The 230,686-nt window shown below is 36.2% G+C and carries 212 protein-coding genes, 4 pseudogenes and 1 riboswitch (2 of these 217 cut by a window edge); of the genes and pseudogenes, 86 read left to right on the top strand and 130 right to left on the bottom strand.

Translation table 11 applies throughout. From position 1 onward, the window contains the following. The 12 genes from WFN33_RS01965 to WFN33_RS01910 all read right to left on the bottom strand — a co-directional run. Nucleotides 1–645: the 5' end (the start) of an esterase/lipase family protein gene (locus tag WFN33_RS01965; RefSeq protein ID WP_336951086.1), read on the bottom strand. Its footprint begins 1,263 nt before the window's first position; the window shows 645 of its 1,908 coding nt (coding positions 1–645); it begins with the start codon at nt 643–645; its stop codon lies off the left edge, out of view. Nucleotides 646–647: 2 nt separating this feature from the next. After that, a complete protein-coding gene (locus tag WFN33_RS01960) occupies nt 648–1,655 on the bottom strand; it encodes a T6SS immunity protein Tli4 family protein (protein WP_336951085.1) in 1,008 nt (335 codons plus the stop codon). A gap of 55 nt (nt 1,656–1,710) precedes the next feature. Then, nucleotides 1,711–2,718 (bottom strand): T6SS immunity protein Tli4 family protein, encoded by a 1,008-nt coding sequence (locus WFN33_RS01955; RefSeq protein ID WP_336951084.1) that lies wholly within the window; start codon nt 2,716–2,718, stop codon nt 1,711–1,713. Next, entirely contained in the window at nt 2,711–5,452 is a 2,742-nt protein-coding gene (locus tag WFN33_RS01950) for a type VI secretion system Vgr family protein (RefSeq protein ID WP_336951082.1), read from the bottom strand. Before WFN33_RS01950 ends, WFN33_RS01955 begins: the two co-directional genes overlap by 8 nt. Nucleotides 5,453–5,637: 185 nt before the next feature. Next, nucleotides 5,638–7,842 (bottom strand): OsmC domain/YcaO domain-containing protein, encoded by a 2,205-nt coding sequence (locus WFN33_RS01945; protein ID WP_336951081.1) that lies wholly within the window; start codon nt 7,840–7,842, stop codon nt 5,638–5,640. 248 nt (nt 7,843–8,090) lie between these two features. Continuing rightward, complete coding sequence (locus tag WFN33_RS01940; RefSeq protein WP_004720371.1) at nt 8,091–8,681, bottom strand: TerD family protein; 591 nt, start codon at nt 8,679–8,681, stop codon at nt 8,091–8,093. Between the two features lie 17 nt (nt 8,682–8,698). Further along, entirely contained in the window at nt 8,699–9,415 is a 717-nt protein-coding gene (locus tag WFN33_RS01935; protein WP_336951080.1) for a TIGR00266 family protein, read from the bottom strand. 14 nt (nt 9,416–9,429) lie between these two features. Further along, the gene (locus WFN33_RS01930) at nt 9,430–10,737 is read right to left on the bottom strand and encodes a VWA domain-containing protein (RefSeq protein ID WP_336951079.1); all 1,308 of its coding nucleotides are present in this window, start codon (nt 10,735–10,737) and stop codon (nt 9,430–9,432) included. A gap of 116 nt (nt 10,738–10,853) precedes the next feature. Next, entirely contained in the window at nt 10,854–11,432 is a 579-nt protein-coding gene (locus WFN33_RS01925) for a TerD family protein (protein WP_336951078.1), read from the bottom strand. A 2-nt stretch (nt 11,433–11,434) separates the two neighbouring features. Continuing rightward, the gene (locus tag WFN33_RS01920) at nt 11,435–12,541 is read right to left on the bottom strand and encodes a DUF475 domain-containing protein (RefSeq protein ID WP_336951077.1); all 1,107 of its coding nucleotides are present in this window, start codon (nt 12,539–12,541) and stop codon (nt 11,435–11,437) included. 16 nt (nt 12,542–12,557) lie between these two features. Further along, nucleotides 12,558–13,133: a TerD family protein gene (locus tag WFN33_RS01915; RefSeq protein ID WP_004720366.1), complete on the bottom strand. Its 576-nt coding sequence runs from the start codon at nt 13,131–13,133 to the stop codon at nt 12,558–12,560. Between the two features lie 57 nt (nt 13,134–13,190). Continuing rightward, nucleotides 13,191–14,429, bottom strand: coding sequence for a TerD family protein (locus WFN33_RS01910; RefSeq protein ID WP_336951076.1), 1,239 nt, complete (start codon nt 14,427–14,429; stop codon nt 13,191–13,193). A 363-nt stretch (nt 14,430–14,792) separates the two neighbouring features. On the opposite strand from WFN33_RS01910, the gene WFN33_RS01905 reads away from it, so the two are divergent. Genes WFN33_RS01905 through WFN33_RS01885 form a run of 5 tightly spaced genes read left to right on the top strand, consistent with a single transcriptional unit; the run spans nt 14,793 to nt 19,726 of the window. Further along, complete coding sequence (locus WFN33_RS01905; protein ID WP_336951075.1) at nt 14,793–15,749, top strand: ATP-grasp domain-containing protein; 957 nt, start codon at nt 14,793–14,795, stop codon at nt 15,747–15,749. A 4-nt stretch (nt 15,750–15,753) separates the two neighbouring features. Beyond that, nucleotides 15,754–16,875 (top strand): phosphoribosyltransferase domain-containing protein, encoded by a 1,122-nt coding sequence (locus tag WFN33_RS01900; RefSeq protein ID WP_336951074.1) that lies wholly within the window; start codon nt 15,754–15,756, stop codon nt 16,873–16,875. Then, entirely contained in the window at nt 16,865–17,644 is a 780-nt protein-coding gene (locus tag WFN33_RS01895) for an HAD family hydrolase (protein WP_336951073.1), read from the top strand. Before WFN33_RS01900 ends, WFN33_RS01895 begins: the two co-directional genes overlap by 11 nt. Then, nucleotides 17,637–18,803 (top strand): cysteine protease StiP family protein, encoded by a 1,167-nt coding sequence (locus tag WFN33_RS01890; RefSeq protein WP_336951072.1) that lies wholly within the window; start codon nt 17,637–17,639, stop codon nt 18,801–18,803. The genes WFN33_RS01895 and WFN33_RS01890 overlap by 8 nt, the downstream gene beginning before the upstream one ends. Further along, nucleotides 18,800–19,726, top strand: coding sequence for an HpcH/HpaI aldolase/citrate lyase family protein (locus WFN33_RS01885; protein WP_336951071.1), 927 nt, complete (start codon nt 18,800–18,802; stop codon nt 19,724–19,726). The genes WFN33_RS01890 and WFN33_RS01885 overlap by 4 nt, the downstream gene beginning before the upstream one ends. Nucleotides 19,727–19,753: 27 nt before the next feature. Here WFN33_RS01885 and WFN33_RS01880 read toward each other — a convergent pair whose 3' ends face one another. From WFN33_RS01880 to WFN33_RS01855, 6 genes are all read right to left on the bottom strand, one after another. Continuing rightward, the gene (locus tag WFN33_RS01880) at nt 19,754–21,283 is read right to left on the bottom strand and encodes a helix-hairpin-helix domain-containing protein (RefSeq protein ID WP_336951070.1); all 1,530 of its coding nucleotides are present in this window, start codon (nt 21,281–21,283) and stop codon (nt 19,754–19,756) included. Between the two features lie 43 nt (nt 21,284–21,326). After that, nucleotides 21,327–23,204 carry a protein phosphatase 2C domain-containing protein gene (locus WFN33_RS01875; protein ID WP_336951069.1) on the bottom strand — a complete coding sequence of 626 codons (1,878 nt, stop codon included), beginning with the start codon at nt 23,202–23,204 and terminating at the stop codon, nt 21,327–21,329. Nucleotides 23,205–23,350: 146 nt separating this feature from the next. Continuing rightward, nucleotides 23,351–24,403, bottom strand: a complete 1,053-nt coding sequence (locus WFN33_RS01870; protein ID WP_336951068.1) for a TerY-C metal binding domain-containing protein — start codon at nt 24,401–24,403, stop codon at nt 23,351–23,353. Nucleotides 24,404–24,506: 103 nt separating this feature from the next. Further along, on the bottom strand, nt 24,507–25,142 hold the full coding sequence (locus WFN33_RS01865) for a vWA domain-containing protein (protein WP_336951067.1): 636 nt from the start codon (nt 25,140–25,142) through the stop codon (nt 24,507–24,509). Nucleotides 25,143–25,156: 14 nt separating this feature from the next. Beyond that, entirely contained in the window at nt 25,157–25,801 is a 645-nt protein-coding gene (locus tag WFN33_RS01860; RefSeq protein ID WP_336951066.1) for a TerD family protein, read from the bottom strand. Between the two features lie 16 nt (nt 25,802–25,817). Then, nucleotides 25,818–26,456, bottom strand: coding sequence for a vWA domain-containing protein (locus WFN33_RS01855; RefSeq protein ID WP_336951065.1), 639 nt, complete (start codon nt 26,454–26,456; stop codon nt 25,818–25,820). 275 nt (nt 26,457–26,731) lie between these two features. On the opposite strand from WFN33_RS01855, the gene yddG reads away from it, so the two are divergent. Then, the gene (yddG, locus tag WFN33_RS01850; protein ID WP_336951064.1) at nt 26,732–27,676 is read left to right on the top strand and encodes an aromatic amino acid DMT transporter YddG; all 945 of its coding nucleotides are present in this window, start codon (nt 26,732–26,734) and stop codon (nt 27,674–27,676) included. Nucleotides 27,677–27,785: 109 nt separating this feature from the next. On the opposite strand, the gene WFN33_RS01845 is transcribed toward yddG, so the two are convergent. Beyond that, nucleotides 27,786–28,841 carry an aromatic ring-hydroxylating dioxygenase subunit alpha gene (locus WFN33_RS01845; protein WP_336951063.1) on the bottom strand — a complete coding sequence of 352 codons (1,056 nt, stop codon included), beginning with the start codon at nt 28,839–28,841 and terminating at the stop codon, nt 27,786–27,788. A gap of 296 nt (nt 28,842–29,137) precedes the next feature. Between WFN33_RS01845 and WFN33_RS01840 the strand changes: the two genes are divergently transcribed. Beyond that, nucleotides 29,138–30,070 (top strand): LysR family transcriptional regulator, encoded by a 933-nt coding sequence (locus WFN33_RS01840; protein ID WP_336951062.1) that lies wholly within the window; start codon nt 29,138–29,140, stop codon nt 30,068–30,070. A 196-nt stretch (nt 30,071–30,266) separates the two neighbouring features. On the opposite strand, the gene hpxO is transcribed toward WFN33_RS01840, so the two are convergent. After that, on the bottom strand, nt 30,267–31,424 hold the full coding sequence (gene hpxO, locus WFN33_RS01835; protein WP_336951061.1) for an FAD-dependent urate hydroxylase HpxO: 1,158 nt from the start codon (nt 31,422–31,424) through the stop codon (nt 30,267–30,269). A 213-nt stretch (nt 31,425–31,637) separates the two neighbouring features. On the opposite strand from hpxO, the gene alc reads away from it, so the two are divergent. Both alc and WFN33_RS01825 read left to right on the top strand, forming a co-directional pair. After that, on the top strand, nt 31,638–32,645 hold the full coding sequence (gene alc / locus WFN33_RS01830) for an allantoicase (protein ID WP_336951059.1): 1,008 nt from the start codon (nt 31,638–31,640) through the stop codon (nt 32,643–32,645). Between the two features lie 4 nt (nt 32,646–32,649). After that, nucleotides 32,650–33,144, top strand: a complete 495-nt coding sequence (locus tag WFN33_RS01825; RefSeq protein WP_336951058.1) for an ureidoglycolate lyase — start codon at nt 32,650–32,652, stop codon at nt 33,142–33,144. 190 nt (nt 33,145–33,334) lie between these two features. On the opposite strand, the gene WFN33_RS01820 is transcribed toward WFN33_RS01825, so the two are convergent. From WFN33_RS01820 to ureE, 15 genes are all read right to left on the bottom strand, one after another. Further along, nucleotides 33,335–34,057 (bottom strand): outer membrane protein OmpK, encoded by a 723-nt coding sequence (locus WFN33_RS01820; protein ID WP_336951057.1) that lies wholly within the window; start codon nt 34,055–34,057, stop codon nt 33,335–33,337. A 145-nt stretch (nt 34,058–34,202) separates the two neighbouring features. Further along, nucleotides 34,203–34,523 carry a hydroxyisourate hydrolase gene (gene uraH / locus WFN33_RS01815; RefSeq protein WP_105712584.1) on the bottom strand — a complete coding sequence of 107 codons (321 nt, stop codon included), beginning with the start codon at nt 34,521–34,523 and terminating at the stop codon, nt 34,203–34,205. A 33-nt stretch (nt 34,524–34,556) separates the two neighbouring features. Beyond that, the gene (uraD, locus tag WFN33_RS01810) at nt 34,557–35,078 is read right to left on the bottom strand and encodes a 2-oxo-4-hydroxy-4-carboxy-5-ureidoimidazoline decarboxylase (protein ID WP_336951056.1); all 522 of its coding nucleotides are present in this window, start codon (nt 35,076–35,078) and stop codon (nt 34,557–34,559) included. Between the two features lie 126 nt (nt 35,079–35,204). Continuing rightward, complete coding sequence (gene puuE, locus WFN33_RS01805; RefSeq protein ID WP_056511287.1) at nt 35,205–36,170, bottom strand: allantoinase PuuE; 966 nt, start codon at nt 36,168–36,170, stop codon at nt 35,205–35,207. Nucleotides 36,171–36,249: 79 nt separating this feature from the next. Beyond that, a complete protein-coding gene (locus WFN33_RS01800; RefSeq protein WP_336951054.1) occupies nt 36,250–37,308 on the bottom strand; it encodes a hypothetical protein in 1,059 nt (352 codons plus the stop codon). A gap of 15 nt (nt 37,309–37,323) precedes the next feature. Next, complete coding sequence (locus WFN33_RS01795; RefSeq protein WP_336951053.1) at nt 37,324–37,905, bottom strand: histidine phosphatase family protein; 582 nt, start codon at nt 37,903–37,905, stop codon at nt 37,324–37,326. Nucleotides 37,906–38,020: 115 nt separating this feature from the next. Then, entirely contained in the window at nt 38,021–38,638 is a 618-nt protein-coding gene (locus WFN33_RS01790; protein ID WP_336951052.1) for a lysozyme, read from the bottom strand. Between the two features lie 181 nt (nt 38,639–38,819). Continuing rightward, nucleotides 38,820–40,520, bottom strand: a complete 1,701-nt coding sequence (ureC, locus tag WFN33_RS01785) for an urease subunit alpha (protein ID WP_336951051.1) — start codon at nt 40,518–40,520, stop codon at nt 38,820–38,822. Nucleotides 40,521–40,533: 13 nt separating this feature from the next. Next, entirely contained in the window at nt 40,534–40,842 is a 309-nt protein-coding gene (locus tag WFN33_RS01780) for an urease subunit beta (protein WP_336951050.1), read from the bottom strand. A 29-nt stretch (nt 40,843–40,871) separates the two neighbouring features. Continuing rightward, nucleotides 40,872–41,174 carry an urease subunit gamma gene (ureA, locus tag WFN33_RS01775; RefSeq protein WP_336951049.1) on the bottom strand — a complete coding sequence of 101 codons (303 nt, stop codon included), beginning with the start codon at nt 41,172–41,174 and terminating at the stop codon, nt 40,872–40,874. A gap of 99 nt (nt 41,175–41,273) precedes the next feature. Continuing rightward, nucleotides 41,274–42,143: an urease accessory protein UreD gene (locus WFN33_RS01770; protein ID WP_336951048.1), complete on the bottom strand. Its 870-nt coding sequence runs from the start codon at nt 42,141–42,143 to the stop codon at nt 41,274–41,276. A 43-nt stretch (nt 42,144–42,186) separates the two neighbouring features. Continuing rightward, nucleotides 42,187–42,753, bottom strand: a complete 567-nt coding sequence (locus WFN33_RS01765) for a HupE/UreJ family protein (protein WP_336951047.1) — start codon at nt 42,751–42,753, stop codon at nt 42,187–42,189. 60 nt (nt 42,754–42,813) lie between these two features. Next, complete coding sequence (ureG, locus tag WFN33_RS01760; RefSeq protein ID WP_336951046.1) at nt 42,814–43,428, bottom strand: urease accessory protein UreG; 615 nt, start codon at nt 43,426–43,428, stop codon at nt 42,814–42,816. Nucleotides 43,429–43,485: 57 nt separating this feature from the next. Beyond that, on the bottom strand, nt 43,486–44,151 hold the full coding sequence (locus WFN33_RS01755) for an urease accessory protein UreF (RefSeq protein WP_336951045.1): 666 nt from the start codon (nt 44,149–44,151) through the stop codon (nt 43,486–43,488). Continuing rightward, the gene (gene ureE / locus WFN33_RS01750; protein ID WP_336951044.1) at nt 44,138–44,620 is read right to left on the bottom strand and encodes an urease accessory protein UreE; all 483 of its coding nucleotides are present in this window, start codon (nt 44,618–44,620) and stop codon (nt 44,138–44,140) included. Before ureE ends, WFN33_RS01755 begins: the two co-directional genes overlap by 14 nt. 636 nt (nt 44,621–45,256) lie before the next feature. Between ureE and WFN33_RS01745 the strand changes: the two genes are divergently transcribed. Together WFN33_RS01745 and WFN33_RS01740 are read left to right on the top strand one after the other, a co-directional pair. Next, a complete protein-coding gene (locus tag WFN33_RS01745) occupies nt 45,257–45,718 on the top strand; it encodes a universal stress protein (protein ID WP_336951043.1) in 462 nt (153 codons plus the stop codon). 35 nt (nt 45,719–45,753) lie between these two features. Beyond that, on the top strand, nt 45,754–46,197 hold the full coding sequence (locus WFN33_RS01740) for a universal stress protein (RefSeq protein WP_336951042.1): 444 nt from the start codon (nt 45,754–45,756) through the stop codon (nt 46,195–46,197). Between the two features lie 86 nt (nt 46,198–46,283). Here WFN33_RS01740 and WFN33_RS01735 read toward each other — a convergent pair whose 3' ends face one another. Beyond that, nucleotides 46,284–46,514, bottom strand: a complete 231-nt coding sequence (locus WFN33_RS01735; protein WP_336951041.1) for a hypothetical protein — start codon at nt 46,512–46,514, stop codon at nt 46,284–46,286. Between the two features lie 454 nt (nt 46,515–46,968). On the opposite strand from WFN33_RS01735, the gene WFN33_RS01730 reads away from it, so the two are divergent. Both WFN33_RS01730 and WFN33_RS01725 read left to right on the top strand, forming a co-directional pair. Beyond that, on the top strand, nt 46,969–47,448 hold the full coding sequence (locus WFN33_RS01730) for a CinA family protein (RefSeq protein WP_336951040.1): 480 nt from the start codon (nt 46,969–46,971) through the stop codon (nt 47,446–47,448). Nucleotides 47,449–47,577: 129 nt separating this feature from the next. Next, the gene (locus WFN33_RS01725; RefSeq protein WP_004821699.1) at nt 47,578–48,051 is read left to right on the top strand and encodes a hypothetical protein; all 474 of its coding nucleotides are present in this window, start codon (nt 47,578–47,580) and stop codon (nt 48,049–48,051) included. Nucleotides 48,052–48,243: 192 nt separating this feature from the next. Here the strand turns inward: WFN33_RS01725 and aroC are convergent, their stop codons facing one another. The 3 genes from aroC to WFN33_RS01710 form a co-directional block, all read right to left on the bottom strand. Beyond that, nucleotides 48,244–49,338: a chorismate synthase gene (aroC, locus tag WFN33_RS01720; protein ID WP_336951039.1), complete on the bottom strand. Its 1,095-nt coding sequence runs from the start codon at nt 49,336–49,338 to the stop codon at nt 48,244–48,246. A 12-nt stretch (nt 49,339–49,350) separates the two neighbouring features. Next, the gene (gene prmB / locus WFN33_RS01715; RefSeq protein WP_336951038.1) at nt 49,351–50,361 is read right to left on the bottom strand and encodes a 50S ribosomal protein L3 N(5)-glutamine methyltransferase; all 1,011 of its coding nucleotides are present in this window, start codon (nt 50,359–50,361) and stop codon (nt 49,351–49,353) included. A gap of 114 nt (nt 50,362–50,475) precedes the next feature. After that, on the bottom strand, nt 50,476–50,769 hold the full coding sequence (locus WFN33_RS01710; RefSeq protein ID WP_336951037.1) for a lysozyme inhibitor LprI family protein: 294 nt from the start codon (nt 50,767–50,769) through the stop codon (nt 50,476–50,478). Between the two features lie 454 nt (nt 50,770–51,223). On the opposite strand from WFN33_RS01710, the gene WFN33_RS01705 reads away from it, so the two are divergent. From WFN33_RS01705 to gcvH, 8 genes are all read left to right on the top strand, one after another. After that, complete coding sequence (locus tag WFN33_RS01705) at nt 51,224–51,529, top strand: hypothetical protein (RefSeq protein ID WP_336951036.1); 306 nt, start codon at nt 51,224–51,226, stop codon at nt 51,527–51,529. Between the two features lie 151 nt (nt 51,530–51,680). After that, nucleotides 51,681–53,054, top strand: a complete 1,374-nt coding sequence (locus WFN33_RS01700; RefSeq protein ID WP_336951034.1) for an ABC1 kinase family protein — start codon at nt 51,681–51,683, stop codon at nt 53,052–53,054. Nucleotides 53,055–53,312: 258 nt separating this feature from the next. Next, the gene (locus WFN33_RS01695) at nt 53,313–54,599 is read left to right on the top strand and encodes an acyl-CoA dehydrogenase family protein (protein ID WP_336951468.1); all 1,287 of its coding nucleotides are present in this window, start codon (nt 53,313–53,315) and stop codon (nt 54,597–54,599) included. A 24-nt stretch (nt 54,600–54,623) separates the two neighbouring features. Continuing rightward, the gene (locus tag WFN33_RS01690; RefSeq protein ID WP_336951033.1) at nt 54,624–55,823 is read left to right on the top strand and encodes an acyl-CoA dehydrogenase family protein; all 1,200 of its coding nucleotides are present in this window, start codon (nt 54,624–54,626) and stop codon (nt 55,821–55,823) included. Between the two features lie 180 nt (nt 55,824–56,003). Next, the gene (locus tag WFN33_RS01685) at nt 56,004–56,492 is read left to right on the top strand and encodes a GNAT family N-acetyltransferase (protein ID WP_336951032.1); all 489 of its coding nucleotides are present in this window, start codon (nt 56,004–56,006) and stop codon (nt 56,490–56,492) included. 256 nt (nt 56,493–56,748) lie between these two features. Continuing rightward, nucleotides 56,749–57,198 (top strand): MaoC family dehydratase, encoded by a 450-nt coding sequence (locus WFN33_RS01680; protein WP_336951031.1) that lies wholly within the window; start codon nt 56,749–56,751, stop codon nt 57,196–57,198. A 93-nt stretch (nt 57,199–57,291) separates the two neighbouring features. Continuing rightward, nucleotides 57,292–58,323, top strand: coding sequence for an AraC family transcriptional regulator (locus WFN33_RS01675; protein WP_004720255.1), 1,032 nt, complete (start codon nt 57,292–57,294; stop codon nt 58,321–58,323). Nucleotides 58,324–58,440: 117 nt separating this feature from the next. After that, the gene (gcvH, locus tag WFN33_RS01670; RefSeq protein ID WP_336951029.1) at nt 58,441–58,815 is read left to right on the top strand and encodes a glycine cleavage system protein GcvH; all 375 of its coding nucleotides are present in this window, start codon (nt 58,441–58,443) and stop codon (nt 58,813–58,815) included. A gap of 96 nt (nt 58,816–58,911) precedes the next feature. Here the strand turns inward: gcvH and WFN33_RS01665 are convergent, their stop codons facing one another. Continuing rightward, on the bottom strand, nt 58,912–59,238 hold the full coding sequence (locus WFN33_RS01665) for a hypothetical protein (protein WP_336951028.1): 327 nt from the start codon (nt 59,236–59,238) through the stop codon (nt 58,912–58,914). A gap of 99 nt (nt 59,239–59,337) precedes the next feature. Here WFN33_RS01665 and WFN33_RS01660 point away from each other — a divergent pair, with 99 nt between their 5' ends. Next, the gene (locus WFN33_RS01660; RefSeq protein ID WP_336951027.1) at nt 59,338–59,934 is read left to right on the top strand and encodes a DUF4291 domain-containing protein; all 597 of its coding nucleotides are present in this window, start codon (nt 59,338–59,340) and stop codon (nt 59,932–59,934) included. Here the strand turns inward: WFN33_RS01660 and WFN33_RS01655 are convergent. Genes WFN33_RS01655 through WFN33_RS01640 form a run of 4 tightly spaced genes read right to left on the bottom strand, consistent with a single transcriptional unit; the run spans nt 59,924 to nt 66,921 of the window. Continuing rightward, entirely contained in the window at nt 59,924–60,448 is a 525-nt protein-coding gene (locus WFN33_RS01655) for a hypothetical protein (RefSeq protein ID WP_336951025.1), read from the bottom strand. The genes WFN33_RS01660 and WFN33_RS01655 overlap by 11 nt on opposite strands. A gap of 16 nt (nt 60,449–60,464) precedes the next feature. Next, a complete protein-coding gene (locus tag WFN33_RS01650; protein ID WP_336951024.1) occupies nt 60,465–61,532 on the bottom strand; it encodes an RHS repeat domain-containing protein in 1,068 nt (355 codons plus the stop codon). 11 nt (nt 61,533–61,543) lie between these two features. Then, nucleotides 61,544–66,538: an RHS repeat protein gene (locus WFN33_RS01645; RefSeq protein WP_336951023.1), complete on the bottom strand. Its 4,995-nt coding sequence runs from the start codon at nt 66,536–66,538 to the stop codon at nt 61,544–61,546. A gap of 35 nt (nt 66,539–66,573) precedes the next feature. Continuing rightward, nucleotides 66,574–66,921 carry a hypothetical protein gene (locus WFN33_RS01640; RefSeq protein ID WP_336951022.1) on the bottom strand — a complete coding sequence of 116 codons (348 nt, stop codon included), beginning with the start codon at nt 66,919–66,921 and terminating at the stop codon, nt 66,574–66,576. Between the two features lie 112 nt (nt 66,922–67,033). Between WFN33_RS01640 and WFN33_RS01635 the strand changes: the two genes are divergently transcribed. The 4 genes from WFN33_RS01635 (at nt 67,034) to WFN33_RS01620 (ending at nt 68,488) form a co-directional block, all read left to right on the top strand. Next, nucleotides 67,034–67,369 carry a hypothetical protein gene (locus WFN33_RS01635; protein ID WP_336951021.1) on the top strand — a complete coding sequence of 112 codons (336 nt, stop codon included), beginning with the start codon at nt 67,034–67,036 and terminating at the stop codon, nt 67,367–67,369. Between the two features lie 17 nt (nt 67,370–67,386). Then, nucleotides 67,387–67,701, top strand: coding sequence for a hypothetical protein (locus WFN33_RS01630; RefSeq protein WP_336951020.1), 315 nt, complete (start codon nt 67,387–67,389; stop codon nt 67,699–67,701). Between the two features lie 70 nt (nt 67,702–67,771). After that, nucleotides 67,772–68,113, top strand: a complete 342-nt coding sequence (locus WFN33_RS01625; RefSeq protein WP_336951019.1) for a hypothetical protein — start codon at nt 67,772–67,774, stop codon at nt 68,111–68,113. A 57-nt stretch (nt 68,114–68,170) separates the two neighbouring features. Continuing rightward, the gene (locus tag WFN33_RS01620) at nt 68,171–68,488 is read left to right on the top strand and encodes an ABC transporter ATP-binding protein (RefSeq protein WP_336951018.1); all 318 of its coding nucleotides are present in this window, start codon (nt 68,171–68,173) and stop codon (nt 68,486–68,488) included. 532 nt (nt 68,489–69,020) lie between these two features. Here the strand turns inward: WFN33_RS01620 and WFN33_RS01615 are convergent. The 7 genes from WFN33_RS01615 to WFN33_RS01585 form a co-directional block, all read right to left on the bottom strand. Then, entirely contained in the window at nt 69,021–70,076 is a 1,056-nt protein-coding gene (locus WFN33_RS01615; RefSeq protein ID WP_336951017.1) for a 3-deoxy-7-phosphoheptulonate synthase, read from the bottom strand. Between the two features lie 494 nt (nt 70,077–70,570). Next, entirely contained in the window at nt 70,571–72,679 is a 2,109-nt protein-coding gene (locus WFN33_RS01610) for a sensor domain-containing protein (RefSeq protein WP_336951016.1), read from the bottom strand. A 533-nt stretch (nt 72,680–73,212) separates the two neighbouring features. After that, nucleotides 73,213–74,079 (bottom strand): MBL fold metallo-hydrolase, encoded by an 867-nt coding sequence (locus tag WFN33_RS01605; RefSeq protein WP_336951015.1) that lies wholly within the window; start codon nt 74,077–74,079, stop codon nt 73,213–73,215. Nucleotides 74,080–74,085: 6 nt separating this feature from the next. Further along, nucleotides 74,086–74,496 carry a DUF6691 family protein gene (locus tag WFN33_RS01600; protein WP_336951013.1) on the bottom strand — a complete coding sequence of 137 codons (411 nt, stop codon included), beginning with the start codon at nt 74,494–74,496 and terminating at the stop codon, nt 74,086–74,088. A gap of 2 nt (nt 74,497–74,498) precedes the next feature. Further along, entirely contained in the window at nt 74,499–74,915 is a 417-nt protein-coding gene (locus WFN33_RS01595; protein ID WP_336951011.1) for a YeeE/YedE family protein, read from the bottom strand. A 404-nt stretch (nt 74,916–75,319) separates the two neighbouring features. Beyond that, on the bottom strand, nt 75,320–76,063 hold the full coding sequence (locus WFN33_RS01590; protein ID WP_336951010.1) for a zeta toxin: 744 nt from the start codon (nt 76,061–76,063) through the stop codon (nt 75,320–75,322). Nucleotides 76,064–76,069: 6 nt separating this feature from the next. Then, nucleotides 76,070–76,327, bottom strand: a complete 258-nt coding sequence (locus WFN33_RS01585) for a hypothetical protein (RefSeq protein ID WP_303576033.1) — start codon at nt 76,325–76,327, stop codon at nt 76,070–76,072. Nucleotides 76,328–76,560: 233 nt separating this feature from the next. Between WFN33_RS01585 and WFN33_RS01580 the strand changes: the two genes are divergently transcribed. The 5 genes from WFN33_RS01580 (at nt 76,561) to WFN33_RS01560 (ending at nt 81,349) form a co-directional block, all read left to right on the top strand. Then, on the top strand, nt 76,561–76,872 hold the full coding sequence (locus WFN33_RS01580) for an ArsR/SmtB family transcription factor (RefSeq protein WP_336951009.1): 312 nt from the start codon (nt 76,561–76,563) through the stop codon (nt 76,870–76,872). 124 nt (nt 76,873–76,996) lie between these two features. Next, complete coding sequence (locus WFN33_RS01575; RefSeq protein ID WP_336951008.1) at nt 76,997–78,724, top strand: SulP family inorganic anion transporter; 1,728 nt, start codon at nt 76,997–76,999, stop codon at nt 78,722–78,724. 169 nt (nt 78,725–78,893) lie between these two features. After that, nucleotides 78,894–80,090, top strand: a complete 1,197-nt coding sequence (gene sstT, locus WFN33_RS01570) for a serine/threonine transporter SstT (RefSeq protein ID WP_336951007.1) — start codon at nt 78,894–78,896, stop codon at nt 80,088–80,090. 32 nt (nt 80,091–80,122) lie between these two features. Continuing rightward, nucleotides 80,123–80,797: a YoaK family protein gene (locus WFN33_RS01565; RefSeq protein WP_336951006.1), complete on the top strand. Its 675-nt coding sequence runs from the start codon at nt 80,123–80,125 to the stop codon at nt 80,795–80,797. A gap of 15 nt (nt 80,798–80,812) precedes the next feature. Further along, entirely contained in the window at nt 80,813–81,349 is a 537-nt protein-coding gene (locus WFN33_RS01560) for a DUF2058 domain-containing protein (RefSeq protein WP_336951005.1), read from the top strand. A gap of 206 nt (nt 81,350–81,555) precedes the next feature. On the opposite strand, the gene WFN33_RS01555 is transcribed toward WFN33_RS01560, so the two are convergent. Then, entirely contained in the window at nt 81,556–81,687 is a 132-nt protein-coding gene (locus tag WFN33_RS01555; protein ID WP_336951004.1) for a hypothetical protein, read from the bottom strand. A gap of 251 nt (nt 81,688–81,938) precedes the next feature. Between WFN33_RS01555 and WFN33_RS01550 the strand changes: the two genes are divergently transcribed. Further along, nucleotides 81,939–84,026, top strand: coding sequence for a TonB-dependent receptor plug domain-containing protein (locus tag WFN33_RS01550; RefSeq protein ID WP_336951003.1), 2,088 nt, complete (start codon nt 81,939–81,941; stop codon nt 84,024–84,026). Between the two features lie 133 nt (nt 84,027–84,159). Here the strand turns inward: WFN33_RS01550 and WFN33_RS01545 are convergent, their stop codons facing one another. From WFN33_RS01545 to WFN33_RS01500, 11 genes are all read right to left on the bottom strand, one after another. Continuing rightward, nucleotides 84,160–84,900: an adenosylcobinamide-GDP ribazoletransferase gene (locus WFN33_RS01545; RefSeq protein ID WP_336951001.1), complete on the bottom strand. Its 741-nt coding sequence runs from the start codon at nt 84,898–84,900 to the stop codon at nt 84,160–84,162. Beyond that, nucleotides 84,897–85,508 (bottom strand): histidine phosphatase family protein, encoded by a 612-nt coding sequence (locus WFN33_RS01540; RefSeq protein WP_336951000.1) that lies wholly within the window; start codon nt 85,506–85,508, stop codon nt 84,897–84,899. Before WFN33_RS01540 ends, WFN33_RS01545 begins: the two co-directional genes overlap by 4 nt. A 30-nt stretch (nt 85,509–85,538) precedes the next feature. Beyond that, nucleotides 85,539–86,591, bottom strand: coding sequence for a nicotinate-nucleotide--dimethylbenzimidazole phosphoribosyltransferase (gene cobT, locus WFN33_RS01535; RefSeq protein ID WP_336950999.1), 1,053 nt, complete (start codon nt 86,589–86,591; stop codon nt 85,539–85,541). A gap of 80 nt (nt 86,592–86,671) precedes the next feature. After that, a complete protein-coding gene (cobU, locus tag WFN33_RS01530; RefSeq protein ID WP_336950998.1) occupies nt 86,672–87,184 on the bottom strand; it encodes a bifunctional adenosylcobinamide kinase/adenosylcobinamide-phosphate guanylyltransferase in 513 nt (170 codons plus the stop codon). Continuing rightward, entirely contained in the window at nt 87,172–87,840 is a 669-nt protein-coding gene (locus WFN33_RS01525; protein ID WP_336950997.1) for a 2'-5' RNA ligase family protein, read from the bottom strand. The genes cobU and WFN33_RS01525 overlap by 13 nt, the downstream gene beginning before the upstream one ends. Before the next feature lie 100 nt (nt 87,841–87,940). Further along, nucleotides 87,941–88,615, bottom strand: a complete 675-nt coding sequence (locus tag WFN33_RS01520) for an HAD family hydrolase (RefSeq protein ID WP_336950996.1) — start codon at nt 88,613–88,615, stop codon at nt 87,941–87,943. Between the two features lie 62 nt (nt 88,616–88,677). Further along, the gene (locus WFN33_RS01515; protein WP_336951467.1) at nt 88,678–90,276 is read right to left on the bottom strand and encodes a histidine-type phosphatase; all 1,599 of its coding nucleotides are present in this window, start codon (nt 90,274–90,276) and stop codon (nt 88,678–88,680) included. Between the two features lie 251 nt (nt 90,277–90,527). Beyond that, nucleotides 90,528–92,123 carry a phosphoethanolamine transferase gene (locus WFN33_RS01510; protein ID WP_336950995.1) on the bottom strand — a complete coding sequence of 532 codons (1,596 nt, stop codon included), beginning with the start codon at nt 92,121–92,123 and terminating at the stop codon, nt 90,528–90,530. Nucleotides 92,124–92,311: 188 nt separating this feature from the next. Further along, nucleotides 92,312–92,428 carry a TMEM165/GDT1 family protein gene (locus WFN33_RS20410; protein ID WP_419359722.1) on the bottom strand — a complete coding sequence of 39 codons (117 nt, stop codon included), beginning with the start codon at nt 92,426–92,428 and terminating at the stop codon, nt 92,312–92,314. A gap of 78 nt (nt 92,429–92,506) precedes the next feature. Further along, nucleotides 92,507–92,722, bottom strand: a complete 216-nt coding sequence (locus WFN33_RS20405) for a TMEM165/GDT1 family protein (RefSeq protein WP_419327259.1) — start codon at nt 92,720–92,722, stop codon at nt 92,507–92,509. 355 nt (nt 92,723–93,077) lie between these two features. Then, nucleotides 93,078–93,515, bottom strand: coding sequence for a DNA breaking-rejoining protein (locus WFN33_RS01500; protein ID WP_336950993.1), 438 nt, complete (start codon nt 93,513–93,515; stop codon nt 93,078–93,080). 298 nt (nt 93,516–93,813) lie between these two features. Here WFN33_RS01500 and WFN33_RS01495 point away from each other — a divergent pair, with 298 nt between their 5' ends. Continuing rightward, nucleotides 93,814–95,133: an NAD(P)/FAD-dependent oxidoreductase gene (locus WFN33_RS01495; protein WP_336950992.1), complete on the top strand. Its 1,320-nt coding sequence runs from the start codon at nt 93,814–93,816 to the stop codon at nt 95,131–95,133. A 274-nt stretch (nt 95,134–95,407) separates the two neighbouring features. Here the strand turns inward: WFN33_RS01495 and WFN33_RS01490 are convergent, their stop codons facing one another. Both WFN33_RS01490 and WFN33_RS01485 read right to left on the bottom strand, forming a co-directional pair. Then, the gene (locus tag WFN33_RS01490) at nt 95,408–95,593 is read right to left on the bottom strand and encodes a hypothetical protein (protein WP_336950991.1); all 186 of its coding nucleotides are present in this window, start codon (nt 95,591–95,593) and stop codon (nt 95,408–95,410) included. Nucleotides 95,594–95,941: 348 nt separating this feature from the next. After that, on the bottom strand, nt 95,942–96,553 hold the full coding sequence (locus WFN33_RS01485) for an NAD(P)-dependent oxidoreductase (RefSeq protein ID WP_336950990.1): 612 nt from the start codon (nt 96,551–96,553) through the stop codon (nt 95,942–95,944). A gap of 937 nt (nt 96,554–97,490) precedes the next feature. Between WFN33_RS01485 and WFN33_RS01480 the strand changes: the two genes are divergently transcribed. The 3 genes from WFN33_RS01480 (at nt 97,491) to WFN33_RS01470 (ending at nt 98,935) form a co-directional block, all read left to right on the top strand. After that, nucleotides 97,491–97,880 (top strand): hypothetical protein, encoded by a 390-nt coding sequence (locus WFN33_RS01480; protein WP_336950989.1) that lies wholly within the window; start codon nt 97,491–97,493, stop codon nt 97,878–97,880. A gap of 252 nt (nt 97,881–98,132) precedes the next feature. Then, nucleotides 98,133–98,600, top strand: a complete 468-nt coding sequence (locus WFN33_RS01475) for a hypothetical protein (protein ID WP_336950988.1) — start codon at nt 98,133–98,135, stop codon at nt 98,598–98,600. A gap of 140 nt (nt 98,601–98,740) precedes the next feature. Continuing rightward, nucleotides 98,741–98,935: a hypothetical protein gene (locus WFN33_RS01470; protein ID WP_336950987.1), complete on the top strand. Its 195-nt coding sequence runs from the start codon at nt 98,741–98,743 to the stop codon at nt 98,933–98,935. 139 nt (nt 98,936–99,074) lie between these two features. Here WFN33_RS01470 and WFN33_RS01465 read toward each other — a convergent pair whose 3' ends face one another. The 4 genes from WFN33_RS01465 to WFN33_RS01450 form a co-directional block, all read right to left on the bottom strand. Next, a complete protein-coding gene (locus tag WFN33_RS01465; protein WP_336950986.1) occupies nt 99,075–99,467 on the bottom strand; it encodes a GNAT family N-acetyltransferase in 393 nt (130 codons plus the stop codon). 1,306 nt (nt 99,468–100,773) lie between these two features. Then, nucleotides 100,774–101,010 carry a hypothetical protein gene (locus WFN33_RS01460; RefSeq protein ID WP_336950985.1) on the bottom strand — a complete coding sequence of 79 codons (237 nt, stop codon included), beginning with the start codon at nt 101,008–101,010 and terminating at the stop codon, nt 100,774–100,776. Nucleotides 101,011–101,159: 149 nt separating this feature from the next. After that, nucleotides 101,160–101,393: a hypothetical protein gene (locus WFN33_RS01455; RefSeq protein WP_336950984.1), complete on the bottom strand. Its 234-nt coding sequence runs from the start codon at nt 101,391–101,393 to the stop codon at nt 101,160–101,162. A gap of 101 nt (nt 101,394–101,494) precedes the next feature. Beyond that, nucleotides 101,495–101,836 carry a hypothetical protein gene (locus WFN33_RS01450; RefSeq protein WP_336950983.1) on the bottom strand — a complete coding sequence of 114 codons (342 nt, stop codon included), beginning with the start codon at nt 101,834–101,836 and terminating at the stop codon, nt 101,495–101,497. A 463-nt stretch (nt 101,837–102,299) separates the two neighbouring features. On the opposite strand from WFN33_RS01450, the gene WFN33_RS01445 reads away from it, so the two are divergent. Beyond that, nucleotides 102,300–102,596 (top strand): hypothetical protein, encoded by a 297-nt coding sequence (locus WFN33_RS01445; protein WP_336950982.1) that lies wholly within the window; start codon nt 102,300–102,302, stop codon nt 102,594–102,596. Between the two features lie 53 nt (nt 102,597–102,649). On the opposite strand, the gene ybaK is transcribed toward WFN33_RS01445, so the two are convergent. Next, nucleotides 102,650–103,117, bottom strand: a complete 468-nt coding sequence (gene ybaK, locus WFN33_RS01440) for a Cys-tRNA(Pro) deacylase (RefSeq protein ID WP_336950981.1) — start codon at nt 103,115–103,117, stop codon at nt 102,650–102,652. A 492-nt stretch (nt 103,118–103,609) separates the two neighbouring features. Between ybaK and WFN33_RS01435 the strand changes: the two genes are divergently transcribed. From WFN33_RS01435 to WFN33_RS01410, 6 genes are all read left to right on the top strand, one after another. Further along, the gene (locus tag WFN33_RS01435) at nt 103,610–104,245 is read left to right on the top strand and encodes a CDP-alcohol phosphatidyltransferase family protein (RefSeq protein WP_336950980.1); all 636 of its coding nucleotides are present in this window, start codon (nt 103,610–103,612) and stop codon (nt 104,243–104,245) included. 28 nt (nt 104,246–104,273) lie between these two features. Then, nucleotides 104,274–106,022 carry a bifunctional alpha/beta hydrolase/class I SAM-dependent methyltransferase gene (locus WFN33_RS01430; RefSeq protein ID WP_336950978.1) on the top strand — a complete coding sequence of 583 codons (1,749 nt, stop codon included), beginning with the start codon at nt 104,274–104,276 and terminating at the stop codon, nt 106,020–106,022. A gap of 543 nt (nt 106,023–106,565) precedes the next feature. Then, complete coding sequence (locus WFN33_RS01425; RefSeq protein ID WP_336951466.1) at nt 106,566–107,924, top strand: phosphatase PAP2/dual specificity phosphatase family protein; 1,359 nt, start codon at nt 106,566–106,568, stop codon at nt 107,922–107,924. Continuing rightward, complete coding sequence (locus tag WFN33_RS01420) at nt 107,921–108,349, top strand: hypothetical protein (RefSeq protein ID WP_336950977.1); 429 nt, start codon at nt 107,921–107,923, stop codon at nt 108,347–108,349. Before WFN33_RS01425 ends, WFN33_RS01420 begins: the two co-directional genes overlap by 4 nt. A 313-nt stretch (nt 108,350–108,662) precedes the next feature. Then, entirely contained in the window at nt 108,663–109,403 is a 741-nt protein-coding gene (locus tag WFN33_RS01415; RefSeq protein WP_336950976.1) for a lysophospholipid acyltransferase family protein, read from the top strand. After that, nucleotides 109,400–110,344: a phosphatidate cytidylyltransferase gene (locus WFN33_RS01410; protein ID WP_004719987.1), complete on the top strand. Its 945-nt coding sequence runs from the start codon at nt 109,400–109,402 to the stop codon at nt 110,342–110,344. The genes WFN33_RS01415 and WFN33_RS01410 overlap by 4 nt, the downstream gene beginning before the upstream one ends. 96 nt (nt 110,345–110,440) lie before the next feature. On the opposite strand, the gene WFN33_RS01405 is transcribed toward WFN33_RS01410, so the two are convergent. The 7 genes and pseudogenes from WFN33_RS01405 to WFN33_RS01375 all read right to left on the bottom strand — a co-directional run bounded on the left by WFN33_RS01405 (nt 110,441) and on the right by WFN33_RS01375 (nt 119,551). Then, nucleotides 110,441–111,265, bottom strand: a complete 825-nt coding sequence (locus WFN33_RS01405; RefSeq protein ID WP_336950975.1) for a putative type VI secretion system effector — start codon at nt 111,263–111,265, stop codon at nt 110,441–110,443. Next, nucleotides 111,262–112,083 (bottom strand): putative type VI secretion system effector, encoded by an 822-nt coding sequence (locus WFN33_RS01400; protein WP_336950974.1) that lies wholly within the window; start codon nt 112,081–112,083, stop codon nt 111,262–111,264. The genes WFN33_RS01405 and WFN33_RS01400 overlap by 4 nt, the downstream gene beginning before the upstream one ends. A 15-nt stretch (nt 112,084–112,098) precedes the next feature. Continuing rightward, nucleotides 112,099–113,445 (bottom strand): hypothetical protein, encoded by a 1,347-nt coding sequence (locus WFN33_RS01395; protein ID WP_336950973.1) that lies wholly within the window; start codon nt 113,443–113,445, stop codon nt 112,099–112,101. A gap of 30 nt (nt 113,446–113,475) precedes the next feature. Further along, nucleotides 113,476–114,957: a T6SS effector BTH_I2691 family protein gene (locus WFN33_RS01390; RefSeq protein ID WP_336950972.1), complete on the bottom strand. Its 1,482-nt coding sequence runs from the start codon at nt 114,955–114,957 to the stop codon at nt 113,476–113,478. A 10-nt stretch (nt 114,958–114,967) separates the two neighbouring features. Next, entirely contained in the window at nt 114,968–115,912 is a 945-nt protein-coding gene (locus WFN33_RS01385; protein WP_336950971.1) for a DUF4123 domain-containing protein, read from the bottom strand. Next, nucleotides 115,912–118,535: pseudogene (locus WFN33_RS01380) on the bottom strand (type VI secretion system Vgr family protein). The gene WFN33_RS01385 and the pseudogene WFN33_RS01380 overlap by 1 nt, the downstream one beginning before the upstream one ends. Before the next feature lie 83 nt (nt 118,536–118,618). Beyond that, on the bottom strand, nt 118,619–119,551 hold the full coding sequence (locus WFN33_RS01375) for a hypothetical protein (protein WP_336950970.1): 933 nt from the start codon (nt 119,549–119,551) through the stop codon (nt 118,619–118,621). Between the two features lie 272 nt (nt 119,552–119,823). On the opposite strand from WFN33_RS01375, the gene WFN33_RS01370 reads away from it, so the two are divergent. Continuing rightward, on the top strand, nt 119,824–120,360 hold the full coding sequence (locus WFN33_RS01370) for a lytic transglycosylase domain-containing protein (protein WP_336950969.1): 537 nt from the start codon (nt 119,824–119,826) through the stop codon (nt 120,358–120,360). 121 nt (nt 120,361–120,481) lie between these two features. On the opposite strand, the gene cysK is transcribed toward WFN33_RS01370, so the two are convergent. Then, nucleotides 120,482–121,480, bottom strand: a complete 999-nt coding sequence (cysK, locus tag WFN33_RS01365) for a cysteine synthase A (protein ID WP_336950968.1) — start codon at nt 121,478–121,480, stop codon at nt 120,482–120,484. A gap of 232 nt (nt 121,481–121,712) precedes the next feature. Between cysK and plsB the strand changes: the two genes are divergently transcribed. Beyond that, entirely contained in the window at nt 121,713–123,914 is a 2,202-nt protein-coding gene (gene plsB / locus WFN33_RS01360; RefSeq protein WP_336950967.1) for a glycerol-3-phosphate 1-O-acyltransferase PlsB, read from the top strand. 145 nt (nt 123,915–124,059) lie between these two features. Here plsB and WFN33_RS01355 read toward each other — a convergent pair whose 3' ends face one another. Continuing rightward, entirely contained in the window at nt 124,060–124,740 is a 681-nt protein-coding gene (locus WFN33_RS01355) for a class I SAM-dependent methyltransferase (RefSeq protein WP_336950966.1), read from the bottom strand. 29 nt (nt 124,741–124,769) lie between these two features. Next, entirely contained in the window at nt 124,770–125,399 is a 630-nt protein-coding gene (locus WFN33_RS01350) for a TetR/AcrR family transcriptional regulator (protein WP_336950965.1), read from the bottom strand. 514 nt (nt 125,400–125,913) lie between these two features. On the opposite strand from WFN33_RS01350, the gene WFN33_RS01345 reads away from it, so the two are divergent. Continuing rightward, nucleotides 125,914–127,155: an OmpP1/FadL family transporter gene (locus tag WFN33_RS01345; protein WP_336950964.1), complete on the top strand. Its 1,242-nt coding sequence runs from the start codon at nt 125,914–125,916 to the stop codon at nt 127,153–127,155. Between the two features lie 191 nt (nt 127,156–127,346). Next, on the top strand, nt 127,347–127,592 hold the full coding sequence (locus WFN33_RS01340) for a hypothetical protein (protein ID WP_004719975.1): 246 nt from the start codon (nt 127,347–127,349) through the stop codon (nt 127,590–127,592). Nucleotides 127,593–127,685: 93 nt separating this feature from the next. On the opposite strand, the gene WFN33_RS01335 is transcribed toward WFN33_RS01340, so the two are convergent. Further along, on the bottom strand, nt 127,686–128,444 hold the full coding sequence (locus WFN33_RS01335; RefSeq protein ID WP_336950963.1) for a phosphodiester glycosidase family protein: 759 nt from the start codon (nt 128,442–128,444) through the stop codon (nt 127,686–127,688). A gap of 189 nt (nt 128,445–128,633) precedes the next feature. Here WFN33_RS01335 and WFN33_RS01330 point away from each other — a divergent pair, with 189 nt between their 5' ends. Continuing rightward, entirely contained in the window at nt 128,634–129,170 is a 537-nt protein-coding gene (locus WFN33_RS01330; protein ID WP_209826074.1) for a lecithin retinol acyltransferase family protein, read from the top strand. Nucleotides 129,171–129,227: 57 nt separating this feature from the next. On the opposite strand, the gene WFN33_RS01325 is transcribed toward WFN33_RS01330, so the two are convergent. Continuing rightward, nucleotides 129,228–129,671, bottom strand: coding sequence for an SRPBCC domain-containing protein (locus WFN33_RS01325; RefSeq protein WP_336950962.1), 444 nt, complete (start codon nt 129,669–129,671; stop codon nt 129,228–129,230). 108 nt (nt 129,672–129,779) lie between these two features. Further along, on the bottom strand, nt 129,780–130,832 hold the full coding sequence (locus WFN33_RS01320; RefSeq protein WP_336950961.1) for an aldo/keto reductase: 1,053 nt from the start codon (nt 130,830–130,832) through the stop codon (nt 129,780–129,782). A gap of 104 nt (nt 130,833–130,936) precedes the next feature. Between WFN33_RS01320 and WFN33_RS01315 the strand changes: the two genes are divergently transcribed. Further along, complete coding sequence (locus WFN33_RS01315; protein ID WP_336950960.1) at nt 130,937–131,833, top strand: LysR family transcriptional regulator; 897 nt, start codon at nt 130,937–130,939, stop codon at nt 131,831–131,833. 24 nt (nt 131,834–131,857) lie between these two features. Here the strand turns inward: WFN33_RS01315 and WFN33_RS01310 are convergent, their stop codons facing one another. Then, entirely contained in the window at nt 131,858–132,178 is a 321-nt protein-coding gene (locus WFN33_RS01310; protein WP_336950959.1) for a pyrimidine/purine nucleoside phosphorylase, read from the bottom strand. 136 nt (nt 132,179–132,314) lie between these two features. Beyond that, a complete protein-coding gene (locus WFN33_RS01305) occupies nt 132,315–134,036 on the bottom strand; it encodes a glutamine--tRNA ligase/YqeY domain fusion protein (protein ID WP_336950958.1) in 1,722 nt (573 codons plus the stop codon). A gap of 168 nt (nt 134,037–134,204) precedes the next feature. On the opposite strand from WFN33_RS01305, the gene WFN33_RS01300 reads away from it, so the two are divergent. The 3 genes from WFN33_RS01300 to nfsB all read left to right on the top strand — a co-directional run bounded on the left by WFN33_RS01300 (nt 134,205) and on the right by nfsB (nt 136,776). After that, nucleotides 134,205–134,714, top strand: coding sequence for a peptidylprolyl isomerase (locus WFN33_RS01300; RefSeq protein WP_105712525.1), 510 nt, complete (start codon nt 134,205–134,207; stop codon nt 134,712–134,714). Nucleotides 134,715–134,806: 92 nt separating this feature from the next. After that, nucleotides 134,807–135,529, top strand: a complete 723-nt coding sequence (locus WFN33_RS01295) for a UDP-2,3-diacylglucosamine diphosphatase (protein ID WP_336950957.1) — start codon at nt 134,807–134,809, stop codon at nt 135,527–135,529. A 593-nt stretch (nt 135,530–136,122) separates the two neighbouring features. Continuing rightward, a complete protein-coding gene (gene nfsB / locus WFN33_RS01290; protein ID WP_336950956.1) occupies nt 136,123–136,776 on the top strand; it encodes an oxygen-insensitive NAD(P)H nitroreductase in 654 nt (217 codons plus the stop codon). 80 nt (nt 136,777–136,856) lie between these two features. Here the strand turns inward: nfsB and WFN33_RS01285 are convergent, their stop codons facing one another. The 9 genes from WFN33_RS01285 to WFN33_RS01245 form a co-directional block, all read right to left on the bottom strand. Beyond that, complete coding sequence (locus tag WFN33_RS01285; RefSeq protein WP_336950955.1) at nt 136,857–137,465, bottom strand: DUF4303 domain-containing protein; 609 nt, start codon at nt 137,463–137,465, stop codon at nt 136,857–136,859. Nucleotides 137,466–137,547: 82 nt separating this feature from the next. Next, nucleotides 137,548–138,792: a D-amino acid dehydrogenase gene (locus WFN33_RS01280; RefSeq protein WP_336951465.1), complete on the bottom strand. Its 1,245-nt coding sequence runs from the start codon at nt 138,790–138,792 to the stop codon at nt 137,548–137,550. Nucleotides 138,793–138,964: 172 nt separating this feature from the next. After that, nucleotides 138,965–139,053: riboswitch (glycine riboswitch) on the bottom strand. 293 nt (nt 139,054–139,346) lie between these two features. Next, on the bottom strand, nt 139,347–140,615 hold the full coding sequence (locus WFN33_RS01275) for a D-amino acid dehydrogenase (protein WP_336950954.1): 1,269 nt from the start codon (nt 140,613–140,615) through the stop codon (nt 139,347–139,349). A 720-nt stretch (nt 140,616–141,335) separates the two neighbouring features. After that, a complete protein-coding gene (gene rodA, locus WFN33_RS01270; protein ID WP_336950953.1) occupies nt 141,336–142,472 on the bottom strand; it encodes a rod shape-determining protein RodA in 1,137 nt (378 codons plus the stop codon). 99 nt (nt 142,473–142,571) lie between these two features. Continuing rightward, the gene (gene ispD / locus WFN33_RS01265; RefSeq protein ID WP_336950952.1) at nt 142,572–143,291 is read right to left on the bottom strand and encodes a 2-C-methyl-D-erythritol 4-phosphate cytidylyltransferase; all 720 of its coding nucleotides are present in this window, start codon (nt 143,289–143,291) and stop codon (nt 142,572–142,574) included. Next, nucleotides 143,254–143,640, bottom strand: coding sequence for a cell division protein FtsB (gene ftsB, locus WFN33_RS01260; protein WP_336950951.1), 387 nt, complete (start codon nt 143,638–143,640; stop codon nt 143,254–143,256). Before ftsB ends, ispD begins: the two co-directional genes overlap by 38 nt. 400 nt (nt 143,641–144,040) lie before the next feature. Beyond that, complete coding sequence (gene eno / locus WFN33_RS01255; protein ID WP_004719930.1) at nt 144,041–145,330, bottom strand: phosphopyruvate hydratase; 1,290 nt, start codon at nt 145,328–145,330, stop codon at nt 144,041–144,043. A gap of 45 nt (nt 145,331–145,375) precedes the next feature. Further along, entirely contained in the window at nt 145,376–146,233 is an 858-nt protein-coding gene (gene kdsA / locus WFN33_RS01250) for a 3-deoxy-8-phosphooctulonate synthase (RefSeq protein ID WP_336950950.1), read from the bottom strand. Nucleotides 146,234–146,263: 30 nt separating this feature from the next. Continuing rightward, nucleotides 146,264–147,904: a CTP synthase gene (locus tag WFN33_RS01245; RefSeq protein ID WP_336950949.1), complete on the bottom strand. Its 1,641-nt coding sequence runs from the start codon at nt 147,902–147,904 to the stop codon at nt 146,264–146,266. A 229-nt stretch (nt 147,905–148,133) separates the two neighbouring features. Between WFN33_RS01245 and WFN33_RS01240 the strand changes: the two genes are divergently transcribed. Next, on the top strand, nt 148,134–148,598 hold the full coding sequence (locus WFN33_RS01240) for a hypothetical protein (protein ID WP_004719918.1): 465 nt from the start codon (nt 148,134–148,136) through the stop codon (nt 148,596–148,598). Between the two features lie 141 nt (nt 148,599–148,739). Here WFN33_RS01240 and WFN33_RS01235 read toward each other — a convergent pair whose 3' ends face one another. After that, nucleotides 148,740–150,158, bottom strand: coding sequence for an aspartate ammonia-lyase (locus tag WFN33_RS01235; RefSeq protein WP_336950948.1), 1,419 nt, complete (start codon nt 150,156–150,158; stop codon nt 148,740–148,742). Between the two features lie 145 nt (nt 150,159–150,303). Between WFN33_RS01235 and WFN33_RS01230 the strand changes: the two genes are divergently transcribed. Continuing rightward, nucleotides 150,304–151,179, top strand: a complete 876-nt coding sequence (locus WFN33_RS01230; protein WP_336950947.1) for a LysR substrate-binding domain-containing protein — start codon at nt 150,304–150,306, stop codon at nt 151,177–151,179. Nucleotides 151,180–151,473: 294 nt separating this feature from the next. On the opposite strand, the gene WFN33_RS01225 is transcribed toward WFN33_RS01230, so the two are convergent. The 3 genes from WFN33_RS01225 to WFN33_RS01215 form a co-directional block, all read right to left on the bottom strand. Further along, entirely contained in the window at nt 151,474–152,556 is a 1,083-nt protein-coding gene (locus WFN33_RS01225; protein ID WP_336950946.1) for a YheT family hydrolase, read from the bottom strand. Between the two features lie 90 nt (nt 152,557–152,646). Beyond that, entirely contained in the window at nt 152,647–153,057 is a 411-nt protein-coding gene (locus tag WFN33_RS01220) for a nuclear transport factor 2 family protein (RefSeq protein ID WP_336950945.1), read from the bottom strand. Between the two features lie 143 nt (nt 153,058–153,200). Beyond that, nucleotides 153,201–155,225 (bottom strand): NADPH-dependent 2,4-dienoyl-CoA reductase, encoded by a 2,025-nt coding sequence (locus WFN33_RS01215; protein ID WP_336950943.1) that lies wholly within the window; start codon nt 155,223–155,225, stop codon nt 153,201–153,203. A 168-nt stretch (nt 155,226–155,393) separates the two neighbouring features. Here WFN33_RS01215 and WFN33_RS01210 point away from each other — a divergent pair, with 168 nt between their 5' ends. Both WFN33_RS01210 and WFN33_RS01205 read left to right on the top strand, forming a co-directional pair. Beyond that, nucleotides 155,394–155,945 carry a PadR family transcriptional regulator gene (locus WFN33_RS01210; RefSeq protein ID WP_004719902.1) on the top strand — a complete coding sequence of 184 codons (552 nt, stop codon included), beginning with the start codon at nt 155,394–155,396 and terminating at the stop codon, nt 155,943–155,945. Between the two features lie 8 nt (nt 155,946–155,953). Then, nucleotides 155,954–156,865 carry an alpha/beta fold hydrolase gene (locus tag WFN33_RS01205; RefSeq protein ID WP_336950942.1) on the top strand — a complete coding sequence of 304 codons (912 nt, stop codon included), beginning with the start codon at nt 155,954–155,956 and terminating at the stop codon, nt 156,863–156,865. A 457-nt stretch (nt 156,866–157,322) separates the two neighbouring features. Here the strand turns inward: WFN33_RS01205 and WFN33_RS01200 are convergent, their stop codons facing one another. The 3 genes from WFN33_RS01200 to WFN33_RS01190 all read right to left on the bottom strand — a co-directional run bounded on the left by WFN33_RS01200 (nt 157,323) and on the right by WFN33_RS01190 (nt 161,458). Next, nucleotides 157,323–158,588 carry a DcaP family trimeric outer membrane transporter gene (locus WFN33_RS01200; protein WP_336950941.1) on the bottom strand — a complete coding sequence of 422 codons (1,266 nt, stop codon included), beginning with the start codon at nt 158,586–158,588 and terminating at the stop codon, nt 157,323–157,325. Between the two features lie 108 nt (nt 158,589–158,696). Continuing rightward, complete coding sequence (locus tag WFN33_RS01195) at nt 158,697–160,070, bottom strand: MFS transporter (RefSeq protein ID WP_336950940.1); 1,374 nt, start codon at nt 160,068–160,070, stop codon at nt 158,697–158,699. 461 nt (nt 160,071–160,531) lie between these two features. Then, on the bottom strand, nt 160,532–161,458 hold the full coding sequence (locus WFN33_RS01190; protein WP_336950939.1) for a LysR family transcriptional regulator: 927 nt from the start codon (nt 161,456–161,458) through the stop codon (nt 160,532–160,534). 281 nt (nt 161,459–161,739) lie between these two features. Between WFN33_RS01190 and catA the strand changes: the two genes are divergently transcribed. The 6 genes from catA (at nt 161,740) to benE (ending at nt 167,870) form a co-directional block, all read left to right on the top strand. Continuing rightward, nucleotides 161,740–162,660, top strand: a complete 921-nt coding sequence (gene catA / locus WFN33_RS01185) for a catechol 1,2-dioxygenase (protein ID WP_336950938.1) — start codon at nt 161,740–161,742, stop codon at nt 162,658–162,660. Between the two features lie 82 nt (nt 162,661–162,742). Continuing rightward, a complete protein-coding gene (gene benA / locus WFN33_RS01180) occupies nt 162,743–164,143 on the top strand; it encodes a benzoate 1,2-dioxygenase large subunit (protein WP_336950937.1) in 1,401 nt (466 codons plus the stop codon). Beyond that, a complete protein-coding gene (gene benB, locus WFN33_RS01175; RefSeq protein ID WP_336950936.1) occupies nt 164,140–164,649 on the top strand; it encodes a benzoate 1,2-dioxygenase small subunit in 510 nt (169 codons plus the stop codon). Before benA ends, benB begins: the two co-directional genes overlap by 4 nt. Before the next feature lie 106 nt (nt 164,650–164,755). Further along, the gene (gene benC / locus WFN33_RS01170; RefSeq protein WP_336950935.1) at nt 164,756–165,772 is read left to right on the top strand and encodes a benzoate 1,2-dioxygenase electron transfer component BenC; all 1,017 of its coding nucleotides are present in this window, start codon (nt 164,756–164,758) and stop codon (nt 165,770–165,772) included. A gap of 27 nt (nt 165,773–165,799) precedes the next feature. Continuing rightward, nucleotides 165,800–166,585, top strand: coding sequence for a benzoate diol dehydrogenase BenD (benD, locus tag WFN33_RS01165; protein WP_336950934.1), 786 nt, complete (start codon nt 165,800–165,802; stop codon nt 166,583–166,585). A gap of 58 nt (nt 166,586–166,643) precedes the next feature. Beyond that, the gene (gene benE, locus WFN33_RS01160; RefSeq protein ID WP_336950933.1) at nt 166,644–167,870 is read left to right on the top strand and encodes a benzoate/H(+) symporter BenE; all 1,227 of its coding nucleotides are present in this window, start codon (nt 166,644–166,646) and stop codon (nt 167,868–167,870) included. Nucleotides 167,871–168,005: 135 nt separating this feature from the next. Here benE and WFN33_RS01155 read toward each other — a convergent pair whose 3' ends face one another. The 5 genes and pseudogenes from WFN33_RS01155 to WFN33_RS01135 form a co-directional block, all read right to left on the bottom strand. Continuing rightward, entirely contained in the window at nt 168,006–169,043 is a 1,038-nt protein-coding gene (locus WFN33_RS01155) for a hypothetical protein (protein ID WP_336950932.1), read from the bottom strand. A gap of 39 nt (nt 169,044–169,082) precedes the next feature. Further along, a pseudogene (locus WFN33_RS01150) lies at nt 169,083–170,015 on the bottom strand (IS5 family transposase). A gap of 663 nt (nt 170,016–170,678) precedes the next feature. Beyond that, nucleotides 170,679–171,128, bottom strand: coding sequence for a hypothetical protein (locus tag WFN33_RS01145; protein ID WP_336950931.1), 450 nt, complete (start codon nt 171,126–171,128; stop codon nt 170,679–170,681). 15 nt (nt 171,129–171,143) lie between these two features. Continuing rightward, nucleotides 171,144–172,451 carry a LysM peptidoglycan-binding domain-containing protein gene (locus tag WFN33_RS01140; protein ID WP_336950930.1) on the bottom strand — a complete coding sequence of 436 codons (1,308 nt, stop codon included), beginning with the start codon at nt 172,449–172,451 and terminating at the stop codon, nt 171,144–171,146. A gap of 2 nt (nt 172,452–172,453) precedes the next feature. After that, nucleotides 172,454–175,297 carry a type VI secretion system Vgr family protein gene (locus tag WFN33_RS01135; RefSeq protein ID WP_336950928.1) on the bottom strand — a complete coding sequence of 948 codons (2,844 nt, stop codon included), beginning with the start codon at nt 175,295–175,297 and terminating at the stop codon, nt 172,454–172,456. A gap of 588 nt (nt 175,298–175,885) precedes the next feature. On the opposite strand from WFN33_RS01135, the gene WFN33_RS01130 reads away from it, so the two are divergent. Together WFN33_RS01130 and WFN33_RS01125 are read left to right on the top strand one after the other, a co-directional pair. Then, entirely contained in the window at nt 175,886–177,184 is a 1,299-nt protein-coding gene (locus WFN33_RS01130) for an MFS transporter (RefSeq protein WP_336950927.1), read from the top strand. A 108-nt stretch (nt 177,185–177,292) separates the two neighbouring features. Next, nucleotides 177,293–177,628, top strand: a complete 336-nt coding sequence (locus tag WFN33_RS01125) for a hypothetical protein (RefSeq protein WP_336950926.1) — start codon at nt 177,293–177,295, stop codon at nt 177,626–177,628. A gap of 144 nt (nt 177,629–177,772) precedes the next feature. Here the strand turns inward: WFN33_RS01125 and WFN33_RS01120 are convergent, their stop codons facing one another. After that, nucleotides 177,773–179,803: a DUF4034 domain-containing protein gene (locus WFN33_RS01120; protein ID WP_336950925.1), complete on the bottom strand. Its 2,031-nt coding sequence runs from the start codon at nt 179,801–179,803 to the stop codon at nt 177,773–177,775. Further along, a complete protein-coding gene (locus tag WFN33_RS01115; protein WP_336950924.1) occupies nt 179,800–181,695 on the bottom strand; it encodes a cytoplasmic protein in 1,896 nt (631 codons plus the stop codon). Before WFN33_RS01115 ends, WFN33_RS01120 begins: the two co-directional genes overlap by 4 nt. A 171-nt stretch (nt 181,696–181,866) precedes the next feature. Here WFN33_RS01115 and WFN33_RS01110 point away from each other — a divergent pair, with 171 nt between their 5' ends. Then, on the top strand, nt 181,867–182,568 hold the full coding sequence (locus WFN33_RS01110; protein ID WP_336950923.1) for an SIR2 family NAD-dependent protein deacylase: 702 nt from the start codon (nt 181,867–181,869) through the stop codon (nt 182,566–182,568). Between the two features lie 54 nt (nt 182,569–182,622). Here the strand turns inward: WFN33_RS01110 and WFN33_RS01105 are convergent, their stop codons facing one another. Both WFN33_RS01105 and aspA read right to left on the bottom strand, forming a co-directional pair. Further along, a complete protein-coding gene (locus WFN33_RS01105; RefSeq protein WP_336950922.1) occupies nt 182,623–183,624 on the bottom strand; it encodes a hypothetical protein in 1,002 nt (333 codons plus the stop codon). 144 nt (nt 183,625–183,768) lie between these two features. Beyond that, on the bottom strand, nt 183,769–185,220 hold the full coding sequence (aspA, locus tag WFN33_RS01100) for an aspartate ammonia-lyase (protein ID WP_336950921.1): 1,452 nt from the start codon (nt 185,218–185,220) through the stop codon (nt 183,769–183,771). Between the two features lie 374 nt (nt 185,221–185,594). Here aspA and putP point away from each other — a divergent pair, with 374 nt between their 5' ends. After that, nucleotides 185,595–187,100 (top strand): sodium/proline symporter PutP, encoded by a 1,506-nt coding sequence (gene putP / locus WFN33_RS01095; protein WP_336950920.1) that lies wholly within the window; start codon nt 185,595–185,597, stop codon nt 187,098–187,100. A 50-nt stretch (nt 187,101–187,150) separates the two neighbouring features. Here putP and WFN33_RS01090 read toward each other — a convergent pair whose 3' ends face one another. Continuing rightward, nucleotides 187,151–187,648 carry an Lrp/AsnC ligand binding domain-containing protein gene (locus WFN33_RS01090; RefSeq protein ID WP_336950918.1) on the bottom strand — a complete coding sequence of 166 codons (498 nt, stop codon included), beginning with the start codon at nt 187,646–187,648 and terminating at the stop codon, nt 187,151–187,153. 120 nt (nt 187,649–187,768) lie between these two features. On the opposite strand from WFN33_RS01090, the gene putA reads away from it, so the two are divergent. Next, nucleotides 187,769–191,524, top strand: coding sequence for a trifunctional transcriptional regulator/proline dehydrogenase/L-glutamate gamma-semialdehyde dehydrogenase (gene putA / locus WFN33_RS01085; RefSeq protein WP_336950917.1), 3,756 nt, complete (start codon nt 187,769–187,771; stop codon nt 191,522–191,524). A 126-nt stretch (nt 191,525–191,650) separates the two neighbouring features. Here putA and WFN33_RS01080 read toward each other — a convergent pair whose 3' ends face one another. The 5 genes and pseudogenes from WFN33_RS01080 to WFN33_RS01060 all read right to left on the bottom strand — a co-directional run bounded on the left by WFN33_RS01080 (nt 191,651) and on the right by WFN33_RS01060 (nt 195,135). Then, complete coding sequence (locus tag WFN33_RS01080) at nt 191,651–192,217, bottom strand: TetR/AcrR family transcriptional regulator (protein WP_336950916.1); 567 nt, start codon at nt 192,215–192,217, stop codon at nt 191,651–191,653. Between the two features lie 29 nt (nt 192,218–192,246). Further along, complete coding sequence (locus tag WFN33_RS01075) at nt 192,247–192,591, bottom strand: DMT family transporter (RefSeq protein ID WP_336950915.1); 345 nt, start codon at nt 192,589–192,591, stop codon at nt 192,247–192,249. A gap of 910 nt (nt 192,592–193,501) precedes the next feature. After that, a complete protein-coding gene (locus tag WFN33_RS01070; RefSeq protein WP_004719860.1) occupies nt 193,502–193,726 on the bottom strand; it encodes a hypothetical protein in 225 nt (74 codons plus the stop codon). 128 nt (nt 193,727–193,854) lie between these two features. Then, nucleotides 193,855–194,788 (bottom strand): annotated as a pseudogene (locus WFN33_RS01065) (alpha/beta hydrolase). Nucleotides 194,789–194,919: 131 nt separating this feature from the next. Further along, on the bottom strand, nt 194,920–195,135 hold the full coding sequence (locus WFN33_RS01060) for a hypothetical protein (RefSeq protein ID WP_336950913.1): 216 nt from the start codon (nt 195,133–195,135) through the stop codon (nt 194,920–194,922). A gap of 338 nt (nt 195,136–195,473) precedes the next feature. Here WFN33_RS01060 and WFN33_RS01055 point away from each other — a divergent pair, with 338 nt between their 5' ends. Then, entirely contained in the window at nt 195,474–195,755 is a 282-nt protein-coding gene (locus WFN33_RS01055; protein WP_336950911.1) for a hypothetical protein, read from the top strand. 259 nt (nt 195,756–196,014) lie between these two features. Here the strand turns inward: WFN33_RS01055 and WFN33_RS01050 are convergent, their stop codons facing one another. From WFN33_RS01050 to WFN33_RS01040, 3 genes are all read right to left on the bottom strand, one after another. Then, nucleotides 196,015–197,241 (bottom strand): acetamidase/formamidase family protein, encoded by a 1,227-nt coding sequence (locus tag WFN33_RS01050; protein WP_336950910.1) that lies wholly within the window; start codon nt 197,239–197,241, stop codon nt 196,015–196,017. 316 nt (nt 197,242–197,557) lie between these two features. Next, on the bottom strand, nt 197,558–197,938 hold the full coding sequence (locus tag WFN33_RS01045) for an MliC family protein (protein ID WP_336950909.1): 381 nt from the start codon (nt 197,936–197,938) through the stop codon (nt 197,558–197,560). A 566-nt stretch (nt 197,939–198,504) separates the two neighbouring features. Next, nucleotides 198,505–198,630, bottom strand: a complete 126-nt coding sequence (locus WFN33_RS01040) for a hypothetical protein (protein WP_004821939.1) — start codon at nt 198,628–198,630, stop codon at nt 198,505–198,507. 210 nt (nt 198,631–198,840) lie between these two features. On the opposite strand from WFN33_RS01040, the gene WFN33_RS01035 reads away from it, so the two are divergent. Further along, nucleotides 198,841–199,305 (top strand): DoxX family membrane protein, encoded by a 465-nt coding sequence (locus tag WFN33_RS01035; protein WP_336950908.1) that lies wholly within the window; start codon nt 198,841–198,843, stop codon nt 199,303–199,305. Nucleotides 199,306–199,398: 93 nt separating this feature from the next. Here WFN33_RS01035 and WFN33_RS01030 read toward each other — a convergent pair whose 3' ends face one another. Continuing rightward, nucleotides 199,399–199,800: a hypothetical protein gene (locus tag WFN33_RS01030; RefSeq protein WP_336950907.1), complete on the bottom strand. Its 402-nt coding sequence runs from the start codon at nt 199,798–199,800 to the stop codon at nt 199,399–199,401. A gap of 493 nt (nt 199,801–200,293) precedes the next feature. Here WFN33_RS01030 and xseA point away from each other — a divergent pair, with 493 nt between their 5' ends. After that, a complete protein-coding gene (gene xseA / locus WFN33_RS01025) occupies nt 200,294–201,556 on the top strand; it encodes an exodeoxyribonuclease VII large subunit (protein WP_336950906.1) in 1,263 nt (420 codons plus the stop codon). Beyond that, nucleotides 201,549–201,743, top strand: a complete 195-nt coding sequence (gene xseB, locus WFN33_RS01020; protein ID WP_034615548.1) for an exodeoxyribonuclease VII small subunit — start codon at nt 201,549–201,551, stop codon at nt 201,741–201,743. The genes xseA and xseB overlap by 8 nt, the downstream gene beginning before the upstream one ends. Before the next feature lie 107 nt (nt 201,744–201,850). Here the strand turns inward: xseB and pepN are convergent, their stop codons facing one another. Then, nucleotides 201,851–204,460, bottom strand: a complete 2,610-nt coding sequence (gene pepN, locus WFN33_RS01015) for an aminopeptidase N (RefSeq protein ID WP_336950905.1) — start codon at nt 204,458–204,460, stop codon at nt 201,851–201,853. A gap of 291 nt (nt 204,461–204,751) precedes the next feature. Here pepN and WFN33_RS01010 point away from each other — a divergent pair, with 291 nt between their 5' ends. The 4 genes from WFN33_RS01010 (at nt 204,752) to dsbG (ending at nt 208,945) form a co-directional block, all read left to right on the top strand. Next, entirely contained in the window at nt 204,752–205,195 is a 444-nt protein-coding gene (locus tag WFN33_RS01010) for a hypothetical protein (RefSeq protein ID WP_336950904.1), read from the top strand. A gap of 68 nt (nt 205,196–205,263) precedes the next feature. Then, complete coding sequence (gene dsbD / locus WFN33_RS01005) at nt 205,264–207,297, top strand: protein-disulfide reductase DsbD (RefSeq protein WP_336950903.1); 2,034 nt, start codon at nt 205,264–205,266, stop codon at nt 207,295–207,297. 10 nt (nt 207,298–207,307) lie between these two features. Further along, nucleotides 207,308–208,138: a TlpA disulfide reductase family protein gene (locus WFN33_RS01000; protein WP_336950902.1), complete on the top strand. Its 831-nt coding sequence runs from the start codon at nt 207,308–207,310 to the stop codon at nt 208,136–208,138. Nucleotides 208,139–208,195: 57 nt separating this feature from the next. Continuing rightward, entirely contained in the window at nt 208,196–208,945 is a 750-nt protein-coding gene (gene dsbG, locus WFN33_RS00995) for a thiol:disulfide interchange protein DsbG (RefSeq protein ID WP_336950901.1), read from the top strand. Nucleotides 208,946–209,086: 141 nt separating this feature from the next. Here the strand turns inward: dsbG and hpaR are convergent. The 3 genes and pseudogenes from hpaR to WFN33_RS00980 all read right to left on the bottom strand — a co-directional run bounded on the left by hpaR (nt 209,087) and on the right by WFN33_RS00980 (nt 210,936). Further along, nucleotides 209,087–209,515: pseudogene (gene hpaR / locus WFN33_RS00990) on the bottom strand (homoprotocatechuate degradation operon regulator HpaR). A 684-nt stretch (nt 209,516–210,199) separates the two neighbouring features. Beyond that, the gene (locus tag WFN33_RS00985; protein WP_336950900.1) at nt 210,200–210,580 is read right to left on the bottom strand and encodes a hypothetical protein; all 381 of its coding nucleotides are present in this window, start codon (nt 210,578–210,580) and stop codon (nt 210,200–210,202) included. 17 nt (nt 210,581–210,597) lie between these two features. After that, nucleotides 210,598–210,936, bottom strand: coding sequence for an immunity protein Imm33 domain-containing protein (locus tag WFN33_RS00980; RefSeq protein ID WP_336950899.1), 339 nt, complete (start codon nt 210,934–210,936; stop codon nt 210,598–210,600). Nucleotides 210,937–211,175: 239 nt separating this feature from the next. Between WFN33_RS00980 and WFN33_RS00975 the strand changes: the two genes are divergently transcribed. Beyond that, nucleotides 211,176–211,613: a LexA family protein gene (locus tag WFN33_RS00975; RefSeq protein WP_336951464.1), complete on the top strand. Its 438-nt coding sequence runs from the start codon at nt 211,176–211,178 to the stop codon at nt 211,611–211,613. A gap of 105 nt (nt 211,614–211,718) precedes the next feature. After that, the gene (locus WFN33_RS00970) at nt 211,719–212,921 is read left to right on the top strand and encodes a winged helix-turn-helix domain-containing protein (RefSeq protein ID WP_336950898.1); all 1,203 of its coding nucleotides are present in this window, start codon (nt 211,719–211,721) and stop codon (nt 212,919–212,921) included. Between the two features lie 474 nt (nt 212,922–213,395). On the opposite strand, the gene WFN33_RS00965 is transcribed toward WFN33_RS00970, so the two are convergent. Then, on the bottom strand, nt 213,396–213,578 hold the full coding sequence (locus WFN33_RS00965; protein ID WP_336950896.1) for a hypothetical protein: 183 nt from the start codon (nt 213,576–213,578) through the stop codon (nt 213,396–213,398). Between the two features lie 347 nt (nt 213,579–213,925). Here WFN33_RS00965 and WFN33_RS00960 point away from each other — a divergent pair, with 347 nt between their 5' ends. The 4 genes from WFN33_RS00960 to accC all read left to right on the top strand — a co-directional run bounded on the left by WFN33_RS00960 (nt 213,926) and on the right by accC (nt 217,751). Further along, a complete protein-coding gene (locus WFN33_RS00960; protein WP_336950895.1) occupies nt 213,926–215,242 on the top strand; it encodes a Y-family DNA polymerase in 1,317 nt (438 codons plus the stop codon). 235 nt (nt 215,243–215,477) lie between these two features. Then, nucleotides 215,478–215,933, top strand: coding sequence for a type II 3-dehydroquinate dehydratase (aroQ, locus tag WFN33_RS00955; RefSeq protein ID WP_336950894.1), 456 nt, complete (start codon nt 215,478–215,480; stop codon nt 215,931–215,933). Nucleotides 215,934–215,950: 17 nt separating this feature from the next. Beyond that, nucleotides 215,951–216,370, top strand: a complete 420-nt coding sequence (locus WFN33_RS00950) for an acetyl-CoA carboxylase biotin carboxyl carrier protein (RefSeq protein WP_336950893.1) — start codon at nt 215,951–215,953, stop codon at nt 216,368–216,370. 16 nt (nt 216,371–216,386) lie between these two features. Next, entirely contained in the window at nt 216,387–217,751 is a 1,365-nt protein-coding gene (accC, locus tag WFN33_RS00945; protein ID WP_336950892.1) for an acetyl-CoA carboxylase biotin carboxylase subunit, read from the top strand. A gap of 114 nt (nt 217,752–217,865) precedes the next feature. Here the strand turns inward: accC and WFN33_RS00940 are convergent, their stop codons facing one another. Further along, nucleotides 217,866–218,354, bottom strand: a complete 489-nt coding sequence (locus WFN33_RS00940; RefSeq protein WP_336950891.1) for a hypothetical protein — start codon at nt 218,352–218,354, stop codon at nt 217,866–217,868. 254 nt (nt 218,355–218,608) lie between these two features. Between WFN33_RS00940 and WFN33_RS00935 the strand changes: the two genes are divergently transcribed. From WFN33_RS00935 to WFN33_RS00915, 5 genes are all read left to right on the top strand, one after another. Beyond that, nucleotides 218,609–220,084: a GGDEF domain-containing protein gene (locus tag WFN33_RS00935; RefSeq protein ID WP_336950890.1), complete on the top strand. Its 1,476-nt coding sequence runs from the start codon at nt 218,609–218,611 to the stop codon at nt 220,082–220,084. A 22-nt stretch (nt 220,085–220,106) separates the two neighbouring features. Continuing rightward, on the top strand, nt 220,107–221,597 hold the full coding sequence (locus WFN33_RS00930) for an amidase (protein ID WP_336950888.1): 1,491 nt from the start codon (nt 220,107–220,109) through the stop codon (nt 221,595–221,597). Between the two features lie 786 nt (nt 221,598–222,383). Then, nucleotides 222,384–223,262 carry a sulfite exporter TauE/SafE family protein gene (locus WFN33_RS00925; protein ID WP_336950886.1) on the top strand — a complete coding sequence of 293 codons (879 nt, stop codon included), beginning with the start codon at nt 222,384–222,386 and terminating at the stop codon, nt 223,260–223,262. A gap of 143 nt (nt 223,263–223,405) precedes the next feature. Beyond that, nucleotides 223,406–224,497 (top strand): 3-deoxy-7-phosphoheptulonate synthase, encoded by a 1,092-nt coding sequence (locus tag WFN33_RS00920; RefSeq protein ID WP_004719768.1) that lies wholly within the window; start codon nt 223,406–223,408, stop codon nt 224,495–224,497. A gap of 74 nt (nt 224,498–224,571) precedes the next feature. Then, nucleotides 224,572–225,096, top strand: a complete 525-nt coding sequence (locus WFN33_RS00915; protein WP_262086223.1) for a protein tyrosine phosphatase family protein — start codon at nt 224,572–224,574, stop codon at nt 225,094–225,096. A gap of 128 nt (nt 225,097–225,224) precedes the next feature. Here the strand turns inward: WFN33_RS00915 and WFN33_RS00910 are convergent, their stop codons facing one another. From WFN33_RS00910 to WFN33_RS00895, 4 genes are all read right to left on the bottom strand, one after another. Then, entirely contained in the window at nt 225,225–228,194 is a 2,970-nt protein-coding gene (locus WFN33_RS00910; protein WP_336950885.1) for a M66 family metalloprotease, read from the bottom strand. Nucleotides 228,195–228,563: 369 nt separating this feature from the next. Continuing rightward, the gene (locus WFN33_RS00905) at nt 228,564–229,292 is read right to left on the bottom strand and encodes a histidine phosphatase family protein (RefSeq protein ID WP_336950884.1); all 729 of its coding nucleotides are present in this window, start codon (nt 229,290–229,292) and stop codon (nt 228,564–228,566) included. A gap of 108 nt (nt 229,293–229,400) precedes the next feature. Further along, nucleotides 229,401–230,252 carry a 3'(2'),5'-bisphosphate nucleotidase CysQ family protein gene (locus WFN33_RS00900; RefSeq protein ID WP_336950883.1) on the bottom strand — a complete coding sequence of 284 codons (852 nt, stop codon included), beginning with the start codon at nt 230,250–230,252 and terminating at the stop codon, nt 229,401–229,403. A gap of 304 nt (nt 230,253–230,556) precedes the next feature. After that, a protein-coding gene (locus tag WFN33_RS00895; protein ID WP_336950882.1) for a hypothetical protein crosses the window boundary here: on the bottom strand, nt 230,557–230,686 show its 3' portion. It continues 83 nt past the right edge of the window; only the last 130 of its 213 coding nucleotides appear in the window; its start codon lies off the right edge, out of view — the gene reads right to left on this strand; it ends in the stop codon at nt 230,557–230,559.

Below are 230,686 nucleotides of genomic sequence, written 5' to 3'. Positions count from 1 at the left end.
TAACCAGTTATAGCCACAGGCAAACACTGGAAAAGCATAATCTGCCAATTCCTCATGCTGTTCTAGACCTAATAATTCAACGGTTTTTTGCGACGACCAATTTTTAAGTATTTTTTCCGTATCTGCATTGCCGGGTTGGACAATTTTTTCCCATTCAGCTGTACCATTAAACTTATCCTTCTCTTGATCTTTTAATTTCTTGAAGGGTTGATTTAAATTACTCTCCAAATAAATCAGTAAATTTGCATAACCCATGGTAATCACTGAACCCCAACCGCGTGCCAAAGCCAAGTCTTTGGTCATATGTGGAATTGCTTTTTTACTTATTTTTACATCGCCATCGTACCCAACCTGAGTTGTTGCTGGGTTCAGGGCAATCTGTCGTTCTCGTGCATCTCGTTTACTGTATTCAATAATTGTAGACAGTGATATTCGGGGATACCAAACCTCTTTATCATCAGCGGTATCTTTAATATTTGACCCCATAATCCCTGGAATAAAAATAATCGGCACGACATATTTGACAGGTGCAGGAATTACACACTCGGAATTAACACTATCTGGTGTGGTATATGAAACATAAGACACACTTCCAGATTCGTAAAGTATTTCATAGGCTTCATGACGATGGACATTATTTGACATTATTATTCTCCGAATTTACGGATGGTTTTTAGAATCGATTCATATAGTTTTAAGGCATCATATTGTTCTAGGCTACTGCTCTGTGTAAGAGGTGAAGAACGTGCCGTATCTACCTCAAAACTAATCAATGGATCTTGGTTATTATTGGCACCGCCTGTATGTTCCCATAAGGCACTAATGCCATTTTTTCCTTTCATTTTTTCTACTGAAATCCATTCTTGTCCCGTTAAATGCGCGGTATTTTTTTCACCTTTACGAATATTGCCTTTATCAATTTGACGCTGGCTTTGCCCGACCTCTTTAAACTTTTTTTCTATCCGTGGAATCATTGGTAAGACATATTCATCATTTGTTTCTGCCTCAAAACGTAACACTACTGTTGGATAGTCCTTAAATCTAAAACCAAGCTTTTGGATACTATAGCGGTACTGTTTGGTTTGATCTTTGATAAAGCCTTGGTAAATACATTGTCCTGCTTCCTTAGGAATCTCATGTTCATTACGATAGCGTAAGTTTTTCACTAAATTATGAATCGCCTCGTTACTTCTCTTGGTTCTTTCAGGGGAGTCACTATGTCCTCCTTCAATTAAAAATAAAGTATTTTTATCGAGTACAAATCCAAAAACATCATAAGGTAGTATTTTTTTATCTGCTAATTTCCCTTTAAAAATCTTAGTCAATCGACCATCGAATACTTGTTCTTGTGGGTCTTCAAAAATTTTTCGATTACCTTTGGAATAATCATTTCTCCATTTTTGAACTGCTTCATCAAAATCTTGACGTGTTGCTTTAGTTTGAACCTTAATAGTAAAAGAATCATATTTATCATAACGTTCTAATGGATTAGCCTCAGCAGGAATATCCACCACATAACGCCCAATACAATAAGTTTTAGTTTTTTCTAAATTGATCATATTATTTCCAGTATTTTTTATTGCTGATTGTGCAAATGTACAACTTGTCGTGATCATGCAAGCGGTGAGTAATAAAGAAGAAAATAGTTTATTCATTAATATTTCCTTTTTAGATAAGCGTTATCAGATCTATAAGCATTGTTTAAAATTATTATTCTCCGAATTTACGGATGGTTTTTAGAATCGATTCATATAGTTTTAAGGCATCATATTGTTCTAGGCTACTGCTTTCACTAAGCGGAGATGAATATCCAGTATCCGTTTCAAAACTTATCAATGGATCTTGGTTATTATTGGCACTGCCTGTATGCTCCCATAAGGCACTAATGCCATTTTTCCCTTTCATTTTTTCTACTGAAATCCATTCTTGTCCCGTTAAATGCCCAGTATTTTTTTCACCTTTACGAATATTGCCTTTATCAATTTGACGCTGGCTTTGCCCGACCTCTTTAAACTTTTTTTCTATCCGTGGAATCATTGGCAAGACATATTCATCATTTGTTTCTGCCTCAAAACGTAACACTACTGTTGGATAGTTTTTAAAGTCAAAAGCAAGAGTTTGGATGCTATAGCGGTACTGTTTAGTTTGATCTTTGATAAAGCCTAGGTAAATACATTGTCCTGCTTCCTTAGGAATCTCATGTTCATTACGATAGCGTAAGTTTTTCACTAAATTATGAATCGCTTCATTACTTTCGGCTGTCAACTGTGGTGTATCACTATGCATTCCCTCTATTAAAAATAAAGTATTTTTATCCCATACAAAGGCAGCTACTATAAAAGGAAGTCTTTTGTCATCCTCTAATTTCCCTTTAAAAATCTTAGTCAGTCGACCATCGAATACTTGTTTTTGTGGGTCTTCAAAAATTTTTCGATTACCTTTGGAATAATCATTTCTCCATTTTTGAACTGCTTCATCAAAATCTTGACGTGTTGCTTTAGTTTGAACCTTAATAGCAAAAGAATCATATTTATCATAACGTTCTAATGGATTAGCCTCAGCAGGAATATCCACCACATAACGCCCAATATAATAAGTTTTAGTTTTTTCTAAATTGATCATATTATTTCCAGTATTTTTTATTGCTGATTGTGCAAATGCGCAACTTGTCGTGATCATGCAAGCGGTGAGTAATAAAGAAGAAAATAGTTTATTCATCAACATATCCTAATAATGAAATAACGGCTTTTGTCATAGCCAGTGAGGTTATTTTCTCGGTTCTACCTTCAGTATCTGTAACACCCTCAATGGTTTTTCCATCTTCTGTTTTTATTTTATATTTCATATTCGATATGGCTTTATCCGCTTTATTACGCAATACAAAGTGTTCACCATAATCCATTTGAAGTTTTGGCATCGCGGCTAAATCAGAGCTTATCGTAGCGCCTGACATGGTTTTAATTTGCCCTGCTTTTAAAGAAAGCAACCCAGGGCAAACGATATCGATATTGCCATCTTCAATTTTGATAAAACCACCACCAGATGAGATCATTATGCCTTTACCACTTTCGACTTTAACAAAATCGTTAACTGCATAAACGTGCATCAGTTCTTGTGAGGCGATTTTCATGGTGCTTGCTTGCGACTCAATTTCGACTGGACCTTGTCCAGCTTTGATCTTGATACCGGCTGCTTTGGCGAAGAGTGAAATTTTGTCTAAAACATTGGCTAGAAAACCACGCCCTGAAAAAACTTGAATATTTCGTTCTGAGCTTATATCAATATTTTGCTTGGCTTGAGCAATAATTCCTTTATCTGCATCAAAAATAAGTGAATCCTTGGCATCGATTGCAATGAAAGGGGTTGAATCTGATTCATTCCAATTTGGAAGATCTGTTTTTACGGCTTGTTGTAATTCAAGTTCAGGCTCAATGGTTTGGTGGCCTTTAGCTGCATCTTGAATAGCCTTATTAGTTCCTAAGAATTTTTCGATATTCTGTTGAAGCTTACTACGCTCAAGTTGGTTTCCTGAGGCATGACCTGCGATTTCAGTTGTAATCAATATCCCTTTAGGCGCACGTATTGCCCCCCAATCATCCGTCCTTAACTCAAACCCTTCACCACGACCTTCACTTACTGAGGTTTCTTTAGGATGACTTAAATTTCCCAAATTCAATTGGCTCGCACCATGACTCGACTGTAACTGCGTACTGATTTGCGCGGTAGTATCATCAAATCTAAGCTGGCCAAAGCCTTCACCTGCCACTTCTTTTGATCGGATACCACTCAGCTTTTTGGTCTCAGGCAGTTTACCTTTATTATCAAACATGGTTGGACTTCGATGTCCTTCATGAATTCGTCCTGTAACAAATGGACGATCAAGATTACCATCAAAAAAATCAACCGCGACAATCTCATCTTTACGAGGCAAGAATCTTACACCGTAGCCTGCACCAGCCCAAGATGTAAGCACATCCACCCATGCTGAATCAGTATCTGTATCATTCGATCCTGCACCACCATCATGGGTATGATCTTCAGTTCGCGTAAATAGGAAGCGAACTTTAATCCTTCCCCATTCATCAACATAAATTTCTTCGCCATCACTGACCACTTTAGCGCGTTGTACATGGGCAATCGGGCGATGCTGCAACGGATCGTATTTTGGAACAAGCTCAATATTACGACGAACTAAAGTGAGTAAATTGGCTTGACGCTCTTGTTCACTATCTTTACTACTTTGCCAATGACTCAAAATTAAGAGTTTTTCAATTTGGTTTTGAATATCTTTGGGAAAATTATTTTGATTATAAAAATGTTTACTAATTATTAAGAACTCCTTATCACTGCCACTATGATTTTTCTCTAGTTCTGGATGATCCACCAACTGAAACCAATAGCCAACCTGGGTATCTCGGACACTACTATGTGCTGTAAAGTATTTTGCTTGCAAAGCTTGATGCAGATTAAGTTGATTATTCAGTTTATCAAGTTGGCTATTTCCAGACATTGTCGCTTGGTCTTCGCCCTTAAGATCACGAATCCATGCAGGAGATATACTCCAAGCTTGTTCTAGGCTTAAGCTTTCATTATCACGTTGAGCACTATGCTTATGTGAACTGAGGACTGAACCGCTACCATCTTGCTGAGTTAAACTGTCCGCTTGCCAACGTTGTACATGGATCGCTGTCGATTGTAATTGTCTATTTGCGATAAAGCTGGTGATACTGTCGGACTGTTCCGTTGCATTTGAACGATGATAACGAATAGTCCTACGTTCACTGGCTTTAAATTGAAAATTACTATCGACCAAGCGTAACTTTTGTGGTTCAACGTTTTGGCTACTGTTAGAAACCAAATAATTTGATTCATCAACCAGCCAATTAATTGATTCCTCACGCATTAATCGAGTTAAATAGGAGTAATCACTTTCATTTGATTGCATTGAAAATGGACGTACATCATAATCTTTGGTTAAACCACTTGTATCCAGTTTTAAGCTTGAAGCAAATAAACTACTCTTAAGCTGCCATTCCTTGAAAATTATTTCACAAATTTCTACAACGCTTTTATCCATAAACACACGGCTATTCAGTCTTTTATGCCATAGACTGGTAGCATCTTGCATGGTTAGACGATAAAGACTCAAAGCGCCATCTGACTGTCCTTGGCTAGCGCCCGTAATGATGCCTGTGGTTCTGAATAAATTGCCTGAATCTATAACTTGATCCACTGCCACTTGACAACCAATGAATTGTTTTAATTCTATGAATGGGTTTGATGACAGGCAAATGAGTTCTGCTGATAAGCCATCGTTGACACCATGATAGCCATCAATACGCTGCAACATGATGTGGGAATTGAGTTGAAAATTTAAAAGCTGGACATGAATTGAACGGTTTTCAGTTCCCAAGCCAAACTTATCTAAGCGTGTAAAAATATTGTTCAACATTTATTATTATGCCCCCTTACTAATAAGAAAAACTTAACATAAATTTTAGTATGTCTCAAACTTACTGGATTGTTGTCGTTTTAGAACGAAGTATTTATATGGCAATTTAATTTGAATTATTAATTTATTTTTAAAATAAAAACCCAAGACGAATCTTGGGTTTTAGCTTTTGTTGTAAAAATTTTTTAACTTGCTAAGCCAACAGCTTTTGCTCGTGCTTTATGTAACTTCTTATAACTGTCAATAAGTCTTAAATGACGATCAAGCCCTTCAAGCTTCATACTTGTTTCAGTCAAGCCATAAAAACGCATACTACCATCTAAAGAGCCAATGACTGCATCCATTCTTTCATCACCAAACATACGACGGAAATTGACTTCATAATCATCTAAATCCATGTCGTCGTCTAGTTCAACTTCAAGCATCACATTCATACACTGATAGAACAGACCACGTTCTACGGTATTGGTGTTGTATTGAAGGAACTGTTCAACTAAATCTTTTGCCTCTTCAAACTGTTGTAACGCAAGATAAATCAACAATTTTAATTCAAGGATCGTCAATTGTCCCCATACAGTATTATCATCAAACTCAATACCAATTAATGTTACGATATCGGTGTAATCATCCACTTCAACTTCTTCAAGACGCTCAACTAAAGCTTCAAGCTGATCATCTTCCAAACGATGAATATTTAAGATATCTTCACGGAATAACAATGCTTTGTTGGTGTTGTCCCAAATTAAGTCTTCAACCAAATAAATCTCAGAATAATCAGGAACGATGATTCGACAAGCTGTCGCGCCTAAATGCTCATAGACAGCCATATAAACTTCTTTACCCATTTCTTCAAGAATGTTGAGCATCGTTTTAGCTTCTTCAGCATTGGCATTTTCACCCGCACTGCTAAAATCCCACTCAACAAAGTCATGGTCTGATTTTGCACTAAAGAAACGCCAAGACACAACACCACTGGAATCGATAAAATGCTCAACAAAATTGTTTGGTTCTGTCACAGCATTACTGCTAAAGGTCGGTTTTGGTAAATCATTTAAACCTTCAAAACTACGGCCTTGTAACAACTCGGTCAAACTGCGTTCTAAAGCAACTTCAAGCTTAGGGTGTGCGCCAAATGATGCAAATACACCACCTGTACGTGGGTTCATCAGCGTAACGCACATCACAGGAAACTCACCACCCAATGATGCATCTTTAACCAATACTGGGAAGCCCTGTTCTTCTAAGCCTTTAATGCCTTCAACGATACGGGGGTATTTTGCTAAAACTTCCTCAGGCACATCTGGAAGTGCAATTTCTCCCTCTAAAATCTCACGTTTAACCGCACGTTCAAAAATTTCAGATAAACACTGTACTTGAGCTTCAGCTAAAGTATTTCCTGCACTCATACCATTACTTAGGTATAAATTTTCAATCAAATTTGATGGAAAATATACAATTTCTTGATCAGATTGGCGTACAAAAGGTAATGAACAAATACCACGCTCAGTATTGCCTGAGTTGGTATCATATAAATGTGTACCTAACAATTCATTGTCTGGGTTATATACCTCTAATGTATATTCATCCAATATTTGTTTAGGTAACTCTCCATTTGCTCCTGGTTTAAACCATTTTTCATCTGGATAATGTACAAATTCAGCGTTAGCAATGTCTTGCCCCCAAAACTGGTCGTTATAGAAGAAATTACAGTTTAAACGCTCAATAAATTCTCCCAATGCAGAAGCCAAAGCGCTTTCTTTGGTCGAGCCTTTACCATTGGTAAAACACATTGGAGATTGAGCATCACGAATATGTAATGACCACACATTTGGGACAATATTTCGCCATGATGCAATTTCAATTTTCATTCCCAATCCTGCCAAAATCTCTGACATATTGGCAATGGTTTCCTCTAAAGGCAGATCTTTACCTTCAATAAAAGTTAAGCTTTCTTGTGCCAAGTTAGGCATGAGCAACGCTTGTGCATCTGCATCAATACTCTCAACTTCTTCGATAACAAACTCAGGACCAGTTTGGATGACTTTTTTAACGGTACAACGGTCAATCGAACGTAAAATACCTTGACGATCTTTATCTGAAATATCTGCAGGAAGTTCAACCTGAATTTTAAAAATTTGTTTATAACGGTTTTCAGGATCTACAATATTGTTTTGAGATAGCCGAATATTATCGGTCGGGATATCACGAGCTGCACAATACACTTTCACAAAGTAAGCGGCACACAAAGCAGATGAGGCAAGGAAATAATCGAAAGGACCCGGCGCAGAACCATCACCTTTATAGCGAATGGGTTGATCAGCAATTACTGTAAAGTCATCGAACTTGGCTTCTTGTCGAAGATTATCGAGATAATTGACTTTGATTTCCATGTGGGCACCTAAATATTCTTACGTGTAAACATAAACACATAAAATTTAAATATTGAAAAATAAGCCGAATCACGGAGAAGAAATTGACTTAAAAACGAACCAACCCCAACTGAGGTCAGTAATAATGGTTGCTATTATAGAATTATTTTACAGAATTGATAACTTTAGAATGGAAAGATTGAAAATACTTTAAGTAAAAGCCATTCCTAAGAATGGCTTTGTTGATTAAAATTTTTTTATGGCTACCCTTATAGCACTGGAATGATCGAAGGAAGCATGTCATGAATGGTCTTACCATTACAGGTATCGCCAATCGCAGACATTTTCCATGCGCCATTGTGGCGATAGACTTTAGCGATAATCAAGGCAGTATAATTGCCTTTTGCTGAAAGGTTGTATTTTGCGATTTCAGTATTGGTATTCGAGTCAACTAAACGACAAAAAGCATTTTCAACTTTTTCAAAAGTTTGACCACGGAAACTACTGATTGTAAAAACCAGTGCTTTAACTTGAGGAGGGATTTTAGTTAGATCAACATGGATCACTTCATCATCGCCATCACCAGCACCCGTACGGTTATCACCTGAATGCCAAATACTGCCATCCTTACTTTTTAATTGTCCAAACCATACTGCATCGAGCGGTTGGTTGTTTTCATCAAAAATAATGACAGATGCATCAAGGTCGATTGAATCACCACCGCCGCCCCCAAAAAGACCACCTAAAAATCCGCCACTCTTAGCCACATCCCAACCTGCACCAAGATAAATTTTGGTCAAAGATGAGCCATCACCTTTTTCTAAAGAGATTTTTTGACCTTTTACTAAACTAATACTCATGTGTTTCCCTCATAGATTTAATTGTTTCTATTTAAATTTAAAGCTGAAGATAACCAGGTGAGGTAGCTCTTGCGATTTCGGGAACAAATAATGACTTTGCCATTGCCCCTAAACTTAAGCACCATACCTTCACCACTGGTAAAACTGTTTAAAAGATTTCCAACAATTCCGCGGTTTTGTGAACTCGGCATACCAATGTTGTAACTTAAAGATGAATCCCATGCCACAACATGACCATTATCAATGGTGGTTTCGCCGTTCTGAGTGCTTACATCGACTTCCATCAAAGTACCACAACCAGAAATACACAATTGACCTTGTCCTGATGATTCCATCACCACAAAGCCCCCTGTATCACCAAAGAATCCACCACCTAAATTTGCTTGAATCTTGGCTTTGACATTGACATGTTCTGTTGCTGCAACAAAAGCACCATCAGATAAAGTGTATTGCTGAGGACCTATGTTAAGAATTTGCATATCACCATCTATGTTTGGAGAAAGTAAACACTGTCCATGACCCAATGATGCTTTGATTTCTTGCTGAAACAGCGATTCACCTGTAGTAAATCTACGCATAAATGACTGAAATAAACCGCCGCGTAAGTTCCCAGCTAATTCTAGATTCTGCTCAATCATGACCATTGCATCAGATTCACAAAATATTTTTTCTCCCTGTACCAAATCAACCAACAGAAATGGTTCTGGACTGCCTACAAGTTCAAATTTAGCCATCGATTGCCCTCTCTTTATCGAATAATGTTTTTATTTTTCGCTTCTTTTAACCACAGTGGAAATTCTTGAAGCAGTGCATCATACAGTTGTGCTTCAGGCATACTTTGAATATTACTCATTTCAAAAAAATTGCAATTATCCACCACTCGCCCTTCCATCGTATCGAGTTGTTCCAACACACCGTAGTTACGACCGCCAATACCCACGAATTGCCAAAAAATAGGGAAACTAGATGCGCTTTTAAGGATATTTTTAATCTTTTTACTTTCATTGACCCCACCATCTGAAACAAATACCACGTAAACAGGTAAATGAGATGGATTTTCTTGGGTAAAATATTTAATCACAGCTTCAAGTACAACAGGTTCATTATTATAACGTGCACCAGCTTTCCACTTTGGATGACCGCCTTGATCTGTATTGACAAAATTTTGTAAGTTGTTCAAGGTTACATCACTTAAACGCAATGATTTTTCTGCAAAAGCCCAACATTCAAAACTACCATCATCATCAAAATTGACTGCCAAAGGCATAATTCGATCGAGGACTTTTTGAACATCACCTTTAATATATTGTTGGTGCATTGAACCTGAATAATCAAGGACTAAAGCTACTCGGGCTTTTACATCAAGCAAATTATTTTTTTCTAAGCTGATTAAAGACTTTTTCGTAATATCCACTAAATGTGGAGCAGCGTCTTGAATTTTATCTAGTACCACTTTCTTTTTTAGATCAATTGTAACCGCTGCATTACTGATCGATGGGTTTGCTGTTGGGGGTGCAACTGTAACACTTTCTTCAACCTCTCCCCCAAAGTGTTCAACCAAAGCCTGTAAGCCACCATTAAAACCTTGACCAATTGCAGCGATACGCCAAGTATCACTTTTAAAGTAAATCTCAGTCAGCATCACAGCTTTTTCTTGGCTAAAATTAGAACCATTTAAACGATAAGTCGCAAGAATCTGTTCGTCTTGATTACATAACTCGACCTGAATCGATTGTATATTGTGGATTTGAGACTGCTCATTGGCTAAGGTTGCACAGATCACAAAACGTGGCGTTCGTGTTGTATCTATCTTTTTTAAATCAAAGGTAAAACTATGGATGTTGCCACGAAGCAGATATTGAACTTCGCCTTTCGGTGTTTGTGGTTGATTATAGAAGGTCATATAATCATCATGGAAAAGTTTATCGTTTGGCGCAATACCAAAGCTAGAAATATCGATTTCAAAAGGTGCTTGAACCTGTACACGTACTTTAAACTGTGTATTAGTCTGCAACAATTGGTGCAGAGCCAGTTTTTGTCCAGTGATGAATTGCATTGTTGTTCTCTATTTAGTACTTGAAAATAATTTTTACTGTGTTCATAAATAAACCAATTTAAACCGAATCACTTTCAAGTACTAAAAGATAAATCTTTTAGTACTGATTTTAAAAATTAAACTGCAACACCATAACTTGCAGCCAAAGCGCCTAAGCCACCGTTAAAGCCTTGGCCAACTGCTTTGAATTTCCACTCGCCACTATGACGGTATAACTCACCAAAAATCATGGCAACTTCTGTACTGCCGTCTTCAGACAAGTCAAAACGTGCAAGTTCTTCAGCATTGTTATCCTGATTAATTACACGGATATATGCTTTATCTACCATACCGAAGTTTTGACCATTCTGTTGGCCTTCATGAATGGTTACAGCAAATACAATTTTAGCCACATCTGCTGGAACTTTAGATAAATCAACTGAAATTGTTTCGTCATCACCATCACCGTCACCTGTACGGTTATCACCGTTATGGTTCACAGAACCACAAGGAGAAGTTTTTTGGTTAAAGAAGATGAAGTCGCCATCTAAACGGACTTTGCCATTTTCACCAGTTAGAAAAGCAACAGCATCCAAATCAAAAGCTTTACCATCTGTAACACGAGGATTCCAGCCTAAACCTAAGTCTACTTTATTCATTGTAGGCGCTGTTTTAGACAGGTTGATGTTACCGCCTTTTGATAAATTAATAGCCATTTTTAATTTCCTTTTTCAGTTGTTTCAAGAGATTGTTTTTTACTATATGAAATTGATGAAATTACTGCCCAAACAATAAATGCGACACCAATCAAACCAGTCACGACTTCAGGTACATGTAAGCCAGTCCCACTTGCAAGCATGATGAATGCAAGTGCACCAATCGCATAATGCGCGCCATGTTCTAAATAAACATAAGCATCGAGCGTACCTTTTTCTACAAGATAAACGGTCATAGAACGCACGAAGATCGCACCTATAGCAAGGCCAAGCATAATAATTACCACATCACTGGTAATTGCAAAAGCGCCGATTACACCATCGAAACTAAAAGACGCATCAAGTACTTCAAGATACAAGAAGCCACCGATACCGCCTTTAATGATTGTGCCCGTTACAGGTGCACCATTATTTGAAGTCGTTTGTTCTGATGCTTCTTCCTCATCATCATGTGAACCGCCTTCAAGTAAGTGTCCAATCACCTGAACACCAACATAAACCACAATTCCCCAAATCCCTGCCATCGTTACAACCAGACGAGAAGTTTCAGGTACAAAATTAGCCATAACCAATAATGCACATAATGAAATAAACACTGAAATCGCTTGAATATTGCCTAGATCAGCGAGTTTTGACTCCAACCAATGGAACCAATGCTCATCTTTTTCATCATCAAATAAAAAGTTAAGAAAAACTAAGAGCAAGAACATACCACCGAACGCTGCAATTTCAGCATGGTGTGCCATGAGCTTTTCAGAGTAGGTTTTTGGATCGTTCAGCGCAAGTTTTGCAACCTCTATCATGCCCATGTCTGCAGTGACGCCAACAATGAGTAATGGAAAGATTAAACGCATACCAAATACAGCGATAACAATACCGACTGTTAAAAATAAGGTTCGCCAGAAATGATTCCAGTGTTTGAGTACCGAAGCATTTACTACAGCATTATCAAACGATAAAGAAACTTCCATCACTGCAAGAATGGCAGTAATTGCCAATGCCTTGAACATGGTCATTAGACCGGCTTGGGGACCATGTGTAAAACCCCAATACGCAGAAATTGCTAGACAAATGATGGTAAAAAGAATCGAAAAGCGAAAATGTTTCATCCATTGAACTCTTATATTAGATGCTTATACCGAACTGTTGGCACATTGCGCTTAAACCGCCAGCATAACCTTGTCCTACAGCTCTAAACTTCCATTCACCATTGTGGCGATATAATTCACCAAAAATCATGGCAGTTTCTGTTGAATAATCTTCATTCAAATCGAAACGAACAATTTCAGTATTGCTTTGATCATTGACTACACGAATAAACGCATTTTGAACTTGACCAAAATTTTGACCACGACTTTCACCTTCATGAATGGTGACTGTAATTGCAATCTTTTGAACATCTGCAGGTACTTGTGCCAGATTAATGCGGACTGCTTCATCATCACCATCGCCCGCACCGGTACGGTTATCACCTGTATGTTCGACAGAACCTTCAGGTGAACGTGTTTGGTTATAGAAAATGAAATCGTGTTCACCACGAACTTTACCGTTTTCACTTAATAAAAATGCTGAAGCATCTAAGTCAAAATCTGTTCCGTCAGTTGCACGCGCATCCCAACCTAAGCCGACCAAAACTTGGTTTAAACTTGGGTCAGTTTTGCTTAAAGATAAGTTGCCACCTTTGTTTAATGAAATTGCCATTTATATTTCCTCTACTTTATTGCAGTGTGCATTCATTGTTTAAATACATGCAGTCAATTAATTTTTAGAACCATGTGTCCATCGGAACCCAAAACCATAATGTTCATCTAAATATTTTTGATCTTTAAAATAACGAACTTCTCGGTTGGCTTGTATAGTGCCATTGTTATTCTTTAATTCTACAATAGAACATGTTGTCAATTGATTACCATCCGTCAAATGAACTTCAATTTCAGGTTGGTCTGGGATCTTAATGGTGACAACACCATCCGTTGCTGCCCATTGTGCAGCACCCTGATAAATATAAGCATAAATCACAATGCGTTCAATTTGATCCCATTGATTCCCATTAATATGAAGATTTTCACCTTGTACAGATGAACCTGTACGATCATCACCATCAAGCTGAATAAACGGTTTGATTTCAAAACGCCCAAAACGATTACCCAGCGGTTGTACTAAATCAATTTCACCATTTTTAAGTTGCACCATCGCACCAAGGTCTAGATCTATTGCACTTGATCCCGATAGTTTCTGAAAAAATGATTGGGATTTAGGCTGGCTTTTATTCCAGTTTAAATTGACTGATATTTTTCCAAAACCATTACCTTTCTTGGTTAAGTTGATGGTTGAATTGTTTTTATCCAGTCGGATTTTAGATAAATTAATATTTGAGTTTGTAGGTGTAGGTGTAGGTGTAGGTGTAGGTGTAGGTGTAGGTGTAGGTGTAGGTGTAGGTGTAGGTGTAGGTGTAGGTGTAGTATTTTTCACTTCATCAGCAATCACAACACCAAAGTTTTCAGCCAATGGTTTTAATCCACCATTAAATCCTTGACCGACAAAGCGAAACTTCCATTGGCTGTTATGAAAATAAATCTCTGCAAGGATTAAAGCTTTTTCAGTTCTATTTTGGGTATCTAAATGTGCGGTCGCAATATGCTGTTGCCCTGCATAAAGCTCAATATCAATCGGAATAATATTGCCAATGGTATTTGGTTCATTGATCGTGACACAAATAGCGATTTTTTGAATTTGTGCATCTAGACGTGCAGTATTGATTTTTAATTTGGTGAGATTTGGGTTCTTAGATGATGATTCTAGCAAAACCACACTTTGATTGGAGGTTTGACGTTGCCCATAAAAAATCATGTCCTGATCACCACGCACTTTAAGCGTGCCTTGGGCCAGTAAATATGCTGTAACATCTAATTCAATGTCAGATGAAAACCCTGTTTTTATACAAATTTCAATATCCTGAGCAGGTATTTGAATATTTCCACCAGCAACCAGCTGCATAAACCCTCCACTTTATAGGTATATTATCGCTTTTTGATAAAATGAATTTAAAATCATGCGTTATTGAAATAAAGTTTTTAAATTAACTTTCTTTATAAAAAACAAATAAAAAATAGATATGTTATGTTTTACCATAAAAATTCCGAATCTCAAGTGTTTCAGTGTTTTTTTCTTTGTGTTTCATTACTTTTACAAAATATTAAAATTAAATATTGTATCACTGTGGGGAATTGTTATATTTTCCAGCGCATCAGATAGTCGCTTTAAAATCTTCGTTATTCTTTATAAAAATTTGAGATTAAATTACCCGTGCTACAGCAATATAAAATTTGGATCGCCGAGTGTTATTCCTGTCAAAATGATATGATTCATTTACTGAAAAGTTCTAGTATATCAAAACAACTGACTATATTTTGTTCTCACAGCCGTAACCGTCCCGAACTTGCATTGAGTGCTGATGTTTATCTACAGCAACCTGCTATTTCAAAGAGTGCTGAATGGTTATTAGAACAATGTATTGAACATAATATCCAACTGCTCTTTTGTGGTAAACACAGTCAACATATTGAACCGTATAGAACCCAATTTGAACAATATGGTATTCAGTTGATTACTGGTACACTCAGCTCAGAACAACATGAGTTGATGAACAATAAATACCAATTTACCTTACATTGTGAAGCGCAAAATTTATCTGTCATTCCTGCATTATTAGCCAATTCCACAGAAACACTGAAAGCATCCATTGAAACATTACAGCAGCAACATAGTGAAATCTGTGCTAAGCCTGTTTATGGGGTTTATGGTGCGGGTTTTGTGCGGTTACAGAATCATGTATCGTACTTTAAAAACTTTAGTTCACCGACCAAATGTAATACTCAGCAATTTATAGAGGCATATAGTCAACAGGAAGAGCCAGTTGAATATCTGATTATGCCTTATTTAGCCGGGCAAGAATGTTCAGTTGATATTGCTTGTAGTCAAGGAAAGATCATTACTCAAGTAACCAGAATAAAACATGTTTATTTTCAAGAGTGTTTTTTGCAACATCCTTGTCATCAAATTTGTATAGATTTAGTCGATTATTTTCAATGTGATGGACTAATTAATATCCAATTTAAACAAGATGAAAGCTTGCAATGGCATATTCTTGAGATCAATCCACGCCCTGCTGGTGGTTTTGCCTATACACAACATACGGGAGTCAATTTGATTGCTGAATTGATTGCTGAAAAATTAAATTTGAATTTAGTTCGAGCAGCACACCAATCGCCTGTAAAAGCTTTACCGATTGCCCATAGTATAAAATTGGATTTGTAATTAGATGAAGCATATAGATTTAAGTCGTGGGCGAATCACTGTTCAAGTTAACCAACAACATAGCCACTGGGCTTTAGATGATTTATTAGATTTTGCAGAAAGAATTAATCCTAAAAGAGCATTTTTATTTGTTTCCAAAGTATTGGGGAAACATATCCCTGTCCCACCTTCTGTTATGCAGCGTAGCTATAGCGATTTGGCCAGTTTAGTGCCTACAGATTTGTCTGGTCCAATCTGTGTCATTGGTATGGCCGAAACAGCAGTCGGTTTGGGCGCTGGAATTTATCGTGAATTAAAAAAACAACATGGCAAAAATGCGATTTTCTTAACTACAACACGACACCCTGTATCGACTTTACCCACATTGGGGCTTTTTCTAGAAGAACATAGCCATGCTCAGGATCAGTTTATTTTAAGCAGTCATGATTTAGCCAAACATCAGCAAGTGATTGATTCAAAGACTTTGATTTTAGTTGATGATGAAATTTCGACTGGAAAAACCTTCAAAAACCTGATCAATAGTTTAACAAATTCTGGTTTGCAGCAAGTTGAACGCGTGATCTTGGTCACATTGGTTAACTGGGCTGAGCAGAGTCTTGCAACGGATGAGCTTGATATCCCTGTGGAAGTGGTTTCATTATTGCAAGGAAATTGGCAGTGGCAAGCGAATCAACACAATATTCAGATTAATATGCCCAATGTCAGCTCCACTGAGCAACAGGCACAGAAAATTATTGCACCAAATGATTGGGGACGTGAGCCAGGTTATTTAGAATGTACAGCATGGGAAGATATTCACATAAATCATCCCGGCGAAAAAATACTCGTACTTGGTTCAGGTGAATTTAGTTGGATTCCTTTTCTTATTGCTGAACAGTTAGAACAACAAGGGGCGGAAACTTATTTCAGTTCAACAACACGTTCACCGATCATGCAAGGACATGCGATAAAAAGTATTTGCCAGTTTCATGATAATTATGGGCTCAATATCCAAAACTTTGCTTATAACGTTAAACATCAAGAGTTTGACCGGGTGCTTTTGGTGATTGAAACACATCAAGATAGTGTAGACCCAAGCTTGTTTGAACAAATCAAAAATTTGGAAGTGATCAGTTATGAACCCTAAACCTTTGGTCTTTGTCGACTTGGATGACACTTTATTTCAAACTTATCGAAAACAGCAACCGACACCACAACATCAAATAGTGACTACAGATATTTCAGGACAACCGCTTTCATATATGAGTCCAAAACAGCAGTCTTTTTTGAATTGGTTGCTTGAATATGCTGAGGTTGTGCCTGTAACTGCTCGCTCAGTTGAAGGCTTTAAACGTGTACAAATCCCCTTTAAATATGGTGCGATTTGTTCCCACGGGGGCACAATTCTAGATCAGAATTTAGCTGTAGATACAGACTGGTTTGATCTTCAAAAACAACATGAAATTCAACTCAATGGCATACTGACTGACTTGCCAGATGCTTTGCATGACTACGCCAAAGATTTGGGTGAAGTCAGAACTTGGACTTTGATTGAAAATGAACTGAGTATTTATTCTGTTGCAAAGCAAAAACAAACTGGTGCCTTATTTTTAGATCAGCTTGTTGAAAAATTACCTAAAATTCTACTGGAACAGTGCTATATCCATATCAATGGCAATAATCTGGCGATTATTCCGCATCATGTCAGCAAACAAAGCGCCGTTGAGTTTTATATTCAAAAACATGATCCGCAACGAGAACGTATTATTTTAGGTTGGGGCGATAGTCTATCAGATGCTGGATTCCTCAGCTGTTGCGACTGGTTTGGAATGCCGAAAAGTAGTCAGTTGGATAAGTTTCTCAATACACATTTAAGCCATGATTTTGACACTAAAGGATATTTAGGTCATGTCTAATTCATTGATCACACTACTCAATCCAACATTGAGCGAGCTTGGCTTTCACGGTTCATACCGTCCCGAAGATGTCACTTTTTTGATGCAGATTGATAATATTCAACCCACTGCCGTTGAAGAAAAAGAATATCTGATCCAGTCAGGCAAAATGCACTATTCACAAATGATCAGTGCTGAACATCCGCCAACAGATGAACAAATGCAACATTATCAACATGCCTTTGAGCAAGGTGCACAACGTCTTGCCGAAGAAGTTCAAAAAATTGGTAACAGTTTGGTGCAACGCTTTCCCAATCAAGAGATTGTTTTGGTAAGTTTGGTTCGAGCTGGTGTACCTTTAGGTGTTTTACTGAAGCATTATCTTGAAAAATACCAGTCTTGCTATCACTATGGTATTAGTATAATTCGTGATCGAGGCGTCGACTTTGCTGCATTGCAAGCAATTATTGAACAACATGGTGCTCAAAATATCGTTTTTGTAGATGGCTGGACAGGTAAAGGTGCGATATGCAAAGAACTCACAAAAAATTTACAAGAGATTCCTGAGCTCTTTGATCAAAATTGGCAGATCCCACGTTTAGTTACCCTGTCTGATTTGGGGGGGTATTCTTGGTTAAGTGCAAGTACAGATGATTGGTTGATTCCGTTTGGGATATTGGGTTCTGTAATCTCTGGATTGACTTCTCGGACGATTTTAAAAGAAAGCATAGAACAGCAAGATGCTCGAAATAATTGCTATCAGACACAAAAATGGCACAGTTGTTTGATCTATGACCAGCTAAAACCTTACGACCTTTCAGTAATTTTTGTCGAAAAAATACGCGAGTTGATTGAACAAAAGCCCACAGATATGCAGGTAAGCTGGAACGATCAGATTCGTTTAGCGCAACAGCAACAATGTGCAGCAACGATTGACTGGATTGCAACAGAGTATGCGATTCAAAATATTAACCATATAAAACCTAGTATTGCTGAAGCAACCCGTGCAGTTTTAAGACGAGTACCTGAACGAATCTTATTGAAAGATGAATCTAACCCGCATGTACAATTATTATTGCACTTTGCACGTGAACGAAATATTCCGGTAGATATTTTGGGAACAAAATTAGGCCCTTATCACGCAGCAACATTGATAAAAAAAGTAGAGAAGAAAAAATGAAACCACTTTTACACGCTATTGAACTTGGCGCAACCATGTATATTCCTGCAACACATGAACAATTGTGGGAAGTTACCCAAGGACTTAAATTTCCTCAGATTAAATCAATTGCGGTATGTCTTGAAGACGCTGTACTTGAATCAGATGTTCAAACAGCAATGGTGAATTTAAAACTTTTGTTGCAAAGACGGCTGGATGAACCGAGTTTAAAAGCCCCTGCCATTTTTATCCGCCCAAGAAATATGGAAATGGCAAAACACATTGTCGACTGGGATCTAAATCAAACATTTAATGGTATGATTTTGCCTAAGTTTAATGTGTTTAATCTAAAGAATTGGATGAATGTATTACCAGCTAATTTGCAATATATGCCAACGCTTGAAACTAAAGAAATCTTTGATGTGGCACACAATATTGAGCTTTACCAAGCGCTTAAATATGACTTTCATAAAACTTTATGTTTAAGAATTGGTGGTAATGATCTGTTGTCTTGTCTAAATCTGCGTAGACCCAAAAATACCACGATTTATCAAACTCCCGTAGGCATTCTAATTTCACAATTGGCAGGATTATTTATTCCAAATGGTTTTCAGTTGAGTTCACCTGTCTGCGAACATTTTGAAAATACACAGTTATTGATGCAAGAACTTGCACAAGACATGAATAATGGAATTTATACCAAAACTGCAATTCATCCTGCGCAAATTGCTCATATTCATCATGCCTTACAAGTTCAACCTGAAGATTTCCATGAGGCTCAATTAATCTTGGCCCACGACGCTAAAAGTGTATTTAAAAGTCACGGTTCAATGATCGAACCTGCCACCCATAAAAATTGGGCTGAAATGATTTTACTCAGATATAAAACTTTTGGTTTGGTCAAATCCTCTTGTTCAACACACGACAAAATATTGGTGGTATAGGCCTTATTTAGAGGTTGAAGCATCACATTATGCTTCAACCATTTGTACCACAGCTAAACGACCGCCATCTTGTTTAGAAAATAAAATTTGAACACCATCTTTTAACTCAATTTTACCACCAATCGGGATCTGTATTTTATTGGCAACATCGGTAAGATCAGGCATATCTTCATTGACCAACCACCACACATCATGATGTAAAACAAAATACCCTTTCCGCTTGGTCTGTTCTGCGGTCAATCGTTCATTCGGTGCAATCATATTATTGGTATGCCATGCGTAAATAGATTGACCTGTCCATACCATTAAACGATGATTATCGGGTCTAAAATTACCTTGCTGCCGTGCTGAGTACAGATTGAGAATAGGTAATTTACCTTTAAACGGCGTATGGCAAAATGGACACTCAGGTTTAGTTGAATTATCAAAGACATACCACTTTTGACCACAACGGTGATTATGACAAGGCTGAATCAAATCCACTGTTTTGACCAAAGCTGTTTCCCAATCATTGGCTGAAGGACGCTTGGCCGGATCATGTAAACCTTCGACAAAGCTTTTGATAAAGAGCTCAGACAAATACGGTCCAGTCACTGTAAAAGGTACTTTTGCAGGATCACCCCATGGTTGCTGGCTCACTTTAAGTTGAGTTGGTTTCACCTGATTACTATGATCTGTTGGGTGTTCAATAAACAGCGCTTTTTCACCCATCCCCAGTGTTTCATCCTTTTGCGGATCATTCATATCATGAATTTTTCCACCACGTAACGGATGTCGATACAATAAATACATATAAATCAATACTGCCAAAGCATGTTTATCAGTCGCAATACTGGGTAAATAACGATCAGGATTGTCTTTGGATAAATGACTAGTGCGTACCACTTCTGGCGCAATAAAATCAGGAGTACCGACAACGTCCGGTGGGTATTTTCCAGGTACTACCAAACCATCAACGTCGATAACGCTGGCACTCCCAGAAACAGGATCGACCAAAATATTTTTATAAGATAAATCTGAATGGGCCAAACCGGCAGCATGCATACGGCGTACTGCGCGGGAAATTAGAATTCCTATTTTAAGGTAATTAAGCCAAGTACCTTTTTCTTTGTCGTCGAGAAATCTGTTTTGGTTGTTTGCACTTGCAAACCATTTCCCTTCTTTTTCTTTGCCTTTGATTTGCAGAAAATCATTATTTTTTGAACCATATTCAAAGAAAAATTGTTTTCTATAGGTTGGGGCGGTAATCCCAAGCAAATTATTATATTCAACTAAACCATCTGGCCAGCAGAAAATATTCTTCCAATAATCCCCACCAATCCCATTAAAGATACTTTGCCACTTATTGCCTACAATTTCTTTTAAACGATCTTTTTGCTGCTCAAAGGTGGCTTTAGATTCATAAAACTTATTCTTTTCTTTACTGAAAAAGCACACCACATAACTACGATCAGGTGAAAAATATACATCTTTCATTGCACCTGAACCGATAATTTCATCTACAAATTCTATTTCACGTCCATCAACGGTGGTACATTTAATAATTTTTGCTGACATATTTGCCACCTTACATTATATTCTTCAAATACTTAGATATTATTTATACAGATGTTGTTGAATGCTTATTCCATAATACGGCCATAGTACGATCATCATGATGGCCAGCTGTAAAGAAATGCATCCACTCCAACAATGCAGTGTCGGCTGCTTCATTCTGTAGCAACGGATCTAGTTCACGGTATAAACTTTGCCATTTATCAAAATTGGATAAACCAGAATCTGTTTCAAATTTTGGATCTGAAATACCGTCAGTCATCAACATAATGGCATTGGTATCTTTAAAACAGCCTATTTTTAAACGGTTTGGAAATTCTGTAGCAATACTCAGATCTAGAAACTTAGTCTGTCCTGCATATTCACCACCATCTGGAACATTCATCAGGCGCACGTTGTTATCGCTATATACTGCGATTGCACCGTCTCCCACTGAGAATGCACTGATAAAGGTTTTATCAGCTAATTTACATACGACCGCAACCAGCAATGTGGTTGAAAAATCTTTAGTATTTGCCTCAATCTGTTCTGCTTGTAATCGGATTTGGTTAATAATTGATTTGTATATTTCATAATATACATGATGAAACTGCTCATTTAACTTCTTGGCAACTTCAACAGTTTCAGCATCTTGACTGCCCACTTGCCACTTTTCTAAATCAGAAATCAGGCTTTCAACCGTTTGTGGGTTTAAATAGTTTTTCAAGTTATTTTCAACAATCTCAACCGCAATTCGAGAACCTTCTCTTGAGTATTGCGCACTGCCTGCACCATCTGCCACAGTCAAAACCGACCAAGGTGTATTCTCGATTAAGGTAATTGAGAAATCATCATCTCTAAATAAGCCTGCGTGTTCATGTGAACGGCCTCGACGACTTGCAGCGATAATTTTATAGTCCACCGCATCAATCAAAGCTTGATCCAAATGTGGCTTGCTAAATTTTTGCCCAGACTCAGGTTCAATGACTTTCCATAAACTGCGTGGGTCTGCAATGACATTCAACCGACACTGGGCGGAGCGTGTTTCTCCATCAGCAATAAACTGAAAAGAAAATTCGATTGAATCTGCTAGTTGTGGCTCACCATGAATACGTTGTGTGGCTTCATCGAAATAAAAGCTGGTATCTGGAAATTTAAAGCTTTCAGGTTTGAATATTAATTGATTGACATCATGTTGAGAAATCACTGAAATTCGAGATTGATAGTGTTGTCCAACTCGGGCATTTTCAACCTGAAATTTAATGTCTTCATATTTACTTCGTCTAAACACAGATTCGATCTCTAATCTATTCTTCTCAGTTTCAGAAGAAATTATTTCAGGGGTTGAGCTTATATTTTTAGCATCAATCGTCAACTTGTTTTCTAAATTAGGTTCAGTTGTAAAGGCTGACATTTTCTCGGCTTGATCTACAACAATTTGCTGTTCAACATGTAAGATCGGCGCGAGTTCCAATGTTGTGTGAAGATCTAAAGTGATATTTTGCGTATCAGAAATTGCTCCAACTGAGTTGATGTTTTCTGATGATGTATCGAGTTGATCTACATTGACTAAAGGAACAACATAACTTTGTTGAATACTTTCATCAAGGTTGACTTGTTCATCCACTCTAGCATGTTGATTGGTTCCAGTTTGCTGATTAAAACAGGCTTGCTCTTGAACATTATTTTGTACAGTGACTTGGGGTTTATCCGAGCTTATAGTTTTATGCTGGGACTCTGTAGCTGATGCATTATCCAATGAATCAGCTTCATTGATTTTGTTCAAACACGGCGAAGCTATCTTAACTTTTTCCAATTCGTTGATGAGTTTTGAAAGTTGTTTGAGATTTTGCGGATCACTTAATAGAAATTGAGAAAATGTTTCACTGAAATCAGCGGAATTATGTTCCAAAATCTGCTTTAATTTGCATACATCACTATCCATTTTACCCTCTACCCATTTTTCTATTCTATTCGCTTGGCCATTTGGTCACTCACCAATCACAATGCATTTAAGCGTTTAGCCATATAGATTTTTAATATTCGTCAATACAGCAATGCTTTAATAATGTATTCATCAACAGATAAAGCCTAACCTTGACCACGGGTTAAATCGAAATCTCCCTCACCAGACGAGAAACTGATTTGTCGACGACACCACGGGCAAACCACAGATTCCCGATAGCCGTCATAGCACATCAAATTACCACAACCACACACGGCAAAAGCAGTCTCAGAAAAACAATGTGGGCATTCAGGGAAACCATCGAGCTCGGCTGTATTGATCTGCTTATTTGATGCATTATGATCTGACCAAGTAAAATACTCCTCAGATATCGCGCTACAGGTATCTAACTTAAAATTATAGATATTGATATTTAAATCAGCTGGACCTTTGTACTGTAAATTTCGTATATATTTGATGATATAAGGTTTATTCATCTTTTGGCAGCGACCCACAAATATCGCACAATGATCATCGGCTTTATTTTTTTGCAGGGACAATGCATCTTTTGCCAAGCGCATATAACGCTCATCAATCGGCAACAGTTCATCTTTTTGTTGATGACTACCAATACTAATACTTTGTGAGACCACAGAGGCCGTGATCCACTTACACAAACCTTTGACATATTCTTGATTGATTTGATCAATTGAAATGGTATTTTCAGTGATCTTACTCAGCACAGAAAAATCAACATCTGCACCTAAACCAATGGCGACGACTGTTGCTTTATGCGCATATTTAGCATTCCAGCGTTGAATTGCCTGATCATATTCATCGGTTGGACGACCATCGGTAAATATATAGACCATTGGCTTCCAGTCGCCTTTGACTTCACTGGTGGTTTTCATCACATAACGATCAATTTCCTGACCCAAATGATCTAAAGCTTTACCCAAATGTGTCCCACCACCCAAGGGCAAATTAAAATGATTAAAGGCAAATAACTCAGTTAAAGGGACCAATGTTCTGACAATCCCTGCATATGCAATCAAGGAAACAAATACAGTTTCAAGCGCATAAGGATCTTTTCTTAAACTGCTTAAAATAAACTCCACACCCTCTTGAACTGATTCAAGCGGTTGCCCGACCATTGATTCAGAACAATCAAGAACAAAAAATACCGGTAAACGACGCATAACTTCACCTACATTATTTTTATCATATTATTCAAAAATCTAAATCAAACAGATAAGTGCTGACCTGTTTGATTTAACATTTTTAACGTCAAGTAATATCCAGTTATAAAACCAACTGAATTTCGGCAGGTGGTGGTGGTAAAGAAATTGAATCGGATACCCCTGCGCTACTGCTACCAGCGACCACGCTTGCAGAAACCCACTTAAAGAAGCTAGCAAAACTATTTGAATCCATGGTGTCTAACACAACCACTTGGTCCGTTAGTTGCAGCAGGGATTCGGTTTTCGCTTTTGGCCCCGCAGCACAAGCGACAATCGTGGCAAAATTAAGCTGTTTAATTGTGGGAACGATTTGCTGATAAGCATAGACATCTGAGGGTGAACCATCTGTCATCAAAAATAATAACGGGCGCCAATCCCCTTTAACCTCATTACTACTTTTTTGCACATTCTGTTGTACTTGCTGTGCCAGTAATTCCAATGCAGCACCCATAAATGTTGCTCCCACATTGGGCACATCTAGATCTGGAATTTGAACTTGATCCAAAGGGGTAAGCGGTAAATAAACTTTTGCATCAATATCAAAGGTAATCACACTTAAATACACGCTTTCAAGCGCATAAGGATCTTGTCTTAATGCACTGAGCATCGACTGCAAGCCAACATTCACCGAGTGAATTGGCTCACCACGCATAGAGCCAGATGTATCTAATAAAATATATACAGGTAAACGGCGCATTATATTCTCATTCTTTAACTATATTTTTTTAACCATTCCACGAAATTATCCGTGGGTGATGCATTACCGACCGCATTAAATTTCCAACCAGTATTTTCTCTGACCAGTTCAGCAAATAATAATGAACGTTGTTGATCATATTGACCAATGCCTGATAAATCAAAACGCACCATTTCTTTACCAGTACCATCGACAGCACGAATAAAGGCATTTTTCACCTGACCAAAATGCTGATTGTTTTTTGCACCATTGTAAATTTGAACAATAAAAACAATCTTGTGATATTCAGCTGCCAAGCTATTTAATTTGACAATAATTTGCTCATCATCCCCGTCACCAGCACCAGTACGGTTATCTCCAGTCAGCCAGATTTGCCCTGAACGATGTTTTAAATTATTAAAAAAGATAACATCACTATTTTCGAGTGTGGCTTGACCTGCGGCATTCCAACCTAGATCTTTTACTTTTCCACTGATATCACATAAGAACGCTACCACATCTAGATCGTGTTCCTCACTCTTAGCGCCTGAAAATAATCCGCCTAAAAAGCCTTTCTTTTGCTCAGTGATATCCCAACCGAGTCCAATCGTCACTCGTTCTAAATCATGTTTAGATTTTTCAAGACTGAGTCCTTGACCTTTTACTAATGTAATTGCCATGCATTTTCCTTTATTTTTATAAAACCACATTCACTTCAGGTGGTGGTGGTGGAAGATCATTTAAGCCTGTGACTTCTTTTTGACCTGCATCTACTTTTTGGCTACCTGTAGAAATACTTGCAGAAACCCATTTAAAGAAGGCTTTAATGGTATTTGAATCTGCAGTTGCAAGTTCTACCACAACTTCTGTAATTTGTTTGAGAATACTGCTATCTGCATTATGTCCCGCTGCACAAGCAATGATCATCCCCGTCTTCGCTTGTTTGAGTTTTGCAAAACCTTTAGTCCAATCATCTGTTGGTGCACCATCTGTCATAATAAAAACTAAGGGTTTCCAGTCACCACGGGTATCAGGTGTGGTTTTTTGCACTTCTTGATCAATTTTATCTGCCAATAATCCAAGCGCTTCGCCCAACTGTGTAGTTCCCGTTGCCTGTAATTGAGGCGGTTGAAACAGCGCAATTTCAGTTAAGGGAATCAACTGCTTGGCTTGAGTATCAAAAGTAATAATAGATAAATAGGCTGTTTCAAGCGCGTAAGGATCTTGTCTGAGTGAAGAAACCAGTATTTCAACACCATTTTTAACGGCTTCAATCGGTTCACCATGCATCGAACCTGATGTATCTAATAATAAATATACGGGTAATCTTCTCATTTGTTTATCTCTGTTTAATGTCTCGTTAATTTTTAATCTTTATGTATATGTTTATATAAAAAATTGAACTAAAAACAAAGCTTTTTATCATTTTTAATACTTAATTTTTTATCCAAATATCAAATTTTACTTAAATACTCTATTTTTTAATTGATCTGATTCTGACATATTATTTGTTTTATGCTGGGTAATATTTTAAAAATAATTGCAGAGTTCTAAGCTATAATTGTTTTATTATTTACCTTAATCTGAATCCTCAGATTTTAAAGCCCAATATGTCAAAAAATCTCGCTACGTTGATTGGTTTAAGTGCCATTTTACAATGGTCTTCCATCGTCGGTTTATTGAAAAAAATTAGTTTTAGTTTGGGCGCTGAGTTAGCTGTGCTGCTGATGTATACACTGAGTACTTGTATTTTATTAATATTTTTTAAAATCCCAAATTTAAAATTAATTTCAAAAAAATATCTGATTTTTTCTACCTTATTATTTGTTATTTATGAATTATGTTTTTCTTATGCTATTGCACTGGCACAAACTGCTCAACAGGCCATCGAAGTCAGTCTAGTCAATTACCTCTGGCCAGGATTAACTGTTGCCATGCTGATCCTATTTAAAGAAATTAAATTTAATGTCTTTGTTATTGTTGGATTAGCCATCAGCTTGAGTGGAATTATTTTAATTCAAACTGGGCAAGGTGCTTTAACTTGGTCTAATATTTTATCCAATATTCTAGAAAATCCAATCAGTTATATTTTGGCACTTGTTGGGGCAACGCTGTGGTCCTTATATTGTGTAATTACCAAAAAATATAGCGATGGGCATAATCCAATTTCTTTTTTCTTTGTTTCGATCAGTATAGTACTGTGGAGTAAATACTTGTGGTCACATGGGTTGAGTCTAAATGCAATTCCACAAGTTGAACTTACAACAATTGGATTATTAGGCATTGTTTCAGTGGTGATGGCCTTGGGTTATGCTGCTTGGAATATTGGTATTATCAAAGGCAATATTACGATTTTGGTGACTTTATCTTATTTTAGTCCAGTCATCTCAACTTTGATTTCAATGTTTATCTTACAAACCAATCTACCAACAGAGTTTTGGTATGGTGTGATGTTGGTGACTTCAGGCTCTTTGGTGTGTTGGATTTCGACAAATTGGCAACAATTAAAAGAAAAATTATTAGCTAAACTAACGAAGTCAAACTCTTTTTTATAAGAAGATCTATGTTGTTAAGATCAGCTTTAATCATATATTGATCATTCATCATCAATATATGATTAATTATGTTAATACCTCCAGACGCTGGGGATGGAAAAATGAAAATTTACACAATATAGCGTTTGCTTAGTCCCCATTCTGCCAATATCCTGCGATAGGTTGTAGATGAACGATCTGCTTCAAAATGTGCTTCCATTGTAATATCCAATGGAAGCTCTTCTGGTTTTTGACTCTCTACCATGTCCTGATCTTCTGCAAAAATTTGTGCATTAAAATCATAAACTGCCTGCAAATCGCCTGTGGTATCAAAATTACGGGTGAGTGGTACAAATAATCGAGTTTGGTTATGTGATACAGGACAACAGGCATTTAAAATTTTTAATACGCCCTCACGTGGAAATTCAACTTTTAACACTGCTGAAAATGGCGGGTAAACGTCAAAAATTCGCTTCCATAAAAAACCTTCTGGTGCCAGATGCTGTAAACCATGTGGATAGTTGCTCACATTGCTGACATATTCAGTATGTAAACCATAATCTGTACGTTCAGTGGTGTATTTGGGTACAACAGGATTTTCAGCATCGGCAAAAGACTGCTGATGTACCCAAGCAAAATGTGCAACATCAATAAAACCTTCCAATTGCCGCCCGCTTGAACCAGCAATATCAACAAATGGTGGCAAAATGGGCTGATGATCAGGATGATCCCAAGTATCCAATATTGGAAAGTTTGCGAGGCTTTCATCACGGCTAAATAAACTCGTCCAAACCAAACCATATTTTAAAACTACAGGAAATTTGGTGAGGCTAAAGCGCTCTGAAATATTTGTCAGTTCTGGCTGTGCTGGAATTTTTGTACATTGACCTGCTGTGTTGTAATGCAATCCATGGTAGGGACAAACAATCTCTTCACCTTGCACCCAACCTTTGCTGAGTGGTACACCACGGTGCGGGCAAATATCACGCACCAACTGAATCGCACCACTTGCCGTTTGATAAAGCGCCATTTTCACATCGAGGAGTTGTACTTGTTGTGGGGCTGTTGTGACATCTTGCACACGTGCGACAGGATACCAATGCTGAGCGAGTATTTCCCAGTCTTTAGGCTCAAAACCACTACATTGTGGTTGACTAAACAAGTTCAGAACTGGAATTGCATTCATACAAAACTCACAGAATATATATTTAATGTCATGATCTTATGCTGTGATTTCAGCATAGCGCTCAGCTAAAATCATGGCTGAGTTTTAAATTACGAATTTTGTCTAATTCTGTCTATTAGAATGTTTTACTTATCTTGTTCCAAAAAATAGAACACCTATCTGAAAATTATTTTTAGAAAAAACTCATCATTGGCATAAAAATCGCTTAGTGATCTGTGATTTTAGCGAGTTTCAAATTTCCTTGATTTTCATTGCTTAGGAATAAGTCCGTGAAATATAAATAATGGACAGCCCATATGCCTGTGAATACAACTTTTTCACGATTTTCAGATTATTTTATTGCCGTTGCCAAGACAGGTAGCTTAAGAAAAGCAGCAGATCAACTCTATATTTCAGTATCTGCAGTACATCGTCAAATCGCACTCGCTGAGGAAGAGTTTGGAATTGATCTGTTTGAACGTTTACCCAGTGGTTTAAAACTGACCCTTGCTGGAGAGTTACTCTATGCGGATTTGATTAAGTGGCAAAAAGAATTTCAATTAACTCGTAATCGTTTTGATGAAATTCAAGGGCTTTCTCGGGGAACCATTAATTGTGGGCTTATTTCAGCACTGAGTGATGGTTTTGTCTTAGATTCAATTCAATATATGTATGACAACTATCCTTGGATCAACTTTAATTTTCATATCCAAGACAGTGAAACTGTGTCAAATATGATTATGGAGGCTGAAATTGACTTTGGGATTTTATTAAACCCTAAAGGACATCATCAATTAGAGGTTCTCTCTTTTGTAGAAATCCCAATCGGTTTTATTTTACCTAAAGATCACCCTTTAACAAAAAATGAGAAAGTCTATCTATCAGATAGTGTCAACTATAAGCACTTGATTCCTGGCGCACCTTTAATTATTCATGATTACGCACAGACCTTGTATAAGCATCATAAGTTTAGCCCTCAGCATCACTTACATTGTAATGACATCCGAATGATGATGTCATTAATTCAAAAGAACTTGGGCATTGGTTTATTGTCATTTATTGATGCTTATCCTTATTTAGAGCGCGACGAGCTGGTTTTTAAGCCAATTCGAGAAAAACGTTTATATCCATTAACACTAGCTTTATGTGTTGCACCAAAACGACAACTTTCACGCGTATCGCAAATTATGATTAAGCATCTTATTGAACAAATCGAAGCATTTAAGCTCAAGTTGATCCCTTATCAATAATCAGGTTTGGGTATGTTGTAATACAAATCATTGATTTAAAGAAATGAACAACAGCCCCTTAAGCAACAAAGCAATGACGTGTAGCTGAGTGATGACTAGCAATAACTCCCTAAACATATATATGAATCAAAAGTGTTAAATTTCCAATGCTGAATTTAGATTTAGTAATTTAAATTCAGCATCGACCTAGCAACATTTAATCTAAAGGATTTCCGATAATATTACTGATAATGCCACGCATAATATGTGGACCTTGTTCTTGACGTAAATCTTGATACCATGCTTCGGTCACAGCCTCATCTTTCATATGGGTCACTTCACAGCGCTTACGGGCACGTAATACCAACTCATTGGCGCGCTCATTACGTTTATTTTGATATCGTTTTAAGGCATCCTCTACACCTAATGTATTGATTTGCAAAGCGCGTGCTAAGTAAATTGCATCTTCCATGGCTTGGCAACCGCCTTGACCAATATCAGGTGTGGTACTATGAGCCGCATCCCCCATAATTACCACTCTGCCTTTATAAAACTGGGTAAAAGGTTCAATATCATGAATTTCTACTCGATTGGTTTTTTGCTCATCAATCGCTTCAATTAAGTTTTGAACAGGCTGGCACCAGTCCTTAAAATATTGTTTAAATAGTATTTTATATTGGGCTTTACTGTTTTCCAAACCTACAGGTAATGGCACATCAAAGAAGAAGTAAAAACGTTGATCTGCCACCGGCATAAGCGAAACACGTTTCCCCTCTCCAACAAATGTTGTCCATTGATCTGCTTGGGCTAAATTATCTGAAATTTCCACTAAACCATTCCAATTGACATAACCAGCATAACGACGTTCAACCTGTTCACCCAATACATATTGGCGCGTTAGCGAATGTGTTCCATCCGCACCAATTAACAATGCTGTGGTGACTTCACTGCCATCTGCAAACTGAACTTTTATATGTTGATCTACTTGTTCTAGTGCAACCATTTTTTTCCCAAGATGAATATCGTCACGGCCAAATTCATCCATCAACATGTTTTGTAAATCTGCACGGGAAACTGGATAAGGCCGTTGTCCGACCTCTTCAATCAAAGGCATTAAACTAAACTGAGTCATGTGCTCACCAGTTAGTCCATCGATATAGGCTAAATGATCCATTTGACCACCGAGTTTGGCAACTTGATTCGTTAAACCTAAATAATTCAGGCACTTAACACCATTTGACCATAAAGAAATAGCAGCACCTACAGCTAGAATTTGTTCAGTTTGTTCATAGATGGTGACCGTATGTCCGAATTTTTTTAGTGCAATACCTGCGGTTAATCCCCCCATACCTGCACCAATAATAGTAATCTCCATCTATTTCTCCTCTGTCTGTATCTTTAACACTTATGACTAAAATGCTAAAAACGTGCCATTTATTTAAAAATCACAACATTCGTCAAGCAAAGTTGGCATAGGCTATGCATGATGAGGACGGTAAGATATTGTTTTTATGAGTGCTTATTGAACTTTAAGCACCCATATCAATGAATAAAATGATATAAATCGCAATATGAATGGTAAATAAATATGGCAACTTTACTTGCACCAAGTTTTGAGCTTCCTGCACATTTACAACAATGCACCAATTTGGCAGATCCCCGAATTGGTACAAAAGTACTTGAATGTTCAGATGATTTTTTTGCAGAAGCACAACGAATGTTGCAATTTAATCCACCCATTTTTGTAGAAGATAAATTTGATGATCACGGCAAATGGATGGATGGATGGGAAACCCGTCGTAAACGACATGCAGGCTATGACTGGGCAATTATTAAATTAGGCGTTGCTGGAAAAATTACAGCATTTGATATTGATACCACTTTTTTTACTGGGAATTACCCTGCTTCTGCTTCAATTGAAGCCTGTTATGCACCAAATGGGGACTTAAGCAATGCACTTTGGCAACCCATTCTAAATAATTCTATTCTTGGCCCAAGCCAACACCATATTTTTAACATTAAAAATTCAGCAGTCTTTACCCATGTCCGCTTAAATATTTTTCCTGATGGGGGTATTGCACGTTTTCGCGTCTATGGCGAAGTGCAAATACAAATTCAAGATCATCAAAAAACATTAGATTTACTAGCACTAGAAAATGGTGGACGCGTGATTGCCTATAGCGACGCCCACTTTGGTCATCCTCGTAATTTGATCAATCCGAATCGTGGAATCAATATGGGAGATGGTTGGGAAACCAAACGTCGCCGTGCGCCTGGATTTGATTGGTGTATTTTAGCACTCGGTCAAAGTGGTGTAATTGAAAAAATTGAAATTGATACTGCACATTTCAAAGGAAATTTCCCTGCTCAAGTTTCTATTCAGGCGATATATATTGAAAATGCGACTGATCCACAACTAATTCCACAAAGTATATTTTGGCCATTTCTACTCAATGCTCAGGATATGCAAATGGATCATATTCATGATTATGTAGCCGACATTTTAAAGCATGAAAAAATTTCACATATTCGTGTCAATATGATTCCAGACGGTGGTATTAGTCGTATCCGATTATGGGGTAAAATTATAGAGTGATTTTATGAAATATATTCAAATTCAACCTTTAACAGCTGAAGCTTTTGCCCCATTTGGTGAGGTCATTGCTTGTACTGGCAATGATTTTTTCCATATCAATAGTGCGCATACGGAACGTTATCATGCTTTATCCTTGGCTCAAGCGACCAACGCTGAAATCGGATTGAGTATTTTTCGAAATATTCAAAAAACCCAAGTGCCTTGTGAAATTCAAATGCTTGAACGACATCCCATTGGTTCACAGGCATTCATCCCGATGCAAGGTCAATCTTTCTTGGTTGTTGTTGCAGCCGCTTTGGACCAAGACCAACCTGATCTTGAACATATTTACGCCTTTATTAGCAATGGTCTACAGGCTGTAAACTATCGCGCAGGCACTTGGCATCATCCGTTATTGACACTAGAAGCACCCAGTGATTTTACGGTAATCGATCGGATCGGTGAGGGTCACAATTGTGATGTTTTTCAGTTTAATGAAAATATTGTCCTGACTTTATAAGCAATAAGCATCATTTCATAACATGAATTCAAAATGCTAATGGGGCGAAATTAGCTTTAAAAGTATTGATTAAAAACTTTTTTTGTATGTTCTTAAACTTCAGAGCAACATTGTTTTATGTTGCTCTGATTGGAAAATTTATTCTGAGTTTAACTTAATCAAATAAAATCATGATCAGATAAAAATCGTTTTAAAAATGATATTTAATCAACGCACTGACATTGTTTTCATCTTTGCCAGAGATTCCATATTTATTATTCCAAACTGAATACTCAACGCCTAAATACAATTTAGTATCTGGTGAAATATGTTTACCCGCATTCCATTTCCATTGTGTAGTCCAGTTTAACTCACTGGCATGGTCATCTTCTGCAGTTGACCAATCAAGAAAACCATCGACAAGAAAATCTTCTGATGCGATTTTAAATGGTACACCAAAGGCAAAAGTCAGCTGATAATCGTCATCCGTATTCTTATAATTGTCTGCTTTATAGAAGTTTAATTGTGCATACTGGAAATATGGAATTGCTAAATCTACCCCGATCCCATACAGATAATTGTTAAAACCTTCACCACCTTCCCATGTTGTGGCAATGAGAACGTCTTTGATTGGACCCACTTCCAACTTATGCCCTGAAATAGCACCCAAGCTCAATCGTGGTGACACTTCAAAATACGTCTCATTACCTGAAACATCATTATTGGTACGATCCGCAAATGCAAAGAAATCCCCATATTTTAATTTGGCTGCATATTCAAAAGTTATGGTCGATTGGTCGTCTTCCCGAGCAATCAGTTCATAGTTTTTTCCATATAAACCTGTAATGCTAAAGTCTTGCCAAATAGGTGCAGCATGAGTGCTAAAAGCAGTGCAAACTAAAGTTGAAAGCGCAGCAAATTGTGTTAAGTTCATTTTATAAATTCCCCATCAGAAATAACGGTAAACACTTGTGTGAATAAGCAAAAACAAAGCCAATTTTTACACTTGGTCAAAATTTATTAAAAAAAACCCAAATCAATGGGCTTTAAAATCATAAAATAATCTAATTCTATAAAAGCTAGCTACCACGATACGTGGAATAAGCAAATGGGCTGATTAATAAAGGAATATGATAATGTTGTGCCAAATCAAGGACTGAAAAATGAATCACAACTTTTGGGAAAAACGTTGCTAAGGCTAAACGGTCAAAATATTCAGCAGTATAAAAAACCAAACTATAATCCCCTGTTTTAATTCCACTTAAATTAAAATCTGCTACCCGTCCATCTTCATTGGTCCTTGATTCTGCAACAATATTGTCTTGGCTATCCAATAATTTTATCAGAACATTTACGGCAGGCTTGCCAAGATGCGTGTCTAAGATATGGGTACTGATCATGTTATTTCCTTTCTAAACATTATTTTAATGCAATCAATTATTTAAGCTTTCATTTTCACTCAGTTCTTGATTGAGTCTTAACATTGCAATTTCACCAAGTTGTTGTTTAACAATACGCTGTTCTGTTTCAGGATCATTTAATAAACGATATTTCAGTGCTTGTAGAATTTCAGTCTGATCTAAGCCCTTAGCACGAATTAAAAAAATATGACCAAATTTCTTTTCATAAGCAATATTGCCTTGCAATAAAGCATGTTGTGTTTCAGTGTTCTGTTTTATTGCTGATTGCTCTTGATGAGAAAATGCTTGCTCTTTTTCACTCAGCACTGCCTGAGCCTTTTTTTCACCGATCCGTGGGTGTGTCGCTAATGCATTTACAATTTCTAACCATGTCCAAGTTGAGGCTTGTATTTTTGCAAAATCCATTAACGCTTGAGTGTTGACAAATGGACGTTGTGACAAAATTTCATCTGACCAACGTTGAATGTGCACACAATGCTTGAGCAAGCTTGTAAGCTCTTCTGATGATGCTTGATTAAATTCTTCTATTTTCACGAATAATACCTATGCTTGAGTTCGCTAAAATTTTCAAACACTTTTATATAAACTTTGCTGCGCGCTTTACTGCATTCAATTAAAAATAAAGTGCTTACCTTAAAAGCCACATCCTCATAGCGACAATTATGCGGCTGGATGGTGTTTAAACCAATGTTCAGCGATATCACCGCGACGACAGATCCAGACTTTTTCATGTGCCTGTATATAATCTAAAAAACGCTGTAATGCTTTAAAACGACCGGGACGTCCCAGGATACGACAATGCATTCCAATCGATAGCATTTTCGGCTCCGTTTCACCTTCTGCATAAAGCACATCAAAGGCATCTTTTAAATATTGGTAAAATTGCTCGCCACTGTTAAAACCAGCAGGCGCGCAGAACTTCATATCATTACTTTCTAAAGTATATGGAATGATCAGGTGCGGGCGGCTTTGGCCTTGTAAATCGGTTAAGTTTGTCCAAAATGGCAAATCATCACCATAGTAATCGCAGTCATATTTGATCTGTGGAAATTCAGCCAATAATTTACGAGTATTTGGGCTATCTCGTCCTGTATACCAACCCATAGGTGTAGTGCCAAATAAGGTTTCTAGAATACTGATTGCTTGATCAATATGCTGACGTTCCGTTTCAATATCTATATTTTGGTAATTTAGCCAACGCTGTCCATGTGAAACCACATCGTAATGGGCTTGTTGAATGGCTTCCACAATATATGGATTACGTGCCAGCGCCATACCCACTCCAAATATGGTCATGGGTAAGTTACGCTTTTTAAACTCATGATGAATACGCCAGAATCCTGCACGAGCGCCATATTCATACATCGAATCCATCGACATATGCTTGTCAGGAAAACTTGCTGCTCCCACGATATCAGATAAAAACTGCTCAGAACCGGCATCACCATGTTCGATATGGTTTTCAGCACCTTCTTCATAGTTAAGAACAAACTGTACCGCTATTTGGGCTTGATTTGGCCATGCTACTTTGGGTACTTCACCGTGATAGCCAATGAGATCTCGTGAATAGGGAGTATTTTGGATTTGGTCTATTAAGTCTTGCCCACGTAAATAAGTTTTATTCACTCAAACCGCCTTTAAACTTTTCAATCACCATTTTTTAGTGTGAATGATCAAGCAGTTTTTATGCCAATCTCCTCATGCTTTAGTTAACGGGTTGGAAAATTAACTGCATGTGATGACTTGTTCCCTTGAAAATATAGTGGTGTTTTCCAATTTGAAAACTTAGATTAGGTTGAAGAGCACTTTCCTGCTGAGTACGTACAATCATCGAATTATTTTCATTCGATTCTTTTAACAAGAATTGATAAATTTTATCCGTCATCTCTGCATCTAATAATTTATGCTGGATTCTATTTTGTAGATATTGATCTAAACGTTTTATATAAAATTCTATAAGTTTTTTATCACCAGAACTAAAAACAGTCTCAAAATTATTTAAAGAAGCCACTTCATTATTGACTGAGCTTAATCCTGTGGTTTTAATTGCGCCCACTTCAAATTGATCAGTCCGTTCAAAAACTAGATTAAGGCTTTCAAGACTATCTGAGAAATTTGCATCTTGTTGTGAATATTGTTCATAAATATCATGAAAAAGTTTTTGATATTCCTTAGATATAGAAGCGTAATCATAGAGATTAAAGTATTGCACCTTACTCACATCGGCTAAGTATTCTGCACATTTTTTCCCACATTGATCTTTTTGTTGTTGACTGATTGCATTGGTCATTAAGTACTGTGTATAAAATTGATGTGCATCATCTAGATATTGAATCTTATGAGTCCATTTATATTTCACTAAACTTGCATCGCCTGCTGCAAGGTAGGTTTCGTATCTCAGAACATTTCTCTCTTTAGGTAAATCTTTCTCCCATAAATCATGATATTGATTCAAAATTTTAACACCTGATATTGTGAAGTCAGAAGCTGCTAAAGCACAATTTTTATCTTCCAAATAACCCAAAAGATCTGAAACAAAAATTACATCCATCGAATACACATCTATTTTTTCAGAATTTGGGCGATTTAAAAATTGATGTAACATGTTAAGAGGCATATAGCGATCAAGCCCCTTACATTGTGTTTCAAGAGGTTGCGCAAATTGAGTTAAATCTGACTTTAAAGCCGCAATATCTGCATATATCGATACAGGTATAAAAGTAAAAACCGTCAATAGCGCAATTTTTCTTATTATAAAATTCATAATTTTATTCTCATTTTATTTAAAAATAAAAAACTCTGTATTGTTTAATTGATGATTTAACAATGCATAACGAAAATCACGCATTAATTGTGATGATAACTCTCGCTTTTGCTCAACCAGCATTTTAAATAACTGTAAAAACTGACCATGACTAAATACCAGTAAATGATCATGTTGATAATGCGCTTTTAGGGAATCCAAGTGCACAATAAAGTCCGTAACGCGATAATAAAAATTTGCAAAAGATTCAGCACCTTCACTTGTAACTAAATTGACATCTGCTTGATTCCAATAATCATCTACCCAAGGTTTTCGTTCCTCTAAAGTGGTATTTTTACATCGCATATCGGATAAGTAAGAAAACTCATGGATATCCAAAATTTGAGGTGTAATCTGATCACGTAATAAAATTGGGTCAGCTGTTAGACGTGTACGGATAAATGGAGAGACATAAATCTGCTTTGCTGGAGGTAAAACATCAATAAGTTTTTGCGCCTGTTCATGTCCATATTCGGTTAAGGGAATACTTGCATGTGACTCAGTTTTACCATTTACATTCCCTAAACTTTGCGCATGGCGAATTAAATAAATGCTCATATCAACCTTGACTATTTTAATTTTTAGACAACATTTTGAAAAGAATGATAATTCAAAATGAATCATCTGGAATTAACACACGTTTTCAGAACAACATTTGAAAAAGCAAGTCATATTAGTGCTCAAGAAACAAAGTTTTCTCTACTGCTCTTCGATTTACTAAACCTTGTACCGTTTTGCCACCTGCCTTGATCCAAACATCAAATTGATGACTGGCAGCGTGATAATCAGAGGTATTCAATAATTTTAATAAGGTTGAGTTTTTAAAAGCACCAATACCTATGTTATAGCTCAATGAAACCAACGCATCAAACTGATTTTGATTTAAAGGAACGTTTACAGCAGCAGTTACTGCTTGTTCAAAACGCCTAACATCATGTTGCATATAGTTTTTTGCTTGTTCAATGGTACAAGTATCCCCATACTGAACAGCTTTTCCATGCGGGTAAATCGTTGTTCCATAACCGATAGTACAAACCCCGACGCCATCATCATAGGCTTTGAGCTCTAATCCCTCAAAACCACAAATCAAATCTACACCTTGAGGGCTGACTTGAGTAATTTGATCTTGTGCAAAGCCAATCTCCGTAGCACATGTATCCACGGCCACTGCAACGTCTGAACGAGAATAAGCTTGATGATGTTTATTCAAATCGCGCTGTTTTTCATTCAATAGTTTTGAAAACAAAGTAGAAAATGACTTGGAAAAAAATTTAGACCAAAATTGCGTCATCAATAAAACTCAAAAAAAGAAAAGGATTGTATCGCTGTACTTATACCAACCAATATTAAACATAGCTTTTTAAATTAATAAAGTTGTCTTTGGTTGCATTACGTAGAGACATATTGATTTCAAATAAAATAGTGCCTCTCTTATCATAAGAAAGGCATTTTTAAATTCGAATTATCTTGAATTAAAACAAGAAATAACGCTGTGCCATGGGTAATACTTCAGCAGCTTCACAAGTTAGATGTACACCATCGGCACGAACTTCATAGGTTTCAGGATGCACATCCATCACAGGACAATAGTTATTATGCTTCATGTCTTGTTTAGTGATGTTTCTGGTATTTTTACAAGGTGAAATTAACTTCCTTAATTGTAATTTTTCAGCAACACCTAGTTCAATTGCGGCCTGTGACAAGAAAGTAATACAGGTATTGTGCACGCCTCTTGGATATGCCCCAAACATTGGACGGTAATGTACCGGCTGTGGTGTTGGAATTGAGGCATTAATATCTCCCATTGGCGCTGCCGCAATCATTCCACCTTTAATGATCATTGATGGCTTTACCCCAAAAAACTCGGGTTTCCACAACACCAAATCAGCAAGTTTCCCTTCTTCTATAGAACCAATTTCGTGGCTTAAACCATGAGTAATGGCAGGATTTATTGTATATTTTGCAATATAACGCTTCACCCGATTATTATCATGATACTGATTATCGCCTTCTAATGGTCCTCGTTGCACTTTCATTTTATGCGCCGTTTGCCAAGTACGTAAAATCACCTCACCCACACGCCCCATGGCTTGAGAGTCAGAAGACATCATTGAAATTGCGCCGAGATCTTGCAATATATCTTCTGCGGCAATCGTTTCACGACGAATACGGCTCTCAGCAAATGCGACATCTTCAGCTATCGCTGGATCTAAATGGTGGCAGACCATGAGCATGTCTAAGTGTTCATCAATGGTATTGATAGTATATGGGCGGGTTGGATTGGTTGAAGATGGCAAAACATTTGCCTGACCAATGGCTTTTAAAATATCAGGCGCATGACCGCCACCCGCGCCCTCAGTATGATAAGTGTGAATAGTACGATTTTTAAATGCCCCCAGTGTTTCTTCAAGAAAACCACTTTCATTTAAAGTATCGGTATGAATCGCAACTTGTACATCATATTCATCTGCCACAGTTAGACAATTATCAATTGCAGCAGGGGTAGAACCCCAGTCTTCATGCAATTTCAGCCCCACCACACCTGCTTTAATCTGCTCCGCAATCGGTTCAGGTTGACTTAAATTACCTTTACCCAATAAGCCAATATTCATAGGTAAATCATCAATGGCTTGCAGCATGGTTGAAATATGCCATGGCCCTGGTGTTACCGTTGTCGCCGATGTTCCTGCAGCGGGACCAGTACCACCACCAATCATGGTTGTTGTTCCTGACATTAACGCTGTTTCAACTTGTTGTGGGCAAATCCAGTGAATATGGGTATCTATTCCACCTGCTGTAAGTATTTGCCCTTCACCGGCAATCACCTCAGTGGCCGCACCTAATGGAATGGTAATATCGGGTTGAATATCCGGATTGCCAGCTTTACCTATTTTCCAAATTCGCCCATTTTTCAATCCTACATCGGCTTTAATAATTCCCCACCAATCGACAATCAATGCATTGGTAATCACTGTATCTGCAACATCTGCTGCAAGTAATTGAGATTGCCCCATCCCATCGCGAATAACTTTGCCGCCCCCAAATTTAACTTCTTCACCATAGGTGGTGAGATCTTGTTCAACTTCTATAAAAAGTTCGGTATCTGCTAAACGTACTCGATCCCCAACGGTAGGACCAAACATTTCAGCATAAGCTCGACGTGACATTTTCATTTTGATTATCCTTTTAGTCCAACTTACCCATCACACGCCCTGCGAAACCATAGACTTCACGTTTTCCGACCAGTGCAACGATTTCAACATCACGTCGCTGCCCCGGCTCAAACCGAACCGCTGTACCCGCTGCAATATTTAAACGAAAACCTTTGGCACGTTCACGATCAAATTGCAAAGCATCATTGGCTTCATAAAAATGAAAATGTGAACCCACCTGAATCGGTCGATCACCTAAATTTGACACTGAAATTTTCAGTACTTCACGACCGACATTCATTTCAATATCACAATCAGGTGTAATAATTTCACCAGGGATCATGTGCTTATCCTAATTTTTTAAAAAGTATTCTATATAATCGGTTGGTGGACTGTGACGAGCTTCGAGCCATCTGGAAAAGTAGCCTCTACCTGCACTTCGGCAATCATCTCAGGCACACCCTCCATCACATCATCACGACTGAGCAAGGTAGTGCCAAAATGCATCAACTCACTGACAGTCATTCCATCTCGCGCACCTTCAAGCAGTGCTGCGGAAATAAATGCAATAGATTCAGGATAATTGAGTTTTAGTCCACGTGCTTTACGACGTTCTGCAACCAAACCCGCTGTAAAAATCAGCAGTTTGTCTTTTTCAGTAGGATTGAGTTCCATATGTGTTTCCTAAAGTTCTTGCATTTTTTATGCAAAATATGTGCTCAGTTTTAAATTAAACACGCAGATTTTATTTCTAAAAGACGAACTTTAAATGAATCAAGTTCGCCAAATTCGTGGAAATGCTTCATCCATATCAAACCAATATCGCCTCAATCTGGCACGAATTGCTGCAAAAGCATCATGACAATGTCGAACATCATCACCTAAAAAACGTGCACTGATGACATCCCCCAATAAGGTTAACCTGACAGGCATATCCATTCGCATCATCAACTCACGAATTAAATCGATATGTGCCTCTAAATAAATGTTTGCTCGGAATTTTTCAGGAGGAACTGCCCATAAACTTCCCATAACGGCATGATTATTCATGCCTAGACAAGAACTTAGCCAACGATCATTGCCTTTAAAACTCAATGTGTCTGCCACCAGTAATTGCTGATTTCGCCATAATTTTAAATGACTGTGATAAGCACCAGATTGGAATTTTTCATTTCGAGCTTGTCGACCAATCACCAACATATCCCAACCGATAAAGCTTGCTGTCTGATCAAGCTGAATCAAGGTTTCTGAGTGAGCATTGGCACCATCAAATAACATGGTTTCTTGAGGAAGCCATTCAAACACAGCATTGTGTTTAACTGAGATATGGATATGTTGATAAGCTTGTTTGCCATTGGTTCGATACCATTTACCTGCACCAGGGGTCGTGACTAAGGCATGGGCAGCAACATCAACATTAATCTCAAATGTTAAATGATCGCCACCTGCAATACCCGCAGGCGGATGGACAATAATCGCATGACAAATCCCAGTTTTTTCAGGCCAAAGCATCTTTTGCACACGTACAGGTCCAAAATGTCTACGATGGGCTAGTACTGTCCGCTCAGTTTGAGCCTGAAAACCCAATTTTAGTTTTGCATACCAAAGGCGCTGATCAGGAAGATGTTCCACTAAACTTATCATGGCCGCCTTTATAAATGGATATCAGCAATTAAGCGCTTAAACATTAAGCCAAACCAATAACTGCAACGACCGCAGCCAAAGTACCAATAATTTTCTTGCCATATGGAACGTACTTTTTAATAAAAGCACCAATGCCTAAACCACCCGCATAGATCAATGTCATTGCTGTCACCATGCCTAAAATCAGTAAGCTGGCATGACCGGATTGGCCTAGTTCAGTTCCATGCGCAACACCGTGAAAACTTGCCAATAAAACTGCTGCAATAGGTAAAACTTGATTTGTTTTTGTCCAAAGCGCTACAGCCAGTAAAACCAATGAAGCAATGATGCCGTATTCAGCAATTGCTGCTGGAATAAATCCTTGGCTACCGATCATAAAACCAACCACCATCGCTGAAGCTAAGCCTATCAAGCCAAAAAGCTTCCAGCGTTGATTTGCTGTCCACATCAATACCCCAAATGCGATTGCCATCATCAAATGATCTAAACCTGTAAATGGATGAATAAAGCCCGGCCAAAACCCAGTATGGTGATCATGTCCAGGATGAGCCAAAGCCAATACAGGTAAATATGCAGCACATGCCATCAGAGTTTTTTTAAAAATACGCATTCAAATTCTCCTTTGATTATTTTTAAATTCAAATAGTTACAATTATTTTTAATATCGCGACTAAGCTTTAAATAAACCTTGTTTTTCAATAAACTCAATGATTTGGTTTAAACCAGCTTGAGTTTTCATATTTGAAAATAGAAAAGGTTTATCACCACGCATGCGTTTTGCATCTTGATCCATCACATCGAGATTTGCACCGACCATTGGGGCTAAATCTGTTTTGTTAATAATCAATAAATCCGACTTGGTAATTCCTGGACCACCTTTACGTGGGATCTTTTCACCACCTGCAACATCAATCACATAAAGGGTTAAATCAGATAATTCGGGACTAAACGTAGCGGCTAGATTATCTCCACCACTTTCGATAATAATCAGCTCTAAACCATTAAATTTTTCACAAAGATCATCAATTGCAGCCAAATTAATTGAAGCATCTTCACGAATTGCAGTATGCGGACAACCACCTGTCTCAACACCAACAATACGTTCTGGTGACATCGCTTCATGACGAGTTAAAAAATTAGAATCTTCTTTGGTATAGATATCGTTGGTCACAACCGCCATATTATATTTGTTGCGTAAAGCAAGGCATAAATTTAGGGTTAATGCTGTTTTACCTGAACCAACAGGACCACCTATTCCAACACGTAAAGGGCTACGTTCTGTCATCATTTTTTCCTTTTCTATACTTCATTCTCTATAAAAGTAGTGAATGAACCGTGTCATTTATGATCTAAATAATCGTGAATATAAAGTTTCATGCGACATACTTAACATCGCATAATTGGGCAAGGCACTACTTAGCGCATCATCTTCTAAGGCCAAGGCACGTACTACGGCTTGAGGAATTAGGCCATGTAAGTGCCACAAAATTCTTTGACCACTCATTTGCCCTAAAGGGACAGTTTTTACTGCACCTAGCACTTGATTTTCTAAAACAGTAAAGCTATATGCTGTTAGGACATCCACCAGATTAAGCTTCAACGTTCCGCATAAATGTGCGTAAACTGGTACAAAACCAAACTGCTTTTTAATCTCAGGTTGCTGTTTTAAAACATCACGAATCCAAGCATTCAAAGAAAATGCCAACTGCTGAGATTCAGCCCGTAATTCTTTTGATTCACGGCTTGCTTTATAAAAGTTAGCCCAATTTAAAAATTCTACCTCATCTAAATAATGTTGCATTAAACGTTTTAAAACGGGTAGTTCAAACCTAACCAGCAACATTTCCAGTACTTCTTCAAAATAAGCGATACTGCTTGCTTCATCATGAATCAAACCCTGATCAATCGCACTTTCCACCCCTTGCGAATAGCAATATGCACCGATGGGTAAGGCTGTCGATGACAAGGTCAATAGACTTAGTAGTTGCGATGCGTTAGTGATGGACATGATGTAAAGCCTTAATTGGGCTTAAACGATGATCATGCTGATGTTGGGCATATGCCCCACTTTCAGGTTCAAATGGATGTTCTACTTCATCTACTGTCAACCCTAAACCTTGGATCATTTCTGCAAGGACATGATCAGGTTCAAAATAAAGTGCAGTTGGGGAAAGCATTAACGGAACATGGCGATTTCCCAGATGATATGCAGCTTTAAGTAAATCAAAACTATCCAGTGCAGAAACTCGCATTAATTTTTCAGCTTTGGCATCTACACGTAACACTTCACCTTGTTCAGTTGCAATATAAGAACCACTACGCAAAATGCCCGTACGCGGCAAATCTGCACCAATATCGTGCCCATTATTTAAAGTTGCACGAAAACGGCTCTTTTGGCGAGTATCAAAAGTCAATTCAATACTTTCAGCCTCAATGTTTGACTCTATATGGTCTAGACGTTGCGTATAAATTTTCATACTGATCCACTTTTCTATGGCACTTGATTTAAAATGTTCCAAATTGATGCCAAAATTTTATTCATAAATATTGGTTTGCATTAAATTAAAGCATTTATCATGCCAGTTTTTAGAATCGTAAGAATTCAAAATACATCTTATTTAGAACACCAACCTAAAACCTGAGATCAAATTTATATGAATAAAATTTCAATAAAAAATAAGGACAATTAAACGTTACAAAATAAAACCATAATAAAATTATGTGTATTTCACAAAAGCTTGAAATAACACACTTTTGATCAACTAAAATTCTCATCGATAATTTGCGACTAACAACACAATGTGTTATCAATGAATAAATAATGACGGGGTCTGTTGACAATTCGTCTAGATTTGCGACTACGTGTGTTTTTTTGGTGATACTAGGCACGAAGTATGAAATTTAGTCATTCTAAATGAATATTTCGTAACGACGTAGCGGCAAAAAACACGCTAGTCCCGAAGGGTTGTGGCTAAATTTATCTCAGTCTGCGTTATGAAACTCGAAAATAGTCTCGCTATTCTCTTCGTTTCCTGCCTTGTCTGCTCAATTTTAGCTTACAACGCAAACCCTTTATGAAATGTCAACAGCCCCCTTAAAAGGAGAAACTTATAATGGCTTATCAACATATCCTTCTTGCTGTAGATGACTCTCCTATTTCTTATGCTGCACTTGAACATGCAGAGAAACTTGCACTTGCTTTTAACTGTAAAATTACTGTGATGAGTGTAATCGCAGTTGATCCTTTTAAAGGCGTCGATTTTTATAAAATAGCGCCTGCTGTAACTCAATATTTATTTGAAGCTGAAAAAAATGCTTTAGCACGTTTAAAAGATATTCGAGAAACTTTAGTTCACCATGGTGTAACAACAGTAGATACCAAAGTGGTACGTGAAGTTCCTCCTGCTACTGGAATTTTAGATGTTGCAGATGAACTAAATGTGGACCTTATTGTAATGGGCTCCCATGGACGTACTGGTCTGAAAAAATTCTTCTTAGGGAGTGTTGCACAAGAAGTGTTGTCTATTTCTCCACTGCCTGTGTTGATTATTAAATCTACCCAAGAAGAAGCTTAGTTTTTATTTGAAATCTTAATTAAAAAGGTGTGATTATGAGTTATCAAAATATTCTTGTCCCAGTTGACGGTTCTGACATTTCTTTTTCTGCATTAAAACATGCTGCTGCGATTGCAAAAGCCTTTGGAAGCAAAGTCACTGCGATCAGTGTCGTTGCTGAAGACCCTTTTGCAGCTGCTGATTTTTACTATTCGCCAGATATGTTAAAAGATTACATTGAAGAAGCAATTAAAAATGCGGAAGAAGGTTTGGGCAAAGCCAAACAATTGGCTGAACAGCAAGGTGTTCAGATTGATACACAAGTCGTGAGAGACTCGGTTGCAGCAGAAACCATCATTAAAACTGCTGAATCATTAAATACAGATTTAATTATCATGGGATCACATGGGCGTAAAGGCTTCCAGAAATTTTTCTTGGGTAGCTTTGCGCAAGACGTACTAGGTCAAACTAAACTCCCTGTATTGATTGTTAAACAGTGATTGATTAAATTATCAGATAAATAAAACCCAGTTTAGCTGGGTTTTATTTATGCAATGTCCATAGCAAAGACAACTTGGGAAAATTATTAAATCGCGATAACTTTGACTAAAATGGTTTGAGATTCTTCAAAATCATCAAAAATTTGCTTACGGCTAAGTTCTTTGGACTTTACTTTAAAATTATGATTTTGATAGTGAATGATATCGGGAATTTGATCAAAATAATTTCCTTCGGCTTCAATACTTTCTTCAAATAAAGCGGTGCCAAGCTGATATTCTCTACTTTTTAGGACAACATACTTAACTGTCGTTTTCATGATTCGTACTCCATTTTCATATGCACTTTATTTTTATTTATATCACCTTTTGGCAGGTTTGAAATATATAAATTCACCATATTGCACAGTAATTCTACGATTGGCCCAAAAAAGGAAAACCCACCTGTTGAAGAGTGGGTTGACTGCATATTTACAGACTTTACGCTGATTATTCTTTTAAACTTTTTTTGATTGTTATTTAATGCTTATTCTTGGTTTTTGTTGTTTGTGCAGACATTATGGCAAATAAATATGACAAACCTATTTCAACCACACTTTCTTTTTAGTTATTTTATTATTATTGATAAAAGTCAATCTAACATATTAATTTTTATAATTAATTAAATAAATACACGATGAGTATGCCTACTTTCCACATAGTTTTCTTGCAAATTTTTTCAATTTACTTATAGTTAAATTATTGAATATCAATAATTATTTTAGAGTCATACTTATGCTTTTAAAACAATGTTGTGATCTGCTTGAAAGAAAGAATTTAACAATCGCATTTATTGAAAGTGCAAGTTCTGGTTATTTATCCAGCCAATTTTCGATCTATAAAAACAGTGGTGCAGATATTTTATTAGGCGGTTTAGTCAGTTACGACCCTTCTATTAAAATTTCAATTTTACAAGTTGATCCATCCCTCATCGAAAAATATAGTGCTGAATCAGTTGAAGTTACTCAAGCAATGGCAATTCAAGGAAAAAAGCTCTTTATAGCTGCAGATATCATTGTCAGTTGTACAGGCTTACTTAAACCAGGTGGTAGTGCGAGTCTTGAAAAACCAGAAGGTACTTTCTTTATCTCAATCTATTATCAAAACAGGTTATCAAATTTTAAATATTTTATTGAAGGTGAGCCGTTGACTCGACTAAATCAATTGACTGAGAATATTGCAAAGGAAATATTAAAAATCTTAAATATTGTTTAAGATTTATGCTATGCCTTAACTAAAATACAAATTACTGAAATATTTAATTCACTTTTTAACTAAAAAGCGTTAAATTTTACCTAGATTATCAACATATCAATAACACAAATGAACTTATTAGGAAGCGGTATGAAACTTCAATTTGCAGTAATTTCTTCTTTAGCATGTTTAACTTTGGCGGGTTGTGCTGGCTCTTATCCAGAAAGAGTTGTTACAAAAGGCCCTTTAATCTGTGAAGCAAATGAAGTTTGCCCTGAACTATCTATGCGTTGGAAAGATGAAGTCCGTGATGGCTTTAAAATCACAGCAGAAATTAACAACCCAACAAAATATGATATTACCCAATTTGTTTTCTTAGTGGATGGCCAGCCGTATACATATTCAACCATTAACACGACCCAATATGCGGGTACAGTTTCATCAAACTCGATTAATGTTCCAGTCAGTTTTCTTAACTCATTCCGTAATGGTAAAGAAATTTCACTTAAATTGGTCACCAATCAGGGCGATGTTGAACGTTCAATCTTAAAGGCAGATGGTCAACAATCTTCTGCGTACCTAACGTTCTTAAAGGGTTATACAGGTCAAATTGTTACTCAATAAGACTGAGCAGAATAGATATAAAAAAACCAGACAAAATGTCTGGTTTTTTTAACTGAAAATCTTTAACTTAAAATAATGAATCCATTCGCATTGACCTAAATTTGTTAAGTAAAGACAAATCATTTGAAATTTGCTCTCATAATTAAAGATATTTCAAAACTAAAATACCCTCTCTTATCTCAAATATATTTGCTATTTAGGTTCAATTGGGGCAAATGGTGCAACCACATCCGCATTTTGTGCACGGTGACGCATAAAATGATCCATCAATACAATGGCAAGCATGGCTTCAGCAATAGGTGTCGCACGCACGCCCACACAAGGATCATGCCGACCTTTGGTGAGGACATCTGTATCTTCACGATCTAGATTGATGGTTTTTCCTGGTGTGGTAATACTTGCGGTTGGTTTTAACGCAATCGCTACGCGAATGGTTTGACCTGAAGAAATACCCCCGAGAATACCACCAGCATGATTGGCTAAAAACCCATCGGTGCTAAGTTCATCACGTGTTTGATGACCAAATTGTTCTGCAACTGCAAAACCATCACCAATTTCAACACCTTTCACCGCATTGATTGACATCATGGCATGGGCAATATCAGCATCTAAACGATCAAATACGGGTTCACCCCAACCTACAGGTACTTTTTCTGCAAGGATTTCAAGCTTTGCACCACAACTGGTACCCTGTTCACGCAATGATGTCACCAGCGCTTCAAAACGTTGAACTGCATTGACATCACCACAGAAGAATGGATTATTGGGAACTTCATTCCAATCTAAAGCTTGTGCTTTTTCTGTACCAATTTGCGTCACATGCCCACGAATCACAATCGCAAATTTCTCAAAAAGAAATTTCTTTGCAATCGCACCCGCTGCCACACGCATCGCCGTTTCACGTGCACTTGAACGACCACCACCACGATAATCACGGAAACCATACTTTTGCGTATAGGTGTAATCTGCATGGCCTGGACGGAAAGTTTGCGCAATATTGCCATAATCTTTAGATTTTTGATCTGTATTACGGATCAATAAACCAATCGAAGTTCCTGTCGTTTTACCTTCAAAAACTCCAGAAATGATTTCAACCTCATCTGGCTCTTTACGCTGAGTAGCAAACTTAGACGTTCCCGGTTTACGACGATCTAAATCAATTTGTAAATCTTCAGCAGATAATTCAAGACCCGGTGGCACACCATCAACAATTGCCATCAAGCCTACGCCGTGAGATTCACCACAAGTCGTTACACGGAAGAGTTGTCCAATACTGTTACCTGCCATGCTTACGACTCCTTAAGCTTGAATAGATTGAATAAATAAATCACGGAATGTACGACATTGTTCAGCAGTCAAAGCAAAAATACCTGTACCGCCTTTTTGGAACTGTAACCAGTAAAAATCAATCGTATTAAAATTCTGTTTCATTGCCCATTCTGAGTTACCTACTTCAATCACGATTAAACCGTCTTCAGTTAAATAATCAGCAGCTTGAGCCAACATTTTTCGAACTAAATCCAAACCATCTTGACCAGCAGCTAAAGCAAGTTCAGGTTCATGATGGAATTCATCCGGGAGATCTGCCATATCTTCGGCATCCACATACGGTGGATTTGAAACGATCAAATCATATTGATTTTCAGCTGGAATTTTGGCAAACAAATCTGACTCAAGCAAAGCCACCTGATATTGCTTATTGTGGTGCTCCGCATTAATAGAAGCCACTTCTAATGCTTCTTTAGAAATATCAGTTGCATCTACTTCTGAATCAGGGAATGCATATGCCAGCGCGATCGCAATACAACCTGAACCCGTACACATATCTAAGATACGCTGTGGTGTTTTTGGATTTGGGTTTTCAGGTAAATTATTCACGCCTGCACGTGTTTGTCCATTTTCATCTAAACAATAAGGTGCAAAACGGTTTTCGATCAATTCAGCAATCGGTGAACGAGGAATTAACACACGCTCATCAACATAGAATGGCTTACCAAAGAAATAAGCGAGGTTAAGTAAATAAGAGGTTGGAATTCTTTCATTTACACGACGTTCGAGTAAATTTAAAAACTCAGCTTTTTCACTTGGCAATAATTTTGAATCTAAAATTTCAGCATCCGCCTTCCATTCTAAAGAAAGCGTTTGTAACACCAAGGCAGAACTTTCTGCAAAATAATCTTCTGTACCTTGACCCAAATGTGCATCGTATTGACGTAAAGCTGTAACCCCAAAACGAATAAAATCACGAATTGTTGATAGGTTTTCAGCAGCTTCCTGTAAATGTTCAGGGCTAATAGTCGGTCGATCCACTTAAGGTTTCTCCAAGGTCATATTTTTAAACGCCTTATGATACCTTGTTTTGCATGACATTTATAATGCTTTACGACAATTTACTTAGCAATTATTTTATAGCGCAATAAAGCACTATAAACGATAGCTTTGTTTCTCTAAGATATTGGCTCTATTGACTGTTTGTTTAAGCGCACAATTGTAATACTTCATTTTATAATCATCTGAAACTGATTTATTCGACTCATCACACTGCTGTTCTCGAAGTTTAAGCCATTGTTTCTGATATTTCTTTTGAACTTTCTGTTGCTTATCTGTATACAGGTCCAGTGTCTGTTTAAATAATGATTTCAAACGATCATCTTGTTTACTCAACTCTGTTTTCATACAACTGGCAAGTGTTGCTGAGCTCGAACCTGCCGAATTCATACAGTTTAAATACTCTGAACTATAGCCGATCGCCTGTATTTACATCGGCAATAATACAACTAAACTGATACCCCAATATTTTAAATACATCCAATTCCCTATCCCAAAATCATTATTTTAATTCAAAAACTCTTAATCCAAAGAACTAAGGCGCTAATTTTAAATAATCAGCTATGTAGAAGAGTGTAAAAAATTTGAAACTAAATACAATCATTGTAGATAAATTGTGGTTAAAAATTGATTTAAAGCAATCAACTTTGTTACACCATATCACTAATTTTTCAGATTTATTTTCAAGCTATTATTATATGTTTTAAAAAATCGATCTTCATGGTTATAAAATATCAACTTATTTGTGGCTAAATTGCTGAGATTGAGCACTTAACTTGAAATTAGGTCATTTCACCTTTATATATACAATAAGTTTTTAAATATTTATGAATTTAGTTAATTTATGAGCTACAAACATAATAACCTCATGGCAATGCGTCAGTCATGGTGGGATGATGAATCCACTCCAAATGTCAAAATTGAAAAGCAATTTTTTCAACAAACCCTTACAGAACAAGGTGTTTATGAACCGGCTTCTCTAGATGATGTAAAATATTTTTTCTTTAGCTTGCCAAGCATAATCATTGTTAAAGGTTATGCACTGGGTTTTACCAATCAAAGTGTTAAGGATCTGATCATTAATTACATTGCTTCTAATAAGCAAGGTTTAATACTTCGGAAAGAGCTCAAAATCCAATTTAGAATGTAAATTTTAATATTGCTTAGGCTATTTTGATGAAATTAATTTAATTCCCCCATTCAGCGAATTGAACTGTTTAAATACAGTCATTCCATGTAATATTCCTTACAATTAGTCATCTTTTTATCTTTTCGAATCTCTTTTAAAGGATTTTATCTTCATGTCAGATCAGAACGAAAAGCTCAAACAGTTAAAAACCTCATCAATGGATCGTCGCTTATCAATCGCAAAAGCATCATTATTGGCAGGTACACGCTGGGCAGCTTCAAGTGCGAGTTCAATCTTTTCAAGTGAAGAAGAAAAAGAAAAAAAACGTAAACAAGCGATGAAGGAACAAGCCAATTACCTTGTTCAAGAAATTGGTAAGCTAAAAGGCTCAATTGTTAAAATCGGTCAAATGATGGCGCTTTATGGCGAGCATTTTTTACCTGAAGAAATTACTCAAGCATTAAACACCCTCAATAATCAAACAGTTGCCCTTGCATGGCCTGCGATTAAAGAGCAATTGGTCAGTCAATTGGGTTCAAAACTCAACGATCTCACCATTGATCATGAGCCGATTGGTACAGCTTCTCTGGCTCAGGTTCACCGCGCAACACGTAAGTCAGATGGATTAGAGTTGGTTCTTAAAATCCAATATCCAGGTGTAGCTGACGCCATAGACTCAGATATGAGCCTATTTCGAAATATGCTTAAATTGACACGTATGGTGCCACAAACCCGTGAGTTCGATCAGTGGTTTGATGAAGTTCGTGAAATGATGCATCGTGAAGTTGATTATAAAGTTGAAGCGGCAACAACCCGTCGTTTTGGCCAGCGACTTAAAGAAGATCCACGTTATGGCGTGCCACAAATTATTGATGACTATTGTACCAATCAAGTCCTGTGCATGACCTTTGAACGTGGTGTCCCCATCAACAGCCCTGTCATGTTATCTTTACCGCAAGAGCGCCGAAATCTTTTAGGTGAAGCATCACTTGAAATCGCAGTCCGTGAATTGTTTGAGTGGGGCGAAATGCAAACCGATCCTAACTTTGGTAATTACCTTGTTCGCTTGGGTAATGGTGAAGATATAAAAGACAAAATTATTTTATTAGATTTTGGTGCAATACGTCAGTTTGATGATCAACTCCTTGGTGTTGCCTGTAATTTAATTAAAGCCGGTTATAACCACGATGCTGAAGCTATGGTTAAGGCAATGTCAGGCTATGAGTTCTTTGATGCCATGCCCCTAAGCATTAAACCCGATATGGCAAAAGTATTTTTATTGGCAACAGAAGCCTTTAGTACACCTTTAAATAATCCAGATTTACCCGCTGGCGTGATGGATCAACATAATCGTTATGACTGGAAAAAAAGCCAGTTGCATAGCCGTGTGATGCAACGTGCTTCAAAATCAATGGCTTCACGTTACTTCAGTATTCCACCAAAAGAATTTATGTTTATCAGTCGTAAATTTATTGGTGCTTATACATTTATGACGGTGATTGAAGCAAAGACTAATGTTCGTAAAATGATTGTACCTTTTGTTTAATCTTTTTAGTTTTCATACAAGTTAAAAGAGATTTTAAAAGTTTTTAAAATGTCACTTTTACCAATACCCAACAAATGTTGGGTATTTTTATTTTAAAATAATTTATAAAAATCAAAATATTAAAAACTTATAAACCCTTAACTCTACCATTCATCTATGGTCAATCAGTTTGTCAGCTTTGACATGGTTTTTTATATTTATGCATGTCAGGATTGATGTATACCGACACTAAAATACAGGGACTTCGGCATGACCAATATGGTAAATAAAGCTCAAGGTTTGGGTTTAAATCTAATTACAAAAATTGCAGGTAGTGATTTACTTGATCAGTTTAAATTGCGCAAATTTATTGAAAGATCTCTTTATCAAGGGTCTAAAGCAGGTTTTAAAACCTTAAGTGCTACACAAAAAGCCTTTAAATCAGATTCAAATGTAACCAAACAACGTTTACCCAACCAACAAAAGTCCCTATTTGATCTGAGCTTGACTGAAGAACAGCAAATGACTGTGGATGCCATGGATCAATTTGCTTCCGAAGTACTTTATCAATTGGCTCATCAAGCGGATCACGACGAAAAGTTTCCAGCTGAGCTTTGGCAACACAGTACCGATTTAGGTCTAAATTACTATGCACTGCCTGAAGCTTTAGGTGGTGTCGCATCTGAAAAAAATATTGTGAGTAATATTTTAATTGCTGAACGCTTAGCTAAAGGTGATTTTTCACTTGCAGCAGGTCTGCTCTCTACTTTTAGTGTCATCAATGCAATTACTCAATGGGGTTCTGAACAAGTTCAATCTGTTTATTTGCCCAATTTTGCCAATGATACCGATATTCAAGCCACTTTTGCAGTACAAGAAGCAACCCCTGCATTTAATCCATTACATTTAAAAACTAAAGCAACTGCCAACAACGGACAATTCAGCATTACTGGAGAAAAAACTTTAGTGCTGTTGGGTGCAACAGCAGATTTATTCCTTGTTAATGCTGACTTTAAAGGTCAAGCGGATGTTTTCGTTGTAAAGCGAGATTCAAGTATTACAGTGAAAAAAACACCTGCAATGGGTTTAAAAGCAACGGAAACGGTAAGCTTGAAATTTGACAATACCCCAGCCCAACGTTTGGGTGATGACGATTTTAATTACGCTGCATTTTTAGATTTAGGTAATTTAATGTGGTGTGCAATGGCTGTTGGTACTTGTGAAGCGGTTAAAGATTACAGCATCGAATATGCCAATGAACGTATTGCATTTGGTGAACCCATTTCACACCGTCAAAGTGTAGCATTTATGATCGCAGATATGGCGATTGAAATTGATGCAATGCGTATGCTGATTTTAAATGCAGCCAGTCTTGCAGAAGCAGGACAACCCTTCCATAGAGAAGCGTATTTAGCCCGTCTACTTTGTGCAGAAAAATCCATGAAAATTGGTACAGATGGTGTGCAAATTTTAGGTGGACATGGTTTTACTAAGGAACATCCAGCTGAGCGTTGGTACCGTGACTTACGTGCAACTGCCGTTCTACATTCTGGCTTACACGCTTAACTTAGAAGATAAAGGATAAAAATCATGAATTTACAAAATCCAAAAAAATTCCAAATGCTTTTAGATCAAGCACATGAAACTGCTTTAAATGTTTTACGTCCAATTTCTCGTAAATACGACAAAGCGGAACATGCCTATCCAAAAGAACTCGATATGCTCGCATCGTTACTAGATGGCATGAACGATGGTGGCGATGGACTCAACGCTGGTGCTGCGATTAATAAACGTGGCGATACAGACAGTAATAATAAAAATGGCACAAATATGTCGACTGCATTGGGTGTGATTGAAATGTGTTATGGCGATACAGGCCTATTGCTGACCATGCCACGTCAAGGACTGGGAAATTCAGCCATTGCTGCCGTCGCCAATGATGAACAGCTTGAGCGTTTTAAAGGAACATGGGCTGCGATGGCCATCACTGAACCTGGTTGTGGTTCTGACTCTGCTGCGATTCGTACAACCGCAACCAAAGATGGTGATGATTACATTCTGAACGGTGAAAAAATATTTGTCACCTCTGGGGAACGTGCTGACTCAGTCGTGGTTTGGGCAACTTTGGATAAGAAATTGGGGCGTGCTGCGATTAAATCTTTTGTAGTACCAAAAGGCACACCTGGTATGAAGGTAGAACGTCTTGAACATAAACTAGGTATTAAAGCATCCGATACAGCAGCAATTAGTTTTATTGACTGTCGTGTACCTGGAGTCAACTTACTCGGTAATGCAGAAATTGACGTAGCCAAAGGTTTTGCGGGTGTGATGGAAACTTTTGATAATACCCGCCCACTAGTTGCAGCTATGGCAGTAGGCTGTGCCAAAGCTTCTCTAGAGCGCATCAAAGAAATCTTTAAAGATGAACTAGATCTCGACTATGCAACCCCATATTTGCAAACCTCAAATTTGGCTGCGCAAATCTATCGGATGGAGGCAGAATGGGAAGCTGCACGTTTACTCACCATAAAAGCCACATGGATGGCGGATAATAAAAAACCAAACTCTCGTGAAGCTTCTATCGCCAAAGCAAAAGCTGGGCGTATTTGCAATGAAATCACTTTAAAATGTGTAGAGCTGGCTGCTAGTATGGGTTATAACGAAGATGAATTATTAGAAAAATGGGCGCGTGATTCAAAAATTCTAGATATTTTTGAGGGAACGCAACAGATTCAACAGCTGATTATTGCCCGTCGAGAATTGGGTAAATCTTCAAGTGAATTAAAATAGCCTAGTAGCAAAACTTGTAAATTTACTTAGGGTTTGTTGGCATTTCATAACTAGACAAATTGTCAACAGACCCTATACAACTATTCAAGTGGTAAAGTTTTGATCAGTTGAATTTTTAACTGATCACAAAAGGTAGAATTTTTGTTATAAAAATTCTACCTTTTTTATTTTCATTTACTTATGTACCAAATTAGAACGATACAAATACAAGACAATCCATCGATCGCACAAGTCATTCGTGAAGTATCTAAAGAATTTGGCTTAGCCCCTGAATCAGGCTTCGCAGTGGCCGATCCGATTTTAGATGATTTATATCAGGTATACGCTCAACCTAATGCTCAATACTGGGTCATTGAGGATATAAATGGTCGAGTTGTTGGCGGTGGAGGACTTTCACCATTACAAGGAGATGCAAGCATATTAGAGATTCAAAAGATGTATTTTTTGCCTGAACTTCGTGGTTTAGGCTTTGCCAAACTAATTCTTGAAAAGTGTTTCGAATTTGCACAACAACAAGGCTTTCAATCCTGTTATTTAGAAACTACACAAGATTTATGGCAAGCCATTAAACTCTATGAAAAGTTAGGCTTTAAGCATTTATCGGAACCTAAAGGTAATACTGGTCATAGCCATGTTTGTGAAGTTTGGATGCTTAAAACATTGCTTTAACGCGTCTTGAGCTTGCTCAATTCACTTTGGTCGTATTTTCATTACTTTCAGGACATTAGACAATGTTATTATGATCTGAATCATTCTATATTTTGATTGATATTTCAATACGACTTAAAAAAATGATGACTGGCAAAAACAGTCATTGAAATTGCTTAATGGTGACTTACAATGAAAGAGTTTAGATAATTTAATTTTTATGCTTAGAACATCATTATTTATGAGTATTGTGTGAAATTAAGGGAATGTATAAACAATGTTGTACTTGGAAGATTTAAATATAGGCGATCGTTTTAAAAGTCGTGAGTACGAAATGACTTTGGATGAGGTTTTAGAGTTTGCGCATAAGTATGATCCGCAAATTTTCCATACTGATGCTGAAAAAGCCAAAGATCACCCGATTTTTAAAGGACTTGCTGCAAGTGGATGGCATACGTCTGCAATTACCATGCGTCTTTGGACAGAATGCTTCCCTGTTGCTTATGGCTTAATTGGTTCAGAATCAAGTTTAAGATGGCCAAAACCCACACGTGTGGGCGATAAAATACATGTTGATGTCGAAGTTGTGGCTATCCTGCCGTCTAAAACCAAAAATGATCGCGCAATTGTGACCTATGTAACACAAGCAAAAAATCAAGATGATGATGTATTGTTGATTTCAACCACTAAAATTGTGGTCTTTAAACGCAATTTTGATGCACATTAATCCTAAATTTGTCTTACAATATTTAAGGGTTTTTCCATATCATGACAATATGATTAAACAAGTAAAAACAATGTTCAGAGCAATGGAAAGCACATGAAAACAGTCTCAGCTCGCCAAGATCAGGGAATTCCTGGTGTTTATGGACTATTATTACTAGATATTGTTTCTCGTTGGGGATATAGCGCAGAAACACTTTTCGCACCCTTTAATTTTACCAGTGAACAGTTAGCAGATCCTGAGTGTCGGATCCCAACACCGCTTGCCAATGAATTGATTAAACATGCATTAAAACTTACAGGTGAAAGCACCTTAGGCTTTCATCTCGGTACACAAATGCGTATTTCCATTCATGGCTTTATTGGTTATGCCATCATGACAGCACACGATATTACCGATGCGCTTGTTTTAGCCAACCGTTTTATCCAGTTGCGTATGCCCTTTCTACAATTGTATTTCTCGACTTTTGGTGAAAAAGCCACACTTCAATTGCAATGTGATATCGAAATCGAACCTTTGCGCACAGAAATTGTGATGGGGCTAACCTTTGGTATCATGACCATGGCAAAAGCCTTAACCGGCATTGATTATTTGCATGGCGATATCGATTTTGATTTTCCCAAACCTGATGGTTTTGACAAATACATCGAGAAACTGGCAAAGCAATACAATATGCGTTTTGAACAGCCACATCTCATTGCAAGTTTTGACAAATCCTACTTGGGCTTAAAAATGGTCAATGCTGACCCGATTGCCAGTCAAATTGCGATTAATCAATGTGAAGCAGAACTTTCAGCTTTGGGTGAAAGACGTCGTTTGGCGATGCGTGTACGTGATATCTTGACCCATTCGGAACAGCATTATTTAAGTATTGAAAATGTCGCAGATCGTCTGCATATGTCAGACCGTACATTAAAGCGTCAGTTGGCTGCCGAAGGTACTTCTTTCTCTACACTGGTAGATGAAGTACGTTATCGCCATGCCACATCGTTACTTTCCCGTACTGACTATACACTGGAACAAATTGCAGATGAACTCGGTTATAGTGATGTTGCAAACTTTAGTCGTGCATTTAAACGCTGGAGTGGTCGTAGCCCAAGTAGTTGGCGCAAAGACCCATACTTATAATGTGATTTATCACGATTATTTGTTTCGATGAATAAGTTTATCAGTATCTCTGCTTTCTGTTTTGATTAAAAAACCTGTATAACTCGTGCCAAAAATAAATTGATTAATGGAGTCATTATGAATCATCCTTCAAATTTGAAATATGCAGCTACACATGAATGGGTAAAAATTGAAGGTGATCTTGTGATTACTGGTATTTCTGACCATGCTCAAGATGCTTTAGGCGACTTAGTCTACGTTGAAGCGCCTGAAGTGGGTAGCCATGTGGTTGCTGGTGCTCAAGCTGGTGTAGTTGAATCCGTTAAAACAGCATCTGATATTCATGCGCCTGTTTCTGGTGAAGTTGTAGAAGTGAATACTGCCCTCGAAGATGATCCTGATTTTGTAAATGACGACCCGTATGGCAAGGGTTGGATTTATAAAATTAAACCAGACAATATTACAGATGTTGAAAAGTTACTCAGCAATAGTGAATATGAAGCTGGGCTTTAATTTTTAAAATCCTAATGCTTAAAAATAATGTTTAAACACAAAAAGATCAGATGAGTCTGGTCTTTTTGTTTTCCCAAATTTTAATAACTTAATTTGTTATTTTCTTAAGTCTAATCTAGTTAGTACTGGATACTCTCTAAAACAACCATTTGCCCAGCCACTAATCATCGTCTGTGCATGGAAAGCTGAAATTAGTGCTGCATACATTTCTTTAAACATGTAATGATTCTTTTGTAAGACTACTGCATTTGATACAGCACAGCCTTCCCCAGTTGCAACTGGGCTCTTTAATTCAATTACAAGTACATTCCAATAATCATGGATTGTGATTGCACTAATTTTTGAGTTATAGAAACCACTATTTGCAAATACAGAACTGCAAAATAGTAGATTAAAGCAGAATGCTATAAGTATATTTTTCATGTGTTGACCAATTTTTATATTTTAAATGATTATAACAAGAATGATCCAATTATCAATTTATACTATAAAATATAATCATATTTTTATCTGAGTTCAAAAATGAATAAATATGATGAAAAAGTTATTCGGGCTTATCAAACAGAATCTACCATTAGAGTATATCAAGCTTTTTCTTATGAATTAGCCTCATTAGCAATTAGAAATAAATCATTTAAGGATAATCCTCATTTCAAAATGACTAGAATGACATGGATAAAGCCTTCATTTCTTTGGATGATGTATCGCGCTGGTTGGGGACATAAAGATAATAAGCAACAAAAAATTTTAGCAATAGATATATCAAAAGAGGGCTTCGACTGGGCATTAAGTCATAGTTGTTCAAGCCATAAGCCTATAGCAATTACAGAAGATGAATGGAATATAGTTAAATCCAAAACTCCTGTAAGAATACAATGGGATCCTGAACGAAATTTATTATTAGAACCTTTAAAATACAGAGCTATTCAGATCGGTCTAAGTGGAATTGCAGTTGAACATTACATCAATAAATGGGTAACTGATATCATTGATATAACAGAAGAAGCAAAAGAAATCTCTAATTTAGTAGTAGAGCATAAATTTAAGGAAGCAAGCTTATTACTTCCTAATGAAAGTATTTATATTCCAGATCAAACTATTGATGTGGCTAAACTTTAATTCCTAAGATCTTAAATTGTTCATCGGCGAATGCTCTGAGTGTTGGGTCTGGATCATTAAGAAATTGATTCAGATATTCCAAAGCTTTGGGGCAAGAAATATTTCTTCCTAATCCAAAGAAAGCCCTTCTTGCAATAGATCGCTCCTCAAAACCTACTAAATATTGGGGTACAAATATTATAGCTTCATATAAAAAATCTATATATTTACAACTTATTTTTTTAGAGAAAATACTAAGAATGTTTTCATGCTCATGGTGCCATTCACTAAAGTATATTTTTTTAATAAAAGAAAATATTTTATCATCGACATCCTGATTATCAATAATAATATAAAATATTCCAAGTATTAATGCATATTCATTCTTATTAAATTCAGCTAGCTTTAACAGTTCAAAACCGAAAATCTGATTGTTTTCAATATTAAATCCAAGTATTGTCTTTAAAGTATCTACTCCAATATTTTTAGAAAAATGGTCTTCCAGAGCTTTTTTTTGTTCAACACTAAATATCATAATAAACCGCCTAAAATCATCTTGGAACTTCTCTAAATCTTATAATATTTTGATTAAATAAATCTAATCCCTTACCCTGACCTAAACCAATACTTATAATTCCACCAGGAAGTCGATATTCTTCACTTTTAATTAAAACACTACTTGATCCCCAACCACTTCTATTGATTGGTAAACTTGCATATTGTGGAAAACTACTTACAGCTTTTGAAGTATCTCTTGTTGCAATTTTCAACATCTGATCATAGAACTGTGGGTTAATCTGGAACTCAACAGTCACTCCTTTATAGGTTCCTTGAGCATAGGCTAAGTTAGGTGAAATAAATGTTCCACTTGCTGTACCAGGTAATCTTCCTGTAGTTTGAAGTATCAAATAATCAGCTTGCTCCATAGTTCTATAAACTGTAGTAGGTTTCGAAAGAAAAGTATAGAGTGGAAGGCTTGAAGCTGATAATGCCATTCCTGTTCGTAACATATTAGCTTCAAATAATAATGAAGCTCCGCTATATCCTAATAAAGCCGCATCACCAATTCCACTTGGTGGAGCATTATTCACATTAGGTGAATCCGATCTTAAGTTATCTAAAGCCCATATCCCAAATGCAAGCAATGGTAGTTGTACTGCTCGTCCATTCGGATCACTAAAAGTATAAGTATCATTCCATCCATATTGATAACGGTTGGTCTGTCCATGACCTTTCATAATAAAAGTCACGGGATCAGGCTGATAAAATCTTCCTAATACTGGGTTATAGTGACGTTGCTTTAAATAAACCAAATCATCAGCATCTTGAACCCCTCCAACAAAAGCATTGGGATTCTTTAAATTACTTGGTTTCTTATATTGCAGTTGATGACCAAAAGGTGCGTATTGATAAGACTGACTAACCACACCCTGTTCATTGATCACTTTTAAGGTTGAACCATCAAAGTTCTGGACATGATATTGAATCCGATCCTTAGCCAGCGTGAGCTGACTAAGAACGAGGAAGAGACTTAATACAATCAATTGAACTGTTATTAACCAGATCTTATTTGGTTGCATATTTTTATTTTTCATTAGGTCTTTCATTTTTGTTTTCATGATTTATCCCCTTAGTCATCTTCCAAGATCATATCTAAGATTGCAGGCAACCATGCTGCCATATCTTCATCAGGATCAGGCTCACTTGGTTGAATCAACGGGTCTAAAACACCTTTCGCACCCAGTAATTTATACTCATAACCATCTTTATGACCATCACCATCTGAGTCAGGATTATTTGGGTCAGAACCGATAAAGCGTTCGATATAATCAGGTAAACCATCATCATCGCTATCCACATAACTCTCTAACAAGCTATTGATACCAAACTCGGCCCCTTCAAAATCATTCATCAAATCAAAGCCTTTACTGTTGGCATCTGGATAACGTTCTAAAGTTGCAACTAATTTCCCAGCAACATAAACATAGGCTTTGCTATAACCTGATTGATGGTTAATGTCATAGACCAGATTACCTGCTGAATCATAAATATAGTCAGTAATACCATCATCACGAACTGCACGAACACGCAAACCATCTGTATTATAGATATAGCTTTCATTACCATTTTTACTGATACGATAGTAAGCATCATAATCTAAGGCACGGACGCCATCATTAGTGACATTCCCCATCGCATCATAGCTAAAGTTATATGCTGAACCACTAACATTCGCTAAACGTGATGTGCCATTCACATAGTTATAAGTGTAGGAAGCAGGTGCAACGATTTGACTCTTAGAGGTAATATTGACTGAACTAATATCATCATTGTTATATAAATACTGATAACGTGCCTGATCAAGCTCAACCTGTTTCATTAAGCCTGTACCGAAACGGTCAATTGTGGCGTTATAGGTCGCACCACAATGATCACTCATTCTATTGATACGGTTTAATGCATCATAACCATATCCAATATTCAGTACACATTTATTCAAACTGGTAGAACTTACACCTGTAGGCAAGCCATTGTTTGAGTACGAATATGTCCAAGCTACATCAGCATTTGCTTGTACAGATGTAAGTTGACTCAATATATTGTAGTTAAGCCCTTGAATCACACTAGGTATTGAATAGACTTCACCCAAAGCATTTTGATCTGATAAATTCACAGATTTGCCGTTTGGATAAATAATCGAAACCACTTGGTTCAAGTTGTTATAACCAAATGTGGTGGTATAACCATAATTAGCATTATTGGAATTAATATTTTGTGTTAGTGTTACAACACGACCAAAACCATCACGACCATAGCCTTGTGAAGTATTGGCATTATTGGTTGAATTTAGGCGCCCAGCTAAGCTATAGCCATAATTGGTGGTTATACCACGCCAAGCACGAGAACTAATCAAATCATTGATTGGATAATATTCAATTGTTTCGACTGAACCATCTTGATGGCTAATGGTTTTAATTCGCCCAGTCACATCATAACCATAACCCTTTTGCCCATTGATACTATTGTCTTTTTCGGACGCCAATGTGCCATTACTGTTATAGGTATAACTTTGTGTTGAAGCACCTGAAGCTGCAAAAGTTGGTTTTAACAGACCTAAATTATATTCAGTTGAGGTTGTGAATACAGAACCATCACCACCTTTACGACTGACCAGTGTTTTTAGATTTGCACTAAAATCGCCAGCAGCCAAATAATCAGTTTCAGTAACACCATAAGCATCTGTTGTTAATGCAATAGCACCGTTACGCCCACCACATGATTGATAGCAGTAGTTTACGGTTACGCCATTATCAATTACAGTTTTCGGTCGGTCAAAGACATCATAACCTGTAGAAATCCCCTCACTTGTACCACCAGCAGATGGATTTGAACTAAAGATTACATTTCCAAAAGCATCATATTTATTTGAATTTACCACCGTCTTATTTGATGTATTTACAGCAGAATAGATCAGTAAACCATCACCATTATATTTTTCAGTTTTATTATAACTTGCGCCATTTTGCATAGTTCTTACAATGTCTAAACCATTGTAATCAATAGTTGTATAGCTTAAACCAATAACTGGTGTTTCAACTTTTAAACGACCTGCATCGTCATATTGGTTTTGTGAACGAACACCATCTGCATCTGTATGGAAAATAATATTACCAAAGTCATCGATCACATTGGTCTCTAGGCCACCATTGGCTAAACGAATATTGGTGGGTATACCTTTTTTATAGGCAGAGTATTGAGTAATTTGTTGACCATTACCCACATCAACTTCCATTGGTAAACCAGTATGTTTATCTCCAACAACATAATTGGAGAAACAACTTGCAAATTTTGACCAAGCAAAATCAGTAAGGTTACCTAGACATGAACTAAATGAAACGGTTTCATATTTAAACTTGGTGATACGTCCTTCTTTACTTTCTGTTTTGATCGCACCTTGAACATCATATTCAATAGATTGTGTTGTATACCCACCAGATGTCTTTTGACGAGGTAAACCTGTAATCCAAGGCAAGCTACCATCATTCACTGAAGCATTTGCAGGGTCAGCATTAAAATAAGAAATACTAACACTTGGTAATGAAGTTGAACTTGTACCTTTTAGGCCTGTAGATTCAATCGTTTGAGCATTACCATATTGGTCAAAATCTCGATAAGTTATGCCATAAGCACCATGATGATTAATTGTTTTGTTATTTAACCTTACTAAAAAAACGTCTTCATTATCAGTATAATTATCATTAGTCGTTTTAGGTTTTTGACCAATAAGGTGTAAGGTTGTCCAGTTATAATTTTCTTCTCTCGAATCGATCGTTACTTTTTTAAGTAATCCATGTAAGAAACTTTCTGCGCCGCCTCCCTCAAAGGCATTCATAACATAGGTATATAGTTTAGATAAACCTGTAGTACTATCCTTGGTTGTTACTATTGTTGTTTGTTCTTTAGTATCTTTATTTCGGCTGTAGTTATAGGTAATTTGTAATGGATTAATATCTACACCGCTATAATAAGAACCATTAACTTTATAAGATTTGCTTTCTACAAAACCTGGACGAGATTCGTTAAAAAGGTAGTACGACCAACCAACAGATTTCGCATTTATAAGACCACTTGAAGAGCCTTTAAAATATTTAATTCCAGTCAAATCACTATAAAACCACATATAACCCTGTGAAGTGATTCCATTTACAGATTTAGGATGGTTTCCAACAATTCTATATGGTCCACCATAATCATATGTAATCGCGTCCCCACTTACATCACCAACTGTTCTTAAATAAACACTAGCCGCTTGTTTATTTTGAACTTGCCCGAATGTATTGGTACTTCCAGGGATAGTATCATTATTTAAATAGTTGCTTGTAACACCTTGATAATAAACATAAGCCTTCCAAACCACATTTTTATTATTTATGTTTCGGTTAATTCTAGTCAGAACTATATCACCTTGGATATTCGAAAAAACATTTTTGTTTTCAGTGACTATTGAACCATTTTTATATTTAGCATATAACAATACTAATTCACTATTAGGATTGATATCCTTACCATCAAGTTGATGTTTAACACTTTCTAAGAAAAATTTTGTTGAATTATTATAACCTTGATAAGTTTGATTGGTATTGTCAATCTTGTTATAATTTAATAAATAAGATTCGCCAAATTGATTCTCTACTTTTGAAGCATAGATACTTACACGACCAGCAATATATTGACCTGCAAAAACAGTAGGAAAGCCTGTTTGATTTTCTCGATTTTGACTAGGAAATAAATAATTTGTCCCATTTGGTGCTCTTACCCTAAAATCATTTCCGCCATTTTCACATGAAATAAACCAATTATCTTGTGATACATAACGTGCAGATATTGGATATCCAGATACACCAGTTTTAATAGGATAGAATGTAATATTTTTTTGCCCTGGAAGATATAGCGAAATTGGTCTTTGACGTGGATCTACTTGAGAATACAATACTAAATCACTTTTAGATGAATAAGTTTTTGAAAACACCCATTTTTTACTAGTATCAATATAGTCGTTATAACCAGTCCATGTCCTTTCTAATAATGCTAACAATGTATTTGCATAAGCATTCGTTTGAAATAATAAATTTAACTGTAAAACACTAATAGGGAATCCATCATTATCTCTTAAAACAATCGGGGTACTAGAACCTGCGGAATAAAAATTAATAGTAAATGTTTTTGCAGTTAAAATTTCGCTACCTAAATTTTTTATAAATTCTTCAGCAAAAGCTGTAAAATTTGTATAATCAGCATCACCTTTATAAATAAATCTTTCATAGCCATTTACGACGATACCAATTTTATTTATTTTTTTATTAAAAAACAATCGATTATACGTGAAATATGATAAGTTTAAATGTGTAATCAAAGCATTAACTACAGCTTGATTATTTTTTTCATTTTCTAAAATTAAAGAATCTCTATAGTTTTTTACTGAATCAGGGACTTTGGTTGCGTAATTAGGAATTCCGCTTAATGCATCAAAAGGTATTCCATTGTAGATTTGAGATGATGTATTAACATTATAAAAAGAGTTCGGATCTATACTTCTCTGTTCTGGGGTAGATATGGAAATTGCATATGCTAAGTTTTTAAAATAATTCGCATTAAGTAATTGCCAAATCTCTTGTTTAGTTTCACTTTTATACCCACTATCAATAATAGTTGTTTCATAAACAGCTTTTCCTGAACTATTATTTCCTGTACTTGCATCCCCATTAGCTATACAAATACCAGCACTACTATCACCCTGAAGTTTAGTCGATGCTCCAGTCATCATTACCAACCTTGGCGATTCAAGCTCCCAGTTTCCCATCGAACGAAAACCATTATTGACTTTTCCATAAGAACGAGACAAGGTAAAATTAAGCCCACGCTCACCTTTTAAAGTCACTTCAGGTACATCATAAACAAGGTTACCACTCATTAAATCGACATAACCATTGGGTGTTTTTTCTTGTCCAGTATCACCCACACTTTGATCTGATGGAAAAGATGTCATTGCAACAGACCAATCTATTGGTCCAGCATAAAGTATTGAACTAAATAGGCTTAAAACAAAACTTATTATTATTCTCATGAGCGATATCCCTTTTTATTTATCTATTTAATTACCTATTTGCGTTGCAAAATAACTGATTGAATATCTTCACCGTCAGGCCACCTTGTACATACATTCGCTCCTTCTACACCTACATTTCTATTTGATGCTTGTGCCAACATTAACATTGCTAATTGCCGCTTTCCTGTTGCACTATTTTCATTTTTTATCATCATATAACTTGTATTTTTAGCACAATCCGGGATATTACTTGATCGACTACCGCTAAAATAAATATAAATGAGTCCATCTGAGTCACGTACTACAATTGATTCAACTTTTCCTGTGTAGTCACTGGCTAAAACATTTCCAACAAACACTAGTTGAGACACCAACAAAACAAAGAACACTACTTTTTTCATTTTTAACCCTATTTACTTTTTCTAATAAGTTGTATATAAAAAATACATATTTTTAAGAAAAAATACAAGTTCAACACAAAATATTCACAATTCATTATGAGAGTGGAGAAAAATGTTAAGAAAAATCACACTTGTTCTTATTTTAATGACAGCAAATACTTCTGTATTTGCTGCTGAGAATATTACATATCGAAAAATTACCAGTATTGGTTGCCATCATGTAGATGGAACATGTTATGCAAGTTTATCAGGGGAGCCTTTTGGTAACACTTTGTCTTGTCCATATAAAAATGTAAATCAATTCCGTTTTGACGCTAGCACTACAAATGGAAAAAGAACATATGCCTCACTTTATGCGGCTTATTTAAGTAAGAAATTTGTAGATATTTATTTAGATGGATGTTCATCAGATGGTAGACCATCTATCGTTTGGTTTCATATTTATTAATTTAGTAAGGTATATTCATGAAAACTATAATTATTTTTATTTGTGCATTTTTTTGTGGTCAGTGTTTTGCTCAAGTAGATTGTGGACCATATAAAGTGATGCAAATTCAAACACAAGAAACTGATTTGTTAGCACTGCTTAAGTCTCCAAGTGGCCGAGAATCTTGGAAACAAATTGGCTCATGGTCAAAACCATCAACGAAGCCATACTTAGGTATCTTAATGCAAGCATATGCGATGAAAAAGAATATAACTTTGCGTTATATACAGGACAATTATAATTGTGAAGAAACGGATTATGTAACTGTACCTTGGATGGTAAGAATGTGGTAATTTAAGAAATTTTCATACTTTGACATCATATACCACCGTACCAAAAAATCTCTTCTTAAAAGTGATGCTAATGAAAAAATTTATTTTATTGCTACTCATTTTAATTAATCAATCTGTTTTTGCTGGTAATATTATGTGTACAGGAAAAGTGAGTGGTGTGTCGATAAATCCACGTTCAGGTGGGTTATTTGCTAACAGTGTTGGTGGTTTAAGCAGCCCCTTGTTATGTAGTACATCAGCAACTTGGAATGAAATCTCTCCAGCGAATTGCAGTAAATTATTCGCTGTATTACTTACTGCTCAAATTACAAAGAAATCTGTAACTTTATATTTTTCTGAAGTTCAGAGTTGTTCAGATTTTCAACCATGGACTTTAGCTCAAGGGTTTTATCATTATATTTTAAATGATTAATTGACTATAGATGCATCCTAAAATTTAACAATAATTTTAAATCAAGGAAATACAGCAATGAAGAAAATATTATTACTGGCAATTCTACTTACCCAGCAAATTTTTGCAGCTGAGACATATGTGTCTGGAAGAGTTTCTGATATTACAAGTATAACTGAAGGATTACTGATACGATTAGAAACTAGAGAGGTTCCAAGAATTTGTGAAAATAAAAATCCTTGGGGTTACTTAATCATCCCACAAGCCAGAAAAACAATTCTAGCAGCATTCTTAATGAATTGGGCTAGAAAAAAACCTCAAGTAACTCTATATGTCGATGAAAATCAAGGAAGTGCGTCTTTTTGCACCATTAAACAAATTGACCATCAAAGTTAAAATTAATTTCCATATTAAAGTTATTTTATTAACTGATGTTACGCAACAACTCTAAAGTCATGTTGTACCTCGAATAAAATGGCTACGCGAAAACGTCATCCGCAATTGTCTGAGGTAGGACTACTGCTAATTTATAAAGTATCTGCGATACTTAGAATATTTTGACAGAAGTGGTCGAGTTCTGCGGATGACAATGGTTTTGCCTACTTTTGCCGAAACAAAAGTAGGTCGAACCGAAGGTTATTCTCTAAATTTAAACTTTTGATGTAAGACTCCGCCGCGTAAGTCTATATTTTCAACATAGATAAATTTAATTCATACCAAAGCGTAACATCAGTTGTTAAGTTCTTTTTTGCTTAATCAACTTAATATAAATTTCGATACAAACTAAATTTGAAGCTTTTTCAATAATTAGTTTACTCGTTGTTTTGTACTAATCAAAAAAGACTATTCAATTACTGCTTATATAGCTACTAGATTAACATATTTCTAATCTAATACAGCCTTTATAAAAATAAATTACACACTGTATTTAGGCCGAAAACGCTAAAGTCTTTTCAGAAAGCTGCTCTGCAATATCCAACAGCAATTGCTCCGTCTTATTCCAACCCAAACAACCGTCTGTAACAGATTGACCATAAGTCATATCACAAGAGATTTTTTGATTACCATCCACCAAATGACTTTCTAGCATTACACCACGTACCTTGGTCACATGTCTTTCTTCAATGATTTGCTGTAAAACCAACGGTTGCATTAAAGGATCTTTACTGCTGTTACCATGACTACAATCAATCAACAATGCTGGTAATTTCCCTTGATGCTGCTGGCGGATCTGTTGGATCGATTCTGCATCATAGTTTGTGCCTTTATTTGAACCACGTAAAATGATGTGTGCTAAAGGATTACCATGACTATGTACAAGACAAGGCAATCCCTTTTGGCCCATGGCTAGAAACTGATGAGGATGACTTGCAGATTGGATTGCATCTAAAGCAATTTGAATCGAGCCATCTGTCCCATTTTTAAAGCCAATACTAAAAGGCATATGACTTGAAATTTCACGATGAATTTGTGATTCGCTGGTACGTGCACCAATAGCCCCCCAAGCTAATAAATCATCAAAATATGCAGTTGCCATAGGGCTTAGAATTTCACTGGCGATCGGCAAACCTTTTTCAATAATTTGTAAATACAATTGGCGTGATTTTTCTAAACCCAATTGCATATCAGCAGATCCATCTAAATTTGGATCGTATAAAAACCCTTTCCAACCCACTGTTGTACGTGGCTTTTCAATATATGCACGCATCACTAGAAAGATTTGATCTGACACTTTTTCTTGTAATTGTATTAAGCGATCTGCGTATTCCAATGCGGATTTTTCATCATGAATAGAACATGGGCCTGTAATCACCAATAAACGGTCATCTGTACCATCGAGAATATTTTCAATTGTTTGGCGTTGCTCAGTGATTTGTAAAGCGAGCTTATGTTTTAATGCAAATTTTTCTTTTAACTCATAAGGTAAACTGAGTTGAGTTTCTATGGTTTGATTTTGTTGTAAAGCAATATTTAGTGCATTCATGATGTATTCCTTTGGACTCTATAAAGTCCGAACTTTTATTTGAGCGTATGGGATCTATTCAAATGGGCGATCAGGTTTTTCACTTGACCAAAGTAAGTCCAATAAAAGTTGCTAAAGTATACGTAGTTAAATTTCATCATGACATTCTCCAAAATCTTTACACTTAATTGATTCAAAATATTTTTAACATTCAGATATAAAAAAACCTGATCGGTGTTGCCGATCAGGTATTAACTTTGATGGGCAACCAATTCATTGCCCGAACGACTTCAGGCAATTATCTAAAGAATTGCCAGAAATAATAAGAAGTAGCGATTACAGGTTGCTTTTTCATCTTTATGTCGTTCATAAAAATCTATATTGAATTTACAATACCTGTAGTCTGTAGACTTTTCAAGCCCTTTTTTAAAGTTTTTCTATATTTTATGTATGGAATACAAATGATTGAGTTAAGACACAATTTAACCTAATCATTGGTGATAATCCAAAGCCCATCACTTCAACATTTCTTGTACTTGTTTAGCACAAATCGCTTGGCTAAATAAGAAACCTTGGCCAAATTTACAGCCCATGGCTCTTAAATTTTCAAGCTGCTGAATTGTTTCAATCCCTTCTGCAATAATATCTAAAGAAAGGATTGGACCTAATTTTGCAATACCTTCCACAATTGCTTTAATCGACTTTTCTTCATGCATACGACTCACAAAATTATAGTCAATTTTTAAACTATCTACAGGGTAATCTCGGATATGTGTCATCGATGAATGCCCTGTTCCAAAATCATCTAAGGCAATTCGAACGCCTTCTTGTTTAAGTTTTTTCAACGCTCTGATGACATATTCATAGCCACGGTCTGCCAAAACATGTTCAGTAATTTCAATTTCAACAAGATGGTGTGGAATTGCATACTGGGTTAAGCGCTTCAATAAAATCTCGGCATAATTATCCCGCATAAACTCTACAGGCGAAGCATTGATTGAAACAGGCAACACTTTAAAGCCTTGTTTGATCCAATGGGAAATATCTGTAAATATTTTATCATGCATTGTTTCACTGATTTTGGTTGCTAATTCAAAATCATTAAATGCTTCAGCAACTGTCGCTGGTAAATAAACATTTCCCTTTGGATCGCGCCATCTCAATAGTGCTTCGAAACCAATAATTGAGCAATCATCAAGTTTCACTTTAGGTTGATAAAATGGTTCAACTTGATTATTACGGATAATTTGACGTGCTGTGATTAATTGTTTCGCCTTGCCTTGAGCAATTTCAAACATGTCTACACCAAACATACGAATACCACCACGACCTTGTTCTTTAAGATCATTTAAAGCAGCATCTGCACATTTCAATAAACCTGAACCATCTTTGGCATCCTGCGGAAAAATTGAACCGCCAATACTCATTCCGCCATTGAGCAATTTACCACTATAAGTAATAGGTGCGTCCAATTGTTTCAATAATTTTTGGGAAACAGCCTCAATCTGCTCATGACTTTCCACATGGTCAATCACTACTGCAAATTCATCACCATCTAGTCTTGAGATATATGCATTGTCATCTAAACAATGTGCGAGACGCTTCGACAAGACTTTAAGTAAATGATCACCAGCAGAATGCCCTAAAGTATCGTTGATATACTTAAAATGGTCTAAATCAATTAGTAATAATCCAATTTTACTTCGATTCTCTCGGGCTTTAGTAATAGAGGATTTTAACTTTCTTTTAAATGCACGACGATTCATCAGACTCGTCATTTCATCAAATTCACAAATAACTCTTAATTTTTCTTCAGCAATACGTTGTTTCGTTATATCCCGTGAAACACATAAAATGCTAGTAGTTTGACCATTTTCATTGATAACAGGGGTTAAAATATTGTCCCAATACATGGTTAAGTTGCCGAACACACTTTTACCAGCAAATCTAGAATTCTTGCCTTTTACAGCTTCTTTAATGGCTTTTTTGCCTTGTTCACGCACTTCGGGTGGTAATAGTGCAAGCCATTCCATACCAAAATTTTTTACTTTTTCTTGCCCTAGTAAGGCAATACAACCAGATTTATTCATCTGTGAAACATAACCATCTGGTGTGATAATTTTAATACAGTCGACACTTACATCAAGCATATCGGTATTGGCTTTTAATGACTCATTGGTTTCACGTAATAGCATTACACGATCATGAATATTGGTACAGGTTATAGTCCAATCAAAAAATTGTTGTTTATAAACTGTACTTTGTGCAATCAACGAAAACCATTGATATTCGCCATTCACATGGCGGATACGGCATTCTTTTTCAAAACGTTGTCCAGTTTTTTGCGCTGATATCCAAATATTGTAGATATGCTCTGCATCATCTGGATGTAAGCATTTAATCCAATCTGAATCACAAATATGATGAGTATCTACACCAATAAATTCTTTTAATGGTGTATTACAATATCCAATCCCTAACTTTGTCACCCAGATAAGGTGGGGTATCAAATCCAAAGCTTTTTTGACTTCATTCAAAATTTGCGCAGATCGAGGACTTATAGACTTTGGAAACGAATCCACCTGATTCAAACTCGAATGCAAAGGTAAATAAATGCCTGCCATAAATTAATCCTATCTATCAACGCAAAATTAAGATAAACCATCGTTCAAACTTATATGTATTTAAAATAACCACAGATTCATATATCACTTAAGCGTCGAGTCATTATTTTTTTCAAATAGTCATGTGACACAAATCACACTTTAAGTAATAAGTTTAAATTGTATACAATAAAGCTTATAAAATCTATTCTTTTAAGTTTTTAAGTATGTTTCAAATTTATGACAAATCCTTATTTATTTAAATTATCCTTAAATATCAAATTGATAAATAAATTTTATCTTTTGTAATAACAGTAATCCCGCTCTCTCTTTTGATTTTTCTAGAGAAACTTAATTCCATCATTGAGTTCTGCCCTTATTCCTAATAATCTTAACAATATGCATAATCAAATCAATCATTGCACAATTTTCAAGCATATTAAAGAAGATTATTTTAAAAAATTAAATAAACAATCATGATTATTAAATCTAAAAATTATTGAATAAAAATTCAAATCATTATCATTTAATAAATACATTTTAATTTAAGCAATTTACCTAAAATAATTTAAAGGTAATTTTAAATAACGAACACCATTCTTTTCAGGCTCAGGAAATTGACCTGCATTCATATTAATTTGAATAGCTGGAAGGATTAGTTTCGGCATAGACAATGTAGCATCACGTTGTTCCCGCATAGCAATAAATGCTTGTTTAGTGACTCCTGTATGGATATGGATGTTTTCTTCACGTTGGGTCTTTATGTTTGTTTGACAATGAAAATCTTGGCGTGATTCTGACAGGTAATCATGGCATAAATACAACCGAGTATACTCGGGTAAGTTAAAAATTTTCATTACAGAATCATAAAGTTGTGCAGCACTGCCCTTTGGAAAATCACAACGCGCTGTGCCATAATCAGGCATAAACAAAGTATCACCAACAAAGGCTGCATCACCAATCACATAAGTCAAACAAGCTGGGGTATGACCAGGCGTAGGGAGATTATATGCCTCTAACTTGCCAATCTTAAAAATCTCATGATCTTTAAATAAATAATCAAAGGAATGCTGTGCTTTCAAAGCTTCATAATCAAGATGATAAATTTGACTAAAAATATCTTGAACAGTCACAATTTTTTCACTCATGGCGATTTGACCACCTAACTGTGCTTTTAAGTATTGCGAAGCTGTTAAATGATCTGCATGTACATGTGTTTCAAGAATCCACTGCACTGTAAGATGATGTTTTTGAATATACTCAATAATATGGTCTGCATGTGTTGTCGATGTTGTTGCTGATGCCGCATCATAATCCAATACACTGTCAATAATGGCACAGTATTGAGTTGCAGGATCAACCACCACATAACTAAAGGTATTACTGGCTTCATCAAAAAAATCTTGTACAAATGGATTCATAAAAAATTATGCTCCTGTCACTTTGCGATGAATCAACACGCCAAACAGCATGGCAACAATAAAATATAGGGCTTGATAATAACCTAAACCAATCAATGTAAATGCTGGTGCTGGACAAATTCCAGCAATTCCCCAACCTATACCAAAAATGAAAGCGCCTGCAACTAACTTTGTATCGAGTCGGGTATTTTTTGGTAATTCGATCACTTCATTAAACACAGTCACTGGTTTTCGTATCGCTTTTTGAAAAGGAATAAATGCGACTACAATTGCGCCGATCATCACAAAAGCCAGACTTGGATCCCACTGCCCGAATATATCTAAGAAACCGATGACTTTGGCTGGATTCGACATACCCGAAAGCATTAAACCTACAGAAAATAGCCCGCCAAAGATAAATGCAAAGATATTTTTCATGATTAAGCTCCAATCACATGGCGCATCACATACACAGTGATAAATCCAGCCAGCATAAAGGTACAGGTTGCGACAATTGAGCGTTTAGACAAACGACTTATCCCACAAATTCCATGACCACTGGTGCAGCCTGAACCTAATCTTGTGCCAAAGCCAACCAATAGACCAGCGATGACAAGCAAAATTGGGCTTGTCGTTAGCATCACAATTTCAGGATTAAAAATCTGTCCATAGATAAATGGTGTGATAAATAATCCCAACAAAAACCACAAAGCAGGGGTTTTAAAAATCGTGTGTGTATTGAGGACTTGTGCGATTAGACCACTTACCCCTGCTACACGACCATTTACAAATAGGTAGCCAACCACAGCAAATCCGAGCAGAAGACCACCCCAAAAGGCCAATATGAAATCATGCATTGCTTTAAACCCATACAATATACGTTTTTATAATATATAATTATTTAAATTAATCAACTTCATCATTCAGATAAATATATGTAGAAATATGCAAATAAAAGGCATAACTGCAAATACAATCCCTATATGCTCTACCAAAGAGTTGCACAGCATTTTTTTAGTTTTGATTTAAAAATATGAATAATTTTATTTACGTTTATTTTTAAAAATCAATATTTTATGATTTATTTTAATTTTTAATACTTTCCCAATAGACTTCTTTTATAAGACCTTTTTTAAGCAATGCATCAACATAAAATCCCTCTTATCCTTGCCTTCTCAAAAACTAAGAAAGAACTTTCAATACCAATATACTTCACTCAGCAGGATTATTTTTAGGTTATGAAAGAGATATAATCATCAGATTAATTAAACTCACTCAATACTTTGTCTACAAACCATTTAGGGAAATACTCTACAACAGGATTTAGTTTTAGCACTTCACCCTTTTCTATCTCTGCAATAAAAGCTGCTTTTTCACCGTGACTTGAATTATCAAAAATATATGCACGATCTGAGGCTTCAATTGCCAACATCAATAAATCTAAACTACGGTAATAGCGCTCACAGATTTTCTGCACTGGTACAGCATGACCACCTGTAGCAACCCTATATTGCACACGTCCAATATTAATTTTTGGGTCAACGGTTGCCACATAGTACAGATATGTTTTAAAGCCTTGTTTCTGGGCTTCACGTAGAAACTCAACTTTGCTGATATGCGACATCACAGTTTCAAAAGTGAAACTCATTTTTAACCTTAAAAATTCCATCCGAATAAAATCGATAATGCGTGCGCAAAGATAGGAGTCGATTTCATCTCGGTTAAATATAATGAGTCCATCCACAATTTGTGGTTTTGAGGTTAATAGCGGCACGACTTGGTCATTTTTTTTACGTTTTTTTTGTTTTAAAAATTTCAGTAACGCTGCGCTAGATAAATCATGATGATAATCATCTAAGCACAAACTTTGAGTCGCAGATAATTGTTTTTCAAGCTCATCTGCATTTAAATATGCCCCAATCTGATGGGGCGCTAAATAGTCTTTAATTGTGCTTTTACCTGATCCGTTTGGACCAGCAAACATTCTTATTCTCGGCTGTCGCATATAAAGTTATGCCATCACCTCTTGTTTCTTTTTACGTTTTAACACACTGTGTTTAAGCTTGGGAACCACATAGGCAGAAGATAAATCTTCAACAACTTTGACTTCACCATTGCTTTGTTGGACCAGCTGTTGATCTTTTACATAAGTGATTGTAGCGTTTGACTGACTTGCATGATTAAATGCCGCACTAAACGCATCGATAGCAAGCACTGGAATCGTTGCCTCCTCACGTAATGTCGTCTTCATTGCTGTAAATGTCGTCATGTCATATATCCTCAGCATAAACTTTAGCTGTAGTTACATCTTAACATATCACTTATTTTTGTCTATTTATTCATCATTGAACACAGAAAATCTATTTCCGTAGAAGATTAAAATACAATGTGAAGATATATTCACAAAATTGATTTAGAAATTCATCAAAAAACATATGCTAAAAGCCATACGACAACTTCCGACACAGTTATAATGTGCTAAATAACGGATAGAACCTGCCTATGTCTAGTGATCTTGAAATTGATGTAATGCGTGAATCAGCTTCTTCAGTGGTAACTATTTTAAAATCTTTAGCCAATACAGATCGCTTATTAATTTTATGCCATCTTGCTCAAGAAGAGTTAAATGTTTCACAAATAGAAGAAAAAACTCAGATCAACCAACCCACCCTTTCTCAACAATTGATGATGTTGCGTAAAAGTGATGTTGTTTCGACGCGCCGTGATGGAAAGCAAATTTATTATTCTATTAAAGATCAGAAAATGACGGTGGTATTGTCAACATTATATGATTTATATTGTCCACAAATTTAGCTTTTCTTTTAACATTAGATAAATTTAAAATAAAACAATACCTTATATACAAAAATTAGTTGTCACTATTTTTCTTAGCATTTTTTATGCATAATATATATGAAAATATGCTAATGAAATTCAAATGGCTGATCCTAAAGTTCAACTCAGTAAAATACTTCCTGTCTGGCAATGGCTCCAAGACTATAATGTTCCTAAATTTAGAGCCGATCTTCTTGCTGCTTTAATCATCATTGCAATGCTTGTACCACAAGGCATGGCTTATGCTATGGTCGCAGGCTTACCCCCTGTGACAGGCTTATACGCCAGTATTTTACCCATGATCATCTATGCCATTGTTGGCGGTAGCCCAACATTGTCTATTGGTCCTGTAGCACTGATTTCTATGATGACCTTTGCAACACTTGAACCCTTATATGAGGTAGGCTCACCAGTCTATATTCAAGCTGCATGTTTATTGGCACTTCTTGTCGGTATACTTTCAACTTTACTTGGCATTTTCAGATTCGGATTTTTAATTCGTTTAATCAGTCATCCTGTCATTAAAAGTTTTATCATCGCCTCCGCAGTGCTGATCGCACTTAGTCAAGTTAAGTTTATACTTGATATACCTTTAAAATCAGGCAATGTTATTGAGTTTATCCAAAGTATTTGGCAATACATTAACTTTACTAGTATTGAAACTTTGATTTTTGGGGTTTGCTCCATACTCTTTTTGCTTTACATGCCTGTTTTCTTTAAATCAAAGTTATGCAAATCATTTTCAAATTATCTTCAATTCTGGGTTAAAGCACTGCCCTTGGTTCTGGTGTTTATTTCGATTGCGTTAATACATTTCCTGCATATAGACCAATTTGGTATCAAAACTGTGGGTGAGATTCCTTCGGGATTTCCACCAATTGCCATGCCTTACTGGCGCTGGGATTTGGTGATCCAGCTTTTACCTGGTGCAGCCATGATTACCATGGTGAGTTTTGTCGAATCTATTTCTATTGCACAGACCACAGCATTTCAGCAACGTAGTGAGCTTAATAGTAATCAAGAGCTGATTGCACTGGGTTTAGCCAACTTTAGTGCAGGTGTCACATCAGCATTTCCTGTGACTGGCAGTTTATCACGTACAGTGGTCAATGCTGATGCAGGCGCAAAAACGCCTATGGCTGGCGTTATATCATCAATTTTTATCGTAATTGTGAGCTTGTATTTTACTGGGTTATTTAAAGAGCTTCCTTTGGCTATTCTTGCTGTCACCATTATAGTATCAATTTGGAAGTTAGTTGATTTTAAACCTTTTGTCGAAACATGGCATTATTCCAAAGCGGATGGAATTGCCATGTGGGTCACATTCTTTGGGGTATTGTGTATCGATATATCAACAGGTTTGATTATTGGTATTATTTCTACATTTTTATTGCTGTTATGGCGTATTAGCCGTCCGCATATTGCCGTCATTGGCTTAGTTGAAGGCACGCAACATTTCCGTAATATTTCAAGACATGATGTTTTAACAAGTACCAATATTGTGTCTATTCGTATAGATGAAAATCTAAGTTTTTTAAATGCCAATACCTTAAAAGAATTTATCATTTTAGAAGTCAGTAAACATCCAGAACTACATCATGTAGTGATCAATTGCTCAAGTATTAGTAATATTGATGCAAGTGCTTTAGAAACTTTGGAAGAAATCAACAGTGATTTAAATAAATTAAAAATCCAAATGCATCTCACAGAAGTCAAAGGCCCAGTCATGGATCGTTTAAAACAGTCCAATTTAATTAAACAGCTCAGTGGAAATATTTATTTAACGCATTACCAAGCCATGCATAAATTGGATGCTCAAACTTTTAGTTAAATAATCGTTTAAATTATCAACATTTTTTATTATGATTGCTGAAAAAGCTATATATTTTTTAATATCTTAATTTTTATGGCGAAATTGTATTATTTAAGTTTTCGCTTTTAGGTATAGAATACGCGGCTTGTTCATCGATTTTAGACCAGTTTAGGCATAAAGGTTCAACATGTTTGCTGCCCTAGCACGTTTAAGTTTAGTTACTCGTATTCTTATTGCCATTATTCTTGGTTTTATAGTTGCGTATCTATTCCCCAATTCAGCCCAATATTTCATTATTTTAGGCGAGCTTTTTATTAAAGCATTAAAATCCATTGCACCAATTCTTGTATTTGTCTTGGTTCTCTCGTCTATCGCTAACTTTAAAGTTGGCGAAGGCGCGAGCAACTTAAAACCAATCCTTGGATTATATGCAATTGGAATGTTACTGGCTGCTATTAGTGCAATTACGATAAGCACAGTATTTCCAAGTACTTTAATTTTTGCCCACGCAAGTGAAGTTACTTTACAACCACCAGGTAGCGTAGCAGAAGTATTAAAAAATTTACTCCTCAGTTTTATTACCAATCCAATAACAGCTTTACATGAAGCCAATTTCATTGGGATTTTAGCTTGGGCGGTAGGCTTAGGTGCAGCACTGCGTCACGGTTCGGAAACGACTCAACAAGTGATTACAGATGTTGCAGATGCAATTAACGCTATCATTCGTGTCGTGATTGCTTTTGCTCCAGTGGGGATCTTTGGTTTAGTTGTTGCGACATTTGCGCAAGCAGGTTTAGAAACCTTAAAAAACTACGCGCACTTAATTGCTGTTCTTATTGGTACCATGCTTTTTGTTGCACTGATCATCAATCCATTAATTGTTGGTTTTGTGATGCGTAAAAACCCATACCCATTGGTTTTAAAATGCTTAAGAGAAAGTGGAATCACCGCATTCTTTACTCGTAGTTCTGCTGCCAATATTCCTGTAAACCTTGATTTAGCAAAACGATTAGGGGTAAATGATACCACTGCAAACGTTGCAATCCCTCTAGGTGCAACCATTAACATGGCTGGCGCTGCTGTAACAATTACTGTACTTACTCTAGCTGCGGTGCATACGCTTGGTATTCAGGTTGATATCGTCACTATGGTGATCTTATCTATAGTCTCTGTGGTAACAGCTTGTGGTGCTTCCGGTGTTGCTGGTGGTTCTTTGTTGTTAATTCCTGTCGCTTGTGGTTTATTTGGTATTCCTTCAGAAATTTCAATGCAAGTGATTGCAATTGGTATGGTGATTAGTGTGCTTCAAGACTCAACAGAAACAGCATTGAACTCCTCGACTGATGTATTATTTACAGCAGCAGTCGATCTTTCTAAAAAGTAATATACAGCGTATATGAACAAAAAGAAGGAATTATGCCTCTACAGTATTTGCCCGTTTGGATTCAACTAGGTGCGTTTATGCTTGCGGTCAATGCAGGCATAATTAACGTACTTGGTTTAATTACCGTTCTACATCAATCTATTTCTCATATGACGGGCAATGCTAGTTTATTTGCGCAAGCACTTATTCATCAACAATATGAATATGTGCTTTACTTATTTATGGTGATTGTCAGTTACGTCATTGGTTCAAGTTATAGTGGCTTTATTTTAGGAAATAGCAATTTTAAACTCGAACGGAGATATGGTATTCCACTTAGTCTTGTGGGTGTGTTTATTCTCCTTTGCTGGTTATTTATTCCTTTTTATCCAAAATATGCTTTGCTTTGGGCGAGTACAGCAATGGGAATGCAAAATGCTATGGTCAGTCACTATAAAGGTACGATCATCCGCACTACACACCTTTCAGGGGTTTTAACGGATCTTGGTTTGGCTTTAGGTTATTTTTTTAGAGGCCTTGGCATTGAAAAACGCCGTGTGACACTACATCTACTGATTCTTTTCGGATTTATTCTGGGTGGACTGATTGCCAGTATAGTACATCCTTATTTACAATTAAATTCATTCCTTATCCCTGCTGGATTAAGTTTAATACTCAGCTTAACGTATTGGTTTATTTATTTTCGGCATGGTTCGAAACACATTTAATGGTTGGTTATTGTTATGGTCAAAAACGCGTTACAAGCACAGTTACTCAAAGCTGGCTTAGTAGATAATAAAAAAGCAAAGAAATTATCAAAGCAGGCACAGCATGAGCAACGTACAGGTCAGAGCAATGAAGCTGAGCTTAAAGCTAAAATTGAACAAGACAAGCAAGAAAAAATCAGTAAAGATCAAGCGCTGAATCAAGAGAAACAACGCGTTTTAGATGAAAAAGCCTTAAAAGCTTCAATTATCCAAATGATAGCTCAACATAAAATCAAAGATACAGATGGCGATGCGGTCTATCAATTTATTGATGGTTCAATTAAAAAAATCTATATCAATCAGCAAATTTATAATGCTTTAGTTTCAGGCAGTTTGGTGATCGCGCATGATAATAATGATGCGTATGCAATTTTACCCAAAGCTTTGGGTGAACGTATCAATGAAAAAATGAATGGATTTATTATTGTCAACAATTCTGAGAAGAATGAACAAGTGACAGATGAGGAAGATCCTTATGCTGCTTATGTTATTCCAGATGATTTGATGTGGTAATCCCCTGTTATATTTTTAGAAATTTCATCAGCCTAATGCTTCAATCATTAGGCTTTTTTTGATTTATAGTCAAACCATTTAATTATTCATACAATTAATTTTCATCAAGTCATTAATCAAAAATGAAGCTGAGGTTTTTATGTGAACTTTTAGAAACGATTGGTAATCAATTCGTTTTTTATACTTTTAAATCATAGATGCTTGTCCTAACGTGGGGCGACATGGATATCGCCGTTGGGCGGGGGTAAAGGACGTACCCCTCGCCCAACCTGAGCAAAAACAAAGTACTGCTTTGTTTGCAGCGCAAGGTTTGGCAATCCCCACGAAAAGTGAGGCATCGCCTACGCAACGGTATTTAAACTTTGAATGTAAGATGTGGTATTGCAATGCTTTTATATCCAAGCAATTGATTTAACTAAAACTATTTTTAAGAGAAAATATATTCTTGTATCTGAGTTTTTTGACAGGTTGGCTATAAATAAAACAGTTTAAGTATTAAATTTATTTTTTATCCCTGCACTTTTCCTCAAAATTTCTACATAATTGTGCGCTAATCTTACGCGAAATTACATAAATGGAACGATGCAACATGCACCGTAGAAAACTTTACTGGGGTACATTGAGTACTTTAAGCCTTACAATATGCGCTATCACCTCTGCAAGCCTTGCAAATGATGAAACGATATCTACAAATAAAACTATTGAAATGACTCAACATCAAGAAACTGAATCACCTCAACAATTAAAAACCTTGGTTTTTGCAGCGGAACAAACACCTGCTAAAGATCCTGATATCAGTGCGGTCGCTAAAACCATTGTGACACGTGAAGAAATGCTACAATTTGGCGATCAATCGGTCAATGATGCTTTAAGACGTGCAGCAGGTTTTCAAATGCCAACATTTGGACAAGGACCGCGTGGATCAAGCGGTTCAGGCAGCATGCGTTTTCGTGGTGGTGGCGCACCAGTATTTTTGATTAATGGGGAAGCTGTGCAAGGTGGACCACGCGGTGGTATATCTATTGTTGACTCGATTACGCCTGAAATGATTGAACAAATTGAAATCACCAAACAACCTAGTGTAGCTCAAGCCTCAGTTGCCTCATCCGCAGTGATCAATATCATTTTAAAAGAACCCTTAGACAATGCTCGAATCAGTGGCAATGTTAAATTAGGATATGGCATCACCCAATCCGATCAAAAAGAAGAACAACGTAAAAATATCAGTGTCCAAGCAGATGGGCGTGATGGTGCATGGATTTATAGTGTTTCATCCAATCAAATGTGGAATGACAGTAAAACAAGCACAGAAATTGAAAATATAAATGGTACACGCCAACAAATACGCAGTACCAATCGTACTAATACCATGTTTGCACCACGTATTGAATATCAAATTGATGATCAACGAAAACTGGTTTCAGAAATTTTTTATCGTAAGAATGAAAGTGATGGCTCTAGCAGTAATCAAGTTCAAAATGATAAAAATGACAGTATTCGTTTAAACAGCCGTTATGAGCGTAAAGATAAAGGTGACTCAGACAAAGTCCGCTTGTCTATTGAAAAACAAAATGAAACTGAATCCACTCGTTCCAATCAATACAGTTCTTATATTGATGAAACTGTGAATGAATACGGTTTAGCTTATGATGGGGTACGCAAGTTTGATGAAAGTAAACAAGTAAAATTTGGACTTGATGCGCGTGACAATGAGCTAGCAAGCAATATTGCTGATACATTAGATGAGCAACGTTATGCACTTTATTTGGAAGGCAGTTTAAAATTTTCAAAACGTCAAACGCTTACCGTGGGTGTGCGTCAGGAATGGTTAGAACGTTCAGGCTTGGTTGGTTATAGTGATCAAAGCCTAAGTCCTGTGCTTGCACATCGTTTAGACTTCAACGATCAATGGTCTTTGCAAACCAATATTAGTCGCGCCTATAAAAGTCCAAATAGTAACAATCTCATGCCGACTGTTTCCATTTCAACTGATGCTGATGCAGGTTCTATCAATAACCCAGACCGTGGTGGTAATCCCAATCTTCGACCTGAAAAAATCACTGCACTGGAAACGACCTTGGGTTATAACACTACTACAGGAGGTATAAATATTACGGCTTTTCATCGAGATATTGATGACTATATCGAAAAAGTGATTCGTCAAGAAGGTACACGTTTTGTTGAGCGTCCATATAATCAAGACCAAGCAACAACCTATGGTGTAGAAGTTTCCGGTCGTTATGCTTTAAAACAAACTGAAAATGGTCATTCATTTATGTTGAATGGACAATTATCGACGGTACGCGCCAAAATCGAAGATACCGATCACAATACTCGTTTAGCCAGTGATGTTGCACCTTATACAGCTAGTACAGGCGTTTCATACAATTACCAGCCTTGGCAGTTAGCGACCAGTATTAATCTTACTTACACGCCAGAATTTACTCGTGCTCTAGATAATCTTGCCTATGATCGTACAAGTAACGAACGTGTAAATGTCGATATTAGTGCAACAAAACGCTTCCCTAAAGCTTGGGCAACAACACTGAGTGCTCGTAATATTTTGAGTACAGATTATAAAGAGCGTTTAAATAATCAAAGTGATGGTAGTTTATATGAAGCTCGAGTCAATGATGCTATTCCAAGTTTCTTGTTCAGTGTCGAGAAAAAATTCTAATTTTCATTGGAATAAATACATATATAAATCAAACTCTTATAAGTTACTTACCAATAAATAATGAGTAAATAAACATAAATAAGTGATCCATTTAAAAACCGAAGTTTAGAAACTTCGGTTTTTCTTAATCTGCTTAAATATAAAAACCACAAATGATAAAACAGAGTAAACAGACGGTTTCTGCGATTTCTATACTTGCACCAATGGTGTCACCCGTAATGCCATCAATTCGTTGAATAAATTTATAGCGAAGATAAATTAAGGTCAAAATAAAAATCGTCGCGGTCACTAAACCTACCCAGACAAAATAACCTGCACCCAATAAACTAATACCAAAAATGATCATTGCCCAAGTTTTAGGAATATATTGAGCAATAGACCAACCTAAACCCTTTTCACGGACATATTCAGTGGTTAGAAATAAAAATAATGGTGTTAAACGCCCTAAAATAGGAAATAGAATCAAAGCAGTATAGTATTGCTCTTGTAATAACACATACAGTGCAGACCACTTAATCAAGCAGATAACAATTAAACTCAGCACACCAAATGGTCCACATGCTGGGTCTTTCATAATTCTTAAAGTATTTTCTTTATCACCAAAGCCACCGACCCAAGCATCCGCAGTATCGGCTAAACCATCTAAATGTAAACCACCAGTGAGTAAAATCCAGAGGACTAGAATAATAGTACTGAGTAAAACAACAGGTAAAACATGTAGAAAACTGGCAACGGCAAACAGAACCAAACCAATCAAAAACCCAATCACTGGATAAAATAGCAGTGACTGACCATTTTGTTTTGGCGAAGGCATATTTTTTAAATGAACAGGGAAAACCGTTAGAAATTGCAATGCAATCAAAAATGGGATCATTTATTGCTCTCCAATAACTCTAACTGCATGGTTTCACTGTCCAATATAAACCGATTTAATTGCCCAAGTTCTGCTGACATTTTTAAAATATCATCAAGAGATTGCTTTAGTGCAATACATTTTAAAAGCTTAATCACACCACCATGCGTCACAATCAAAGCAGTTTGGCTTTGGCTAATCAACATCTGCTCTTTGATTGCTTGTAATGCTTGCTTAATTCGATACTGAAAATCTAAATATCTTTCAGCATTCGGCGGGGTAAAATGTGTCGGAGATTGCCAAAAATTTTCCAATAACTCTGGGGACTTTTCATAAATCTGCTGTGTTGAAATGCCTTCCCAATCACCAAAATGTATTTCTTGTAATCGATGATCCTGCATTAGAGGTATTTTTACTTGTTCAGAAAGTGACTGTGCAAATGAAAAACAGCGCTTAAGGGGCGAGCTAAACATAAAATCCCAGTTCGTTTGCACAGAAGATTGATCATAAGAAATGGTCTGGTGCATTTGTTGCCAGCCCAATTCCGTCAATTCGTCATCAGTCGAACCACGCAAAGTATGATTCAGCGTAGTTTCCCCATGACGTAATAGATCAATCCTCAGTTTCATGCATATGCTCTTTTTGAATTATGAATAAATTTAAACTTTCTGGCCAATCACAGCTGCTTCTGCAAAGGTTGCCATGTTGTTATGTAAACTGCATGCCAACTTAATCACCCCCAAGGCAGCACCCGCACCACTGCCTTCCCCTAAACGTAAATTAAGCTTTAATAATGGATCAGCATTCAATTCTTGTAATAGACGCTGGTGTCCATATTCAGCAGACTGATGACCAAACAACATCCATTGTCGAACTTCAGGATTGAGTCGTACCGCGACTAATGCCGACACAGAACTAATAAAACCATCAACAATTACAGGAACGCCGAGTTGAGCACAACGAATATAAGCTCCTGTCATTGCAGCAATTTCTAAGCCACCTACAGCACACAAAACTTTAAATGCATCATTTTTAACATAATTTTTATGTAATTCAAGTGAATTCTGAATGATATTTTTTTTATGAATCAACTGATCAGCACGAATCCCCGTGCCTACACCTGTCAGTTGCTCAGCGGGCTCATTTAATAAGAAACATGCAATCGCTGAAGCTGAACAGGTATTGCCAATCCCCATTTCTCCAGCAATGTAAATTGAAGCACCTTGTGCAATGGCTTTTGCTACACTCTCACGCCCCAGCGCCATGGCTTGCTGACATTGTTGCTCAGTCATTGCCAATTGTTGAGCAAAATTGGCAGTCCCTTGAGCGATACTGTGACGCTCAACCCCTTGATATTGGTAAACTTCACCCACTGTACCACAATCAATGACTTGTAAAGTGGCAGCATATTCTTTAGCAATCACACTGATACACGCGCCACCCGTTGCAAAGTTTTGCAGCATTTGACGAGTTACTGCTTGTGGATATGCTGAAATATTTTCAGCCATCACCCCATGATCGCCTGCAAAAATCGTGATCCAAGGTTTGTCTACATTAGGTTTTGGGTTACTTTGCAAAGCAGCCAATTGCACGGCGACATTTTCCAAAACAGACAGTGAGCCTGTTGGCTTGGTCAATTGTAATTGACGTTCTTCAGCCTGTTGTTTTGTTTCTGCATTTGGTACTTTACATGCTTCTAACCACCAACTCATTGTTACTCTCCATCTCATATTTTAAAAATTCATTATTAATCGTTAAAATGCTCAAATTTGTATGATAGTAATCACAATATTTATCCTTTTAATAACATCGGAAAACCTGCGACGCAAAACACTACTTTATCAGCAATTTGACCTAATAGTTGATGTAAACGTCCTGATTCATCAACAAATTTTCGGGTTATTTCACCCATTGGTATAACACCTAGCCCAGTTTCATTACTGACTAAAACAATTTCAGACTCTAATTTAGGTAAGTTTTTAAGCAATTTTTCACATTCAATGCGTTGCATATTTGTGTCCTCATGCATCAATAAATTACTCATCCATAAGGTTAAGCAATCGACCAAAATCACTTGCTTTTCTTGATCTATTTGTTTTAAACAATCTGCTAGATAGAGTGGTTCTTCAATCAGCCGCCATTCATTAGGTCGTTGTGACTGATGGTGTGAAATACGTTGTTGCATTTCATCATCCCAAGCTTGGGCCGTAGCAATATAAATGACCTTTAGATTTGAGTCTTTCGCGATCTTTTCAGCTAATTTACTTTTTCCTGAACGCGCGCCGCCAAGGATTAATTGCAACATGAATTCCACTCCCAATATCCATCTGTTTTTTTCGGATTGAGTATAAGCTGATGTAACGTGGCTAAAGGCCCTTGTAAGACTTGCGCTTGATATATACCAAAATTAAGCCGATCAACGCTAATTTCAAAACTTTTTTGATCAATCGTTTCGATAGCTTTGAATATTTCTTGTGCTCTAATCTCTGTTGAATACAGACCTAAGGTAATATGTGGATAATAATGTAATGCAGCAATTTCTTGGCTTGAATAGGATAATAACTGTCTAATATTGCTTAGGCTATTTTCATGATCTTGAATTTCTATAAACAAAGCACTACTAAAACTATTTATTTTTCCTGTCGTTAATTTAAAACTATTTGGCTGGTTTTGGGTCAGAATTTTAAGCTGTTGTTGAAATTTGCTTTGAATAAAATCATCATCAAATTGCATTTTATTTTTTTTTAGAAAGCCACAAATATACAATGTGATATGAAATTGGCGTGTGTTGGGTTGCAATAAATAGTTTGAGAATTTTTCTGTTAAATCATTTAAATAAGCTAATAATTCGGGATGATGAATTTCGACGTACCATAAGGCGTAGTGTTTTCTCCCTTTGTGCCACTCAGGATAATTATGTGTCTCAGTTGGAGTTGTTAAACTTTGAGAATCTAAAAACACATCAAATTCACATTAATTTTAATGCTTCTATTAAAGCACGTAATCATTATGTTTAAATCTTGAATTGACTGAGTGTTGTTCAATTGAAAATGAATTTTATTCAGTCAGATTTTATGATTGCCTGATAAAAATCCAACATAGATTCAAAATAGTAATCTGCTCTCGCCAGCATGACCTGATTCGGCGCTTTAATATCCTCAATCAAAATCGTGACTCCCCCAGCCAAATCTGCTGAAGTAATCCCATTTTCAGAATCTTCAATCATCAAGCTGTGTTGCGGATTTAGATTTAATAAAGTGCAGGCTTTGTTAAAAATTTCTGGATGTGGTTTACCTTGTATCACGTCATCGCCACAGACCAACAAGGTAAAATAATGATCAATTTTTGCAAGTTTTAAATATTTTTCAGCAATTTTTCGGGTACTAGATGTAGCGACAGCCAATAGGATATTTTGAGATTGCAAATAAGCTAATATTTCTAAAACTCCAGCTTTCACTGGTACGCCTTGCGACAAAACTATCTCAAGTTCAATTTGTTCAGCACGCTGCCGAATGTGCTGGTAAGGAATATGTTGACCATAAAACTTTTGCGCTAAATGTTCTGAGCTTAACGCATTAAGCCCTAAACATTGCATCAAATAATCTAAGCTAAACTCTACACCGATAATTTCCAACGACGCTTGTTTTAATACATTAAACCTAAGCCTTTCAGTGTCCAGCATCGTACCGTCCATATCAAAAATAGCAGCTTGAATAGTATGTTGCTGGAATTTCACAGTGTTCCTTTTATAAACCGATCAAAAAGGAGAAACCAGTTCCCCTAAAATTTTATAGCAATCTATTGAATATTATAACATTGTTTCAACTTTAAATAATCATAATAATAGCTGTTTGCTTTATAGCGGGCATAATCACAATCTTTTTTAAAAGCAATCTCTTTTTCGTTGTAGAGCATTTTTAACAAAGTCTGCCCTTGCGAATTTTGATAAATATCCCACTGTAAGTTTGCTGCCATCGGTGAGATATCTTCACCACGCCATGCGCTATTTGAATAATTAAACGTCTGTGTAAAGGGCACAGATTGCATCATCCCCTTTAACTCTAAGCTAGTTGCTAAAGGGATAATGATTTCAGCATGAGCAAATCTTAATACAGCAACATTCTTTTGTGTGTTGCTCATAACATCATCAACTTGTTTAAATAAATCCTGTTTAAGTGATTTGGCAATATCTGTTGTTACAGCTTTTCCTGTATCAAAGCTTGGGCCTTTACTATAAAAATCATTGGCATCATTATATTGCGCATAAAACTTAGCCGCTTTGATAGGCATATATTTTTTAAAATGGGTCGCACCAAGCTCGTCTTGCATTCCATCGGTGATTGAATACAACTCGTACACATAAGCCGCAGCATCTACTGCACTGGCAATAGTATTTTTACCTTTTCCTTTTTCAGTAATCTGTTCTCCTTTTGGACTTGTTACAGTGAATGATCCTGAATTACTAAAGCTATAGCCAGTTTGACCAATTTTTTGAATAAACGCTGTTTTAAAAATTGGGCTTAATACATCTGTTGCGATTTTTTGCGCATTAGGATCTGCACTCAATGCTTTAATTTTTTGTTTTAAGTCTGGATCGTTCTCTTCAAAATCTTGATATTTTAAGCTAGCAGCATAGACTGTTTTGTCTAAATCCGTTTTAACATTGGTCAAATCGTCTTGTACATTTAAACTATGAAAATACAGATGAAAGCGATTTACCCCACCATCAACAATACTTGGTATAGAGATACTGTTGAGACTTTGATAACTTGCTGGTGTAATTACAGTTTTTAAACTCGGTTGCTGTTTCAATAATTCATGGGTAAAAAATTTAGCACTGTCCACCGCTCGATCCACACCCGAGCTGATGACTTGTACAGATTTACCTTGTTGGCTAGCTTGATTAAATAATTGTGGTAAGCGTAGTAATAAACGATCTGCAATACCCTGATGCTCTTTAATACCCACAGAAGTTTCGTTGCCATAGCCATACTGACGTATACCTTCTACCCCATAACCCAATAGAATATTGGCTTTCATCATAGCTTCTAAATCGGTACCCAATTGTTCACCCAATGGCGTTAAGGCATTTTCCTGTTTTGCTTTTAACCACATGTTGTATAAAGCTAAATCATATTTAATACTCGATAAACCTCGTGAACCATGTCGAGCAACTAATTCTGTAAAAACTGCATGATAACCAACGGGTGTTGCTTCATAACTGCTTAGTTTCTGCTGAGGTTGATAGGGTTGTTTAGTCTGTAAATATAGTGATGTATCTGCCTTGGGTGGTACTACAACAGCTGAATTATCATCATGATCATTATTGCAGGCTGTTAAAAACATTCCTGAATAGAAACAAATGATTAGAGAATATTTAATTTTAAATGGTTTCATCATTGAAATATCATATTAGATTGAATGCAGGCAAACTAATCAAAGAACATGACACTGATATGACCATTATCTATTTATTCCATTTAAAACAACAAAATAAAAGACAGCAATAAGAAAATACCAACCATTAAGAAATATAGTGACGAGTTGATACACTCCTATACTTATTAAAGACCATCTAATTTCAATAAAAACTATCAACTTACCCAAAAACCAGCTTAAAGCACAAACAATGTCTTGGATTATTTTAGCTAATGCCAAAGTAAGCCAGGTAAAAATTTACAGGTTTGATCTAACCAACATAGTTGTTCTTTACGATCTAACCTGTCATGTCCCCCCATTAGATGTAATATATAACGATCTAAATCACCAGCATCAATTGGTCTTTCACTTCTTATACCTTTAGTTGGCATTTGATCATACCAAATAACAATGGGAACACGATATCCAGCCTCGGTACTTGCACTATGTCCAGCATAGTTCTGATCATGTCCAACTTCATTACCATGATCTGATAAAAAGGTAAAAGATCTAAAATCTGATTGTGTGGAAGTTAGAAGGTCAAACAGCTTCGAAACAATCCAGTCTTGGTAAAGTATGCTGTTATCATATTCATTTCGCTTCAGTTGGATTAAATGGCTTATCTCATTTTTTTCAAGTTTTTCTTCTACTTCATCATTTGAATAATCGCTAAATTTAGAAAATTGTTCTGGATAGCGCATTTTATAATTCGGATGTGAACCAATAAGATGTAGAATTATAAATTTACGAGGTTCTGGATCATTTAAAGCAATTTTATATGCAGGAAGAATCTTTTCATCTAATGAAGTACTACTACGGCCTGATTTCTTATTTATAAATACTGCTTTATCTGCATAAGCTGCAAAAAGCGAAGAAATATAAACATCGTCTTGGTTACTAATCCAGTAAACTTTAAAACCTGCAGCCTTTGCATATGCCATGATATTTTCTGGCGCATTATCATCCATTACATCCCGTGTACCATCATTAAATAAATAACGTAAAGATTGAATAGTAGAAGATGCAGGTGCGTATCCACGACAAAATACTTTGAACTGATCACTACGTTTAGTTAGTTCAGGTGTTGTATTTCTTGGATAACCACATAATCCAAAATTAAAACTTGTAATACTATCTGTTAAAACAATCGTATGTATCTGTTTTTTATTAAATTTACCATCAACAACCAACCTCTTTTTTGCATTAAGGGTCCATTCTTTATGTATTTTATCATGCTGTAAAATACGGAGTTTAAAGTCTGCAATATTGCCATAATATCCATACCAAAAAAGTAATGGATGTAAAGCAATTGAAGGCTTAAACGCATAACTCACTATACATAGTAATATTAACAAACCTACAGCATAGCGTCCCACTCGGTTTACTTGCTGATCATGTAAATCTGTTTTATTAAAATATTTAAATAATATAGAAAAATATAAAATTAGAGCAATTAAAATAAAGCCAATAAAGAGCGTAAAAAAAACCACATGTAGATGAAAAAACTCTAAACTTTCATTAAATGTTGTATTCGCAATAGATTCTACAACTGTATATGCTTCAGCATCACTATTGAACAATAGCCAACTTACTGAAAGTAAACTTGTATGAAATATAAAGATAAACCACCAAAATATGGAAAAAAATTTCCACAATAAGTTTGATTTTTGGGTCGCTTGAAAACACAGCCAGCAACCTGGTAGTGATAAAAGTGCCAATCGTACACTATCCGACCAGTTACCTGCTAAACCCAATAGCAGTAAAGTAATAAGTGGCGGAGTAAGTAGATACAAAGTAAAAAATAAGCGGTGCCAATATATGGGCATTAGTTTAAATCGCCTCATTATAGTTAGAAAAAGTAATATTGAATGAGTACAGTGATCCAAATAAATAAAAAGACAAGTATGCCAATTTCATGAATTAATGGAATAGGAAGTTTTCCAGCAAGCTTATTTCCAATGAAAACTGTAGGAGCATTCACTAACATTATCCCCAAACTCTTCCCTATAGTTACTCAGGCTATGCTGTCAAAACGCGCTGCTAAAGCCACCATAGCTAATTGAGTTTTATCACCAATTTCTGCAAAAAGAAAAGTATAAAGCTTGCACCAAAGATGCCATATTTTTGCCATTTTTTAATACTTTCGGATTCATCGCCTAGTCATCTGGAATAAGCATCCATACAGCCATACCGATAAATCCCACAGAAACTATCCAAACAATAATGTAGGACTAAGAACAGTAGTAATCCACTGCCCTAAAACAGCTGAAACACCATGTTTTAGTAATGTTGCGAGAAATATAGCGACAAGAATAGGAGTAGGCTTTTGGAGTCGAGCTGAAAGTAGTAACGCCAATAATAGGGTTTTATCCCCAATTTCGGATAAAGCAAATACGGAACGAGATATTAGCAAAGCGGATAGCATAATAATTTCTCTGGCTAGCAATAATTACCAATGATTTGTCACTCTTTCTAGCCAGAGCAGAGTCATAAATCAAAGGTCTTGCCAGCAAAAAGAAATATATGCTCGAAAGATCTTTTAGTTCTTTGCTAGGATGACCATGCCCATTTGAGCAATTATGTTGATCATCACCTCTTTACCTGAGTAAAAAGCGGCTACTTGCCAATGAAGTTTTTGTATTCTAGTAGAAATAAGATTAGTTTTCAATCATGCATTATGTAGATAAATTAAATCTATAATGTACTTTCAATATCATATTAATATAAATTCTATACCTACTATATACTTTAAATTATTGGATTTTTATGCCTTAAAAAGATCACCTAGCAGCATGTTTAAGTTCATTTTGAATCTGAATATTAAGTTGAAAATTAACTTTCTGATTTTGGCGAGCACTATTACGCATCTGATAAACTTGTATTGTGTATTCACCACTCAAAGGTAAAATAAGCTCACCAACTTGACCACCAGTAGAACCAATAAAAATTGCCTCATCCCTACCCGGCTTACTATTAGGAGAGAAAAAATTAATATTTGCTAAATTTTTATTACTGTTTATTTTAAATTTAAGAACTTGTCCTTTTTTTGCATAAATTTTATATTGAATATCATCATATCCCTTAAAACTTCCTGTCTGTGTTTTTTGATCTGTACCTTTGGAAAAGGTTATAGATTCTTGAAAAGTTTTAGCAAATGCAGATAGTGAACTAAATGATACTAAAACTGATAAAAGCGGAACACTTATGATGTTTTTCATTTTAAAACCTAATAATATTACTTGTCTCTAAGTATAGGAAAATTTAAATATTTATTATTTAAGTTATGTATAGGTTTATTAAAGATATCGCTTACCTTGTATCAAAGTTGATCAGAAGTTACATATATGCCCTCCAAGTCCGACTCCAATTACCATAAAAAGCCATGTTTGTAGGTTGAAATACGCATCTTATTAAACCAATCTATTGATTTATAATGAAAAAATATTAATAATTTTGTATAAAAAGTATAAGGTGTATTATCCTAGTTTTAGGATGTATAAGTGTACTATAAATTTTATGTTAAAAAATCGCGATATTCATCTTCCGATTATTATTATTGGTGCCGGTATTGCTGGAATAGCATGCGCTAAAAAACTACACGAAAGTGGTAAAAAAGTTACCCTACTTGAAGCCAGATCTCGTATAGGTGGACGAATAGATTCATTGAAATCTGATTCTGATGTTTTTGATTTAGGTGCATCATGGATTCATGGTATTAAAGGTAATCCTATATGGAAAATTACCCAAGAAAACCACATTGAAACAAAAATATTTAACTACTATAAATCTCAATATTTTCATGAAAATGGTTTGCTATTTTCTGATCAAGAAGTTCAGGAGTTTGAATCTCATGTAGAAAAAATAGAAATGCTACTTTCTCAAACACAAACAATATCTGCCCTGAATGCAATTAAAGAAATAATATCTTCTTTAGATTATTCAGGTAGCAAATTTTCAGAGTGTTATCTTAAAAAAATATTATTTAACTTTTTCGAGCGAATAGCAAATGATCCATTTGCGACAAATCTTGACCAACTTTTAGCAAATTATAAAAATTATGAAGGTTATTTTGAAGGAGATGAAGTAATATTTCCCACGGGCTATCATCAAGTGATAGATGTACTTTCAAAAAAATTAGATATTAAATTAAATGTAGATGTAAAAAAAATCATCTGCAAAAATGATTATGTAAAAATTATTGATTCCAATAATAATTTTTACAAAGGTTCTCGTGTGGTGGTTACTGTACCACTCGGTGTTTTACAAAAAAATCATATCGAATTTTATCCCTTGCTCCCTAATCACTATGCTAATTCTATTAAAAATATTGGATTTGGTTCATTCAATAAAGTATTTTTTGAATTAGAACAACCGCTTTCTTTTAGATTAAAACTACCTGCCAGACATATAAGTGATTTCTATTGGAATGATATTGGCTGTTTTAATATTTTAGACTTATCTGAAATTTATAAAAAACCAGTTTATTTGATGCTGTTTGGAGGAAAACAATCAGAATTTATCGATAATTCAACGAATAATCAAATATACCAGTTTATTTATAATAGCTTAAAAAAACAATTCGGCAGTATTCCCCATAAGCCTAAGAAGCTCATCATTACACGTTGGGGTTCTGATGCTTATAGTTATGGTTCCTTTAGCTTTCCATCACTGAAGCACACAGATGATCTGGTTAAAGTATTACACAAACCCATTCGAGAACAAATTTTCTTCGCTGGCGAGCATTGTAGTTTGAAATATGCAGGTACTGTTCATGGAGCATATTTAAATGGTAATGAAATAGCTGAAAAGATATTGGGAATAGTTTCACCTATTTAAAATAGTGGCTGTTATACAACAGTAAAACTTACTCAACCAAATAGATATGCGTGTAAATATTCAAAAGTAGCAGCTTCATGTCTATATCAACATCTAAAAAATAATTAATATCTAGATCTCTATTTATTATTTCATCATCATTGGTATGAGCAAGCTCATATACTGATACAATATTTCACATATATCATAATGTTGTTTTGGAGCCCATTTAATTATTTTCCATGTATTAAAGGGGCTTACGCCCCTTTAATTATAAGATAATACTTTGACATTATTACTTCGTGTTAGGAGCTTGCTGCTGTTCTTTTGCATTATTATCTTGTTTAGGATTAACACCAGAATTTTGCTTATCTTGATTTCCTTGTTGCTGTTTTTGAGGTTGATTACCTTTATCGCTATCAGGTTGTTTAGATGTTTGGTTATTTTGATTTGAACCAGGTTGATTAGTGGAGTTAGACATAATAATTATCCTTTTTTATCATTAACATTAATGACAAAATCAAGCATGATCCTTTGCTTTATTAATAGCTACTCTTTATATGTATCAACATATATTAAAATTATAAAAATAAATTCAAAAGCATTGATTTGATTGAAATATTATTTCATTATTTTTTAATAATATTTATTTAGATCAATTCAATATAAACATTTAAAAATCAATCAAAAATAAAATTTGCAAACACTTATAATCCACTTAAGATATTTAAATAATATTCATTCAAGAAACTATAAATCTTATTAATACTATTAATTTTAATGATTTTATATATAAAAAAGCCCTCAATTGAGGGCTTTCATTCACTTCTTAATAACCAACAGTAAAACGTTGATGAATATGGTTATTACTTTCAATTTCATCAGACAATGCTATTGCAAAATCTTCAGCTGAAATTTTGCTACCATCTTTACCTATTATAAGTTCATCTTTTCCTAAACGAAACTCCCCTGTTCGTTTGCCAGGTGCAAACTCAGCAGAAGGTGATATGAAAGTCCAGTCGATATCATCAACTTGTTTGAGTTTTTCAAGAAAATTTGTAGCTGCTTCTGCTTCAGGTTTATAAGCAGCAGGAAAATCATCGGTATCCAATAAACGTACATTTTTATTAGGAAGCGTTAATCCACCAGCGCCGCCTACGACGAGGTAACGTTTAACTTTTGAATCCCTAATTGTATTGATCAATGCATTAGCATCTAATCCATGGAAAGGAACTGAGCTTATAACAGCATCCTGACCTTTTAGTACTTCTACGAGTGCATCATGATCATTTAAGTCAACATCTAAAGATAAAACACGTTCCGTATCTGGTATTTTATGTGTATCACGTGCAATAGCTTTAACATAATGACCACGTGAAACAAGTTCTTCTAAAATACGTGAACCTGCCATACCTGTTGCACCAATCAAAGCAATTTTCATAATAATTCCTCAAGTGTTTAAGATAATTTCAAATAAAAAAGATCTATAAATTATCAGATATAAAATTTTTAAAGCTCAAAATTTCAACAACAAAATAATCAATAATTTATAAGCTAGTTATTTCCGATAATTTATAATCATTTATATCCTTAAATTTTACATTATAATTTAAGTTAACTTTATGTCAAAATTATGTAAGTAATGTCTTATACAATAAAACTATATATTAATATTTGTTTACAGCATTATTATTTTTGTAATTTTTTAATGTGATTTTAATCTTAATAAAGACCCAATTACACCTTTTAAGCGAAATATAAAATACATCCCACCATCAAAACCACTTTAAAACTTGATTAAAAGATAAAAATTTTAATAATCTATTTATCACAATGTTAATCACACATTCTTAATACAATAAAACATCACGGATTAAATATTTTATATTGCAACCTAATATAAGCCTTATTTATAGAAAAACACTGAATTTTCAATAAAAAATAAAATCTTTAAAATAATATTTATTTAAATTACCTCTATTAAAAATACATCCCACAAATATAATCCAACAAAATATTTATTATAATTATGTAAAATTTATGAGAAAAACAAATTGAAAAAACATCTTAAAAGATTGAATAAATCTAGAAAAGTAGTTCATCGAACTCCTCTAGCGTTTCATATGGTTAAGTTGAGCTACCGTAATGTGTAGACAATTATCCATTGAAATGGCTGTGTTGCTTTGATTGATCTTATTAGACTCAACTGTATGCTTACCAATGTGTCATCTATACAAAATTTAAATAGTTATATTTTCATTTTTAAGATATTCTACAAAAGCTTTGCTAGTTATTTTAACGTAAAATCTTTTCTGAGAAATTTAGTAATGATTAAAAAATGCCTTTATCTTTTTATACTTTGTGGGCAATCGTATTCTATGCCAGCATTTTCTGAGCAAAACTCAAAAGAAAGATCATTAATGTTTAGTTCTGAACAAAATGAAATTTCACTTGAAAGCACTCCTTCAGTTGATTTTTTTGATTTTAAAAAACAACAAGAAGAATTATCAAAAAAACAAAGATATGAAAAGGCGGTAAAAATTCAAGAAGACTCATTAAACACATCTACTATGAATACGTATGAAAAGACTCAATACTACTTAAAGAAAAATGATATGAATGCAGTAGAGTCTCTACAAAATCAACAAAACATTCAGTATTTACAAAAAGCAAAAGATCGAGGGCTTATTTCAAATGATGAGTATCAGAGAAAATTCAATAATCTAAATACACCTTTATTAAATCAGCGTAATATTCAAAATCAATAACCCAAAGCTCAGAGGCTTAAATGCGTTTTCTTCGAAACACTTGAAGAAATACACTGAGTGTACTTTTGAATAGTCTAAACATCGTAAATCGATATTTTTTGCTAGTCCTGATTCTATGAGTTAGGACTAGGCTATGTTGAGGTTATCTATAATTAAGCGATATAATCGAATAAATTATATACTTAGTCATTATTGATTAATTTCTCAATCTGCATTATGCGTATAACATTCATTATTTCGGGAATCATTTCCATGCCTTTATTCAAATATAGTTGTGTAACCCTTATGGTGTTTACCATCACCGCTTGCGCTACCTTTGTCTCCAAACCCAATGAAGTCGAAGTGGCTGCACAAAAACTAGTAGGGCAACCAGCCAGTAATGCATTTAAATTATTTGGTAAACCTGATCATGGTCTGGGTCCATCATCGTATGGTAGTGGTGGCTTCTATGGGTGGAATCGAGTGCAGACCCATGTAACACCAGAAAAAGTTTTCGTGCAGACAGGTGTTGAGTATATTGGCCAAAAGACGACAATGGTTGGAATCGGAGGTGGTGGCGTGATTGGCCAAATGCCAGTTGGTAGCGAACCTGTATATCGGAAAACTGGATATACAGAGAATCGGACTGTTATCGATTATTTTTGCAATATCACTCTGTACACCGATAAAAAGAATATCATCACAGATGCCAGTGTGATCGGCTGTAATAAGAAGAAGTGATAGTGTAGCTTAAAGCCTATAATTTCAAATGAGTTTATAGCTTATTTAGTCTCATTCTAACACATTGTTTTTCGCATCATTTAAAGCACTACATTCATTGTATTTGGCGACAGTATCAATGATCTATAACAGGAAAAAATATGTCTAAACAGCCAGAATGGATAACACGTGGAAAAACTATCAAACAATTAATTAAAGAGTTGGAATCTTTCGAGGATCAAAACTTATTTGTTGAGATCTCTCTAGACGATGGAGATACATCGAAACCAATAAGTTCGGTTGGTAAAATTGATGGCAAATGTATTCTACTAAATTGTGAAAATTCAAAAGAATAACAATCTCATTAAACCTAATGGTCTTTAAGGGAACTACTCTCAATCTAAGGGTCATGCTTCATCTAATTTTCATTATCAATTCGCACTGCATTCGCTCGTTCTAAATTATTTATTTTCCTAAATAACAAATAAGTTTAAGTCAAATATCCACCCCCAAACCACTTTGTCCATTATGACGAACATAGTAGTTATCAAATTCACTACTTTCCACGAATTGAAAACCATGACGACTATAAAATCGATTTGAAGCACTCTCTTTTAAAGCTCCTACTTTCAATGACAAACCAAGTTCATCCACCTCCATGAAGATATGACGAAGAACTACAGAACCTATGCCTATACCTTGTGCACCTGGTTTAATATAGAGATGGTCAAGTAACATTCCATCGATATAAGGTTTAACAACCACGAAACCTACTCGTTCACCAGAAACTTCTATATAGCGAGTAAACTCAGGATTAAAGCCTTCTCGAAAACGCTCTCTTACACGTATGGGATCAAAACGACCAAGACGCTTAAGGCTTTCAAACATTGCTTCAATTCGAATAGCAACAAGCGCTTCAAAGTCACTAGATTGAGTCTTAACAAGTGTAACAACGCTCTTATTTAGCGAATATAATTTAATATCTGACAATTACTTTTCATCCCAATATTTTAAAAGATTATACAAAATTAAAAGTTTAACCCTCACTTAAAAGCCTTATTCTTTACATCTTTCAATGTATTACACTCATTGTAATTAGCAATAGTAAATGATACATCGTGTGATTTGTTTACCCTGCCCTGACGCTAATTTTAAAAGTTTAGGGCAAGGTGTCATTCTATTATTTGATGTGTGAAGCTTATCTAGAGTTCTGGATAGCTATATCATGTTAATTTTATAAAACTAAAAAAGAGAAATTCTATTGATGCTATAAACAAAGCACCTCATACTTAGACAATGGTTTACTCCAAAAAAGAAACTCAGTATTTACCTGCTTAATGCGGGTTTCTTATTGCTTAAAAAATATGTCAGACTCAAATACCCTTTATAACAATATACATAAACATGAAGAATATTAATATTAGGAGCACCGAAATAAAAAAACGAAAAAATAAGGTCACTGTTTAATCATCTAAGATGTAACATGGTAATTTACAACTTAATTTTAAATCAGTCAATTCAATAACATAATTATAAAACTGATAAATTTAAGATTTTAATTTTGTACTTTTTTTAGGATGTAATCCCTTATCGAGGAGGGCTTACTTACTTGCATCAACAACCTGAATAGTTATTTTTACTGATGTAAGATCATCAGTACCTTCACTATCACCGCTTTTAATTCTGTCTATTTCAAGCTGTTTAAGATGCTCATCTCATAATTTGAATTTCATAACCTGCATTTCATCCTTAAACTGTTTAATTGTGATTCAGCTCATGCTCAATTAAAGCACAAAATTCAGCTAAAGATGATGAAAAAGCTCATAATCAAGAGTAACAGGATCAAAAAATCAATCACTAAGTAGCCGATAAAATTTAAAAAATCATTATGGTATTTTCATTGGTTCGATCTATATCGAATAAGTAATTCTATTTAGCAATATCGACTAATGAATTTTTAGCATCGCTAGAAAGTTTCAAGATGTTATTTTTATTTCGTGCTTGAGAAATCTTATAAACGGAAAAACCTAGTAAAAATATGCTAACTATTAATACAGAAGTAAAAACTATTATAAAAATTTATTTTTATTCATTAGCGTAGGATACTAATATAATATTTTAATCTAATATTGCACTCAATTTTCAAAATAAGTAAACCAATTTTAATTTTCATGCTAATAGGATCTTCAAAAATTCAAGAAAAACATCTAACCTCAAGCTGATTATCATCTTGGGTTACTTTTATTTTAATATTTTTATAAGTTCGTTTGCTGGGTTTTATTGATGAGCCCACTACATCTTCAAAAAATTTTCGGTCATTCATAAGATCACTATATGATTTATAGCCAATTAAAATTATTTTTGGAATTCTTTTACTTTCAAATAATTTACTAAGAATATTATCAAGCTTTTTAACATTAACGATTGGCATGTAAAAAACCATGGAAGAAAACATAATTATCCATTAAATATATAAATATGCAATGCCAGATAATCTCTATCTCAATGAAATACGTAACATTCTATAATTTTCTAAACAATCACTATCAATCTATATCTTTTAACGACTATATGTTTTCTCTATTGAATTTGAAAATTTTTTACTAAATAATCTTTAATTATTTCATCAGCCTGCAAATCTAATAACTCATCAGATACCCAAAATACATACTCTTGATTTTTAATCTTAACTATTTTTTTATAATAGGTTGTAATTGATTTTGATGTAGAACCTTTAATTTTGAAAAATTTCTCATGGCTTACATTCCCAAGCAACTTACTTCCATGCCAAGGACCACCAATACAAATGTTCATGTTTTTTCCTATTCTTCAATAGTATCTTAGCACCTAATCATTACAGATTTGTTTTTTATGAAAAAAAAACTCACCTTTCGATGAGCTCCTTAAAAATTAATTTATTTGGTTAGCATATAACAAATATTCATATTGCCTTGCTCTTGCTTGTAACAACTCCATTGATCTTTTTTATAATTTTTAGCAGACAATACATTTTCTGGAGTTGTACCCAAATAAGGTTTACATTTACCACCACATGTTGTTGATTGCTCAATTAAATATTCTTTTTGATCAAATTCTATGTATACAAACTTTCCACCAGCACTTACACCTTTTTGAATTGAACAGGAATAAGTTTTTTTCTCATTTTGTGTAAAACATTTCCCTGAATAATCTGTAATTTGATAAGCAAAACTTGTCGTAGATACGATTATAAGAGTTAGCGATAAAATCCATTTCATTAGCTGTATATCTCAAAAAAATACCCACTTGATGGAATCAGTGGGTATACAAATCTATTAAACTGTGTGGATTACCATAAATTCGTCCACTACAGCTAAAATATGCCATACGCCTTGATCCAGATCAAGTAACATTCTTAGAAAAAACTTCAGTTTAACTATTAAGTCAAAACGGGATCAATCAACTGCTTGTAAAATATGTCGCGTCGCATCTACAGTTCCCAGTGTAATAAATCCCCTAGTATCATCTCTAGCTGTTGAACCGCTAAAACTGACTTCACTTGTTCTGTAGTAAACCTTAATAGCAGTTAAATTTGGTTATTGCATAGCTAGTAATGCGATTGCTTGTTACATGAACAGTTCTGATAATATTAATCAGGCTGAACAATTAATTATTAATTCTACTCAATCTATTGCTGCTGATATGAAGCGCACTAGAAAGAAAGCTTGTTGAGGTGATGAAATGGTCGCATTAAAAATTGAATCTGAATCTCTCAAACATTTAACAAGACTTGTTGAGCAACTGGTAAGCCAAAAAGAAGAACGCAGAATTGGGCGAGCCGAATTTGCTCACTTGCTGAATATAGAACCAGAAACACTAGATGCCAGAATTAGAGAAGGACGCTACACGAAGCCATTTAAGGATGGTCGGAAGATTTATTGGTTTAGTTCATATGTCCAGTCTGTAATATTAGATATAGATTCAAAAAATAAAGCCACTTCAGTGGCTTTATTTTTGAGCAAATCTTTTTGTGAGTAACATAGTGAGTAACATTATTATTTTTAATTAAAATTCATCAATAAAAGGATGGATTATTCATCAACAATATCAGCAAAATTCGCACTCAAAACCTTCGCTAAATCTAGTGGATTAACCCCAATATCCAAGCCCCTTTTCCCACCACTCACATACATTTTACTTAACGGCTGTGCACTTTCACAAATTACCGTTTTTAAACGCTTTTTATGACCTACAGGACTGATTCCACCAACTAAATATCCAGTTAAACGCTCTGCATCTTTAGGATCAGCCATATGTAGTTTTTTACAAGCAAAGGCGCTCGCTACTTTCTTTAAATTTAATTGATGATTCACTGGAAGGATGGCAACAAAATAGTTTTTATCATCTGTTACCATCAGGGTTTTAAAAACTTCTTCGACATTTAAACCTAATTTTTCAGCAGCCTCTAAGCCAAAACTTTTTGCATTTACATCATGTTCATATTCATGAACAGAAAATTCAATTTTATTTGATTTTAAAACTTTACAAGCAGGTGTCATAGCATAAACAAGATCAAAATTAAGATGATATTTGAATTATAGGACCATTCATAGAAATTTTAAATTAGGGTCTGTTGATAATTTGTCTGCGTTTGCGGCTACAAATGATTTTAGATGATACGAGGCATGAAATATTGAATTTAGACACTCTAAAAGATGAGCAACATCATTTCACAAGCTAACGACGTTGCTGAAAAAATATTCTAGTCCCCGCACACCCTCTCTATAAACAAAATATTTCTTGGTTCTTGCTCAGGTGATGGCTAAATTATCTCAGCCTGAGCAGTAAAACTCGCCAATAGTTTCTCTAATCAATCTCACTCAATACACTACGATGTATACGTCTCATATGCAATTTTAGCCCACAACGCGAACCTTTTATGAAATGTCAGTAGCTCCCAACATCACGAATTTAAATGATGAAAATTAATACTTGTAAAATCATGGAAAACTTGATTAAAATCCTATCATATACCTTATATTACTAGAACAATGCCATCAATCTATCAATTAAAACCAGCATTTCAAAACTTACTACGCCCTTTTGTTAAAAAGCTTTTTAATATCGGAATCACGGCAAATCAAGTCACATTATTAGCGATGTTTATATCGCTCGGTTTAAGCTTTTTTCTATACCAGTATTATTTGAATCATGCTGTAAATGGATGGTTATTGCTCTTTCCTTTGTGGATGCTGCTACGAATGGCTTTCAACGCCATCGATGGAATGCTTGCCCGTGAATTTAAACAACAATCCAACTTAGGTGCGTTTTACAATGAGTTGTGTGATGTTATTTCGGACACAGCACTCTATCTATGCTTGATTGCTTTTGGCTTTATTAATGCAAAATTACTCTTATTAGTCGCTTTTCTTGCAATTTTAAGTGAATACACGGGCGTTATGGCCCCACTGATTGGTCAAGAACGTCGTTATGACGGCCCAATGGGGAAAAGTGATCGCGCATTTTGGTTTAGTTTAATCACTGTCGTGATTGTCATCACGCCATTATTCACTACAAATTTACAACTTCTCAGCTTAATCTGTAATGGCATACTCATTTTAATTGGTCTACTACTTAGTTTAACCATCTATAACCGAATTAAAAATAGTTTAAAAACAGCGTTATAAAACAGTTTCATATTTAGGGTAAATTCGTATGTATAACAACAGTCATCACACCTTTAAGAGTCATGATGGAACAGAATTGTTTTATCAACATTGGTCGACCAACACTCCAAGCGAAACAAAAAAAGCCATTCTTCTGTTTCATCGCGGCCATGAACATTCAGGACGTATGGCGCATTTAGTTAATGAACTCAATTTAAGTGAATTTGATTTCTTTGCGTGGGATGCCCGTGGGCACGGCGATTCACCAGGTGAACGTGGTGATGCACCTAGCTTCTCCACATGTGTAAAAGATATTCAATATTTTGTACAGCATATTGAAGAAAACTATGGCATCGACGCCAAAAACATTGCTGTGGTTGCACAAAGTGTAGGTGCTGTATTAGCTGCAACATGGGTACATGATTATGCGCCAAAAATTCGCGCCTTGTGTCTCGCTTCCCCTGCTTTTGATATTAAGCTTTATGTGCCATTTGCCGAACCAAGTTTAAGAGTCATGGAAAAAATTCGTGGTAATTTTTTCATTCAAAGTTATGTTAAAGCCAAAATGCTGACCCATGATGAAGAACGTGCTCAAAGCTATGATACCGATCCTAAAATTGCTAAAGCAATTTCGGTGAGAATGTTGCTTGGACTCTATGATGCCTCTAAGCGTATTGTTGCTGACTCACAAAATATCTTTGTGCCGACTCAGGTGTTATGTTCAGGTTCAGATTTTGTAGTTTTTCAAAAACCGCAACGTGAATTTTACCAAAAGCTTCCACATCCTAAAAAAGAATTACATATTTTAGAGGGTTTCTTTCACGATACTTTAGGCGAAAAAGATCGCCATATTGCAACAGAAAAAATACGCAGATTTATCCAGCAATGTTTTGCGGTTGAATATCAAGCTCCAGATGTTTTAAATGCGGACAAAATTGGTCCAAGTTGCGCTATAGCTGAAGATCTCAGTTCACCATTACCCGCTAAATCAATAAAGAATGCATTTTGGGAAATTACAAAAAAGAATCTAAAAATTGGTAGTCATTTATCAAAAGGCTTAAAAATTGGTGAAGACACTGGCTATGACTCTGGAAGCACTTTAGATTTTGTTTATCGTAACCAACCTGAAAGTTCTAATCCTATTGGCAACATCATAGACCGCCAATATTTAAATGCGATTGGTTGGCGTGGAATCCGTGTTCGTAAACAGAATATTGAACTTTTAGTTCAGAAATATGCGGATATTCTGATTAAAAACCATAAACCATTGAGCATTATGGATATTGCTTCTGGTCATGGGCGTTATATTTTAGATGCTGTGGTTCAACTACCAAAACGACCAGATTCAATCTTATTGCGTGATTATAGCGATATCAATGTACAAGCTGGTCAGCAAATGATTGCAACACGTGGACTCAATGACATTGCTGAATTTGTTCAAGCAGATGCATTTGATACACAGTCTTTGGCCTCTGTTAAACCAAAACCTTCACTTGCAGTGGTTTCGGGTTTATATGAGTTATTTGCAGACAATGATTTGCTACGTCAATCACTTGAGGGCTTAAGTAAAGCAATCCTTAAAGATGGTTATTTGATTTATACTGGTCAAATTTGGCACCCGCAGCAAGAGTTTATTGCGCGCGCACTAACCTCACATCGTGAAGGTGATGCATGGGTAATGCGTTTACGCTCACAAGCGGAAATGGATGCACTTGTTGAAGCTGCTGGCTTTAAAAAGGTCGACCAATGTATTGATGAGTTTGGAATATTTACCGTCTCAGTCGCACAGAAACTTTGACACCATGTAATCAAGTTAGGATCAATCAAATGTGCAAGGATGCGCACTTAACTTAGAAATGGATTAAAGAATATGTACACACTTGAAGATATGCGTAGATTTCCACTTTGGCCTAAAAACCAATTCCGTCTGAATTATGATGTAGATTTTGATGGTGATAATTATGAATGGCGTGAGTGTGTAACACATATTTTAAATGTATTAGAAAAAATTTATCCTATTGAGGTCATTTCAGAATCGCCTTTTGAACCATATGAAGATTTTGTTGAACTTATTTATTTAATTGGCGATGAAAAAATAACAATAGGAAATGATTTTGCATTTTCTACAATTTGGATTCAAGCAGATAGCGTAGAATTTGCATTGGAAATTAAAAATATCCTTTCTCAAGAGGTTCACCTACCTAAAGAAAGACTTTTAAAACCAAATCATTCAATAACTGAAATGAATACTCTATCTGATTCTGAATCACACATTACGGATACAGAGATTGTTTCCGATTATTCTAAAAATCTCCAACTTTATCAACCTAATAAAAATTTTATGAGCAGTAATCTAATCAAAGAAACTGGGACATGGAAATGGGGCGTACTTTGCTTAGTTTTTCTTGCGCCTTTCTTTTTCCTCACTTATGGCTTTGCAAATCAATATGCGTCAGGTCTTAATGATGTTCCAAGTATTGTCTTTGCTTGGGAAAAGCATATTCCACTTTTGGCTTGGACGATTGTGCCGTATTGGTCAATTGACCTGTTTTACGGCCTCTCCTTATTGCTTTGTTGGAACAAATTTGAGCTTAAACAACAAGCGCTTAGGCTATTTTTAGCGCAAGTCATTTCGATTAGTTGCTTCTTACTGTTCCCTTTAAAGTTTAGTTTTGAACGTCCACCTTTAGATGGTTTTTTCGGTCTATGGTTTGATGTCCTGATGGGCTTCGATAAGCCCTTTAATCAAGCACCCTCATTACATATTGTTTTGCTGATTATCCTTTGGGATTTCTATCGTCGCCATGTATCTGGGGCATGGAAATATGTGGTCGATTTTTGGTGTGTGCTGATTGGAATTTCTGTACTCACGACATGGCAACATCATTTTATTGATCTTCCTACAGGAATACTTGTTGGTGCTTTATGCTTATGGTTATTTCCAATTTCAGTAAAATCCCCATTTAGAAAAGATGGGCTGCAACTGTTAACAGCAAAACATTTAAAGCTTGGTAGTTATTACCTTTGTGGCTCAGTGATTTTCCTTATCTTAGCTTATGAGTTTAGACCTTGGGGATTGTGGCTAATTTACCCTGCTGTGAGTCTATTTATCGTTGCACATAGCTATAGTTTTGTACGTCCACATTTTTTTCAAAAACAAGAAAATGGCAAAATGACGGTTGCAGCACAAATACTGCTTGCGCCTTATTTAATCTTTGCTTGGCTTAATAGTCGTGTTTGGACCAAAAAACATCACGAAGATTCTTTTATCATTCAACATGAACTTAAAAAAATCTATATTGGAAGAGTTCCAACACAACAAGAGCACCTCCAATACAATGCAATATTTGATTGTGTTGCTGAGTTACCCTTAAACCAAGTAACGGCATATCAGCAATATCTCAGTCTAGATCTGATTCCATTACAAGCCAATCAGCTTGAGTTAGCCGTAGCACGATTAAATGATTTGATGTCAAAGCTTGAAGCAAGCTCTATCCAAAATATTCTGATTTTTTGTGCCTTAGGTTATTCAAGAAGTAGCGCTGTACTCACCGCTTGGCTGATTCAACAAAACCAAGATGCTAATATTGATGAAATGGTAAACATTATTCGTAAAGCTCGCCCTTGGGTGGTATTAAAACAAGCCCAACTGGAAGAATTAGAAATTTACCATCTAAAACTGAAAGGTTTAGCGCCATGAAAATGAATTTTTATGTGGTTGCGCAACTGTTGTCTGCAACCACAGCTATATTACTTTCAGGTTATTTGGCTTTTGCGTTATCTATTTTTGCCATCCTGTTCAAAGGTTGGCAATCCTTTGAGTTTTGGACGTTCATTGTCATTACATTGTTATTATCTGGGCTTCATCACTATCTCTCATTTAGAGTTAAGTTTGATGCTCAAATCATTAAAATGATTGCACGAGAATCCCAAACTGAATCTATTGAAAACTTAACCCTACAATTTGATCAAACCCTAATGAGTATGAAATTGATGCCCGCATCCAAAGCAGGACGTGATTGGTCACAGCGTTTTGTAGGATGCTTTAAACTTTTAAAACTACAAATTGCTTTATTATTGGTACAATATCTGGTTTTAATGATTTTGATTTCTAGAATGATTTAAAGCGATTTTAACCTCAACTGATACAGTTGCTGATATATTCAATTGTTATCGTATGATAGTTTTAATGATCTTAAATCAAGAAAATTATCAGCTTCTCAGCAGTGAAGATCTTGAAATGCTATAAAATTCTTCTATGATTCAAAAAATAGAAATGATAAATTTGAAAAGGAGACCAAGCTTTTTACTTTTTATTCAAAACTAAGTTTGGTTATATTTTATTTTAATCACTTAAAAAGTAGAATTTTGTACTTTAGTCATCTTATTATACAGCTTGCCCCACAATAAAATGCTTCAATATCAATCGGCTTAAAGAATGAATCAACTACCTGAACCACGTTCCGAACAAGATAAAGAGTCATACAATAAACAGTCTTTAGAGCAAAAGACTCAACACTTAGATTCTTCTAATGGAAATTTAGCATCACACTCTATTGCTCGCTTTATCGCATTTTTGACACGCCGTGGCGCACGACTGTTAACTGGTGCTCGTAGCTTATGGGTTGGTTGTCAGCCTGAGATGAAACAACGTATTTACTATGCCAATCACAATAGTCATATCGACTTTATCTTACTATGGTCCTCACTTCCCAAACTGATGCGTCGAAAAACTAAACCTGTTGCTGCTTCAGATTATTGGCTGAAAGATGGTTTTAGACAATTTTTAATTAAAGACACCTTTAATGGTGTCACGATTCAACGTAATCGCGAAGATAATGCAGACCCTTTACAACCTGTAAAAGACGCTCTTGCTCAGGGGTATTCCATTATTTTCTTTCCTGAAGGTACTCGAAATCTTGATGATGATCTTGAGCTATTACCTTTTAAAAGTGGCCTCTATAACTTACATAAACAATTTCCTGAGATTGAGATTGTCCCTGTTTGGATTTCAAATCTAAGACGTGTCATGCCAAAAGGTTCTTTTGTTCCTTTGCCTTTACTGTCTACCGTATGCTTTGGCTTTCCTTTAGAACAACATTTAGAAATGGATAAAGCCACATTTATAGATTATGCACAGAAGCAGCTAGTACTATTAAAAGAGGTTGAGAATCAATGATTTTAGATAATCTGAATAAAACCTATCTTTTATTTGGTATTTTTGCGGGAATTTTAGTTTTTGCATCTAGTGTAGGCTTTATTCTCAAACAAAAAGCTGGGCAAAAACCCTCATCAGTGATTGATAATTTAAATGCACGGATCAATGCTTGGTGGGTGATGTTGATCGTCATTGGCGCAGCAATTCTATTGGGTCAAACTGCATTTATTATCTTATTTGGGATTATTTCCCTGTTCGCTCTACGAGAATTTACCAGTCTATTGCCGACAAGGCGTGGTGATTATTTTCCTTTACTTATCGCCTTTTATTTTGTTATTCCCTATCAATATTATTTGATCTATATCGACTGGTACGGCTTATATTCAATTTTTATTCCACTTTATGTATTTTTACTGATTCCGATTGCCAGTTTAAAACAAGAAGATACCAAACACTTCCTTGAACGTAGTTCTAAAATTCAATGGGGACTCATGGTCTGTGTTTTCTGTATTTCCCATGTTCCTGCATTACTCAATTTAAAACTAAATGGTTTTAAAGGTGAACCGATTTGGTTAGCAATCTGGCTGATTATGGTTGTTCAAGCATCCGATGTTTTGCAATATGTCTGTGGTAAGCTTTTTGGAAAGCACAAGGTTGCACCTGTCTTGTCACCATCAAAAACAGTTGAAGGCTTAGTGGGTGGTATTGTTTTAGCCACAGCTTTAGGTGTTGCTATGGCATGGCTTACTCCATTTAGCTATCTACAAGCTGCCTTGATAGGACTGGTTGTGTGTATCTTTGGCTTTTTCGGTGGTTTGGTGATGTCAGCTATCAAACGTGACCGTGGTGTAAAAGATTGGGGGCAGTTGATTCATGGTCATGGCGGGATGTTAGATCGGATTGATTCTATCTGCTTTTCTGCACCCATCTTCTTTCATATTTTGAGATATTGGTGGAGTTAATCTGCCAATATCAGTTAATCAGCAAAATTTGGGGTGAAATCAATGGAAGTAACGAATATTGGTTATATCCTTAAATTTTGATTTATTTTTTTAAACTCATTTTTTCCCATATTTTTCTTCATCATATTGTTTAGCCAAATCTAAACGATAAGTGTATTGCTCCCAACGATCAGGATATTCGTCCCTTTTTATTTTGTTCTTTATGTTCATTGAGAAAACTGAGAAATCATTTAAATTTGCCATACTGGGTTTATTAAATCCGAGTTTTTTTAATATTGCCTCTAACTCAATACTTTGTTCATCAAAACTTCCTCCAACAACCCAACCACCAAATAAACAAATAAATAAATAAATAAATAAAATGAGCCTAGTAACTTCATGTTTTAATGTAGCTATTCCATCTCCTATTAACATTAACAAAGGTATGAATATAAAAAGACCTATGATACCTATACTCAAAAATAATTTTATAGTAGAAAATCTGTACCCTACTCTCCCTTTAACGACTTCTTGACTTGTCCATATATAATTGTTTTGTTGATCAATAACCGCTACTGCACAAGCATATTTATTTTGACCCGAAAGCGGTTCTGCAATGACTTTAACCATATCTTGCTTTTTAAACATCACCACTGGGAAACATCCTTTAAAGTAATGCTTTTGATTATTTTTATCTGTAATTTCTACAGCAAAATCACTCACTTCAATCCCTTCATCACTGGCTGCAAAACTGGCTAAAGCAGCATTCCCAATTTGCCCAACGAGTGCTGAACCTACAGCTATTGCTCCTGTAGCTGCTTGCATATTGGCATTTAAGTTTTGCATGGTTTCACTGGTCAACAGATCAGTTACTTCGCCTTCTACGATAAAAAGCCTTTTTGAAAATTCATCAATAATTTGATCTGTTTTTTTTAAGCTCATTTTTTTCCATATTTTTCTTCATCATATTGTTTGGCTAAATCAATACGGTAGGTATAATCTTTCCAACGCTCATGGATAAAATCTTTTTCTTGATTTTTCCAACTTAAATCACTCAATGCAAAATTTTGTAAATTCATTCGACTTGGCTTATTAAACCCAAGTTTTTTTAAAATAGATTCTAATTCAATACTTTGCTCATCAAAACTTGCACCAACACGCCAGCCTATAAATAAGAAAAAAAATAAACAAATGAACAGAGTACCGCCTATAGGAGGATTAAATATAAGTGAAATCCCATATTTACCAAATATTGCAAATAAACAGAAAGTTAATACTGATAGGAACCCAACAATCAGTCCAAACTTCATAGATGTGATTCTATGTTGCATTCTTCCTTTTACAACTTCTTGCCCAGTCCATATATAATTATTCTTTATATCAATAATAGTTGCTGCATAAGCATATTTATTTTGACCCGAAAGCGATTCTGCAATCACTTTAACCATATCTCCCTTTTTAAACATCACTACAGGAAAACATCCCTTAAAGTAATGCTTTTGATTATTTTTATCTGTGAGTTCTAAAGCAAAATCACTGACTTCTATTCCTTCATCACTGGCAGCAAAACTGGCTAAAGCAGCTGTACCGATCTGTCCGACAAGTGCTGAGCCTACAGCCATTGCACCTGTACCCGTTTGTATATTGGTATTTAAGTTCTGCATGGTTTCACTGGTCAACAGATCAGTTACTTCGCCTTCTACGATAAAAAGCCTATTTGACAATTCATCAATCATTCGGTCTGTTTTTTTTAAACTCATACTATGACTACTCTATTATGCAAATAGTGTCTGAAAATCTTCGACTTCTTGTTGTTCCGACATTAGCTTATTGGTTTTTAAAGCTCTAAAAGTAGAATACTGACACCAACGTTGAAGCTTTGTTGCCTCCATATATATTAAAAAGGCGACTTCAACTAAAGTTAAAATTAAACCTATACCACTTGCCCAAGCAATCCAACGCAGTAAAGCATTCCGTACTATCTCTCGAGTAAGCTTTTTAACACTATATTTAGCCATAGTTTCACCAAAAACTTTAGCGCCCATCTTTTGAATCAATGGACTACCTCCAACACGGTTTAAATATGTCATTAAAGGTCCTATATAGGTTAAAGTTGCGCATAATCCCAAAAGAGCAGCAGCAGCTCCTGTAACTACACGAGCTGAATATAATATAATTAAGGAGGTAGGTATTCCTTCCTTTCCAGTCAAATTTTCAACTTTGTTGTAATCTAACCAAGCAGTAATTCCCCCTGCAATAGTACTTAAACTACCTGCTGCCCATTTAATACCTGCTCTTTGAATATTTGCTGCGCCTCGTGTGGCTGCTGCTCCAGCGCCTGCATAAGATGTTTGAGTCGCCACTTCTCTTGCACCTTTTGCTAGACCATAAAAGATATCCAAACCAAAAGCCATCAATGCGGATACAGATGCCACCAAAGCAGCAATTTGTACCGAGTCTTTATATTTTCCAGAGTTAAGCATATGCGCTAAATTAATCGCCTCTATAAATACAAGAATGCCTGATGCTCGTACCTGATGATAATTATTGGTATGGTTCGCCATACCTTTACTGCCCGCTTTTTCAATTTCTTCTAAAGTTAATGCCACTTGTTGCTTTTTTGCCATTGCATCATCGATCAATACATCCAAAGAACGAATTGTTGCTTCCTTTGCATTTTTTGACAGCTGACCACCGACTCTTTCACTAAGTTCAGGACTGAGTTTGATATTTCCAGAGTTTAATTTTTCAGGGTTTATATTATATACAACTTGATCAAATCTTAATTTTCCAGCCAAGTCACCCATCTGAGCAAACAACAGTTTTTGCGAAATTGCAGAGACAAATCGACTTTCAGCAGTTGACCCCATACCCGCTCTAAACACCACTCGAGAAAAGTTAGAAACATAAAGCATCACTTTCTTTTCCGTTTTAAAAAATCCTATATTGCCTTTATTTTTGTCTATTCCCTGATTCCTTGCCCATTCATCCCATGCAGAATCAGTTTTCTTTAAAAAGTCTATTGTACCCTTCATTGCTTTTAGACCAACAGCGGTAAAATCAGTTGCAGCTTTTTTCAGTTCGTCATGCTTTGCCTTGGCTTCTAACTGATTACTATACAAGCCACGAATAAATAAATTTTTACGCTCAAATTATGGCTTTTTAACCCAGTCATCTAACTGTTTTGCACCTGCTTCCGCACCTTCCATTCCAAATAATATAGACGCTACATGAGCTTTAAACGCACAACCACTTCGTAAATTTTTCTGATCATAGGCATCTAAAGCATCAAATAAACTTTCAGAAACAACCCAGTTCAAATGCTCTTGAGCACGTTGGTTTGCAACCTTCAAAGCTGTGTCATATTTTTGTGCTGCTTCCAGCTTAAACGCTTCTATTTCTTTATAGTTTAAATTATCGAGCAGAACTTTTCGGTCAGTTTGGAAGTTAGCTTCTCCAACAACCTCACCATGACCTGCCCGTGTTTTCATCGTACGCTCATGGTCTTCGACAAGCTCTTTCTTACTTCGTTCTAGTTGTGCAATTTCTGCTGTATCATTTCTTTTCCTTGCATATACAAGTTGTTGCTCAATCCTAATTAAAGTAGATTTATACCTATTTTCTATAAATTCTGCTGTTTGTTCATGAATTTCATTTTCCCGTTGTACAATTTTTGCTTTATTTTTAAGTAGTGATCCTTCAATGCTTTCTACCCGTTGCACTGAATCCAGTTTACGCTGATTTGTGACGCCATATTTATCTTTTGCTTCTAAATAATCATCTACAGGGGCATAAGCTTCATTTCGATATTCATTTAGCTTTACAGTGATGCCAATTGGGTCATACAGCACTATAGATGCAAAGGCTTTAGGTTTCTCAGCAAATTTAGTCAGCAGTTTACTCCAGCGGTCTGAGCCAAATGACAAAGGAAAACTCACGCCGTCCTTTAAAGTTGAATTGTTTAAACAATGTTCTTGTTGTGATGATCCTTTAGCCCATCCTGCAACATCTATAGATTGCCATTTCCCTGAACTGACATATTCATCCGCTTTCGCTTGGTATTCTTTTCTTTTTTCATCCGTCATAGGTGCGTGGGTGTATATCAAATATGCCTTCTCGGCCAAATTCGTTGCAATATATTCAATGGTGACAAATGAGGCAAATAACGCATGTTCATTTCCTTTACATGCAAACTCAAGCACAGATACGGGTGCAGGTTTGTCTAATGGAAAAGATGATAAATAGCCTTGCGGTGTGACGATGTACCCGATCCATTGATAACCTTTTTTTCGCTTCACCATTGCATAAATATAACTAGAATCAATCATTTCAGTTGTATATTTGGAGTATGACAATGCTACGTTTTTTACATTTTTCCCAAGTTGTGATGAAAGGTGTGGGGCTTTGTCTTGAGTTACCGTATAACGTAAAGGCAAAATCTGCAAACCAAGTTTACGGCAAAAATTACATTGGTCTTTACTGCCTTTTGCATCTGAAGTTTGTTGATTGACTTGTATTGCTGCATTAGCAGCTTTTGTTATCGCATTTGGAGCAGCTAAAATCTCTTCTCCCTGTCTACGTTGTTCGGCTTTTTTATTTTCTTTTCTTGCAAAAGCTTCTTTATCACCGCCCATTTTATTTTCCTTATTCCAATGTTTCTGTTTTAATCAATGCCCAAGAATCTTCAGCAACAAAGTTCATCGCTTCAGTAAAATTATAATTTTCAGGTTCAGTGTTCCAGTATTGTTGAAGTACTTTTACAATATAAGGATGCTTCATAAAGCTGTGACCAAGTACCTCTGCGTATAAGCCATAACTGACTAAGTCGACATATCTGGTAATGTGGTATTGTTCATGTCCTTGATATAAATTTTTAAGAATCTGTTGTGATTTCAAGTGATTGATGTCGACTTGTTCTAATTCATGCGCTTTTCGAAAAACAATATTACTTATTTCAATCAAATCTAAAGCTAAGGATTGTTGTTCATTCACTTGGATAATGGCTTTTTTCAGCAATTTTTTCTGTTGGATATTTTCCCAGTGAAAATATCCACTAGGATGGATAAATTCCCATTGGGTAAAATTTCCCAATAAACTATTCATTTGCTGTTCATTGAATATTTGATCCAAATAAATCATTACTCGTGGGTCATACCATCGAAATAAAATTTTGGAATCAATATCTTGCAATACCAAACTGGTTTTAAACTTTTGGTTCAACTGATCATTTTCATAATGAGAAGCCCCAAAACCATGTACTAAATACTGATCATTGGAAATTTCAAAATTATTAAGTAAATGTTCTGCTAGCTGTGGTCCGATCTCTTTTAATATCTTTTCATCTAATATTTCTATAAAAAACAGATGCGTGTCTTTATAGCGACTGCCTTTTGCCAAGGGAATATAAATAATATTGTGTTCTCTTAAACACTTCTTTAAATCATCAAAAACATCAGGCGCTAATGTTTCATCAAGCAATACTAACAGCCGATGATGCTGGCTAAAGACTGCTTGCATTTTTTGATAAATTGCTTCTACGGAATGAAGTTCAGAGGATATCGCCGTTTGTTGTAGAAAGTTCTCACTCATCATAAGATCACCTTCGCTGATCCATTTTGAGCTGCCTGTCCTTGTTTCGCAGAGCAATCAGGCAAGTCTAAAGCTGGCGGATTTATAGAAGCTGGGGAAGTCAGTTTCTGTTGCCCAGATTTCACCTCAAATAAGCCACCTGTGGTTGAAAACACACCTGAACCATTAATCTTGAGTTCAGAACCATCACTGACCAACTTAATTTCCTTCGGACTGATGATATAAACTGCGTCTTCGGTTGAAATGATTTGAATGCCTTTACGTGCGATCATATCCAACCCATCACCCTGCGCTTGGATCTCAACTTTACCTTTTCCAGCAAATAACTTTGCACCTTCTTGTGCCGCAAAAAGGCTAATTTTAGCGCTGGCATGTCCAATCAAAGCCTTTTGTGTACTTAGGTTAATGCTGTCGCCTGATGTGTGGCTAATTTGCCCATCTGCTGAAAGATGAATATCTTCATTACTGGTAAGCGCAATTGAGTTTGGTGAAGCCAACATCATCACCGCAGACTTAAATTCATCTGCTTTTTTCGGATCTTGTTGAGCCAATACGTCGATAAAGCCTTTGATATTATCTAAAACTTCTAAAGGATCAGTCTGCTGATTCTTGGCAACCTCACTTAATGCTTTAGAGTTATTGAGACTACTTTCTAACTGATTTATGCCCGCGGTCACATCAAGGTGATTGCCCGAGGCTGAATCCTGAGCATAAGTACTCAGTAATAAACCTTGTCCTGCTCTTAATGCACCCCACTGGTCAGTTCTCAGTTCAAAGCCTTCACCTCGTCCTTCGCTAGTGTCTGTCTCTTTGGGATGACTTAAATTACCGAGGTTAAGTTGACTCACCCCATGACTGCTCTGTAACTGACTGCTGATTTGCTCAGTACTATCATCAAATCTAAGTTGGTTATAGCCACTGCCTTGATACTCTCGACTTTTTATTCCTGACAGTTTTTTGGTATCAGGCAGTTTACCTTTTTCATCAAACTTGCTTGGATGACGATGCGCTTCATGAATACGCCCCACCACAAACGGCCTGTCAATGTTGCCATCGAAGAAATCTATAACGACGACCTCTCCAACTCTCGGTAAGAATCGTGCACCATAGCCTTCACCAGCCCACGGCGTCAGTACATCCACCCAAGCTGAATCGGTGTCGTTATCATTGGAACCAGCACCACCATCGTGGCTATGATCTTGATTGCGGGTAAACAGAAAACGTACTTTGATCCTTCCCCACTCATCCACATGGATTTCTTCTCCACTTGGTCCAACCACTCTGGCACGTTGGGGTGACGCAATCGGACGATGTTTTAATGGATTGTATTCTGGAACAGTGGTGATATTGCGACGTTGTAGCACCAACTGATTGGCTTGGCGTTCATCACTATTGTTTGTCGTGATATTGGTTATTTGCCAATTGCTTTGCTTAAGCAAATTTTCAACCTGATGGGTCAACTCTTTTGGTAGATTATTTTGATTATAAAAGTGCTTCGATATGATTAGGAATTGCTTATCGGAAAAATCGTGTTGATCAATTTCGGGATGCCCATTTAATTCAAAGATATAACCCACATGTGCATCACGTACTGTAGATATTGCGGTAAATTGTTTGGCTTGTGAGTCATAGTAGTTACTCAGATTTTCATTAAAACGTTCAATTTGACGATTACCTGATGCTGTTGCACCATCTTCTCCATTCAAGTCTTGGATCCATGCTGGGCTAAAGTGCCAAACTTGCTCAAGAGCTAAACTAGCATTGTCGTAGTTTTCACTATGCTTGTGTTTGCTTAAACACTGCCTGCACCTTCTTCTATTTCCAGTACATCGGCTTGCCAACGTTGAATATGTACTGATGTAGGCTGAATAGAACGCTGTCCAATAAATGAGATAATGCTGTCCTGCCTTTCGGTGGGACTGCTACGATGAAAGCGAATATTCTTGCGTTCTAAGCTGGTGTATTGAGTATTGTTGTCAATCAAACGAAGCTTTTGAGGTTGAATTTGTTCACTGAAACTCGATACTTTAAGTTGGGCTTCATCAATTAAAGTATTAATCCCTTCAGAAAAAAGCAGACGTTGAACAAAGTCTATATCCCGTTCATTATTCTGCATAATAAATGGGCGAACATCGTAGTCTTTGGTTAAGCCACTTTTATCCAATGTTAGACTTGAAGCAAACAATGGACTTCGCTCGCGCCATTCCTGAAATATAACTTCAACTGCTTGAGGCGCAGACATATTCATAAACACTCTGGAATTTCTACGATGCTTCCAAAGTGCGGTTGGATCTTCAACTGTCAGGCGGTAAATCGTCAGCGCACCATCGCTCGCGCCCACATCTGCTTGGGTCACAATCCCTGAAATTCGATTGAGTTCTGATTTATCATTCACAATATCGACAGCCACTTGGCTACCGATAAATTGCTTTAATGGAATATTCATTGACGTAGACAAGCAAATCAATTGTAAATGAATGCCTTTGTTTAATTCATGCATCCCATCAATACGTTGTAAAAATACCAGTTGATTAAGATCAGTGTTTGAAAAAGACGCATGCATGGCACGCTTTTGAGCAGTAAGACCCAATTTTTCCAAAGCAAAATAAATATTATTAAACATGAGTTATTGTATAGTTGTTCTAAATTAAGCACACTCTACAAAAAAGATCATATTTTGTCCACATTTAATTTTATCTACATAATTTATTGTATTTCATTTCGTTTCGATAGTTTTCTCCGATACATTACCGCCCCCACAGTTAAATTAAATTTTTCGCATAATTCTTTTATAGAAAGTGTATTTAATTCCTGTTGATGCTCTCTTACCCAATTTAGAAGAGAAACTCGTTTTTTTTCACCTAATAATTCTTTTAAATAAGAACGAGAAGTTAAAATCTCCTGTTCAGTTTTATTGAGTCGTATCGCAATCTCTTTGATTGAATACTGTGTACTCAAAATGATCTCTTTATGTTCTAATCGCCACTCTTTTTTTTCATTCAAACGTTGTACACGTATGTCATTTAATGTAGGTATACCAAGTTCTTTACATACCAGATTATGCGCTCGCCTTGCAGCTTTAAGATTTTTTTTATTCAATAACGATTGTACTTCAAAAATATTTTCAGATTTAGCTAGTGCGTCTTTGTTGTTTTGTACAATTTTACGATTTGCATAACCAATTTTATTCTTACGTAGTTTGTTACTACGCTGAACTCCTTCCTTTCTTAAAAAGGTGCAATACTTTGTAACTTCAGTTTGAGTTAATCCATATTTTTCTTTTAACATCTGAAAGCTTTGAGTAAACAACTCATCTTGATGTTCAAACATCCAATCTCTTAAAGTAGATAAAGTATAGTCATATTTTTTTTGAAGACCCAATGCACGTCTAAATCTAGTGATTATTTTAACCGATAATCCTAGTAATTTCATAGATTTAGCCTGATCATGTTTCTTTAAAAACTCAGCTAAATCATTGGTCAAAATGTAAACATATTGACTCTTTGCAATTTGCTCGTACATCCAACCTTTGTAGATCATAATCCCAGCTTGTGTATTTCGCTCTTCATAAACATCCCAGTCTTCACCTTGCCAGTCCTTAATTGTCTTTATTGGATAAATTTTATATCTTTTAGCCATAATCATTAACATTTTTTGTATTCATCAACAATTATTCTTTTATCAAATTTTACTTACAACTTAAAGAGATTTATCAAGAATAACTTAAAAAACAAAAATTATCTTTCAATGCATTGAACAAATTAATTTTTCAAGCAATAACGCCTAAATAGCAAGCAACCAACAGCTTAAGATACAAATCACGAATAAATCTACCAATTTTCATAGATTGACAGGTTTAAATCAGCTACTTAACATCAGGGCAATCTTGGATACATAACATTGGTTTTATTTTGAATTTTCAGTATCAGTTAAAAATAATTTCTACAGTAGGCTTAACACTTGCGATCACAGCATGCTCGTCTTTGGGTGGTGGCTCTGTGCAAAAACGTGCTGCTAAACTTTCGACTGGAATCCAAAAAGCCTATTCTGTCTCTCCAGATGTTGCTAATCGCGTATCCCCAATCATTGTACAAAGCGCAGATCAATATGATGTAGATCCTTTACTGATTGCAGCGACCATACGTCAAGAATCGAGCTACCGTAGTTATGTTACCTCTCCATCTGGTGCTGTTGGGCTTACCCAAATCATGCCGCGTTATTGGCAACAAGCCTGCCCTGGTGATTTGTTTGATGAATATACCAATGTACGCTGTGGCACCATGATCTTGGCTAAATACAATCAAAGTGCAGGAAGCTGGAAAAAGGCCTTAGCCTACTATAATGTTGGACCCACAAATTACCAAACAAATCGTAAAATGAAACGCCAAGGTAAACGATACGCGAAACAAGTCAAACAACATGAAAAACAGTTAAAGTCTTCATTATAAAGTTTAAGAATAGAAACTGAATATCAATAAAATAAACCCACTCTTGCTGATACTTGAGCGGGTTTATTTTTTAGTCCATAGCAACAATAAACAGCATAAACATAAATGATTTAATTCAATCTTAATCTGCTGAAATATCTTCAAACAAAACGGAAGACAAATAACGTTCACCCGCATCAGGAAGAATCACCACAATAGTTTTGCCTGTATTTTCAGGACGGGCAGCTAATTTTGCTGCAGCAGCTAAAGCCGCACCACTAGAAATACCGACAAAAATACCTTCTTGAGTGGCACTTTGACGGGCAAAATCAATCGCTTCTTGGTTGTCGATAGCAATAACTTCATCTACTAAATCTAAATCCAAGTTTTTAGGAATAAAGTTTGCACCTATCCCTTGGATCTTATGTGGCCCAGGCGTTAACGTTTCACCACGTTTGGTTTGTCCAATAATTGGTGAATCTGCGGGTTCTACAGCAACGGAGTAAATCGCTTGCTGCTTGACCTTTTCAAAATAATTTGAAATACCTGAAATAGTACCGCCAGTTCCGACACCAGCAACAAGGATATCGACTTTACCGCCTGTTGCTGCCCATATTTCAGGACCTGTTGTTGTCTCGTGTATTTTAGGATTGGCCGGGTTTTCAAATTGTTGTGGTAAATAATAAGTTTCAGGTTGTTCAGTCGCTAAACGTACCGCCTCGTCAACTGCGCCTTTCATACCTTTTGCGGGTTCAGTTAAAATTAAATTTGCACCCAACGCTTTTAATACTTTACGGCGCTCTATACTCATACTTGCAGGCATAGTTAAAGTAATAGCATAACCTTTTGCCGCTGCTACAAATGCCAATGCAATACCAGTATTCCCGCTGGTTGGTTCTACAATATGCATGCCTTTTTTCAAAAGCCCCTTCGCTTCTGCATCAGCAATAAGTGCAGCACCAATTCGATCTTTAACAGAAAAAGCAGGATTACGACTTTCAATTTTTGCTAAGACCGTTGCACCACCTGTAATAAGACGGTTGATACGAATCAGTGGTGTATTCCCAATTGCCTCAGCGTTATTAGAATAAACAGCGATACCTAAGTTTTCAGTTGCTGGAAAATTTGGATCTGTAGACATGACCTTTCCTTGAATTTAAATGAATTTATATCAATCTATCATAATGCTTTTCTATGAAACTTTGATATTGAGTAACTGAATTTAATTATACCAATATCGAAATAGTTTATTGATAAAAATCATAAGTTTAGTTTTTAGGCAAAGTGTTTGACCGATTTGTCGTCAAATCAAACTATATATTTGTATATTATTTCAAGCATAATAACGATATGACTCATATTTAGAGAATATTATGGCAAGCAATGCTTATCAAAAATTTTATCGTCAATTTACAAAAAAAATCTTAGATAAAATCGTCAGCCCACAAGTTTTAGGCGATACAAAAACACTTGAAAATACAGTTAATGATCCAAACACAGCCAATTTTCCAATTTGCTATGTCATCCAAGATGACTCAACTTCGAATAAAGTCTTAATTGACAATGAAACAGAAAAAAGAAAACTCAGCCCTGCTTTTGCGCCACTTAACCTAGGATCAGATTATCAGGAAGATGATCGTTTTATCACTTTAGAACCGACCAAAAGCAACGCCTCTGCATACTACCCAGACAAAATTATCCGTTTGGTCGAATATTTATTAAAACACCCTGAACAAGATGTGCTTTTAGTACCAACAACGATTTTATGGGGGCGTGCGCCGGAAAATGAGGACAGTTGGTATAAAGCATTGATGACCGATGCTTGGGCGAAGCCAACGGGCATTAAACAAGCACTCAACATTACCCTCTATGGCCGTAACAATTATATTGAATTCCATCAAGCAGTTTCTTTACGCCAGTTAATTGACTCAGCCATTGAACTCACACCCAATTTTTCACCAGCGCACTATGTGGTGACTGAGCTCAATAAACAATTTAATGGCTATAAAGAAGCAATTCTTGGTCCTGATATTTCAGATCGTCGCAATGTGATTAACAAACTCATGCTGAGTGATGCGGTCAAAGAAGCCATTCTCAATGAAAGCATTCATAAAAAAATCAGCATCAATGAAGCCGAAGCACTCGCGCATAAATACCTCGATGAAATCGTCTCTGATTTTTCTTATTCAACCTTACGCTTTGCTGAAATTGCTTTAACTAAATTATGGACCCAACTCTATGACGGTATCGAAGTACATAATTTCGATACGGTTCGTGAACTTGCCAAAGATTATGAAATTGTCTATACCCCTTGTCATCGTAGCCACATTGACTATTTATTATTGTCTTATGTGATTTATAACCGTGGCTTGATGGTTCCCCATATTGCAGCAGGTATTAATTTAAATATGCCTGTGGTTGGGCAACTGATGCGTGGTGCAGGCGCATACTTTATTCGACGTAGCTTTAATGGTAATGCGCTTTATACGGCTGTTTTCAAAGAATATATCTACAGTATGCTCAATCGAAATACCCCTATGGAATACTTTATTGAAGGTGGTCGTTCTCGTACTGGACTTTTATTGCCGCCTAAAAAAGGGATGCTCGCAATGACCATCCAAAGTTATTTACGTGGGAATAGCAAACCGATTGCCTTTATTCCGACTTACTTTGGATATGAAAAACTGATCGAAGGCAGTTCATACATAAAAGAGCTGGGTGGGCAGAAAAAACAAGCTGAATCACTATTTGGACTACTTAAATCTATTCAAAAAATTGAAAAAGTCTTTGGTGTTGTCCATGTCAATTTAGGTGAACCGGTTTTCCTTGAAGAGATCTTAAAAAAGAACAATGTTCCACAACATGTTGCTTTGCATGAAGAGATGCCTGAGTCGGTTAAAGCCACGGTCAATGATGTGGCGTTTGATATTTTGGAAAATATCAATAAAGCGGTCGTGATTAATCCTGTTAGTTTGATTTCTCTGGTCTTGTTAAATGCACCAACGCATGCTTTGGCAGAGCGTGAAGTATTGGTACGTTTAGAACAATTCCGTAATCTACTCAAACAGTATCGTTATGATGATCGTATGCAAATCACTGAGCTTTCCAATACAGAAATCATTCAATATGCCATGAAACTGAAACAAGTTGAATTGATTGAGCATGATAATGAACGCTGGGTGAAAGTCAGTGATATACAGGTGGGCTTGCTTAAGTACTTTAGTAATAACATTATGCACACGTTTATATTGCCAGCACTCATTGCTAAAATATTGAGAGTTAAAACAGAGCAGCAGAAATTTGAGATTTCAAAATTTGATTTATATACCCAAGTCATCGAACAATACCCACTTATTCAAAAAGCCTTCTTTTTAAAATGGGATGAGTCTGAGATTGAGAGTGAAATCAGACAAATTGTCGATTATTTTGTTGCTGAAAAATTAATTACACTCGAAGCTGATCAAAGCATTAAAATTTTAAATGCAGATCCTAAAATCCGCTTACTTTCTGCCTTTTCTCATTTGTATGATGTCAATGCTGTAAAAGAATCTGAGAAAGAAAGCAAAGAGAAATAATCTTTTAAGCTTTGACGATGATCTGCAATAAAAAAGTTCCTTCAACCATTTGGATAAGGAACTTTTTTGTAAGCGTATAGCAATATGACTAATTGATTTACTTTAAAGCAAAAAATGATTTTTAGTTATTACTTAGACGTTTTTCTTAGTCCGTTTTAAATGCAATAAAACCATGATAATTCAATACTTGAGCAAAACTTTCCACACGCTTAAAACCTGCTTGTAAATACAAAGCGCTCATTTCATCAACAGAAATTAAAGCAAAATCTTGTTCAATACGTTCTGCCATAAGTTGCGCCTGTTTTTCTGTTAATCCTGTTGCTAAACTCAGATTTTTTAAAGCTTGTAATTGTTTGGCATTCGAAATTTCCATCAATTCATAACTTAAACATAGACCAGTACTGCTTAGGTGATTTGCAATATCTTTTAAGAATTGTGCTTTTGCATCAACTGGAACAAAATGTGAAACCAAGATAGCCAAAGCCACATCAAAATTCTCATCGACTTGTTTAAGAACAGATGTATCACCTTGTACAAACTGAATTCGAGAACAAAGCCCTAAACCAGCTATATGTTGTTTGGCTTTATCAATCATATTTGCTGCAGGATCGATTGCTGTAAAATTCCAGTGAGGAAATTGCTCAGCCAAATATTGCAGTTCATAACCTGTACCACATCCCACGACTAAAATCTTCGCTTGAGTCAATACATAGCTCTTTAATACAGCATGGACTTGTAAATGTATCAGTTCATAGCCGGGAATTAATCTACGAATATGCGCATCATATCCTTCAACTACAACTGGATTATTAAAGTCCTTTGCCATTCCTTTAACCCTTGCAATGATGATTAATATTATTCCTGAGGATGTTTAACTTTCACTGCCTGTAAACAAAAATCAGCAATTTGTTTTACAAAATACTCTTTATAGCTTTTATCAAAACGCTTGGTCTTGGCGATACTTAAAGGTTCAATCACAACGAAAGTCATTGCGCCAACGATGCACAATGCGGTGGTGTTTAGATCCTCAAAAATAAACTCGCCTGAATGACGTCCTTCTGTCAAAATTTTAATAATACTTTCTTTAATCAATTGCTTACTTTGAAAGCGTTCTAACTCAAATTGAGGATCGACTGGTTCAAATAATAAAGAATAAGAGAGTCGAGGGCTGTTCATTGCCCTTTTTACAAAGGTTGTGACTGCTCGATCTAATTTTTCTATCGCACTAAGTTCAGTATGTGCAATATCATTGAGAATATTAACTTCGATATGAATCGCTGCATTTAAAACTTCAATCAATACCTGATTTTTATTTTCAAAATATCTGTAGACCAAACCACTTGATACACCCGCCCTATCTGCAATTGCTTGAATTTGTGCATCTTTAAATCCTCCTTGTGCAATCAATTCACGTGCAGACAATAAAATTGTCTCACGGTTCTGTTGCATTTTCTCTTCCATGACAGAGGATCTTTTATAATTCATAGCGATATGTAAATTCCATTCCAAATAAACTGGCAGCGAATAGATTGCCCTGTTGGTACTACAAGGTAATGCAGACTAAATACTAATAAATTTTGCAGCAATAAGCTATCCACCCTGATCGCTTGATTCAATATTTAATAAATCATTGATGAACTTAATTATCTTGTTGATGTTATTTTCTACCCTTGCTGATTTATCAATTCCTGATCGATCAAAACAGTCATTTTAAATTACTCCTTTTTAGAAAATGAACCTTTTTAAATCATTAATTGATTCTACAATATTCTTAAATGATCTGAGGCAACTTCTTAAGACAATGCAAACATGAGTTGTCCGATAATCCCCCCTTAAATTGGTCATTAGCCCCCTTTATTAAATCCACTAAAAATGATTCACTAAAATCATAAAGATTTCAGATAAAAATTAAATAAACTAATAGCTTAACCTCTATTGTTCACTTTGTTTATCTGAATTTTATATGCTAAATAAAAAAAACATTCAAGGAAAGAAAAGCATGAAAACTCAATCACTGATTCTCAGTGTCCTCAGCATTTTACCCACTGCATATACTCATGCAGCTGCGATGGATCAATCTGGTCAATCGATACTGGCGTTTCTTGAAGACAAGAATTATTTCGAAGCCAGTATTGCCACAGTTGACCCAGAAGTATCAGGCAAAGTCCGAAATCGACCTGATTTAGTCAATACAGGGAGCAATGATTTAACTACAGGTGATATGGCACAATCATATCAATACTATAATGCTGCTTTAAAACTGCAAATTGCGCCAAAAGTTTCCTTTGGGCTCATCTATGATCAACCTTATGGTGCTGCAATCGAATATCCTTTACGTAGTAATAATACCTTCTCTGATACCGAAATCAGTATGAAAGGTACCATTGCGGATGTTGATACTCAAAATATTGCGATGTTATTTGGTTTTCAGCCAGATGCCCATTTTAACCTTTACGGCGGTGCGGTATACCAGACAGTCAAAGGCAAAGTGTCTTTGCGTGGTAATTCGATGAGTGTGTTTAATGGCTATGATGCTAATTTTAAACAAGATAATGCTGTTGGATGGCTTGCTGGTGCTGCTTTTCAGATTCCTGAAATTGCTTTAAAAGCAGCGGTAACTTATCGTTCTGAAATCAAGCATAAAATAGATGCTCAAGAAACGATTTTTGGACAACCTTTAGCATTCACCACTGATAAAGATACAGAAATCAAAACGCCACAATCGGTAAATTTAGATTTTCAAACAGGCATCTATAAAGACACGCTGGCATATTTAAATGCACGTTGGGTAAATTGGAAAGATTTTAGAATCCGTCCAACACAGTTTGGTGCACTCACTGAACTGGCAACAGCTGAGTTAAGCCAAGGCCTGTATGCTGGTGGATTCAATCTCGATGACTATCAAAAAGACCAATACAGCATCACTATTGGTTTAGGACATCAATTTACACAAAAATGGGCTGCGTCGGCTGATGTTTCATGGGATTCTTGTACTGGAAATCCTGCTTCTGTATTGAATCCTACCAAAGGCGGTTGGGGCTTAGGGTTGGGTGTTCAATACAATCCTGCTGAAAATTATTTTATCGCAGGAGGCATCAAATATATTTGGATTGGGGATGCCACGGCACAAGATGGTACCTATTACATTCCGGTACCCGGTGCTTCAGAAATTGCCCAACAAGGTGATTATCGTGACAACAATGCCATAGGCTATGGTTTAAAAATAGGTTACCGTTTCTAATGCTCAATGCATGATCTTGTTAAAATTGTTTTTAGCGTAGACTTCATTCTAGTGTATATACTTGAGAATGAAGTCTTTTTCTTTTTATTCAAAGACAAATTCATTTTTCCGTCATTTGTATACGCTATAAATTTTAATGATCAATATGAATAAACCTCAGTAAAAAACCAACTTAATTAAAGGATCTAAATATGAAATTATTACGTTTAATTCCAATTCTCGCTTTAGGCACTATCTTAACCGCATGTGGTGGTATGCCAAAGGAATGTGAAGAATCTTGGAAGCATATGGAAGACTTGGCAAAACAAAGTGGCATTCCTGAAGATTCACTAAAAGAACAGAAAAAAGCCTTTGAAGAAGAAATTAAAAAGTTATCTAAAGAAGATGCTATTCAAGCCTGTAAAGCACAGTCTTCAATCATTGGCATGGTTAAGTAATTTATCATTAATCTACAAAATGGATGCTTCAATTTGCAGGCATCCATTTTGATTTAGCATATAGATCATAAGCAAAACTTTAATTTTTACATTTTAATCGTCACAATTTTTTGCTTCACTATAAATAAACATTGGGCCTAAATCATAAGTCTGATCATGCCTTTTCACTTGTGGAATGAATGCACTTGAAATTGAACCATCTAAATATAAAGCTTGATCTGTTTTAAGCTGCGTCTTAAAAATATCAGCAAAATTATAAAAATTAATTTTTTCACGACTTATCACGAAATACAGTTGATTATTCTTAATTCCCACCCCATTGCGAACTTTCAATGAATCTGAGTTTTTAACGAAAATTGGATTGATCTCACCATTGATCAACAACATTGGACCAGATTGTGTTGCATAGCGAGCTTTAAAATTAGATTTAAGATATTGCTCAGTGGTTTTAATCACAGCTTGCTTATTGTTCCAAGCAACCACGCCATTGGGTTGCATAAAAAAATTACCAAATTTATTTTTTTGCTGGTTTAATTCTGTTTGTTGTTTACCTTGTTCAATGTATAAACCCACTGGTGCAAAATTTGGATGATACATTCCTGCATTCATGGCAAAACTGATCTGGCATTTTTTACGCTCTTTTTGTACAGCTGCGAACTTTTTATAAGTTTGTCCTTGTTGGTTTTTTAAAAATAGTTGTAGCTGATCAAGATCGTCGATACGTACAGCATCTGCGATCACCTTCTTGTCTTTGATTATTTTGATATAGTCGGTATTGGCATTGACTTGAAAGGAAAGTGCACTCAATCCCATCATGCTTATCAGCGCATATACTCCAGTTTTCAAATTCATAACACCCCCATTCAAAGTGTTATATTTTATCGTGTGATCTATTGAATAATGAAGGCTAATTAGCATTTTTAATGCATTTTTTTACGTAATTATCACTTTAAGGGCTATCAAATTCATTTTGCATCGTTATAATCAAACTATCCTTTCAATTAAATACATGTGTACACTTTATTTGAACTGAGTGGGAATATGCAGACAAAACAAATAGCTAAATACCCGTTAGGTGCGCATTTAATCGTCAAACATTTTGGCTATAGCCATCATGGAATCTATGCTGGAAAAGGTCGTGTTATACATTATTCTGGACTGGCACATTTTGTAAAAAAACGCCCAATCGAAATCACTTCACTTGAAAAATTTTCACATGGTAAAGTGATCCGTGTCCGTTACTATGATCAACCTAAGTTTTCTGGTCGTCATGTGGTTCGACGTATGCGTACACGCATGCACGAAAATAGCTATCATTTAATTATCAATAATTGTGAACATCTGTGTAGTTGGGCAATTACAGGGGTTGAAAGTAGTCCTCAAGTGGTAAAAATGATGAACCGTTTAACCACGATTGGCTATATCAGTTCAATCATGACCTATATGAATGGCTTATTTTTAACAGTTGCAACCACCTGTTTTGCTTTAGTTTTATATATAAAAATGAAACTCAGGGCTCAGTCAAAATTAAAACTTCCAACCTATTTATCTCTTAAAGAACAACAGCCTAAAAAGTAAAATACTCAACGAGGTTCTTCACATGACCTTAAGTAAAGCCCTGATTTTAAAATACCATTAAAATGGTGGAAATTTGTCTTCAACCAATTTGAGTTCTAATCCGTATTCCAAATAAGCTTTTAAACCATCCAGCACTGTGGTGAATCCTCCAGTTGCATCTATAATAAATTGAATTAGTTCAGAGCCTTGAAGCGAAATATCATAATTTCTAATTTTTAAATAAGTTTGCTCTGAGCTGATTTCTTCAAATATAAAATCTACCGATGTTTTGGGTTCACCCCAAGTAATTTGAATCAATTTATTTTCAATAATGTTAAATACCATAACCTTTGAGCTGACTTGATACTTATCCCAACTCCATTGCACAATTTTGCCTTCTTTTAGTGGTCCTGTAGATCGACTAAACCAGAATTTTGAAGTAATGTCAGGATCAATAAATGCATTAAAAACCGCAGACACGGGTTTACGAATTAACATTTGAGTTTCAATGGTTGGATTCATTCTTATTACTCTTCTAAACTTATATTGAATTATATAGATAACAAAGTGATACTGATAACATAAGTGCTATGTAATCAGTATCATGTTTTTGTTAATAAATTTAACCAATTAGTTTTGAATAAGTGATGATTCAACGATGCTCTGATAGCGCTCTGAAAATTGACCATTCCAATATGGATAATATGGATATGCTGGATAAACCGCACTGGCTTGATTTAAACGCTGTAATTGTGAATCCATAAGTACTAGATCTTTTGCAATGAGATTATCTTGCAGTTGTTGTTGATTTCGAGCACCAATCAATACAGTCGAAACGGTAGCTCGTGTTAACAGCCATTTTAAAGCAATTTGTGGGACTGAATTTCCCGTTTCTAATGCAATCTGTTTTAAAGTATCGATCACTTGATAAAGATATTCTTTGTTTACGGGTGGTGCAAATTGTGCTGTTTCATGTAAGCGACTATTTTCAGGCATAGGACGCTCACGATCAAACTTACCCGTCAAACGTCCCCATCCCAAAGGACTCCACACAACAGCACCAATATGCTGATCATGATTTAAAGGCATCAATTCCCATTCATAATCCCGACCTATCAATGAATAATACACCTGATGTGCTACCATTTTTTCATAACCATAACGATCTGCAATCGACTGTGCTTTCATCAATTGCCAGCCTGAAAAATTAGATGCCCCGATATAACGAACTTTTCCGCTTCGGACCAATTCATCTAAAGTTTTCATAAGCTGATCGAGTGAAGTAAAGCTATCAAACTGATGTAACTGTAGAACATCGATATAGTCTGTATTTAATCGTTTTAACGATTGCTCTACTGCATGAATTAAATAATGACGACTAAATCCGACCTGATTCACTTGCTCATTGCTACGAAGCGCAACTTTAGTTGAAATAATCGTACTGTGCCGATAAGGCGCTAATGCAATTCCAAGCATTTTTTCAGATTCACCGTCTGAATACACATCGGCAGTATCAAAGAAATTAATTCCTGCATCTATACATGTGCTAATCATTTGATTCGCTTCGATCTGCCCTGTTTGTCCCCATGCAGAAAATAGAGGACCTTTTCCTCCAAAGGTTCCAGCACCAAACCCCAGCTCAGATACTTTTAAACCAGATTCGCCTAAAAAATTATATTTCATGATCATTCACCTTGATTGAATAATGTGTCTCATCACAAAATAACAACTTGGTATTGTTTAAAAAATCAGGATAATAAGAAATTACTTTTTCGATTTTATGGAAAATGAATACACAAGACTTTCATTTCTTCTTACGTGTCGCAGATTTGGGTTCAATCAGCCAAGCCGCAAAAGAAGCCAATATTGCAGTTTCAGTGGCAAGTCAACGAGTGCAAAGGCTTGAAAATCAGCTTAGCCTTAAACTTTTTTATCGCACGACACGTAAACTGAGTCTGACTGAAGAAGCCAAAATATTGATTAAGCAAGGACGTCCACTTCTCGATAGTTTTCAAACATTGACCGAAAATTTAAAGCTTCAAGATCAAAAACTTTCAGGGAGCATTAATATCACGGCTTCCGCAACCTTTGGAACCCAGATACTAGTTCAAGTTATTGCTGAGTTTTTAAAACACCATTCTGAATTATTAATCAATCTAGATTTAAATGACCAAAATGTAGATCTTATTACCCAAGGTATGGATATCGCAATTCGCATAGGCAAACTACAAGACTCTTCTTTAATTGCAAAACCTTTATCTATCAATAAACGCTTACTTTGTGCTGCACCTGAATATCTAGCTAAATTTGGTATCCCCAAACGTTTAGAGGATTTACAGCGACATCGTTGTATCGTGCAGCGTCATCAACAAGGCATCACCAATACATGGAAGTTTCTGGATCATGCTAAATCCAATCAAAGATTAAATATCCACGTAAATGGCTATTTTATTAGTAACTCAGGCGAAGGGATTCGTCAGGCATCTTTGGCAGGGCTCGGCATATCCAATCACTCACTTTGGCATGTCAAAAACGATTTAGATTCAGGAAAACTGGTTCATGTGCTTCCTAATTTTATGGTAGAACCCACTGCTATTTATGCTGTTATTCCAGATAAAAAATTAATCTCTGATAAAGTAAAAGTTTTTATTGAGTATTTACAGGATTACTTTAAAGAATTCTAATGATGATTTGCCTAACATTATTTGTTATTCTAAATGACAAACATAATCTACAACTTCGCTAGATTGCAGACTAAAACGACTATTTGCAGGTACAGTAAAAGATTCTCCACAACTGTAGACCTCCATTTCTTCTTGATCTGCTATCCGAACCAAGCATTTTCCAGAAACAATTTCAATGCGCTCAGTCACATGAGTTTCAAAAGTTAAAGGTTTCTCTGTGGGTAAAATTACCCCCAATGTTTTCTTCGAACCATCTTTACATTCGATAAGATAACTGATTGATCGTCCTTTATAATGAACATTAGGTTTAATATGGACCGTAACAAAATCAAATTGGGAAGACATATATTTGTCCTGATTATTATTTATGCATTTACTATATCTTTTTTCTATAGTATTACTCAATCAATTTTAAACAACATGAAAAAAACCTAGCCAAAGCTAGGTCTTAATTCATGATTTCATTCAGGATTGAATAAAATTATTTACCCGGTTTAAAGCTATCTTTCAAATCTAAGACACGATTGAACACAGGTTTATCTGCTGTATGATCATATTGATCCGCAACAAAATAACCCTCGCGTTCAAACTGGAAACGATCTTCTGGCTGCGCTTTTGCCAAAGCAGGCTCAATTACCGCTTGAAGTACCGTTAAAGATTCTGGATTTAAGTTTGCTAAGAAATCATCATCCGCATCTGGTGCAGCTTCGGTGAATAAACGATCGTAAACTCGAACCTCAGCAGGAATCCCTTTCGACGCAGAAACCCAATGTACAACGCCTTTCACTTTACGACCTTCTGGGTTTTTACCTAAAGTTTCCGGATCAATAGAACATTTCAACTCGATCACTTCGCCATTGGCATCTTTAATCACTTCATCACACTTGATCACATACGCATGACGTAAACGCACTTCACCCTCAGGAACTAAACGTTTAAAACCTTTTGGCGGAACTTCTTCAAAGTCTTTACGATCAATAAAAATTTCAGAGGTTAAAGGAATAATACGATCGCCCATATCTACATTTGGATGACGTGAATGGCTTAAATTCAAATCTGCTGGCAAGTTGGTCAAAGTCACTTTCAGCGGATTTAAAACAGCCATACCACGTGCTGCTGTATTTTCAAGGGATTGGCGAATACAGAATTCAAGCATAGCCACATCTACGATACCGTCTGTTTTAGATACACCTACACGCTTACAAAACTCACGTAACCCTTCAGGAGTAAAACCACGACGACGCATGCCCACCACAGTTGGCATACGCGGGTCATCCCAACCATGAACATAGTTACCTTCTACCAATTTACGTAATTTACGTTTAGAGGTAATCGTATAATCTACATTTAAACGGCTAGATTCATACTGACGTGGAACCGATTGTGAGTGCACTTTCTCAACAACCCAATCATAAAATGGGCGATGGTCTTGAAACTCTAAGGTACATAATGAATGTGTAATCCCTTCAATCGCATCTGACAATGGATGAGCATAGTCATACATTGGGTACATTTTCCATTTATCACCAGTTTGGTGATGTTCTGAATGAAGTACACGATATAGAATTGGATCTCGCATATGTACATTTGGTGATGTCATATCAATTTTGGCACGTAATACTGCTTCACCTTCGGCCAATTCACCATTGTTCATTTTTTCAAAACGAGCAAGGTTTTCTTCAATAGATGCATCACGATAAGGTGAGTTTTTACCTGGCTCGACAAAATTACCACGGTTAATTCTAATTTCTTCTGGGCTTTGTAGATCTACATAAGCATCGCCCTGTTTGATCAACTGAACTGCCCAAGCATGTAATTGGTCAAAATAACTTGATGCATAGCGAGGTTCGCCATTCCATTCAAAACCTAACCATTTTACATCATTGGCAATACCGTCAACATATTCTTGTTCTTCAGCATCTGGGTTGGTGTCATCAAAACGCAAGTTACATAAACCATCGTATTCTTGAGCGATACCAAAATTTAAGCAAATAGCCTTTACATGGCCAATATGTAGATAACCATTTGGCTCAGGTGGAAAACGCGTAACAACTTTTTGTGTACGGCCCGCTGCCAAATCTTCTGTAATGACTTGGCGTACAAAATCTAAGCCCGCTTGTTGTTCTTGCTGCGCATTATCGACAGGGCTTGGACTATTTGTCGGAGTTTTCGGCAGTTCTGAAACAACATCATTTGGCTTCATAGTTGATAAATCACTTCTAAAAGTTAAAATTGAATATATAAAATGTGATTTTATCCTTTTTTAACAAAAGAATTTCACATTTTTACTTGCTATGTAGTTTACAGTTTGCTTATGCTTCTCTCAACCAAAAACCCATGACATTTTTAGTCATGATTAGGAGATTATAGAATGAGTTTTCCTCAAGTCGAATTAAACACCAACAAAGGACGCATTGTTCTTGAACTTAACTCTGAAAAAGCACCAAAAACTGTTGCTAACTTTTTAGAATATGTTCGTGATGGTTTTTATGATGGCGTAATCTTCCATCGTGTTATTGACGGTTTCATGATCCAAGGCGGTGGCATGGATGAAAACTTCAAAGAAAAAACCACACGTGATTCAATTGAAAATGAAGCGGACAATGGTTTAAGCAATGATGAGGGTACAGTTGCAATGGCACGTACTCAAGCACCTCACTCTGCTTCTGCACAATTTTTCATCAATGTAAAAAATAACTCTTTCCTTAACCATACAGGTAAAACTGCTCAAGGTTGGGGTTATGCAGTATTTGGTAAAGTGACTGAAGGCTTAGACATCGTTGAAGCAATCAAAGGTGTTCGTACAGGTAACCGTGGTTATCATGCTGATGTTCCTTTAGAAAACATTGTGATTGAATCTGCAAAAATTATCTCTGAATAATTTATAAATCCTCCCGAAGCTTCTTTTAAATAAAGGGATATTGTTCCCTTTACTAAGCAAGGTTAGGAGGAGTTATTAAATAGGAAAAATAAGTGACCTATCTGTTTATCGCTGATTTACATTTGTCACCAGAACACCCTCGACTGGTTCGAGGGTTTTTTGATTTATTAGAACACTATAAATATCAACACACACAACTGTTTATTCTCGGTGACTGGTTTAATGCTTGGATTGGGGATGATTATACTGCGCCTTGGTTAGATGAAATTATTGAGCATCTAAAACAATTTTCCTTGCAAGCTGGTAATCAAATTTATTTTCAAGTGGGTAATCGTGACTTTGCTTTAGGGGAAAAATTTTTAAATCAGTTTGATGGCAAACTACTTCCCGAATTTTATACATTTACCATAGCTGATAAACAATTTCGACTTGAACACGGCGATGCTTTATGTACCGATGATATCTCTTATCAACGATTTAAGAAAATTATTCGCAATCCGATTGTATTGGGACTTTTAAAAAGTACTCCACTTGGTTTTAGACAAAAACTTGCTAATGGTTTTCGTAAAAAAAGCCGTGAGTCTCAACAAAATAAGTCCTATGAAATTATGGATGTTAACCAACAAGCAGTAGAAAAAGCAATTAATAATGTCGATCTGTTGGTTCATGGTCACACTCATCGCCCTGAAATTCATGATGTAAATGGTAAAGCTAGAATTGTTTTAGGAGATTGGCGTGAAAAAACATCTGAAGCAATGATTTTAGAAGTGGATGAAAATGCGGATTGGAAATTTATTAAGTGGATTATTCAATAACTCCCCCCCTTAAACTAAACAGATTTAATAATTCCATAAAATTAAAACCATCCAAACATGAATCAATATCACAGAAAGCTTAATAGTAAAAATAGACGAGAATGCTTATTAGTATATTATCCAGCAGAGAGCAAAAATTGAGCCTATAAATAATATTATGTCTTTCAACTTATTCCACTTTTTCATGGAGTAAAAAATGATAAAAGAATTTTAATACTTAATTATTAAAAAATGTCTTTTCCTCTACACTACTCTATCAAATTTCTCTTAAGTTAATACTGTTAAATGAGTTTCTGATCATTCTAAAACCAATGATTTTTCTGCTGTAATTAACGAATCCAATCTATTGTAATACCAGATAAATAGCGGATTTAAGAGTTTAATAAAAACACGAAATAAAATATTAAGAATTAATCAATTAATTTATGCTTTTTTGCAGGGATATATTGGTTCAAATTTAATCCATTGATAAAATTTACAAATATTTATCCCAGCTAAAAAAGATTTTCCACCTTTATTTACGTTTTGAAGATTCACATTTCGCCATTTTAGCATACAATATATCGAAAATTTACGATATATGAGATCGCCTTATGGATGTATTAAATGTAGCAAAAACACGTTACACCACAAAAGCTTATGATTCTTCTAAAAAGATTCCTCAAGCACAATTTGCACGTTTACTTGAAATCCTGCGTTTAACCCCATCGTCAATCAATATCCAGCCTTGGCATTTTTTTATTGCTGACAATGATGCAGCTAAACAACGTATTGCTAAAGCCTTAGTCGGAAAATATAGCTACAACGCACCAAAGGTTTTAGATTCATCACATACGATTTTATTCTGTACCAAAGCAGATATTACAGAACAGCACCTGAGTAATTTACTTCAGCAGGATGATCTCAGTGGCCGCTTTAAAGATGACAAGGCTAAGCAAGGTCAAAAAGACAGTCGTACAGGCTATGTCTCTTATTATCGCAATGAAAAAGGTGATATTCAGCGCTGGGCGGAAAATCAAACCTTTATCGCACTGGGTCAAATGCTATTAGCTGCAGGTATTGAAGGTATCGATGCAACGCCAATCGGTGGTTTTGACGAAGATATTCTGACTGAAGAATTAGGCTTAATTGAAAAGAATTTGGTCCCGTCTGTGATTATGACACTCGGTTATCGTAGTGATACTGACTTTAATGCAAAATTGCCCAAGTCTCGTTTAACCCAAGAAGATGTCTTTACTCGTCTATAACGTTTAAAGTGCTTGCTTCCACTCAATAAGTGCTGTGGGACACATCACGTCCCTCAGCATTGAATCATAAGCATATTTTGTTAAGAGAAATCACTTTCACAGGCATCCATAAATTCATTGATTAATGCACTTGGATTGGCTTTTTTGGTCCACGAAATGGGTTCTTCATAATATTCAAGCTCATGAATAATGACTGGAAGATTTTTCCCAAATGTATCTTGAAGAATATTTTCAGAAAATAATTGCTGAACTATTTTGATTATTTGTGTAATAAACAATTGAGCAAACTGCTCGCCTTTTTCTAAAAGTTCATTAAATAGTGCATCATCTTCTTGTTCAGCATATTCCATCTGTTTTTGAGAATAATAAAATGGTGTTTGCTCAAACCATTGTGCCAAAAGCTGATCATTCTCTCCCCCAATATCCCAAGACGGTTGTTGTAACCAATAGGCATAATTCCATTTCGCTTCAGCTTGACTCGAAGATTCAGAAATTTGCGACTCAAACTGTTCAATGGTATTAAAGTTCAGCTCAACTTTGGGAAAACAAGGTTCATCATCATCACAATAATAGTACAAGGCCAAGGCGTACACATCGTGATAATTTTGTGCAATATATTGAATCGATTCAACTAACTTTACATAGCTCGTTTCATGCCAGTGCTTTTGAGTTGTTGATTCTATATTCATAACACACCTAATTATTTTTACCAGCACTCTGGTGAATATGGACATTCACCAGAGTGCAAATACAAAAATATTGCCTATACGATTAAATCGGATGCGAGCTTGCAATTTCCTGACTAATCATCACAGCTGTTGCAGCAGACAACGTCCAGCCTAAATGTCCATGCCCTGTATTATAAAATACCCGTTCACGTTTTCCACGTTTTACCACAGGCATCATATTCGGCATCATTGGTCGTAAACCCGCCCACGGGATACAATGCTCGGTTGAAATATCGAAGTTCTTATTGACCCAATCTGTTAAAGGTTGGATACGATCTGAGCGGATATCTCGATTATAGCCATTAAATTCAGCAGTTCCAGCAATACGTAAACGATTAGCGCCTAATCGTGACGTGACGATTTTCGCGCTTTCATCGAGCAAGCTGACCCAAGGTGCACCATTAATACTTTCTTCATCATTCAATTGTACGGTGATCGAATAGCCTTTTACAGGATAAACATTCACACGATCGCCCAATTGATTGGCCAATTGATAACTACCAACACCGCCACAAATCACCACGGCATCTGCACTGAGTTGTTCAACTGCTACTGAACCACCTTCCATGTTTTCAACACTCGAATGATATTGAATATTCACCCCATTGGCAGTGTGTTCTACATTAATAACTTCCATACCAAATAAATATTTTACCCCATATTTTTCAGTCGCTTTGGCAAGTCCAGTGGTAAATTTATGAATATCCCCCGTTGCATCACCTGGACAATAAAAGCCTCCATAGTACTCACCCGTCAAACTCGGTTCGATAGATTTAATTTCTTCATTGGTCACTGCATGGCGTTCTAAACCACCTTTACATAACAGCGCATTGACGTTGGTTGCCACTTTATAATCATATTCAGAATGGTAGAAATGCAAGATGCCACGTTTTTCTAAATCAAAATCAATCCCTTCATGTTCAGCAATATTAAATAGCCTTTGACGCGCTAAAAGTGCCATTTTCACTGTATTTTGAGTATTTGCTTCATAGTGTTTGATATTGCCAAGGAATTCGACCAGCCATGCATATTTGTGCAAATCAAAAGATGGATTGAGCAATAATGGTGCATCTTTCTTCGCCATCCATTTAATACCTTTTAACACAGTGGATTTTTGATTCCACACTTCAGCATTACACGCAGACAGCTGTCCACCATTGGCAAATGATGTTTCCATTGCGGGAAATAAATGTTTATCAATAACAGTAACTTGATAACCTAATTGAGCAAGTTCATAGGCAGAAGTAACACCTGTAATACCAGAACCAATAATGACGACATGACACATACGCACACTCCGTTGAAATGCAATATTTTTAATTACATTGTCAATGTATGCCCCATCTGTCATGTGTACCTGAGAGCTTCGATAAAAACCTAAACTATTTAGGCTTTACCATCCCCTTCGGTGAGTCATTTCTTTTTTGTTTTCAATAGAATGACTTCTCTCCAGAGGTTTTACAATGATTACAGTCCTTTTGCCTGAGAGTTTCCGGGGTCGTTGCTCCTTCGGCGAGTCCGCAAGAGACTTCTCTCCTGCAATCATCTTTCCTTGTATTAGCAATTAATATGCCATGAATTTGCTCGAATACAAGTAAAATATGTTCAATTATTATCTAATTTTTAAATCGCTTAAGAATTAAATAGCTTAGTCAATAACTTGATCACTGACTCTGGCTTTGTTGTAGTTTGATTGAAATTAGCCTAAATCGCCTCATCTGAATTTTCTTCATTAAAACCACGAAGTGAAAGCATAAACCAATGCCAAAAATGCACATTGGAAAATGAAATTGCCTGTTCTGCGACTTGCTAACTTTGGTTCATATCAGTTTCACAAACATCTTAGTGATTCACTGAGTCATATCGAAACACATTCAAATCATCATATTCAATTTGTGGTGTGGTTCCAGAAATAATGTCCGATAATAATTTTGCAGAACCACATGACATGGTCCAACCCAAGGTACCGTGCCCTGTATTGGTATATAGATTTTGATACCTTGTTTGCCCAACAATCGGGGTACCATCTGGTGTCGCAGGTCTTAAACCCGTCCAGAAATTTGCATCTGATAAGTCACTTGCATTTGGAAATAATTGTTGTAAAACCATAAGCAAAGTGTCTTCACGACTAGATTTTAACGAGCGATCAAACCCATTAATTTCAGCCATCCCCCCTACACGAATTCGATCATCAAAACGGGTTAAGGCAATTTTATAAGACTCATCTAAGATTGTAGACACTGGTGAAAGTGCCGGATCAACAATTTTGGTGGTAATCGAATAGCCTTTTAATGGATATACAGGCGCATCAATTTCCAATTGTTTGAGCATTTCATGACTATAGCTGCCCAGTGCCATGACATAAACATCTCCCTTGATTTTACGACCATCTTTTAAATGAATCGCGGTAATCCGTTCAGCATCTTTTTCGATTGATTCTATTACCGTATTAAATAAAAAATTGACCCCTTGTTTGGCTGCAAGCTCCGCCAACTCTGTTGTAAATTTTTGGCAATCGCCTGTCTGGTCATTCGGTAAACGCAAACCACCAACAAAATCAACAGTTGCGTGGGCTAAAGCAGGTTCAGCCTTGATTACGCCAGCTTTATCCAACAACTCAAATGGCACGCCTTCATGTTTTAAAACTTCGGTATCTTTGCCTGCCACATCCAATTGATGTTGTTTTCGAAAAAGTTGTAATGTACCTAATTGGCGCTCATCAAAATGAATTTTAGTCTCCGCACGTAATTCATCTAGACAGTCACGGCTATATTCAGAAATCCGTACCATTCGCTCTTTATTGATTTGGTAGCGATTGATATTACATTCAGCCAACATACGGATCATCCACTGATACTGATGCATATCACCCGTTAGCTTAATTGCCAATGGTGAATGTGGTTGAAACATCCATTTAAACGCTTTTAATGGAATACCTGGTGCAGCCCAAGGCGACGCATAACCCGGCGAAATCTGCCCAGCGTTGGCAAAACTGGTTTCTAAAGCCACATTGGGTTGCCGATCGATCACAGTGACTTCATGACCTGCTTGTTTTAGATAGTAGGCGGATGTTGTACCAATAACACCAGCTCCCATGATGATGATATGCATATTGAACCGAACCTTATACGATTTAATCGTCTTATAATAAGAATAATGTAGTTAGAGAAATAATTTATATGACCATTTTAATTTAGCACTTAGAACAGATTTAGCAATACTGATTTGATGTTGAAGTGTCAGCTTAAATTCGATTTCAAATAGATACATCATTCACAATATCACATGATTTTTAAACCATCAGCAAATTATAGCTGCCTAGTCAAAAAACTCAGACATAAGAATACAATTTCTCCTAATTAATATTTTTAGTTAAATTAATTGCATAGAAAAAGAAATTGTTCCGTTATAAAAAAACTTGCAATGCCACACTTTACATTCAAAGTTTCAATTCCTTTGCGTTGGCGATACCTCACTTTTCGTAGGAGATGCCAAACCTTGCGCTGCAAACAAAGCAGTGCTTTTTCTTTACTCATGGGCGCCGCCCAACGGCGACATCCATGTCGCCACACAATAGAACAACCATCTATGATTCAAAAGTACACCAAACGAATTTAAAACCAACAGTATCTAAAAGTTCATCCAAAAAAATATTTATTATTTACGATCAATAATTTGATGCATTGCACTTGTATGAATAATTAGGTAGTTTGACAATCTAAGGAACTTAAATTTAAGAAAAACTTTTTTATTTATATTTGATACTATCCTCCTCTAAAAAAGAGAAGGAATAGCTTTAGTTTAAGAAATTTTAAATTTTGAAGATTCTATTTATTTATGCGTATGGATAGACATAACGATACCAAAACTCGCTAACAACGCAATTACCGCCGATCCACCATAACTCATAAGTGGTAATGGATCACCAGTCACAGGTAAAATCCCACTGACCATACCAGAGTTTACAAATACATAGAAAAACAAAGACAAACCAATCGTACCTGCCAATAAACGACCATAATTATGGAAACTGCTTAAGCTAATGATCATACATCTAAAAATCATTGCGGTATAAAGTGCAAATAAGAAGAATACCCCAATAAAGCCAAATTCTTCTGCATAGGTCGACATAATAAAATCAGTATGATGTTCAGGTAAATAGCCCAACTGAGACTGTGTTCCTTCTAAGAATCCACGCCCTGTCATTCCGCCTGAACCAATCGCAATTTTAGATTGGATAATATTCCATCCTGCCCCAAGCGCATCTGACTCAGGATCAAATAAGGTCATAATCCTTTTCTTTTGATAAGCTTGTAATACAAAAGTCCAAATTAAAGGGAACGCCAGTGCTAATGCCGCTAAAGTCCCAATAATTAAAGTCCACGACATGCCACTTAAAAACAAAGCAAACACGCCACCAATCACGATACCAATTGCCAAGTCTGGTTGTAATAATGCTAATACGAAAGGCACCATCATAATAATCAAGGCAATTACAATATGTTTAAACTTTGGCGGCAACGGGTTACGTGCAAAATACCATGCCATCATCAGTGGCATGGCAAACTTCATAAATTCGCTGGGTTGCATACTGCCAATCCCTGGAATGGTCAGCCAGCGCTTTGCCCCTAATCGAACATCACCGACCAATAAAACCAGTATCAACAACAAAATTGCAAACAAATAAAACCAAGGGCTAATCGCTTGATATACTTTTGGTGGAATTTGTGCACAAATAAAAAGCAAAATAAAACCAACACCGAAACTCACGGCTTGTCGAATGACCATAGACATATCTTCAGAAGATGCGCTATAGACCATCAATAAACCCAAAATTGCATTGATAATTAAAAAGCCCAATAACCAAGGATCAAGGTGTAATTTGTCCCACCTTGAAACTTTTTGATTAATACTTAAACCATCTCTGACTGATTGACGTAAAAACTTATACTGTGGCGATGGTGTCATGAATACAAATCTTAAACCTAGTTTAATCTGGTCAAATTATAGAGATAAATAGCGGTTGAGAAAATCAATCAATGCATAATTATTTTTATTTTCGTTGTTTTATTGCTGCGATTGCAAAATTAACTTGGCCAACTCCAAATCATCTGGATAAGTAATTTTAATATTATCAGAACGCCCCATCACTACTTTGACAGGTTCATTGATATATTCCAATGCACTCGCCTCGTCTGTAATGACAATATTATTCGCTAAAGCTTTTTCGATTGCCGTTTTAAGCTTTGAAAAGGTAGAAATTTGTGGTGTTTGTGCTTGCCACAATTGATCACGACTGACTGTTTTATTGATATCTTGCTGATTTTCAACACACTTCAAAGTATCTCGTACAGGAATTGCAAGAATTGCACTGCTGTTCAGGTTTATTGCGGTATCGACTAAGTTTTCAAGACATTGCTGTGTCACACAAGGACGAGCAGCATCATGTACAAAAACCAAATCATCGGCTTGTGCAAATTGTTCTAAATAACGCAACGCATTTAAAACCGAATCAACACGTTCTGTACCACCCAAACAAAAATGACTCAAATGTTTATTTTTTAATGGCAATGTTTGAGCATAATGATCTTGCTCACCCACAGCAAGTACATAACCCGCAAGTGGTAAATCGTTTAAACGCGCTATGGTATGCGCTAAAACTGTTTGATTTTGGATGACTTGGTATTGTTTTAGTTCAGTTTTTGAAAAACGACGACCTGAGCCAGCCGCAGGAACAATTGCCCAAATTTTACGGTTGTTCTGGCGCAGGTTCGTTGTCATCTTCATTGGTTCTTAAATCTACACTTGGATCGGTATAAATAGGTTTGTAATGGGTACTAATGGTACTCATTTGTACAAAAGTTTCATGTGGCTTTACTAAGCCAAGGTCTAAACGTGCATGTTCTTCTATGGCTTCAGCACCATTTTTTAAATCATACACTTCAGCAGCAAGAATTCGGTTGCGTTCTTTTAACTCAGCATTGACTTCAGCTTGCTGTTCAATTTGCTGTAGTAAAGCTTGATGAGGGAAATGACCACCCTCACCAAACCAAAAGCGATATTGTAATACCACAACAATTAAAATCGCGAGTATTGCAATCACTTTACTTGAAGTTGTTTTAAAGACTTCTAACATGTATTTGCGTCTTGAGTAACAGCATTAAATTAAGATGCTAATATACATCAAATATTTTGTATGAAGAACACTAAACTATGCGAAAACTGCAAAACTAGAACAAAATAAATTCTCTTTTTTATAAAAGAATAATTATGTGCTCAATAATCTACTTGGTAATTAAAAATTTAAGAATTATCTTTATGCTAAAAACTCATATATCGCGATATTATTTATTATAAATTTTCTTTTCCACAAACTATGCTAATTAAACTCCACCTCTAAATTTCATTATTTATCAATTACATCATATTAAATCTCACTTAACACATACTATTCTTGATTATTTTTAGCGAATAAAAAGCCATTCCCTATATCAAATAAAAGAATGGCCTTTTTTAAATTAAATCAATAAAAGATATTAATTTAAACCTTTAAACTCAGCTTTACCGCGATAAGCAGCATGAGTCAATTCTTCAATACGAAGCAATTGGTTATATTTTGCAACGCGGTCAGAACGGCAAAGTGAACCAGTCTTAATTTGACCTGCTGCTGTACCTACAGCAAGATCTGCAATTGTAGAATCTTCAGTTTCACCAGAACGGTGTGAAATCACAGTGCTGTAGCCATTTGCTTTAGCAAGATAGATTGCATCTAAAGTTTCAGACAAAGTACCAATTTGATTGTATTTAATTAAGATAGAGTTACCTACTTTCTCATCAATACCACGTTGTAAAATCTTAGGATTTGTAACGAACAAATCATCACCGACCAATTGGATTTTATCGCCTAGGATAGAAGTCAAATAGCTCCAGCCTTCCCAATCAGACTCATCTAAACCATCTTCGATTGAGATAATTGGATATTGTTTAACAAGACCAGCAAGATAGTCAGCAAATTGGTTACTTGTGAATGCTTTGTTGCCTTCACCTGCAAGAATATATTGACCATTTTTGTAGAATTCTGAAGATGCACAATCAAGTGCAAGCATAATATCAGAACCTGCTTTATAGCCAGTTGTTTCAATTGCAGAAAGAATAACAGTAATTGCTTCTTCATTGGAACGTAAGTTAGGCGCAAAACCACCTTCATCACCAACTGCTGTATTTAAACCTTGCTTTTTCAATACAGATTTCAAAGCATGGAAAATTTCAGCACCAGCACGTAAAGATTCAGCAAAAGATGTGAAACCTACAGGTTCAATCATGAATTCTTGAATATCAACAGTGTTGTCTGCATGTGCGCCACCGTTCAAGATGTTCATCATTGGAACAGGCATAGACAAAGTTGTTTGGCCACGAAGATCTGCAATATATTGGAATAGTTCAGTTTTCTTCTCAACAGCAGCAGCACGCGCAGCAGCTAAAGATACAGCTAAAGTTGCGTTTGCACCTAATTTTTCTTTGTTTTCAGTGCCATCAAGCGCAATCATTTTGTCATCAAGTGCTTTTTGTTCAAATACGTTTTGACCTTTTAATAAGTCTTTGATTTGACCATTTACGTTTTGAACAGCAGTGCGAACACCTTTACCTAAGTAACGTGATTGATCACCGTCACGAAGTTCTAAAGCTTCACGAGAACCAGTTGAAGCACCAGATGGTGCACATGCACGGCCAACAACGCCAGAGTCTAGGATTACGTCTGCTTCGATGGTTGGGTTACCACGAGAGTCCAAAATTTCACGTGCACGAATGTCAACGATTTGGCTCATGAATAATTCCTCAGTTGATTAAAAATAAGATGCTTTCTAAGCGCATCAATGTGTATCTAACTTTTTGAAACCTTTAACTAAGGTATCCAATTCTTTTAACTGCGCTAAAAACGGCTCAAGCTGCGACATACGTAATGCACAAGGTCCATCACACTTTGCATTTTCAGGGTCTGGATGACTTTCTAAAAATAAACCTGCAAGCCCAGTCGCCATACCTGCACGAGCTAAGGTTGTGATTTGAGCACGACGTCCGCCTGCTGAATCTGCACGACCGCCCGGTGTTTGCAATGCATGCGTTACATCAAAAAATACTGGTACATTCATTTCTTTCATGGTGTCGAAACCCAGCATATCAACGACTAAGTTGTTATAGCCAAATGACGTACCACGTTCACACAAAATGAGTTTGTTATTACCCGCTTCTAAACACTTATTTAGAATATGGCTCATTTCACGAGGAGAAAGGAATTGCGCTTTTTTGATATTAATAATGGCTTGAGTTTTCGCCATTGCTTCAACCAAATCAGTCTGACGACTGAGAAATGCTGGAAGCTGGATAATATCTGCAACTTCAGCGACAGCGGCAGCTTGGTGAGGTTCATGGACATCGGTAATAATCGGAACATTAAAATGCTTTTTAATGTCACCTAACCATTCGATACCTTTTTCCAAACCAGGGCCACGGAACGAATGTAAGCTTGAACGATTGGCTTTATCAAAACTGGCTTTAAATACATATGGTATTTCTAAACGCGTACAGATATCGACATAAGTTTCTGCAATTTCAAAAGCTAAGTCTTTCGACTCAAGTACGTTCATGCCGCCGAATAATACAAATGGCAAGTGATTTGCCATTTGTATATCGCCTAAACGTACAATTTCTTGTGGTTTTAATTGTGACATTTAAACTTCCTAGTTTAAGTTCTTACATACTTACTTGCTGTTTTGGTGCTGCTTTTTAGCAGCATCGATAAAACTAGCAAATAATGGATGTCCATCACGTGGTGAACTTGTAAATTCTGGGTGGAATTGTACAGCAATAAACCAAGGATGTTCAGGAATTTCTACAGTTTCAACAAGATGTTGCGCAGTAGAATAACCTGAAATTTTCATACCTGCTTGTTCAATTGCAGGAATGAAGCGATCATTCATTTCATAACGGTGACGATGACGTTCAGTAATTTCAGCTTTGCCGTAAACTTCACGTGTTTTAGTACCTTCAACCAATTCTGATTTTTGGGCACCTAAACGCATTGTGCCACCAAGGTTTGACTCAGTACTACGATGCTGGATTTCACCACGTTCATCTAGCCATTCCGTAATTAAACCAATCAATGGGAATTTTGTTGAACGATTAAACTCAGTAGAAGTCGCTTCTGGCATAGCAGCAACATGACGAGCAAATTCAATTACGGCCAATTGCATACCTAAACAAATACCCAAGAAAGGTACTTTGTTTTCACGGGCATATTGAATCGCCTGCATTTTACCTTCAGTACCGCGCTCACCAAAACCGCCAGGAACTAATATTGCATCAATACCTTTTAATACTTCAGCAGGATTTTGGCCTTCAAGTTCTTCTGCATTGATATACTCAATTTGAACTTTGACACGATTTTGAATACCTGCATGTAATAGTGCTTCATTAACAGACTTATATGCATCAGGCAATTCAACATATTTACCTACCATCGCAACTCGAACTGTGTATTCTGGGTTCAATAATGCTTCAACAACATGATCCCAATCCGAAAGATCAGCTTCAGGCAAGCTGTCATAACCAAAACGTTCACAGATTAAATCATCAACATTTTGTTCATAAAATGTACGAGGAATTTGATAAATTGAACGCGCATCTTTACACACCACAACGGCACGTGCTTCAACGTTTGTAAAGAGTGCGATTTTACGGGTAGTATCTGCGTCAACATCATGTTCAGTACGACAAATCAGAATGTCGGGTTGAATACCAATCGACAATAATTCTTTAACAGAATGTTGAGTTGGTTTGGTTTTAAGTTCAGCAGCAGACTTGATATATGGCAATAAAGTCAAATGCATCAACATGGTACGTTTATGACCAAGCTCAACCATCAACTGACGTACAGATTCCATGAATGGGAGAGATTCAATGTCACCTACTGTCCCACCGATTTCCACAATGGCAACGTCATAACCTTCGCCTGCGCGAAGAACACGTTCTTTAATATTATCCGTAATATGCGGAATAACTTGTACTGTACCGCCGAGGTAATCACCACGACGTTCTTTATTTAAAACGTCTTGATAAACACGACCTGAAGTAAAGTTATTCAATTTGGTCATTTTGGCACGACGTAAGAAACGCTCGTAATAACCCAAATCTAAGTCAGTTTCAGCACCATCTTCTGTGACAAATACTTCACCGTGCTGGAATGGGCTCATAGTCCCAGGATCGACATTAATGTATGGATCCATTTTGACCATGGTTACTTTTAAACCACGGGCTTCTAAAAGTGCAGCAACTGAAGCAGCTGAAATACCTTTACCTAGTGATGATACAACACCACCAGTTACGAATATAAAATGGGTCATTAAGTTTCTCGTACAATGGAGCCTAAATTGGCCTACAATGTTGTGCGATTTTACTTTACCTTGTACCAAGAAAGCAAAGTCAATTCACATCAATTCATAGAACAATAAACAATTGGCTATTCTATCAGCATTTCCAATAAAAAATTAGCACTTGATAAGGTGATTTTTAAATATCATTTTGCTGTTATACTAAGTAACATCTCTTTAATACGTTTTGTTTTGAGTCATTATGAATAAGAAATTTTTAATTTGTGGTGCAATTGCGACAGCGCTTTTGGTATCTGCTTGTGTAAAAAAAGAAGAGCCTAAAGAAGCTGAGCAAGAGAAAGTTGAAACTGCTCAGCCTGCGACTTCTGAACCGACACAGTTTGAAAGCTTACCAAGCGTTGAACAGAATAATGCACAACAAGTCGAAATTCCGGCACATGTAGAAGTTGAACGCACAGAAACAGCAAATACAACCACAGAAATTCGACGCGAGCCAACGCATGAAGCTCATGCAACAATGCCAAGTGCACAAGCAGAAAGTAAACCTGCTGCGACTGAGGCAAAGCCTGCAAAAGCAGAGTCAGTAAAAACTGAAACTGCACAAACTAAAACTCCAGCACCAAAAGCAAGCTCTGGTTCAGCCCAATCTGAAGATGATGCTGTTGCCGCAGCCATCGCTGCTGCTACACCAGCTTTGAAAAACTAAGATTTTTCATCACTAAAAAAAGGGAAATTATAATTTCCCTTTTTTATAACTCTGTATAAATATTAAGCTTTATCTGTCATATGAAACTTAATTTCTAATGTAAGTCATGAATTGCTTAAATTGCACAATAAGTTTAAAAAACTAAGCTGCGTGTTGTTTTGGCTGAACCATGTTATGAACAGCAAGTACATCCGCCAAAATTTCATCTGAAAGTAATCCCTCAGCTTTAATCAAAGCCAAAACACTCTCCCCAGATTCATTTGCCATCTTTGCAATTCGTGTAGTAGTTTCATAACCTAAATATGGGTTTAACACCGTAATGATACCAATTGAGTTATCCACTAAATGCTGACAATGTGCCGCATTGGCACGAATATTTTGGATGCACTTTTCATTCAGCATTTGCATTGCTTTACCTAATAGTTCAATAGATTCAAATAGTTTAAGCGCAATTAATGGCTCAAACGCATTTAATTGTAGTTGTCCACCTTCTGCAGCCAAAGTAATTGCTAAATCATTTGCAATAATTTGATAACACGCCAAATTCATCGCTTCAGGAATCACTGGATTTACTTTTCCTGGCATGATTGAACTACCAGGCTGGCGTGGTTCCAATTGTATCTCGCCGATACCAGTACGTGGCCCACTCGATAACAAACGTAAATCATTAGAGATTTTAGACAACTTGGTTGCAGTACGTTTGAGTAAACTTGATAAAAGTACAAAGTCACCCATATCTGTAGTCGCTTCAATCAAATCAGGTGAGCTTGAAATGTTTTTACCAGTGATTTCTGATAAAGCTTGAATCGCATTTAAGCGATACTCAAGCTCGGTATTAATTCCCGTACCGATTGCTGTTCCACCTAAGTTAATCACACTGAGTGAATCTGGCATAATATGATTTAACTTTTGCAAATCATTTTGTAAGGTATGCGCAAAAGCACTAAATTCTTGCCCTAATGTCATCGGTACTGCATCTTGTAACTGAGTACGTCCCATTTTCAAGATATCAGAGAACTCTTCAGCTTTGCGACCTAAGCTTTCAATTAGTTTTTGAAACGGAATATTGAGATGATCCAATGCAAACAATAGACCTATTTTTATTGCACTTGGGTATACATCATTGGTCGATTGAGACATATTTACATCGTTATTGGGATGTAGATATTGATATTCGCCTTTTGCATGACCCAGAAACTCTAATCCAATGTTTGCAATAACTTCATTTGCATTCATATTTGTAGAAGTTCCTGCTCCACCCTGAATCATATCAATAGGGAATTGATTATGGTATGAACCATTTATCAATTGCTGACATGAATGTTGAATCGCTTTATATTTATTTTCTTCAATTTTATTTAATTTAAAATTAGCCTCTACACAAGCAGACTTCACCATAGCAAGCGCTTGAATAAAAATAGGGAAATGACTTAATTTATGCGCACTTAGGTTAAAGTTCTCAACCGCTCTTAATGTTTGTACACCGTAATAGCAATGAAATGGGACTTCTTTCATTCCCAATAAATCTTTCTCAGTTCTCGTTTTAATTTCAATGTTCATTTGCAATGTAACTCTACGAAGATAATCAATTCATCTTAGGTGAAACAATCTAAACTTGACCAATGTAAAAAAATATATCTGTATGCATTTTTTGCATATCACTTGTTATACTTTGCTTGAGTTAAATCTTTATTGGTGATTGAACATGACGCTTGAAATTCGGTGGATAGAGGATCTTCTTGCATTAGACCAAGAAAAATCCATTTCTAAAGCTGCATCTATACGTCATGTCACTCAATCGGCTTTTACACGTAGAATACAAAATATTGAAGAGTCGTTAGGGTTTCAAATTTTAAAGCGTTATAGTAAAAACATTGATTTTACAGATGCTGGTCAAGTCTTACTCTCCACAGCAAAAAACATTAAAAACCAAATGGATACAACAATAAAATATTTAGAGAAAAATATTAAGGATAATGAACTCTCAATTAAATTTGCAGTATCACACTCACTCATCACGCAGTTTTTTCCCAAATTTATTCAAAAACTATACTCAGACTATAATGATCTAAAGTTGGAAATTATTGCTGCAAATCTGCAACAAGGCATACATTTATTAAAAGAAGGTTCTTGTGATTTTCTCATTTGTTATTGTGATCAACTCACTTTACAACAATTGGATCTCACACTTTTTACCTATCATAAAATTGTAAATATGCAAATTGTGCCAGTTACAGCAAGCAAAAATGGATTACCTAAATACCAACTTAACCAGACATTCCCCCTTTTGGCCTATAGTAAACAAGCCTATCTGAGAAAATGTGTAGATAAAATTATAGAAAGTAAACTCAATTATCGAACATTATATGAAACAGATAATGCCAGTGACTTAAAAGCCTTGGCTTTACAAGGCTTAGGCGTAGCTTGGTTACCTCGCTTACTGATTGAAGAAGAAATAAATGAAAATAAATTAAAAATACTTGATGGTTATAGTTTCTTTCAAGATATTTATATCGTTCGTAGCAATATTATTTACTCACAAAAGATAAATTTTGTTTGGAATTATTTAGCACTTAAATAGGCCTTTATTTTAAATAAAGATCTTTCTTACTTCAAAAAATGATCATATAACGTGAATCTATTGATATTGAAAAGTGCTTTTTCTCACTGGAAGAAGGCTAGGATGGGTGTGATTTTATGTTGATCTATGTTTTAACATCGACTTATAAAAGAAGTCTAATATTTACCTTAGCTTAGAACTTAGCATCGATCAAACACCACAGTTGAGCAATTAAAACTGACGGATCAAATAATAATAATAATAGTTTGATCTGTCAGTTTTTTAACTTGAATAGATATTTATTGGTATTGCATATCATGAATACTGTTTTAAAAAATCAGCCATTAAACGAGAAGCCCAAGATTTTGTATTGAGTCCTTCATAAAAACCACAATGACTGCCCTTTTTAGTTGTCACTACCACAACATTATCCATATTTTGAATGGTTTCTTTAAACGGTTCTAAATTCTTGATTGAACATACAGGATCATCTTCTGAGTTTAGAATCATTAATGGAATTTTAACATTTTCAAATACATAAATTGGATTGGTGGCTTTTGAGTAGCTTTCATAATCTGAAAAACCAGCCATTTCAAAATATTCAGTCTGAAACTCTTGTAGGGTTTTCGTTTGTAGAACATTTTGTACCGAATGTAATGGTGTCCATGTTTGCTCATAAGGCTTAATAAATGCCTTAAACAATTTTTTGGTCATGACTTTGGTATAGAAAGGATGGACATTTTGAAACCCAAGCTCGGTATCATAACCAGGGCACATGGCAAAAGCAGCTTTAAAAGGTGTATCTAGGCCTTGTTCACCAAGATAACGCACAAGTAGGCCTGTACCAGCGGAAGAACCTACTGCATAAAGATCAGATTGTGGAAATGTGTTTTGAATCGAAGCCAATTGTTCTTTTAAATCAGAAGTTGAACCAAAAATTGACATGAGAGGAACAGGCATAGGTAAGCCCGCATGCCCACGGCGTAGACATAATGCAATACGCCATCCCGTATACTCATGGAGATCTTTGACCAATTCACGCATACTGTCAGGTGTGCCTGTAATCGTATGCATAATCACGATAGTTGGGGTTTCTTGTGGTAAATCGTAGCCATACCAAGCAATAGCCGTGATACCGCCATCTTGCATGGTCAGCTGATCAATTCGATCATAGTCCAGCTTAACGGATTTTTTCTTAATTAAATCAAAATATAACAGGTGAGCATGGGTATTGCTGAGCCATGGTGTAGGACGATATTTATTTTGTAGTTGAGGCAGTTTCTTAATGATCTCAGACATTTTCCCTTGCTGATTAAAATAAAGCTTTGGTAATTCAGCACCTGTCACTTGATCCAATAAATCTTGGCTAATCTCAGTAAACTTATGTAATACAGACATTTTCCACCTCAACTCTTTTATCACTCATCATCATTTTAAAAATTAAGAAATTTTTCACGCTTAATTTTATTTATTGCAGTATATACGTAATTAGGCTTTAGGTATAAAGCTGGCCATACGTTGCCCCATTTGAGCTGCCAATGCTTCCAAACCACTTTTTGGTCGAATCATCACTTCAAAATCAACAATTTGACCTTGTTCATTAAAACGAATCATATCAATCCCTTTTAATTTTTTTTCACCCACATTGGCAGAAAATTCTAAAACTACACTTTGCTCATCTTCTGTAAAAAATTCTCGATGATATGTAAAGTTTTCAAAAATTTGAATCACATTACTTAAAATGAAAAAGACCACTTGCTTACCTTCATAGGGGTTATAAGCCACAGGTGAACGAAAAACCACATCGTCTGCCAGTAATTCATTTAAAAGACTCATGTCTCGACTTTCCAGCATGTTGTGCCATTTTTTGATTGCAGGCTTGGTATTTGTATAACTCATTTTTTATATCCCTTTGATTTGAAATAATTTGAATTCGTTTCCAGTCATTTTCTTAAAAATCCAGTCATGAAGTCCCTTCTCTCGCAGCATGCTTCACACTACACATGATTTAAAGAGAAGGAGTTCAAACAGGGTTTATTCTTTTAAATCACAGCTGCCAATTCAGCACCTTGGCGAATTGCACGCTTCGCATCTAACTCGCCCGCTTCTTTTGCACCACCAATCAAATGTACAGATTTTCCATCAGCTTGGAGTTGATCAAACATCGCTGTATAAGGTTCTTGGCCTGCACAAATCACCACATTGTCGACATCTAAAATCATGGTTTTGTCGCCAACCGTAATATGTAAGCCCTGATCATCAATCTTGTCGTAACTTGCGCCAGGAATCATATTGACATGACGATGTTTTAAACCTGTACGATGAATCCAACCTGTTGTTTTGCCTAAACCAGCACCAACAGATTTGGCTTTACGTTGCAGTAAATATATTTCACGAGGAGATTGTTCGATCTCAGGTTGTTTCAATCCACCCACATGTTCATATGATGTATCAATTCCCCATTCATCATAGAATTTTTGTGGATTTAAGCTGCCACTTTCACCTTCATGAGAAAGATATTCAGCAGTATCAAAACCAATACCGCCTGCACCAATAATTGCCACTTTCTTACCGACAGGTTTACGCTCGCGTAAAACCTCGATATATGACAAAACTTTTGGATGATCGATACCTTCAATATTTAAATGGCGAGGCGTTACACCTGTAGCCACCACAACATCATCAAAGTCACCTGTCGCTAACTCTTCATAGCTTGCAGTGTGGTTAAGTACCAGTTTGATATTCGGTTGTAATTCAATTTTACGTTTAAAATAACGTAAAGTTTCATAGAACTCTTCTTTGCCAGGAATGGTTTTTGCAATATTAAACTGACCACCAATCTGATTAGATGCTTCAAAGATTGTGACTTTGTGTCCACGATCAGCTGCATATGTTGCAAAACTAAGTCCTGCTGGACCTGCCCCAATCACAGCAATATTTTTAGCTTCTGGTGATTCTTTAAAAATAAGTTCAGTTTCATAGCATGCACGTGGATTGACCAAACACGTTGCAATTTTCATTGAAAAAATATGATCTAAGCAAGCTTGGTTACAACCGATACAGGTATTGATTTCATCAGCACGGCCTTGTTCAGCTTTCAATACAAAATGCGAATCTGCAAGCATTGGGCGCGCCATCGAAATGATATCGGCATCACCTTGAGCCAAGACATGCTCAGCCATTTCAGGCGTATTGATACGGTTCGAGGTAATTAAAGGAACTTTGACGGAACCTTTTAATTTTTTAGTCACCCAAGTAAATGCGGCACGCGGTACTTTGGTGGCAATGGTTGGAATACGTGCTTCGTGCCAGCCAATTCCAGTATTGATAATGGTTGCACCAGCTTTTTCAATTTCTTTGGCAAGTTGAATTACTTCTTCAAGTGTAGAGCCACCTTCAACCAAATCCAGCATAGATAAACGATAGATAATGATGAAGTTTTCGCCGACTTCCTGACGTGTTCTTCTGACAATTTCAATCGGGAACCGGATACGGTTTTCATAACTTCCTCCCCATTCATCATCGCGATGATTGGTTCGTGCAGCAATAAACTCATTGATCAGATAACCTTCTGATCCCATGATTTCCACACCATCATAACCTGCGATTTGTGACAATTTTGCACAATTGGCAAAGTCTGCAATGGTTTGATGAACTTCTGCTGAAGTTAAAGCATGCGGTTTAGTTGGATTGATGGGCGCTTGTATCGCAGATGGTGCAACATTTTCAGGCTGATATGAGTAACGACCTGTATGTAAAATTTGCAGTGCTATTTTACCGCCAGCATCATGCACAGCTTTGGTAATGACCTTATGTTTTTCTGCTTCTTCTAAATGATCCAGTTTTGAACCACCAAAGAATGTTACCCCATGATCATTGGGCGAGATACCACCCGTCACAATTAAGCCAACACCACCTGCTGCACGTTCTGCATAAAATGCAGCCATACGTTCATATCCACCTTGGACTTCTTCTAGTCCAACATGCATTGAACCCATCAATACACGGTTTTTTAATGTGGTAAAGCCTAAATCTAAAGGCGCAAGTAAATGCGGATAATTAGACATGTGAACTCCCTTGGCGTGCTCTCGCTAGCTATCAATCTGTTAAATGACACTTCATATCTGTTTAATGCAACAAGTTGCATAGTGTGAGTATTTATAATCGAGATTTGATTTTTATGCAACATGTTGCATAATGACTTTATATTCATTTTGTTGATGTGATATTACACAATGTCATTAGCCCATGTTTTATTGACCAGTCTGATAGAGAAGCCAAGTACAGGTTTTGAATTGGCGCGACGCTTTGACCGATCTATGGGATTCTTCTGGAATGCAACGCATCAACAAATCTACCGTGAACTTAACGGCATGCAAAAGAAAGGCTGGATTTCCACACTTGAAGATCAGTCTGATCATGGCCGTAAAAAAACCTATCAAGTTGAGCAACTTGGACGCGTCGAACTGGCAGACTGGATGGTCAAACAAGGCCAACCTGCCCAGCTTCGCGAAGAAATTATGGTTCGCTTACGGGCAGAAGCACAATTTGGTGGAAATACTGTTTTACCTGAACTTGAGCGTCATTTAGAATTACATCGTGAAAATTTAAAACTATACCGCCAGATTTTTTCCAAAGATTTTGAACAAATCGAGCAACTGGATCGAACTTTATATATTCACAAAATGATTTTACAATTGGGTATAGACTTAGAAATGGGCTGGATCAATTGGCTCGACCAAGTCATTCCACAGCTTAAAGCGTTTGAGAATAAAGAGAATTCATAGGAAACTGCATGCCACACTATACAATGCCAGATGGCGAAAAATTATTTGTTCGTGAAATTGGTCAGGGTGAACCTGTACTGGTTTTGTCTGGTTTAGGCATGCATAGTTGGCAATGGCTTCCCTTTTTACTGCCTAATATCAAACATTATAAATTTTATATCCCAGATTGGCGCGGATTTGGTGGCTCTAGAACCTGTAAGATCCCTCAAGAAATCGATGCGATTAGCAACCATTGGCGTGACCTTGACAGCTTAATTGATCAACTGAATTTAAATAATTTTATTCTTATGGGTTATTCCATGGGAGCAACCACTGCCATGCATGGGATGCAATATGGCAATTTGGCTGAAAAACTCAAAGCTTATCTACACATTGACCAAACCCCTAAAATTCCAACGGATGAAACATGGGAATTTGGTTTATTTGGGAAAAAGTATTTTAAAATTAAAAGATTGCTAAAAGACTTCTCTGATTTTTTACATCAATATTCAAACTATCGTTTTGTCGATGAATTACCAATTGAACCACGAACTGAATTGATTCAAATTTGGTTAAATTTTATTAAAATTCAAGGCAGTAATAAATTAAGCCCCTTTATGTTTAATTTGGCGCTTAATCATCCTCAATTACAAAAACATTTATTGCCTATCCGTCGAATGGATTATTTAACATGGTATATCGATAATTATCTAAACCATGATGAAGATTATCGTCAGGCAATTTCACAATTGGAATGTCCAACTACATTCTTTATTGGGGAAAAGTCATCCCTCTATCCTGCTGAAGGTCAAATGCAAATTTCCGACAGTTTAGCCAATGCAAAAAATATTATTTTTAAACGTTCAGGGCATACGCCGCTTATTACAGAACCTGTGAAATTTAGTCATGCAATCCGTTTATTTTTAAAAGAATCCGCTTAATTTAAACGAATAACGAAAAATATAAAAACCTCATTTAAATCAAATTAAAAGAGGTTTTTCATCAAATTACTCATGTTATTTTTAAAAAATGCTTTTAAAGTCGTTATTTAATACCAATCCATAAATTGATCATCATATAAATTAAACAGCTTTATATATTATTGAATCATACATGGTCATTCTATCGTGAGGCGACATGGATGTCGCTGTTGGGTGGGGGTACAGGACGTACCTCTCACCCAACATAGAATTTTTGTCCCTTTTCATCCCTTAAAAGGGAGGCATCGCCTACGCAAATATATTTAAACTTTAAATGCAAGGTATGGCCGTACAAACTTTATCACCATATGAATTAACATTTATAGAATGATATAAGTTTGATATTTTTTAAAGACTTAACCTCATTTTAATATCCTCTAAAAGCCTATTTTCGTAAGAAGACTAATAGAAATGTTTATCAAAAATTATACATCGCAACCGCATTAAAACGATTGTCCTCACCTGTATCCTGTCCATTAGGCGCTGCAACAAAGGCTTTACGCTCACCATAAACATACTCCAGACCAAAACTTAATGGCTTTTTCGGGCTATAAAATACATTGGCCCAAGCTTGCCAAAGTGTTTTATTGGCTTTGGTTGGATCACTTAAATATCGAATATACTCCTGATTTTCATCCGCTTTCATATAGCCATATCCCAATGTTCCTCGCCATTGTGAGTTAAACTGTTGCGTCACTCCAACAGTGATTGAGTCAAATTGATTCAGCGCCATGATGTTTTTATTGGCATCTATGGTAAAGCCTTGGTTCGTCCATGACACTAAACTGGAGTCACCTTTAACATGATAATAATCTGCTTTAAGTGTGGTTTTTGCAGAAATATCGTATTTTGCTCCAAGTCCAACACCCCAAGCGAGTTCATTATCAGCAACTGTTCTCTTTTCACTAACCATGCCTCGCAAACTCAATGCACCCGCTCGATCAGCAAATGATTGATTTAATCGAGTTGATAAAACCGGGATCCGCATATTCGAAAAGGCATCTTTGGAATCTTCCAAAGCCGTTACCAGCTGTGTTTCTGCATTAAATTTATGGGTATAACGAATTTGTGCATCACGTTTAACAGCGCCCCCCACATAACCCAAAGCATCAATTGTTTCTGGCATATAATCAGGCACTGCAAAGTTAGACCATGTTTGACCAATCAACCACTGACCATAATTAAAATAGGCATGGCGAATTCTAAGTCCATCATTCGCACCTAAGAAATCAACTTCTATTTTTCCAGAAATATCTTTGTCAGCAGTTTTAAAATCTAAACCTAAACGAGTCGCGGCAAGTGTCGATTTTAATTGATCACTACTTTCATTATGGCCTTTAAGCGGTACGGTATTGATCTGATTATACAGTCGATCGGCACTTCCACCTTCCGACTGATACAATAGATCCGCACGGATATTCCCATATAGTGTTACTTCTGCGCCTGCTTTTGTTCGTGCAAAGCTTTGATCTTTTGCCTGCGATACAACCTGTGCCGTTTTAACATTGTTTTCCAATGCCACAATTTGCTTATTTTGCACCTGTTGCTGTTGTTCAATCATTTCACGTAATTGTTTAACTTCATTACGTAACTGCTCAACTTCTGTTAATGAATCTGCATGTGCCATATTTAGGCTAAGTAATCCCATTGACACCAAAATAATGTTGTAGTTAAATTTTTTCATTGTAGAAAGCATCCTATTCTCTACGATTGATTATTTTGAACCAGCCTTAATCCTCATGATTCAGGCTGAAATACCAAGTCAGTTTGTGCGTGAGTTTGGTTTACGAGCTTAGTTAATTGTATTTCCAACAATATTTTGTTGAGTTGTTGGTGCTTCGGCCGTTTGAGTTTTTTCCACTGAAGCATTTAAATTCACAAAGAATATTGCCAGTGCTGCAATAAATCCAGGAACAGCGATAACAAGAAAATTCATTTGGTGAGGTAACTCTAAGGTCAGCAATGCACCTGTTAAGACTGGTCCAACAATGGCACCAATTCGTCCAATGCCTGATGCCCACCCCATACCTGTAGAACGTACTGTTGCAGGATAAAATTGTGCAACAAAGGTATAGAGTAAAATTTGTGAACCAATGGTTGCTGCACCAGCAATTGCAATCAAGGTATAGAGAATGAATTGTGGGCTTTTAAAACCAAGGAAAATGAGCGCAATCGCACCAACTGTAAACATGATGGTCAATACGGGTTTAATATGAAATTTATCCGCCAAAGCACCACCACCAATTGCACCAACCATGCCACCAATATTTAATGCAAATAAGAAGATCATACTTGCACCTAGTGAATAGCCTGCTTGGATCATTAATTTAGGCAACCAACTTCCGAGTGCATAAACCATCAATAAACACATAAAGAAAGCAATCCAGAACATTACTGTGCTTGATCGACGACCTTGCTGAAACAATGCACGTAACGGTGCTTCATCACCAGCAGTGACTTCATTTAATTCAAATTGAGTCGAGGTATGAATCTGTTGCTGCGGTGCAATTTTCTGTACCACTTCTCGCACTTGATCGGTCTTGCCTTGATGAGTTAGAAACATCAATGATTCAGGTAAAAACTTCCAAATAAGGGGTAAAGCTAAGAATGGGATAATCGCGATATAAAACATGATTTTCCAACCATAATCGACCACCAGCCAAGCACCAAGCAAGGCAGATGTCATACCACCAATGGCATAGCCACTAAACATCACAGCGACCAGTGTGCTACGTATACGTTTAGGTGCATACTCAGTCATTAAAGCCACCACGTTCGGCATCACACCACCAATACCAAGTCCTGCTAAAAATCTGAGAATCCCAAATTCAACGGGGGTTGATGCAAATGCACCGAGAAAAGTAAATCCACTAAAAATAGCCACACAAATCATGATGGTTTTTTTACGGCCCAACTTATCAGACAGTGTTCCAAAACTCATTGCACCAAACATCATGCCAAAAAGTGCTGTGCTGGCCAGCAAGCCTGCTTGTACAGCAGTTAATCCCCACTCTTGCATCAATAAAGGTAAAGCTACGCCATAAATAACCAGATCATAACCATCAAAAATAATAATTAATAAACACCACAATAGAACGCCCCAATGAAAAGGGCTGAATTTTGCTTCATCCACGATGCGATTAATATTTAGTTTACTCGTTTGCACTTTTGCCTCCTGCGGTGAAACGCTACGAAATTTTTTCAAACAATGAGGCAGCTGTTATTTTTTGTCCAAAACCGATTGCATATATATCCATACCTTAAAAGTCGGTTTAATATTTTTTATTGAATAAACAAGGGATTAAAAAGAATTAATAAAGAAATCGGGCTTTATATTTTCAATGATTTATTTTTTATTTTAATGATTATCTCGATATTTTTAGAGTATTAGAACAAATCAATCGACTTTTTCTGATTTTTCAATATGTTACTTTTCACGTAAAATAACATCTATAAATGACTTTTCATTCAATGATTGGACTGAATGGATTTTTCATAAATCGAAAAAATGATCATATGGTGTGAATAAAATTGGTATTGAAAGTCCCTTCTCCCTTGGGGGAGAAGGCTAGGATGAGGGGGATTTTATGTTGATTTATGATTTAAAAAAGAACTTAGGAAAGAAGCCTAATATATCGTCGTAAAGCTCGCACGATCATATTGAAAACCCTCTAAATCATAAACCTGATAAATACAATCAAATAAAGACCGAATATTTTCGCTTTCATCCATACAGCGTATTGCCATAAAAATTGGACTTTTTGCAGAGCTATCTAACAATGGGATATAGATTAAATTCGGCAATTGAATGGTTTTTGCACTCTCAGGCACAATACAAACGCCTTCACCCGCAGCGACCAATCCCAAAGCCAGTTGAATTTCTCGAACTTCTTTTAAATTTTTAGGATCTAGCCCATGTTCAGAAAATAAATGACGAACTTGAGTGGAAAAATTGGGCTTAGGATGACTTGGGTAAAGAAATAAGTTCTCATCTGCAATATCGGCAAAATAAGTGCCTTTAGAATCTGTAGCGAGATGGTGACTGATATGAACAGCCAACATTAACGGCTCCTCTCGTAATAAAACTCGCCTAATGGCAGGATCAGAAATTCTTAAACGTCCAAATCCAACATCAATACGTCCCTCTTTAAGCGCCTGAATTTGGTCTTTGGTACTCATTTCAATCAGCTCAATTTTTAAATGTGGTTGCTGTTGGCGAAACATATAAACGATTTTGGGTAATAATCCATACAGTAAAGAACCCACAAAACCCATAGTCACCGTTTTTTCAATTAAGCCAATTCGCTTAGTCATGGACTTTACTTCTTCGGCATTAGACAAAAGTTTAACAGCGTGTTGATAAAAAAAATGCCCAGCTTCTGTGGTTTTTAAAGGACGGCTTCCTCGTTCAAAAAGCGCTATACCCAATTCACCTTCAAGGTTTTGAATCTGTCTACTCAGTGGGGGCTGAGCAATATAAAGCTTCTCTGCTGCTTTAGTAAAACTTTGTTCTTCTACAACAGCAACAAAATAGCGCAAATGCCTGAGTTCCATCTCAAACTCCATACCTTTAAGATATAAAAAAATGCAAATTTGATCTTAGACAGCGATCATCCATTCTTTTAAGGTATATCAAAAGCAAGATGTAAAGCAAGACTGTAAAACTTTTGATATTCACAGCCAGCCAAAGAATCACATTCTGTTAGCCCAATGAATCACTTTCAACAGTTTAAGCTTTAAGTTTCGCGCATGAAGAACATGGAAAGTGGACAGCAAAGTTTCAAGCGAATTTTTCGTATGCAATGCCAAACCACGCATACTGCAGGAGATCTGGTATGAACCGTCAAGAAATCGACACTTTGGTCAAACAAATGAATGTAGACACTGCAATAGGTGCAGTTGATACACGCGTACAACAAGTGGTGGTACGTTTATTAGCTGACTTATTCCAGGCCATTGAAGATTTAGACATTTCACAAAGCGAATTATGGAAAGGCCTAGAATATTTTACCGATGCAGGTCAAGCCAATGAACTTTGTCTTTTAGCAGCGGGTTTAGGTTTGGAACATTATCTAGATTTACGTGCTGATGAAGCAGATGCTAAAGCTGGAATTACAAGTGGTACACCCCGTACTATTGAAGGTCCATTATATGTCGCTGGTGCGCCTGAATCTGTCGGCTTTTCTCGTATGGATGATGGATCAGAAAGCGATAAAATCGAGACCCTATTTATTGAAGGTACGGTAACTGATACAGATGGCAATATTATTCCAAATGCTAAAGTTGAAATTTGGCATGCCAACAGTTTAGGTAATTATTCTTTCTTCGATAAATCACAGTCAGATTTTAATCTCCGCCGTAGCATATTGACTGATAGCAATGGTCAGTATGTTGCACAAACAACTATGCCCGTTGGCTATGGTTGTCCACCGCAAGGGACGACTCAGTTTGTACTGAACAAATTAGGTCGCCATGGTAACCGTCCATCTCATGTGCATTATTTCGTATCTGCACCCGGCTATCGTAAATTAACCACACAATTCAACATCGAAGGTGATCAATACCTTTGGGATGATTTTGCTTTTGCAACACGTGATGGCTTAGTGGCGACAGCTATTGATATCAGTGATGAAGCTGAAATTGCCCATCGTGGTCTCAACAAACCCTTTAAACGCATTTTATTCAATGTAGTACTAGTAAAAGAACAATCTAAAGCACCATCTACAGAAGTAGATCGTCGTCGCGCAAGCGCTTAAACCCACACGCACGGAACCGAAATGTTTGCACTATTGCAGCACTTCGGGGACTTCCTCTCATTTGGAAAGTCGGAGAACCCATATGCCACGTATTCCTGTTATAAACACCAGCCATCTTGATCGGATTGACGAACTCTTAGTCGATAATTTTGAAACGGGTGAATTTAAACTTCATCGTTCTGTTTTCACAGACCAAGCCCTTTTTGACCTAGAAATGAAATACATCTTTGAAGGCAACTGGGTTTACTTGGCACATGAAAGCCAAATTCCAAATAACAACGATTATTACACCACGAATATGGGTCGTCAGCCCATTATGATTGCGCGTAATCGCAATGGTGAATTAAATGCCATGATCAATGCGTGTTCACACCGTGGCGCACAGCTTTGCCGCCATAAGCGTGGTAATAAAGCGACTTATACATGCCCATTCCATGGATGGACATTTAATAACTCTGGGAAATTACTCAAGGTTAAAGATCCAAGTGATGCTGGGTATTCGGACTGCTTCAATAAAGAAGGTTCACACGACCTGAAAAAAGTAGCACGTTTTGAAAGCTATAAAGGTTTTTTATTTGGCAGTTTAAATCCAGATGTGCCAAGTTTAGAAGAATTTTTAGGTGAAACAACCAAAATCATTGACATGATTGTAGATCAATCTGAGCAAGGCTTAGAGGTTTTACGTGGTGCTTCAACCTATACCTATGAAGGCAACTGGAAACTGACTGCTGAAAATGGTGCAGATGGTTATCATGTTTCAGCTGTACATTGGAACTACGCTGCGACCACTCAGCAACGTAAAGAAAAACAGCAAGAAAATGACAATGTACGTGCAATGAGTGCAGGTGCTTGGGGCAAACAAGGGGGTGGCTCATACGGTTTCGAACATGGACATATGCTGTTATGGACTCAATGGGCAAATCCTGAAGATCGTCCTAATTATCCAAAAGCAGATGAGTATACTGAAAAATTCGGTGCGCCAATGTCGAAATGGATGATCGAACGTTCACGTAACTTATGCCTTTACCCAAATGTCTATTTCATGGATCAATTTGGTTCACAAATTCGTGTATTACGTCCAATTTCAGTCAATAAAACTGAAGTGACGATTTACTGTATTGCACCCGTCGGTGAAAGCCCTGAAGCACGTGCACGCCGTATTCGCCAATACGAAGATTTCTTTAATGCTTCGGGCATGGCAACTCCTGATGATCTTGAAGAATTCCGTGCTTGTCAAGCGGGTTATGCTGGTATTGAGCTTGAATGGAATGACATGTGTCGTGGGTCAAAACACTGGATTCAAGGCCCAGATGATGCGGCCAATGAAATTGGTTTAAAACCTAAACTGAGTGGTATTAAAACAGAAGATGAAGGCTTATATCTCGCCCAACATCAATACTGGTTAGAAATGATGAAACATGCCATTCAATCTGAAAAAAATCTTGCTCAACAAGAAACATCTCAGCAAGGAGCAACAGCATGAATGCAACTGCAAACATCGATCAAATTTCTTTAGAAAATATTGCGCAATTTCTCTACCGCGAAGCTCGTTTTTTAGATGATGAACAATGGGATCAATGGCTGGCCTGCTACTCACCCTCGGCATGTTTTTGGATGCCTGCGTGGGATGATGATGATCGTTTAACCGAAGATCCTCAGTCTGAAATTTCCTTGATTTATTACCCAGACCGTCAAGGTTTGGAAGACCGTGTTTTCCGGATTAAAACTGAGCGTTCTTCAGCAACCATGCCTGATACACGCACTTGCCACAATATTAGCAATATTGAAATTATCGAAAGAGATGGTGACAAAGTCACAGTCCGCTTTAACTGGAATACGCTGAGCTTTCGTTACAAAAACAGTTATAGCTACTTTGGTATGTCTCGTTATGTCATCGACTTTTCTGCTACACAACCACAGATTCTCAATAAATATGTGGTGTTAAAAAATGACTACATCAATCAAGTCATCGATATTTACCACCTCTAATTTTTTATCTCGAATGGTGTAAAAAATATGAGGTGTTTGCTTTAGTCAAATGGAAAGTTGGCTAAAGCACTCAAAAGTTTTAAAGATTTTTATAGGATTTTCAGCCATGTCAAACCACAATGTTGCTCTTCAATTTGAAGATGGCGTAACGCGTTTTATCTCAGTTACACAAGGTGAAACTTTATCTGATGCAGCATATCGCCAGAAAATCAATATTCCTTTAGATTGCCGTGATGGTGCTTGCGGTACATGTCGTGCTTTTTGTGAATCGGGTTCGTTTGACATGCCTGAAGAAAGTTATATTGAAGATGCTTTAACACCAGAAGAGGCTGAACAAGGCTATATCTTGGCCTGCCAATGCAGACCTTCTTCTGACGCAGTATTCCAGATTCAAGCTTCATCTGAAGTATGCAAAACCGAAATTCATGCATTTCAAGGCACATTATCTCGTGTGGAAAAACTCTCTGATTCCACCATCACTTTCGATATTCAATTAGATGAAGGTCAGCCTGATATTCATTTTCTTGCAGGTCAGTATGTCAATGTGGCAATTCCACAAACTACTGAAACGCGTTCTTATTCCTTCAGTTCTAAACCCGGAAATCGCTTAACAGGCTTTGTGGTACGTAATGTTCCAAATGGAAAGATGAGTGACTTTTTAAGTGCCAATGCCAAAGCGGGTGACAAAATGACCTTTACTGGTCCATTTGGAAGTTTTTACCTTCGTAATGTAGTTCGTCCTGTCATTATGTTGGCAGGCGGGACAGGTATTGCACCGTTTATGTCGATGTTACAAGTGCTTGAAGACAAAGGCTCACAACACCCTGTACGCTTAGTATTTGGAGTAACCAATGACTTTGACCTTGTGGCACTTGAAAAGCTCAATGAACTGCAAAATAAACTGCCATGGTTTGAATACCGTACAGTCGTTGCACATGCTGAATCAACACATGAACGCAAAGGTTATGTGACAGGTCATATTGACAATGACTGGTTAAATGGCGGTGACGTCGATGTTTATTTATGTGGTCCTGTACCTATGGTTGAAGCTGTTCGAGGCTGGTTGGATACTGAAGGGATTAAACCTGCAAACTTCTTATTTGAGAAATTCTCTGCAAACTAAAATCGTACTGTTCAGGAGCTGAGAAGAATGTCAGATCGCCTAAGATTCAAAAATAAAGTTGTCATTATTACTGGTGCAGCACAAGGTATTGGACGTGGTGTCGCCTTACAAGTGGCAGCGGAAGGTGCGCATGTGGTTATGGCCGATCGTTCAGAATATGTCGAAGACGTGCTTGTTGAAATTAGCAAAAATGGCGGTGATGCAATCACCGTCCATGCAGATTTGGAAACTTTAGCGGGTGCTCAAGCTGTCGTTGCTAAAGCTATTGAAAGCTATAACCGTGTTGACATTCTGATTAACAATGTCGGTGGTGCAATTTGGATGAAACCGTTTCAAGAGTTTTCTGAAGAGGAAATTATCAAAGAAGTGCATCGCTCGCTATTTCCAACTCTATGGTGTTGTCGAGCAGTCATGCCCGAAATGATCAAAAATCAAAAAGGTACCATTGTTAATGTATCCTCTATTGCAACATGCGGTATTCATCGAGTGCCCTATTCAGCCTCAAAAGGTGGTGTAAATGGTCTAACCACAGCACTTGCATTTGAACATGCCAAAGATGGTATCCGGGTTAATGCTGTTGCGACTGGTGGTACAGAAGCACCTCCACGTAAAGTTCTACGCAATACTACGGCATTGACCGAAAATGAAAAACAATGGATGCAAGATGTGGTAGATCAAACCATTGATCGTACTTTTATGGGCCGTTATGGTTCGATTCAGGAACAGGTCAATGCAATATTATTTCTTGCGTCTGATGAATCCTCTTATATGACAGGTTCAATCGTTCCTGTAGGTGGTGGCGATCAGGGTTAAAGCTGGTCTTTTTTATATAGCAGGATCATTGAAATTCAATGCATGGAGGCTTTGCCCAATGGCATCCCTGTTCAAAACGTTAAAACAAGATTGGTCTTTATCAGCGACAGTTGCAGGATTTTTAGCTGTACTGATTTCTTATGCAGGGCCAATGATCATTTTTTTTCAGGCCGCTCAACAAGCCAATGTTTCCTCAACCATGATGGCATCATGGATCTGGGGGAGCTCTATTGGTGCGGCAATCACTGGAATAATTTTATCCATTAAGTTTAAAACGCCGATTATTACTGCATGGTCAGCACCGGGAACGGCGCTCTTGGTGGCTCTATTTCCGCATATTTCTCTCCATGAAGTTGTTGCAGCCTATATTACTTCTGCAATCATTATTTTTATCATTGGGATTACTGGTTCTTTTGACAAACTTTTAAAATGGATACCACAAGGGCTGGCAGCAGGAATGATGGCTGGAATTTTGTTCCAGTTTGGTTTAGGTCTGTTTAAAGCTACCGACACAATGCCCTATGTGGTTTTTGGTATGCTGATCTGTTTTTTACTGGCAAAACGCTTTTCACCTCGCTATGCCATAATTTGGGTATTATTTTCAGGTATTGCGCTCAGTTTTATCTTTGGAAAAATCAATCCAGTACCAATGGATTTTTCATTGGCAGTTCCTGTTCTGATCAGTCCAGAATGGACATGGTCTTCTACACTAAATCTTGCAATTCCACTTACAATTGTCAGTTTAACGGGTCAGTTCTTGCCAGGTATGGCAATTCTCAAAATTAATCATTACGACACACCTGCTAAACCGATTTTAAGCATAGCCAGTATCACTTCAATTGCTGTGGCTTTTACTGGTGGAATCACGATTGTGTTAGCAGCGATTACTGCTGCACTTTGCACGGGTAAAGATTCACATGAACTGAAAGAAAAACGCTACATCGCAGGTATTGCCAATGGTATTTTCTATATTTTAGGAGGATTGTTTGCAGGGAGTTTGGTGATGCTATTTAGCATACTTCCCAAAGAGCTGATTGCAGCGCTTGCTGGATTGGCCTTACTCGGAGCAATTACCACCAATCTTGGTATTGCAATGAAAGATGAAACACAACGAGATGCTGCCATTATTACTTTTCTCGCCACTGTTTCGGGTATGCATTTTTTAGGATTTAGTTCGGTTTTCTGGGGAATTTGTATTGGCATGATCGCACACTTGATTTTAACTCAACAACAATCAAAGGCTACCATTCCAACTCCAGTACAAGACTCAACGCAAAGTCAATAAACCAACATATTCACTTAATAATCAACATAAAATCCCATGCAGTTCGATGGGATTTTATGTAATAACGCGTTCTGGAATATAACCAAGTTTCGCTTTATGAAAGCGCCATTTCTTGCAGTTTAATCTTTAAATATTTCACTGTAGTTCATTAGTGATTTCTAAATACCAAATCGTTTCACCCCAATCACTATTTTCAATTTTTGGAAAAATTTCTCCTTGTTCAAAATAACGAGATTGAGATTTGTTTGCTGGACTCCACCAATATCCTGATCTTGGGCAACTTTGTTCTGCAAAGCCTTTTAAACTGTCAGTTTGGATCATTTCTGCAGAACCACCATCATCTGCAATTCTTTCAATTAATATCCAATTCGCTTCAGCATACAATGTTTCATATGTGTCTGGATCGTGCCCAACAGCAAGAACGCTTGCTACACCATTATCTTCTTCTTCGCTTGCTGCCATAAATTCGATCCGATCCCCTATTTCTTCACACAAATAGATGCCTGTTTTTTCTAACTTTTCATTAGACTTAACCATTATTTCTGGATTTATACGATAAATTGGATAACTGTTTGGCAAATCAAGGATAATATTATTAAATATATCGATTTTTTTAAAATCATAAATAAGCGTATCCATATCCCAATAGGTTGGATATGTTTGTCCTATAACTGAAGCATAACTTGTTGCTATTGAATGATAATCCCAACATTTTTTAACTTTATCATAGGGTAAATCATCCATCCAATGAGGGGAAAACTCGCTTATACCTTTCTGATCAGAACTAATTTCACCAACATAATTAAGATAAGTAAAATCTCCTGATTTTATTTTTGCATAAGCATAATCTATGCGATCCATTGTTTCTCTTAAATTAGGTAAAACAGTGCCCCCCCAATTAATATCAGCCTGTTCTGGCAAAGGTAAATCTCTTAGATTATAAGGAGGATTATGCATATATATTTCAAATAATTCTTCTAAACCATCTAAAAATTGACGATGATTGTTACGTACAATTTCAAAAAAATGCAAAACGCTAAATTGTTCAAGTAAATAGGCTTCTTTCGGACTAAATGTATAAAAACTGCTTGGATTGGGTTTTTTGTCTCTCAACTGCAAATATACTTTCGCACAATCATTTTTAATCTCTGGTTTTTTAGGACTTTGTTGCACAAAGTCTTGAAAGTTAGAGTTTTCCTAAGTGACATAAATTTAAGTCACAACTCTAGTATATGGACGACCTAATTTAATAAATTTATTGAGCACTGCTACGCGTGCGTGAATCTCATTCACTTGGCTTTGGAAGTTCCCAGCAGTCAGTTTATCTCCTAATAGTTTGATACAGTGCATCTTAGTTTCCACTAAACTTCTTCGATGATAGCCTATCCAATTTTTCCATATCGTCCTGCCCAAATGCTTAATCGTTCTTAATCGTTCATTTCTTTCTAGTGAATGAGTTTTTATATCTTTCCACAGCTTCGCATTCTTTCTTGGTGGAATAACGACATGAGCTTTTCTAGATGCAATCAATTGACGGCAAATCTTAGTGTCATAAGCACCATCGGCATAGACTGAGTCTATTTGTTCTTCTTGTGGAATTTGATGAAGTAAATCACCGAGTACCTGTGGAATCACTGAGATTGTTCGTTGTGAGCTGAACTGCACGTCTTTGCAGGATTTTGGCATCTAACTCTATGTGTAATTTACGCCATTGGCGACGATAATCGGGTTGGTATTTCTTCCTTTTCCATTCACCTTCACCTAAAAACTTTAAACCAGTAGAATCCACAAGTAGATGTAATCCATTACTGCTTTTTTGATAGCCAATCGCAAATCACTATGCTTTTGTCTTCTGCAAAGAGTTGAGTAATCTGGTGCAGCCCAATCTAAACCACAACTTTGAATGAGGTTTTAAATAAATCCCAAGGCCATTCGTAAAGTTAAACGAAATAGAAATTTGATCATCAAACAGCATTGAATTACTGTATCGGAGTAGGTTTGATTTCATCCTTGTTTGCTTTTTAATGGCGCATACCATTGGGTAGTAGGATCAAACCAGTTCGAGAGATTCCCTCGATTCACCAAAGCTTGGTTGTAAGAAGACCAATTCGTTGTACGATAGGTTTTAGGTGCAGACTTATTCATTCGGAAATTATATTACTGAATCAGACCTTACCAACACCTTTGTGCAACAAAGCCATTACACATTGATTCTTATTAACATTGTAAATACTTACTTTATTATCTAATATAGGACCTCAATTATCAACGTCATAATCTGCAACAAACCTTTGTAATAATTTATATCTATTAACAATCTCGTATCCAGTATATTTAATATCAGTTTTGGTTTTCACAGTACGGTACTAAAGATAAAAAGCTATTAAAAACAAAAACCTCATTAAATACGCCTTACTAAAATATAATATTTTTAAACTACCTATTTTAAAAATTAGCTTCTAAAAAACCTCATCGATTGATTTTTTCAATAAATTAATTTTCAAAATTCCATTAACAAATATAAAACCCAAATTTTATAAAATTCGAGACAATCTGATATAACTTTTTGTTAACTTGTGATTATATTTAAAAACTATAACCAATTAATTTTAATAAATTTATCAAAATAAATTTTATCATCATTAATTAAATAAGTTTTGGTTAAAATAAATAACATATCATTAACAAATACCAGAATTGAATAAGATAACAATACTATAGAGACAATTATTTTACTCAAGTCCTCACCTCAACCGCTATAAAAATCCATAATAAGTCAGTATAAATTAAAAATTTAAATTCTTAAAATCAACATACTGCTGCAGTTTTTTTATTAAAATTTTCCCTATATTTAATAAAATCTTCTTTTAAACTTATTTGTACCTCTTTTCCACTTAAATAATCTCCGTATTTTATTTGATCTGATTTAATCTTAGCATCATCATCTAAAAAAATAGAAGCAAATTCTTGTTGTGAACTTCTCAACATTTTCCCTTTTTTAAAATAAACTATACTTTCATATCCTCCAAAATTAGACTCATTATCTAACCTTGACACAATTACACATTGCGCAGCATCAATTTTATAAATATGTGCATACATAGTTAATACCATGTCGTTATCATAATTTGCTGGAATACTTAATGATTGTAACACTTTATACTTTTTACTGATTTCTTCACCTGTAAGTAAATTTTCCTTTGCTTTGATATTTGTAGTTATAAAAAATACTAAGGCTACGAAAATTCTTAAAATCATATCAAAGTCATCCTTTTAAAAAGTTAATTTTTTATAATTGCTTACACCTAATTGCAAAAGCTGTGGCTTTAAAATACGCCAAGTTTTACCATTAGGATGTAATTCGAAATGAGGATAGTCTGGTTTAAGTTTTCCATTCTTTTTAAATATGCCACCCCATACTAAGCCCAAACTTTCTCCTATTGGACCGAGTTTTTTACTATCTTCTACAGATTGAGAGTCACTAGTAAGATATGTAATTTTACCATCTCTTACAGATACTATATCTATAGCTAAGCCATATTGGTGATAGCTTTGCAATGGTCCTGCATTAGTCACCCCACCAGATAATTTACCTTGAGCAGCAGGACTTCTATAACCATCAGTAATAACCCACGTAATACCAAGTTGTTCGTAAGCCATATTAATTAATTTAATAACAATAGGTTGATAAACAGAGTGTAGTTCAGCTATTCGAGCTAGAGTTCTCTTATAATGCTTTTCTCCACCACATGCTTCAGGCCGCAGACCATTTGCATTAACTGACTCAGGCGATTCCACTGTCGCAACAGGTGTTGACTCTTTGTTTTTTGATGCGTCTTGTTTCACTTTTGGGGTTACAGGCTTTTTCTCATCATTTTTCTTCACTGTAGTTAATTTTACTTGACGCTCATAAACTCTTAACTTTTGATTAGGGCTCAAGCGATCACTACTTAGAGCACTTAATTTTTTTATTTCATCAACTGTATTTCTTGTTAGTTTGGCGATCAAAGGTAACGTATCTGTTTGCTGAACAACGATAATCTTCGTTTTTTCTTGCTGATTTGGCTTTGGTTCTTGTGGTTTTGGTTTATTTTCTGACGAAGACGTTAAATTTGTTTGTTTAATTGGAAGCTTTAATACTTGCCCCGGATGAATATCAGTATCATTTTTTAGACTATTAATCCTGAGTAATTCAGCTGTCGTTGTATTATTATCCACTGCAATTCGAGATAAATAGTCTCCTTCGTCAACAATATAGGTTGATCTTATATATGTCCCAGTAGCGACATCTTTAGCAGAAAGATTTAAACCTTTTAGCAGTACTTTTGGGCTACGTATAATAAAAGTAGTTTTTTCTCCAATTAAGTGTATTTTTACTTTTGACTCATATTTTCCTGAAGTTATATTTCTTACTCGAATATCTATGATTGTACCTATTGGACGTTTGATCCATACTGATTCACCGTTCGTAGAAGTTACAAAATCTGATATAAGTAATGTGCCAACCCAAAGTTGATGAACTAAACCATTAATAGGTTGATCTAGCGCATCTAAAAACCGAATATTTGCTAAACAATCCATAATTATATCTCTTGATCATGTGCCTCACAGTTACAGTGATATTCAAAATCATTATTTTCATTGCCATCATCAATAGATACAGTCCATGCTTCATTTGCTCCTATGAGAATTTCATAATCTTGATTTTCAACTGTATCTACACGTTGAGTCCGACCATGTGCATCTAAATTTCCTGAAATGTAGGTACTATTCTTAGTATTGATTAACTTATATTTAACTTCTGAAAATTTATTTTCATAAAATAAGTTATAAAAATCCCATTTATTCGTAAAAGATTTAATTTCATTCATGATTGGGAGTAATGGAATTTCAGTTTTAACTTTCTGTCCTCCCTGAAACTTCTGTTGCCCAGACTTTACTTCAAATAAACGATCTGTTTCGCATAGAATTCCTGTACTGTTCAAGGTAATCCTTGAGGATTTCCCCGTAATCTGAACTTCTTTCGGGCTATTGATTTCAATTTTGTCTTCTGTCGAAGATATCGTGATCCCGAGTTTGGCAAATAGTTCCAAAGCATTCGCCTGCGCATGAATATTAAATTTACCCTGTGCTGCGATAAAGTTGATGCCATCCATCACTGAAAATAAACTTATTTTATTTTTTGCATGCACAATCAAGTTTTTTTGCGAGCTAAAGTTAATACTATCACCAGCAATTTGATTAATTTGAGCATCCGCAGATAAATGGATATTTTCAGGAGTGCTTAAAGCAATCCCATCTTGTGAACTGAGTAAAAGCACGGCTTGATTAAATTTGGCAATTTCTTGTTGGATCTGTTTAGCAAATACTTTTAGTTGCTCAACTGACTCTATTTCATCGGTCTTTTGGTTCTTGGCAATATCACTGAGTGCTTTAATTCTGATTTGACTGCCTTCAAGTTGTTTCTTGGCAGGCTCTGCATCAAGATGATTACCTTTGGCCTGCACTTGTTGATAGGTTGATAGCAATAAACCTCGCCCTGCACGCACCGCACCCCATTGGTCAGTTCTTAACTCAAAACCTTCTCCTCGCCCTTCACTGGTCTCGGTTTCTTTTGGGTGGCTGAGATTACCCAAGTTGAGTTGGCTTGTCGCATGACTACTCTGTAATTGACTGCTTATTTGGTTGGTCGTATCATCAAAGCGAAGTTGATTGTAGCCACTGCCCTGATATTCCTTAGTTTTAATCCCTGCTAATTTTTTTGTGTCAGGCAACTTGCCTTTGTCATCAAACTTAGTCGGATAACGACACCCTTCATGAATTCGTCCCACCACAAAGGGTCTGTCAATGTCACCATTACTGAAAGAGATCATGACGATCTCTCCAACCCTCGGTAAAAATAGTGCCCCATAGCCTTCTCCTGCCCAAGGCGTCAGTACATCGACCCAAGCCGAATCTGTATCATTGTCATTTGAACCTGCACCACCATCATGGGTGTGGTCTTCATTTCGAGTGAACAAGAAGCGTACTTTGATACGTCCCCATTCATCGACATGAATTTCCTCCCCATCCATCCCGACAACTTTTGCTCGTTGTGGATGTGTTATAGGTCGTTGTTGCAGTAGGTTATATTCAGGAACGACGTCGATGTTTCGACGTTGCAATACAAGCTGATTGGCTTGACGTTCATCTTTGTTATTGGTGATGATATTGTTCAATTGCCAATGACTTTGTTTAAGTAATGCTGTCACTTGATCATTCAGGTCTTTAGGCAAGTTGTTCTGATTATAGAATGTCTTTGAGGTGATCAAAAACTCTTTGTCTGCACCTGAATGCTGATCTATTTCAGGATGTTCATTAAATTCAAACCAATACCCCACATATGCATCTCTTACTGTAGAAATAGCAATAAATTTTTTGGCTTGTAGATCGAAATATTTACTCAAGTTTTCATTGAGCTTTTCAATTTGGACATGACCAGATTTGGTTACACCATCTTCACCTTTTAAGTCCTGTATCCATGCAGGACTGACATGAAATGCCTGTTCTAAAGCTAAACTTGCCACATTCTGATTGGCTGAATGCTTATGCTTGCTAAGAACTGAACCTGCACCTTCTTCTTGTTCTAAAGCATCCGCTTGCCATCTTTGTACATGTACAGCCGTAGGCTGAATAGAACGTAAACCAGTAAATGCCGTTATGCTATCTTGTCTTTCTACAGCACTGCTACGGTGAAAACGGATACTACGGCGATCTAGTGCTTTGTATTGTGCATTATGATCGATTAGACGTAGTATCTGTGGTTGAATCTGCTCTGAAGAACTAGAAACTTTATGCTGCGCTTCATCGACTAAGATGCTTATCCCTTCAGAAGCCAACAACCGTTGAATGAAGTCAAAATCGAGCTCATTGCTCTGCATGATGAATGGTCGGACATCATAGTCTTTGGTTAAACCAGTTTTATCCAAAGTCAGGCTTGAGGCAAACAATGGACTTCGCTCTCGCCATTCTTGAAATAGAACCTCCACAACTTGAACAACAGATTTATTCACAAACACTCTGGAGTTTCTGCGATATTTCCAAAGCGCTGTGGGGTCTTCTACTGTAAGGCGATAAATTGTAAGAGAACCGTCACTGGCACCTACATCGGCTTTGGTTACGATCCCTGAAATTCGATTCAGCTCAGATTTGTCATTAACAATATCCACGGCCACTTGACTACCAACAAAGCTTTTTAGAGCAATGCTTGCTGATGTAGATAGACAAGTTAATTGTAGGTTAATGCCTAAGTTAAGTGCATGTGTCCCATCAATACGTTGCAGGAACACTTGATCATTTAAAGATGAATTTGAAAATAGAACATGGATCGTACGATTCTGTGCTGTTAGCCCCAATTTTTCTAAAGCAAAATAAATATTATTCAACATAATCTATTGTGTAGTTTTTTTAAGTTGTATATTACTTTATAATAAAAAATAATATTTTGTCTACCATAGGAGACTTTTCATGTGAATCTCAATTTATTGATTTTTTTATAATATTTTATAATTTAGAGTACATATTATGAAATACAACTTTTGCATAAATGCAATAATATAATTTAAAATTATTTTTATATAAATTTAATAAAACAAAAGTTCGATCCATTATTTCCTTTCAAAAAAAGCTGATCTTATTGTGTGATATTTTTATATACTTCCCATCCAAAACTATTTAATTTAAATAGTCACTAGATTTATCTATTAATCTTTTCTGATAATTATTTATTTTTTTCATTTTCACAATATGCAATTAATCAATAAATTCTCATATTATGCAAATTAAAACAAGAACATTCTTGCATTAATTTATAGATATAGCTGTATAAAGCTGTGTATTTTTTGTACCAATACCGTATTTGTATAATCGTTTAATTTTAAAATCGAAATGCAAAATCTAAATGGTTTGAAATGCAAAAAAATTAATTTTTCACATTTTAAAGCATAAAAATCGCAGCGGCATAATAAGGATATTTTATGACTGAAACACATATATATCAGCCACATGAAAAACGTAATCGTGTCATGGCTATCGTTGGGGCTGCTTCTGGTAACTTGGTGGAATGGTTTGATTTCTATATTTATGCAGCATTCGCAACCTATTTCACCCACGCATTAACCGCTCCAGATATGGATGACTCTACAAAAGCAATTTATGTGTGGGGTGTCTTTGCTGCTAGTTTTTTCATGCGGCCCATAGGCAGTTGGCTCTTTGGCTGGATTGGCGATACCTATGGACGTAAAAAATCCATGATCATTTCTATTACCTTAATGGCAATCAGTTCATTTTTATTTGCAGCACTCCCTACTTATGATCAAGTCGGTATGGCAGCACCATTTCTATTATTGGCTGTACGACTTCTACAAGGACTTTCAGTAGGTGGTGAGTATGGTACTGTTGCAACCTATATGAGTGAAGTTGCATTAAAAGGTCAACGTGGTTTTTATTCCTCTTTTCAGTATGTGACGTTGTCTGGCGGACAACTTTTAGCAAGCCTTTTGGGTGTAATCATGTTGGCACTCATGTCCAAAGAACAGTTAATGGATGGAGGCTGGCGTATTCCATTTATTATTGGTGGTGTTGTTGCCATTCTTTCATTCTTTGCACGACGACATTTAAAAGAAACTTTATCTGAAAATGATAGTGCGAAAGAGGGTTCAGGCAGTTTAAAAGAATTACTCAGCAAGAACTGGAATACCTTTCTGCTGGTGGTTGGTTATACCTCAGCGGGTTCTTTATGTTTTTACATCATCACCGTATATTCAAAAACCTATATCACCAGCCTTGGATTTGCAGACAAAACCGTCGGCTATATGATGACCATTGCCCTATTTGTATTTATGTGTGCGCAACCTTTGTTCGGAATGCTGGCAGATCGAATTGGTCGTCGTGCTTCAATGATGCTCTTCAGTACCAGCTGTGCTATTTTTATCTACCCTGTAATGGTCATTGCGATGCCATATTTTAGTGGTTCAGCGTTTATTGTGACTTTGTTACTGATCTTCTTAATGATGTTGCTCAGTTTCTATACCTCTATCAGTGGTTTAGTTAAAGCAGAAATGTTTCCACCACATATTCGAGCCCTTGGGGTTGGTTTTGCTTATGCAGTCGGTAATGCAATCTTTGGTGGTTCTGCCCCTGCAGTTGCATTAAAGTTAAAAGACCTCGGTCATGAAAATAGCTTTTTTGTTTATGTGATTGTCATGCTGATTATTTGTCTGTTCTGTAGCATGCAATTACCTAAACAGCCGAAATATTTACACCATGATCATTAGCCTCTGCATTTTAAGGTCTGTTTTACAGACCTTTTCTTTTAATCCACGCCTTTTATTGTAAAATATCCGCGTATATACAATAAAGTCGTATTAAACCTTGAGGAAAAGATGAAAAAGATATTGCTTATTCTTATCTGTATTTCGTATAGTCATTTTGCCAATGCTCAAACTCAAAACTATATATTGGTCAATGGTGGTGGAATTGATGATAATGGTTTACTGTTGAAAAACATCCAAGGTAAAACTATTTATGCATATTGCAATCAAAAGTGCGGGCAATGGTTTGACCATGATGAAGAAACAAGCGGACAAATTTTAAAAAAGGAATATATTGAAAAAAAAATCCAAGCAGATATTCAATTTGAAAAGAATGCAGATCGAGTCATGGGTCCAAGTGCTGATGAGTCCTTTTATTTTATTAATCAAATTAAATTTATTGAATAATTTAAAAATAAATCATGAAATTAGAAGCCTTTCATTCTTTTTTAATGTCATGATCTTAAGGTCAAAAGCATTATGTTCTATATTATGGACTTAATAATCAATTTTAAAATATTTTAGCTTCATATTTCACTCCTCAGAAACCAACTAAATTAAAACATCTTGACGCCCAGGTATGTTTGAAGCGGCGATACTGGCAATTGTTTGATTATACTTTTTGATACTGCGCTTGGTTTTTCCCATAATTTCATATAAAACTTCTTTTACAAGCTCCTGCTCTGGAGCTTGTAAATATGCCGCCTGACACCATGTAACTGCTTCAACATAGTCATAATAATGAGGTCGATTTTTAGCGTCAAAATGCAGTCTTGCGATCGCACACATTGCAGCAATATGGCGTTTATGTGCTTTTGTTTTTAAAACTGCAATCACTTGCTCTGCAATTTCAGGATAATAGCTAAAATTAAATAAGCGGGTGACATAAATATCAATTAAATCATTCAGCAAATCAGAATTAATATAACGATGGTCTTGTTGCGACTTTTCTAAACCTAATCGGCTCTGTTCAAAATACCCTAAACTCTTTTTTAAATATTCTTTAGGTTGAGATTGATTTTCATCCATACTTAAATTTAGATAATGTATACCCATATTATACATGGCAATATAATGACCTTGATCTGCTGCTTTTTTTGCATAATACAGTTCTTGTTTCACATCATATAAGGCATGTTCAGCCAAAGAGTGAATATAACCAGCACTAAAGCAACAATACACAAAGCCTAAATCTGCACCTTGATGTAATAAATCTATAATAAAAATATATCCATGATCATCATCAAAGTTGTTTGCGACACGAAAAAAACAACAGTAACGCCCTTCAGGATAAGCTTTTGGTGCTTCCAATAATTTTGCCTGTTCATACCAAGATTGAGCAACCAATGGATTTTTTTCAACACTTGACCAACCATGTTGACATAGAAAACCATAAAGAACCGCAGCACTGGCAAGATGCTTCCGATTGGACAACGCTATTCGGCCTAAAAAATCTGAATCTTGAGCATTATGTCGCCAAAAATAAGTTGCACGATCAAGATTATACTCATCAAATACAGGATAATCTGCGGCGTTTTGATAACAAGATAAAATTCTTGGATCATTTTCATCTAACAGATAATAAAAATACGCCAATTTTAAATAGATAACTGCTCGATTACCTTCCGTTAAGGGGCGTTTTAAGATTGCTTGGGCTTTTTGGATATATTTTTTTATTTCAAGTGTTTGATCTTTATCAAAACTCGTATCAAGCGTATCAAACCATACGATATAATTTAATTCACTTTTTTCGATTTCACTAAAATGTTGACACCAATCCGACTGAGCAAAATCAATAATGGCCTGATGATCGTGTCCCCATCTTGGCAATAGATACCAACAATAATCTCTTACCGCAAGCAAGCCAAAACCTGATTCTTCAATAAATATTTTTAACCAAAAAGCAGCATCAGCTTGAGGTAAATCAATTTCTTCTTTCAAATTTAGATATTTTAGTAAAAGTTGAGGTACATCTTGGGGTAGATCAATTTTTAAATCTTGATTTAAGCCACTTTTCTGCGCCATTGCTTGGGCTGAAGCATTTATTTTATGCACTAAATTTGAAGGATATCGACGCCTAAGCATCCACTCAGAAAACCACTCGGGTTCATCCAAGTGAACTGCCGAATTTAATAGATGCAGCGCAATTGTCCATGTATCCGAACTAAATGCAAAAGCTTGCATTGCGGAAGCATACAACTGCTTTTGCGCCTCTCTTGCACAATCCCACATTTCATCTGTAACATTGCTTGACCATTCTTGCCCACGATATTCCGCTGCCCAAAAAGCCCAATAACGCACACGAACAATATAAGGAAAAAAACTTTCTGGAAAAGCCAAATGCCATTCATTGATATGTTTTAATGCAGTTACGCCATGATTTAAGAATATGTCCTTAAACATTTGTTTGGGCTGATCAAACCATTCATTTTCCCAAAGCTGCGGCGATTTATGACTTCGACTTTGCCATAACACATTGAAAAAATCTTCCAATTCTGCATAGTTTTTACTTTCCAATAAACCTTGCGGACAATGGATATCTTTACGAAATACTTCATGGGTATATTCAGATTTAATCATCATTCAGCTACTTTGTTTTTATTATGGGTTGAGAATAAATCAATATTCCATGAATAAAGTGACCAATTATTGGGATATATGGATTGATATAAGTGTAAGTCTTGCTTTGCAGAGCGATCATAATTTTCAAAATCTGAATGTTTAAACATCAAATACAGCTCACGCCCTGCGACATATTTCTCGCCCATATCCTGCCAGCTAGAACAACAGTCTTGAATAATATTCGATGAAGCAACAATGTATTGCCATGCATCATATTCCTGTAATTCATAGAACTGCACCAATAACCGTATAGTAAATATTTTTTGAATATGGCTAAACACCAAAATATCTCTTAAATAACTTGCAGTACCAAATTCACTACTTGAATAAAGATTTTCTAATTGAGCGATTTGAAAATATTGATTTAAAAAATAACGAATCTGTTTCTCTTTAGAACCTGCTTTTTTCTGTTTGATATTTAACAATTGATTTAAATGGTTTTTATATATTTCTGGATGCTGTTCAAAATGCGCTAACGTTAAGCTATCCACCTGATACCATTGAATATGATTACGAAAATAAATCAGATCACCAGTTGCAAGCATCCATTGCTTACGATTGTCCTGCTTTAAATTTAACAGCATCCAAGGCAAAGCAATGATATAGACGATAATTTTAATCATCCAACCAAGCAATGGAATCTTGCTTAAACCATATAAAGTCTGAAGCAACCAGAAATAAGGCTTAAAGACCACGCCCCACAGCGATTTCTTTGACTTTGCTTGACTTAACTCAACCTTTAAATCAAATTTTTTCTCAGTTTGCTTTTGATTTGTATAAGCAAGGATTTCTTCTATATATTTTTCTGATGGGTGCCTGATATGTTCTGGACGATTTAGTCCCAGTAAAAGATGCTGAATCACATTGGTTTGATGATCATATTGTTCCAATAGATGATGATTTTTCATCAACAGCGTTTCAATTTTACAAGGATCATCTAATTCATGAAAATAGAAATATAAGGCTTGATTGACATGATTGGTTAAATCTTCATTTATCTCAGGTTGATAGACGATTCCCATGCTTAAACAATCAGGATTGTGATTATTATTTGGTTGAATATGATTTAAAAATAATAAGACATCATCTGCATATTTCTTAACTGGTGCTTGATTCTGCTTACCCTTAATCTGCTCAATACACCAGGCTTCACCATCCCATTCTAAACTGATGGTTACATGGGGCTTATTGCTTGAATCCCTTAAGCTAAAATAACGAAATATCCCCTGCTCTTTTTGCGTCACATAGTATTCACCATAGCCATCTTTCAATTCAATCAGGTTGCTAAACTGCCCTAAACAGTGCTGCATATAACGTGATTCAAATGCCATTTCCTTACGTAACAACATTCCTGTTGCCGTAATTTCAATAAACTTGCCTGTATTTACAGTTAAAACTTCATCAATTGCCTGCTCACTGCTGTCCCATTGCCCTTTTTCTAAACGCTTTTTCATTGCTTCATGATCTTTATGCCAAGCTTCTAACACTTGCTCATAGGTCATTTTCATGAATTTGCCTTTTAAATTGCTTTTTAAACGCGAATTAAAAAACTCTAAAATGGGCTTTTCCAGCTCCAAAATCTGTTCATGTAAAGGATCAACATACAACATCTGATGTTCTGGCTGTTGTTCAAGCTTGTTCAAAAACCATGTAGGAATGGGCTGCGGAAGTTGACAAATTTTCCAAGCAGAGACCGAATTTACATGAAAAACTGGATTAAATTGTTTAATCACATATTCAAAGAATTTCTTTTCAAACCATTGGGTAATTTCTGGATCATCTTTCCGGCGTTGACTACGCTCTACAATTGTCTTTTTTACTTCAGGGGCATTGACAATATCACGTGTTTCCATGCTGTTCCAATTTAACTTATTTCTAGTACATTTGATTTTTATAAAAAATATTCGAAATGATCGAAGTTTGACTGACTATTATTTTATAACAAATTAATTCCAATAAAAAACGTTTCAGTCATATTTCACAATATTTATGTTAGCATTTTAAAAATTTTAATTGTTTATCCTATGAAAAAAATTGTAGTTTTCTCAGGTGCGGGAATGAGTGCGGAAAGTGGAATCAGCACTTTCCGAGATAGTAATGGCTTATGGGAGAATTATGATATTCAAGAGGTGGCTACACCTGAAGCTTGGGAGCGTAATCCTGCATTGGTGCAACGTTTTTATAATGAACGACGTCAACATATTCTCCAAGCCCACCCTAATCAAGCACACAATATCATTGCTCAATTCGAACAACATTTTGATGTCATTGTAATTACTCAAAATATTGATGATCTTCATGAACGTGCTGGAAGCCAACAAGTTATTCATTTACATGGCAATATTCGCCTTGCTAAAAGTTCTAAACCCAATTCGCAGTACACAACTCAGTTTTATCCTATAGATGGTTGGCAATTGGATCTAGAACAACATAAATGTCCTGAAGGATATCCACTTCGCCCCCATGTGGTTTGGTTTGGTGAAGCAGTTCCTGCTTATGAAGAAGCAGTACAGATAATCCGTGATGCTGATATTTTTATTGTTATCGGCTCCACATTAACCGTTTACCCTGTGGCAAGTTTGATACACGAGATTCCAGAACACTGTGATGCATATTATATTGATCCACAAGCCAGTTATGAGCGTGTTCCCCAACAATATCAATGTTTAAAAATGAGTGCGACTGAAGGGATGCAACAGCTTTTTGAAAAACTGACAACACATTAAAAAACCAGTGCAATTGCACTGGTTTTAAAAATTACAGCATAGCACTAAGCAAAATTATTCATTTTCATCTGTAGAATTCATCTGATCTTTTGTTACATCTTTAGGCGCTTTAGTCGATGATGAATCATTAAATAATTTATTCATTACAGGTTTAATCACTCGATAAATAATCAAGCCAATAAATACCAGTAAATAAAGAGGCCAAATGGTGACTAAAATAACCAATAAATCCAAAATAAATTGCCAGCCATATTGAACACCTTCCCAAGCACGCTTCCAAAAACTATCACCGTTTAAGCGTGCCACAGCAGCAACATCAACATCCAGACTTTCTCTCACCATCGCAGGTTGCTTAATGGCAATACTAATCGTGCTAAAACGCACACGATCTTGAACTTCAAGTTGGGTTAAACGGGAAATTTCATTCAGCTGTGATGGTTTGGTATCACTTGGAACGCTTTGAGTTTGTCCAATTTTTTCTTCTAAAAGCTTTAACTCAAAACGCTTAGCAGAATATTGTTGTTGATTTAAAAAGTACATCAATGGCAATAACTGATTGACATATATCGCAGCTTTATCACTCGGTACTCTGACAATGATCTCAGCATGCGGATCAACTTTTTCAAAAACTCGGATTTTACCATCCGCAATTTTTTGTGTTTTTACATCGAGTACATCAAAACTGATATTTTTCTGCTCTATAAAGCCACCCGCTTGAAAAGTGAGCTTATCAATTTCTAAAGCAGTTTTCACCACATCTTTGGCTGTGAAATTAACCTGTGCTTCTCGCACCATACGACGTGCTTTTTCTGCTTGGCTGACATCGGTACTTAAAATAGTTTCAGGTTTTTGTTCAGTCAGAGGTGTAGTATCAACAGAATTTTCACTAGCTTGCTCAGTACTTTTTTCTGCGGCATCAGCCGCTTGAACAGCATCCTGAGCAACGACTTGTGCATCTTGAGCAGCTGCTGAAGTTTCAGCAGCTTGTTCCGATTTTTTCGCGCATCCAGAAAGAAGTACCAAGCTTAAGGCGAGAATTAAATGTTTATTATTCATAGATTATTGACTTTTGTTGGTGATTTTAAATTTTGTTGAATTATAAAGAAACTTTACTTTTTTTACCATGCATAAAAATACAGCACCCAAATGCTGTATCTATCAGATCTTTTTTACACGGATCAATAGCCGTAATTCAAACAATTAGCCTGCTTTACCGATTTCTTCATATGGCTGTACTGCAATTTCTGCAATCATATTTTCAAAAGAGAAAATTTCATCTAGACGTTCTTGGCTCAATAAACCTTGTTCAAGTACAACCTCTTGAATGGTTTTATTTTCAGCAATACATTGCTTCCCAATTTCATCACACTTCGCATGACCTAAAATTGGATCAAGTAAGGTAATTATTCCGACACTACGCATCACAGCATCAAAACAGGTTTTTTCATTGGCGATCACACCTTGAATACACTTCTCATCCAAGGTTTGGATTGCATGGATTAGTAACTCAATTGACTCATTCATGGTAAGTGCAATCACAGGTTCCATAACATTTAACTGTAATTGGCCTGCTTCTGCTGCAAAGGTAATGGTTAAATCATTACCAATCACTTTAAATGCAATTTGATTGACCACCTCGGGAATCACTGGATTGACTTTCGCTGGCATGATCGATGAACCAGCTTGTAATTCAGGTAAGCGAATTTCCCATAAACCTGTTCTTGGGCCAGAACTTAATAGACGTAAGTCATTACAAATTTTAGAGAGTTTTACAGCCAAACGTTTTAAGGTGCTTGAAAGGATAATAAATACACCGCAATCACTGGTCGCTTCAACATAATCTTCTGCACCACTTAAGTTTAATCCTGTTAAGGCTTTTAAATTTTCATTGACCTGGGTAGCATAACCATGAGGCGTATTTACGCCTGTACCAATCGCAGTAGCGCCTAAATTAATTTCTAATAAAAGTTCACGGGTTTTTTTAATTAAACGAACATCTTCTTTGAGTAATGTAGCAAAGGCATGAAACTCTTGCCCTAATGTCATTGGGACAGCATCTTGTAACTGTGTTCGTCCCATTTTTAACACATATTGAAACTCAGCAGATTTCAATGTCAGTGAACTAATCAAGTTATTGATTTTTTCAAATAACAAATCCAGTGAATAGTAAGTTGCTAAACGTAATGCTGTGGGATAGACATCATTGGTCGATTGAGATTTATTAACATGGTCATTTGGATGAATGATGTCATAACGTCCTTTCGCATAACCTAAAGACTCTAACGCAATATTGGCAATAACTTCATTGGTATTCATATTAATCGATGTACCCGCGCCACCTTGGTATACATCTGTTGGAAATTCATCTTTCCAATTTTGCGGATTTTCAATCAGTTCATCACTGGCTTTTTGAATTGCTACACTGATTTCTTCAGAGATCGTATTAAATTGCAAATTAGTTTGTGCCGAGGCCTTTTTGACCTGAGCCAAAGCACGAATAAAAAAGTTTTGCTCTCCAACGGTATGTTTAGAAATATTAAAATTTTCTAAAGCTCGGATTGTGTGAATGCCATAATAACTGTTTATAGGAACTTCTTTACTTCCTAACAAATCTTTTTCTATTCTTGTAACTTCAAGTTGAACCGTTTCCATGTGATCTGCTCATTATGTATTTATGCACTATAGTTGTGCAGTGATAATAATATTCCTTCTCATCTGCTTTTGTACTAGCAAAAGATGTCATTTCGATAAACAATTTTATGGAACTATCAATTAAATGTTAACAATGTAACTTTACGTAAAGTATAATCCCACAGTCACTTAAACACTCCCAGTAGAATTTTTTAGATATAAATTGCTGATTATTTGCATTTGTATCTAAAGTTACAATCGGATACATAAATCTTGCACAATCACCTTATAAAAATCACAGCGATATTTTTTAGTTGTGTGAAAGAATTCGCTCGTGAAACTTATGCGATAAAAAATAAAACTTGGAGATTTACTCCACAAGGACTGAATTAAATATGGACTCACTCAACCCCACAGTTGTAACGTTTATCTTTTATATTATTGCAATGGTTTGTATTGGCTTATATGCCTATAGAAAAACCACCGATTTCTCAGATTATATTTTGGGAGGTCGAAGTTTAGGGAGTTTTGTCACCGCACTTTCAGCGGGTGCATCGGATATGAGTGGTTGGCTACTCATGGGACTACCGGGTGCAATTTACCTGACTGGATTATCTGAATCATGGATCGCAATCGGGCTTATTATTGGTGCTTGGCTCAATTGGTACTTGGTCGCAGGCCGTTTACGTGTCCATACTGAAATACAAAATAATGCATTAACATTACCAGATTATTTCACCAGCCGTTTTGGTGATAAAAAGAAAGTGATACGTATCATTTCTGCACTGGTCATTTTAATCTTCTTTGGTATTTACTGTGCTTCAGGCATGGTGGCAGGTGCACGTTTATTTGAAAGTATTTTTGCTATGAACTACACCACTGCTCTTTGGGTCAGTGCGATTGCAACCATCAGCTATGTGTGTATCGGTGGCTTCCTTGCGATCAGTTGGACGGATACATTTCAAGCGGGCTTGATGATTTTTGCATTGCTTTTGGCGCCAATTATGACTTTCTTGGCAGTTGGTGATTTACAACATGTCAATCAATTGATTGAAACCGCACGCCCCCATGCCGCAAATATGTTCCAAGGAGTTAGTTTTATCGCCATCATTTCATCAATGGCATGGGGCTTAGGCTATTTTGGACAACCACATATTCTAGTCCGTTTTATGGCAGCAGATTCAGTGAAAACTATTCCCAATGCTCGTCGTATTGGTATGGCGTGGATGATTCTATGTTTAGCAGGTGCTGTTGCTGTCGGTTATGTTGGTATTGCTTATTTCCAAGCACATCCGGACATTCCGTCTGCTGCAATTGTGGCAAAAAATCCAGAAACAGTGTTTATGGAATTGACCAAAATTTTATTTAATCCATGGGTTGCAGGTGTTGTTTTAGCCGCTATTTTAGCTGCTGTAATGAGTACATTAAGCTGTCAGCTTTTGGTATGCTCAAGCACCTTGACTGAAGATTTATATAAATCTTTTCTTCGCAAAAAAGCCTCACAAAATGAGTTGGTTTGGGTCGGTCGTTTAATGGTTTTAGCTATTTCAGTACTGGCTATCATTTTGGCATTTAACCCAGAAAGTAAGGTACTTGGTTTAGTCGCTTATGCATGGGCTGGTTTTGGTGCAGCATTTGGTCCACTTATTTTATTGTCTGTGTTCTGGAAACGTATGACTTTGAATGGTGCAATAATCGGTATCATTGTCGGTGCTGCAACAGTAATTGTTTGGAAAAACACGATGGTACATACCGGTTTATATGAAATCGTTCCAGGCTTTATCCTGTCTTTCATCAGTATCATTGTGGTTAGTTTAATGGACAAAGCGCCTGAAAAAGATGTGATTGATCGTTTTGAAAATGCTGAACAAATTTATAATCGTGAAATGAAAAACATGTAAATTCATGTGCTTGAATAAATCATTAGAGTTGGGGCATTGATGCCCCTTTTCTATTTCTTTACTTTCGCTTTAAAATTTAAATGTAATTGTGAGCTGTCTTTAATCACTTCCATTACTGGATAACTACGCGTTTCTTTTACCCCAGGCAATTGCCATAGCACCTGCCCTGAAATACGACGAAACTCTTCCATATCAGCACATCGAATCTTTACCAAAAAATCAAAACCACCACTGATCATATGACATGCCATAATTTCTGGATATTGTACGATTGCATCTGAAAACGCATCTAAAGCATTGGGTGTGGTTTTATCTAAAAGAATCTCAACAAATACAACAAAATTAGCGCCTAACATTTTTGGATTTAGTTTTGCTTCATAGCCTAAAATAAACCCTTCTCCTGTCAATTTCTGTACTCGAGCAAGCGCAGCTGTAGGCGATAAATTGACTTTTTCAGCCAGCTTAATATTGGAAATTTTCCCATCTTTTTGCAAAATATCCAAAATTCGAATATCTATACGATCCAAGTTTAAATAAGCGCTTTCCATAGAATAATTCTCTAAATATTATTCAAATTATAGTGAGTTATTCACTAAATATTCTGTAATCATAAATTATATAAACCCATCTGCTCAACAAAAATATTTGCTAGTCACAGGACGTTGACAATGAATATGGATTCACCTCAAGTTTTAAACGCAAACCTACTGCCAAGTTTGGATTACATTACCGAATTTAAAGACAAAACTGATTTTGAAGAAAAAATCAATCATGCATGGCGTCTTGCTGAGTCGGAATGTGTTGAAAACTTACTTGAGCACAGTCAAATTTCTGAAGAGATGAATCAGAAAATCTATGACATTGCATTTAATTTAGCGCATAGCTTACGTGACCGTAAAAGTTCATCAGGCAAAGCAGGGATTGTACAAGGACTGCTACAAGAATTTTCATTGTCTTCACAAGAAGGCATTGCATTGATGTGCCTAGCTGAAGCCTTATTGCGTATTCCTGATAGTGCGACCCGAGACTTATTGATTCGCGATAAAATTAATCAAGGTAACTGGAAAGATCATTTAGGCCAAAGTAATCTCATGTTTGTCAATGCTGCTGCATGGGGACTCATGCTGACTGGCAAACTGATGGAAACACCTAAACAGACTAGCCTTTCTGGGATCCTCACTTCGCTTTTAGCACGTACAGGTAAAGGCATCATCCGTAAAGCAGTTGATGCAGCAATGCGTATGATGGGTGAGCAATTTGTTACTGGTGAAACCATCGAAGAGGCTTTGGACAATGCCAAAACCCTTGAAGACAAAGGTTTCCGTTATTCTTATGACATGCTTGGTGAAGCTGCACTGACTGAACACGATGCAGATCGCTATTTCGAAGACTATACACAAGCGATTCATGCCATAGGTAAAGCGTCTGAAGGTAAAGATGTTTATACTGGTCCAGGAATTTCTATTAAACTTTCGGCTTTACATCCACGATATCAACGTTCTCAAACCGAACGTGTGCATCATGAACTTTATCCTCGTATTTTAAATTTAGCACTTTTAGCAAAGACTTATGATATTGGCCTCAATATTGATGCAGAAGAAGCGGATCGGTTAGAGCTGTCTTTAGAATTACTTGAGCGTTTATGCTTTGAGCCACAACTAGCAAACTGGAAAGGTATTGGCTTTGTGATCCAAGCCTATCAAAAGCGTTGTTTTTATGTGGTGGATTATATTATTGATCTGGCAAAACGCAGTCAAAAACGTTTAATGATTCGTCTGGTCAAAGGTGCTTACTGGGACAGTGAAATCAAAAAAGCACAAATTGACGGTATGTCTGACTATCCAGTGTTTACCCGTAAAGTGCATACAGATTTGTCTTATATTGCTTGTGCAAAAAAATTATTGGCTGCACCTGATCAAGTGTATCCGCAATTTGCGACACATAATGCACAAACGCTTGCCACAATTTATGAGTTAGCAGATCCACAAAAATATTATCTTGGTCAATACGAATTCCAATGCTTACATGGCATGGGTGAACCACTCTATGAACAAGTAGTAGGCAAGGTTTCAGATCAAAAATTAGGGATTCCATGTCGTATTTATGCGCCTGTCGGTAATCACGAAACCTTATTGGCCTATCTGGTTCGACGTTTATTGGAAAATGGTGCTAATACCTCATTTGTTAACCGTATTGCTGATAAAAATATTAAAATTGCAGACTTGATTGAAAACCCAGTTCAAGAGATTTTACATACTGCAGAAAAAGAACATGCAATTGGGCTAAAACACCCTGCTATTCCACTTCCTCATAATTTATATCAAGGCATACGCCAAAACTCTCAAGGTTTAGACCTAGCCGATGACAGTAAATTAAAGGATTTAAATCAAACTGTTCAGTACTATTTAAAACACCAATGGAACAGTTATAGCCTTGTCGATCAGCTTGATTTACGAGACTTATCAGAAATAAATTCGCAAGAAATCCGTAATCCAGCTGATCATGCAGATCTAGTTGGTTATGTGATCGAAGCAGAAACAACACAAGTGGATTTGGCCTTAGATAACGCTCATCAAGCTTTTGAAAATTGGAAAAATGCATCTCAAGATTTTCGTGCAGAGTTATTGCTCAAAGCTGCTTCGATTATGGAGTCGCGTATTCAGGAGCTAATGGTTTTACTATGCCGTGAAAGTGGTAAAACCTATAGTAATGGTATTGCTGAAGTACGTGAAGCTGTTGATTTCCTCAGATACTATGCAGCACAAATGCAAAGCATTGAGGAAAATGGGACACTCAGCCCACTGGGTACAATTTTATGCATCAGCCCTTGGAACTTCCCACTTGCAATTTTTACTGGACAAATTTCGGCAGCACTTGTTGCAGGAAATACCGTAATTGCTAAACCTGCTGAACAAACCCCATTAATTGCAGCACAAGCAATTCAAATCTTATGGGAAGCAGGAGTTCCAAAATCAGTTGTACAATTACTTCCTGGTCGTGGTGAAACAGTTGGAGCAAAACTCAGCCAAGATGAGCGTATTCAAGGCATTATGTTCACAGGTTCCACTGAAGTTGCTAAGATTTTACAAAAAACCGTAGCACAACGTCTGAGTCCAACAGGTCAACCGATTCCGCTAATTGCTGAAACAGGTGGTCAAAATGCGATGATCGTAGATTCTTCTGCACTGACAGAACAAGTCGTAATCGATGCAGTAAACTCAGCATTTGATAGTGCTGGTCAACGTTGTTCTGCCCTGCGTGTATTGTGCGTTCAAGAAGACAATGCAGCAACCTTAATTAAGATGCTTAAAGGCGCCATGCAACAGCTCAACATTGGGCAACCTATTTTGCTTAAAACAGATATAGGTCCAGTGATTGATTCTGAAGCGCAACAGAATATTGAAAAGCATATCGAAATGATGCGTAGCAAGGGTTATGCAATACATCAACTTGCTTATGAAACACCAACATCTGATTTAAATGCAGGCACATTTATTGTTCCGACGGTGATTGAACTTCCAAATCTTAATGATTTAAAACGTGAAGTTTTTGGACCTGTATTGCATGTCATTACCTATAAATATGGTGAATTAAAGCAATTGTTAGAACATATCAATGCAAAAGGATATGGCTTAACCATGGGTTTACATACACGTATCGATGAAACTATTCAAACTACCATTGAACATGCGGAAGTGGGTAACTTATATATTAACCGTAATATTGTAGGGGCTGTTGTTGGCGTACAACCTTTCGGTGGTGAAGGCTTATCAGGAACAGGGCCTAAAGCTGGCGGTCCGATTTATTTATATAAATTAATGCAGCATACAGCCCTACCAAAGCATCCTTTTGGTACTGTAAAAAATATCTCTGAACAGCTCAATCTAAAACCATCTGAGATTCAAAGAGAATTTCACACTTGGGCAAAACAGCATTATTCACAATGGACTTTGCATCAGTATCAATCACCGATTGCCTTATATGAGCTCCCGGGCCCAACAGGTGAATTGAATCAATATCATGTTGTATCACGTCATCGGATATTGGCAATCGCAGAGCAAGAACAGGCTTTGCTGAATCAATTTAATGCAATTTTGTCTCTCAATACGCAAGTCTGTATTTTAAGTGATGATGCGATTGCTTTAAAAATGATTCAAGCGATGCCAAAAGTATTGCAACAAAAATTTTTGATGATCAAGGATGTTGTTGCTGGAGAATTTGATGCAGTTTTACATCAAGGTGCGGGGCTAAAAGAATTACAGACCCAGATTGCGCAACGTCAAGGTGCAATTGTCGGCATAACTCACTTAACGGATGCCAATACAATTGTTCCACTTGCACCATTACTCATTGAGCGTGCGATCAGTATCAATACTGCGGCTGCAGGCGGAAATGCAAGTTTAATGACTTTAGGGAGTGAATAAACCATAAAGCAATGATTTAAATAATTTTTCCATTCCAAGCCAAAATCAATTGGCTTGGTTTTTTTTAGAATTTTTATTTTAGTTTGTAGATATTGATTTTGCTTAAAAATCTGAGCAAATGAATCACTATTCAGGATAACTCCTTAACAATAATTCCTGTTTAATTTTCTCATAATTATCCTGTATTTTTGGGGATAGACTTTCTACAAACCATACCCCATCGGCAGCATAACGTAATATTTTTAATGTGACAGAATAATCAGTTTCAGCATGTTGAGATAACCGTCGTGTTAGCCATTGATCCCACTTCTCACTGTAAGATTTATCTGTCATCAATGTCATGCTTAAAGCACTCCATATAGTGTTGACTCCAAATGAAGAACTTAAGGTGACATCAATATATGCGCGAGTAAAGCAGCCATAAGTGACTGGATCTTTTTCAATTGCTAGGCTGACTTGCTGGTCCAATTGTTGGATTAACTCTTCCAACATTGCCTCAATTAAAACTTGTTTATTGGCAAAATGATGAAATATACCACCTTTAGTTACACCTGAATGAGTTGCAATACTTTGAATCGACACACCATTTACACCGTGTTCAGCAACTAAATTCATCGTGTTGGCTAAAATTAATTTTTTAACACCTTCAGGATCTTTTTTACGTTGATAAGCATTTCCAACAATTTTATCCATACTCAAATCTTACCCGCTTCGTGCTTTTATCAATGTCCTGCTGATGTTGAAAATAAATTAATCACCAATACACCTGAAATAATTAATCCAATACCTGCAATTGCAGCAAAGTCTAAGCTTTGTTTGAAAATGAAGTAACCCACCAAAGCAGTGAGAATAATACCAACACCAGCCCAAATTGCATAAGCAATACCTAATGGAATTGTTTTAATCACTTGAGAAAGTAAATAGAAAGAAATCACATAAAAAAACACCACCAGTAAACTTGGGACTAACTTTGTGAAGCCTTGGGATTTCACTAAGAAAGTTGAACCAGTTACTTCAGCGAGGATAGCGATAGCCAATAAACTATAGGCAAAAAGTATAGAATTCATAAATTCATCAAAAGATACCAGTTGGTTGGTATGTTATATAAATTCAATTTACAATACAATCTTTAGCTATTTGTAATCTCAGCCATTAAATTTTATGAATAAAAAGCAACATCACTTTGATAAAAACTAGTTTTATAAAAAAAGGTGAGTTATCAATATGATACTCACCTCTTTTTTTCAATTTCCCACCTAATCAGGTTGGATGAATAAAGTAGAAAAATGAAATTATAAACAACAAGGCAATTATCGCCAAAATTAAATACGTGTTTACCGTGTTGAAACTCTTTATAAAGTTTAAAATTTCCATTATTTTTCGTCACAAAATAAACCAGTATTTATTTTAATATATTTTGTCACAATTTGTAAGATAATTAAGCCTAATTAAATTAAAAAACACTTAAAAATAAGTCTAACTGGCTACTTTTACGGCATGAATAGATATTAAAAAGATTTATTATAAATGATAAATATTCTCACATATTTGTTTTTATTCAGTTATTATGCAGGTTTTGATACCTATATCACAATAATTATTGCAGCACCCTGCTGTTTAAAAAATATTCAAACTCATTAGTTTTTCTTAATAAATAATATTATTAATGCATTAACCGCATGGTAAAAAAATCAAAAAAAAGAAATATTTAGATACATCATCCAAAAAAAGTGGATAAAAAATGAAGAATTAATAAAAAAGTGTTACAAGTTGTGTTTAACAATGGTCGCGGATGTCAATATTCTAAATGTGATAAATTTAGATTTTTAAAAGCAAAGAGTGATCCCTGCTGGATCAAGTAAGGGCTCTAAAGATATATTACTTTTCTCATGCAATATGATAAAAAATTCACACTCATTCCTTGAGTTGTAAATTTTTTAATAAATGATAATTTTATTATTCTTTTCAGTAATAAACTTACTTCACCTCAAAATGATGTTTTTCTGTGACCAATTTAATTTTTATATCTTTGTAGTAGCGGACCATTGTGTTATTTGGATCTTTTTTCAGTGCATCTGCAAATTTATCTTCATTCATTAACTTCGCATAAGTTTTATAGCCAATTTCTAAAGTTGATGCTTTTTTACTAGATTCTTGAAATTCATCTATTCGCTTGTTGATTTGCTTTACACTAATTTCCATTTTTCATTTCTCGCTACAATTTCATTTTTTATAACATGCTTTTATGACAATACCGTTTAAATCATTATTTTTTGAGTTTATTTTGCAGCAACATTTTTCTTCAAAAACATAATAGTTTGATTAAATATTTATTGACTCGCTTTTTTACCTAAGAAAATCGATACTCATGGACCAACCATTCTTTTGATTCGGGGTAGGAAATAGCTTGAACGAGAATTTTGCTTTTCTTGCAAAGCTTTTACAAAAGGAATGGATTTCGTATCAGTCAAAAAATCTTTATTTCCCCCACTGATAAAAAAACAGGCGGATAGTTTTTGGTAAAAAGCTGTAGAGGTGATCAAAGTTTTAAATATTCAGGATTATCTTTTTGATTAGCTATATAAACTTGGACAAGCTTATTTACCCTCACTCAATCAGTTTGATTTCATCTGGTGCTGTATGGATAAAAGCATTCATATCATAGATCCCACATTACAAGATCAATTCCTTAAGTTGTGAAGCTTCTATCGTAGCTATAAATCCAGATTGCATGGAGAAATTAGGGCTCGTGAGAAGCACTACATAATGACTGGCTGAATTAATCCCAGCTGAATCCCCAGCTAAAAATAATTGATCTACATTTATATGGTTTTTTTGCATTTTGCTGGATAAATTGCAGTGCGATATTGATTTGATACAATTGCGTTGGATAAGTTGCTTGTGCTGCAAATTGCTATCGCACCAAAACAACATTATAACTTTATGCTGCAAGCAGCTTAAAATATCCTTTAGCATTATCTTTAGCACCTGAAATCCAACCACCACCATGAATCCAAATCACGCTTGGACGTTTTATCAAGGTGTTGAATATCTTTTGACTGCTAGAGATCTAAACTGAGTTTTAGCTGTTCTTGATAACGAATGTTATTTCTAACAATGACATTCTTTGGTGCATGTTTATCTATCAAATAGTGTTCAAGTATCAATCACCTTAGCAAGGATTTTGTTATTTTTTTGAATATTTTGGCAAGCTGATAATGTGAATAGTGAAATTAAACAAATAAGAATTTTCAGTTTACACATTTTGATCTTAAAAATGTTCGATCATTGTGATTTTCACATTATCGATAACTTCAATTTTGACCCAAACATAGTCTAAAAAATGAAGTCTTTTACTTTTAATTTCAATGCTAAAAACAACTAAAAATTTTAATTTATATTTGCGCGATTTGTTGATGTAGACTTTGTAAAAATAAATCCGCTTCAGCTTTGGTTTGACACATTTTATGATATAGGCCATTGGCATTTTGATTGTGCGGGGTATATTCTATATTTATAGAAAAATTCTGCGTAATCATATTTTTAGAAACATGTATCGCGATAATATGCAGTGAATTTAGGTAAAAACCATCTTCTATTTTAACCAGCATTTTAAGCCTCAAACTTTATAACACAGAGAGAGTAAGACAAAAAAGCCCATCTTTTGATGAGCTTATTGTTTAAATATTTTAAACTTAATCATACTTCAATTTAGCCAGTATTTAAAATTTTTGATTATTTATTATGTAACAAAAGGAATATCCACTAATAATTTTCTTGAACAATACAATAAAAAAATTTAACACATCATCAAAAATCAGCTTTAGATTGTCCGACATTTTTTCACCTGATCAAAATACTTTGATGTTAGATTGAAAAAATCGTGATACTTATCACATTTCATAATAAAAGTTATTTTATCTAAATCTCTTTTATGGAGGTTGTTAATATGAATTATTTGATTATTTTAAATTCATCACAGGCACACCATTTTGATGAAATGCATAAGCTCATTTGTGACTATGATGCTTCAATTCGAGTAAATCCTACCACTTGGCTGATCAATACAACTTATGAAGCCAACATCATTCGCCAGCATTTAGCGAATATTATTAGTATTCATGACTCATTGTTAGTCTTTAAGATCGATGGTGAACATTCTTTTACCAATGATTTAGATTTAAATGACTGGATAGAGGATATAAATAGTAAAAGTATGATTCATGTTTAAATTTTGCGTACTGAATGGACATGACCAAAGTTTAAACCAACCCGATTGATCATGTTTCAAAAGTCATGCCTTTCCTGTTGAGAGTCAGAATCACAATAAAATGTAGTTTCAAAGCATAAATGATTGAATTGAAGGAAATGAATGCATAACGTTTAAATTATCGTTTTATGGATTATATATTATTTTAGATCTAATCATAAATCCTTGAAATTACATCACGGCGGTACTTTCAAGGATATTTAATTAAGCAGCTTTAATTTTATTTATGGTCTTCAACAAACTCTTTAAAGTCAGCTTTACGTATTTTGGCATGAATTCCCTTGGTCTTATCTACCACTTGCGATACTTCAAAATCAGTAGCAGCACTGAGGTAGGCATAAGCAATCGCTTCATCAATACCATATTCTTGGTTTAAAAAACGGATCGCTTCACGTGTAGATTTTTTCATTGCTTCATCTAAATCTTGATCTAATCCGGGTGTGATCCAAAATTCAGCATTTTCGGCTAATGGCTGTACGATTTCTTTACCTGGGATTTTATCTTTGCCTGTTTTTAATAAAGTGAACTTGAGTGTTGCTCTTGCTGAGGCTTCTAATGCAGTTAAAGCAACTTCGCCATCACCTTGGGCAAAATGACTATCACCTGTATAAAACAATGCACCTGGCACTTGTACTGGGTAATATGCAGTTGATCCAGCACCTAACTCATTTATATCAATATTGCCACCATACATCGCGGGTGGAACTGAATGCACTGGTTCTGATGTATTCGGCGCGACTCCCATGATCCCCATGAAAGGGCTCAGTGGGAAACGAATCGATTTACCCGATTCTGTTTTTAATACCCCCTCATATTCACCCTTTGCATTTTTTTCTATTGGAGTAAATACTGAAACATTCCCATATCGCTCAGGATGTTCAGCCGAAGCATTTTCTTGTTGTGGTCTTTTAGGATACTCACCCACTAATGCACCTTTACCATGACGATTCGAAATGACGCCATATGGAACACGAGGCTCTACTTTAATGACTTCTACTTTTAAAATATCACCTGGTTGCGCACCTTGAATTGCTATTGGACCAGTCACAATATGAGGACCATCTTTATGAAAATCATGTTTTAGCGAAGATTTGGTAATATTTTTTGCTTCATCTAAAATATATTCATCCCGTACCCCTTTGGATTTAAAGAATTTTTCTGCATCTCGTCCTTGATCTTCAAGTAACCCCTCATGTGAAACTGTATCGAAAGTCACAACACTTCCCGATGGAACAGTTATCACTGGCTTTGCTTCTTTATTCGGTAAGTAACCCCAAGTAATCGTGTTTAAAGTTGATGGTACATAATAATTACCTTTGTATTCACCGTCTTTTAATTGAACAGGCTTGTTGGATAATTGCTTAAGGACATTAAAACTTTCAGCATTAACTGCTGAAGTACTGATAGCACTGCAAATAAACAGTGAAAGAACCGTCTGCTTAAACATAAAAAATACCTTTAACAATTGAAAAATAAAAATATTGCAAAGGAGCTTCAGCAAATTTCATGCCACGGTAAAATTACATTAATTTAAGCATTTCAATGAAAAGTGCGCTAATTATTTTCATCTGTGCGTTCTAATCAAGTGCATAAATGAGGAAGTATGCTTAAATATCTTATTTCAATTGAATTTTAAAGATGTCTATTCTAAATTATGGTTTGCACTCTACTTTCTACAAATCACTTGAACATACCATATTAATTTCATTATTGATTGACAATAAAAAACCCCACCAGATGGTGAGGCTGTTGAAGTTACAACTCTATTTTACTTCTTTCACTGTAAAAGATTTATCTTTTGCAAGTTCAATGGTTCCTTCATCGCCTTTAGAATGAATTGAAACACCATTTTCCCCCTCAAGACGCATACCACTTCCAGCAGGAACCTCTTTCAAGGAGTAATTATTTCCATCATTATCAGTTAATGTTGCTGTAACAAAATTATCACTGGTCTTCAGCGTAAATTGTTTCTTATCAGCTGTTTCATACTTTACCGTTTTTTCAGCTGACTCATTTGTATCAACAGCAACTGCGCTGCTACTTACCTCATTATCAGGAGATGTCGCTTTATCTTTGTCTTTTGCATTACACCCAGCAACAAAAACAACAGCTAAAAAAGATGAAATTAATAATAATTTTTTCATGTTTAATCTCGAATAAATATGGAAGTTAAGTTCTAACATAGCGCTTTAGAGCAATCCAACCACTAATTGCGAATTACTACTTGTTATCTACACAAATCATAAAAATCATTTAGAACCCTATACATTTTAAGCTTGAATTTCTTTTAATTTATATATTTAAATTTATTTTTTAATCAATTAGCAAGATGTATTGAGCTCAGACAAGTGCTGTCATTGCCGATTAGGACGAGGCAGTTTTATATCATTACAGAAAATTACTCGGCTATCATAGCTTATACCTCTAGTATGAATTCTTATAGAGAAAGCCTAAAAATTACATGAATTAGATATAAAATATCTAAATAAAACTTTGCTTTATAATTTAATAATCCTCCCACTTTTCGATATCTTTTAATTGTGAAATCGAGCCTAAAGAATCAAAGATCTATCTATAAAATATTTTTCTAATCTCAAATAAGACTTTATTTTTACAATAAAAAAACGCTTTAAGCGTCTTATCATAAACATGATTTCGATTTCGACCAATGCATCATATCAATCAGCCCACTGTATCAGTGGGCGTTGGATTAACTGTCCTTATCCACTGAATGTGGCGTTGTTGTTTGATCTTGCTTTTGTGTATCTGTATCTCTTTTTTGACACGCTGTTAAACCGATCAGCATAGCTAAACTTAAAATTGAAAAGATTTTCATAGTTCGCTCAATTTTGCTTAAAAAATATACCATATCAAAGTATGAACTTCATAATGTGTATTTTATGAAACTTAGGTAACATTTCGAACTGACTTGCAAAATTTTAAATCTGTATAAATGACAAATTATATACACTCACCAACAATGCTTACATTTAAAAAGTCTACTCAGATTATTAAGATATTTTTTAATTTTCAGAATTATAGACACATGCTTGGTTTTCTCTTTAAAAATCCATTTAATTCGCCAAAATTTAGTCAGTTCGCCTTAATATTAACCAGAGTTTCAATCGGTTTATTTTTCTTAACAACGGGTTATAACAAATTATTTGTAGAGAAAAATCAACAAATCATGTTGGAAACGATTGTTTCTGCTGGTATACCTTTTCCAGAAGTCACAGCTATCATTGTTTCTTTATTTGAATTTGCATTCGGGCTATTGCTAACCCTAGGATTATTTACTCAGTTAACCAGCCTTATATTGCTCTTTATTTGCTTTGTAGCACTCGTAACCGTTGGTATTTATACAATTCCACCAGGTCTTAATTTGATCACTTGGATAAGCTGGTTTTTTTATACCCATGATTTGCTTTATATTTTGATTTTACTTTTTATTTTTACAAACAAGCCAGATTCTTTCACGCTAGATAAACTTTTTTTCAAAAAATACTTTTAGAAATTACCCACTTTTTGGGGAAATGGGTTATTAAAATAATATATTAGTTGATTATGATGTATGAGAATTTATCTTTAAATGAAATTTTAAAATTTATTTATCTAAACAAGCATCTTCAATCAACTTACTACCCTGTGGAAATTTAGTCACAGTTCTATAAGTTTCAGTAAGATCTGCATTGTAATCATAATATCCTGAATATAAGAAAATTTTTCTAGCTTCGCAGTCGTGATAACCAATCATTTTGATATAAGTTTGAAGCTCATATTCTCTACCAAATATTATTCTCGTCAAAATCACTTTATATTTAGGTTGATCCAAAGCTGTTTCTCGTTCTGCGATTAATTTATCATTTTCAGGATACCGAGTATGATCACGATCAAAATGTTCTTTGAATTTCTCTATATTTAATTTTTTATCAAAAATTGGCATTATTGGATCTGCATAACAAAGCTGTGATATCCATAAAATAAATAAAAAAAGGATTTTTTTCATAATTTATAATTTTTTGAATGCTCTATAAAAGAAGTTTAGTTTACATAAAATTAAAGCCCATCTATTGATGAGCTTTGAAGTTATTTGGTTTGTTTCGGGTCAATTTTATAACAATCGGTTCGCATTTTCGGTGAGAGTGCATTACTGTTAAGCATACTCATCCCATTCTGACTCTGATATCTAAAGCGATCATAATCACTCATTGTTGATGTAACGTTACTGACATCTGCTCCATATCCCATACAATGCGCATGATTACTTTCTAAATCATAGCTGGTACAAAATACCAATAAAAAAAGCTAATAAATATTAATGATTTAACTTGTGTTTTTACTTTAAAGACTAAAAAACAATTTGGTTTAAGTAGATGTCGATAACGCCCATCAACATCATAAAAATATGCCATACCCGATGTATAAGATCAATATATCTTCACCGCCTTGAGTTACCATGCTATATAATATTTAGATAAATTTATCGTAATTTTCTTTGTATGTCTGACTTACAGCTTTCATTAAGTGAATACCTTGCAACAGTTCAAGAAGTTATACGTATAACTTTTGATGAACCAATATGGGTAAAAGCTGAGATTAGAAATCTAAGCATCAAGGGCGGCCACTACTACTTAGAACTTGCAGAAAAGGAGGAAGATTCAGATAAAGTCATTGCCAGTTGTAAGGCAACAATCTGGAAATTCTCTGCTGCCAAAATGGTGTTAAAGTTTAAGCGTGAAAGTGGCATTGAACTCTCTCGTGATCTCAATGTACTGATTAAAGTGAAAGCTGTATTTAATCCCCAATATGGTTTTTCAGTCAATATTGAAGCAATAGATTCAAGTTATACCTTAGGAGATCTTGCACGGCGTTATCAACAAATTTTAGAGAGACTGACCAGCGAAGGTTTACTGAATAAAAATAAATTACTGCCTACCCCATTTGATATTGAAAATGTGCTCGTCATTGCTCCTGAAAATGCTGCTGGCTTGGGTGACTTTAAGAAAGATGCAGATGCTCTCGATCAAGCTGGCGTTTGTCATTTTTTCTATCATACAGCAACGTTTCAGGGGAACACTGCGGCTACAAGTATTTCTGAAGCTTTAGCAAATGGATTACGACAATGGGCGAAAGACCTCAACACCCCACCAGATCTTATTGTGATTATTCGTGGTGGAGGTGCAGTCAATGATCTGGCCTATCTCAATGATTACAATCTCGCTGCGCTACTCTGCAAACGCTCTGTTCCAATCTGGGTAGGTATAGGCCATGAAAAAGATAGAACCATTTTAGATGAAGTAGCGAACCGTTCTTTTGATACACCGAGTAAAGTGATTGCAGGGATTCGAAATCTAATCGTAGAGCGAACCCAAGATGTGCTAGATTCTCTACAGAAGATTAAACTGTTATCTCAGCATCAAATCACTGCTTACCAAAGCCAGAATGATCAGTACATCAAAGTCATTAAAACGCTTTCTCAAGGGCAAATCAATGAGACAAATAAAAGCTTAGATTTGATGAAAGGTACTGTTCAGTATTTGGCACAGCAACTGATTAAATTGGCATCCAATCAAGTTGAATCACTCATGCGTGAAACGCTTTTGCAAAATCCACGTCATGTCATGGCCAAAGGTTATGCTATTGTCCGTAGTGATGGTAAAGCCATTCGTTCTATTCAACAAATTTCAACTGATCGCATCCAAGTAGAGTTACTGGATGGCACGATCAACGCAAATGTGACACAGGTATTAAGCAATGGCTAAACAAGATTTAACGTTTAAAGAAGGTTATGACGTTCTAAAGAAAAATGCAGAATTATTAGAATCTCAAGAAGAACCTGATATTGATAATTTAATGAAGATTGTTGAAGAATCTATGTCTGCATATAAAGCCTGTAAGTCACGTGTAGATGCGGTGCAACAAGCTTTAAATGAGACTTTTAAGGAATAGATAAATAATAAATCTGAATGTTTAAGAACTTATAAATATGCTATTTCCCCTATAAAAATAAGAGAAATAGCATTACAAATATAATTAAATCAAAAAATTATAAGCCATTAAACACTTAACATACTATTTAAGGTTTCACTGACATTTTTTGATTTCACTTGAGATTTTAATCCATCAAGTGCGGCTTTTACTTCACTTCGTTGTGGCTCAGCTAATGTATACCAGCGGGTGAGGACTTGAAGTAAACGAGACCCAACAATTGGATTTTTCTCATCCAAATACTTCGCCAAATCGACAAAATGCTGAACACCAAAACTCCATGCATTGACAGGATTGGCATTTAAACCACCACTTACTGAACGAATACGGTTAGGTGTACCTAAATCATAATCAGCATGTGAAGTTAAATACTGAATCGTTTCAGCGGTTGCTTTCGGATGCGCTGCTTGAATCATAAACCATTGATCTAATGACAATGCTTCATCCTTAAAGCGCTTATAGAAGTCCTCTAAGGCTGCTTTTGCTTGTGGAGCATCATTCCATACCAATACTTTAAGTGCGCCAAGTCGCTCAGACATATTCACAGAATTTTCATACTGTGCATAAGCCAAATCAAATACTGCGGTATCCCCCTGACGTGCCATAAAACTCAACATAATATTTTTCAGAGCACGAACACCCATTGCTTGTGAAAATTCATTTTGTGAATCTGGATCAAGTGATAAATATGTTTCTTTAACAAAGTCATCCAGTACTTTTGCCAATTGATTCAACAAAGCTTCACGTGCTTCATTTACAATCAAAGGATTATAATCTTGGTCGATACGACTACCCAAATAACCTTCACTTGGTACATCAAATAAGCGTGATGCCAAGAGTGGATCTTTTTCAATTACACTTGGTAAGGTCTGTTTAATTGCCTCTACATAAATTTGAGCATCATGACCATTAAGCAAAATACGCTCAAGTAAAGTCTGTGTTGCTTGCCACTGATTAAAACCATTGGTTTCATATTGTAGCAAGAAGGCAAGTTCTTCATCTGAATAATTAAATTCAAGATTTACCGGTGCTGAGAAATTCCGTAATAAAGATGCTACAGGCTTTTCGGTCACGCCTGTAAATTCAATGGTCGCTTCTGTTTGATCAAACAAATACACCCCATCTTTTACCCCATTTTCAAATAAAGCCTCAGAATGTAAGGTGTACTGCTCACCTGTTTCTGCATTAAACAATGCTAAAGCCACAGGAATAGGTACAGCTTTTAAATTTGGATATTTAGGATGGGTTTTTAAACTTTGTTTAAAACTCAAACGATAAGTGTGAGCACTCTCATCATATTCACCTTTCGCTTCAAGCTTTGGCGTTCCTGGTTGGTTATACCAGATTAAAAATGCAGATAAATCGACACCTGAACCCGCAGTTAAAGCAGCAACCCAATCTTCAACAGTGACAGCTTGGCCATCATGACGTTGAAAATATTCATCGGTTCCCTTACGGAATTTTTCCTTGCCCAATAAGGTTGACATCATGCGGTTAATTTCCGCACCTTTCTCATACACTGTCGCAGTATAGAAATTGTTGATTTCGACAAAATGATCTGGACGTGGCGGATGCGATAATGGGCCTGCATCTTCTGGGAATTGATGCGCTTTAAGAACCGCAACATCGTCAATACGTTGTACTGCTGCTGATTGTAGATCTTCTGAAAAAGACTGATCACGGAAAACCGTTAAGCCTTCTTTTAAACACAATTGGAACCAATCACGGCAAGTAATACGGTTACCTGTCCAGTTATGGAAATATTCATGAGCAATCACAGACTGTACACGCATGATTGCTGCATCAGTGGTATATTCTTCATCAGCAAGCACACATGATGTATTGAAAATATTTAAGCCTTTATTTTCCATTGCGCCCATATTGAACTGACTGGTTGCCACAATCATATAATTGTCTAGATCATATGCACGTCCATAGTGTTCTTCATCCCAACGCATAGAATGCTTTAACGCTTCCATCGCAATATGACATTTTGGGATATCTTTTTCTTCTGCATAAATTTCTAATGCCACATCACGACCTTCTGTAGTGGTATAACGGTCTTTTAAAACCGCTAAATCACCAATTACGCAGGCAAATAAATAAGCTGGTTTTTTGGTTGGATCTTCCCAAATGGTATAGTGGCGCTCATCACCAGTTTTACCAGCTTCAATCAAGTTCCCATTTGCCAAAAGCACAGGGTATTTGTTATCGGCTTCTACACGAGTGGTGAACACGGATAATACATCTGGGCGATCAGGGTAGAAAGTGATTTTACGGAAACCTTCTGGCTCATTTTGAGTGACAAATAGATCACTCCCCGCAAGATATAATCCTTCGAGTTGTGTATTGGTTTCAGGATGAATGACTACAGATGTTTCAACGATGGATTCATCTGGCGCATTGGCAATCACCAACTGCTCAGAATCAAGCCTATATTCACTTTCAGTCAGTTTTTTACCATTAATAGAAATTGATTTAAGTTCAAGATCGCGTCCAAGCAATACCATATCTCCAGCTGCTTGACGTTTCATGACTAATTTGCTGTTTACGTTGGTATGGTCATCATAAACTTGGATATCGAGATTGATTGAATCTACAACATATGAAGGTTTTTGATAATCTTTTAAATATATAGTTTGATCTGCTTCAACTACTGGGTTTGCCGCGATATTCATATGATGTCCTAATCCTATTGTTGAGCTTCGACTTGTTATCGTGAGCTTGATCATCAATCAAATTTCACAAAGTGTCTGTTCTGTACTGTTGATTAATTTCTATATGGGTCTAGTTGAAATTAATTTCAATTGTTAGAATGCAAAAAACGTGCGAGATGGCCTATCTTTATACAACAATTTATCCTGTAAATCAGAAATGATGCTTATGAAAATTAATGCAATAAAAAGCAAACAAGATTTTTTAACATTTTTAGATAAACTCAAACAAGATCGTCTTGAAGATATTCAAGAATGGGAAAATATATGAAATCGCTTAGGCTATTTACAACGGTAATGTGTCTTCTCCCTTTGTCTGTTTATGCAAAGCAAACTGCCCCATATTTTTGCTTTAAGGAAAGTCAAAACAATAATATTCTGCTTATTTCTGAGGAAGAATTTCCAAAAGTCAAAACAGTAAAATATTATCCTTATATGAAAAAAATCTCGCTAAAATTTACTCACTATGATGCTGTTGATACAGCACAAGGTAGACCGAGTGAATTTCACAATTTCTATAAAGAAATAATCAATCAGAAAGAAACAGGAACTTATGAAATCGTTTATCAAGGTGCTGTGCTTTACAATGTCAATTACACCAGTAAAAAAACTAAGAAAATGACTCAATTCGACAGACTCTATCATGACGATGAACAAATTTTTCAAAAACTTAAGCAAAATGGAGTTGAATGTTTTTAACGATATTTTTACAAAGAAAAACTTAGAATTATGCCTTCTTTATCTGAAATTATGGATAATGGCTTTAAATGAAATCAAGATATGGAATTATGAAGTTGCGAACATTGCTCAGTGTATGTTGTTTTACTTTGTTGAGTCTAAGTACAATCAGCCACGCCAATCCTGAGTTTCTCCCACCAGATCAAGCTTTTCAATTCTCTGCCGAATCAATTTCAGAAAATAAAGCACAATTGAAATGGACAGTTGCACCTCACTATTACCTCTATCATGATCAGTTTAAAGTAACAATTAACAATAAAGCTGTACCTTTAAGTCTTCCCAAAGGTCATATCAAAGATGATCCAACTTTTGGGAAAACTGAAGTTCATTATGAAAATGTGACAACACAAATTCAGGTTAAACCTAATTCACAATATTTAGTGATGTATCAAGGTTGTTCTGCAGATGGCTTATGTTATCCATTACAAAGAAAAACCATTGCAACTGATGCAGATGGCTTATTACCGCAAAGTAATACATCTTCAAAACGCCTTTTCAATAACAATCCTACTAGCTCATTACTCAATCAGTCTGATACCGCAGTCGCAGCTCAAGATACAAAAATCAAAGAAAATGCTGAGACTAAAGTAAATTCAACTGTTGGAAAAACAGGTTTAGACAAAGTATTGGATGAACAAACCACTGAGCTGGGACAAAAAACTACTAATGAAGCAGACAACACTGTAAATCCAAACAATTTCAACGCTTCTGCTGCAAGTGGTAATGTCATTACAGATACTGAAAATTCTACTGGTTTACACAGTAATATTGGCACTAAAAACACTACATCGTCATTACAATGGAATGATGATCAATCATTCTTTAAGCTATTATCTAAAGACTCTCTGTTTTTAAACTTATTGGTATTCTTTGGTTTAGGTATTTTATTGGCTTTTTTGCCCTGCTCGCTTCCGCTTATTCCTATTCTCTCAGGGATCATCATTCAACGTGCTAAAGGTTATAAAGCTGTTGTGATTGCTTTGTGCTTTGTGATCAGTATGGCTGTAGTTTACGCGATTATGGGTGTTGTGGTGGCTGAAATTGGTTATAGCTTTCAACGTTGGTTCCAAAGCCCTTGGATTGTTTCGTTGTTTGCAGTTTTATTTGTTGTTCTGGCTTTAAATTTATTTGGTTTATATCAATTAAACTTACCACAATTTATTACCAATAAATTAAGTCATCTGCAAAATAATCAAAAAGCTGGGACAGTACTCGGTGCTGTGGTTATGGGTGCATTATCAGCGCTCATTGTTGGCCCATGTATGAGTGCCCCGCTTGCTGGCGCATTATTATTTGTTTCACAAACTCAAAGTGCTGTATTAGGTGGCTTGTACTTATTTATTCTAGGTCTAGGTATCGGTTTACCTTTATTTATTGCCAGTGTATTTGGTTCTAAATTATTACCAAAACCAGGTAAATGGATGGATCGGATTAAAGTCAGTTTCGGCTTTATTATGTTGATGGTTGCATTGTATTTCATTCGTCCAATGCTTCCTTCGACTGTGTACGCTGCAATTTTTGCCATGCTATGTATCGCATTGTCAATCTATCTCTTTTTTGCTCTACGCGACAGTGAAAAAATAGTCAATAAAGTTATTCTAGCCATCATCGCAATAGCCAGTTTAGTTGCTGGTTTTTGGAATATTCAACAAAGTTATTCTGCTTATCAAATTCAACATAGCCAAGCAGAACATTTAGTTTGGAATAAAGTGACCACCGCTGAACAATTAGAACTGGCATTGGTCAATGCAAAACAGCAAGACAAACCAATCATTATTGATGTCTATGCAGACTGGTGTGTGGCGTGTCAACCAATTGAAAAAGAAGTATTCCCGCGTACAGATGTACAAGATGCATTGAAAAACTTCACGCTCATCCAATTAGACTTAACGCAATACAACGCCTCACAAGATATTATTTTAAAACAACGTGAAATTTTAGGTCCACCCACCATGTTGTTTTTAAATAGTAATGCGCAAGAAATCCGTGAATTGCGCTTTACTGGAACCTTCTCAGCACCACAACTTATTCAACAAACTGAAAAAATACACACAGGACGTTAAACAAACTTCCATGATCACTGCACAGGCAATTCATTTAGGACCGATTATGTTGCCATGGGGATTAACCATCCTCATGCTTGCGATACTGATGAGTGTGGTGATTGGAAAATTTTGCTTTCAATATTTTGCTGTATCAAATTTACAATGGTCTGCGTTTAAAGACTCGATTTGGTCTGCATTCTTGGTTGGCCTGCTATCTGCACGACTTGGGTTTGTCTTACTTAACTTAGATGTTTATTTAGAGCATCCAGTTGAAATATGGAAGATTCAAGATAAAGGTTTTCATCTTTATGTGGGAATTGCTTGTGCTGGCCTGTGGATGATTTGGAAAAACAGATCTCTGAAGAAAAGCTTTATTGCACTATTTTTTGCGGCTTTTGCCCTGTTTTTCATTTCAGGTCAATATTTCTATCAACAAGTACAATTGCAATACCAACAATTTCCTCAAGTCAATTTAGTGAGTCTTCAACAAGAGCATGTTGAGCTGACTCAATTCCTCGGCAAACCCACAGTAATTAATCTTTGGGCCAGTTGGTGTCCGCCATGCAGACGTGAAATGCCAGTGTTGAATGATGCGCAACAACGATATCCCAATGTGCAATTTGTCTTTATTAATCAAAATGAAGATGCCAAAGCAGTGCAAACGTATTTGCAACAACACAAACTTAATTTGCATTGGGTTCTACTAGACTTTGACGGTGTAACGGCACATAAAATGGGAATGTTTGGCTTACCCAGCACCTTATTTTTTAATGCACAAGGCAAATTAATCGATACACATATGGGGGAACTTACCCATGCTGCGCTTCACCAAAAAGTTCAAAGGATAGTTTCAGAATAATGTATTTCATTGGTATTGATTGAAGAAATATTGCTTTTAACTTAAGGAGTCATATTGATGATTGATTTAAAAACACTCGGTATTTATTCGCTTGGTTTGGTGTTAAGTGGCTCTTTGTTTGCTGCTGATGCAAATTTCCTTAAAAATAAATTGGAAAAAGAAGGTTATAACTTTGTTAAGCAAATAAGTGCACCCGAAGGTTTAGAGGGTTGGACAGGTTATAAAGATGAATATCCATCTACGATATTTATTTCAAAAGATCAAAAGCACTATATCGTTGGTGATCTATTTAATGCTTCAGGTAAAAACTTAACTGAAGAAGCAATTAATACCCATGTTAAAGGTGCAGTATTAGATGAAATTTGGAAGAGCCTCGAAAAATCGACTTGGATTCAAGACGGCGATAGCAATGCTCCTAAAGTGGTTTATGTATTTAACGACCCAAACTGCCCCTACTGTCATACCTTTTGGCAACAAGCGCGTCCTTTTGTAGATTCAGGAAAAGTTCAATTACGACATATTATGGTTGGGGTAATTCGTCCAAGCAGTAAAGGACAAGCCGCAACGATTTTAAATCACACCAATCCTGCGGAAATTTTCAAACAATACAATTTAAGCAACGGTAAGAATAAATTGGTGGAAATGAAAAGTATTCCTAATGCATTATCTGAAAAGTTAGATGTAAATACCAAACTGATGGATAAATACGGCTTTTACGCTACCCCAGCAATGGTATGGAAAGATGCAAAAGGTGAAATTCAAAGCCAGCAAGGCGCACCGAAAGACATTAAAAAGTTATTTGATTAAGCAATGATAAAAAATGAGTGATTAAAACCCACTCATTTTTGATTAAAGTGTTTTGCATATTTAAAATGAATTGAGTGACATGCAGTTTTATTTTAATCCCTAAACCATTGTTTCACTTGCGATCTGATAATTTAAAATTTATCATGGTTTTATTTTCGAAAGATCATTTAACAATCCCATAAGTTGTTGGATATTCTCTGTACCATATTGCATTTGAATATCTATATAAATTTCTTCCATTTTATTCGCTTGCGTTTCAAAGTATTGTTTACCCTCTTCACTAAGCCGAATCAAACTCACCCGTTGATCATGGAGATTTTGCATTTCTTAATCAAGTTTCGATCAAGCATACGACTTAAGATTCCCGTTAAACTGGGCTTTGAAATACACACCAAATCAGCCAAATGGTTATTTTCAAGCTCATCATATTGATAAAGTACAGCAATCACCCGCCATTTCTGCTCAGTTAAAATCCATTTCATTTAATACTGATCTAAAATGAGTCATTGTTGCTTCTCGGGCTTGTAACAATGCTAAAGTAAACGATGGCGATAAACGGATAGATTTCATAAAAACCCTTTAAATAAAAAATTAACAGATAGATTAATCACTTGATTAATTAAAGAATTTATTCAATACATATCAGCAACGACATCACACTTTTACTGATAAATTTATACATATAAACCCATATTTTCTTTACTAGAAAGTGATAATAAAAAATATATGCGGATCAGGATAACAGTCTCACAGTAACAACATCTGCTCAAAAATGAAAACATTGCCCCCTTAGATAAAATAAAAAATCAATAAAATCAAAATTTAAATTTACTTACATCATTCTAATATTTAAGAAAATTTTTAGCTTTGCTTAGAGTAATTAAACCTATTTGGCTTTATGCGCAATCTTGATTGCTCTTCTATTTTTTAAAATTCTGCTGAAAAGTGAACTCTTGTTTCCTTTTGAATTGAGTTGTCATATTTCTTTTAATTGGCTTGCAATCTTTTACGATCTTAGTGTGAATTCAAAGCCAGAACAAAACACACGCATTAAAAAACTCGCAATTAAGCGAGTTTAGGGTGCATCAGTCATATGATTGATGCTTAAAGCCAAACAAAATACAGACCAGGGAAAATCAAATCTTGTATTGCTTTAATGCGTCTATTATTGATCATTTTAAAAAAAACAACTTATCATTTTCAGCCAATTAAATATCATTTTTTGACTAAAATAAGGCTTAAATGACATTTTGCTTATTTCTTAATCGAACAAAATAGCTCAAGCGTCATTCCTGACTGCTCAATACTTTGCTTTTGTCGATCTAAATAATTGTTGGCAATCATTAACATCATATTGGCCGTATCGAGCTCTAAATTTTCTTTCGAAATTCTAGCAATCGTTTGATAAGCATCTAAGCGCGAACAAAATGCTTTATGCTGTTCAGCTGCAGTGATCGTGCTCTGATCTTCATCCAAGATATGTTTGGTTACATTGACTTGATCAGTATAGATTTGAATACGCTGATCATATTGTTCTTGAGTGAGTTTTTGCGTGGATTGCTCAGCAAAACTTGGGGTACTGAATACACTACTCAGAACAATACTGCAGAGGGTCAAAATAAATCTATAGATCATGCTTGAGCAAACCTTTTTTATAAAATATCTGCTTTCCATACATCTTCGTATTCATCAGCATCTATCATAAATCTAAAGCCTTCTTCTAAAGCAAGGTAAGGAATCGCATCAGGAAAAACCTCTTCAAGCTCTTTTACACTGATCACATCAAAAAAATCTTCACCCTCTTCCAACTCACCACCATAAATAAACCATGACACGTTTTCAGCATCTGGCTGTTTACGTAAACCCACGATCGGTTCTTTATTTAATGTTTGCTTAGCGATAGCCACGAGATCCGTTTCATTGACTTTGATATAGCGAGAGTCAAATTCTTCACACACTAATTTCTGTTCTTCTACAAAATCTTGCAACATGTACATTTCCGAGCGATTGGATTTTGTCAAATTGTAAGCTGACAGTTTGACAATCACAATCAATTCACCAAAAGAATCTTGCATCAAGCATTTATTTTGTTAAACTTGATTATGTTACATTATCAAGTTGAATCGTGATGAAGCCAAATTTAAATTCTCCATCGAAATTAAGTGATAGCACTGTAAGGGAAAAATTTAAATCAATGAATCCCCTCATCTCTGTTATCGAGTCTATTTCAATGCAAGATCTACTTACAATTGAATTTCGTAGCAACATTCGCATTCCTTATCCTTTAGAAACTGTTGCAGCAGGCTTTCCATCACCCGCCCAAGACTATACTGAAAAGAAAATTGATTTAAATGAACACTTAATTCATAACCCTATTGCAACCTTTATGTTAAAAGTTAACTCCTTATCAATGAAAAATGCAGGTATTGAAATTGGAGATGAAATCTTAATTGATCGTAGTCTAGAGGCTGAACATGGCGATATTGTTTTGGCATTAATCAACAATGAATTTACAGTCAAACGCTTTATGCAAGTTAAAGTATCTACAGGAATTTATGATATTTGGCTCAAAGCAGAAAACCCTGATTTTCCAGATATTCACCCACACAGTGAAGAACAAATTATGATTTGGGGCGTAGTTACTTATATTCTTAAAAAATTAAAATGATCATTAAAAGTGGCAGCACTGGTTTATGCTAATCATCTTAAAGTTTCATTTGCGATACTCTTGTAAGCCAATACTCACTAAAAATAGGTTAAAAAAATAATTGTTATGATTGAATCATTAAGACGCCTAGCACTCTCTCATCAGGGTCTAATTTCACCTACTTCGTTCGGTACAGGGTTATCTGGAACACGCCATGCCATTGAACATCTTGGCTATGTCCAGATTGATACAATTTCAGTAGTAGAACGTGCCCACCATCATATTTTATGGAACCGTGTTCCGGATTATCAACAAAGCCATTTAAATCAACTGATCAAACAACAACATATTTTTGAATATTGGTTTCATGCAGCATCTTATTTACCGATGCAGGATTATCGCTATGCACTTCCTCATATGACATCGATTAGAAATGGAGAGCATCGTTATTTTAAGCACGGTGATCAAGCTTTTATGAATGAGATTCTGGCTCGGGCGAAAGCTGAAGGCAGTATTCGATTACGTAGCATTGAACAAGGCAATAAGCAAAATTCGGGGGGCTGGTGGAACTCAAGTTTAGCGCGTCGTTCTATTGAACAATTGTTTATGCAAGGCGATTTGATGATTTCTGAACGTAATGGTATGGAAAAAGTCTATCAACTGACTGAATATTGTATTCCAAGTCAGCTTGATCTGAGTGTTCCTACATTAGAGGAATATGCCTACTACTTGTTCAATACCACGCTTCGTGCACATGGCGTGTTTACATGGAAGCAATTGTTGCATTTAAAAGTTGGACAAAAGATCCGTAAGGCAATGCGTGACATTGTCAATGAAAAATTAGATGCGGGTGTAATCACCACTTTAGCTCAATTAGGCAGTAGGGACAAAGATAGTCAAAATCTTTATATCCCAACCGATGCCTTAGAACGGATCCCGACTATTGAGTTGAAAGTCAAACTTCTCTCTCCTTTTGACAATCTGGTGATACATCGTGAACGTCTAAATACCCTGTTTAAATTTGATTATCGATTGGAATGTTATGTGACGCCACCTAAACGTATATTTGGTTATTTTTGTCTACCTATTTTATATGGGGATCAAATTGTGGGACGTATAGATTGCAAAGCACATCGGGCAAAAAATCAACTTGAAGTCATCAGCCTACATTTTGAACCCTATCATCTTAATCATACTATTTCGGATCCAGCGCATTTTTTTAGCACACTAAACACTGAAATACACCATTTTGCCCAATTTAATCAATGTATAAATATAAATGAAGGTCTTCATAAAATTCTTGATCATAGCAAGAAACAATTCAAGTGATAGGTAACGTAAGCTTAAAATCAAAATGCTTTAAAAGCATAATAAAGTCAAACCACTTAATTATTCATACAATTGATTTGCATCAAGTCATTGATCATCAATAAAGCTTATGTTTTGTATGAAGTTTTTTGGTTATGAATAAGTTTTTGTATTATTGAATTCTAGAGGATTATCCTGCCGTGGAGCGACATAAATATCGCCTATCGTTGTAAGGTGGGAATGCGATGGTACAGGACGTTCCCTTGCACAACATAAGCAAAACAAAGCACGGCTTTTTTTGCAGTGCAAGGTTTATTATCTTTTGGAGGCATCGCCTACGCAAATTAAATTTAAACTTCCCCTCTAATATGTAGCTGTATATATTCTTGTGTATGCGTTTTTTTACAGGTTAACTCTATCTAAATCTAAAATGACAAAACACCTAAGTTGAGGCGTTTCGTCATTAAAAGCTACGATTGAGTTTAGTTCAAAGCCCTATTTTTGCTGAGGCTTGTGTTGGTTTTGCTGATTTTGTTGAGCTTGTTGGTTGGATTGTTGCTTTTGCTGGTTTTGTTGATTTGATTGTTGATCTTGCTGACTGTGTTGCTTCTGCTGTTGATTAGATTGATTGGGCTGACCTTGTTGGTCGTTCTGCTGATTCTGTTGTTGATTAGCCATTTTCATATCCATCCTTTTCAATATTGGGATATGCCGTACAAATCTACGACAACTGTTAATTTAGCCCTTTCAGTTTTCTATACAAGGATTGAGATGTTTCATTTTTCGACATTGTAAGTTGCAATTTAAGATATACCTTTTAAAAGAATCACTTCTCTATTCAGCATTTTTACCTAAATTACTTAAACCACTACGAAGCTCAACAGTGCTTATTAAGTTTTGTATCTCGCCAATCCCTTTATTGAAATCATCCCGTCCAAATGATGAATAAATCCACATTTGATTTGAATTTATTTTAAACATCTTTTAATATTTAACTTGAATTTGTAACTTTTTCAAGATATCTCATGAGTGAACAAATTTTTGCTTTGATCGACATTAACAATTGTTATGTCAGTTGCGAACGCGTATTTAACCCCAGTTTAAATAACAAACCAGTTGTCGTATTAAGCAATAATGATGGTTGTGTCGTTTCACGAAGCAACGAAGCCAAGGCGTTAAATATAGATATGGCTATCCCTTGGCATGAAGTTGAACAACAAGCCCAAAAAGCCGGAGTACTCGCCTTTTCAAGTAACTATGCTTTATATGGTGATTTTTCAGATCGTTTTTTTAAAATTTTAAAGATTTTTTTTAAAGATGAGGATTTGGAAGCCTACTCTATTGATGAGTGTTTTATCAATCTCAGTTCCTATCAAGACTTATTCGTTCTACAGGATTACTGTAGAAAACTCATCGAAACCATCCAAAAATGGCTTGGTCTACCCTGTTGTATTGGTATTGGCTATAGTAAAACCCAAGCAAAGCTTGCCAATAGTTTTGCCAAGAAACGGCGCGGCTTTGATAGTGTCTGTGACCTGACTGGTTTAGATTTGTGCAGTTTTGAAAGTTTACTACTTGAAACCAGTGTCGCTGAGGTCTGGTGTGTTGGACGTAAAACCAGCAAACGGTTACAAGCTTATAATATTTATAATTGCTATGACTTAACTTTTGCCAATGAACATTACCTTGCACGCGAGTTTTCAGTGGTCATTGGACGCACCATTCGTGAGCTAAAAGGTCAATCCTGTATTGCTTTGGACGATGCAGACATTCCCTCAAAACGTATCCTTTCGTCACGCAGTTTTGCATCTGCTCTAAATAATGTTGAGATTATTAAACAAGCCATTATTTTCCATGTCAATCGTGCACATCAACGACTAAGCAAGCAACGCCAACTGTGTGCAGTTGTGCATGTTTCCTTATATGAAAAAGTTGCTCAAGCACCCTATAAAAAGGCACAAAGTAGTGTCATTGGCTTGATGTATGCAACAGACGATTTGATGATTTTAACCAAGTCAGCATTACAGCAAATTGATGTTTTATTTAAAGAAAATTTAAAGTATGTAAAAGTCGCCGTCATGTTCTCAGCACTGCATGGCAAAAGCCAGCACATCAATGACTTATGGCATCCTGTAGACTTTATTCAGCAACGTGATCAACTGATGGATACACTCTCCAGTATGAAACAACGCTTTGGCTCAGACTGTATTCAAGTAGGTTATCATTCCGACAAAGAAACATGGAAAATGCGTCAGCAAAATCGTTCTCCAAGCTATACAACACGTTGTAGTGACATCTTATGTATTGATGATAGCCATATGGCTGTTACACAAATCAAATGAATAGTTTTGGTCACTCAGTTTAAAATGAAGTCTCTGTAAAACATCTGCTAAAAATGTCATATTTTAACATTGCCATTTACAGACAAAATTAACATTATATAGCCCATACAAGGCACTGCGTTTCCGCGACGATTCAAAGAAAATATAAAGTATTTGTGGAAAAATATGCCATAATATGCAAACTTTGCAGACATCTTGCAATTTTTTTTGCGACTTTTGAATTGGAGCACTCTCAATGAGTTCGACCATTTTGGTCATTCACGGACCAAACTTAAACTTGCTAGGAAAGCGCGAACCTGAGGTCTATGGTCACCTCACATTGGATGACATTAACCAACAACTGAGTCTCCAAGCACGACAAGCTAATATGAGTTTAGATACTTTTCAAAGCAACTGGGAAGGAGCTGTGGTCGATCGTATTCACCAAGCACAACAAGACGGCATAAAATTTATCATTATTAATCCTGCCGCGCTGACCCATACCTCAGTTGCTGTACGTGATGCTCTACTTGGCGTTGCGATTCCATTTATTGAGGTACACCTTTCTAATGTTCATGCACGTGAAGCATTTAGACATCATTCTTATTTATCAGATAAAGCTGTTGGCGTCATTTGTGGTTTAGGTGCCAAAGGCTATTCTTTTGCACTTGATTTCGCCATCGAAAAACTTAAATCTTCAACCCAATCATAATTTAGGAATACGAACCCATGGATATTCGCAAAATTAAAAAGCTCATCGATTTGATGATCGAATCTGATCTTCAAGCAATTGAAGTGAAAGAAGGCGATCAATCGATTGCTTTAACTCGCCGTAATCCTGTGGTTGCTGCTGGTGTAGCACCTATTGCCCTTCCAACCGCTGAAGCGCCTGTAGTTAAAGCTGCCTCTCGTGGTGCAGTAGAAACGTCTCCAATGGTTGGTGTGTTCTATTCAGCACCAAGTCCGGGTGAAGCACCATTTGTGAATATTGGTCAGACTGTTTCTGCGGGTGAAACTTTAGGTATCATCGAAGCAATGAAAATTATGAACCCTATTGAAGCAACTCAAAGTGGTGTAGTTGAAGAAATTTTAGTAAAAAATGGTGATGTAATCCAGTTCGGTCAACCTTTATTTCGCTACCGCGCGTAATACCTCGGGGGTTGATATGTTGCAAAAAGTTTTAATTGCAAACCGAGGTGAAATTGCATTACGCATCACTCGTGCTTGTAAAACTTTGGGAATCAAAACTGTCGGAATCTACTCAGATGCTGATAAAGATTTGATGCATTTACGTTTTTGTGATGAAGCCGTATGTATAGGTCCTGGCGCAAGTAGTGAAAGCTATTTAAATATTCCAGCCATTATTACCGCAGCAGAAATTACAGGCGCAGATGCCATCCATCCAGGTTATGGTTTCTTATCTGAAAATGCTGAATTTGCAGAAATTGTAGAAAACTCAGGATTTATTTTCATTGGACCTCGTCCCGAACACATTCGTCTGATGGGAAATAAAGTTTCCGCAATTACGGCGATGCGTAAAGCAGGTGTTCCAACAGTTCCTGGTTCTGCTCATGCGGTCACACCAAACAATGCATTGGCTGAAGCCAAAGAAATTGGTTTCCCATTGATTGTAAAAGCTGCTTCAGGCGGTGGTGGGCGTGGGATGCGTATTGTTGAGCGTGTTGATACATTACTTGAATCTGTTCAAGCTGCACAACGTGATGCTGAAATGTGGTTCGGGGATGATACGGTTTATATGGAGCGTTTCCTACAAAAACCACGTCATGTTGAAGTACAAGTTTTAGCCGATGGTAATGGCCAAGCGATTCATTTATATGACCGTGACTGCTCTTTACAGCGTCGCCATCAAAAAGTGCTTGAAGAAGCACCTGCACCAGGTTTACCAGAAGAAGCGCGTGCACATATTCTTGAAGCTTGTGTCAATGCATGTAAGTTGATGCAATACCGTGGTGCTGGTACTTTTGAGTTCTTATTTGAAGATGGTGAGTTCTTCTTTATCGAGATGAATACTCGTGTTCAAGTTGAGCATCCGGTGACTGAACAAGTGACTGGTGTTGATATTATTGAACAGCAATTACGTATCGCTGCAGGTCTAGGTTTAAATCTTCAACAAGAAGACATTAAAATCGAAGGTCATGCGATTGAATGCCGTATCAATGCAGAAGATCCGTCAACCTTCTTACCATCACCAGGTAAAATTGAATCATTCTATGCGCCAGGCGGTGCGGGTATCCGTTTAGATTCTCATATCTATCAAGGCTATAGCATTCCTCCGTATTATGACTCAATGATCGCAAAGTTGATTTCTTATGGTAAAGATCGTGAAACCGCGATTGCCCGTATGAAACAAGCCTTGGATGAGATGATCTTAACTGGAATTAAAACCAATATTCCATTACATAAAGATCTGATTCTTGAAGATAAAAACTTCTGTTCACAAGCAATGGATATTCACTACCTTGAAAAACACTTATTAAAACAAGTTCAAGGACATGAAAAAGAAGCTTAATATACATTCGCTAATCCCGTAAAAACCCAATAAAAAACCTCTGTAAAATCAGAGGTTTTTTATTTTAAAGCAAATGCTTCATTACTTAGACAAGCATTGATGCTTTAAATCGACTTAAGGCAAGACTCTGCGTAAAGTAGCAAAGCACTGATCCCCTTTGTCAGAAATACAAAAATTCAAGGTGTTCTTATTAATCCACTTCACAAAATATTGGGTAACTTCACCAGACTGATCTTCTTTACGTCCTGAACAATCTGTTTCATTATTTTCATAGCGAATTTGCATGATTAATGCAGGTGGCTTTTCCAACGTATTATCCGGTGAAGGTTGATAATCAAACAGACCAGTTGACCACTCTTTGGCACTATTCACCACCACTTCATTGGAACCACGGAAATTATAATATTCTGTACATTTCTTATTTTCTGGAATTTCCATACCCCATAAGCCTAAAATTTCAGGGCGAGTATTTATACGAATTGTGCTTGTGGTATTGGTTGCAGCCACAGTCGTAGGATTGGTTGCTTGAGGTTGAACTGTTTCAGCTCTCACAAAAGGTGAAAGGCTAAGCAATAAAGAAATTATAAGTGCTGTTTTTTTCATACCAAGTCTGTATGTAATATTTCATCAGACATAAATTAGCATAGATTTAGAATAAAACATGTAAAATTAACCATATATGAACAATCTTTCTTGTGTAATCTATGCAAAAAACATTTTTGTGACGAGCCCGAATTAAGGTAACTAAAACTATTGATTTATCGATACAAATAGATATGATTACTGATTAATACCTTAGCAGAGCCAGATAAAATATTGGCTTAGAGATTAATCCCTCTTTAGAATAGGTTAGTAAATTGCCTCGAGCTCTCGCATATTTAAGTCAAGTGCTTAAAGACAACATCTCTGCATTTTTTATTATTGCAATGATTATTTTTGTCTGTGCATTGGCTGGAATATTGGGTAGACCCTTATCTTTTCTTGCCATTTTTTGGCCCGCAAATGCTGTTTTACTTGGACTCTTTTTAAGGTTTCATCGCTTAAAAAATATAGGTGGATGGATTGGTGCATTTATCGCATTTATGCTTGCAGATCTGCTTACTGGCAATTCATTTTTAATCACCTTCTTTCTGACTTTAGCCAATCTAACTCACGCCGTGGTCACATTAGGCCTGATTCGTTTTTTTAAACTAGATTATAAACAATATAATAAAGGTCTAACATTTTTATACTTATTTGCAATCAGTGCCTTTGGCGGTTGTTTAGCCTCGCCAATCGTCGCAAGTTTAACTGTCCCTTATTTACCAAACACCTTTATGATTATGGATAGAATCTGGGTCGATTTTGGTATGTGGTGGACGGGTGAAATCCTCAATGTTATTGCCTTTTTACCGATTATATTGGCAATCCCAGATAAAAAAGCCATTCAAAACCATATCCAACAATTTAAACAACAGCCTTTTCAATACGAAAAATTTCTTCCGCTATTGGGCGTGATTTTCTCCGTCATTCTGACTCATTTTTTTCTGGGTCCAGGTGCAATCATGTTCCCAATTGCAGCGCTAGTCTGGGCTGCACTAAGCTATAATTTATTTTTTGTCTCTATCATTAACTGTATAGTGTGTATGCTGCTCTATAATGCATTGACTGCATATTATATTGCTCAGTCACCCGATGCCTATTTGGGCACCACACTGTCTGTACGCATCGGTTTAATGATGCTGGCTTTGGGGCCATTAACCCTCGCTATTATCAGTTTAAATCGACAAAAGCTTTATCACCAAATCTTATACTTAGCCAATCATGATGGCCTCACCACCACACTAAATCGTCGTTATTTCTATGAAGAAAGTGAACGCACCATTGCTGAGGATGTTGAAAAACAACAAGCACACAGTGTCACAATTTTGGTTTTAGATTTAGATCATTTTAAAAAAATTAATGATCAATATGGCCATGTGATCGGCGATTATGTTTTGCAAGAGTTTACCCATCAAGTCAAAGCACAAATTCGCACGAATGATCTATTTGGTCGCTTAGGTGGCGAAGAGTTTGCTATATTATTAAAAGATCTATCTTTAGATCAAAGTATTGCCATTGCACAAAGAATTTGTAATAGCGTTTTCAATACCCCGATTCATTTAGATGATCAACGTAGCTTAAATATCAGCGTCAGTATTGGCTTAAGTTATCAGACTTTACCCTATTGCATACCTTTTCAACAGCTGATAAAACGAGCTGATGATGCTTTGTATTTAGCCAAGGAAAAAGGTAGAAATCAGCTTTGTTTAGAAAAAACCATCGAACAAAACCAAAACATATTTGCCCAATAACTCAAAACAGCAAGGGAAAGCTATGAAGTTTTCAGAATATATTCAATATGATGGTATCGGTTTAGCACAACTTGTAAAAAACAAGGAAGTACAAGCACATGAATTATTAGAAATCGCAATTCAACGTGCTGAACAAGTTAATCCTAAAATTAATGCGATCGTTATTCCTATTTATGAACATGCATTAAAAAACACCCAAAATTATGCGACTGGTCCCTTTTCAGGTGTACCATTTTTACTCAAAGATCTACATCAAGAATATGCAGGTGTCGCAACTTCATTTGGTTCCAAATCGTTTAAAAATGCGCAATATATTGCTAAAGAAAATTCAGAAATCGTCAATCGCTGGGTGAAATCTGGGGTAGTCACTTTCGGATTAACCAATTCGCCTGAATTTGGCATTAAAGGTATCACTGAACCTGAAGCTTGGGGCAGTTGCAAAAATCCATGGAATTTAAAACACAATAGTGGCGGCTCTTCTGGAGGTTCCGCTTCTGGGGTTGCAGCAGGTATCGTACCGATTGCGGGTGCAAGTGATGGAGGTGGCTCTATCCGAATCCCAGCTTCATATTGTGGCCTATTTGGCTTAAAGCCAAGTCGTGGACGTACGCCTTGGGGACCTGAAATCAGTGAAGCAATGCATGGTGCTGCGATGCAACATGTTTTGTGCAAATCAGTCCGTGATAGTGCAGCCATGTTAGATGCCACTCAAGGCTCAGATCGCACTGCTCTTTTCAACATCCAAAGCCCGACTGAACGCTACTTAGACATCATTGAAAAAGCTCCAAAGCGTCTGCGAATTGGTTTTTCCACTGTTTCCCCAATTGGAACCAAAGTTTCAAAAGATGCAGTTCAAGCTATCCAAAAGACTAGCAAACTTTTAGAATCTTTAGGACATATTGTTGAAGAGGCAACGCCTCAAATTGACGGTATGTCTCTTGCCAAAGACTTTATTACCACATGGTTTAGTCAATGCGCTTATACGGTCAATCAAGTCAAACAGAAATTTGGCGCAACAGATCAAGATTTTGAATTAGATACACTGGCAATTGCCGCATTTGGGGCCAAGGCTTCTGCTGTGGACTATATTAACAACCTCAATAACTGGGGTGTTTATGTTGCAAAAATGAACCATTTCTTTGAGCATTATGACTTATTTTTGATCCCGTCTACAGCCTCAGTAGCACCGAAAAATGGTGAGGTAAAAACACCATCTTGGCAGGTTCCGATTTTAAAAGCCTTGCTCAAAGTTGATCAAGCCCACTTACTGGCAAAAGGTAAGTTAGTTGAGCAAATGATTAAAAATAATTTGCAGTGGGTTCCATTTACTCAATTGGCCAATATCACGGGCTTACCAGCCATGTCAGTACCTTTATATTGGAATAAAGATAATCTACCTTTAGGTTCACAATTTATTGCCCCTTTTGGACGTGAGGATGTGTTATTACAACTGGCGGCACAATTAGAGCAGGCGCAACCTTGGGCATCTAAATATCAAAGCATCCTATTATAAATTTTATCTGCTTGAATATTCCCATTAAACATCGGGTACTGATGTGAATATTTATTTCAGAATAAGGCTTATTTTAGAGCTGATTATTAGATTTTGAGTTACTAAAAAATGAGCATTCAATACTCAGTCATATTTTGAACTAGTATGCAATGAGTTGCTTTTATATTGATGAATTATACATGATCGAGCTATTGCGTGGCGACGGCTCTCGCCCATTGAGCGTGGGAATGCGGGGGTTACAGGACGTACCCTTCGCACAACATGAGCAAAAACAAAGTATAGCTTTGTTTGCAGTGCGAGGTTTGGCATCCCTTGCCAAAAGTGAGGCATCGACTACGTGAACCTATTTAAGCGCCAATAGTAAAGTAGGGCATTGTAAGCTTTTCAATCATAAATATTCATTTCCATAGAGAAGTATAAGTTCCAAGTTATAAAGTTTACTTTTGTAAGATAAATCATATAATTCGTATATTTATTAGGTTTCTTTCACAAGTCTTTTTAAAAGCATAAATCGATGTAAAAGCACCCTCATCCTAGCCTTCCTCCCAAAGGAAGGAAGAAGTTTCATACTAATATGATTTAATTCAAATGATCATCTTCAAGCTACAAAAGAGACCTAATCAAAATTTAGAATAATAATCAATTAGATAGATATAAAAACCTGCATTACGCTAAAGTTAAAAGACTTTAGCATTTTTTTGCATAAGCAAATCAACAATCAAGACAACCACTTATACAAAAAAGTCATAAGATATGCCTGTTTTTTGATATCTGGCAATATAAGTCATGTTTGGTCCTGTTGAGTTTATTCTAGCTGGCGTTTTAGTCGGCTTCTGTGTAGGTATTACTGGTGTAGGCGGTGGTTCACTTATGACCCCCATCTTGATTAGTTTATTTCGAATAGAACCACACATCGCAATCGGAACAGACCTACTTTATGCAGCTATTTCTAAATTTTGTGGCTCAATGGTTCACGCTAAAAAACTGAATATCGTTTGGCCGATTGTTCTCTGGTTAGCTTTAGGCAGTGTCCCTGCTTCATTTATCACCCATTGGGTTTTAGACAATTATCTCAGCAGTTCAACGCACTACAAAGCCATTTTAACCATGGTGTTAGGCTTTATGCTGACCATAACAGGCTTGTCTATCGTGTTCCGTTCTAGAATTGAAAAATTCTTTGCCAAATTTCGTGCAGAAAAGCAAGATTTTCATGAAGCCAATAATTTCAACATTGAAGGCAAACGCACTTATGTGGTGATTATGGGGATTGTACTGGGTGTGTTTGTGACCCTTTCTTCTGTAGGTGCTGGCGCATTTGGTATCATGGCACTGATCCTCATGTTTCCAAATTTACCCATGATTCGTATCATTGGTTCTGATGTTGTACATGCTGTTTTATTAACCTCTGTTGCTGGATTTGCACATATGACATCTGGCAATGTAGATTTTCATCTGCTTGGATGGTTGTTGGTGGGCTCAATTCCTGCAATTGTGGTGGGAACCTTAATCAGTTCTAAAATGCCAGAAAAAATGATTCGCAAGGTTTTGGGGATCACCCTATTTGCCTTGGGTATTAACTTTATCTTAAACCCAGTTAAATCCAAACCTGTAGAAAAACCACAGGTTGCAATGGTGACGCCATCCGTCCAACAACCACAGGTTTAAAATTAAGCTTTTATTAATAACTAATAGTTATGAATTGACCGCAAAGTTTTAATGATTTATTTATGACAAAACTTCGGCCAATTCGTGTTATATTCTGACCACTAAAAATACTTTCTGTATGTTTCTAATACCCAGTGACGGCAATGAATACATTAAATTCAAATCCAATTACTCAATCAGATATTGATGACGTGAATGTCCAAAGCATTCAAACGCTGGTAACCCCAGCGGAACTTAAAGCTGAATTACCATTAAATGAAAATGCCTACCAAACTGTACTTCATGGTCGGGAAACTGTTCGTAATATTTTAGATGGTAAAGATAAACGTCTATTTGTTGTGATTGGCCCTTGTTCTATTCATGACCCTGTTGCAGCACATGATTATGCAAATCGTTTAAAAGTATTAAGTGAAAAAGTAAAAGATACTTTATATATCATCATGCGTGTTTATTTTGAAAAACCTCGTACCACCGTTGGCTGGAAAGGTTTGATCAATGATCCAGATATGAATGATTCTTTTAATATTGAAAAAGGTCTACGTTTAGGGCGCAAACTATTGCTTGAGTTAAACGATAAAGGCTTACCTTGTGCAACTGAAGCGCTTGATCCAAACTCACCACAATATTACCAAGATCTTATTTCATGGTCTGCAATTGGTGCACGTACAACGGAAAGCCAAACGCATCGCGAAATGTCTTCTGGTCTTTCGTCACCTGTAGGCTTTAAAAATGGTACAGATGGTGGTTTAACCGTTGCAACCAATGCTATGCAGTCTGTTAAACATGGTCATAGTTTCTTGGGTTTAAATAACGAAGGCCAAGTTTCAGTGATTCGTACTAGTGGTAACCCTTATGCACACGTTGTATTACGTGGCGGTAATGGTAAGCCGAACTATGATGCGGGTTCTGTTGCTGAAGCGGAAAATGCATTAGCAAAAGCCAAAGTCAGCAATAAAATCATGATTGATACCAGTCATGCCAACTCAAATAAAGATCCGTATTTACAACCGCTTGTGTTGAAAAATATCACCGAACAGATTTTAGATGGCAACAAATCTATTGTCGGCATTATGGTTGAAAGCCATATCAAAGGTGGGCGCCAAGATATTCCTGAAAATCTGGCTGATTTAGAATATGGTAAATCTGTGACTGATGGCTGTATCGATTGGGAAACCACTGAAAAAGCACTTCTGGAAATGGATGCAGCTTTAAAAGAAATTTTACCAAATCGTTAATTAATATAAAAACGCCATCTACATAGATGGCGTTTTTGTTTATGATGTTATTAAACATTTTCTGTAAGAATGCTATGAACGAACTTGAACAAGAACTCTGTCAAATCGCAAACTTCCAGTTTGTCCACGAACATTTACTGACTTCAGGTCAGCCGAGTGCTGAACAACTGAAACAGATTAAAGAATACGGCGTAGATACAATCATCAATCTGGCATTTACAGATGCCAGCTTACACCTTGAACATGAAGATAAAATCTGTGCTGAGTTTGGACTCAACTACATTCAAATTCCAATCCATTGGGATACACCAGCAGATGATCAATGCTTATTTGTGTTAGATTTGATCGCGCATTTGGTACAGGAAAAAATCGTTTGGGTACATTGTGCGAAGAATATGCGGGTGAGTTGTTTGATGTATTTATATCGCCAATATTATATGGATATCGATATGCCAGCCGCACAAGAGTTGATGCATCAAATTTGGGAACCCAATGAAACTTGGACTGGTTTAATACATGCTGTTGCCTTACAACTACAAGGGCGTAAAGCCACTGAAGATTTACAACACTCTTTGATGAATGCGGATCAGTTTTCTTAAACCAGCATAACAACAGTTCAATCATTGATGTATTTAAGTAAAATCATCAACATGAACAAAAATAAGCGCCTTATGGCGCTTATTTTATTGTGATAACTTAATGTTTGATTTGCTTATTTGATCAATGGTTACTTGATTAGAAGCTGCTTGATCAAAGCTAAATTTTCAGCACGGGTTGCAGCCAAAATCAAACTGTTATTGGCAGTAAGATTTGTCCATTTTTGATTCCCACCAGTACCGCAATTATAACTAATCAAACGTGCTCGGTTATTGCTTAAATAACCATATTCCAAATCAAAACATTTTGAACCTTGCTCGATACGTTGCAGTGTGGCATTCATCGCCCACACTTGGCTTGCTGCATCATGGTTACATGAGCTTAGATTAATCACCCCACCCTGATTGGCTAAACACTGATCCATATATTTTTTGCTGTGGATTTTACCCATTGCATCGTAGATCCACTGTTCAGTGTCATCACCCGTACAGCCACTCTTACCACTGATATAGGCATTCAATTTGCCATTAGCCAGTGTTTCAACTTTTAAACAATTTGTCCCATTTTTAATACTGGAAACATGGTTTAAATTGAAATCAGTACTTAGTTCCAACTTTGCCACAAACTGATTAAATGCCTCAATCGCTTCAACATTGCCACTTTCGAGATCAGTTCGATATGCATTTATCCAACGATTTAAACGATAAAGTTTAATTTGCTGTTGGGTATAACGAACCATTTCTGTCTGCGCGTCCGCTGACAATTCAGTTTTAAATTGACGATAAGAGTCAAATAATAAGCGTGAATCCGCATCTAGGCTGACCACCTCTTTACCTTTATTATTCAGCAAAGCTTGTTCGAGTTGTGGCATTTCAAGTGTTCTTAATGCCGAATACTCTGCTTCTTTACCAATAGAAACAAAAGGTGTCATTGCTTGTGTAGTGACTGGGATATTGATATTCGACAATTTCACTGCTTGCTGGCCTGCTTTTTGGCAGTAAAGATCAATATTTTGAGGGGCATCACTTTGCGCAAGATTGATATGGAACTTATTGGCATTGCTACCTGAGTTTACCCGTTGTGGTGCAAGTGCAATATTTTCTACTTTATTGACATACTGCACATTTAACCAACAATTTGCAGCAGTGCCAGCCGAGTTGGCCTGAGGTAGATTAAAGACATTGCCCCAATTACCTCGTGCTGCAGGATAAATAATCCCCACCTGATTGATTGGATCATAGCCACCTAAAATCGTATAAACAGGCACACTAAATAAACGTGGTTTTAAAAAGTTACCATCGGCACTGTTATACCAAACATTGCCTGAGTTTGGTGTTTTAGGTTGTGCATCTACCATTTCACGCGTTGCTGCATTCCATTTTTTATAACCTGTCGTAGAATTTGGATCCCAAACGTATTTATCAAAAGCAGGTTGAATTTTTAACCACATACTATAACCAGTATAGTGGGTATATTTGGAAATCGAGCTGGCGCTAGATCCACCACTCATGGCATCCCAACCATAAGCATAGAGATTTTGGAAGTTTGGTACACCATTACTACCATCACCTAAATTGGTATTGCCCCAATTTAAATTGCCACGCATTTTATTTCGAAATGCAATATATCCCCAGCCACTATCAGCATGATGTGCAGACCAGAAATAATTTGTAGGACTTCCACTTGTTTCGACTGAGCCAGGATAATGCCCTAAACCATAGTGATGCCCGATTTCATGGCTAAATTCATTCCCCACCGAATCGATCAATGTCAAAATACCATTTCCACCACTTAAGCCGTGATTGGACTCACCATTGGCATATTTACCTCTGGCATGATGAATCACCACACTTTGAGTCACTTGTGGTTGCTCTTGACTTTGCATCGATGAACTGGTGACACCCCAATTCGCTAAGTTAATTCCCACACTAAATGTTGATTTAGCAGTATTTTCACGCATATCTCCATCATAGACACCACCATTGGTTGCACTGACAGAATCGTAAATGACACCACTTGCAACCATGACCCGATTAAGCTTCATTTCATCGTATTTGCTGACAATCATTTTTGCAGCAGGGATGGTTTGGAAATAATCGGTTCCTGCTTTTTCAGGTTCCAACAGCATATAGTGACCATTGGATTTAGGTGCATCAGTCAATAAACCTAAACGAATACTTTGCACTACCAACTCGCCTGGTGCTGCAAAATCAATATCTGCCCCAGCTAAAGAACCACTGCGATTGTTTACAGGATCTATAATACGGATGGATAATCCTGAACGTACCTCATCCCACTTTAATGCTACTGACCATGCCTGTTTAGAGTACATCACCCGCGCTCGATCATCCTGATTAGATTGATCTGAAGCAGCAAGACGCGAAGGCTCTTTTAGATTTACAGTACGTATCAGTTGGTTACCTTGATAGATTTCCGCTTGTAATTTATCAACATCTCCCATTGAAACTAAAGGTGTAACCAATAACAATGCATCTTTTTGCGTTGTTAAGCGTGGCATTTTATCCTGTTCATTATTCTTTGGATTTACCACATGGCTTTGGGCAAACTGTAGCATTGCAGCAAAGTCACCATTTAAATCATTGCGCAATAAGCGATTTCCACCCTGTGCATTAAAATCATAAAAGCCTAATACACTGCTTGAGATTTTATTTTTAACTGGTTCTGGATATTTTTCTACTATAGGTGGTGTTGTCCCTGTATTAACATTTGAACCACCCGAACCATTTTCAGGAGGCTGAGTCGTGCCACCGTTTGAACCGCCCGAACCACTCTCAGGAGGCTGAGTCGTGCCACCGTTTGAGTCGCCTGAACCGTTCTCAGGAGGAGTCTCAGTTGATCCTCCATTTGAATCACCCGAACCATTCTCTGGAGGCAAAGTCGTACCGCTATTTGAACCCCCTGAACCGTTGTCTGGGGTTTCTGGTGTACCATCTCCAGGTAACTCATTTGTACCATCGCCAGGGTTTTGCGGTATATTCGATGGCTGATCATTTGTTGTATGGCTATCACTACCACCCCCACATGCGATAAGCATTGCTGAAAGCGTACAAATTGTTAAATATTTAAACCGTAATTGCATCACATATCTTCCCCATATTTATAACGACTTATCTCTATCCTTGGTTTTTGAGATTAAATTAAAATAATTATATATTTCAATGATTTAAATATATCACACAGATTATAATCATGTGTTTTTTTATTTAAAAAATATAAAAAGGACAGATTGCCCTAAATTTTACTTTTATGGATTTATTGAGTCTTAGGTTGTTATTTATCGGCACCGTGGCGCTATCGCGTGGCGATTGGGGGTATCGCCCATTGTGTGTGGGTATGCGGGGATACAGATTGAGTAGTGCAAGATGAGGCATCACCTACACAAAGAGAGAAGGAACTTTCAAGATCAATATGATTCACTCAACATAATTATTTTTGGATTTAAAAACAACTATTGCTGAAAATCTCGTATCGACAATTCACCACGTTCGCCTCGCCAAATCCATTTTAAACGACTATCTGCAAAACGTTCACCTTCAAACCAAACAAATAGCCCTTCCATCATCTCAGGCCAATCACTTTGACTGATATAGGTACGTTTTGAAATCACCGCAATAATCGCAGCAAGAATCGTATCGTGGCTCACAGCCAAACTAATACCGTTGTTTAGCGTAGGATGTGTTTCATAGATTAATTCAAGCACATCCACCACACCCGTAATCGGATGCTTCATACCAGGTAAGGCATTATTGACAAAACTGTTGATAAAACCTAAAGCACCTTGTGCTCTAAAATAGGGAGCAGCCTGTTTAATATCCAGCACAAAGCTTCCCGGCTCAACCAATAAGCCCTTTTCTACAATTTCGATATGATGGGTATTCGGATAAGGAGAAATTCCGTCAGCGCCTTGAATCATCAAAGCCGCGGTATCGACACAACGCTGAATGGGGCTTGAAATACAATGTTGGATCACTCGATCCGTATTTTCAATCAAATAACAGCCCCAAGCTTGGGCTAGATCACGACCTTGGGAAGTTAATTGCAGATCATAACCTGCCAGCCCCTGCCCATTCACAACCTCACGAATTGAATGACGCGTGAATAAGGTTACAGGTGTTTTCGCATCGGGCAATAAATCTATTGCTTTTAGCATACTGTTCGGCAATAAATCTAAGGCCATATCAACTTAAAACTCATTTTTATACAAGCTTACTATAACATATGCAGCCAAACGCTCAATCTAATCTCAAAGTGTTAAATTATCTATAAAATGCATATGTATATCAGATTAAAAGCTCACATTGCTTAATGCTTCTAAAGCAATTTCTTTATTTTCGATGTTCCGAAATGCGATAAATCCATCATTTAAAACGGTATCACGTTGATTATAGGTAAATGGTACCGCAGCTAAACTCAGTAATCCGCCACCAATACTTTCCAATAATCCTTGTCCTGCACTGGTATCCCACTCAGAGGTAGGATGGAATCTTGGATAAATATCGATTTCACCTTCTAGCATCATACAAAACTTATAGGCACTGCCAGCCTCGCGTCTAATTACAGGTGACTCTTGCTCAATATAATCAATATATTGCTGATACTTTGGGTTTTTACTGCTATGGCTGAGCCCAATTTGAATTGCATCTTCCTCTACCGCTTTAAATTTGCAATAACGTTCCCAAGTATTATGAATAAAGCAATATTTATAAGGCAATTCTGTTAAATAACCTAAATACATCACTTGTTCAGTAGGTACAGCAATGATTGAGAATATGGTTTGGTGATTGTGAATTAGACTTAAATTAATGGTGAATTCATCACGTTCATGAATAAATTCTTTTGTTCCATCCAAAGGATCCAGCATCCAGCAAATATTCCATGTATGTCGTTGAGAATAATCACTCTCTTCTGATAGAACTGGAATTTCAGGGGTAATTTTAGCTAATTGTTCAATTAAATAGGCATTTACTTTTAAGTCAGCTTGGGTAACTGGTGACTGATCATCCTTTTTATCAATATTAAACGCATTTCCAGCACAATAATTTTGGTATTCCTCGAGCAAGATCTGACTTGCAGATGCCAAAACTGGAACTAATTTTAAAATTTGTTCATCTTGTGGTGCTTGAGTGGTAATAAACATTGATCCGACCTGTAGGATGTCTGATTTTTGTCCACAAGCCTACCATTTTTTTATGTTGAGTGCATGAAAACAATAACTTTTAAGTAATAAATATCTTGAGCTTAGATGTGCTTTTCGAACACTATATAGACTTCTAAATTTTCATTTGATTTAGATTACTCCAAGTCTATTCAACCTATTTAAAATTTTATCCAATGAAATCCATTTTAATATGGATAAATTAACCAATAACATATTGTTTTTATTAATTGTATTTATATAATTCCTCACAACTTTAAAATTCAGGCTTCAGATGCGTTGAATTTTAATCGTTGTTTTGTTCATGAATATTTTTTAAATCGGGTCTATGTTCATATATATTTTTTTGCAGTTCAAAAATATGACTGAGCACTTTACCGATAAGCAAAATATTTTCCCTATTTTCCAATTCTGGT

This window comes from Acinetobacter sp. AS167, assembly GCF_037152175.1.
In the GTDB taxonomy this organism is placed as follows: Bacteria; Pseudomonadota; Gammaproteobacteria; order Pseudomonadales; family Moraxellaceae; genus Acinetobacter.
This window is presented reverse-complemented; position numbering and strand designations above follow the sequence as displayed.

Bases quoted from the DNA above. Each gene is read 5' to 3' on its own strand.
- WFN33_RS01960 (WP_336951085.1), bottom strand. From the start codon at position 1,655: ATGAATAAACTATTTTCTTCTTTATTACTCACCGCTTGCATGATCACG.
- WFN33_RS01955 (WP_336951084.1), bottom strand. From the start codon at position 2,718: ATGAATAAACTATTTTCTTCTTTATTACTCACCGCTTGCATGATCACG.
- WFN33_RS01950 (WP_336951082.1), bottom strand. From the start codon at position 5,452: ATGTTGAACAATATTTTTACACGCTTAGATAAGTTTGGCTTGGGAACT.
- WFN33_RS01945 (WP_336951081.1), bottom strand. From the start codon at position 7,842: ATGGAAATCAAAGTCAATTATCTCGATAATCTTCGACAAGAAGCCAAG.
- WFN33_RS01940 (WP_004720371.1), bottom strand. From the start codon at position 8,681: ATGAGTATTAGTTTAGTAAAAGGTCAAAAAATCTCTTTAGAAAAAGGT.
- WFN33_RS01935 (WP_336951080.1), bottom strand. From the start codon at position 9,415: ATGGCTAAATTTGAACTTGTAGGCAGTCCAGAACCATTTCTGTTGGTT.
- WFN33_RS01930 (WP_336951079.1), bottom strand. From the start codon at position 10,737: ATGCAATTCATCACTGGACAAAAACTGGCTCTGCACCAATTGTTGCAG.
- WFN33_RS01925 (WP_336951078.1), bottom strand. From the start codon at position 11,432: ATGGCTATTAATTTATCAAAAGGCGGTAACATCAACCTGTCTAAAACA.
- WFN33_RS01920 (WP_336951077.1), bottom strand. From the start codon at position 12,541: ATGAAACATTTTCGCTTTTCGATTCTTTTTACCATCATTTGTCTAGCA.
- WFN33_RS01915 (WP_004720366.1), bottom strand. From the start codon at position 13,133: ATGGCAATTTCATTAAACAAAGGTGGCAACTTATCTTTAAGCAAAACT.
- WFN33_RS01910 (WP_336951076.1), bottom strand. From the start codon at position 14,429: ATGCAGCTGGTTGCTGGTGGAAATATTCAAATACCTGCTCAGGATATT.
- WFN33_RS01905 (WP_336951075.1), top strand. From the start codon at position 14,793: ATGATTCATTTACTGAAAAGTTCTAGTATATCAAAACAACTGACTATA.
- WFN33_RS01900 (WP_336951074.1), top strand. From the start codon at position 15,754: ATGAAGCATATAGATTTAAGTCGTGGGCGAATCACTGTTCAAGTTAAC.
- WFN33_RS01895 (WP_336951073.1), top strand. From the start codon at position 16,865: ATGAACCCTAAACCTTTGGTCTTTGTCGACTTGGATGACACTTTATTT.
- WFN33_RS01890 (WP_336951072.1), top strand. From the start codon at position 17,637: ATGTCTAATTCATTGATCACACTACTCAATCCAACATTGAGCGAGCTT.
- WFN33_RS01885 (WP_336951071.1), top strand. From the start codon at position 18,800: ATGAAACCACTTTTACACGCTATTGAACTTGGCGCAACCATGTATATT.
- WFN33_RS01880 (WP_336951070.1), bottom strand. From the start codon at position 21,283: ATGTCAGCAAAAATTATTAAATGTACCACCGTTGATGGACGTGAAATA.
- WFN33_RS01875 (WP_336951069.1), bottom strand. From the start codon at position 23,204: ATGGATAGTGATGTATGCAAATTAAAGCAGATTTTGGAACATAATTCC.
- WFN33_RS01870 (WP_336951068.1), bottom strand. From the start codon at position 24,403: ATGCGTCGTTTACCGGTATTTTTTGTTCTTGATTGTTCTGAATCAATG.
- WFN33_RS01865 (WP_336951067.1), bottom strand. From the start codon at position 25,142: ATGCGCCGTTTACCTGTATATATTTTATTAGATACATCTGGCTCTATG.
- WFN33_RS01860 (WP_336951066.1), bottom strand. From the start codon at position 25,801: ATGGCAATTACATTAGTAAAAGGTCAAGGACTCAGTCTTGAAAAATCT.
- WFN33_RS01855 (WP_336951065.1), bottom strand. From the start codon at position 26,456: ATGAGAAGATTACCCGTATATTTATTATTAGATACATCAGGTTCGATG.
- yddG (WP_336951064.1), top strand. From the start codon at position 26,732: ATGTCAAAAAATCTCGCTACGTTGATTGGTTTAAGTGCCATTTTACAA.
- WFN33_RS01845 (WP_336951063.1), bottom strand. From the start codon at position 28,841: ATGAATGCAATTCCAGTTCTGAACTTGTTTAGTCAACCACAATGTAGT.
- WFN33_RS01840 (WP_336951062.1), top strand. From the start codon at position 29,138: ATGCCTGTGAATACAACTTTTTCACGATTTTCAGATTATTTTATTGCC.
- hpxO (WP_336951061.1), bottom strand. From the start codon at position 31,424: ATGGAGATTACTATTATTGGTGCAGGTATGGGGGGATTAACCGCAGGT.
- alc (WP_336951059.1), top strand. From the start codon at position 31,638: ATGGCAACTTTACTTGCACCAAGTTTTGAGCTTCCTGCACATTTACAA.
- WFN33_RS01825 (WP_336951058.1), top strand. From the start codon at position 32,650: ATGAAATATATTCAAATTCAACCTTTAACAGCTGAAGCTTTTGCCCCA.
- WFN33_RS01820 (WP_336951057.1), bottom strand. From the start codon at position 34,057: ATGAACTTAACACAATTTGCTGCGCTTTCAACTTTAGTTTGCACTGCT.
- uraH (WP_105712584.1), bottom strand. From the start codon at position 34,523: ATGATCAGTACCCATATCTTAGACACGCATCTTGGCAAGCCTGCCGTA.
- WFN33_RS01800 (WP_336951054.1), bottom strand. From the start codon at position 37,308: ATGAATTTTATAATAAGAAAAATTGCGCTATTGACGGTTTTTACTTTT.
- WFN33_RS01795 (WP_336951053.1), bottom strand. From the start codon at position 37,905: ATGAGCATTTATTTAATTCGCCATGCGCAAAGTTTAGGGAATGTAAAT.
- WFN33_RS01790 (WP_336951052.1), bottom strand. From the start codon at position 38,638: ATGACGCAATTTTGGTCTAAATTTTTTTCCAAGTCATTTTCTACTTTG.
- ureC (WP_336951051.1), bottom strand. From the start codon at position 40,520: ATGAAAATGTCACGTCGAGCTTATGCTGAAATGTTTGGTCCTACCGTT.
- WFN33_RS01780 (WP_336951050.1), bottom strand. From the start codon at position 40,842: ATGATCCCTGGTGAAATTATTACACCTGATTGTGATATTGAAATGAAT.
- ureA (WP_336951049.1), bottom strand. From the start codon at position 41,174: ATGGAACTCAATCCTACTGAAAAAGACAAACTGCTGATTTTTACAGCG.
- WFN33_RS01770 (WP_336951048.1), bottom strand. From the start codon at position 42,143: ATGATAAGTTTAGTGGAACATCTTCCTGATCAGCGCCTTTGGTATGCA.
- WFN33_RS01765 (WP_336951047.1), bottom strand. From the start codon at position 42,753: ATGCGTATTTTTAAAAAAACTCTGATGGCATGTGCTGCATATTTACCT.
- ureG (WP_336951046.1), bottom strand. From the start codon at position 43,428: ATGACAGAACGTAGCCCTTTACGTGTTGGAATAGGTGGTCCTGTTGGT.
- WFN33_RS01755 (WP_336951045.1), bottom strand. From the start codon at position 44,151: ATGTCCATCACTAACGCATCGCAACTACTAAGTCTATTGACCTTGTCA.
- ureE (WP_336951044.1), bottom strand. From the start codon at position 44,620: ATGAAAATTTATACGCAACGTCTAGACCATATAGAGTCAAACATTGAG.
- WFN33_RS01745 (WP_336951043.1), top strand. From the start codon at position 45,257: ATGGCTTATCAACATATCCTTCTTGCTGTAGATGACTCTCCTATTTCT.
- WFN33_RS01740 (WP_336951042.1), top strand. From the start codon at position 45,754: ATGAGTTATCAAAATATTCTTGTCCCAGTTGACGGTTCTGACATTTCT.
- WFN33_RS01735 (WP_336951041.1), bottom strand. From the start codon at position 46,514: ATGAAAACGACAGTTAAGTATGTTGTCCTAAAAAGTAGAGAATATCAG.
- WFN33_RS01730 (WP_336951040.1), top strand. From the start codon at position 46,969: ATGCTTTTAAAACAATGTTGTGATCTGCTTGAAAGAAAGAATTTAACA.
- WFN33_RS01725 (WP_004821699.1), top strand. From the start codon at position 47,578: ATGAAACTTCAATTTGCAGTAATTTCTTCTTTAGCATGTTTAACTTTG.
- aroC (WP_336951039.1), bottom strand. From the start codon at position 49,338: ATGGCAGGTAACAGTATTGGACAACTCTTCCGTGTAACGACTTGTGGT.
- WFN33_RS01710 (WP_336951037.1), bottom strand. From the start codon at position 50,769: ATGAATTCGGCAGGTTCGAGCTCAGCAACACTTGCCAGTTGTATGAAA.
- WFN33_RS01705 (WP_336951036.1), top strand. From the start codon at position 51,224: ATGAGCTACAAACATAATAACCTCATGGCAATGCGTCAGTCATGGTGG.
- WFN33_RS01700 (WP_336951034.1), top strand. From the start codon at position 51,681: ATGTCAGATCAGAACGAAAAGCTCAAACAGTTAAAAACCTCATCAATG.
- WFN33_RS01695 (WP_336951468.1), top strand. From the start codon at position 53,313: ATGGTAAATAAAGCTCAAGGTTTGGGTTTAAATCTAATTACAAAAATT.
- WFN33_RS01690 (WP_336951033.1), top strand. From the start codon at position 54,624: ATGAATTTACAAAATCCAAAAAAATTCCAAATGCTTTTAGATCAAGCA.
- WFN33_RS01685 (WP_336951032.1), top strand. From the start codon at position 56,004: ATGTACCAAATTAGAACGATACAAATACAAGACAATCCATCGATCGCA.
- WFN33_RS01680 (WP_336951031.1), top strand. From the start codon at position 56,749: ATGTTGTACTTGGAAGATTTAAATATAGGCGATCGTTTTAAAAGTCGT.
- WFN33_RS01675 (WP_004720255.1), top strand. From the start codon at position 57,292: ATGAAAACAGTCTCAGCTCGCCAAGATCAGGGAATTCCTGGTGTTTAT.
- gcvH (WP_336951029.1), top strand. From the start codon at position 58,441: ATGAATCATCCTTCAAATTTGAAATATGCAGCTACACATGAATGGGTA.
- WFN33_RS01665 (WP_336951028.1), bottom strand. From the start codon at position 59,238: ATGAAAAATATACTTATAGCATTCTGCTTTAATCTACTATTTTGCAGT.
- WFN33_RS01660 (WP_336951027.1), top strand. From the start codon at position 59,338: ATGAATAAATATGATGAAAAAGTTATTCGGGCTTATCAAACAGAATCT.
- WFN33_RS01655 (WP_336951025.1), bottom strand. From the start codon at position 60,448: ATGATATTTAGTGTTGAACAAAAAAAAGCTCTGGAAGACCATTTTTCT.
- WFN33_RS01650 (WP_336951024.1), bottom strand. From the start codon at position 61,532: ATGAAAACAAAAATGAAAGACCTAATGAAAAATAAAAATATGCAACCA.
- WFN33_RS01645 (WP_336951023.1), bottom strand. From the start codon at position 66,538: ATGAGAATAATAATAAGTTTTGTTTTAAGCCTATTTAGTTCAATACTT.
- WFN33_RS01640 (WP_336951022.1), bottom strand. From the start codon at position 66,921: ATGAAAAAAGTAGTGTTCTTTGTTTTGTTGGTGTCTCAACTAGTGTTT.
- WFN33_RS01635 (WP_336951021.1), top strand. From the start codon at position 67,034: ATGTTAAGAAAAATCACACTTGTTCTTATTTTAATGACAGCAAATACT.
- WFN33_RS01630 (WP_336951020.1), top strand. From the start codon at position 67,387: ATGAAAACTATAATTATTTTTATTTGTGCATTTTTTTGTGGTCAGTGT.
- WFN33_RS01625 (WP_336951019.1), top strand. From the start codon at position 67,772: ATGAAAAAATTTATTTTATTGCTACTCATTTTAATTAATCAATCTGTT.
- WFN33_RS01620 (WP_336951018.1), top strand. From the start codon at position 68,171: ATGAAGAAAATATTATTACTGGCAATTCTACTTACCCAGCAAATTTTT.
- WFN33_RS01615 (WP_336951017.1), bottom strand. From the start codon at position 70,076: ATGAATGCACTAAATATTGCTTTACAACAAAATCAAACCATAGAAACT.
- WFN33_RS01610 (WP_336951016.1), bottom strand. From the start codon at position 72,679: ATGGCAGGCATTTATTTACCTTTGCATTCGAGTTTGAATCAGGTGGAT.
- WFN33_RS01605 (WP_336951015.1), bottom strand. From the start codon at position 74,079: ATGAATCCATTTGTACAAGATTTTTTTGATGAAGCCAGTAATACCTTT.
- WFN33_RS01600 (WP_336951013.1), bottom strand. From the start codon at position 74,496: ATGAAAAATATCTTTGCATTTATCTTTGGCGGGCTATTTTCTGTAGGT.
- WFN33_RS01595 (WP_336951011.1), bottom strand. From the start codon at position 74,915: ATGCATGATTTCATATTGGCCTTTTGGGGTGGTCTTCTGCTCGGATTT.
- WFN33_RS01590 (WP_336951010.1), bottom strand. From the start codon at position 76,063: ATGCGACAGCCGAGAATAAGAATGTTTGCTGGTCCAAACGGATCAGGT.
- WFN33_RS01585 (WP_303576033.1), bottom strand. From the start codon at position 76,327: ATGACGACATTTACAGCAATGAAGACGACATTACGTGAGGAGGCAACG.
- WFN33_RS01580 (WP_336951009.1), top strand. From the start codon at position 76,561: ATGTCTAGTGATCTTGAAATTGATGTAATGCGTGAATCAGCTTCTTCA.
- WFN33_RS01575 (WP_336951008.1), top strand. From the start codon at position 76,997: ATGGCTGATCCTAAAGTTCAACTCAGTAAAATACTTCCTGTCTGGCAA.
- sstT (WP_336951007.1), top strand. From the start codon at position 78,894: ATGTTTGCTGCCCTAGCACGTTTAAGTTTAGTTACTCGTATTCTTATT.
- WFN33_RS01565 (WP_336951006.1), top strand. From the start codon at position 80,123: ATGCCTCTACAGTATTTGCCCGTTTGGATTCAACTAGGTGCGTTTATG.
- WFN33_RS01560 (WP_336951005.1), top strand. From the start codon at position 80,813: ATGGTCAAAAACGCGTTACAAGCACAGTTACTCAAAGCTGGCTTAGTA.
- WFN33_RS01555 (WP_336951004.1), bottom strand. From the start codon at position 81,687: ATGCCTCACTTTTCGTGGGGATTGCCAAACCTTGCGCTGCAAACAAAG.
- WFN33_RS01550 (WP_336951003.1), top strand. From the start codon at position 81,939: ATGCACCGTAGAAAACTTTACTGGGGTACATTGAGTACTTTAAGCCTT.
- WFN33_RS01545 (WP_336951001.1), bottom strand. From the start codon at position 84,900: ATGATCCCATTTTTGATTGCATTGCAATTTCTAACGGTTTTCCCTGTT.
- WFN33_RS01540 (WP_336951000.1), bottom strand. From the start codon at position 85,508: ATGAAACTGAGGATTGATCTATTACGTCATGGGGAAACTACGCTGAAT.
- cobT (WP_336950999.1), bottom strand. From the start codon at position 86,591: ATGAGTTGGTGGTTAGAAGCATGTAAAGTACCAAATGCAGAAACAAAA.
- cobU (WP_336950998.1), bottom strand. From the start codon at position 87,184: ATGTTGCAATTAATCCTTGGCGGCGCGCGTTCAGGAAAAAGTAAATTA.
- WFN33_RS01515 (WP_336951467.1), bottom strand. From the start codon at position 90,276: ATGAAACCATTTAAAATTAAATATTCTCTAATCATTTGTTTCTATTCA.
- WFN33_RS01510 (WP_336950995.1), bottom strand. From the start codon at position 92,123: ATGCCCATATATTGGCACCGCTTATTTTTTACTTTGTATCTACTTACT.
- WFN33_RS20410 (WP_419359722.1), bottom strand. From the start codon at position 92,428: ATGGCAAAAATATGGCATCTTTGGTGCAAGCTTTATACTTTTCTTTTT.
- WFN33_RS20405 (WP_419327259.1), bottom strand. From the start codon at position 92,722: ATGCTATCCGCTTTGCTAATATCTCGTTCCGTATTTGCTTTATCCGAA.
- WFN33_RS01500 (WP_336950993.1), bottom strand. From the start codon at position 93,515: ATGAAAAACATCATAAGTGTTCCGCTTTTATCAGTTTTAGTATCATTT.
- WFN33_RS01495 (WP_336950992.1), top strand. From the start codon at position 93,814: ATGTTAAAAAATCGCGATATTCATCTTCCGATTATTATTATTGGTGCC.
- WFN33_RS01490 (WP_336950991.1), bottom strand. From the start codon at position 95,593: ATGTCTAACTCCACTAATCAACCTGGTTCAAATCAAAATAACCAAACA.
- WFN33_RS01485 (WP_336950990.1), bottom strand. From the start codon at position 96,553: ATGAAAATTGCTTTGATTGGTGCAACAGGTATGGCAGGTTCACGTATT.
- WFN33_RS01480 (WP_336950989.1), top strand. From the start codon at position 97,491: ATGCCAGCATTTTCTGAGCAAAACTCAAAAGAAAGATCATTAATGTTT.
- WFN33_RS01475 (WP_336950988.1), top strand. From the start codon at position 98,133: ATGCCTTTATTCAAATATAGTTGTGTAACCCTTATGGTGTTTACCATC.
- WFN33_RS01470 (WP_336950987.1), top strand. From the start codon at position 98,741: ATGTCTAAACAGCCAGAATGGATAACACGTGGAAAAACTATCAAACAA.
- WFN33_RS01465 (WP_336950986.1), bottom strand. From the start codon at position 99,467: ATGTTTGAAAGCCTTAAGCGTCTTGGTCGTTTTGATCCCATACGTGTA.
- WFN33_RS01460 (WP_336950985.1), bottom strand. From the start codon at position 101,010: ATGCCAATCGTTAATGTTAAAAAGCTTGATAATATTCTTAGTAAATTA.
- WFN33_RS01455 (WP_336950984.1), bottom strand. From the start codon at position 101,393: ATGAACATTTGTATTGGTGGTCCTTGGCATGGAAGTAAGTTGCTTGGG.
- WFN33_RS01450 (WP_336950983.1), bottom strand. From the start codon at position 101,836: ATGAAATGGATTTTATCGCTAACTCTTATAATCGTATCTACGACAAGT.
- WFN33_RS01445 (WP_336950982.1), top strand. From the start codon at position 102,300: ATGGTCGCATTAAAAATTGAATCTGAATCTCTCAAACATTTAACAAGA.
- ybaK (WP_336950981.1), bottom strand. From the start codon at position 103,117: ATGACACCTGCTTGTAAAGTTTTAAAATCAAATAAAATTGAATTTTCT.
- WFN33_RS01435 (WP_336950980.1), top strand. From the start codon at position 103,610: ATGCCATCAATCTATCAATTAAAACCAGCATTTCAAAACTTACTACGC.
- WFN33_RS01430 (WP_336950978.1), top strand. From the start codon at position 104,274: ATGTATAACAACAGTCATCACACCTTTAAGAGTCATGATGGAACAGAA.
- WFN33_RS01425 (WP_336951466.1), top strand. From the start codon at position 106,566: ATGAGCAGTAATCTAATCAAAGAAACTGGGACATGGAAATGGGGCGTA.
- WFN33_RS01420 (WP_336950977.1), top strand. From the start codon at position 107,921: ATGAAAATGAATTTTTATGTGGTTGCGCAACTGTTGTCTGCAACCACA.
- WFN33_RS01415 (WP_336950976.1), top strand. From the start codon at position 108,663: ATGAATCAACTACCTGAACCACGTTCCGAACAAGATAAAGAGTCATAC.
- WFN33_RS01410 (WP_004719987.1), top strand. From the start codon at position 109,400: ATGATTTTAGATAATCTGAATAAAACCTATCTTTTATTTGGTATTTTT.
- WFN33_RS01405 (WP_336950975.1), bottom strand. From the start codon at position 111,265: ATGAGCTTAAAAAAAACAGATCAAATTATTGATGAATTTTCAAAAAGG.
- WFN33_RS01400 (WP_336950974.1), bottom strand. From the start codon at position 112,083: ATGAGTTTAAAAAAAACAGACCGAATGATTGATGAATTGTCAAATAGG.
- WFN33_RS01390 (WP_336950972.1), bottom strand. From the start codon at position 114,957: ATGGGCGGTGATAAAGAAGCTTTTGCAAGAAAAGAAAATAAAAAAGCC.
- WFN33_RS01385 (WP_336950971.1), bottom strand. From the start codon at position 115,912: ATGAGTGAGAACTTTCTACAACAAACGGCGATATCCTCTGAACTTCAT.
- WFN33_RS01375 (WP_336950970.1), bottom strand. From the start codon at position 119,551: ATGGCTAAAAGATATAAAATTTATCCAATAAAGACAATTAAGGACTGG.
- cysK (WP_336950968.1), bottom strand. From the start codon at position 121,480: ATGTCTACAGATCCAAATTTTCCAGCAACTGAAAACTTAGGTATCGCT.
- plsB (WP_336950967.1), top strand. From the start codon at position 121,713: ATGGCAAGCAATGCTTATCAAAAATTTTATCGTCAATTTACAAAAAAA.
- WFN33_RS01355 (WP_336950966.1), bottom strand. From the start codon at position 124,740: ATGGCAAAGGACTTTAATAATCCAGTTGTAGTTGAAGGATATGATGCG.
- WFN33_RS01350 (WP_336950965.1), bottom strand. From the start codon at position 125,399: ATGAATTATAAAAGATCCTCTGTCATGGAAGAGAAAATGCAACAGAAC.
- WFN33_RS01345 (WP_336950964.1), top strand. From the start codon at position 125,914: ATGAAAACTCAATCACTGATTCTCAGTGTCCTCAGCATTTTACCCACT.
- WFN33_RS01340 (WP_004719975.1), top strand. From the start codon at position 127,347: ATGAAATTATTACGTTTAATTCCAATTCTCGCTTTAGGCACTATCTTA.
- WFN33_RS01335 (WP_336950963.1), bottom strand. From the start codon at position 128,444: ATGAATTTGAAAACTGGAGTATATGCGCTGATAAGCATGATGGGATTG.
- WFN33_RS01330 (WP_209826074.1), top strand. From the start codon at position 128,634: ATGCAGACAAAACAAATAGCTAAATACCCGTTAGGTGCGCATTTAATC.
- WFN33_RS01325 (WP_336950962.1), bottom strand. From the start codon at position 129,671: ATGAATCCAACCATTGAAACTCAAATGTTAATTCGTAAACCCGTGTCT.
- WFN33_RS01320 (WP_336950961.1), bottom strand. From the start codon at position 130,832: ATGAAATATAATTTTTTAGGCGAATCTGGTTTAAAAGTATCTGAGCTG.
- WFN33_RS01315 (WP_336950960.1), top strand. From the start codon at position 130,937: ATGAATACACAAGACTTTCATTTCTTCTTACGTGTCGCAGATTTGGGT.
- WFN33_RS01310 (WP_336950959.1), bottom strand. From the start codon at position 132,178: ATGTCTTCCCAATTTGATTTTGTTACGGTCCATATTAAACCTAATGTT.
- WFN33_RS01305 (WP_336950958.1), bottom strand. From the start codon at position 134,036: ATGAAGCCAAATGATGTTGTTTCAGAACTGCCGAAAACTCCGACAAAT.
- WFN33_RS01300 (WP_105712525.1), top strand. From the start codon at position 134,205: ATGAGTTTTCCTCAAGTCGAATTAAACACCAACAAAGGACGCATTGTT.
- nfsB (WP_336950956.1), top strand. From the start codon at position 136,123: ATGGATGTATTAAATGTAGCAAAAACACGTTACACCACAAAAGCTTAT.
- WFN33_RS01285 (WP_336950955.1), bottom strand. From the start codon at position 137,465: ATGAATATAGAATCAACAACTCAAAAGCACTGGCATGAAACGAGCTAT.
- WFN33_RS01280 (WP_336951465.1), bottom strand. From the start codon at position 138,792: ATGTGTCATGTCGTCATTATTGGTTCTGGTATTACAGGTGTTACTTCT.
- WFN33_RS01275 (WP_336950954.1), bottom strand. From the start codon at position 140,615: ATGCATATCATCATCATGGGAGCTGGTGTTATTGGTACAACATCCGCC.
- rodA (WP_336950953.1), bottom strand. From the start codon at position 142,472: ATGACACCATCGCCACAGTATAAGTTTTTACGTCAATCAGTCAGAGAT.
- ispD (WP_336950952.1), bottom strand. From the start codon at position 143,291: ATGAAGATGACAACGAACCTGCGCCAGAACAACCGTAAAATTTGGGCA.
- ftsB (WP_336950951.1), bottom strand. From the start codon at position 143,640: ATGTTAGAAGTCTTTAAAACAACTTCAAGTAAAGTGATTGCAATACTC.
- eno (WP_004719930.1), bottom strand. From the start codon at position 145,330: ATGAGCCAAATCGTTGACATTCGTGCACGTGAAATTTTGGACTCTCGT.
- kdsA (WP_336950950.1), bottom strand. From the start codon at position 146,233: ATGTCACAATTAAAACCACAAGAAATTGTACGTTTAGGCGATATACAA.
- WFN33_RS01245 (WP_336950949.1), bottom strand. From the start codon at position 147,904: ATGACCCATTTTATATTCGTAACTGGTGGTGTTGTATCATCACTAGGT.
- WFN33_RS01240 (WP_004719918.1), top strand. From the start codon at position 148,134: ATGAATAAGAAATTTTTAATTTGTGGTGCAATTGCGACAGCGCTTTTG.
- WFN33_RS01235 (WP_336950948.1), bottom strand. From the start codon at position 150,158: ATGAACATTGAAATTAAAACGAGAACTGAGAAAGATTTATTGGGAATG.
- WFN33_RS01230 (WP_336950947.1), top strand. From the start codon at position 150,304: ATGACGCTTGAAATTCGGTGGATAGAGGATCTTCTTGCATTAGACCAA.
- WFN33_RS01225 (WP_336950946.1), bottom strand. From the start codon at position 152,556: ATGTCTGTATTACATAAGTTTACTGAGATTAGCCAAGATTTATTGGAT.
- WFN33_RS01220 (WP_336950945.1), bottom strand. From the start codon at position 153,057: ATGAGTTATACAAATACCAAGCCTGCAATCAAAAAATGGCACAACATG.
- WFN33_RS01215 (WP_336950943.1), bottom strand. From the start codon at position 155,225: ATGTCTAATTATCCGCATTTACTTGCGCCTTTAGATTTAGGCTTTACC.
- WFN33_RS01210 (WP_004719902.1), top strand. From the start codon at position 155,394: ATGTCATTAGCCCATGTTTTATTGACCAGTCTGATAGAGAAGCCAAGT.
- WFN33_RS01205 (WP_336950942.1), top strand. From the start codon at position 155,954: ATGCCACACTATACAATGCCAGATGGCGAAAAATTATTTGTTCGTGAA.
- WFN33_RS01200 (WP_336950941.1), bottom strand. From the start codon at position 158,588: ATGAAAAAATTTAACTACAACATTATTTTGGTGTCAATGGGATTACTT.
- WFN33_RS01190 (WP_336950939.1), bottom strand. From the start codon at position 161,458: ATGGAACTCAGGCATTTGCGCTATTTTGTTGCTGTTGTAGAAGAACAA.
- catA (WP_336950938.1), top strand. From the start codon at position 161,740: ATGAACCGTCAAGAAATCGACACTTTGGTCAAACAAATGAATGTAGAC.
- benA (WP_336950937.1), top strand. From the start codon at position 162,743: ATGCCACGTATTCCTGTTATAAACACCAGCCATCTTGATCGGATTGAC.
- benB (WP_336950936.1), top strand. From the start codon at position 164,140: ATGAATGCAACTGCAAACATCGATCAAATTTCTTTAGAAAATATTGCG.
- benC (WP_336950935.1), top strand. From the start codon at position 164,756: ATGTCAAACCACAATGTTGCTCTTCAATTTGAAGATGGCGTAACGCGT.
- benD (WP_336950934.1), top strand. From the start codon at position 165,800: ATGTCAGATCGCCTAAGATTCAAAAATAAAGTTGTCATTATTACTGGT.
- benE (WP_336950933.1), top strand. From the start codon at position 166,644: ATGGCATCCCTGTTCAAAACGTTAAAACAAGATTGGTCTTTATCAGCG.
- WFN33_RS01145 (WP_336950931.1), bottom strand. From the start codon at position 171,128: ATGATTTTAAGAATTTTCGTAGCCTTAGTATTTTTTATAACTACAAAT.
- WFN33_RS01140 (WP_336950930.1), bottom strand. From the start codon at position 172,451: ATGGATTGTTTAGCAAATATTCGGTTTTTAGATGCGCTAGATCAACCT.
- WFN33_RS01135 (WP_336950928.1), bottom strand. From the start codon at position 175,297: ATGTTGAATAATATTTATTTTGCTTTAGAAAAATTGGGGCTAACAGCA.
- WFN33_RS01130 (WP_336950927.1), top strand. From the start codon at position 175,886: ATGACTGAAACACATATATATCAGCCACATGAAAAACGTAATCGTGTC.
- WFN33_RS01125 (WP_336950926.1), top strand. From the start codon at position 177,293: ATGAAAAAGATATTGCTTATTCTTATCTGTATTTCGTATAGTCATTTT.
- WFN33_RS01120 (WP_336950925.1), bottom strand. From the start codon at position 179,803: ATGATGATTAAATCTGAATATACCCATGAAGTATTTCGTAAAGATATC.
- WFN33_RS01115 (WP_336950924.1), bottom strand. From the start codon at position 181,695: ATGGAAACACGTGATATTGTCAATGCCCCTGAAGTAAAAAAGACAATT.
- WFN33_RS01110 (WP_336950923.1), top strand. From the start codon at position 181,867: ATGAAAAAAATTGTAGTTTTCTCAGGTGCGGGAATGAGTGCGGAAAGT.
- WFN33_RS01105 (WP_336950922.1), bottom strand. From the start codon at position 183,624: ATGAATAATAAACATTTAATTCTCGCCTTAAGCTTGGTACTTCTTTCT.
- aspA (WP_336950921.1), bottom strand. From the start codon at position 185,220: ATGGAAACGGTTCAACTTGAAGTTACAAGAATAGAAAAAGATTTGTTA.
- putP (WP_336950920.1), top strand. From the start codon at position 185,595: ATGGACTCACTCAACCCCACAGTTGTAACGTTTATCTTTTATATTATT.
- WFN33_RS01090 (WP_336950918.1), bottom strand. From the start codon at position 187,648: ATGGAAAGCGCTTATTTAAACTTGGATCGTATAGATATTCGAATTTTG.
- putA (WP_336950917.1), top strand. From the start codon at position 187,769: ATGAATATGGATTCACCTCAAGTTTTAAACGCAAACCTACTGCCAAGT.
- WFN33_RS01080 (WP_336950916.1), bottom strand. From the start codon at position 192,217: ATGGATAAAATTGTTGGAAATGCTTATCAACGTAAAAAAGATCCTGAA.
- WFN33_RS01075 (WP_336950915.1), bottom strand. From the start codon at position 192,591: ATGAATTCTATACTTTTTGCCTATAGTTTATTGGCTATCGCTATCCTC.
- WFN33_RS01070 (WP_004719860.1), bottom strand. From the start codon at position 193,726: ATGGAAATTAGTGTAAAGCAAATCAACAAGCGAATAGATGAATTTCAA.
- WFN33_RS01060 (WP_336950913.1), bottom strand. From the start codon at position 195,135: ATGCTGGTTAAAATAGAAGATGGTTTTTACCTAAATTCACTGCATATT.
- WFN33_RS01055 (WP_336950911.1), top strand. From the start codon at position 195,474: ATGAATTATTTGATTATTTTAAATTCATCACAGGCACACCATTTTGAT.
- WFN33_RS01050 (WP_336950910.1), bottom strand. From the start codon at position 197,241: ATGTTTAAGCAGACGGTTCTTTCACTGTTTATTTGCAGTGCTATCAGT.
- WFN33_RS01045 (WP_336950909.1), bottom strand. From the start codon at position 197,938: ATGAAAAAATTATTATTAATTTCATCTTTTTTAGCTGTTGTTTTTGTT.
- WFN33_RS01040 (WP_004821939.1), bottom strand. From the start codon at position 198,630: ATGAAAATCTTTTCAATTTTAAGTTTAGCTATGCTGATCGGTTTAACA.
- WFN33_RS01035 (WP_336950908.1), top strand. From the start codon at position 198,841: ATGCTTGGTTTTCTCTTTAAAAATCCATTTAATTCGCCAAAATTTAGT.
- WFN33_RS01030 (WP_336950907.1), bottom strand. From the start codon at position 199,800: ATGAAAAAAATCCTTTTTTTATTTATTTTATGGATATCACAGCTTTGT.
- xseA (WP_336950906.1), top strand. From the start codon at position 200,294: ATGTCTGACTTACAGCTTTCATTAAGTGAATACCTTGCAACAGTTCAA.
- xseB (WP_034615548.1), top strand. From the start codon at position 201,549: ATGGCTAAACAAGATTTAACGTTTAAAGAAGGTTATGACGTTCTAAAG.
- pepN (WP_336950905.1), bottom strand. From the start codon at position 204,460: ATGAATATCGCGGCAAACCCAGTAGTTGAAGCAGATCAAACTATATAT.
- WFN33_RS01010 (WP_336950904.1), top strand. From the start codon at position 204,752: ATGGGAAAATATATGAAATCGCTTAGGCTATTTACAACGGTAATGTGT.
- dsbD (WP_336950903.1), top strand. From the start codon at position 205,264: ATGAAATCAAGATATGGAATTATGAAGTTGCGAACATTGCTCAGTGTA.
- WFN33_RS01000 (WP_336950902.1), top strand. From the start codon at position 207,308: ATGATCACTGCACAGGCAATTCATTTAGGACCGATTATGTTGCCATGG.
- dsbG (WP_336950901.1), top strand. From the start codon at position 208,196: ATGATTGATTTAAAAACACTCGGTATTTATTCGCTTGGTTTGGTGTTA.
- WFN33_RS00985 (WP_336950900.1), bottom strand. From the start codon at position 210,580: ATGATCTATAGATTTATTTTGACCCTCTGCAGTATTGTTCTGAGTAGT.
- WFN33_RS00980 (WP_336950899.1), bottom strand. From the start codon at position 210,936: ATGTTGCAAGATTTTGTAGAAGAACAGAAATTAGTGTGTGAAGAATTT.
- WFN33_RS00975 (WP_336951464.1), top strand. From the start codon at position 211,176: ATGCAAGATCTACTTACAATTGAATTTCGTAGCAACATTCGCATTCCT.
- WFN33_RS00970 (WP_336950898.1), top strand. From the start codon at position 211,719: ATGATTGAATCATTAAGACGCCTAGCACTCTCTCATCAGGGTCTAATT.
- WFN33_RS00965 (WP_336950896.1), bottom strand. From the start codon at position 213,578: ATGGCTAATCAACAACAGAATCAGCAGAACGACCAACAAGGTCAGCCC.
- WFN33_RS00960 (WP_336950895.1), top strand. From the start codon at position 213,926: ATGAGTGAACAAATTTTTGCTTTGATCGACATTAACAATTGTTATGTC.
- aroQ (WP_336950894.1), top strand. From the start codon at position 215,478: ATGAGTTCGACCATTTTGGTCATTCACGGACCAAACTTAAACTTGCTA.
- WFN33_RS00950 (WP_336950893.1), top strand. From the start codon at position 215,951: ATGGATATTCGCAAAATTAAAAAGCTCATCGATTTGATGATCGAATCT.
- accC (WP_336950892.1), top strand. From the start codon at position 216,387: ATGTTGCAAAAAGTTTTAATTGCAAACCGAGGTGAAATTGCATTACGC.
- WFN33_RS00940 (WP_336950891.1), bottom strand. From the start codon at position 218,354: ATGAAAAAAACAGCACTTATAATTTCTTTATTGCTTAGCCTTTCACCT.
- WFN33_RS00930 (WP_336950888.1), top strand. From the start codon at position 220,107: ATGAAGTTTTCAGAATATATTCAATATGATGGTATCGGTTTAGCACAA.
- WFN33_RS00925 (WP_336950886.1), top strand. From the start codon at position 222,384: ATGTTTGGTCCTGTTGAGTTTATTCTAGCTGGCGTTTTAGTCGGCTTC.
- WFN33_RS00920 (WP_004719768.1), top strand. From the start codon at position 223,406: ATGAATACATTAAATTCAAATCCAATTACTCAATCAGATATTGATGAC.
- WFN33_RS00915 (WP_262086223.1), top strand. From the start codon at position 224,572: ATGAACGAACTTGAACAAGAACTCTGTCAAATCGCAAACTTCCAGTTT.
- WFN33_RS00910 (WP_336950885.1), bottom strand. From the start codon at position 228,194: ATGCAATTACGGTTTAAATATTTAACAATTTGTACGCTTTCAGCAATG.
- WFN33_RS00905 (WP_336950884.1), bottom strand. From the start codon at position 229,292: ATGGCCTTAGATTTATTGCCGAACAGTATGCTAAAAGCAATAGATTTA.
- WFN33_RS00900 (WP_336950883.1), bottom strand. From the start codon at position 230,252: ATGTTTATTACCACTCAAGCACCACAAGATGAACAAATTTTAAAATTA.